Source organism: Bradyrhizobium sp. CCBAU 051011, assembly GCF_009930815.1.
Lineage (GTDB): Bacteria > Pseudomonadota > Alphaproteobacteria > Rhizobiales > Xanthobacteraceae > Bradyrhizobium.
The window spans coordinates 2735063-2965748 of the sequence record NZ_CP022222.1; the positions used below are offsets into that span (position 1 = coordinate 2735063).

Below are 230686 nucleotides of genomic sequence, written 5' to 3' on the forward strand. Positions count from 1 at the left end.
CGTGAACTCGTAATCAGGCGCTTGGTCCTGGTCGCGCCTGATGTCGGCTCATCGCTCAGCAGCAGCACAAGAGCGGACATCGCCGGAGGTCCCTGAAGGGCCAACAGCCGACAGCGCGGCATTGACACTCGGCGGTATCAGAACGCACCTTCGATGGCCTCGACCGCTTTCTCAAACTGAACCTTCACTTGGATGCGTGGAGCTTCTTTAGAATGAACAACCCATCAGATGATCCGCTGAATGAGAAATTAGCCGGCATACAATTGGCATTGTTCGAGTTGATTTGGCCCGCATTCACATGGATCAAAGGTATTTACGCTGCCGCCGACCCACAGAAGTGTTTCATTCACATACGAGCCGATGAACCGCCATCGGACGCTGAGTGGGACGACTGCGTTCGACTACTCAATGAGATATTTGCTTCGGCCGTAGGGAATTCAAAATTGCGGCTAGAAGCAGTATGCAATGAAACCCCGCCAGCGGGCGCGGCTTTCAAGGAGATTATGTCACAGGCAATCTTTGAATTGATTGCTAGAGATGTCGCCCCTTGGCGATTGCATGCTGGTCGATAAGGCCGCACAGCAGTAAGTCTGCTCTGGGTGTCAACAGGCAACCTCGCCAATTTATCAGGCGCTAGTCCGCTCCACCCCACAAACCGGACATCTGCGCGCTCGTCACGCAGGTCAGCAACGGGCCATGAACCGACAATGGCAGGCGACAAACACTCTTCCTACCAGTGTATGCGCCACAAGCGGACCATCCAGACCCTAGCGTCCTCAGTGTGCACCGGATAGATTGGCCACAATCTTCCCTTACAAGACGGAGTTGCGCCGTGCGGTTGCTGTTGCTGGTGGTTTTCCTTGCCGCGACGTCGCCGGCGCTCGGCAGGTGGGTGGGCGTGGAAGAGGAGCGAATCCCGGTCGCCAGGCTTATCGAAAACCTGGAGAAGATCGCCAAGGACGATCCTACCAGCGTCGAGGCGCTGCTGAATCTTGGTCGCGCGCATGGCATGGCTTACGCCCAGAAGTCCGACCCGCTGACGGTACCGAAGGCCTACCACGGCATTCAGCCGCCGGCCGTTCCTTTCGGTACGGTAACGACTGCCGCTGACCCCACTTTGAGTACCGCCTCCCAGGCGCATCTGGAGGCCGCGTTGAAAGCGTACAAGCAGGCATTGGAACTGGACAAGGATAACCTTGTCATCCGCCTCGGCCTCGCCTGGCTGACCGAGCAGGCCGGCAGGAAGGACGATGCGGTGAAGCAGTATCGAACGATCGCAACCGACGCCTGGGAGAAGGAAAAGAGCCTGACGATGGTTGGTATCGGCGGGCGGACGCTGACCGGCGAAGTCGCCTCTTACCTCGTCCCGCTTCTCGACGCCGAGAAGGATAAGCGCGAGATCGAGACGCTGAAGGACCACGTCGCCACCATGGGAAAGCTGCCGTACCCGGTCACTCCCATCGCAGTGCCGCTGGCCGATGGACTCACCACCACCGACCTCGAAGCACCCGACGCGCGGGTGACGTTCGACGTGGACGGCAGCGGGTTTGGGTCGCGGATGGAGCTGGATTACCCCCAAAGCTGCCTGGCTGGTTAGCGACCCGAAGCTCGATGGCAAAATCAACAGCGGCCGGCAATTGTTCGGCAACGTCACGTTCTGGATGTTTTGGAGCAACGGATACGCGCCACTGGCCGCGCTCGATGACGACCGCGACGGCATTTTGACCGGCAAAGAACTGGCCGGCCTCGCCCTGTGGCGCGATGCCAACGGCAATGGCGTGGCAGACCCCGGAGAGGTCAAGCCGCTTTCGGCTTATGGAATCGTCGCTATATCGTACAAATGGCAGACGTTGAACGACCACCCGGACAAGGTCGCCTTCAGCCCGAACGGCGTGGTGTTCCAGGACGGAAAGACGCGCCCCACCTTCGATCTAGTCTTGAAGGCGCAGCTTGGCTTCCAAGCCACGTTTCGTGTGCCAAATGCGTCGGGGAACAGCCCCTAAATTGCTTGAAAGACGGGTTGTGGTCGACTTGACACGCAACGGTTTGCTGAACCTGTGACAGCATCGTCTCCGAATATCTGACAGAGAGATCGCGTACGTGATCGCTATGGTTGAGCGGCAGGCTAAACTTCCGTTGTGGGTCACCAGCGGTCGTGCTTTAACCGATCAGAAGATTTCCGCTCATCGCTCAGAAGCCGACATCGCTTTTCTGAGTACACGTCCTAGCGGCCGATCACTCCCGCGACCTGGGACGCAACTTGTTCAGCGAGCATATGGTAGCCCTCCGGGGTCAGATGCTGGCCGTCCGGCTGATGCGGCAATCCCCTGAACGCGCTGTTTGGAATCATGATCACCGGGATGCCGCGGCCGCTCAGCCGGCTTTGAATTTCCGACGTCCGATCGGGCGAGCCCTTGCGCCGGTCGTTGCCGCCCGGTTGCAGGATGACGGCACTGGTCCCTTTCGGTACGACCTGGTCCAGACGTCGCAACATGCCTTCCGTGGTGTCGCCGTCAATGCCGGCGTTCACAACTCGGACGTTGGCTCCCTTGGCCTGCAATATCGCCTCGAGTTGCGCCGGATAGGCCTGACTGCGCGCGACCCCTTTGCCAAAGGTATTGCTGGCGCCAAGCGCCACGACCGTCGCGGCGCTGGCCGGCGCCGATGCGAACGCGAATATGGCCGTGATCGCCAAAGAACCCAGAAATCCAAGCCGGAAGGCGCGAAATTTCATATTTGGTCCCCATACGTATTGATCCCAGAGCCTACAAGGCGAATATCCCCCATAGCAATCATATGGGCCGGCCGCTCCAGGCAGCCGGACAGATTTTATCAAGCCCCGTGTCGATCCGGCGCCTTCCCGTTCGTCGTCTCCCATAGCGAGCCAGTTTTGCGGGCGATCACCGCCGCAACTCGCCCTAACCGGAGTTTTGCCATGCGCTTCATGTATATCGTTACCTCGCCCCAGCCCGACAAAGGCCCGACGCCGGCCCTGATGGAGGCGATGGGCAAGCTCGCCGACCGGGAGATCAAGGCCGGCCGCATGCTCGATACCGGCGGACTGATGCCGATTGCCATGAGCGGCGCACAGGTCAAAATAACCGACGGAAAGCTCGGCGTCATCGATGGGCCATTCGTCGAGACCAAGGAACTGATCGGCGGTTACGCGATCTTCGAACTCCGCGACATGGCAGAGGCCGTGGCTGCGGCAAGGGAATTCATGCAACTGCACCTTGAGCACATGCCGGGCTGGGAAGGCACCTGCGAGGTTCGCGTGCTTGCGACGCCGGGGGTGGATGGCGCGTGCGAGGCCGGCATTCGCGCCCACGCATGATCGGGACGATCGGCAGAGATAGTCGGCGGCCATGACGGCCGCCGACATCCATCGCACCATCCTCGCGGTCTGGCGCATCGAACAGCCGCGCCTGATCACGGGCCTGTCGCGAATGCTACGCGACGTGACTCTGGCCGAAGACCTGACGCAGGAAGCCCTGGTCGCGGCGCTCGAGCATTGGCCCGTCACCGGCGTACCGGACAAGCCCGGCGCGTGGCTGATGGCGACCGCCAAACGCCGCGCGCTCGACGGTCTGCGCCGCCGCCGCATGCTCGCGCGCAAGCACGAGATGCTGACGCGCGAGCTGGAGCAGGAGCAACAGGCGATGCCCGACCCGGACGCCGCCCTCGATGATGATATCGGCGACGAGCTGTTGCGGCTGATCTTCACCGCCTGCCATCCGAAACTGTCGCGCGAAGCCCGCGCGGCACTGGCGCTCAGGATGATCTGCGGCCTCACCACTGAGGAAATCGCGCGCGCCTTTCTGCAGCCGGAGGCGACCATCTCCCAGCGCATCGTGCGCGCCAAGCGCACGCTGTCGGAATCCGGGCTCGCCTACGAAACCCCACGCGGCGAGCAGTTGTCGGAGCGGCTCGCCTCGGTGCTGGAGGTCGTCTATCTCATCTTCAACGAAGGCTACACCGCCGCCCGCGGCGACGAATGGCTGCGGCCGCAGCTCTGCAACGACGCGCTGCGCATGGGCCGCCTGCTGACGCTGGTCGCGCCGCAGGAAGCCGAGGCCCACGGCCTGCTCGCGCTGATGGAGCTGAACGCTTCGCGCGCTGCGGCGCGCACCGACGCAGCCGGTGATCCGATTTTGTTGATGGACCAGAACCGCGCGCGGTGGGACCGGCTTCAGATCCGCCGTGGGTTGCTGGCGTTGGACCGGGCGCACGAACTTGGCGGCGGCCAGGGCTTCTATACGCTGCAGGCGGCCATCGTCGCCTGTCACGCCAGAGCCGGTACCCCCGCCGACACCGACTGGCCGCGCATCGCAAAGCTCTACGCTGAACTCTCGGCGTTGGTGCGCTCGCCGGTGATCGAGCTCAACCGCGCCGTTGCGGTTGGTATGGCCGAGGGGCCGGCAGCGGCGCTCGCGATCGTGGATGGGCTCGCGGGCGAGCCGGCGCTGAAAAACTACCACCTCCTGCCAAGTGTCCGCGGCGATCTGCTTCACAAGCTCGGCCGCGCCGCAGAAGCGCGCGCCGCGTTCGAACTCGCGTCGACGCTTGCGGCCAACACGCGCGAACGCGAATTGTTGCGGCGGCGGGCCACCGAGGCCGGTGGCGGCCCGCCGCAGCCTTGCTGATGTCAGATGAAGCGGAACTGCGAGCGCTCGCGCTTGGCAAGTTTCGGGATCGCCTGCGTGAGGATGATGTTCTTGAAGTGGTCGGTCTGCTGATGCTCGGCGAAGGCTGCTTCACCCGCGAATACCTCGTAGAAAAAGAACTCCCGCGGCTTTGCGATGTTCTGGTGGATCTGGAACTCCCTGACGCCGGGCTCGCGCTGCGCCTGCGGCAGAAAATCCTTCAGAAGCTCCGCGACCGTTGCTTCCTCGCCCGAATTGACTTCCCAAAATGCGGTGACGATCAGGTTCTGGTTTGCGTTGCTGGTGGCAGCCATGGCGTTCTCCTGTGAAACGACCGGCTCGGTCCTGAGCCGGCGAGGCACGCGATCATGGCCGATTTGGTGACAACAATGCTTCGATGCTTGCCGAACTATGACGTCAAGGTCGGGTTGGAACCTGTCTGCCGATGCGCGCGTTTGTCCGGCAATCATTGGAGCACCCGCATGACGAAAAAGACCGTGCTCGCGATCGGGATCGAGCCATCCCTCGTCGACTTCAGCGCCTTTCCGGGCCTCACGGCCGAACTGGTGACGAGCTACCTCACGGCTCAGATCGAGCAGCTTCGCGCGATGGGCTTTGAGGTCGATGGCTGCCTGATCGATCTCGGCGAGACCGCCGAAGCCGTCGCCGCCGCAGCGCTGGGTGCCAAGCATTATGACTGCGTGGTGATCGGCGCCGGGCTGCGTGTGCCACCGGAGCGCCTGCATCTGTTCGAGCGGATCATCAATCTGGTTCACCTCGCCGCGCCGCAAAGCAGGATCTGTTTCAACACCACGCCGGCCGACACGGCGGACGCCGTGCGGCGGTGGATCGCGCCATGAGCGCGCCTGCGCCTATGGCGCGCGGAAGGTGCCGAGCAGGTTGCCGATGATCTTTTGCCCGCGGGCGCGGAGCCTTTTCGGATTGTCCGCGCCTGGCAGCAACAGCGCCATCTCGCAGATCATCGCATCGACCATCCGGCTCAGCAGCTCGATGTCCTCGAAATCGAGCTCGCCCTGGCGCTTCAGCGCGGCCAGCGTCGCGGTGAGCAGGGCCATCGGATGGGCTTCCTCGATCTCCCGGTAGCGCGCATTGCCGAGCGCGGCCGGCGCTTCCTGAATCACAATGCGCGCATAGGCCGGCTCGAGGCAGACGTCGAGATAGGCCTCGATGCCCTCGGTCAGGCGGTCCCATACCTTGCGCTGCGTCTTCGCGCGTGCCTCGATCTTGGCGGCGGCCTCGATCTGCAAGGCGACGACCACGGCGTCGAACAGTGCCTTCTTGTCTTCGAAGTGGTGATAGAAGGCGCCCCGCGTCACCCGCGCGGCGCGCGAAATCGCCTCGATCCCCGCCGCCTGATAGCCCTCGCTCGCAAAAATCACTCGGCCGGCCGCCAGCAGCGCCTGTCTCGTGGCCTCCGTGTATTCCTCGCGGCGGCTTCGTTCGCGTCCACTTTCCTGCATGCCCCGACATACCACTTGACGCCTGTGAGCCTATCAACATATAACATACATACGGTATGTAAAAAACATTCGGTATGAATTTAGGCGGAGTCTGCCGGGCCATGATGTTGGGAGGATCGATCATGAACAGCGATCGGATGTTCGAACTGGCGCAGGCACTGGCGACAGCCAAAAGCCGCCAGGACGTGCCGGCGGCGTTAAAGGTCTTGCACGACGATATGCTGCTGGAAACGCCGGCCTTCGGCACCAGCGCCCGCGGCCTGGCTGAAAACGAAAAGGTGCTGACCCGGTTCTTCACCTCATTCCCGGATTACGACGTCGTCCTGAAGGGCCACGCGGCCAATCAAGATACGCTGGTCTGCTGGGGCCGCGTGCAGATGACCATGACCGGTGACCGTTTCGGCGTGACGCCGAACGGCCGGCGCGCCGCGCTTCCGGTCTTCATCCGGTTTGCCTTCAAGGACGACCGGATCGTCCGCGAGCAATTCTTCTTCGATCTGTCCGAGCTTTGCTCTCAATCCGGCGTCTCGACCGACGCGGTGCGTCGCAAGATTTTTGGCGATGCCGGCGTTCGCCAACTTGCCGTCGAACGACATCTCCCGCCGAACCAGGACACCAGACAATGACAGCAGATCCGCGCGTCAAGCCCGTCGCAGCGATCCGGACGGCGCCGCTGTTCGATATTGTTGTCGATCTCAACCCGAAACTGAACATCGGCGACGGCCCGCTCGGCCGCCGCATCCTGTTCGGCGCGGCCGGTGGCACCTTTGAAGGTCCAAGGCTGCGCGGCGAGGTGGTGCCCGGCGGCGGCGACTGGGCGCTGTTTCGCGCCGACGGCGCCATGTCGCTGGACGTCCGCCTGACGTTGCGCACGCATGACGATGCGCTGGTGCAGATGACCTATGGCGGCCGCTGGATCACGCCGCCCGAATTGCGGGCGGAGATGACCGATCCGGCAAAACGCCATCAGGTCGATCCATCGCGCTATTACTTCCGAACCAATCCGCTGTTCGAGACCGGCTCACCGCAATATGCCTGGATGAACGACATCGTCTGCATCGGATCGGGATATCTGGTCGAGGGCGGCATCGCCTACAGCATTTCCCAGGTCGTCTGACGGATGCATTACGCGGGCTGGGGTGATCCGCGCTGACGGATGATCGTCCAGAGCCAGGCAGTCGCGGCGAGCGCAAGGGCGGCAACGGGGGCCCAGGCTTGCGGCTCCTCCATGGTGTGGAGGGTCAGAGCGCTCAGGAGGCACCAGAGAACGGGGATCGGCAGCAGCAATGGCAAAAGCCTGCCGCGAGCAAGAATCAGAACGCCGAGCGTCGCCATAACAGTCGGATCTGGCGCGATGCCAAAGACTTCCGACGAGGCCCAGCCGCGTCCCTGCAGCGGCGCAAGCAACGGCTGTCCTGCGAGCGCGAAGCCAAGCAGGACATATCCGATCCAACCGGCAGGCCGGCGCCAGTCGAAGGTGAGGGCGTTGAGCAGGGATGCGACGAGGAGCAACACGCCCTCGATGAAGAAAGCCGACGCGATATAGGCGGCAGCCCAGTTGATGGTGGCGTAGCGGTTCCACAGGAAAGACCAGCCGACGAAGATCCAAAGCATCGCCAGGATGAGTGCGATCCAGCGCGCCCGGGTTCCCGGCCGCCACGCGATGAACAGGACGATGGCGAGGCCGGCGGCGAGCGTCACGACGTGCAGCGGCCAGAGCGCCGCATTGTGCGATTCGAACATGCGCCAGTAGACGCGGGGCGAGAACAGCAGGAAATCTTCCGCCCGATAGGTCCACCACTCCGACATCAAAGCGCCTTCACATGAGCGGCGATGCGCTCGCGCATGGTGCTATCAGGCATCGGTCCGGCAGCAGCCGAGAGATTTTCGCGGACGTGATCGACACGGGTGGTCGCCGGAATGGCGACGGTGACGGCGGGGTGAGAGAGGATGAATTTGAGCATGAGCTGCGCCCAGCTTGAGGCGCCGAGGTCGGCCGACCATTCGGGCAGCGGCTTGTTCTTGAGCCGGTCTGTCAGCGCGCCCTGCCGGAATGGGCGGTTCACAATGACGGCAATGCCGCGCTCCGACGCGAGCGGCAGCAGTCGCGCCTCCGCCTCGCGGTCGACGACGTTGTAGGAGAACTGCACGAAATCGATCGGCTCGCTCCGCATGATCTGTTCGACGAGATCGTGCCGGCGGCCTTCGGACGTGGTGATTCCGACGTACCGCACCGCGCCGGCCGCCTTCATCTGGAACAGCGTCTGCAGGTGCGGCTTCCAGGTGAGGAGATTGTGCACCTGAACGAGGTCGAATTTCGGCACACCCCAGTAGCGTCGCGATTGCTCGATCTGGGCCGGACCTGCCGTCGCCGAGGACGTCCAGACCTTTTCGGCCGAGAACAGCGCGGCAGGCCGCTTGAGTTTTTGCAGGCCGTAGCCGACCACCGGTTGCGACGAGCCATACATCGGGGAGGAGTCGATCATGCGGCCGCCCGCCTCGAAGAAGGCGGCCATGATGCCAGCGCATTCGTTTCTGAGCGCCGGATCATCGCCGACGTTGAAGGTGATCCAGGTCCCCAGCCCGACGATCGGAATCTCCTCGCGGGTCGAGGGTATGGGACGGCGAATGGGAGAGCCCCCCTCGGCGTGCAGAAAGACTGGCAGGAGCGGCGCGGCGGCTGTCGCCGCCAAGGAGGCCTGCACGAACGTTCTGCGTGTCGTCCACATCCGATCCTCCAGCATCGCGGCGAGGAAACTCCCGCGCAAAAGGCGCAAAGTAACGGAACGCCGCCGCCAGCTTTGCAATACAAAATTGCAGTTTAGGCGCTGGACCAAATATGTAGTCGCGTACCGTGCTCAATCCAGGATGGACCGCCGACGTCGCGGGATGAACCGCAGTCCTCTCAAACCTGCGTGACCGTATGACCGGGCGCTGATGAATCCGTCGCCGGCATTGCGCGCCGTTGCACGAGCCCTCGCGCTTATTCGTCTTCGTCGGGTTCTCTGACGACCGGCGGCTCTTCGTCCGGTTCGGTATCGTTGTCTTCTTCGTCCTCGTCGTCATCATCATCGTCATTGTTGGGGACACGCGGCGGCATCGTGCCCATGATGGGGACGAGCTTCCACTCGGCCGCGGAATAGTTCACAGGGATACGCTGGGTCATGGTCGGCTCCTTTCTGGGATTCGCGACATTCATGCGCGGATGTTATGGCGCGGGGCCAGGGCCCCCGCCCCTGGTTACGCTGCTTCGGGCCCCGCGTGAGCATTGTGCGTGGAAAAACAATCCATTCTCGCCGGAGTCGGGTGGCCACCAAGCATTGCGCGCGCTTCCCTAAGCGGCGGCGATGAGCGCAGCGGCAAGTTCCTCAGGTTGATCAATCATCACGTCGTGCCCGCAGGAGAAGCTGACGAACTGCCAGCCTCGATCGTCCTTGAAGCGCGCGCCGAATTGGTGGAAGGGCGATGACTGCCGGCCGGTGGCAAGCATATACACGCGCTTCGGTACCTGTCGGCCACTGACTTCGAGCTTCTGCTCGAATGTCGCCAGCGGCTGCTTGACGCACATCGCATCGACCCATGCGGCGTCCTGGTCATTGACGGCGAAAGCAGCCGCTGGAACGGGCGTGATCTTGTAACCTTCGCCGTTCTGCTTGGCGTCGTCACGCATCTGTCCCGATTGCTCGGCCGGCAGATAGTCGAACAAAGACTTGCCGTTCTCGGGCACGAAGGCGTCGAGATAGACCAGGGAACGGATCTTTGCCGCGATCTGCTCGGCGACGCCGGTGATGACCATGCCGCCATAGGAATGGCCGCACAGCACCACGTCCGACAATTCCTCGCAGCGCATGACACCGACGATGTCCTTAACGTGCGTGTCGAGATCGATCTCGCGATTCATCAGGTGAGCGCGCTCGCCGAGGCCGGTCAAAGTAGGCGTATAGACCTCGTGCCCGGCCTGGCGCAACAGTCGCGCCACCCGCTTGTAGCACCAGCCGCCGTGCCAGGCGCCGTGGACGAGAACGAAAGTGGTCATGTTCGTCCTCCCGCTATCGGTCGGGTCGGCGCAACCTTACCATTTTTGCACTGTCTTGTCGTCCCGTTCCTGAAGCGGCGGCCTCCATGCCGCATCGAAGAAAGCGAGGCCCTCGGGTCGTCGAGAGAAGCCGTCGAGAGAAAAGTCTCATGAGTAGATATTGTTCGCTATGCCCCAGAACTTAGCGCGTTCAAACGCCTCTGAGTTGGGTCATTCGCGTCTTAGATGGGCCCAACAGCGGACTCGTGCACCGCAGCAAATAGCACAATTATTCGCTTACTCCGTTGGGCGTCGACCCGCGCTACGGATCGATGAGCACTCCCGGGTTGAGCATGCCTTGTGGATCGAGTTCTCTTTTTGCTGCCCGAAGCGCGGCCGCGAAAAGACCTGGGCGCTGGCGATCGTACCAAGGCCGATGATCGCGGCCGACAGCGTGATGATGCGTGATCGTACCACCCGCCTCAATCAGCGCGTCGCTGGCCGCACTCTTGATCGCCTGCCACTGCTTCAGAAGCGCACCGTGGCGGCCGAGAGCGTGGAAAGAAAAATAGGGCGCGGGCCCGTCCGGATAGACATGGGTGAAGCGGCAGGTGACCTCGCCTTTCAGGCCAGTCGCTTCGAGGATCGCACGCTCCGTCGCCGCCTTCACTTTGTCGTGGAAACTTTCGCACCGATCCCAGGTGATAGCAGTCTCAAACGTGTCGTTGATGAGACCGGCCGGTGTCAAAAACTCGCGCGCATACGGCATGCGAATAAATGCGTTCCGCCAAATTCCTGCTGCGCCTTCGAGATGTGCGTCGCCGGCTTTTGCGGCCTCCGGCGTCCCGCCATGGTCGGCGCAACATTCGAGCGCACGTGCCATCCAGGCATCCGGCGAATGGTCGCCGGATTCAAAGCCGAGCACCATGATCGCAACACTGCCGTCGGCCGCACCGGTGTTGAACGCCTCTTGCGCGTCAAGGATGCGGCAGTTCGATGGATAGAGGCCGGCCTGTGCGATGGCACGCAATGCGCGTGCCGCACCGAAGAATGAATGGAAACGAACCGATGCGCCGGCACGGAATTTCGGACGTGGCTGCAATCGCATCCAGGCGCGCGAGATCACGCCGAGCGTGCCTTCCGAGCCTATGAACATGCGGTCGGGGCTCGGTCCAGCACCCGATCCCGGCAATCGACGCGTTTCCAGTATGCCGCGCGGCGTCACGACGCGCAGGCTTTCGACGAAATCGTCTATGTGCGTGTAGAGACTGGCGAAATGGCCGCCCGAACGTGTCGCGATCCAGCCGCCAAGGGTTGAATATTCGAAACTCTGCGGAAAATGCCGCAACGTGACGCCGTGCGGCTTAAGCTGGTTCTCCAACGATGGACCATACGCACCGCCTTCGATCAGTGCGGCGCGCGATATCTGATCTACCTCGACAACCCTACCGAGATTGCGTAGGTCAAGTGTGACGGCCGCCTTATAGCGAAGCCCATCGACTCGCGGCTCGACGCCGCCGCAGACGCTCGACCCGCCCCCGAACGGCGTCAGCGACGCGCTGACGCCACCGGCCCAGTCCATCACAGCGGAAATCTCTGCTTCGTTGCGCGGATATGCGACCACGTCGGGCGCGCTATCGTAGTCGCCAAGCATGGCTCGCACGTAGTCTGGATAGGATTTGCCGTAGGTGTGCGCTACCCGGTCGTAGCGTTCGCTCGTGCAGAAAGCGGTAAGTGAGGCCGGCGGCGCTACGCGCGGCGCCCGCAGTGCCAGGTCCTCAAGACGCGGCACGGCTTTTGTCTCGAACGTATCGCGCGCGAACTTCGCATGGTAGCGGCCAAGCACAAAAGCCTGCTCCTCGGAAGTCATGCCTTCGTCTTCGCGGCCCCAGCCGTAATGTTTTAGCCTTGCACCGCTCATGGCATCCTCCCTGCTTTTTTGTCTGTGATTTCCGAGATAGCCACGTAATCCAGCACGCCGCTGCAGTTCCGAGCGCTACCTCAATGCGCAGTGAAGGTGAGGCCGGCGCGTTCCGTCAGACGTTTGCGCAACGCCGGACCCATCAGCGCGCCCGGCGTCCAGGCGCCGCCCTCGCCCTGTACGTCGCGCACGAGGCAGAGAGCGCTTTCCGTGATCATTTTGCTGGTCGAGCCGTAGCCCGGATCGCGGTCGCCCGTGACCACCGCCTCGACCCGTCCGCCATCCGGCAGTTCGCCCAAAAAGAGGATCTCGTAGAAGCCCTTTTCGCGCTCCTCCCGCGTCGGGCCTCCGCCGGGTTTGAGACCGCCGGTCCTGAACAAGGAAACCATCGTGGTGAGCGTCTCGGTTGCCACGCCAGCGATTTCCCCAAATCCCGGCGCGACCATCATCTCGTCGTAAACGAAATCCCTTCCGTAGAGATGATCCAACAGAAAGTTCGTGCGGTGAACGTTCTTCGTGTTGATCGGCGCCATTGGGAACGGAACGAGCCACATGTTCATGCTCGGGTCGTATTCGGGGATAAGGCCCGACGGCTGAGACGGCCCGGTGAACCCCGGCGTCAACGCGAAAGGATCGGTCAGCAGCCGGATCAGGGCTGGGTCGCGTGCAGCGGCGGCCAACGTCGCCTGGGCGCTCGCCGCGGTGCCGCCGGACATACCGCCTTTTATCTTGCGCAGGCGAGCCTTGACCCGCCGCGCCGGGCGTCCGAATTTCTCGCGCGCCTTCTCCTGCAACGTGAGCACGCCAAGATCGAACGGGAGAGAATCGAAGCCGCAAGAAAACACGATGCGCGCGCCGGTCCGTTTCGCTTCGTCGTGATGGGCGTCGATCATGCGCCGCATCCAGGCCGGCTCGCCGCACAGATCGACATAGCCGGTGCCCGTGGCCGCGCAGGCCGCCACGAGCTCGGGACCGTGGAGCTGATAAGGCCCGACCGTGGTGATGATCACGGCCGCACGCTCGCACATCGAACGCAGGCTGGCCGGCTCGGCGGCGTCTGCCTTCACCAAAGGCAAATCGTCCGGTGCGCCGATGTCGGCACGCACCTTCTGAAGCTTGTCGGTCGAGCGTCCGGCGATCGCCCAGGACGGAGCATCATCGCCGCGATAGCACGTCGCCAGGTATTCGGCGATGAGACGGCCGGTGTAACCCGTCGCACCATAGACGATGAGGTCGAAGTCCCGCTTCACCACGTTGGTCCTCCTCCATCGCGTTTCACGGACGATACCACAGTTCCCGTCTTCAGGGCGCGATGTCCGGTTGGGGTCACAAATGGCGGTGGGGGACCGCGCGAGGCAAGTTCAGTCTACCCCTAACTGCGAACGCCCCGGGGCCGCTTCGAGTTCCTTCGGGTGGGGGGACACATCCGGAAATCCAAGCATCCCAATTTCAGTCGCAGGTCAATTCCGCTAAACTTTTGCGGCGAACGGGGTGTGAACGTTACCATACAAGCCCGCGGTTCTAACCCAGTGGCTCGAGCCGACACTCGTCTGCGGGCGAAAATTGTGGCGTCAAACTACGCGGCTCGCAGCGTGGAGGCGACCGGGACAACTTCTTCCGCATTATCCAGAATAACGCTCCGGCGAGGGAGTGGAGCATCATGGAGGTGCAGATGGCTGATCAATGGCTCTTCAAGAGCGAGACTTATGATAACTGCAATTGCGCCATGAACTGCGGTTGCCAGTTCAATTTGCCGAGTACCCACGGCTACTGTCAGTCGGCCTTCGTCGGCACCATCGTTGAAGGCCACTTCAACGATACGCCACTCTCAGGCTTGAACTGGGCGGCGCTGTACAAGTGGCCCGGCGAAATCAAGGACGGAAGCGGCCGGCGCCAGATGGTTATCGACGAGCGTGCCGATGAAGCTCAACGGATCGCGCTTGAAACGATCCTCTCAGGCGAGGCCTGCAAATCATTGAGCAATTTCTTCGCCGTATTCGCGTCCACATGCTCGGAAGTTTGCGAGACGCTGTTCCTGCCGATTGATCTCGATGCGGACCTGGAACTCAGAACCGCAAGAGTAGAGATACCCGGCGTCATGCAGAGCAACGGCAGGCCGATGATCGATGAGTTTACCGGTCAACCATTCCACGTTGCGCTGGCGCGTCCCAGTGGCAGTTTCGAGTTTACCTACGCAGAAATCGGGCTAGGTACCACCTCGATCACAGGTGACATGGAAATGGCGTACGAAGATTCATGGGCGCACTTCTGTATTCACCACTTCAATCAGGACGGTTTGGTCAGGCAAAGATCAAGGCTCACGGCATGGCTTGGCGCATGATCCCGCATTCCCCGTAAATGACGCCAGTCGCCTATGGCTCAGAATGATCCCGCCACCGAGCCGAGCGCGATGACGGCGGCGAGGGCGACGAGTGGGCCGACGATGCCGGCCATGACGATATCGCGATAGCTGTCCCGGTGCGTCGATCCGCAGACGGCGAGCAGCGTGACGACCGCGCCGTTATGAGGCAGGCTGTCGAGCGTACCGGCACTGATCACCGCCACGCGATGCAGCAGCGCGGGATCGAGGCCGATCTCCGCCGCACGCGTCATGTACGTTCCCCCGAGTGCGTCGAGTGCAATGGTCAGCCCGCCTGATGCCGAGCCTGTGAGCGCGGCGAGCACGTTGGTCGCCACCGCGAGCGAGACCAGCGGTCCGCCGCCGATGCCGAGCACGGTGTCGCGCACGACATCGAAGGCGGGCATCGCGGCCACTACGGCGCCGAAGCCGACCAGGCTCGCAACGCTCACAGCCGGCAGTACGGCGGCGTTGACGCCGGCGTCCATGGTGGCACGCAGGGCCGGCAATCGCCGATGGCTGACGGCGAGGACCGCCACGATCGCGCAGGCGAGGGCTGTGATGACAGCCCATACGCCGCCGACGGCTGCGAGCGACGTTCCGCCCCAGCGCGCCTCGGCGAGGAAGCGGGTGTCGAGAGCCGGCAGGATGAACAACGACATCGCGAGATTGACGATAATCACCACAATGAGCGGCAGCCCCGCGAGCACAACCGACGGCGGCGCGTCGGTCACCACACCGTGCACGATCTCCGCCGGATCGAACTCGCGCGCGGTGGTGGCGCGTTCGCGCAGCTTCTCGTCGGAGGCAAGGCTTGCGGAAGGCATCGGCACGCCGTCGCCAAAGCCTTCGCCGTGCTTTCTTGCGTTGGCCTCTTCGCGGTTGAGCCACCACAGGCCGAAGCCGAGCATGATCAACGATGCCAGAATGCCAAGGCCGGGCGCGGTGAACGGCGTGGTGCCGAAGAACGGCATGGGGATCGCGTTCTGGATCGATGGCGTGCCGGGTAGCGCCGACATGGTGAAGGTCGAGGTGCCGAGGACGATCGCCGCCGGCATCAGTCGCCGCGGGATGCCGGCGTTGCGAAACAACTCATGCGCCATCGGTGCGAGCACGAAGAAGGCAACAAACAGGCTGACGCCGCCATATGTGACGAGCGCTCCGGCCAGCACCACCGCGAGCACAGCCCGCCGCGTGCCCAGCCGCTCGGTCATGAAGGCCGCGATCGCGGCGACCGATCCGCTGTCCTCCATCAACTTGCCGAACAGGGCGCCGAGCAGAAACAGTGGAAAGAACTGGGCCAGAAAGCCTGCCGCGCTGACCATGAAGGTCTGGGTCCAGTGGGCTAGCAGCGGCTCGCGGGAAAACAGTGCGGCAACCATCGCGGCAAGCGGCGCGAGCAGCAGCACGCTCCAGCCCCGATAGGCGAACAGGATCAGCAGCCCGAGCCCGATCAGGATGCCGAGAAGTCCCAACAGAGTCATCGCCCCTAGCACTCCGCCAGCAGTGCATCGAGATCGGCGGTGGAGCGCTGGCCGAGGTCGTCAGCGTGCGCCTTGAGGAATGCGTCGGCGCTCCTGCGGCCCTCTTCTTTAAGCATTGAGACGAACGCCCACTCCGCGTTGAGTTTTGACGACGCGCCGAACTCCGCGAGCGTATCTGTCATGATCCGGTGCGTGCGCATTCCGGCCCAGCGCGCGCCCTCGCCGTGTCCGGGGTCCGCCACCTGGCGTAAGAGCGCCATCATCCGCAATTCCTTCATCAGCGGCGAGTTGAAGGAGATTTCGTTGAGCCGGTTGAGGATTTCGTTTGCGGTGCGGGGCGGTTCCGGCCGTTCGCGCGGATTGATCTGCACCAGAATGGTGTCGTGCGCGTCGCTTTCGCGCACCAGCGGCGTCAGCGTCGGATTGCCGGCATAGCCGCCATCCCAAAAAGGTTCGCCGTCGATCTCGATCGCGTGGAACATGGTCGGCAGGCAGGCCGAGGCCAGCAGGACGTCGGCCGTGATCTCCTTGTTGCGGAAAATGCGGCCGCGGCCGGTGCGCACGCTGGTCGCGGTGACGAACAGCCTGATCGGCGCGCGGGCGAGCCGATCGAAATCGATGCTCTCGGCGAGGATGGCGCGCAACGGGTTGAGGCCGAGCGGATTGAGATCATAGGGCGAAACCACGCGGGCCATCAGGTCCATGGCGACGTAGGCGGGCGAGGTGTCGAGCGTCCAGCGGCCCATCAGCCGGTCGAGCGGCGAGCGCTGCAGCGGGCTGAACGCCGCAGCCTGTGACACGCGCCGCCAATAGGCCGCGAGCGCCGCCCGCGCGCCTTCGGCCCCGCCTTCCGTCCACCCGTCGGCCACCAGGGCTGCATTCATCGCGCCCGCCGACGTGCCGGAGATCGCCTCGATCCGCAGCCACGGCTCCTCGATCAGCCGATCGAGCACGCCCCAGGTGAACGCGCCGTGGGAGCCGCCGCCCTGCAAAGCTAGGTCTACCAGGACAGGTTCGCGCGCTGTTTCGTCCATCGTCATCCTCGCTGGTCGGAGATGAAACGACACTCAATCAGGACGCTCCGAAACCTCCTCTCGACTCTTCGTAGGATCGACGCAGCAGCGCGAACAGGCTGCCGCCCGTCGCCGCCCCGAGCAGGTAGGCGACGGCGGCGAGCAGCGCGAGCGGCACGCGGGCATTCAAGCCGAGGAACGACATGGTGACGATCTCGAAGTTCTGCAGCGCGAAGATGACGGTCGCGGCGACGAACAGAATGATGACGGCGAGGTAGATCCAGCGCATGGGCGCCTCCTTTTCGTCGCTTAGGAGACTGCGCCGGGCGCAGTCCGCCAACCACACCTCAACGAGCGCGGCGCAAGCCGAAGCCGAGCCCGATCCAGCCGGCGCCGGCCATGATGAGATCGATGGCGAGGAACAGGCCGAGGATATAGAGGCTCGACACCGGCCAGCGCGCCAGGATCAGCAGGCCGAGCAGAAGCGTGATCACACCTGATAGCGCCACCCAGATCCAGGGCGTTTCGCGTTTCATGCTGAAGGCCAGCACGATTCGCATGATGCCCGAGACCACCAGCGATGCGCCGAGAACGAGGGTCAGGAGCACCGCGGCGAGCAGCGGATTCTGGAACGTGACGAAACCGCCTATGATATAGAGCACGCCGAGCAGGACCCAGAGCAGGAATTTGCCCCAGCTCTTGATCTGGAAGGCGCTAATCACCTCGGCGACGCCGGCGATGATCATCATTACGCCGACAACAAAGACGCTGACGACGGTGGCCATCGCGACGCTGCCAAGCGCGATAAACCCGGCGAGCAGATAGACGACGCCGAGCGCGACGATCCAGCCCCATTTGGCGCGCAACGGCGCTGTATCCGAGCCGGCTGTTCTCACGGTGTCTGAAGTGCTGGTCATGACGGTCCTCCGAAAACGAAAACCTATCCGACGTCAGTTTGTCGGTCCCTCGACGCGATAGGGCGCGGGGTGCTCGACACCTGGATACTAGCGCAACTGCGCGTTGCGATCACCCGATTTTGGTATTTTCGGTCGCTATTTCATTCGCGAGACCTTGCCGCGGCGATGCCGATCGCCTCGTCGGGTAGGCGATTGTTGAGCCGTAACAGTAGACTAGATCAGCTTCATCCCCTTCAAACTCGCATGCCCGTTCTTGCCGACGATGATGTGGTCGTGCACGGAAATGCCGAGCGGGGTGGCGATCTCGACGATCGCCTTGGTCATCTGGATGTCGGCCTACGAGGGCGTCGGATCGCCGCTTGGATGATTGTGCAGGAAAACGCCGTTCGCAAAACCGCGTGCTTCCGCGGTTTTGCATTCGAGCATGAGTTGGCTCTCGCCACCTGTTCGACAGTCACTCGGGCTTGATCCCCGCGTCCTTCACGACCTTGCTCCAGTGCGCCATCTGCGACTTGATATGCGCGCCGAACTCGCCAGGTGTGCCGCCGGCGGGCTCCGCCGCGATCTTCGCGAACGCCTCACGCACGCTCGCCGTCGCCAAGGCCTTGTTGATTGCCTCGTTCAGCTTGCCGATGATGGCGTCTGGTGTGCCGCTCTTCACCACGAAACCGAGCCAGTCCGCGATAACGAGTTCCGGGAATCCCTCCTCGACGACGGTGGGAACGTCCTTCAGGGCTGCCATGCGTGTTGGCGCCGTGACGGCCAGCGCTCGGAGCTTGCCGGAGGCAATCAGGTCGAGAACAGGCAGAGGCGTGATGAACTGATAGTGGTTGGTGCCATTGATGAGATCTCCGATCGCCTGCGGCAGGGCCCGGTAGGGGACGTGGGTCGCGCTCACCCCGGTCTGAAGCCTGAACTGTTCGCCTGCGAGATGGGCCGGCGTGCCCATCCCGCCTGATGAGAACGTAAGCTTGTCGGGCTGGCTTTTCAGCAAGGCGACAAGCTCCGCCATCGACTTGGCGGATACTGACGGATTGGCAACCAGAACGTGATGCGCGGTCATGACCTTGAACACCGGAGCAAAATCGGTTTCATGACGAAAAGCTATGTTCGACAGGAGTGCGGGAGATGCCGAGGCGCCCAATGTGAAGACCAGGATGGAATATCCATCCGCCGGTTGCTTGAGGACCTCGCCGGCTGCAAGCGTCCCTGCGGCCCCAGGTTTGTTCTCGACGACAATCCGCCAGCCTTCGCTCTGCCCAAGCTCGTTCGCGACGATGCGCGTGATGATATCCGGCGGCGCGCCCGCGCCGCCTCCGACGACGATGCGGATCATGCTGGACGGGTAGGGTTGCGCGACCGCCGGTTGGGCCATTGCTCCCAGGCTCACTGCCAACAGGAGGCGCCCCCACCAACGGTTTCCACGAAATGTCTGTGTTGCCATTCTCACCCTCCTCGTAGATGCACAGCATCGTGCCGCCTCGGATGTCCCGCTCGCGAAGGATCGGGCTCTGTTGTGCAAGAAACCACAGAAATCGGAGGCGATTCCGCTAAGCGGAACGCTGAATTCCGGACTCCGGAACGCTGGACTCCGCGAAGCGGAACGGAAAGAATGGCCGAGTTCGACGGGCGAGAGGCATCGGCAATGCCGAGGGTCGAAACAATCAGAGGACTGGAGCGAGGACTGCAAGTCCTGCGGTTTCTCCATTCCGAGCCAATTTCGTCCCTGCACGAGATCCACGCTGCAACGGCGATATCCAAGCCCAGTCTGCTGCGCATTTTGAACACGCTGGAGCGGGCGGGCATGGTCGCGCGGCGTCTGGCCGACGGCCGCTATCGGCTAAGCGTTTTCACGGACGTGGTGCGAAAGCGGGACCGGTACGACCGCGTTGCCGAGGCAGCAGCACCCGTTCTGACGCAGCTGTGTAAGAAGGTTAAGTGGCCGTCCGATCTGTTCGTGCCCGCCGGCAACTGCATGGAAAGACGCGAGACGACTGTGCCGCACAGTCCGTTCGTGCTCCCAGGGCTGCACAGCCGGGTTGGTGGCCGGGTGGGGTGGCTGATGACGGGCGTCGGGCGCGCTTATCTCGCGTGGTGCCCGGAGAAGGAACGGGAGGCGACTTTGCGCACACTCCGGAAATCCAACAACCCGGAGGATTGGTTCGCGCTCGACCCGAGGAAGCTCGAGCGAATTCTCAGTGAGGTGCGGCGCCGGGGTTACGCCACACGTGACCCAAGCTACGTGGCGGGTCGATACGGAGAAACCCCGGCTGATGATGGGGCAGCCGCAATTGCCGTGGCGCTGTTCGATGGCAGGCGTGTTCATGGCTCGATCAATTTTCGCTGGATCAGGACGGCATTCACGGTAGAGGACTTCGCCGCCCGGTACCTTGCCGATCTGCAGGCCGCCGCGCGCGAGATCGTGGGCTCTCTGCAGCGGCCGGCAAGGTAGCCGACACGGACTTGCTAGATCAGCCGCAATTCAGACTCGCATGCCCGTTCCTGCCGACGATGTCTCTTAGTGGCGCGCCGCGGTCACGGCAGACAGCGCCGCAGCCGTCCTGACATCAGCATCTGGATCATGGCGTAGCGCATTCAACGCGCCTGCGGCCCCGGACGCGCGCGGCCCAACAATCTTGAGACCGAGCGCTGCCTGCTCTCTCAAGTCGGCGCGGTCCGTCCTGTCGAGCAATTTCACCAGCATCGGCACGGCCCTCTCATCCCCCGTAATCTTCGCCAGAGCGATAGCTGACCACGCAGCCAGCCCCGGTCGCGGGGAGTGCAATTGCGCGAGTAGCGGTTCTGCTGCAGCGCCTGCGGCAGGGCCGATCCGTCCCAGTGCGTCCGCCGCCCATTCGGCGCGCGGATCGTCCGGCTGCAGAAGAATATCCGACAGCACCGGCACCGCCGCTGCGCCAATGCGCGCAAGCGCCGTTGCTGCCGCCGACACGATGATGCCACTCTCGTGTCCGAGCGCTGCTATTAGCGTTGCAAGGGCAGCAGGATCGCTGGAGCCCATGGAGCCCAGTGCGTCGGCGGCGGCCCACTGCAAGTCCCAATCGTCGGATTCCAGCGCGGCAAGAACCTGATCGATCAGCGGAGCCGCAGCTGGGCCAATCTGACTGATCGCGTCGCATACAGTCTCGCCAAAGTCGGGGAACAGCCTTGCCAGATGGGGCAGCGCAACATCGATGCGGCGGTCTACACGCCACAGGGCCACTGCGGCTGCGATGATGGTCGACTCGTTTTCGCCGTTCAGCGCGTCGATGAGGAACGGCACAGCCGCATGCGCTCTCGGGCCCAGCATGCCAATCACCTCGCAGGCGATGGGCGCCGAGCGTTTTCGCGCGCCCCGGACGACCTGACAAATTGGGGCAACGTAGGATGTGAGGTCGATGTCCTCCGCAAGCTCTTTCAGTTGACGGATAGCAATCTCCTCAACTCGCTCGGATGTATCCGATAATCGAGGCAAGATCAGGTCGACGAGAGTCGCCGGATCGAGATCGAGAGATCCAATGGCGTAGCAGGCGCTCCATCGGACGTCGTCGTCCGCGTCTGTGAGTGCGTCGAAGATCTCTTGCTGACGTGCGCGCAATGGTGCGAGATCTGCGGCCGCTTTTGCAAGGCCGCCCAGGCCGTGCAAGGCAGAACGGCGATCCTCTGTCGTTCCTGCGCGTGCCATGTCGAACAGGGCCGAAATTGTGCGTTGACGGGCATCTCCGATCAAACCAAGCGCCCAGGCCGCGCGTGAGCGCACCTCCTGAACCGGGTCTGCGAGCAACGGCAGTATGCTGTGCGCGGCGATAATCGCCTCTTTGCCGATTGTTCCGAACGATGAGCATGCGCGCTGCCGTACGGTGGGATTCTGGTGCTTTAGCTGATCGATCAGCGGCTCGAGGCTGTCCGGCGCACTATTGCTGAGGCCGTAGCTTGCGCTTTCACCGATCTCTTTGTCATCATCGGCGAGGAGCTCCAGCCAGATAGGAATCGCCGCGCGCGCGCGGACGTGCACTCTCCGGCAGAGATCGGACAGGTCGCGGATGGCGGTTTGCCGGCGCGCACCGTCAGCATGCTTTATTTCGGCGGCAACGCGGCAGATGATCTCCGCTATCGCCTGATCAGACAAGGAGGGATCAATCAACATGCGCTCCTAGATCAGCTTCAGCCCCTTCAAACTCGAATGCCCGTTCTTCCCCACGATGATGTGGTCGTGCACGGAGATGCCGAGCGGCGTGGCGATCTGGACAATCGCTTTGGTCATTTGGATGTCGGCCTGCGACGGCGTCGGATCGCCGGATGGGTGGTTATGCACGACCCTGCTCTTCTCGAGTAACATATTGAAAGTAAACGAATTGGGGGAAGTAATTGACCTGCGAGGGGACGGCGATTGGGGGCGGCTTTGCGTGCTCCTCCGTGATCATCACGCTTCTTCACCGTCATCCACGTTGGGTCTCGCTGAAGCTCGGCACGAGACCGTATTCTTTTGATCCCAAGCATCAAGTTCATTCGTTGGGTACAAAACAGCCTTGCCAATTTTGACGAAGGTTGGTCCGATCCTCATCGCTCGCCAATTTCGAAGAGTGCCAACTGAGACGCTGCCACGATATCTTTCGGAGACCTCTTCGGCGGTCAGAAATTTATTGTGAGACATCAACTTCCCCTACGCTAGCGACAAAGCGATCACATTTAGAAAGGCCATAGAGCTTCCAATCATGCTCGTGCACGGTTTGGTGCAACGGCCGCGCATCTGTTGAAAGGAGAGGATTGTCGCCGTCGCGAAAACGGATGTCGCGGGATAGACAAAGGAAGGGCTGTTTTTTCGCTACTTAGCCTTGTGCGTGCGCTCGAAGATCGCCACTGCTACGAGATCCAGACTACGAATCTGAGGGTCGGACGTTCGAATCGTTCCCGGCGCGCCATCTATCTTCGGTCCGTTCCGGACACATGGGTTACGGTTTATTCCGGAGACATAGGTAACACCTTTGGGCCGAACGGGTTGTCTATCGGTTCGAGTCTGCATGTCTCGTCGTGGAAGTAACCCAAATCATAGTTCATGAAGGTGACGAGCCAAATCCTGTCGCTCACCTGCTTAATCCCGACGTTCTGCCCAGCGAAGACCACGCTGAGGTTGATTTTCTGCCGGTTGAAGCAGATACGGCCGCATGTCGTTACGGTCGCGGTCCTGTCGTGGAAGGGATAATCAAGGTCCGGCAGGCCCTGGTAGATCCGCCTTGAGGGGATATAGCGCTCGGCCGGGCACTGCATGTTGAGCGCTTGGTGGGGCCGCTCGTTGTTGTAGCAGTCGATGAAATCGTCGAACCTGGCCTGCTGCTGCAGGAAGTTGCGCGCGGCCGGCTTGATGGTCTCCAACTTCAAGGTCAGATGCATCCGCTCGTGGCGGCCGTTCTGCTGCGGGTTGCCTGGCTTGATCCGCTCGATCGCGATGCCGAGCCTGAGCCACCAGACCGACAGCCTGCTCAATCCGAACAGCGCATTGGGATTGGCAAAGGGAACACCGTTGTCGGTGCGGATGGCCTGCGGCAGGCCAAACTCCTTGAATGCGCTTTCAAACACCGAGAAGGCATAGGCTTCCTTGGTGGTGTGCAAGGCTTCGCAGGCAATGAGATAACGGCTGGCAAAGTCGGTGATGGTCAGCGGATAGCAGTAGCGGCGATCGGCGAGCATGAACTCGCCCTTGTAGTCGGCACACCACAGCTCATTCGGTTGGGCCGGGTGAGAGAGTGTGGTGCCCTCAGCCCGGTTGCGTCGTCGGGTTCGCCGCTTGACCAGGCCATGACGATCGAGCACCGCATGCACGGTGCTGATCGCGGGCGTGTGCACATCCGGATAAAGCCGGGCCAGCCGTTCCCTGATCTTTGGGGCGCCCCAGCTCGGCTTGTCCTGCTTCAAGCGCACGATCAGCGTCTCGATCTGGGTGGGCAGCTGGTTGGCATGGCGATAGGGCCGGCGCGAGCGGTCGGTGAGCCCTTCCAAGCCAATCTCGTTGTAGCGCGAGAAGATCTTGTAGCCGGTCTTGCGGGAGATGCCGAACTCGCGGCAAAGGCCCGCCATCCGCTCCCCGTCCAGCCGCCGGGCAATGAATTTTAGACGCTCATCCATGGGTTTACACGCCTTCCAGGGCATTTTGCGCTCCCCGCAAAAGGCCCGATTGTGTAACCCATGTCTCCGGAATGAACTGTCACCCCTCTCTCAGGAAGGGCATTCTTCACATGTCATCGATTTTCAGAACGGTCTACGACGCCACCAGACTAAAATTTGCGTTTAGTCTGGGGAAATTTTTCAAGCTCCGCTGCTTTCCATTCCAGATTGGAAGCGTGACCGCTCCCAATCCGCCTTTGTCTGCTCGGAGAGCCCAAACCGGGGCGGCGTCAGGCTGTCAAGGCCGAAGCCGCGAAGCGGGGGCGCGATAGCGCCAGCCTTTACGGTCTGACGCCGGTCCGGTTCACTGTCGCCGGCAGCAAGCGATCGCCGACCTCATCTGACCGCATCGAACTCGCGCTTCGGTCGCCATGCGACGGGATCGGCAATCCAGCGGTTGATGTCGGATTCATGCCAGCCGCTCCCGTTGACGCTGATCTTGATCTGCGGCGGGAACGTGCCCTCGGCAATCTTGCGGTAGATGGTGGATCGGGACAGCCCGGTCCGGGAAAGGACAGTTTTCAGACGGATGATGCGGTCTGGTTCGCGCATGGCCGCGCGGCCTCCTGCTGGCTGTTTCTGACGACTGCTGAGACCAGACAGGGCAGGCATTCAAGGGCACGCAAGCGGGTCTTACACGCCGCCGTACTTTGGCGAAGAGTCGGCGGTAAATCGGATGGGTCAAATTCCGATGCCCCGGCCTCTGCCAATGTCGATGCCGTGAGTGAAGGCCAATTCCTGGCCGAGCCGGCGGCCTGATTCAAACGCGATGCCGAGATCCCGCTTGCGGTTGGCGAGGATGGATTCCAGTTGCAGATCGCGTTCAAGGCTTTTTGCCATGTCGCCCATCGCCGAGCGCGCCGCCTTGTAGCCGGCGATGTCGCCCGCCTGATACTGACGCTGGCTGGTGTGGTCGAGCTTCTGCCAGCGTTCCACGAAACGGTCGGCGCGGCGGCCCGGATCGGTGCGCAGTTCGGTTTCGAGCTGGAGCGCGCGGACGGCGCGGGCGGAGTTGCCCGAAGCGGCTTCAAGGGCGAGTTCCGGGTCCTTCTTGTAGGCCGCTTCGGCGTCGTGCGAGCCGTAGGGCCGCACCTCCTCGAAGACCTCGCGGGCCTCCTGCAATTCCTTCACCTGCTCGGGACTTGCCTCGCCGCCTTGGTCCTGCATATCGAAGATCGCATTCACGGCTCGGGCATGACGGATGAGAGCCTTCGTGCGGGCCTTACGCAACGCCCCTTCAGGGTCTTCCACCGCCTTCCTTTCCGGCGCTTCCCGTCGCGGCTTTCGCGCGTTGTCCGTGCCAGGCACAGCTTCGGCAGACGGGCGCAGGCCATCGAATATGTTGCGCACCCTCTCGGGCACGACTTTGCGCACGATCTTGGCCACACGCTCGCGGAAGGTGATCCCACGTCGTTCGGCATAGTTTTGGGCCGGATCGGCGCGTTCGTAATCCGAAGCCATGTCCTTGGCCCGGTCGCGCGACAGGGTGCGGACAAGCCGGTCCTGACTGGCAAAATCGTCGAGGCCATAATGCAGGTCCACGCCGTCTCGATGCCGCGACAGGGCGACATAGCTGCCATGGGCGTCCATGCCCGGTGTCGCCAGCACATGGGTGTGGTCTACTGTCATACCCTGGGCCTTGTGGATGGTTGCGGCATAGCCATGGTCGATCCGGTTATAATCCCTGAGATCGAAGCGAACGGATCGGCCGTCGTCGGTCTGCACGGTCATGAATTGCGCGCTGACCTGCTCGACAATCCCGAGCGTGCCGTTCTTTACGCCGAGCCCGTGCTCGTTTTGCAGGAACATGACGCGGTCTCCGCGGGCGAAGTGGCGCGCACCGCGCTCGACCATGAGCCGCACGTCCTCGCCCAGATCGCCCGCAGCCCGCATCCGCTCCCGCGCCGCCTCGTTCAGCGCGCGGACCTCGTCGTTGGTGTGGGTGAGGATGATCCGGTTGCGCTCCGGTGCTGCCTGCCGGTCGCGATCCCAGCGCTCGATCAGATCGCCGCGCGCCTGCTCGCGGGTTTGGGCCTCATGCACCATGCCGTGGGAGCGGTAGGCCTCAAAGGCATTGCCGGTTCTGCCGGTTGTCAGATCGCGCGTGGCGTCCCGCTGCCAATCCTCTCGCTGACGGCGCACCTCGCCGATTTCCGCGCCGCCGTGACGTTCATGGATCGAACGGAACGCAGCGCCAGCTTCGATAGCTTGCAACTGCTTGACATCGCCGACCAGCACGACTTTCGCGTTGGCCTCTGCCGCATGCGATAGGACGCGCTCCAACGGGCGCGTGCCGACCATACCCGCCTCGTCGATGACCAGAACGTCGCGCGCAGTGAGAAGATCGCGGCCGTGTCCCCAGCCATGCTCCATGCTGGCGATGGTGCGGGACGCAATGCCCGATCCGCTTTCGAGATTTTCCGCAGCGATGCCGGACAGGGCGACGCCCCGGACCTCGTAGCCCGCCGCTTCCCAGGCCTCCCGCGCTACGCCCAGCATCGCGCTCTTTCCCGTTCCGGCATGGCCGACCACGATCCCAAGGTCGCACCCGTCCGTGACATGCGCCAGCGCGTCCGCCTGCTCGCCCGAAAGAACAAGGCCGCGTTCTGCCGCCCGGGCCAGCGCCGCTCGGCGGTCTCTGTTCCGCACCTCATGGCGTTCGCGCTCCGCCATATGTTCCGCCGCACGATGCAGACGCTGTTCAGCTTCGATCATCGCTCGCGTGGTGAAGCGATCTTCGCCGCGAGCGTCCCTGCCGAGTTCAACCAGATCGGGCGCTCCGCGCATCGCGTCCATGACCTCATTGAACTGGGCGATGCCGTCGCTGTGACGATGCGCGAACCTCGCCATATCCCGGCCCGTGAAGGTCGATTGCTGATGCGTGATTGCATCCAACCCGAGGGAAGGATCAGCGATGATCCGTGTGCCATTGCCGCGCGCGATCTCCCGGTGCAGTTCGGCGCGGTCGGCTTCGGTCCCTTCGCCCTCGATGCCCCGATCCTCAATACGTTTGGCGGGCGCACCGATCTGGCTTTGCGGCTCCAGTGCGATGCCCTGCGCTTCGAGGCTGCGGTGGTCGATACGCGCGTCGATGTCGAGCTCGGCCAGCCGCTCATTGGCAAGCTCTGCCCAGCGTTCACGCCAGCGCTCGACCATCTCGGTGCGGTTCCAGTCTCGCACCTTCTGGCCAAAACCGGTCTCGTCAACTGCGCGCATGGTCAACATGACATGGGCATGGGGTTTCGCTATGCCGTCCTCGGCCATGTCCCAATGCACATTGAGATCGGCGATCATGCCCCGATCCACGAATTCGCCCCGAACGAAGTCGCGGGCGAGTTCGATCCCCTGAGCCTGGGTCATCTCGCGGGGAAGCGCGAATTCGACCTCGCGGGCAAGCTGCGCGTCCTTGCGGACTTCGAACGCCTCGACTTCGTTCCAGAGCCGTTCGCGGTCGCCCCATGCCTCCGGCGCGTTTTCCGGCAGCAGCACCTCGGCATGGACGACGCCGCGCTTTGCGGAAAAATCGTGGCTGCGATCAAGCCGCTCGTCGCGCAGCCGCGAGCCCGAACGGTAGGCGGCTGACGCCACCGCGCTGGAGCCAGACTTGCGGCCAATGACCTTGACGTGAAGATGATAGATCGCCATCGCGATCAGATCAGTGGCACGGTCAAGCGCACGTCGGAACGACGTATAAGCGCGCCCTCCCTCGAAAAATTCTCGGGCGGGACTACCCCGTCCCAGGCTATCCCGGCAGCCTTACAGCATTCCGCAGGCTGCTCAATTACTATTGCTCCATCGACAGCTTACACAGCTTACGGAGGATATGATGCGCAAACCTCGGGACTTTGACGCGGAGCTGAAATCGCTCGAAGACAAGGCGCGTGAGCTGAAAACCCGCAAGGTGCGGCAGCTCGGCGAACTGGTTATCGCCACCGGGGCTGACACACTCACTGCCAATGAACTGGCGGGTGCGCTGATCGTGCTGGTGGAGACAAAAGAGGCCGGAAAGAGGGAGGCTTGGGCCAGGCGCGGGGCCGCGTTCTTTCAGGGATGGTCGCGGCGAAATGCACCGACAACTGACCGCGACACGGACGGCGCTCCGGCGCAACCGGGCGGCGCGCAACCGGTGTCAGGCCGCAAGGGCGCGACATGACGTGCGCACATGGCAGGTCGAGCGCCGCAAACGAACGCGGCACCTCATCGAACTCGGCGGCCTCGTCGTGAAAGCCGGACTCATCAACCTGATCGGCGATGATCGCGCCACCATGCTCGGCGCGCTGCTCTGGATCGCCGACAAGCTCCAAAGCGATCAAGGCGAACGGGCGCGAGCGCTGTGGTCAGCAAAGGGGAAGCAAGCGTTCGAGGCGGACCCGACGGCACACAAGGGGACAGATCGATCCGATCCAGCAGCTCGTCGTTGAACCACGACAATGGTATGTCAACTATGCGAAGACCGATGGTTGCAAGCGGGCTTTGAATTGGCGCCCAACATTGCCTCTGCAGCGCCGCCACAAGTGCGGTCAGCGTCGCCGCGTCACCGCGCCTGTGATCCGCATGCGAGCCTCGGCCGCGAACTCAATCTAGATCGTACCGCTGGTTCCGGAGGGCGCCGTCAACGGTTGCCGATCTGGCGCAATGGAGACTGCCGCAAAACGGACCCCGTCATCCTGCCGCTGCACTGGCTCAGACCCGCAAGCGAGGACGCCCGCGCGGCGGACAGGACTATGTCTCATCCGCCTCGACAAGCCGGCCTTTCCGAGCCAGACGGCGCCACGTGAACAATTGGCTCGCGGACAGCCCGTTTCGCCGCGCCGTCACCGACACAAGCCGGGGCCCGCTATAGCTCTCCGCCACGATCCGGTGCTTCTCTTCCAACGTCCAACGGCGCCGGGTGCCCGTCGAGATAACGTCAAGCCGCGAGGTCTTCGGAACAGGCGTATGCCCAGTCATACGCCTATGTCTTCACCGCCACAGCATATCAGGCAAGGCGGCCTTCGCCGGAAGAATATGAGCAAATCGGACATCTGCGCGATCAAGTGGTCACCATTTCGGGGCGCGCCGAAACGTCGTATCGCGAGATCATGAATATGCCGAGGCGAGCGCTAACGGGGATGCGCGAACCAAGTGCGACGTTCCCATCAGTTGCATGGACCAGGTAGGCGGATTAAAACCTAGGTATGCTCTCCTCAACCAACGAACATTGTGAGTCGACCTCTGTTCAATAGTTCCATCCGTTCCTCTTGACTATGCTTAGCGTGTGACCGGCTCGATGTGTCGAGCGACAGGATAGCGGGAGGAGTTCCGGTGATGAGCATCATGGAAGCAACCTCACTGTCGGGTTTTGCTCGCAAGGCGGCTGAGTCAGCCTGCGACTTGGCTAGTGTCATTTACAACCTGATCAGGGACGTGCGCGACAGTTACCGGCCCGGGCTGCACTACATGCGTGGCCCCGGCCGAAAATGGCGCGCCAAGCATCAGCCCTGGCTAGGAGCTGATCCTCAACCCGTACCGCCGGCTGGGCAGCGCCAGCCCGATAGCCAGACCGAAGTTACGAAATCATCCTCATGAAAAGGGTATCGCTCTTTGCCGTCTCGATCGACAAGCTCTAGGGCCGAAACCTCGAAGTGCGATCGAACCTGCGATCTAACCTTTGCTCACGCTCGTTGGGCAGAAATCCGCGGTTGGATGCTGCTGATTTGCGCCGCCCTTTGCATCGCATTGGGAGCCATGCTGTGTAGTTCGGCGCATGCCTGCGTGGCCCTCGAAGCACGGAAGTTGCCGATGAAGTTCAGCTGGGTCGCTTGCCAACCGAATTGCGGGGGCTGGGTCAGCGCGGTTGGCGTCGTGACCGCAAATACGCCAGGAGATTTCGACGAATTCGCGCGCGACCGACGGCTCCGCGGCACGAACATCGTGCTGGATTCCAGCGGCGGTTCGGTCAACGACGCAATCGCGCTTGGACGGCGCTGGCGCAATCTGGGGGGCGCTGACCACCGTCGGCACGAGCGTGCAGACCAATACCGCGCAGGAGGCCCCTGCTAACATGGCGACGCCGGTGGCGTATTGCGAATCGATGTGCGTATTCCTGCTTCTGTCAGGCAAGACGCGTTACGTGCCCGTGACTGCCCATGTTCGGGTGCATCAGATCTGGTTGGCTGACCGCGCCAAGGACGCCAAGGCGGCGGTCTACAACGCAGATGATCTGATGATCGTGGAACGCGATATCGGGCGTCTCGCCAAGTACACCTTCGACTTGGGCGGGACGGGTGACCTGTTGTTGCTGTCTCTAAACGTCCCGCCGTGGGACGATCTGCATGAACTGTCTCGGGAAGAATTGCGACTGACCAATCTCGTCACGACCGATATGATCGCTCAGTCGGACGGTCCCGCCGCAGCGGTACCGGGGCGGAATCGCTTCGTAAGCAGCGCGGTGCGACTGAGACAGATTCAGCGCAGCCGACATCAACCAAGGCTGTTGAGGCTATGGGCGGACGGGCGGTGAGGGGCGCCGCCCAGCCTGGAGAGTAGCGGGTAGCCCTCTCTCTCGGTGCTGTTAGGAGCGGCAGGCCCCCAAGAGAATTCCAGACGCCGCCCCACCTCTGTCGGCAGCTTTATCGGAGCTTCGGCGCCGCGCGGCACTAACTTCATGGGCCGAGTGGTCGGCTTAGGGCCGAGCGCCATAAGCCTTCGTATTGTTCCGTGCCCCTTTAGAGGCCCGACGTCTACCTACGCACAATTGAGCCGCCGATCCCGATCGGGCTAGGCTGCATACGTTGAAAAAGCGCACAGATGAGAAACGGATGATCAACGAACAGCTACGATAAAGCGAAGAGGAGACAACATGCCCAATTGCTCCGAAAGCCCTAGCTTTGGCAAAGCAACGCGATGCGCAGTCTGTGATGGCAAGTTTGGTCTCGTCCGGCACTACTCGTGGCGAACCCCGCTTTGTTCCAAGAAGTGCGTCGATCGCTTCAGGGCTCGCCGCGAAAGTGACCGCAACTGGGTGGGCTGGTTCCAAATCGCCTTCGACCAGCTGCGAGAGGACCGCGCGAGGGCTTTATGACGATGCAGATCTCGCAACGAGGCAAGGAGTATCTTGAGACGGCAAAGACTTTGCTCCGTGCTGCCCAAACCATGACCGACCGAGCGATCGCGGGTCAGCTTAAGGCCCTTGCAGACGACTACCAGCGGCGAGCTGCGAAAGCGTCGCATGACGATGCGGCCAAAGCGGGCGATCGATCGGCTGCTAGCGCTGAACGCGAGTGGTGACCTGATGGGGAGTTTTGCAGCCCGCCCTCCTGGTAAAGGCTGAAATCGTCTGAAGAAATGGCTACGTCTCACGAACTCGGTGTTCGACCCAATCGGACATCGAATCCATCGCGTAGTGCTTGACTGTCGGAGGAAGAAAACGCGTTTTGGTGAAGGTGGGTGCTCGACTAAGGCTGACCCTCCGACGCCACGATGCGGATTTGTTGTCCAGTAACTCCTTTGGAGAGAACATCATGAAGAAGCTCCTGATCGCGAGTGTCATTTGTTGTGCTGGTTTTATCTCGGCGACGGCTGCCGAGGCCCGAACCTCTTACGACGGTCCCTGGAACCTCGTCTTTTTTACCCAACGCGGAAGCTGCGATGCGGCCTACACTTTCTCGGTCAACGTAACCGATGGGATTGTAACTCATCCCAATCTGGTGAAATTCAGGGGTTCCGTCGCAAGATCGGGCGCGGTCCGCGCGTCGGTGACCGTGCACGACAAATACGCATCAGGTTCGGGAAAGCTCACCGCAGACTCTGGCCGCGGGATCTGGAGCGGGCGTGCAGGAGGTGGGCGCTGCTCGGGATATTGGACCGCGCAACGAAACCAGTAGGACGCAAACTCCGCATTTTTCATTGGCCTTATCGTTTGCGCATGCTTTGCTGGTTTCGAGCAACGGCCAGCGTTGCACAATCAAGATCGTCGATTTCTATCGACGAAGAATACTTAGAACCCGCCGCTATGGTCAACGCGTGGCCATCCGAAGCGACGGAGCAGACAACGGCAACGGTGCCGCGCAGACGAACATCGTGATTCAGAGAGTTGCAATCCATTGCACGTGGGTGGTGTGGGATTCGCTTGCGGTGGGCCACGCTAAGCCAACGTGTAGAGGCGATGAGGGAAGAGGCGTTTTCAGCGGGCGTCGAGAGACGCTGAGCTTTATAGTTCAGCAACGTTCGTCTTGCCTCAGGGAGAGCGTAACGGCCACGCTCGTAAATCGTCAGCGACGTCAGGAGCGGTGCGGCTTTTCTGACGTCAGCTTGAGCATGTCCGCCATTCGACTGAGCTCCGGAAGCGAGCGGGCCTTCATCTTTCGCATCAGGTTGGTCCGATGCACCTTCACTGTAGATTCGGCGATACCGACGTCGTTGGCGATCTGTTTGTTGAGGCGGCCAGCCGTGGCCTGGATCATGATCTCGCGCTCGCGGGAGCTGAGTGTGTCGAAACGTTCCCTGAGCGCAGCCATTGCCTTGTCACTCTCTCGACGGGCGCGATCGCGGGCTAGACCAATCTCGACCGCATCGATAAGGTCCTGATCACGAAACGGTTTCGTGAGGAACTCTATGGCTCCCCCTTTCATTGCTCGCACGGTCATCGGGATGTCGCCGTGCGCTGTGATGAAGACGATTGGCAGCTGCCTGTTCGCGGCGGCAAGCTCGCGCTGAAGCTCGAGACCGCTTAGCCCTGGCAATCTCACGTCGAGCACGAGGCAGGTCGGGCCGTCAGTGTGGGGATCGGCATTGAAAAATTCAGCAACAGATGAAAATTGCTGAGTGTCCAGCCCGACTGTCCGCAATAGCCGCCCCACCGAGTCGCGAAACTCGGGATCATCATCGATAATCAAGACACTGGGGTTGGTATCACGCATCCCCGTACCCTGGAGGGCCATGCATTGGTTCCCTGCAATAATGTTCATTCTACCTTATAACAGGTCAAGGAACAGCCCCCTTTAACTACGCCACTGGCCGGAAAACTAAGCCGGCGGCCGGGTACATAAGCGATGGTTTACGAGCGCGGCATTGCTTTGTCGCGAACCTGGGCGGAAAGTAAAAGTTGCTATACAGGCGCGAGGTGTATTGGGGCGCGCCGGCGGAGCAACTGCCTGGAAGCCGCAATGCCGGAACATAGACTCATCTCGATCGTCGAGGATGATCAGCCCTTTCGCGAATCCATGAAGAAACTCATGAGCCTGCTAGGCTACACGGTCGAAGCGTTTCCGTCGCCGGCGAGTTTCCTGGTCTCGCCCCTGTTGGCTGAGACCGCCTGCCTGGTCGCGGATGTTCACATGCCTGGAATGACCGGGGTCGAACTTCACAGGCACCTGGTTGATGCGGGACATCGGATCCCGACGATTCTCATCACCGCATACCCGGACGACACTCTCCGTAACCGCGCGTTGAAGGACGGGGTGATTTGCTATCTCGCCAAGCCCGTGGATGACGAGCGTCTCGAGCGGTGCATTCGCTCGGCTCTTCAATTCGGGAGGCCGTGTGAGGAGGACTCATGAGTCTTCCACGCCGGCCGCAGAGTGAACTGAAGAATGGCCCCTCGAGGTTGATTGGCCTCTGCCCACAACCGCCCGCCATGGGCATCGATGATGGATCGACAAATCGAAAGCCCCATTCCGATCCCACTCGTCTTTGTCGTGTAGAAGGGGTTGAAGATTTGATCGAGATGTTCAGGATTAATTCCTGGTCCTGAATCGCGCACCGCGACGAGGATGCCCTCCGTCTGGCTTGGCTCGGTGCTGATCGTTAACTCGCGCGCTCCTTCCTCGGCCGAGCTCATTGCGTCTACGGCGTTCAGGATCAAATTGAGAAGCACCTGCTGCACTTGAACGCGGTCGCCCCGAACGCAAGACATTTGATCCACAAGAGAGGTGCGGACGGACACTCTATTCCTTTCGATTGCGTTTTGCACCATCACAAGCACCTCACCAATTGCTTCGTTGAGGTCGAAAGGCTCGATTCGTGGAGGCGCTTTCTTGATGTGATTACGAATGCGGTCGACGATGTCCTTCGATCGGTCGGCATCCCTGACGACACACCCAAGCGCTTCCATGGCTTCAGCTAGGTTCGGCGGACTCATTTCCAAGAAGCGCATTCCCGCACGAGCATTGTTGCGGGCGGTTGCAATCGGATGCAGAATCTCGTGCGCCAGCGAAGCGGTCAACTCTCCCATGATGCTCAAGCGATTCATGTGCGCGAGATCTGATTCCAGCTCTTGCGCGCGTCTGCGTTCAGTCACATCGACGTGTGTGGCGACAACCTCAACAATCTCTCCCTGCGCGGAGAACATAGAATGGGAGAAGGTTTCGACATGTTTGACTGTCCCGTCGGGACGGACGATTCTAAATTCGATCGCTTGCTCTCTCTTTTGGTGCAAGTCCTTCCGGATCTCTTCCCGCACTCTGTCGCGATCGTCTGGATGGATACGTTGCAGAACCGCCTTACCGGTCGGCAGACCCTGCAGCGGGTCAAGCTCCCAGATTCGGTAACATTCCTCCGACCAGTAGAGATTGCCGCTCGCGTTAGAGACCGAGGTGCCGGTATGGCTCAGCCTCTGTGCTTCGGCTAAATAGGCTTCGCTGCGCCGGAGTGCCTCTTCTGCCGTCTTGCGCTCGGTGATGTCGCGTCCCGCTCCGCGGTAGCCGACAAAACCTCCCGACTCGTCAAATACGGGCAGCCCAGAAACGGACATGTACCTCTTACTACCGTCGGGAGTGCGTCGCGCAATCTCGAAGTCTCGAAATGGCAGGTGAGCATCAACGGCTTCGCGGTGCTTGCGCCAGGCTTCGGCGTCAGCCTCGAAGTTGCGCAGTTCCCAAGGCCTTTTGCCTATTTCCGACACCGGCGCCTCAACTAGCCCTGGAGCATACTCCACGCGGGTGAAGCGATGCTGTGTGTCTGTCTCCCAGTACACTTCGAAGGAGAAATGAACGACGGTACGAAAACGCTCCTCGCTCGCGCGCAGCTCGTCCTCCGCCCGCTTGCGTTCGGTGATGTGCCGTCCGACCCCGCGATAGCCGATGAAGCGTCCCGCCCCGTCAAATACCGGCAACCCAGAGACAGACACGTAGCGCTTGCCGCCATCGGGCGCAGGTCGAGCGAGCTCAAAATCTCGGAATGGCAGGTGCGCATCGAGTGTCTCACGGTGCTTGCGCCAGCCCTCCTCGTCAGGCTGAAGGTAGGGCACTTCCCACCGAGTCTTGCCGATCTCGGAGCCCGGCGCCGGCGCGTCAGCTAACCCTTCAGCGAACTCTTGGCGGATAAAGCGATGCTGCGCGTCGCTCTCCCAATATACGTCGAAGGAGAACTGCACGAGGGTGCGAAAGCGCTCCTCGCTGGCGCGTAGCGCCTGTTCAGCCAGCTTCCGATCGGTGATGTCTTGAACGGTGCCGAACATGCTGATTGCCCGGCCCGAGTCCCATCTCACATCGCCTTGGGAGTGGACGAAGCGGACCACGCCATCCGGTTGGACCACGCGGTATTCCGTGTCGTAGCGAGGACCGCCATTCACGGCCAACGTAATGGCTTTGTTGAAGATGTCGCGGTCCTCCGAGTGCACCAGCTTAAATACTTCGCGAGCGCTTGTGCTTTCCCGAGGCGTCAGCCCAAAGATGCGGAAGGTCTCGGATGAGAAGGTGTAGCGGCGTGTGACAAAATCATATTCCCAATAGCCGACATGTGCGACGCGTTGAGCTTCTTCCAATTTGGCTTCACTCTCGCGAAGCGTTTCTTCCGCCCGCTTGCGCGCGGTGATGTCGCGGTCCAGGGAAACGGCCAGCAATTGGCCCTCGTGCCAGAACGGCCGGATGCGCACCTCGACGGGAAACACGGTTCCATCCTTTCGACGATGACGACCATCATAGGTCACAGTTTTCCCCGCCCGCAGACGCTCCCGGATGCGTAGCAGAAGCTCCGGTGTCAGATCCGGACCATAGTCGAACGCGGTCCTCCCGATCAGTTCGTCGCGGCGATAGCCCAAGTTTTCGCACGCCTGGCGATTCACATCGAGAACCGTCGCATCCTCATTGTAGAGAAAGAACGCATCGGATGCGTGGTCCACCAAGGTGCGGAAGCGCGCCTCGCTCGCGCGCAGCTCCCGCTCCGTCTGTTTCAGCTCCGTGATATCGTGCAGAACGCCAAACTGGCGAAGAGCCCGCCCCGAGTGGTCCCAAGTGACATCACCTTGACTGTGGATCACGCGCAGGGTGCCGTCAGGACGCACCACCCTATATTCCACGTCGTAACGCGGACCGCCGGGGCTTAGCGCAGCCGCAGCGGCTTCGGCTGCTCTCGCCCGGTCTTCCGGGTGAATCAAGTCTAGCCATCGTCCATGCCACTCCGGCAGATCAACCGGCTGCACTCCGAAAATCCGGGAAACCTCGTCCGAAAGAGACACATGTTTGGTCGTGAAATCTCGTTCCCACCATCCAAAATGCGCGATCCGCTGTGCCTTTTCCAACTTGTATTGATTTTGACGTAGCTCATTCTCCGAGCGCTTAAGCTTGCTCGTCAGCGCGCTTACGACCAGCGACGTCGTCAAGAACACCGCCATCCTTTCAATGTCATCCGGAACATCAACGCGAAACTCGAACAATGGCGGCGCGAAGAAGTAGTTCAGGCACGCTACGGCCAAGAACGACAAAACGACCGAGGTGCTAGTGCTGCCCAGCAGCGAAACCAGCGCGATCAGAATGACAAAAACAAAGCCCGTCCTCGCAACCCCAAAGTCAAGGTGAAAGCAGACGAAGGTGATCAATGCCAGGCCGGTGATACCCAACAGGAATTGGGCAGCAACGGCTTGTAATTGGCGTCTCCGCTTGTGCGCAATCCCTGCACCAAGAGCGCGCCTAACGACGCGCACGAGAGCTGCGGAGACGCGGACAACGGGTCGACCCCGCGGGCGTCTCGAGTGTGGTGCTTCCGCTTGCGCACTCCTGGCGCTTTTGGCGGCAGATCTCCGAACGGTCATCCGCATGCCGGGGCTGTCTCCGTTCTTCCGCCCCAAGCGTGCGAGTGCCTGAGGCCGAGAGAACCGGGCAGGGGTGAAACCGACATTGCCCATACTGCTAAAGCATTTAGCCGGGCCGTGGCAGTTCCAGGTGCCGGAACGCACATTTTATACCCGATTGTCGGTTTTGCTACCCTGGCTCGGCGTTGTTGGCTCTCGAATCTGCAAGGCCCGCCGGTTTTATGGCCGTCGCCTTCCACCTGTACTACGGCTAGGTGACTCCGGCGCTAGCGCAAGTTTGGTGCTTCGGGTCGGCGAGGCGCCAACGCGTCATGGAAGGTTTGCGAAATGCTCTTGGAACAGTATCTTGATGATTGTGGTCCCCGATCCATTGGACCCGGGTCGGAGGCGGATCATCCATCGATGAAGAAGCTACTGCTTTGGCTTAGTTGCGTGGGTCTTCGAGAACACTCGTGCCCCTGAAAGTATCGCGCGGTTAGACGCCTGCGCGATTGGCGAAAAGCGGGCCTCCGATCATCTTTCACCACATGGTCGAGCGGGCATCGCGTGCCGAGCCTGCTCACTTCAAGGCGAATCGCACGCTGATCTGAAGGGAGGTACGTCATGTTGAGGGCACCAGGCGAACAGGCAAGCGAAGCTTTGATGCAAGCGGTTCAACTGATTCCCTGCAAAACGCAATCTGTCTCACGGTCCGATGGGGAGATAAGTTCCGCGCCAGGTGGCTACATCCGAGGCGGATTGCCTCCCAGTATCGTACGGCGGATAAGCGAGTATATTGACAACAATATCGAACAACGCATCACCGTCGAGGTGCTGGCAAACCTCGCCAGCTTGTCAGTTTCGTATTTCGTTCGAGCATTCAAACAGTCCATCGGCGTCACTCCGCACGAATATCTGATGCGCCGGCGCGTTCAGTTGACCATGAAGCTGCTGTCTGCCACCGATATGCCGCTGTCAGAGATCGCGCATGCGGCAGGATTTGTAGATCAAAGCCATTTCGCCCGGCGGTTCCGTCAGCACGTCGGAATGTCGCCGCGCCACTATCGTTGGCTCACTCCGTAAGCTCTTGGTGTCACGTTTGTTTGGCAGAAGACAATTGGCATCACTGTTGCGTCGGCTCGATTGACCTGGCTTGCCGATCTCTCGGTCGAGCCACGGATTTCAATCCGGCTACATTTCTGTCAACTGCCGCACTTAACCGCTAGCAAGTTGTTGAAAGCGTCGATCTCGGAATTAATCGCGCCAATATCCAGATTGCGGTCGGCGTCGCGGACGCAAATGGCGGCCGCCTGACGCGCAGCTACCGATTCGTAGAATGAGGCAGCAAAGACACGACATGCCATCTGGTGGTCGGTGGCGTTGACAAATTGCCTGCGAATGGCCGCCCAACGCGCCAGCGAGGCGCCGATCTCTTTCGACGAAGCGCATTGCGAGGCGAGGGCAGGAATTGTTGAGACATTGATCGCCATAACAATAAAGAAGATGGCAAATCTGATCATGCGCCACTCCAAGTTCTTGGGGTCCGCGATGATCTCTGCAAGTTATTCGATTTAATCTCGCGTATGGGCTCGCGACTTTCGGGATCATTTTGTTCAAATGACATTGGCTGATCGAGCAAGACGCGCTTCGCAAGCAGTCTGCGGTGAAGACATGGCAGTTCGCGTCAACTGGGTACAAGACTTGAAGGTCGGGGGTCCGTTAAGGATATCGCGTCGAACTGAAGCCGATAGTCCCAATCGATTCCGTTCGACGCGACCCGCAGATCGAGCGACTTCCTCCCGAGACGCTCAGGAGGCGCCGGCGAATTGCCGAAGCGCCCGGGTCATTTTGGACCGATAGCGCATTGCGCTATCGGTCCTTTTTTTGGTGGCTTGCGGTCCCTATGAACGAAGTTCTGGAGGAAGAGGCGCCATCGCATCGCGACGGCCTGATGATCTTGCCGGCGTCATGCCAACGCCTTCCGCTCTGCGCGACCGTGGATTGGCTGAATCTCTTTATCGCGATCGTAAAACCAGGCGACCGAAGAAACTCCAAGCACTAGCAACAGGCTAACAGCCACCAGCGCCAAAGCCACAATCAGGTTGAGGCATGCAACCGCAAGGCCAGGCACTACATCTCCCGTTCCGGCCAAAGGTAGGCGAGTTGGCATTCGACCCTCTTTCGTTGGGCACGATCATTTGAGACAAAGGCTGTAAAGACCAACCCCGGTACGCGCAGTACCGGGGGGAGTCAGGGGGTATCCCTATTCAGTCTCAGCGGCAGACCAGAACGCGCCTGTAGGCACCTCGCCTGTAGGTGGAAATGTAGTAGCAGCCATCGTCGCTCGACCCATAACTCGAGCCATAGCTAGATGCGGCTGCGGCCCCGGTCGCGGCACCCGCCGCATACGCCCGGTACGCGTTGTGGTATCTGGAACCATACGAGCCGTACCCGTAGCCAGACCCCGAGTAACCGGAGCGAGCGTAGCCGTAGGATGAAGACCCGGCCCGGAGAGCCGCAGAACGTCCTTCGAAACCGCGACCACCCGAAAAACGAGGCGCATTAGCGCCAAGCCGAGGCTGACCACCGAGTCCCGCGCGAGGAGGACCACCGCTCGGGCCACCAAAACCCGGAGGAGGGCCACCAATGCCAGGAGGACCACCGAGGCCAGGCGGCGGTCCGCCAAGGCCAGGAGGCGGACCACCTAGACCAGGGGGAGGACCGGGAGGAGGGCCGAATGCGAGCGCGGTGGTTGGCATCATTGCCGCCATACCGAGCACTGCGCTCATGGACGCGGTGAGAAGAGCTTTACGAAACATCATGTTTCTCCTTTGATTTAGCGCTCAGGTTCATTTGGCAAACTGCTTGTGCAGCTCGCCGGAACCCCTTCGCCCGCGTTTTAGACAGGCGCTTCGGGTAACAAGCTCAGCGCCGATGAGCCCGTTGCAGTGCGCGGCGACAGGCTTCGCTGAAGTCGCGCAGTGGATCCATCTCGTTGATCAGCGCCGGCAGGTCGACGAATGTCCTGTTCGGGGCAAGATAGGTTTGAACGAGCCATTCGTCTCACAGGTTCGTCCGCATTGGAGTTGCCGTGCTGCACAGCATTTCGTGCCCACTACTCCCTATAACGGCGCGACTCGTTCATTTTCTCCTGCTGGCCTGCGCTTTGCTCGAAAACCGATCGACACGCATCGTTGAGATCTGATTTCTTCTGCCTCAAGCAGCTTTCGACCGCTGTGGGGTCAAGAATGTAGTTGCCGCAGTGCCTGAAGGCGTCGGGCGCACACGCGGCTCTCTGCTCCGAGGTGCCGCGATTCTCCTGCGCGGAAACAGTTGTGGCGTAAAGCAGCGCTGCCACCATTGCGGTACAAGGACGCGTGGTTCTCAAAATCATATCGGATCACTCCTTAGGTTGATCTTGTGGGCCTGATGACGACTTCGCGCCTTCATCGGAGAGATAGTCATCAAAATTGGTCACGCACCTTCACTCCATCCGCTGCGGGAATCTATTGAACGAGGGTACGGATGATTAGATGCGCGTAAGGGGTTTCTAAGCGTAAGTTTAGTGCGGCGCGCACACTGCAGGATTTTTAGTCACGCCAGCTCCGCTACAAGTCTCTCGCCGCGGTGACGAAGCCGCCCGAAACGCGAGATTCAACCTGACCCTGTGCAATGGAGCAATTTGTATGATCAAGCCCGAGCTGTTGTTTGCTGCACTGATCGCCGCGGCCGTACTAGCAACACCCGCTACGGCCCGGCAGAGCAAAATGACGTCACAGCGCGGTGCGGCGAACGCCAAAGCGCATACCGCGACGGACACGAATAATGCATCCAGGCATGCCTGCTGCCGTAATCGCTCTGGCGATTTCCGTGGTCTTGCCGAGCGCGACGTGTGGCGTCACTGGGGCGCCTACTACGGGCCGATGATTCACGTTCCTTAAGTCGAGTCAGTCATCAGAAGCACGTGAGGCAAGCGCAAAACGTGTTCGGATCCGGACTGCTATCTTCCTTTTTTCATACCGACCGGTGCTGCTGCTCGATCTGCCCGAGCGAGGACCCAACAGCGAGGCACGAGCACGTGCAGGACGAGATCATCTCCTCCGTGCCGGCGTCGGACCGCGTCCGACGGCTGAGTTCAGGCTCGCTTGCCGCGCTAAGCCAACGCTTAGGGAACAGTATCTTCGTCCAGTCGATTTCCAGTCCACGATGACAAGAATCCAACTGGCAGTGATCTCCTTTCTCCCACACTCGAATTCGAAAAGGATGTCCATCGTGAGAACCGTCGCAGACCAGTTTGCCGAAGTGCTGGCGAACGCTGGCGTAGAGCGGATTTACGGGATCGTGGGCGATAGCCTCAATGGCCTTGCAGACGCCATTCGTCGTCAGGGCAAGATCGAGTGGATCTATGTGCGCCACGAACAAGTGGCTGCGTTTGCGGCAGGTGCAGAGGCGCACCTGACCGGTTTGCTCGCCGTTTGCGCAGGAAGCTGCGGAACCGGAAATCTGCACCTGATCGATGGATTATTCGAGTGTCAACGTTCGAGCATTCCGGTGCTTGCGGTCGCCGCGCGTATTCCGCCGGCCGAGATCGGGAGTAGCTATTTGCAGGAGCCGCATCCGCAGACGCGGTTTCAGGAGTGCAGTCATCATTGCGAGCTCGTCTCAGGCGCCCACCAGCTGCCACGCGCAGGTGAAGCTGCGATCCGTGAGGGGGTTGGCAGGCGAGGTGTCTCGCTCGTCCTGATACCAGGTGACGTAGCATCGCCGTTGGCGCTGAATGCACCTCTGCCCAAGGCCTCAGGCCTGCTGCCGTCGACGCCTGTTGTTGCTCCATCCCAGAAGGATCTCGATCGTCCGCCAGTGTCGAAAGAGAGGGGGCTTCTGCGTGAGCGCGGTCACCGGATCAGAAGCGAATTCGCTTCCGCGTTCAATCTCGTCTCTGGAGCTGCCGTCCGGACAGAAAGCTCCGATGTCGAGACGGCACTGAACGACTTCGTCGATCTCCGGCATGCCCATGTTGTGTTGGCCATGCCGGATCGCGACAAATTGGTCGATGCTGCGGAATACCTCCGCAACCTCGGTTGGGCAATCAATTCATCCAGACTGCATCAAATGAAGATTAATCTGATCATTTCAGCGGATACTTTGCCGCTGGAAACCGAGCGTTGCTGGCTGCTGGGGCTGGTCGCTAAAGACCTTGTAACAAACGCGGGGCGCCACGCTTGCTTCTTTGGCACTCGAGAAGGCAAGATAAGTATTGAGTTGACATGGGAAGGCAGCTTCGTTCATTGCGCGGTCTCGGACAACGGGCCGAGAAGGGCGAGAGCGAGGCCGGTGCGCGGCTTGAGGATCGCGCACAATCTTGCCAGGAGCCTGGGTGGTCGGATTGGTCACTGGTTTGATGATGAAGGTACATCCTTTGTCGTGACCTTTCCATTCACGGAACGCGAGTTGCAGGAGGTCAGGACACGAGGCCCTCGCTATGCCAGCGCGCAGCATTGAACAGCAACACGGTGATTGGCATAGGCGAAAGAGACCGGCAAGTCGCGCGGCAAGAGTCTCGCGGGATGACCCGGGCCGATTCTTTAAATAGCGCGCGTTCGCTGGTAAGTCGCCAGCATGCCGGGTTATGCGGTTGTGCATCTTGGCTAGTACCGCTCGAATACGCTTGCACTGGACCACCGGTCCGAAGGTTAAGCGGCTAGGTCAACTCTTTACCTATCTCGCCACTTCGCTCGCAGTCACTCGAACTTTCTCTCGACCCCACGCAAACGCTGCCACCAAAGGCTTTTGCAAAAAAGGAACATCTTGCGCGATTAGCAATACGCCAAGAGGTAACATCCATACGACCAGTACGGGCAAAAAGCTAAAGACGCCGCCGAGAATGAGAAGTAATCCAATGACCAGACGAACAACAAATGAGGATGGCATACGCAGCCACCGAATGAACTTAGTGACGCTAATCGGCACTCGCCGATCAATCATCCTAAAGTACCTATTTAGTTCGGTGTCTGTTGTTGTCATTTGTCAACCCTGACTTACTCGGGTGGCCTTCCTGCGGGACGATAACGTCTGGATTGCCCAAGGGTCCCTAGCGGTATTTTCCAAATCCACCAACACGGCTTCGCAGGCGCCCTGCGTCATGTACCGTGGGGGTCGGTCGATAGACCCTGGCCGCCGATCGTCCGTGGCGCAAAGATGGCGAGAGGAGCGGGTCGGTGGCTGACTCATGGCCTCCAGTCTGCCTCGCAAGCCGCAAGAAAGAAATTGACCCGTTCGTGCAACAACGTCGGCAGCTCTTTTCTGAAGTCCTTCAGTTCCTCCCCCATCAGAGATCTCATAAGCATCGGAAGCAGGATGAGGTCCATGAACATCTGCGCGGTCGCGACGCGCCGCTTTGCGCTGAAAGGTCCTTTTGATGAGCGCACGATCCTCTGCGTTGTCTCGTTCAAGAGCTGCGAAACTACCCAAGCCGCCCGGTCGCGCGCCGCGTCGTGAACATTTCGGCTCAACTCGGGAAATCGCCGCGCCTCGGCGATCGTCGCGCGCGTGAGATCCACCGTGTCCGCGACGAATTTCTCCACCATCTCGGTGCCGAGATTGGTGGGCTTTTCCTGGATGGTGCGGCCTGCCGGCGCGAACCCCTCAAAATCTGTCAATTCGTTGATGGTCCGGGCCACCACAGCCACGAACAGCGCCTCCTTGCCGGGGAAATGGACATAGATAGTCGGTTTGCTCGCAGGGGCCAGCTCGGAAATGTCGTCGATGCTGGCACTCTGAAAACCCTTCTCGAGAAAGAGCTGCTGGGCTGCATCGAGAATCCGCGCCTGGACGTCGCCGGCACGGTCCTTGGGCGGTCTGCCGCGTTTCGGGCTTTTGTTCCTCGCCATCACCATCAGCCAATCAGAGTTTATGCATACATCACCCTTGATATGCCCCAGCCGAAAACCCAAAAGGACAGTATAGGGTATAGTATAGGTAGGTTGCCGTGTGACTTGGCTGCACGGTTAGTGGCGATTTGCCCCTTGGCTACGGAACTTGGGTGGTTCGAGCATAACTTCCTTCAAGCTATCACCACTGGCGATAACGATCACGAAGTTGACTTTGCCATCCTGCTTTATCAGACCGCCGGCAAGAGCGCTTCCCGCTGCAGCTTTCTCGGCGATGCGTACGGCTTCCGATAGGTCCTGCTGAACTGACTTCAGGGCAATGATATTGCCCAGATCTTCCCTGTCGAGCTCCTTCAGCGACGACGAAATTTCCTTTTCTCTAACGCTTCCGGTGTTCGCATCTATGACATTTTCCCAAACTCGCTCATTTTTTACTGTACGCACTCGATAAACGGGCGGACTGGATATCTCAAAACTAACCTCCGCAGTCCTTGAACCGTCATGTAAATGCTCAGCGATCGCTACTGCCTGACTGAGCGATATTTTTATGGTACGAAATTGCTCAAGCAAGCGACGAAAGGCTGCATCCTCGGCATCGCGCTGCGCCGCTACACCTCGGTCTGCGGGTTCGAAAGGTGTATGGGTGACATCGGCTATCGCGCCCGTAGCAGCAAGCGTGGCTGACCAAACGATAATCGCTAACAATCGCTTCTTCGACATGAGGTAACTCCAGTGGCTGTCCGTGAAAAACTGACCGGTGGCCTTATCGGTGTGTGAGAGGGTGCATGATGGCGTATCGACAAGAACCTTGGCCGTGGCTCGGTGAATCGCACCTTTCGATAGTGGTATCGAAACTCCGGTACCGAGCAGATCGCCGCCGCTTCTCGGACCGAGTCTGAGCGAAATTGCGCTGTGGCTTCGATGCGAGCCCGCCCCGCCTCCTGCCTGAACCGGCTTGATCGGGAACCTCCGGCCCTAGCTGCGCCAACGTTTCACGGACATGGGTCGAGATCGCGGGGCTCTCGTCACCCGCATCGGTTTGCTCGGACAATGACGCCGGCGGCTGTCGTACAGCATCGGCCATATCAGAGCTGAGTGGCGGCGAGGGGGCCGCGGCAATCTCCTTGTCCAGAAGAAAAGGCGGGAAGCCGGGCTGGCTGGTATCGATGACAACTGCTTCCGGTCCCTTCAGCTCGGAGGTGATCCGGATCGGCGGAAGCGTAGAATGCGAAACGATGAGCTTGCTTGGCAGGGGGGTGGGCAGCAGCGAATCGGTTGCAAAGAGCAGCACGAGCAACGCTCCGCCGACCCACAGAAAGTAACCCCGCACGGGAGTTTGAGAATCGACTGAGCTGCGCGCACGCATTGACAAAACGGATCTTCTGCTCATAGGGCCCGGCCCCCGCGCTGAAGCCCTTTGGGCGCGATCCAGGACCGCTCGCCGGCTGTTCGGCCTGCTGTGATGAATGGCATGTACTTCCGTTTCGATTTCAGACGCTGCGGATGCAGGCGCGTGTGCTTGGCGTCGAGATGCTCGGACGCGTCCTGCCAATTGCGTGGGCTGTAATCATAGAAATTCGGGTCAATCGTGAACCCGTCGTCGGACGACGCGTATGACGTTAAATCCGCGATGACGTTCAGCATGTCAGGATCCAGCATAGATGTTCGGGTGGCGCGCACTTTGGGGCTATTCGGCCGGGTAAAGGTGGACCCCTCGGCGCATGAGCTCCGACTCAATCATGTTGAAGGCGCATTCAACGGGCGCGAGCCAGCCGTTGACCGAATAGATGGTGCAAATCGCGAGCGAGGAGAAGGGTTGACGTCATGGAGTAGCCCTCCGCCGCTGAGCTTGCCGCTTGATCGGGACCGCCGCTCGATCGATGAGCGCGTGCAGCCAGGCAAGCAGGGAAATCGTAACGCCCAGCAGCAGGCTCAGGCCCACGAGAGACAGAGCCACGACCAGGTTCAGGGATGCGAGGGCAAGCCCCGGCCACGGATTTTCCTTTGCGAGCGACAACAACAGGGTTGACATTTTCGACCTTCTAAATAAACTATACCGTATAGTTCATGTACACCCCGAACCGCGGGATGTGTCAAGAGCGAAGACTCACAAGCGCGTGTTGGGAAGGGCGGGGCATCGGAGCGTGAGGCTGCGTTCACCGTTCGAAAAAAGCGATGCCTCAGCCGGAGAAGGGATTCTTATGTTCAAGTACACATTAGTCGTCATACTGGCAGCGTTGTTCGCCAATGGGACTGCCTTTGCGCAGGAGAACCGCGGCACTCCCGAGCAGAGGGCCGCATGCGCGCCTGACGCCTTCCGGCTGTGCGCTAGCTACATCCCTGACGCCACGAATGTGGAGGCCTGTCTCAGGCAAAGAAAGTCAGACCTGAGCGATGCTTGCAGAGCCGTCTTCGAGCACGCTGCGGCCACTGCTCCCGTCAGGACCATAGGATCGCTTCGGTACCGGGGCGCAAGGGATGGGGAATGATGGCATGAACATGATGTACATTCCCGCTTTCGCCGCGTTCGGGGGCTCGGCCTTCGGAGCGATCTCCACGATCGTGGCTGGATGGGTGACTCGGCGCCGGAGGCTTGGCGAGCGCCACTACGCCCGCTCGATTTCCAAGCGCGAGCGGCTCTATCGAAGTTTCATCGAGGAAGCCTCTCGACTCTACGCCGACGCGCTCGTCAGCGACAAATCCGAGATTCCGCAACTGGTCAATCTGTATGCCCTGATAGGGCGGATGAGGATTCTGTCCAGCGATCAAGTGGTTCAAGCCGCGGAGCGGGCAGGTCGCGTGATCATCGAAACCTACCTGTCACCAAACCGCGAGTTTGTCGATCTACCTGAGTTCATGGAGGAAATGGATCCCTTGCGTGGCTTCGGGGAAGCCTGCCGACGTGAATTGCATTCGATCCCATCTCGCTGAGGTCCCAAGCCATGCAGCAGCGGATAGGCCAGGCCGGATCGTCGTGCATTCGTCGGCGGATCGTACAAGCAGCGATCCGATTGCACCGCGAGATCGGTTTCAAGAAGACCACCGTCGCCGATATCGCTCGCGGAGCGTCGATGTCGCCCGCTAACGTTTACCGCTTCTTCGCTTCAAAGCAGGCGATCGAAGAGGCGGTCGTGGCGGATCTGTTCGAACACGTCTCCGCAGCCGCAACGCTTGCGGCTCGCAGCGGCACCGCACTGGAGCGCTTAACGGCTGCTTTGAGGGCGATCTCGCAGCTGCACGAACACCTTCTGGAGAACGACAGCAAACAACACGAATTGGTCGCTGTGGCGGTAAGCGAGAACTGGGCTGTCGCCGTGTCTTACGCAGACCGGATCCAAGGGCTTGTGCGCGCGATCGTTGCTGACGGACAGGCGAGCGGTGAACTGCGACCGGGAAGTCCGATGGCGATGACCTGTCGCCTGCTTGAAGCAATGGACGGGTATCTCAATCCGTCGCGGATCAACGCGGCTACCGTTCGGCCCGCGTTTGACGAGATGATGGATTTCTGCGCAGGCGCCCTGCGTCATGCTCCGTGGGGTCAGTCGATCGACCTGGCCGCTGACTTGAGTCCCAAAAGCCGTGGCGCAAGAATAGCGAGCGGGGTCTGTGGCTGATTCACGGCCTCCAGTCGGCCTCGCAAGCCGCAAGAAAGAAATTGACCCGTTCGTGCAAGAACGTCGGCAGCTCTTTTCTGAGATCCTTCAGTTCCTCACCCATCAGCGATCTCATAAGCATCGGAAGCACAATGAGGTCCATGAACATCTGCGCGGTCGCAACGCTCCGCTTTGCGCTGAAAGGTCCTTTTGATGAGCGCACGATCTTTTGCGTTGCCTCGTTCAAGAGCTGCGAAACTGCCGCAGCCGCGCGGTCGCGCGCCGCGTCGTGAACATTACGGCTCAACTCGGGAAATCGCCGCGCCTCGGCGATCGTTGCGCGCGTGAGGTCCAACGTGTCCTCGACGAATCTCTCCACGATCTCGATGCCGAGATTGGCGAGCTTTTCCTGGATGGTGCGGCCTGCCGGCGTGAACCCGTCGAAATCTGTCAATCCGTTGATGGTCCGGGCCACCACAGCCACGAACAGCGCCTCCTTGCCGGGGAAATGGGCATAGATGGTCGGTTTGCTCGCAGGAGCCAACTCGGAGATGTCGTCGATGCTGGCACTCCGAAACCCTTTCTCGAGAAAGAGCTGCTGGGCTGCATCGAGAATCCGCGCCTGGACGTCGCCGGCAAGGTCCTTGGGCGGTCTGCCGCGTTTCGGGCTTTTGTGCTTCGCCATGAGGTCTCCCAATCACGAGTTTGTGCGCGCCTAGATCCCGCTTGACATGCCCTGAAAAAGAATGCAAGAAAAGAAAATATACGGTATAGTTTATTTCGGTTGGCGCAGACTGGGCTTTGGTGCCAGGCCTGCGACAGCTCATCCGGATGACCGGCCGGCCGCCACATGCGCGATCGGCGCCGATCATCCGGAGCAACCTGAGGAGATCGTCGTGAGTATGTTCAGCGCGGATTCGGCAATTGTGGAGCAGGGCATTCTGCTGCGCGAATTGAATCACCGGATCAATAGTGGGCTCGCCTCGGCGATCAACCTGGTCTCGGCCGCGGCCGTCCGAGTTGAGGGGCGTGAGGCCAAGCGCGCCTTGAGCGAGGTGGTCGAACTGTTGCATGGTCATGCCGATGTGCAGCAGGCACTCGCAGTGCCCAAGGGCAAGGCGCTGATCGACGCCGCGACATACATCCGCATGATGGGCTGCGCCATGCGCCGCGCCTGCCTGGACCGAATGAATATTCGGTTGGCAATCGCGACCCAATCTCTCCCGCTTCGGCCGGAGCGCTGCCGGCGGCTTGGACTGATTGTTCATGAGCTTGTCGCCAATGCTGCGAGGAATGCCTGCTTTGACGCACGAGACGGACAAATCAAGATCAAGCTAACGCGCACCGGCGCGCTGGTGAACTGTGTGGTCGCGGACAACGGTTCGCGGTCCGGACGAAGCGCCTCGGACCGCGGACTTCGAATCAGCAACGACCTTGCCAAGGATCTCAGCGGTCGGATCGAGCGCGGCTTCGGCACGGAGTCCACGTCTGTCATTTTGTCGTTCCCGCTAACGGAGCGTGAGCAACAGGCGAACTGGACGATGGCAACGCGCCAGATGAGACCGCCGCGCCCACCGAGAGCAATCGATTTTGATGCCTTGGGAACTGGTGCGGGAGCGGGCGTTTCAAATCAGAGCAGCCGCCCTGTTGCAACTCGATCGAATCCAGAACTGCCTCGCGAGCACCGCGGCGAGTTGGGGTCAGTCCGCCAAGCGCCCGATGCGTTGGGCGAATTGTTGTCACCCTGCCACCGCACGGACGCGTTATGAAACCCCACTCTTCGAACCACACCGTCACCAACGGCACGTTGAAGACTCTCGGCGGCCTGGCGGTCGCGCTTGTCGCAATCGCGCTGAGTGGCTGCAATGATCGCGCCGCTGCTCCGGGCGCGCGAGCCGCGATCGTGCGCACGGAGATCGTGCAGCCGCGCGACCGACAAGCGTCCGTCACCCTGACTGGCGAAATCCAGGCCCGTTTCCGCGCCGACCTCTCGTTCCGCGTCAGCGGACGTGTGCTCGCGCGCTATGTCGATGTCGGCGCTCACGTCGAGGCTGGCGAGGTCTTGGCTGTGCTCGATCCGGCCGAGCAGCAGGCCGACGTCGATGCCGCAACTGCGGCGGTGCTGGCCGGAGAATCTCAGCTACGCGTGGCCAGGGCGACCTTCGAACGGCAAAAGGCGCTGATCGCAAGCGGTTACACCACGCGGACGGTCTACGACCAGGCGCAGGAAGGATTGCGAACCGCAGAAGGTGCGCTTGAAGCAGCAAAAGCGGAGCTCGGAACGTCGAAAGACGCCCTTGGCTTTACCGCGCTGCGCGCCGAAGCGGCAGGCGTGGTCACCGCACGCAATTTGGAAGTCGGCCAGGTCGTACAGGCCGCGCAGCCCGTTTTTTCGCTGGCGCAGGACGGTGAACGGGATGCCGTCTTCGACGTCTACGAATCCCTCTTCTTTGGCGATCTCGACGACAGCCACGTATCGCTGGCGCTTGTCTCCGACGCAGGCGTGACGGCGAACGGGCATGTCAGGGAAGTCTCGCCGGCGATTGACGCGAGGAGCGCGACCATCCGCGTCAAGGTGGCGATCCAGGATCCACCGGCAGCGATGACGCTTGGAAGCGCCGTCGCAGGAACCGTCAAAGCGAAAGCCGAGCAGCAGATCGCATTGCCCTCAAGTGCATTGATGGCGGCGGGGTCGAAGCCCGCGGTCTGGACCGTCGATCCGGCGACCAAAACGGCTGCGCTCAAGCCGGTGACGATCGGCGGTTATGAAGCCCGCGAGGTGCTGATCAAGGCGGGCCTCAAACCGGGCGAGCGCGTCGTAATCGATGGCGGCAAGTTGCTGAGCGTTGGCCAGGCCGTGACATATGAGGGAGACCGGTCATGAAGAAACGCGCCATGATTGCAGCCGGCACGTTTGCGTCAGCACTCGCATTGGCTGGATGTCAGCAGGAGACGAAAGCGCCCGAGCCCGTGCGGCCCGTGCTCTCGATGGTCCTTGAGCCGAGCGGCTCGGACGGTACCGTCGCCGTGGGCGTTGTCGAGCCGCGGTACAAGACCAATCTTGCCTTCCGCGTGTTGGGACGTCTGACAGCACGTCCCGTATACGTTGGGGACCTCGTTAGAGAAGGGCAAACCGTCGGCACCATCGATGCGACGGCTCTTGAACTCGCCGTGCGCTTGGCGAAGGCTGAGCTTGCAAAAGCCGAGGCGCAGCTGGCGACCGCAAGGGCGACGGAGGAACGGCAGCGAACCCTCATCACAAGCGATGCGACAACAAAGCAGACGCTGGACAATGCGGAGCAAGCGCGCGCCGGTGCCGACGCGTCGGTGGCGCACGCACAGGCAAACCTGACCAAGGCCATTGAGCAACTTGGCTATGCGCGGCTTGGGGCTGATTTCGCTGGCGTCGTAACCGCGGTGGGGGCGGAGGTCGGACAGGTGGTCTCGCCGGGTCAAAGCGTCGTAACGGTCGCGAGGCCCGACATCAGGGAGGCGGTGGTCGATATCGGGGAGGATTTCCCGGTGCCGCTCGAAATTGACTTGCCATTCACAGTCGGCTTACAGCTGCTCCCTGCCGTTCAGGTCGAAGGCAAGGTTCGCGAGATCGCTCCGCAGGCAGACCCCGTGACGCGCCTTCGGCGAGTCCGCATCGCCCTGGACAATCCCCCTGAAAGCTTCCGCTTAGGCACGACCGTTACGGCGAAGCTCGGCAAAGCCCAAAGTCCGACATTGCGCGTCCCCGCCTCAGCGGTGCTCGCCAAGGACGGCGCGAATTTCGTCTGGGTCGTCGATCAGCCTGCGAGCACCGTGTCGCTGCACAAGGTCGATCTCGCCGGGGACCCCGCAGATGCCCGCGTCGCCGGTGGGCTTGCCCCCGGTGCGCGCGTCGTGACCGCCGGTATCCATAGCCTCAAGCCAGGACAGCACGTCCGCATCGAACAGGATCATAAGCCATGAAGTCGTTCAACCTTTCCGACTGGGCGCTCGCACATCGCTCGCTCGTCTGGTATTTCATGATCGCCTTCATGGCGGCAGGCCTCTTTGCGTACCTTCAGCTTGGCCGTCAGGAAGATCCCGACTTCACCATCAAGACCATGGTGATTCAGGCCCAGTGGCCGGGCGCATCGCCCGAAGAGATGACGCGCCAGGTCACCGACAGGATCGAGAAGAAGCTCGAGGAGCTGGAATCGCTCGACTACACCAAGAGCGTGACGGTTGCCGGCGAGACCACGGTATTCGTCTATCTGCGCGACACGACAAAGGCGGCTGACGTCAAGCCGACCTGGCTCCGGGTCCGCAACATGATCGCGGATATCAAAGGCAGCTTTCCGCAAGGGGTAATCGGGCCTGGCTTCAATGATCGCTTTGGCGATGTGTTCGGCAATATCTACGCCTTCACCAGCGACGGCCTGACCCAGCGTCAGCTGCGCGATCATGTCGAGGACATCCGCGCCAAGGCATTGACCGTACCGAATGTGGGTAAGGTCGACATTTTGGGCGCGCAGGACGAAGTGATCTATCTCGAATTCTCCACACGGAAGGTCGCAGCCCTTGGCCTTGATGTCCGCTCGATCATGGCTTCCCTGCAGGGACAAAACGCGGTCGCTCCGTCCGGGGTATTTCAGGAGGGTCCCGAGCGCATCAGCGTGCGCGTGAACGGCCAATTCACGTCGGAGGCAAGCCTGAAGGCGGTTAATCTTCGAATCAACGACCGCTTCTTTCCGTTGACTGATGTCGCGACCATCACGCGCGGCTATGTCGATCCGGCCAAGACCTTGTTCAGGTACAACGGCCAGCCCGCGATCGCGCTTGCCATCGGCATGAAGTCCGGCGCAAACCTGCTTCACTTCGGCGAGGCGCTGAAGGAGGAAATGTCAAAGGTCATCGCCGACCTGCCGGTCGGTGTCGGAGTGCATCTGGTCGCAGATCAGCCCGTCGTCGTCGAGCATGCCGTGTCGGGCTTCACCCATGCGCTGTTTGAGGCCGTGGTCATCGTTCTCGCCATCAGCTTTCTCAGCTTAGGCATGCGCGCCGGTCTTGTCGTCGCAATTGCGATCCCACTGGTTCTCGCCATTACCTTCGTGGTGATGGCCTATGCCGACATTTCATTGCAGAGAATTTCACTGGGTGCATTGATCATCGCGCTGGGCCTTCTGGTCGATGACGCAATGATTGCCGTCGAAATGATGGTAGCCAGGCTGGAGGCCGGCGATCCCCTGGAGAAGGCGGCGACCAACGTCTATACGTCGACCGCTTTTCCCATGCTGACGGGCACACTGGTCACCATCGCCGGCTTCATCCCGATCGGCCTCAACAGCAGCAATGCCGGCGAGTTCACCTATACCCTGTTCGTTGTGATTGCGGTGTCTTTGATCGTGTCGTGGATCGTCGCGGTCCTGTTCACGCCGCTGCTCGGCGTCACCATCCTGCCCGCCAAAATGAAAGGCCATCACGGGAAAAAGGGCCGGTTGGCGCAGATGTTCTTGAATCTGCTCCTCGTCTGCATGCATCACCGATGGATCACCATCTCGGTGACGGTTGCAGCCTTTCTCGTTGCCGTGTTCGGAATGCAGTTCGTGCAACAGCAGTTCTTCCCCTCGTCGGACCGCGATGAGCTGGTAATCGACTGGAATCTGCCACAGAACGCCTCGATTGCCGACACCAATGCGCAGATGGCGCGCTTCGAGCGCGAGCAACTGCAGGGCAATGATTCGGTCGAACATTGGTCGACTTATGTTGGCATCGGCGCACCACGTTTCGTGCTGTCATTCGACGTGCAGACTGCGAATACATGGTTCGGCCAGATGGTGGTCATGACCAAAGGCGGAATCAAGGCGCGCGACCGCGTCAAGGCACAGTTCGAGACCTATTTGAAGAACACGTTTCCCGGGACCGACACCTACGTCAAGTTACTCGAGGTCGGCCCGCCGGTGGGACGTCCCGTGCAATACCGCGTGAGCGGACCCGACATTGCGAAGGTGAGGGATCTCGCGCAGAAGCTCGCCGGCATCGTCCGGAGCAGCCCCGATCTCGGCAACGTCGTGTTCGACTGGATGGAGCCTGCGCGCGTCGTCAAGGTCGACGTTCTCCAGGACAAGGCGCGTCAGCTCGGCGTGACGTCGGAAGACATCTCGACGACCTTAAACTCCGTGCTTGAGGGCATGCCGATCACCCAGGTTCGCGACAGCATCTACCTCGTGAATGTCACGGGACGGGCTACCGCGTCGGAGCGCGCCTCGATCGATACGCTGCGGGACCTGCAATTGACCGGGCTCGGCGGTCAATCGGTGCCGCTCGGGGCCGTGGCCAATCTGCGCTACGAGATCGAGCAGCCGACAATCTGGCGGCGCGCGCGGATTCCCACGGTCACGCTGAGGGCGGGCATCGTCAGCGACGTTCAGCCGAAGACGATCGTGGACCAGCTCGCGCCGAAGCTGGCGGAGTTCGAGAAGGAGTTGCCGGCCGGATATTCCGTGGTGATCGGAGGCTCGGTGGAGGAGAGCGCCAAGAGCCAGGCGCCGATCCTGGCCGTCGTTCCGCTCATGCTCTTCGTCATGGCCACGATCCTGATGGTTCAGCTGCAGAGCTTCCATCGCTTGTTCCTGGTGTTCGCGGTCGCGCCGCTCGCCGTGATCGGTGTCGTCATGGCCATGCTGCCGAGCGGCGCACCTCTAGGCTTCGTTGCCATTCTTGGCGTGCTGGCGCTGATCGGCATCCTGGTCCGAAACTCGGTGATCCTGATTGTGCAGATTGAGGATCTGAGGAAGGAGGGGCGCCCGGCCTGGGAGGCCGTTGTGGAAGCGACCGAGCAACGCATGCGGCCGATCGTCCTGACCGCGGCTGCGGCAAGTCTCGCGCTGATCCCGATTGCCCGCGAGATCTTCTGGGGCCCGATGGCCTACGCGATGATGGGCGGCATCATCGTTGGCACGCTGCTGACGCTCTTGTTCATGCCGGCACTGTACGTAGCGTGGTTCCGGATCCACCCCGATCACGGCGAGGGCCGGCCAACGCCTGAGACCGTTGACCCGGTGCACGACACCCATTCGTCGAACTCGACTTTCGCGCAGAACGCGCCGGTGCCTGTCCTCGAGACGCAAATCTAGAACGAAGGAAACCATGATGACCTGGACGACAATCTTGAAGCTGTCCGTGACGCTCGCAACGATTTCGCTGGCGCCGACTGCGGTATTTGCGCAATTCCCTGGTCCTCCTCCGATGGGGCCCGGCGGTCCTCCGCCGATCGCCGCCGGCGGTCCTCCGACGTTCGGAGGTCATCCTCCCATGGGGCCAGGCGGTGCGCCCCGTGCCGGCTTCGGCGGTCCGGCTCCTCGCCTGGGCGCGGGCCCTGGTCCTCGCGGCGATGTCAGGGCGCTTGGCGGCGTCCGTGCCGGCGGTCGCGACGGACCGGCGGTTGCACGCTCGGTCCAGGCTCGTTCTGCTTCGGTCAGCTACAGCCGTTCCGGAAGCTATGGCGATGGCGGGCGGCGATACGGTTACGGTGCTGCCTATGCCGCTGGAGCCTATGCCGGCTATGGCTATGGCCGATCGAACTATGGGTATTCCGATAGCGACTGCTACTACGTCTACAAGCGGTACAGGCGCATTCTGGTCTGCAACTAGCCATCGCGAACTCGGGCCGAACGGACCTCATCCTGCGAACACTGCGATGGATATTGTAAGCGCCTTGGCTTCGCTGGTGCGCGTAACGGAGACCGGCTCATTCTCAGCCGCTGCCCGCGAGCGGAAGGCTGCGGTCGCACGCCAGATTTCCTTCCTCGAGCAGGACTTCGCGTGCGGCTTGTCGGACGACGTGCAACACGGGGATGTGAATCATTCTTCCTTGACCGACTCTGCTCGGTCGGAGTTATAGGTAAACTATACCGTATAGTGTATTAATGATGAGTCGCGGCAATTTCGAAGACGTTGCCGAATTCCGTAACCAGTAGAGAAACTGAATCATGAAACTCAATCTTCTGTCGGCTGCACTGATAACCGCAGCTGTACTAGCGACACCCGCTATGGCTTGGGACAGCCAAGTGACTTCACAGCGTCTCACGGCGAACGCTAACGCGCGTACCCCGATGGGCGCGCATAGTACGTACGGGAGCCTGCTGCCGTAATCGCGCTAGGGATCTGCCCAATCGTGCTGATCGCGATGGGTGGGGCCACTGGGGCGCCTATTACGGGCCCATGGTTCACGTTCCTTAGGCCGAAAAAGTCACCAGAAGCACGTGAGACAAGCGCGTTCGGATCCGGCGGGTTATGGCCGAGACTCAAAAGCACGGAGAGCAACATGAACAAGACTATCGCCTTAAGCACGATTGCCGCGGCGACACTGGCCGGCGCGACGCTCTTGAGCGCTGCAGAGCCGGTCGCCGCAAGAGAGTACGAATACTGCCGAGAAGACTATTCGTCAGGAATGCGACAGTGCGGCTTCGACACGGTGGAGCAGTGCGTCGCCACGATTTCCGGTCGCGGCGGCAGCTGCGTTCGAAATCCGCTGCTGTCCGAGGCGAGCGCCTCCTACGCTCACGCGCCGAAGCGCCGCGGCCATACGCGTCGTCAACGAGCGGATTAACCGCCAACGGACCGCGTCTGGTCTGTTTTTGCGCCAGAACTTTTGCGTGCGAACCGTCAATCGCCTTTCAACTGGCCATGGTCGCGGAGACTTGCGCCGGCGCCGACGACTTCATCGATATCAAGCTACTGCAACAAAGAATCGGCCGTGGTCATGTGCCTCGGGCGAACGGCAGACGCGCGAGGGATCCTCTTAACTGCTGCGTCCAGGCGGTGATTGGGCTCCGCATTTGGTTCCGAGTGCGTGGCTCGCCAAATCCAACGACGAATGTGGAAGCCTCAATCAGTTGCAGCACAAGCTTGTGAACGAACTCGCTTGACACAGAGATTAACAAACTATACGGTATAGTTTATTAAACAGGATCGTGAGCCTGCGACGTCCCGTTACCGGACAGAATGCGGGCTTGGGCAATCGGAAACCAAGAGCACAGAACCATGAACTTTCAGCCTCGACCACACCTCACGACCGTCGACCGGCGTCCGCCGTTCGATTGCATAGCGTTGCTCTTACAGGGCGGAGGCGCTCTGGGGGCTTACCAGGGAGGCGTCTACGAGGCCTTGGCCGAAGCAAACATCCATCCCGATTGGATTGCCGGCATTTCGATTGGAGCGATTAACGCTGCAATTATCGCGGGCAATCCCCCCAATTCCCGAGTTGACCGGCTTCGCGAGTTTTGGACGCAGGTGACGTTGGACGCGCCGTGGCACTGGTCAGGCGCGCCGTTCACCGATTTGATGAACAGCGACCACACCCGCAATTTTCTCAACCAGGTGAATGCGAGCTTTGCGACGGTGTTTGGCGCAAACGGATTTTTCTCCGCGCGGCCACTGGCGCCATGGCTACAAGCGGGTGGAACGCTTGCCGCCACGAGCATCTACGACACGAGCGCGTTAAAGACGACACTGGAGCGCCTCGTTGATTTCGATCGTATCAACGCCGGTATGACGCGGTTCAGCGCTGGTGCCGTCAATGTGAGGACCGGCAATCTGGTCTATTTCGACACTGCCACCCATACGATTCGGCCCGAGCACATCCTGGCCAGTGGGGCGCTGCCGCCGGGCTTTCCCGCGGTCGAAATCGACGGCGAACATTATTGGGATGGCGGCCTGGTATCCAACACACCGTTGCAATATGTGATCGAGTGTGGCGCCCGTCAGGACACGCTTGTCTTTCAGGTCGATCTCTGGAGCGCGCGCGGCCAGATTCCGCGCAATATCGCAGACGTCGTTACGCGTCAAAAGGAGATTCAATACTCGAGCCGCACGCGGGCGAGCACGGACCAGTTCAAGAGCCTGCACCGACTGCAGCGCGAGCTGGCGGCTCTCCTGAACAGGCTGCCTGAAAATCTGCGCGAGCACGAGGACGTCAGGCTGCTCAGGACGGCGGCCTCTCACAATGTGCACAACCTCGTCCATCTGATCTATCGCGCGCGGGACTACGAAGGCCACTCCAAGGACTACGAGTTTTCCCGCCTCTCGATGCAGGATCATTGGCGCGCCGGTTATCATGATGTGTTGCGCACCCTTCGTCATCCCGAGGTGCTGGCCCGCCCGACCACTGCGGACGGCGTCTCCACGTTCGATCTTGAGCAGGATGGTCGCGAGTAAGCCAGGCCGATCAGTCACAGGAGAATTGAAATGCACGAGAAGGAAGTCGTGAGGCGGGCGTTCGCGATGCCGCTCACCAATCCGTCCTATCCGCCGGGGCCGTATCGCTTCGTCAACCGCGAATACCTGATCATCACCTATCGCACCGATCCGGCGAAACTGCGATCGGTCGTTCCGGCTCCGCTCGAATTTGACGAACGCGAGGCGCTGGTCAAATACGAATTCATCCGCATGCCGGATTCCAGCGGTTTTGGTGACTACACCGAGAGTGGCCAAGTCATCCCGGTGTCGTTCCGCGGTCGCAGGGGCGGCTACACCCACTGCATGTTCCTGAACGATGAGGGCCCGATCGCTGGCGGCCGGGAGCTCTGGGGCTTTCCGAAAAAGTTCGGCCAGCCGACGTTGCAAACCGAGGTCGACACCCTCATCGGCACTCTGGATTACGGTCCGTTGCGGGTAGCAACCGGCACAATGGGATACAAGCATCGCGAAGCCGACCTGGCGCAAGTCAAGGCCGCTCTCGAGGAGCCGAACTTCCTTCTCAAGATCATTCCGCACGTCGACGGCAGTCCGCGGATCTGTGAGCTCGTCGAATATCGCCTTGAGCAAGTCGGCTTGAAGGGGGCGTGGACCGGACCCGCGGCTCTCTCGCTGACGCCTCACGCGCTGGCTCCCGTGGCCGATTTGCCGGTTCTCGAGATCGTATCCGCGATCCACATCCGCGCAGACCTTACCCTGGGGTTGGGCAAGGTCGTTCACGACTATCTGCAACAGCCGGTTCGACGCCCGGTCCGGAGCTACGAGAGAGCTCTGGTCACATGATGGACGACTGCGATCCGCTGCGCGCGTCCAGAAACACCTGCGGCGACGAGCCCAAAGGCCGTCACTCGTTTGGAGATCAACAAGGAAAAGTGAAATGGGTATTCTGAAAGATAAAGTCGCGGTCGTGACCGGCTCGACGAGCGGCATCGGTCTCGCGTATGCGCGTGCCTTCGCAGGCGCAGGTGCCAACATCGTGCTCAATGGAATGGGTGCGCCGGCCGATGTCGAGAAGGAGCGATCTGCCATCGAGAGCGATTTCGGGGTGAAGGCCGTCTATTCGCCCGCGGACATGGCCAAGCCGAGCGAAATCGCCGAGCTCATCACGCTCGGGGAGAAGACCTTCGGCAGCGTGGATGTCCTCGTGAACAATGCCGGCGTCCAGCACGTCGCCCCTATCGAGGAGTTTCCGGTCGACAAGTGGAATGCGATCATTGCGATCAACCTGTCCTCCGCCTTTCACGCGATCCGTGCAGCCGTGCCCGGGATGAAGCGGCGCGGCTGGGGCCGTATCATCACCACGGCCTCGGCGCATTCGCTGGTCGCATCCCCCTTCAAGTCGGCCTACGTCGCGGCCAAGCACGGCATAGTGGGACTCACCAAGACGGTGGCGCTGGAACTCGCCCGGTCGAAGATCACCTGCAACTGCATCAGCCCCGGCTACGTCTGGACGCCATTAGTGGAGAAGCAAATCCCGAATACGATGGAGGCGCGCAACATGAGGAGAGATCAGGTGATCAACGACGTCCTGCTCGCGGCCCAGCCGACGAAGGAATTCGTCACGGTCGAGCAGGTGGCGTCGCTGGCGCTGTTCCTGTGCAGCCAAGACGCCGCGCAGATCACCGGTGCCAACCTCTCGATCGACGGCGGCTGGACGGCCGCGTAGGGCCGCCGAAACGCACTGGCTCTTGAAATGCACGGTGAGAGAAGATGGTCGGCGAACAGCTACGATAGACCAAGACAACAATGCTCAACACCTACGACTGCTGCCTTCTGAACATCAACCAATTCCTCTGGAGAGAACATCATGAACAAGCGACTGATCGCGAATGTCATTGGCTGTGCCTGCCTTACCCTGGCGACGGCCGCCGAAGCCCGAACCTCTTACGACGGTCCCTGGGATCTCGTCTTCGTTACACAACGGGGAAGCTGCGATCCGACCTACAATTTCTCAGTGAACATAAACGACGGCGTTGTGACGCATCCCAATCTGGTGAAGTTCAAAGGGTATGTCGGAAGATCGGGCGCGGTTCGCGCGTCGGTGACCGTCCACAACAAATACGCGTCAGGTTCGGGAAGGCTGACGCAAGATTCAGGCCGCGGGAGCTGGAGCGGCCATGCAGGAGGCGGGCGCTGCTCGGGATATTGGACCGCGCAACGAAACAACTAGGACGCAATCACCGGGATTTGGCTGCTTGAAAACGCGGCGATTCTACTGCTGCTCGCTACGAGCGTCTCAGCAAGCCTGAGCATTCCATGTGACGCGGGCCGAATGGTTCATCGGCGACATGGTCCTGTTCCTTGTGCCCGCGGTCCTTGCCGTGCTGGACCACCGCGAGCTCCTCAGCCTAGTCGGCTTGATAATCTTTCGCGTCGTTCTCTGCAGTACGCGCGCGGTGATGGGCGTGATCGGGCAGACTAGCCCGCGTTTATCGAAGCCCGTTGTGTTTGGCGAATTGATCGTACGGTTAGAGTATCCAGAAACTTCGGGAAGGCTGCAAGATGCTGATGAATGCGACAGGTGCCACCCTGGTGTGTCTCGGACCGAGTAGTGGCTTCGAGGTCCGACCGATTCTCCGGCGCAAGCCGGCGCCCGGCGAGATCGAAGTCGCCGTCGCTGCGGCATCGGTCAATCCCATCGATGTGCGGCGCGCGCAAGGCTATGGCCGGCGATTGCTGTCGCTTGTCGGGGCAGGCCGTTTTCCGATGGTGCTCGGCAATGATTTTGCCGGCACGGTGACGGCGCTCGGCGACAATGTCGACGCGTTCAAGATCGGCGACCCAGTTTACGGCGCGAAGCCACCATCGGCCGAGGGAACCCACGCGAGCTACGTGCTGGTCAAGGCCGCGCATGCACTGCCGGCTCGCGCGGGACAGGACCTTCAGGCGCTCGCGGCACTTCCGTACAGCTTCGTAACCATGTGGCTTGCGGTGCGGGGCGCTGGGCTGACTCGGCAGAATGCCGCCGAAAAACGAGTTCTCGTCCATGGCGCCGCCGGTAGCCTCGGGACCTTGGCCCTCCAGATGTTGTCCGCATGGGGGGCCAGCGTGACGGCGATCGCGCGGCCGTCCGACTTCGTCGCCTGCCGGGAGGCTGGCGCGCTGGAAGTGGTGGACAGCAGCAGCAAGCCGTTCGCGATGCTGTCAAGGATGTTCGACGCCACGCTCAACTTCGCAACCTGGGACGATGATCTGGCGCTTATCGATGCTCTGCGCGACGGCGCGCTCGGCCATGCCACCTCTGTGCATCCGCTTCTCGCAAATTTCGACGAGCTCGGCTGGGTGCGCGGTGTTCTCAAGACGCTCTCGGACAAGCGCCGCCATCGCGCCGCCCTGCCGAAGAATGGACGCTATGTATGGACTGTCTTCAAGCCCGAGACACCCGCCCTGCAAGAGTTGCGCGAACTCGTCGAGCAGCGGCGCGTTGGACTGCCCATCGCCGTGCGGGAACCTCTGGTCGGAGCAGCTCAAGCCTTAGAGCACGTGAAGAAGGGGCGGCGGGGACGCGCACTGATCCTGCCGAGCTGACTCAGGGGCGAGGGCCTTCACCTGGAATCGATCCACATCCCAAACTCATAAAGACAGCAGGACGTGTCGCAGCGACGCCGGCAAGCATAGCAGCTCGCGGCCTATAGATCGTGCCCAAGTCTCACCGCATGGCACCGGTAACAGTTGCGACAGGGCCGCGCGGTTCCTCGCGAGGTGCGGTCTCATGATCATGATGCGAGACGATCAGCCCAACCCAGATTTGCTTGTGCAGCTTCTGCGGCAGGACGCAATGCAGGAGCGGTGGCATTCTGAACGCAGGAACTTCCTCAGCGTGGTCAATGGGTGAACGGACGAGGAAAATTCAAAAGGCGCCGTTGATTTTATTAGCGATTTCACCGGACCATTCGGAGGTTCGATCCCTCCCGCCTCAGCCAATTGATATTGCTCGTCTAGTCGCCTTTTTGGTTGCTTCATCCTGAATGGCGCGAGTCGTCCGCTGCCCGCTGACGCTGCAAGTGACGCAGTCATCGGTGTATCGATGGGAGACGCCGGTCTCCAGTCTCAGGCGCTCATAAACTACCTCATGCGAAAGACTGGTTGAGACACCGTAGGTTCGGTTGGTGTGGGGGCCAGGACATCCCCGCGTGACGGTCACGCGAGGCTCGGACTGAGCGCGCGATAACGGATGTTGTCGACCGGAGACGGTTTACACCATCCTCGCCGACGATATCGTGAGCTAAGCTGCTGTCGGCCGGTGCACCACAATTCGTGGCGCCGGCAGGCAAACGATTTCGCGTTCCGATCTTCGCCTGGGGGCACTGCGCATCGCGGCGTACCACACCGATGTGCGCGATTGGCCTACGAACAAAAGGCGGGCGCTCTGTGTTTTTTATCGAGGTGGTGGTGTCTGCGAGCGTCAGGCTCGTCGTTGCTCAAACAGCCGAGGCAATCTCCGCCCAGAGCTCAATTCGCGTAATGAGCTGTTATGGAAGCTCTCCTTGGCAATAACGGACACCCATTGGCGCCACCGATTGATTGGCTGCTCGCTACGAGACGGGGCTCGGCAAATTACACAAATGGAGTCAGTCCGCGAACTGATAAGCAAAAAGGCGAAACCTTATCAATCGTGAGGTTGAAGCCCGTTAACCGACATGGAGGCAGGCACTGCCGGGGCGATGTCGAGAGCTACTCCTTACTCTTCGCGCAGGCGGGTTTCATCGCTCGCCGGTCCGTCCGTACTTTCGGTCGTCTTCGTCAATTTCGCCGGCTCTGGATCTGTCTTGATCTCAACCGCACTGCTTGTGAACGGGTTACCGGGCTGAGCAACGAGGTCGGTGGTAACGAGATTGGTCAGTCGCAATTCTGTCCAGCATAGCCAGCAGGCCGAGCAATGCGACGCAAAGGGCGGCGGGTCTGAGCACCCTCCAACCTCGGATTGCCGCGCGACGGCCGCCGTGCTCACTGAACTCTTGTGAGATCCGCTACGCTCTTTTCGATCTTCTTGGCCAGATCCAAAAGCGGAGGGACGTAAGATGCTATGGCCTTCGTCTTCGGCATTGCCGAAATGAAGTAACTCACTCCGAGGGTGGCAAGAACCTTGCGCCCGTGGCGTATGGGAACACTGAAGGTGTTCGCTGACTTCGGCTGGACATCAGGCGATCGTTCCGCGAAGCCGTTGCGCCGCACGCGCGCAATGATTTCGCGAACCTCCTCCGGGTCGCGTGCGGCCCGATCCTCGGGATGAGCCGAGCGAGCGAGGACACCAAGAATGTAATTGCGCTCGGCTGCGGGACAGAACGCGATATAGGAGCGGCCCATCGCACGCGTCAGAAGCGGCAGCCTCATGTTAACGGTCGCGTGAAATGGTGACATCGGACTTTCCCGCGTTGTCGAGAATCGCACAACCATGGCGTCCCGATCGAACACGGCAATGCCAATCGGAAGCTTGTGCCGGCGGGTGAATTCGATGGCCCAAGAACGGGCCGCCTCAACCACAAGCGGATCACCATGGAAGCCTGAGCTTAGCCCGCGAACCCCTGAGGTCACCTGGTATCCGCCCTGCCGTGGATCGTTCGCCACGTAGCCGAGGAGCCGAAGAGTCTCCAGCAGGCGCACTATAGTCGACTTCGGAAGCGCGGTTGCCTTGTGCAGATGTTGAACACTGTTGATGCGCTGGCGGTTCAACTCTTCCAAAAGCGCGAAGGCGCGTCGAACCGCCTCGACGGGGGATCCGGAAGTCATGAGGTCCTCCTCAATCATGCTGTTTGGCCCTTAAGCCGCGCGTCTCCCTCGTTCCATACAGCGGAACGATGCGTCAAGCCACTGGCTGCCGGTCTGCTTTTGGGGATCAATGGCCGCAGATCACCTCGGCACGTCGCTTTCCAGGCTGGACCGGTTCACCAACAGGGCAAGTCGCGCCGACGATCCAACCAGAACTTACTGTTGTCGCTTCCGGCCGCTGGCTCTGGCCGGGGTGGCATCAGTCCAAAGCCACATCAAACAATATGGTCAGGAGGAGTTGCAGTGACGATTTCAGCGATCCATCGAGTGTCCCTTGCAACCCACGATCTGGCGGAGGCACAGAAATTTTTTGAATCCCATATCGGGCTAGGCCGACCCGTTAAGGTCGCCGATCAGACGATCGCTTTCGGCAGCGGCAGTCGGGGCCTGCGAATCAGAAAGCCGCCGAGGCTGCTCAATCGAACTGCGTCGGAATTGCACGGATCGGCAGGCACTCGCCATGTCGCTTTCGACACCGACGACTTGAATGGAATCGCGAGCCGACTGGACAGGGCGGCGATACCTTACGTGCATGCCCTGCCTGGCGACTTTGACGCATCCGCCATTTACACGATCGATCCGGCGATGAATGTCGTGGCCTTCTGTCAGAGATCGACGGGTGGGCCGACAGACCAAGCCATTCAGTCTTTGGTGCACGACTGGGGCTGGGGGATCCATCATGTCAATCTAGAGGCCTGCGACGTGCGAGAAGCCGCCGCATTCTATGTCGAAATCGCCGGTATGACCGAAGGCCGCTGGCAAGCTCCGGCCGCTGCTGGTGACGTCGTCGTCGATCCGTCGATGGTTTCACTTTTGTCCCTTGGCGACTTCAACCGCGGCATACACATCGTTCGCGCCGACCCACACTTCCCCACTCGGTACAGCCTTGAGCACAACCCGACAGTCGGCGGACACCCGGCATTCTCGGTGCGCGATGTGCATGCCGTAAAGGCCCGCCTGGAACGGGACGGCGTGCTCATATCTGACGCCAAAGTGTATGCGATGGACAGGATGTATCAGATCTATCTCCAGGATCCCTCTGCGAACATGCTCGAGGTGAACCAGTTCATCTGAAGCAGGCAGTCATAACAACGCATTGGGAGGAAAGAAATGAAAAGCCAGTCATTCAGATTCAGTTTGTGCACCGCGTCAGCCATCGCAATTGCCGCTATCTCAGGCCAGGCTGCGGCACAAACGCCGCGCGCCAACGGCGAAACGGTCGGCATCCAGAACTACGCCAGCACGACCGGCAACATGCATGCGATCATAGCCAAGGAAAAAGGCTTCTGCGAGAAGTACAATTTCAAGTGCGAGATCAAGATCCTCAATTCGACTTCGCTCGGCCTGCAGGCGCTGGTCGGCAAGACCATCGACTTCACGCACGGCGCTGCGGATCTCGTCGGCGCGGCGGTGACCGCGGGCGCTGAGGTTGTCATTGTCGGCACCGTCCTGCCGGCGAACGTGCTGTCGATCAGCGTCCGCAATGACGTGCCGATGCCCAGCCGCGACAAGGGCTATCCGGCGATCATGAACGACTTCAAGGGCAAGCGAATCGGTGTCGCCGCGCGCGGAAGCTCGAACGAGAAGTATTTCAACGCCATGCTCAAGGAGGCCGGCTTGAAGCCGGACGACGTGACATATGTTGCGGTGGGCGCACCGAACACGGCCTACACCGCGCTTGCGATAGGCAAGCAGATCGATGCGACGATCATGTACCAGCCGCTGACTCAGATCTGTCAATTCACTAAGACCTGCGAGACAGTGATCGACATGACAATCGGCGAAGGTCCGAAGTCGCTGGAAGCAACGATCGGCGCCAACATCATCGTCGCTGCGCGCAAGGAGATGGTGGAGAGCAACCCGAAGCTGATGGAAGCGTTCTACGCGGCGATGACGGACGCAGCCGCCTGGTTCAACGATCCAAAGAATTTCGACGAGCTCGTCAAGATCTACACGCCGATCATCTCCTTCGGCGACATGGCGGGTGCCGAAGAAATTCGAAGGAACTGGATAAAGAGCGTGATCCCCGCCTACAGCAAGGACCTGAAAGTCAAGGTCTCGGCGCTGCAGGAGATCATGGACTTCAGCCTCGAGAACAAGATCATCGACGTGAAGGTCGAGGCCAAGCGGGTGCTCTGGGACAAGGCGCCACAGACGCCTTGAAGCAAGGTCAAACCATGAATATGGCCATGAACACAACGCAGATAAAAACAAGCGCCGGTGCCGCAGCAAAGCCAGCGCCGGGCTCGATCATCTTCGACAAGGTGTCGGTGGCGTTCGAAGCCGCCAAGCTGACGGCGGTGTCGGAATTCTCGCTGAACATCGCTCCCGGCGAATTCGTCTCGATCGTCGGCCCCTCGGGCTGCGGCAAGACCACGCTGTTAAACTTCGCCGCCGGCCTTTTGCCGTCGGGCGCGGGGCGCGGCACGCTGCGCGTGAACGGCAAGCCGCCGGTCAGGGGCAGTCACGATGTCGCCTACATGTTGGCGCGCGACGCGCTGGCGCCATGGCGCACGGCGCTCGGCAACGCCGAACTCGGCACCGAGGTGCGCGGCGTGCCGGCCGAGAAGCGTCGCGCCCGAGCGCTCGACCTGCTGAAAAAGGTCGGCCTGAAAGGTTTCGAGAACGCCTATCCGAAGGCGCTGTCGCAGGGCATGCGTCAGCGCGTGGCGCTCGCGCGCACCTTCTCGCTGGACTCGCCGATCCTGTTGATGGACGAGCCGTTCGGCGCGCTCGATGCGCAGACGAAACTTCAGCTGGAAGACGTGCTGCTGTCGCTATGGCAGCGCGAGCGGCGAACCGTGCTGTTCATCACCCACGACCTGTCAGAAGCCGTGTCGATGTCGGACCGCGTCATCGTCATGAGCTCGCGGCCGGGGCGCATCATTGCCGACGTTCCGATCACGCTCGGCCGGCCGCGCTCGGTGCGCGCGCTGCAGAAGGAGGCACACTATCACGAGCTTTACGCCCAGGTGTGGAGCAAACTCGAAGAGGGATTGAGCCAATGACCGACGAACGCGTGTGGGGATCTGGAAAGATCTGGGCGGCACGGCTGGTTTTTCTTGCTGTGTTCTTCGTCTTCTGGGAGTGGGCGGCCACCTCAAAACTGATCGACCCGATCCTGATCGGCAAGCCGACCGGCATCGTGCAGTATCTTTGGCATGGGGTGTTCGTCACCCAGAGTCTGTTGAACGACTTCTACTGGTCGATGGGCGGCACCATGATCGCCTTCGTGCTCGGCAGTGTCGCAGGCGTGCTGGTCGGCATGCTGTTCGTCACCAGCCCAACGACAGAAGCGGTGTTCAACCCGATCTTCACGGCGCTGAACGCGATGCCGCGCATCGCGCTGGCCCCGCTGTTCATCATCTGGTTCGGTCTGGGCCTCGGCTCGAAGGTCGCTGTCGGTTTCAGCCTCACCTTCTTCATCGTGCTGAGCAGTACCGTGGCCGGCGGGCGCGGCGTCAATCCCGATCACATCACGCTCGCCCGCACGCTCGGCGCCAGCGAAAGCCAAATTTTCCGCAAGTTCGTGCTGCCGAGCGCCGTGCCGGTGATCTTCAACGGCCTACGGCTTGGCCTCGTCTTCGCCCTGCTCGGCGTGATCGGCGCGGAGATCTTCGCCTCCGAACACGGCCTCGGCCAGACGTTGTCGGTGCTCGCCGCAAGCTTCAAGACCAATGGGGTGTTCGGCATCATCTTCCTTTTGTCGATGATCGGCGTCGGCATCAGCTCGGGGATGAGCTCGCTAGAGAACCGCCTGCTCAGGTGGCGATAAGAAGATGATGGTCATGTCACCGCGAACTCGACTCCAAACAGCAAGGCCGGTGCCAGTTACGGCGGGCTTTGGCCTCGCTGAGTCTGCAGGCGACGAGTTCCGCCGGCGCGTACGTAATGAAGCCGAGGCCGGTGAGTGCCGAGTGCCCCCTATGACGACAAGCCGAAGGTCCAACTCTGCGCCGACAAGAAGCGCAAGCGTGTCCGGATTTGCGGTTGAAGGGGAGCACGAGGAGGCGCGCGCCTCAATCTATATCCTGTGTTGGAGGGAGACATGAAGCCGCTAGAGGGCACCCACGTGCTTGATTTCACACAGGTCCTCGCAGGTCCTCTGTGCACCCAGTATCTTGGAGATCTCGGCGCCGAGATCATAAAAGTCGAGCCCGTCGGCAAGGGCGACGACACAAGACAGTGGCCGCCTTTCCGGGAGGGGTTCGGAGCGGTTTTCCTGAACGTGAACCGGAACAAGCGGAGTCTAGCCCTTGATCTGAAAAATCCCGAGAGCCGACCGATCGTCAGGTCGCTCGTGGAGAAAACTGACGTCGTGATCGAGAGCTTCGCCGGCGGCGTGACCGAACGGCTCGGAATCGACTACGAAACGCTTCGATCAATCAATCCGAAGATCATCTATTGCAGCGTTTCAGGCTACGGCCGATCCGGCCCAATGAAGGACGCGCGCGGATACGACCTGATCCTGCAGGCCTTCAGCGGCATTCTCAGCATGACCGGTCATCCCGGATCCGGGCCGACCCGAGTGCCGTTGTCGCCGATCGACCAAGGCACGGGCATGCATGCTCTATCCGGCATCCTTGCCGCCCTGATCAACCGCAGCAAGACCGGGAAAGGCTGCTTCTTGGAGGTGTCGTTGTTCGAGACCGCCGTCGGCTTTCTCGGATTTAATCTGGAGAGTTACTGGGCACGGGGCCAATTGCCGGCGAAATCCGGGTCTGGTCACGAGTCGCTCTGCCCCTATCAGGTCTTCCAGGCGTCGGACGATCTCGTCCTCTTGGGGATCGCGAACAACAATCACTGGGAGCGCTTCTGCAAGCTCGTGGGACGCGAGGATCTTCTCGCGGACCCCCGCTTTGCGACCAATGCTGATCGCGTCGCTCATTTCGAAGTCACGATCGAAATCGTTCAGGACATCATGGCGACGCGCACGCGGTCCGAGTGGCTGGCGCTACTCCAGAACATCGGCGTTCCGTGCTCCCCGGTGAACACTGTCGCCGACGTCATGAACGAACCCCAGACCAAGGCGCGCGGCATCATCGTGGACTACGATCATCCGCAGCTGGGCTGTCACAAGGCCATCGCGCACCCGGTCCAGTTCGAGAACGTAACGCGCAAAGTCAGGCTGCCGCCGCCGCGGCTGGGACAGCATACTGCCGAAATCCTCCGCGAAGCAGGCCTGAGCGAGGCCGATATCGGCCGGCTCCGTGAAACCAGGACCATCGAGACAGCGGAAACGTAGGAGATAACAGAGCAGCGGGAGTGCCTTTTCGGGCATGGGCGCTGCCCGAGGAATTCGAGTAGCTCCGTGAGGAGAGCGCCGGAAAGCGAGAGGACAAATCATGTCTATTGATCTTGAAGTCGACAAGGACGGCGTCGCCACCGTCACCATCAACCGCGCTGAGGTGCATAACGCCCTCGACGCCGAGCACTACGCGGCGATCTCGAAGGCGTGGCAGACCGTGCGCGACGATCCGCAGATCCGCTGCGCGATTCTCACCGGGGCCGGGGACAAGGCCTTCAGCGCCGGCGCCGACATCAAGAGCGTCCTGACGATGACACAGAACTGGTCCGACGTCTGGTTGACGCAGAAGGATCAGTTGCTCAATCGCGGGCTGGAAGTTTGGAAACCGATCATCGCCGCGGTGAACGGCTTCTGCCTGGGCGGCGGCATGACCATGCTGTTTGCGACCGACATGCGCGTCGCCTCGGAGCACGCGACGTTCAGCTTGTCGGAGGTCAAGCGGGGCATCATCGCGGGCAATGGCGGCACGCAACGCACGCTGCAGCAGTTGCCCTGGTGCATCGGCATGGAGATGCTGCTGACCGGTGATCCGATCGACGCCAAAACCGCCGAACGCTGGGGCTTGATCAACAAGGTCGTGCCGCACAGCGAACTCATGAAATCGGCGCGCGAATATGCAGCGCGCGTCGCCGCCAACGCGCCGCTCGCGGTGCAGGCCGCGAAGGAACTCGCGATCCGGTCGCGCGACACCGACATTAACACGGGACTGCGCATTGAACAGTTGATCGGTCGGCTGCTGCGCGAGACCGAGGATGCGAAGGAGGGCCCGAAGGCTTTTCGCGAAAAACGCAAACCCAATTTCATGGGGAACTGAAATGGGAGCAAATCTTAGCGGTAAAGCCGTGATTGCCGGCATCGGTGCAACCAGATTCGGCGCGCTGCCAGGCCGCACGACGATCTCGATGAATGTCGAGGCAATCCGCAAGGCACTGAACGACGCCGGCATTGAGAAGGACGCGGTCGACGCACTTTACGTGAAGTGTCCGACCTCCAAATTCGAAATGATGTACGGGCAGAAGATTGCTGAAGCGATCGGCCTCCAGCCGAGGATCGGCGGCGTATGGGATTCGGGCGGCTCGTCCAACGTCATCATGATCTCGCAGGCGATCATGGCCATCGAAGCCGGCCAGTGCGAGATTGCCGTGGTCACCTTTGCCGACAACCCGAAGACCGGCTCCGCGGCAAGCTACAGTCACCCGCGCGGCGAAGACGCGCTCTACGGCTGGTTTGGAGTATTGTCTTCCTATGCGATGATCGCGCGCCGTCACATGGGCGAGCTCGGCACGCCGCGCGAGGCCCTAGGCGCAGTGGCTGTGGCCGCCCGGCGCCATGGAGCGCAAAATCCGATTGCGCAGTTGCGCAAACCGCTCGCGCTCGACGAGTATATGGACATGCCGCCGATGGTCGCACCATTCTGCCGCGACGATTGCACACTCGTCTCGGACGGCGCAGCCGCCGTCGTGGTGATGAGTACGGAACGGGCCAGGAAGATGGGCGTGGCGAAACCGGTGCCCGTCCTGGGCTTCGGATTTGGCCAAACGTCGTGGGACGTGACGCAGCGGCCCAACATGACTTCGACGCAGGCGAAGGTCGCCGGCGAAACCGCGTTCAAAATGGCAGGCCTGAAGCCCAAGGACATGGACGTCGCGCAAATCTACGACTGTTTCACTATTACGGCATTGATGACGCTGGAAGACTACGGCTTCGCCAAGAAAGGGCAGGTCGCCGACTTCGTGAAGGGTGGCAACATCGAAATCGGCGGCGAGCTGCCGATGAACACGTCGGGCGGACTCCTGTCGGAGACAGGCATGCCGGGCATGCAGCTGATCCACGAGGGCGTCCGGCAGATGCGCGGAGACGCTGCGTTGCAAGTCAAAGGCGCAAAACATTGCATCATTTCCAACCAGGGAGGAGTGATGCATACCCACGCAGCACTCATTTTGGGACAATGAATACGGTACAGACGGCCTCGAAGCCGAAAGCCAGGCTTCCCGACCCGGACATCAACGAGGTCTCGAAGCCTTATTGGGACGCGCTGAAGAAGGGCAAGCTCACGTTCCAGCATTGCCGCAAGTGCGGCAACAACTGGTTGCCTGCACGGGGCGAATGCCCGAAGTGTCTGGAAGCGGACTGGGCCTGGCACGATGCATCTGGCAAGGCCAAGCTGATCAGCTGGGTGGTATTCCATCGCGCGTTTCATCCGGCGTTCGAAGACCGCCTGCCATATAACGTGGCGGTGGTCGAACTCGCGGAGGGCCCGCGCATGATCACCAACATTGTCGTCGGGGATGCCGAGAAACTCGTCATCGACCAGCCGCTCACCTTCGTGCCCGCCGAGGAACAGGGGCAGGGGATCGCACGATTCAGGCCGGTATAGGCATCAAGGCCGCGAAAGCATCGCTCGTCATCAGGAGCGGCCCGGGGCCGTCAGTGGCAGCGCTGAATCCGCATTAGCTCATTCCTCTCACGACTGCAGGCGAAAGGCGTCCAATGCCGGTGCGAGATCTTGCCGATATTCAGAGAATCGAGGCCGAGCCTCTTGCGACGCGGGGCTTGCCGCGAACAACCTACGAGGTGTTCGCGGCAAGTGCACAGCGCTGGCCGGACCGCAAGGCGCTGTCGTTCTTTCTGACCGCGGACGCCTATCAGCGTGCTTCGACCTGGACCTACGCGGAGCTTCTGGCGGAGATAACCCGTTCCGCGAACGCGCTTCACGCCCTCGGCGTCAGTGCAGATCATCCGGTCGCTTATGTGCTGCCGAACCTGCCCGAAACCCACTTCACGATCTGGGGCGGTGAGGCCGCCGGCGTGGTGCTCGCGGTCAATCCGCTGCTCGAGCCCGATCTGATCGTGGAGATTCTTCGCGTGGCAAAGGTGCGGGTGCTGGTGACGCTCGCGCCGTTTCCCGGCGCCGAGCTATGGAGCAAGCTGGCGCCGCACCTTTCGGCGCTCTCCGAGCTTCGCGTGGTCGCGCTGGTCGACGCTGTGACTTATCTTGGAGGCGCCGGGGGGACGGCGGTGGCGGCCGCAGCGGCGAGCGTGCCGGACGCTAAATTCGAGATCGTGGATTTCCGCGCGGCGATGCAGAGCCAGCCGGCCGATCGCCTGGTTGCGCCGCGGACGATCACGGAACATTCCGTCTCGTCTTACTTCTGCACCGGTGGCACGACAGGCGCGCCGAAGATCGCGGTGCGCACGCACGGCAACGAGGTCTTTGATGCCTGGGCCGCGGCGCAGGTGTTCGGTGAGCGCGAGGAGCCGCGGACCTATTTCTGCGGCCTGCCGCTGTTTCACGTCAACGCGCAGCTCGCCACCGGCCTGTTGCCGTGGATGCATGGCCATCACGTGCTGCTCGCCACTCCCGAGGGCTACCGCGGCAAGAACCTGATCGCGCGCTTCTGGGAGATCGCGGCGCACTACCGCATTGCGACATTCTCAGGTGTGCCGACGATCTATGCCGCCCTGCTCGAGGCGCCGATCGGCGACAACGACATCTCCAGCCTCGAATACGCGATCTGCGGCGCGGCGCCGATGCCGGCCAAGCTGATCGAGGCGTTCGAAGTGAAGACCGGCCTCAAGATTGTCGAGGGCTATGGGCTGACCGAGGGCACTTGCGTCTCCTGCCTCAATCCGCCGGAGGGCAAACGCCGCGCCGGGTCGATCGGCCTGCGCCTGCCATACCAGCAGATGCGCGCCGTCATCCTCGATGACGCCGGACACTTCCTGCGAATGGTGGACGCCGACGAGGTCGGAACGATCGCCATCACCGGGCCCAACGTGTTCGCGGGCTATCTCGATCCGCAGCAGAACGCGGATCTGTGGATCGACATTGAAGGCTCGCGCTGGCTCAACACCGGCGATCTCGGGCGACAGGATGATTCGGGCTATTTCTGGCTGGCCGGCCGGCGCAAGGAGCTGATCATCAGGGGCGGGCACAACATTGATCCCAAGCTGATCGAGGATGCGCTGTCCAAACACCCGGCGGTCGCGATGGTGGCCGCCGTCGGCAGCCCCGACGCCTATGCCGGCGAGGTCCCTGTCGCCTATGTACAGCCCAAACCCGGCATTGCCGTCAGCGACCAGGAATTAATGGAATTCGCCGCGGCCCACGTTCACGAGCGGGCGGCGATTCCAAAGTTCGTGAAGATCATGCCGTCGCTGCCGGTGACCGGGGTCGGCAAGATCTTCAAGCCGGCCCTGCAGCAACGCGAGATCGAGGCCGCTGTTCGCGTCGAGGCGCAGAATGTGGGCGCAACCATCGTCGACTTGGCATTCGAACGCAGCCCCCGGGTGGGACAGGTCGTGCGCGTCCGCGCCGGCGAAGGGACCGAGGCTCTGCGCGCGGCGCTGGAGCGCTATGCCTTCAAGTTCGAAGTGCAGGACTAGCGCTGCGGGCGGCGTGCTTGGCGAAGGATCGTACGGTTAGATTGTCCAGAAACTTCGGGAAGGCGGCAAGATGGTGACGAATGCGACAGGTACCACCCTGATGTGTCTCGGGCCGAGCAGTAGCTTCGAGGTCCGACCGGTTCTTCGGCGCAAGCCGGCCGCCGGCGAGATCGAGGTCGCCGTCGCTGCGGCATCGGTCAATCCAATCGATGTGCGGCGTGCGCAAGGCTATGGCCGGCGATTGCTGTCGCTTGTTGGGGCAGGTCGGTTTCCCATGGTACTCGGCAATGATTTTGCCGGCCCGGTGACGGCGCTCGGCGACATCGACGCGTTCAAGATCGGCGATCGGGTCTATGGCGTGAAGCCGCCATCAGCCGAGGGGAAGGCCGTTCAAAGCCGGCACATGAAAGTGGAGTTAGCGTCGGCGCAGCGCAGAAGACATTCCTGCCAAAGACATTCCAGGAGAGCTGCGTGTTCTTCTGAGGGAAGAAGTCTCTCGTGATGGGACGTCCGGCGAGCGCCGGTAATCGTCTTCTTACCGCGTTGCCGGCGGGAGACTTCGCGTTGCTCGCCCCTCATCTCCAGAAGGTGTCGCTTGAGCAGGACGCCGTGGTGATACGAGCGGGAGATCGACGCGACCGTCTTTACTTTCCCCATAGCGGTGCCATCTCCTTCATGCTTGGCCTTCCGAACGGAGAAACGATCGCAACTGCTGTAATCGGGCGCGAGGGAGCGATCGGCGCATTATCGGTGCTGGGACCCTCTTTCATGTCGTCCGTGACCGCGGTCGTGCGGGTGGGCGGCACCGCATCGCAAATCTCCGTGTCGCGGTTTCATGCAGCCTACATGGAGAGCGGCGCCATCAGACATGTGGTCGAGGCGCACACGAGGTCGATACTCATGCAGTTCCAGCACGTCTCAGGCTGCAACGGACTGCACTCGGTCGAGGCCCGCATGGCCCGGTGGCTGCTTTACCTGCAAGATCGAACCGAGCAACAACATCCTATCATTAACGCAGGAGACGTTTGCGCAGTTGCTCGGGGTGCGACGAACGACCGTGACGCACGTGATTGCCAAACTCCGCGCCTTAGGTGCCATCAGATCCGCTCGGCGGGGCTTGGTCGAAATCGACCGGGCGCGGCTCGAGGAAGCAACCTGTGAATGCTACGACATCATACGCGGTGCAACCGATCGGATCGTCCCGCATGAAGTCGTGGGGTCGCATCCGCATTTTGACGGCTACGACGACGCTCAAGAAATCGCAATGTTTTCGGGCAAGCGGCGACGACCTTCGTAGATGCCTATCAGCGGCCGATCCCCCATGGGGAAGCTCACCCATGAAAAGCTCACCCATGAAGAGTTTGCCTCCGTGCTCACGGTCGGCAACGCCCCTGTACATGGCTCTGCGCCCGCGATCCCGGCTGAACATAGTGCCTGATTGATTGCGTTGGGCTACATGGTTCATCTCGAAGGTAGGCTGCGGCTGACCACGCCCGGCAGAGTGCGGATATATGCTGGACAGCTCGCCAATTGAGGCGGCCGGAGAGGTTCGGGATTGGAACCCCGCCTAAGACAGGCAATCGCGGATCGCCCCCCAAATCACCCGCGAGAGTAACCGCGTATGGACCCCGCCGACTCGACCCGGCGGCTTCTTTTTGGGGAGACTGTGGTTCAATCGCGGTCTCAGAAAAGGACGCCGCCGGTTCGAAATACATGCCCGGCGGCGCTTTAGTCGCAAACTGGGCCACTCAAATCCCCAGTATCCGATTAAGAGCAATGTCTATGCCAAGCTTCGAAGAACGGCCCCAGTACTCTGGGAGGAGATAGCCGGGGCCGCCACTTTCTCCCGGTTCGTCTCCACGATCCCCCGGGAGCATGGAATCGACTCTCAGCAACGCTGCAGGTTCCTGAGAGCGGCCCCAGACTGCTGGAAAGAAAGGCTGGGGCCGTCATTCCAATGCGTGCCCAAGGGCGCAAGGCCGTCGTCATAAATCCGTAATTTTACGGCATCGAACCTTCCGCCGGTTCCAGTACTTGGACATCGTGGAGAAACTCGGGCAAATTGTAGGGATGCGTAATGACGGGACACACACAGTTGGCGGTAACACCGCGCGACCGGTTCCTAGAAGCGGCGCAAAAGGAACTGATTGCCTTTGAGCGTCGAGAACGCGAATTTCGTAGGAAGAAAAGCAAGAGCGGGCGGCGCAACTACAGCTTCCCGCCAACGAGCGAAGCTTACTTTCCTCCCGCGAAGTCATTGGGGAAGGGAAGTAACAAGGCTATCCAGATTTGATTGCTCTTCGATCAAGCGCTTTTCGACGAACTGTCTCTCAAGCTCTGTCAGGTTGGTTTGCAATAGATTGCGATAGCGTTGAATATTTCTGCGATGCGTACGCAAGCGAGCCAACTCTTGGTCAATCATTTATCGTCATCCTTTGACGAGTGGGGTTTGTTTCCTTTGTTTTGACGCAACGCAGGCCAGAGCGGAGTATGATCGCTTGGCGGCGTTGGTATTTCCCCGGTCGGCTGCTTAAATGCCGGCTCACTAAGTCTGTCGCAGGTTTGTGACGCTTTGATTACAGCGCCGTCGTCCGTCGAACAGCTTGCCTCAGTACTGGCCGCTCAGACGTGTGCCTGAATGTCTCGATTTGTCGATCCAGTTGCCATAGCTCCACGTCATGACCATTAACAAGCTGCTTTGCCAGCCCGACGGCCTCGCACACGTCGGCGCAACGCAGGTCGACGCGACTTTGGACGTGACCGTCTTCTCCAATGATGTAGGCGCGATATATTCTTGCATGTGTGGTGGCCCTCAGGACGGAGGCTCAAGGCCCTTCGAATTGACCCATGCATCTATATGCGCGGCAGTCTACCCGGTGAACGGACATTCTCAGGATAGGCGGGCATGTCCTACAGGTGCCAATTTCGGATGTCCGCGAAATGTCATTTCTTGATCCTCGTAGAGCACCAAAGAAAGACCGCCTCGCGGCGGTCTCTCCGAGTCCAACCAGTGCTTTGATCAAGCAGCTCGCTTGAACGCATCCCGCGCCGCCTCATTGGCGCGATCGAAGGCAGCGCGCGTTTCCGTCAAAGCTGCCATAAGTGCGGACCATGACTGGGTCCCCGCCTGGTTCAACTTCTCGAGTTTTTTCTCCGCCTCGACTGCATCGGCGTTCATACGCTTCACGGCGGCGTCGATATCGCCCCGACGCTCAGAAGCAAATTTTTTGGCCTCGCTGCCAAGTTTGTCGGCCGCTTCGCGCCACGCTTTCAATTGGGCATCGGCTTGAAGCTTGAACGTCGCCTGCTGGTGCTCGATTTGCTTGCCGAAGCTCTCGACGTATTTCTTGACCTCGGCCTCGAACGAGCGCCAGTCATCCTCTAGTTTTGCCTTTGCCTGGATCCAGACGGTCTCGTTAGCTTCCGACTGCTTCTTCATGGTGTCCCGGAAGTCATCACGCTGCTTGCGCAGTTCAGCCAGAATCTTCTCAGCCTTGTCGCGGACATCGGCCTGCACCTCGGCTACCTTGCCTTCAAGCGATGTCACTGCGGCGTCCATTTCATCGAGACGCTCCTTGGCCCAATTTATAAAGAAGTGGGGATTGCTTTGCGTCACCATCTGCTTATCTCCTCGCATGCCCCATTTTGCTGATTAACATGCCGCGCCCAACCTGTTTTTGATGCAAGTCAAACCCAAGAGTGATCCTCGGTCTAACCGGACTCCACCTAAGAAATTGCGAGGTCCGAAATGGCTCAAAAGGCGACCTCGCCGATCCATCTGGGCATTAGTCCGCTCTGCCCCCGAAGCCGGACATCCCGGCGTTCGCCAAGCACGTCAGCAACGTGCCGATATTGTTGCAAAAATCGAAAATCGAGCGATCCGGAAAATCTCACGAAACTTGATCGTTGGACTTCCCTGCTGCTGGCGTCGCTTTCACTACGGAGGTCCGTGATCGATTTTGGATGAAACGACATGGTCCCTCACGTCACCGTGCGTAAAACGCATCAGCGGCTCTAAGAATTTTTGTTCGCCACCCCAAAAAGAACTTTTGCAACAATATCTGCCAAGAGCGGACATCGCAGAATGGCTGCCGCTCTTCAGTTCAGCGGCTGCGCTTCGAACTTCCAGACGGGACATCACGGAAATCTATCGAATTGGGGCAGACCATCGCATATGTCATCCCAGGGTGCTTTCGAACCCGCGAAAATATGAGCGGTTGGTCGAATAGAAGGACCATCGATCAGGGTTCCCAGCGTAACGTGCAAATAGGCGCCGTTGCGGACCAGCGAGTAGAGAAGTGAACCGCACCGTTCACAATGAGCGTCATGGTTCGTGCCGCCGCCATACCGCATGACGTGATCGCCACCGCTCACGAATGTGAGGCGGTCAGATTTTATAGCTGCGAACGGCTTTGCAGCCGCCCCGGTAGCTCGCCTGCAATTGGAACAATGGCAATAGAGTGAGTACTCGAAGCTGTCCGGCACCTCATAGGCGACCAAGCCGCATAAGCACGATCCTCTTAGTAGGGTTTGCTCTGTCGCCATGATTGCGAGCCCTTCTTGTTATTCCCAAGGCTGTCCACTTGGCAAAGACGAGCACAATTCAGACCACTCGGTAAGGCCTCTCATTGAGGGTGCGAAGGGACCTTCTTCGCGCATGCCATGCCGAAGGCCCATGTCTGAATTGGGTCATTCGCGTCGGTTTGGCCGCGTACCGACGACTTCCGCTCTACCCCTATAAACAGACATCGTTACCGTGCGTCGGCATGTCTCAAATGTGCCAAAGAGCAGAAGTTTACCCCCAACAGTCCGTACAGCCTGCTACACGTCATCCGTCCACGTGGGCGCAGCAGGCACCTCGCCGTCTTGGCACAACCCGTACAAGGACTGATGCTGACGGAAGCCGCGCAATTCGAAATGGCCGATTTCAACGGCCGGTGCCGCAACTTCGGCGGCAAAAGCACCACTCATGAGCAGTGGCCGGCCAACATCCTTGCAGAGGAGTTCAAGCCGACTGAGGATGTTGATGTCGCGCCCGACGGCGGTGAAGTCGAGGCGATTGCCAGAGCCAATGTTGCCGTATGCGGCATCACCATAGTGCAGAGCAATATCGATGGAAATATGCTGCTGGACCTCGGGCGGTGAAGCCTGGAGCGCAGCCAGCGTTGTCTGCGCTGCAGCCAGGGCCGACTCACAGGCCGGCGCTGGATCATCGCCGGTGACTGGAAAGATCGCAATGACCGCATCACCGATATACTTCAGGATGTCACCTTCGCTGCCAACGACGCCAGGGACGACCAGATCGAAGAAGGTATTTAGGAGTTCAATGATTCTTTGCTCCGGAAGCTCATCTGTCAGTCGGCTGAAACCACGCAAGTCGGCGAGCAGCATTGCCGCCTTGATGTGGCGGACGTTTCCGCGCTGGACGGCGCCCGCCATAATCCGCGCGCACGGATCTCGACCTACATAGGTGGCAAGAAGTTCACTATAGATCCGCCGGCCCGCCGTCACTTCGAGAACTGGGGCAAAGGTCGGCACTAGATAGCGAAAGAGTTCAACGTCCGCTTCCCTAAACCCGATGGGAGCGTCGCTTCCCCACGACATCGCGTTAACGATCCGATTCGAAAAGATAAGAGGCGCCATCACGTAATGGGTAATGCCTTGCGCCCGCAGCGTTGCGAGGATCGGGAAGCGCCGATCGGTGGCTTCGCTAAGGACAGTATCAAGCCACTGTCCGGTTTCGATAACGTACTGAAGGGGGCTACTCTGGTAATCCGACGTAGACTCGATACCGTGTCGCGTCGTTCGGAACTCGGTACTCTGTCCACGGCGCCAGATACGCGATATTCCCCGGAATTCTGGATGCAGCGTACGGACATGCACTGTGGCGCGGGCTATCGGCGCCCCGTGCACGGTGAGCTTCTCGCAGAGCATCTCAAGAAGCCCACCGGTATCGGGCGCAAAACGTCCCTCCTCGCTTAGCCAGCGCAGAAGCTCGGCTTTGCGATCAGCAAGTGAGATATCGAGAGCCTTGGTCACGTTTCACCCGAAGTTTCCCAGGGCACTTCCGCAACGATACGTTCCTGTACCGGGCCGTCGCTTCATCGAGCCACCTTTCAGCCCGAGGAGAGCAATTTAGCACGGCCTGATGGCAGAGTGGTGGCCTCGTAGGTCACAGCAAATGGGGTGCTCGACTTCCGATTTGGGTCTTGTGTCACGAAGCGTAGCCGGTTCAAAAGGCTGCGCGCAACTTTATGGGAGATGAAGGTAGGTCCTTCGGGTTCGGCGATCAGGTCGCTGATCCCAAGCCACCGCGGGCCGCTTTGGTCAAAAGCCACGGTGGTGAGCGCTGCGGAAACGTCGGGACGATGATCCCGGCAGGCACGGTTGAGAGAGGCGAGCGCAAGCGAACCGTCGATGAAGTGTCGAAAGCGGATTAGGTGATGTCAAAACCGAGGGTTGACCCTACCTTCGGGATCAGTTCAGTGGATGTCCTGATACTGACCGAGCGACATCCGGCATGTAGACGGCGCGAAGCTCAACCAGGCTCTTGTAAGGAACGTGAGAACCTAGCCGGCGATGCCAAGGGAAAAGGCCCAAGCGGCTCCAACCGCAAGGCCGAAAGTACCAATGCGCCGGAGAGGGGCGGACTGCTCCGTAGTAGCGAGGAAGCGGCTGTAATGGTCGTGGAGCGAAGGGGGTGGGTCATCGACGATGAATCGGGCCAACCGGCAACGGGAGGAGCCCGAAGCTCAACGGAAGGCGGCAGCCTTCAATCGATGGCACGAGCCGGATGATGCGAGAGTATCAAGTCCGGATCTGTGAGAGGCTCAGGGTGAAATTCCCTGGGCCTACTCGGCAAACTGAGAAGAACTCAGTGTGAATAAATGTCTTCCGGGTTACCCCTGAAAGCGGACATTGCTCGACGCAGTCGGCACGTCGCATTTGTGCCAGAAGCGGTCATTCGATCACATCGTCCGCACAGCGCAGGAAGCTTATTCGGGCAACCCCGCTTTCCGAAGACCCTCAATAAACAGCTTCGAGTTTTTGGGGACCCGGGCGATATGCGCCGATATTGTAAAGGCGGGATCGATCTCAAGCACGCGCGCCGCCGCGGCGTGCGCCTCAGCGTCGCGTCCGAGATGGGCCAAGGCGGACGCGAGGCCGCGGCAAGCTGGCATAAAGAAGGGATTCTGACTAAGGGCTTTCTTCAATACTACGATCGCTTCGTCAAAGCGGCGAAGCCCCATAAGGGCATGCCCAATGCCAAGAAACGTCATGTGTAGCAGCGGGTCTACCGGGCTCATGCGAATGGCACGTTCAAAGCTTCGGATCGCTTCCTCCGGCAGCCCCGCCATTATATAGACCCAGCCTCTGTTGTTCCAAGTGCGCCATGAATTTGGGTTGAGCGCGACCGCCCGGTCAGCCATTTCGATCTCGGCTTCACTAGCGCCGACCATGCCCGCCAAGATTACGGCAACCCTTGACAACGTGTCCGGATCACCATCATCGATCCTCAATGCCAAACGAGCAAGCCGAACTGCTTCCTTGCAGTCGAACTTGGGATCGTTGGCATAGCCTAAAGCGACGTTGCTCGCATGACAGTCACCTGCCAGAGCCGCTGCAGAGCCGAACCTCGGGTCTAGCTCCAAAGCTCGATGAGCCAGCCTGATCGCCTCGGCCAAACTTTCGCGGGTCGTCAGGTAATGCTGTTGCATGGATCGGAGAAAAAAGTCATAGGCAGTGAGGTTCTCTGGTCGCCGCCGCGTCGCCATTTCAATTTCTGTTTGAAGCATCTTTGGCTGAACAGCCGAGACAACGGCGAGCGTTACTTCGTCCTGGAGAGCGAAAATGTCCGTCAGATCACGCTCGAATCTGTCCGCCCATAGATGTGCGCCAGTCACCGCATCGATCAACTGCCCTGTGATGCGAACTTTCCCCGACGCCTTCCGCACGGCCCCCCCGAGGACATAGCGCACGCCGAGCCTGCCGTAATCGTCCGCGCTGCCTTCCCCGAGCAGAGCATGGGTGTTCTTTAGCAGTTCGACCATTCGCGGCGGCACCTCGCCAGGAAGACAGAATTCATACTCTGTCCCAAGATCGATCTGGCGCGCTGCATACATTCTCCGGTCCGCGAGTGCGGTGCCGGGCGTACCCCGATAGGTGCCAGCATAGTCGGTATGAGTGGACGGCGCGAATGGTGCGAAGAGCTTGCGGTGTAGGTCTCGTGGATCGGCCAGGATGGCCTGTCGTCGGTCTGCATCGGCCACGATCTTGGTCAGCAGCTCGCCGCATCGCGCACCCATCACGCGATCATAATTGCTTGCGGAATGCGCTTGCCAACGCGGTGTCGTCGTCATTGGGCCCCCAATGTCATCGCCGCTCTTCGCGCGCGCCTCCTTGGAGGTTCGCGAGACACCATCAGGCAGCTTGCCGCGTGCTATCGTCAACGGCGGCTTGGACGTTGTGCGCGTGCACCTGTCCTCGCGACTTGCTTCGCTTCCTAGTTAGCATCGCCTTTACGAAGCTGTTCCACTTTTTCATCGCGGCCCGCTTCTCTGGCATGTAGTTCCACCGGTCGTAACTTTTCGAACTGACGTCCTGAAGCGTGTGATTCTGTATTCTGTCTCGGATTTCCTTCGATATCCCGGCTTGGCCGGCCAATGTCTTCCATGTTCTGCGCAGATCGCGGTTGGTGACGACCGGAATCACCTCGCGTTCGCGCTGGCGCCACATGAACGAGTAAAGCGTACCGTGGCTCACGGGCTTGGTTGCGTCAGTTGCGGATGGAAAGAACCAGCCGTGAGCATTTGGCTTGATCGACTCGATCAGTTCAGCGGCGACCTCAGGGACCGGGATGGCATGCGGTTTGCCATTTTTTGTCTTTGACCAATCTATGATTCGCTCCTTGGCGTCCCATTGGTCCACATGAAGACGCGCAATTTCCTCGACGCGCTGTCCCGTGAGCATGAGGATACGGACGGCGCGGGTATAGGGCGGATGGACCGGCGCGTCCGGGCACTCGAGCCAGCGATAGAGGCGCACGAATTCCTCTTCGTCTAGCCAGCGTGTCCCAACTTTCTTGGGCTCTGTGGGTATCCCGGCCGCCGGATTGTATACGAGACGGAAACGCCGCTGAGACGCGCTTCGGTAATCGTGCTCCGATTTCATGCCCCAGCTATAGGCAGATCGAATGTAGCTGCGGACATGATCCGCCATTGAACGCTTGCCACGCTCGTAGATTGGCCGAATGACGTCCGTGATTTCTTCCGGCTCGATATCGCGAGCCAGCCGATTGCGGCCGAGCGTGTCGGCAACCTTGTTGAGGTTCTTCTCAGCGTCCTTCCACGACGACTTTGCAGCCGACTTCAAGTGGGCGACGTACGCTTCGAAGAGATCGGCCACGGTGCCGGGGCGGGTGTCGCCAGCGAGCTTGATGCTGCGACCCTTCTGAATCATGTCAGCGAAGTCGCGGGTGAAAACTTCGCGTGCTTTGCTGAGGGACATTGATGGATAAGAGCCTAGTTTTTTCTTGAGGCGCTTCCCGTCTCGCCACTGCTGTGCCATCCAGTCTGCCGTAATGCGAGTGGGCATGGGCTTAATCACTAGGACCAATCGCCCCGTTCCGTGCCCTTCTCCATCGGTGAGGCTGAGCTCTTTGCTGGTCCGTTCCACCTGCTTTAGTGCGCGGCGGACTTCTCCATCAGTAAGGCTTGGCACTCGGCTCTCCCGTCGGTTCTCAGGTGGGGTCGTTAGACGGCTAACAGGGGTCGGCGATTGGGGTCACAAGGGTCGCTAATCCCCTTAAAACCGACCCCAATATGCCATAGCGCGCCAAACTACGACAAGAGGAAAAGTACAGTTGAATCAATAATATCTGTTGTGATTAAACGTGATCAAAACGGGCCGAGTGGGATGGTTGTGGACCAGGATCAGCGCGGTCGCCGATAGTTCGAGCGCGCGCTTGATGACCTCGCGCGGATAGACCGGCGTGTGATCGACGGTGCCGGTCTGCTGGATTTCGTCGGCGATCAACTGGTTACGCTTGTCGAGGAACAGCAGGCGAAACTGCTCCTTGTCGGCGAATGCCATGCCGCTGCGGCAATAGTCGATCACGTCGTTCCAGGACGACAGTGCAATCTTGCGCTTGATCTCGCCTTTCGCAACCCGGTGTGCTGCTGCGGCGAGCAGCTTGATCTGGTTGATCGAGGCCTCGCCGATGCCGTCGACCTCGCGCAGGCGTGCTACCGGCGCGTGAATGACCTCGGCGAACGAGCCGAATTTCTTCAACAGCTCTTTCGCCAGCGGCTTGGTGTCGCGCCGGGGCAGGGCCGGGAAGAGCGCCATCTCCAATAGTTCGTAATCGCTGAGCGCCTCCGGCCCGGCCGCATAGAAGCGCTCGCGCAAGCGTTCGCGGTGGCCGTGATAGTGCGGCTTGTCGGCGGGTTGATCCGGGGGATTGCTGGTGTCGGTTGGCATCGATCGTAAACATGCCGTGCCGGCCAGCTTTTGCAACTCGGAATTGCGGGGCAGTTGACGAAAAGGCGCCACGCGGTAAGCGCGGCGCCTTCAACCGTTTCAGATCAATTCGCTATCAGGCCTTCACGGCGGCGAAGGCATAGCCGTTGCCGTCCTTGGTCAGTGTGCCGACATTCGGGAAGCCGAAATGATAGCCGGCGATCATGCCCTTTTCGGCGATGACGCGATCGAAGAACGCGCGGCGCGTCGCTTCCGCCTTCGGCCCGTCGGCGTCGAATGCCGAGAACCAGCCCGGATTTCTCACGAATAGCTGATGGATGCCGGTAACGTCGCTCTGGATGAAGAGCTGCTGTCCCCCCGACGCCACCAGGAAGGACATGTGTCCGACGGTGTGGCCCGGCGTGGCGATGGCCTTGACGCCAGGCGCGAGGTCGGCGCCATCATTGTATTGCTTGACGTTCTTCCAGGTCGGGAAGGTCGCCTGAATCCGCTTGATGAACGGACGGTTGGCCTCCGGCACCTTCTCCACAAGCGCCGGATCGGTCGCGAACTTGAATTCCACCTCAGGCATCATGATTTCCGCGTTCGGGAACACCTGTGCGCTGGTCTCCTTCACCCACAGGCCCGAGATGTGATCGGGATGGAAATGCGAGATCACGACCGCCGAGACGGTCGTGGGATCGAGGCCAGCCGCCTTCATGTTGTCGGCGAGCTTGCCGACCGTCGCCGGGCCGTTACCGCCAAAACCGGTGTCGAACAGGATGACCTTGCCGCCGGTTCGGATCGCGGTGACGGTGAAGGGGTTGTCGATCTTGTCGGGCCCGATGCCTGCAGCGGTAAGCGCCTTCTTGACGTCGTCGAGCGAGGCGTTCTTGACCATGCCCTCGGCGACCGTGCGCTCGATGGTTCCGTCATGCAGGCTGAAGACCTCGATGTCCCCAACCTTGTATTTGAGGCTGTCCGCAGCGCGCTGCGCATGCGCCGCGCCGATGAACGAAACCGGTCCGTTGAGGCCGAACACCAGCGCCGCCCCCGTGCTTCCGAGGACCAGATCGCGACGTGAAATCTCGAACATTGCCCTTGCTCCCTTTGATTGATCCCTAGCCCGCCAGAGCCTTCTCTTTTGGAAGGCTCGCGCAGTACTACCCCGGACAAGGCGAGCTATTCCTGTGTGCTCCCGTTCCAATTGCAGACATGTTGCTGCATCGCAGTGTCCCGGCGCCCGGACATCTCAGCAAATGCGAGGCATTTGCAAACAGGGCTCGCGGCCAGGGCGGCCGACGCGAAACGCTTCGATGAAGCCGCCGTCCTTCTGGGTCACGAAGACGGTTTTGCCGTCGGGACCGCCAAAGGTGAGGTTGGTCGGCTGCTTACCGCGCAGCGGCACCTCGCGTTCTAGCGATCCATCGGCGCCGATAATGGCGATCGTGCCGGCGGAAAGCCGGGCGAGATAGACCCGGCCGTCGACGTCGGTGCGCAGGCCGTCGACCTCAAAGTCCGTGAAACCCCTGATCAGCCGCGGGTCGAGCAATTTGCTGCCGTCGAGACGATAGGCCCATACCTGCCGCGAATTCGACTCGCTCACGTAAAGGGTGGCGCCATCCGGGCTCAAATCGATGCCGTTGGTTACGCCAAGACGCCTGGTAGAGGACATCACTTCACCTTGCCCCTTGCCGTCCGGCCCACGGACAATGCGCCAAATCTGGCCGCCCGAGGGTGGTGCAAATCGCGGGTCGCTGGCATAGAGAGTGCCGTCCGCCGCGACCGCGAGGTCGTTCGGCTGATTGAATCGATCGGAATGAAAGTAAATTCGCGGCGTGGTTTCGCCTGATGCGATGACCCACACATTGTGTTTTTTGAAATCGGCAATGTACATCCGCCCACTGCGGTCGAAACGAATTCCATTGCCGACGCTGCCGGCGGGAAGCGATGTGAAGAGCTGGGATTGCGAGGCGCCTGGCGCGACCTTGCCGATGTTGCCGCGCTGTCGAAAATTGACGACGTAGAGGTTGCCGGATGCGTCGACCGCGGGACCTTCGATGCCGGACGTGTACTCGCCCTGCGGCGTGATCCGCTTACTCACGAACAGCGCGTCCTCGGCGGCGGTGCCATGACTTACGAAAAAGGGGCTTGCGAAAAAGGGGCTTGCGAAAAAAGCGGCCGATGCGACCAGGCAGGTGGCGGCCAATCCCGCTCGAAGGTCTCGTTCGCGGGTCGTCATCGCCTGTCCCCTGCTGAACGCCATCGGCACAAGCGCGCTCCCCAGGGCGCGAGCAGGTCAGGCTGAACGCGCTACCTTAGACGGCGACGTACGGCTTCTCGCCGTGGCGCTCCGACAGCGTGAAAATCTCGACGCCGGTCGCGGTCACGCCGACCGAATGCTCGAACTGTGCCGACAGCGAGCGGTCGCGCGTCACCGCGGTCCAGCCATCGGACAGGATTTTTACATGCGGCTTGCCGAGATTGATCATCGGCTCGATGGTGAAGAACATGCCGGGCTTGAGCATAACGCCTTCCCCGGGCCGGCCGATATGGATGATGTTGGGCTCGTCGTGGAACATGCGCCCGAGCCCATGGCCGCAGAAATCGCGCACCACGCTCATGCCTTGCGGCTCGACGAAGCTCTGGATGGCGTGGCCGATATCGCCGGTGGTGGCGCCGGGCTTCACCGCGGCAATGCCGCGCATCATCGCTTCATAGGTGACCTCGATCAGCCGCTCCGCCTTGCGGGCGATCGGACCGATCACATACATGCGGCTGGAATCGCCATACCAGCCGTCGACGATGAAGGTGACGTCGATATTGACGATGTCGCCCTCTTTCATCGCGCGGTCGCCGGGCATGCCGTGGCAGACCACGTGATTGATCGAGGTGCAGGTCGAGTAGCGGTAGCCGCGATACATCAGCGTCGCCGGGTAGGCGCCGTGGCTGAAGGCGAAGTCGCGGACGAATTCGTCGATCCGGGAAGTCGGGACGCCCGCCTTGACGATGTCGGTGAGCTCGTCGAGGCATTTGGCCACCAGTGCGCCGGCCTTGCGCATGCCGGCAAAGCCGCTCGCGCCGTGCAGCTTGATCTGGCCGGTTTTTCGCAAGGAGGTATCTGTTGCTTCGATATAGCTCATGGGCGGGTCATGCTTCGGGAACGGAAAAAGAGGCTGATTTGAACGTCTAATTTAATGATCCGACCGCTCAGTGCAAGCCAAGGTTGGGACTCCGAGCCTCCTTAAAAAAGCTTGCATCTAGCCGGAAACCTCCACCACCTGCTCGACCGGCAGCGCGCCGCCGCGGACGCGGATTTCGCGGACCGGATAGGGAACGCGGATGCCCTCGCGCTTGAACGCGTCCCACAGCGCCAGCATCACCTCGCTCTTGACGTTGTCCATGCCGTCGGGGTCGGCGATCCAGAAGGTCAGCGAAAATTTCATGCCGGCTTCGGCGAACTCGGTGATGATGCAGTTCGGCGGCTTGTTCTTGATGGCGCGCGGGGCGGCTGCCGCAACCTCGATCGCCAGCTTGCAGACGAGGCGCGGATCGGCGTCGTAATTGGTGCTGAACAGCACCTTCACCAGCGTATTCTTGTCGGTGTAGGTCCAGTTCACGACCTTCTGCGTCACCAGATCCTCGTTCGGGATCAGGAACTCGCGGCCGTCGCCGGCGGCGACCGAGATGTAGCGCGTCTTCATCGCGCTGATCCGGCCCGAACTGTCGCCGATGGTGACGAGGTCGCCGGGTTTCACGGATTTGTCCGCCAGCAGGATGATGCCCGAGATGAAATTGGCGACGATCTTCTGCAAGCCCAGACCGATGCCGACGCCGGCCGCGCCGGTAAAAACCGCTAGCGCCGAAAGGTTGATGCCGACAGTACCGAGCGCGATCGCGATCGCCACCACCATCAGTCCGATGCGGATAATCTTGACCAGCAGCACCTGGACCGACGGCGTCAGGTCGCTGGCGCGGGTAATCCTGCTTTCGATGAAGTTGCTGGCGATGTTGGTCAGCCAAAGCGCCGCGATCAGCAGTGCGCCAGCCTTGATCAGCAGCAGCGGCGTCAGCCGCAAGCCGCCGATCTCGATCGCAAACGAGTCCAGTGTTTCCGCGGCCGGGTCGAGTTGCCCAAGGATACTCAGCGCCGCGACAAACCATGCCGTTATCGACACCAGCTTGACGATGAAGGCGTTGCGGATCACCGAAGTCACGAGCCGGATCACGAGCCACGCCAGCGCCAGCTTGGCGGCGACCATCAGAAGATAGCTGCGGCTTGGCCACGTCAGGTGGTACATCGTGACGCGCTCCGCGATCACCAGGACGGCGAACACCGCGGTCGAGGCGCTGCCGACCAGCACGCGGACGAAATGCCGGAGCGGCAACGGCCAGCGCATCGCCAGCGAGGTCATGTCGACCCGCGCGCGGATCGCCGCATCCGCCGCATAGGCGATGCCGGCGGCGGTCAGCATCAGCCCGAACTGCAGATAGAACCATGGCGAGGTGACCTCTGCGCCGACCGATCGCGCAGTCGATTGCAGAAACTCAATGATTTCCTTCAGGGCCATGTCCATCGGTAAATCTCGTCAGGCGGAGCGCAGGCAATTTGATTCGAACGGTGGGCAGATTTCCACAATCCGGGCGGGCGGACCATCGATACATGGACCGGCCAAGTCAGGTTAGCCCTTAAAACAGGGCGTATTGCCGCTATTGCAGAAATGGGTTGGCGTTCAACTGTGGCAACGATATGGATGCAATTGCAAGTATTTGCGATAATTACAGAGGTTCATGGCTTCTCTCGACTCGGTCAGCATCGCCATCTTTCTGGGCGCCATTCTGGTGATGGCGGGCATCCTGTCGAGCCTGCTCGCGTTGCGCTTCGGGGCGCCCTTGCTGCTGGTGTTCCTTGGGATCGGCATGCTGGCGGGCGATGCCGGGCCGGGCCAGCTCAACTACAACGACGTCCGCACCACCTATCTGGTGGGGTCGGTGGCACTGGCGCTGATCCTGTTCGATGGCGGCTTGCGAACGAAATTTCAGAGCATCCGCACCGTGCTGGCGCCCTCGATGGTGCTGGCGACGATCGGCGTATTGCTTACCGCGCTGGTGACCGCGCCGGTCGCCAGATATGTGCTTGATCTCAACTGGACCGAGTCGCTTCTGGTCGGCGCGGTGGTGGCCTCGACCGATGCAGCCGCGGTATTTCTGCTCGTCCACACCCAGGGCCTGCGTCTTCGCCCCCGTGTCGGGGCGACGCTGGAGGCGGAATCCGGCACCAACGATCCGTTCGCGATCTTCCTCACTTTGATGCTGGTCGAATTCATTTCGATCGGTCAAAGCTCACCCGGACATGTCGTATTCGAACTCGCCCGCGAGGGCCTGCTCGGCGCCGTGATCGGCGTGATCGGCGGCCGCCTGGTGGTACTGGCGCTCAATCGGGTGGCGCTGCCGCAGGGCCTGCATGCGCCCTTCGTCACCACGGCCGCGCTGGTGATCTTCGGCGTGGCGCAGATCGCGCATGCCTCGGGCTTTCTCGCAGTCTATCTCGCCGGCATCATCATCGGCAATCGGCCGACGCGCGCGCATAATTCGGTGATCACCTTTTTGGATGCCGCGACCTGGCTGGCGCAGATCGTGATGTTCGTCCTGCTCGGGCTGCTCTCGTCGCCGCAACGGCTGCTGGACAGCGTAGGGCCGGCGGTGATCGTGGCACTGGTGCTGATGCTGGCGGCGCGGCCAATCGCGGTGTTCCTGTGCTTGGTGCCGTTCCGCTTCAACTGGCGCGAAAAAATCTTCATCGCCTGGACCGGCCTGCGTGGCGCGGTCGCAATCTTCCTCGCCTCGATCCCGATGCTGGTCGGATTGCCAAAGGCCTACCTCTATTTCGACGTCGCCTTTGTCGTGGTCATCATCTCGCTGTTGCTGCAGGGCTGGACGCTGGCGCCGGCGGCGCGCTGGCTGCATGTAGCGTTGCCGCGCGTGGACCGCGGTCCCAGGCGCGTCGAGCTCGATCTACCCGGCCAGCTCGAGCAGCAGCTGGTCGGCTATCCCGTGCGTCCGAAAAGCCTCTATTTCCGGCGCGGGTTGCTGCCATCCTGGTCCAAGCCGACGCTGGTGATCCGCGAGGAACGGATTCTCTCTCCCGCCGAGGCCGATCCGGTTGCCGCGGGGGATTACATCTATCTGCTGGCGCCGCCGGAAAAGGCCGAGGCGCTGGACCGTTTCTTTGTCGACATGGCGCCGAGTTCGGCGCCCGACCCGCATCTGCTCGGCGATTTCATGGTTTCCGGCGAGCATACCCTCGGCGAACTGGCCCAGATCTACGGCGTATCGGCCGGCGAAGAGCATGCCACGCTGACGCTGGCGGATTATTTCGACATTCATCTCGATCATGCGCCGAAGGTGGGCGCCGAGCTCGTGCTCGATCCGATCGTGCTGGTCGCTCGCAGCATCAGCGGTGGCCGGGTCAATGTGGTCGGCCTGCGCCTGCCTGAGGATGAGGAGCAGGCCGTGCCGCTGACGCGCAGGCAGAAGGCCAGGCGCAAGTTGGCGGAGATCTGGTCGTCGGTCGCCGGGGTTTGACTGCCGCGGGAATGCGAACCATGGCTTGCGCCTGTCACGCGCGTTGCGCTGGAATTACTCTTCCAGGGTAAATCCAACCCTCAAGGTGACCTGGTAGTGGCGAACAGATCCGTTTTCGATATGGCCTCTGGTCTGCACGACTTCGAACCATTTCATTTCGCGAATGGTTTTTGACGCACGGGTAATGGCGTTCTGAATCGCGTCCTCGATGCTTTTTTCGGAAGACCCTACGAGATCGAGGATCTTGTACACGTGATCCTTCATTCCGGCGGTATCGGGCATGGCAAACCTCCATTGCGGCCATCGGTGCTCAATTCTGAACGAGTTGGCGACCGCCTCAGTTCCATGACTTCTGTCGACTTGTGCATCGCGGTGCACTGCCGCGCGACTGAGCCAACGATCAAGGGCTCCGCGTGCAATGCATCGATGCGCAGCCGCCGTGCATCATCCGGCGCATTCCGCTGTTGAGGAAGAGGCGAACTATCATTAGCTTAGCCGACGGTCAGTGGATGACCTCACGGTGGAAACGCAGGAGAGACACAACAATGTCCGGCCCGTCAGACGATCAACTCGGCTTTGCACCCGATTACGATTCTCCTGTCCCCTATATGCAGCGCACGCGCGACTACTATGCTGCGATCGGCTACACCACGCCCTACCGCTGGGCGCACTATGTCGATGCGCCGTTTCAGCCGCTGAAGAAGCCGCTGGCGCAGTCACGCGTCACCATCGTCACGACCGCCGCGCAATATGATCCCGCCAAGGGCGATCAGGGACCCGGCGCCGCCTATAATGGCAGCGCGAAATTTTACACTGTCTATGACGGCGACACCTCGAAGCAGCACGATTTGCGGATCTCCCATATCGGCTACGACCGCAAGCACACTACGGCCACCGACAGCGGCACTTGGTTTCCGCTGCCGCAGCTTTTGAAGGCGAAGGCCGCAGGACGGATAGGCGAAGTCGCGCCGCGCTTCTTTGGCGCGCCGACCAATCGCAGCCATCGCGTCACCATCGATGTCGACGCGCCCGACATCCTCGCCCGTTGCCTCGCCGATCAGGTCGATGTCGCGGTGATCGTTCCGAACTGTCCGGTCTGTCACCAGACGTCAGCGCTGGTGGCGCGCCATCTCGAAGCCAACGGGATCGCCACCGTCGTGATGGGTTGCGCCAAGGATATCGTCGAGTTCGCGGCCGCGCCCCGTTTCCTGTTTTCGGATTTCCCGCTCGGCAATTCCGCGGGCAAGCCGCATGACGTGGAGTCGCAGGCGCAGACGCTGGAGCTGGCGCTGCGGCTGTTGGAGTCTGCACCCGGCGCGCGCACCACGATGCAGTCGCCGCTGCGCTGGAGCGAGGATGCTTCCTGGAAGCTCGACTACAACAACATCGCCCAGATGAGTCCGGAAGAGCTGGCGCGGCGTCGCGCCGAGTTCGACAAGCAGAAAGAGATCGCGCGCGGCAACCGGGCAGCGTGATCATGCATGGACATCATTCAAATCTTCCGATGTGAAGTTGATGACCTACTGGGTGAAGCGGATCAAGCTGCGGAACGGAGAGATAGTCACCGAACGTGAACTGAGACACGACGAGAATCTATTTGAAGGCCCGGCGCCTGTCGTGGGTGACAAGATGATTGTTACGTGCCGCGGTCGGAAGTTTGAGGCAAGGGTGGTTTGGGGTAACTGGCCTGGACGTGAGCATGAGCAGGCAACGATCGTTCCGTTGCGTGTAGAAGAAACATAGGCTGCAGGGACCCCAGGGAGAAATTAGCGTGACCCGACCGTTCGAAGGCGTGAAGATTCTCGACTTCACGCAGGTGCTGGCTGGGCCCTATGCGAGCTACCAGCTCGCGCTGCTCGGGGCCGACGTCATCAAGGTGGAGCGGCGCGAGGGCGAGGATATGCGCCGCACGCCGTTGAGCCGGGAATGGGCCGAGCGTGGGCTGGCACCGGGCTGGCAGGCGATCAACGGCAACAAGCGCAGCCTCACCCTCGACCTCTCGAAGCCGGAGGCGATCGCCATCGTCAAGCAGCTCGCCGCGCAGGCCGACGTGGTGATGGAGAACTTTCGTCCCGGCGTGATGGACAAGCTCGGCATCGGCTACGCCGCGCTGTCGGCGATCAATCCGCGGCTGATCTACTGCGCCATTTCCGGCTTCGGCCAGACCGGCCCCGAGCGGCTCGGCGCCGGCTATGACGGCAAGATGCAGGCGCTGTCAGGCATCATGTCGATTACGGGCCACGCCGAGACCGGGCCGACGCGGGCGGGCTTTGCCGTCTGCGACGTGCTGTCGGGCGCCACCGCGGCCTTCGGCGTGTCGAGCGCGCTGTTCCAGCGCACCCATACCGGCAAGGGCCAGCTGGTCGACGTCTCCATGCTGGAGGCGACGCTGGCGTTCCTGTCGGGCCAGGTGGCGGATTACTCGGTCGCCGGCCATCGCCAGCAGCTTTCCGGCAACCAGGCGGTCAGCCGCCGGCCGACGGCCAATCTCTTCAAGGCGGGCGCGGGCTATCTGCTGCTCGCCGTCAATAGCGAGAAGCAATACATCGCCTTGATGACGGCGCTTGGCCGTGCGGACGCGCTGGAGGACCCGCGCTTCGTCGATTGGTTTGCCCGCCAGGAGAACGAGAAGGCACTGCGGGCCATTATCGAGGAGGCGCTGTCAAGCAAGGACCCGCGCGAGTGGGAGAAGATACTGGAGGCCGCGGGCGCGCCCTGCGCCAGCATCTGGAAGGTCGAGGAAGTCATCGACCATCCGCAGATCGCGGCGCGCGGCGCCATGCAGGAGATCGAGACGCCCTATGGCCGCCTGCGCTTTGCCGGCAGCGGTTTCCAGCTCGCCCATGGCGGCGGCCGGCTCGACCGGATGGCGCCGGCGCTTGGCGCCCATACCGAGGAGGTGCTGGCCTCGCTCGGCTATGATGCGAAGGCGATCGCGGAATTGCGGGCGCGCGAGGTCGTCTAAAGCGTGATGGGATTAGGTTCTATTGCGACCACGAAGAAGGTGCGGCTCCCTCTCCCGCTTGCGGGGGAGGGCCGGGGTGGGGGTGTCTCCGCGGGTCACACTGCCCGAGTGGAGAGAGCCCCCACCCGGCGCTTGCGCCGACCTCCCCCGCAAGCGGGAGAGGTGAAGCGCGTCCGCTGCCAAACCTAACCAATGCACTAGCGGCGCGGGAGGTCCGGTTCCTGTCCCGTTTTGGGGTCACCCGCGCATGGCGACCCTGCGCCAAGCCGCTTTGTGCGGCCGGGCTTCCCGTCTAAAAGACGCCTTTCCCGATCCTAGAAGGATAGATCATGCCCGCCTACCGCTCTCGAACCACGACCCATGGCCGCAACATGGCGGGCGCCCGCGGCCTCTGGCGCGCCACTGGCATGAAGAACGAGGACTTTGGCAAGCCGATCATTGCCGTGGTCAATTCGTTCACCCAGTTCGTGCCCGGCCACGTGCACCTGAAGGACCTCGGCCAGCTCGTCGCGCGCGAGATCGAGAAGGCGGGCGGCGTTGCGAAAGAGTTCAACACCATCGCGGTCGATGATGGCATCGCGATGGGCCATGACGGCATGCTCTACAGCCTGCCGTCGCGCGAGATCATCGCCGACAGCGTCGAATACATGGTCAACGCACATTGCGCCGACGCCATGGTCTGCATCTCGAACTGCGACAAGATCACGCCCGGCATGCTGATGGCCGCGCTGCGGATCAACATCCCGACCGTGTTCGTCTCGGGCGGGCCGATGGAATCGGGCAAGGTCAATCTTAAGGGCAAGATCCGTGCGGTCGACCTGATCGACGCCATGGTCGCCGCCGCCGACACCAGCGTCAGCGACGCGGATGTCGAAGTGATCGAGCGCTCGGCGTGCCCGACCTGCGGCTCGTGCTCGGGCATGTTCACCGCCAATTCCATGAACTGCCTCACCGAGGCGCTCGGCCTTGCGCTGCCCGGCAACGGCTCGGTGCTGGCCACGCATGCCGACCGCAAGGGGCTGTTCGTCGAGGCCGGCCATCTGATCGTTGACCTCGCGCGGCGTTATTACGAGCAGGATGACGACACCGCGCTGCCGCGCACCATCGCCAACTTCAAGGCGTTCGAGAACGCGATGACGCTCGACATCGCCATGGGTGGCTCGACCAACACGGTGCTGCATCTCTTGGCGGCCGCTTACGAAGGCAAGGTGCCGTTCACCATGCAAGACATCGACCGGCTATCGCGGCGGGTGCCGGTGCTGTGCAAGGTGGCGCCGTCGGTGGCCGACGTGCATCTGGAAGACGTGCACCGCGCCGGCGGCGTGATGGCGATTCTCGGCGAACTCGACCGCGCCGGGCTGCTGAACCGCGGCCTGCCGATGGTTCACAGCAAGACGCTGGAGGACGCGCTCGGCCGCTGGGACATCGTACGCACCAAGAGCGAAAGCGTCCGCAAATTCTTCACGGCCGCGCCGGGCAATGTGTCCACCCAAGTCGCGTTTAGCCAGGAGCGCCGGTTCGAGGAGCTCGATACCGACCGCGCCACGGGCTGCATCCGCGACGCCGAGCACGCGTTCTCCAAGGACGGCGGCCTCGCGGTGCTCTCCGGCAACCTCGCGCTCGACGGCTGCATCGTGAAAACCGCCGGCGTCGATGAGAGCATTCTGAAGTTCGAAGGACCGGCGCGGATCTTTGAAAGCCAGGACGCCGCGGTCGAAGGCATTCTGGGCGGCAAGATCAAGGCCGGCGACGTCGTCGTGGTCCGCTACGAGGGCCCGCGCGGCGGTCCCGGCATGCAGGAGATGCTGTATCCGACCAGCTATCTGAAATCGAAGGGGCTCGGAAAGGTCTGCGCGCTGATCACCGACGGCCGCTTCTCCGGCGGCTCCTCGGGCCTGTCGATCGGCCACATCTCGCCGGAAGCCGCCGAAGGCGGCCTGATCGGGCTGGTGGAGGATGGCGATGTCATCAAGATCGATATCCCTGCGCGTTCGATCAGCCTCGTGGTCGATGATGCGACGCTGGCGAAACGTCGCGAAGCCATGCTGGCCCGCGGGGCGGAGGCATGGAAGCCCGCCAAGAAGCGCAGCCGCAACGTGTCGATGGCGCTGAAGGCCTATGCGGCGCTGACGACCAGCGCAGCGCGTGGCGCAGTGCGCGTCGTTCCGGAGTAGGTCTTGTAGGATGGGTAGAGCGAAGCGAAACCCATCATGCTTCGGCGATCGGGATCGATGGGTTTCGCTTCGCTCTACCCATCCTACGAAGAAGCTACATCAGCACCTTGACGCCGCCGAGTGCGGTCACCCGACCGCGCTTGAGCATCACGATCTGCGTCGCGAGCTGACGCAGCTCGGCCGCGTCGTGGCTGACATAGACCATGGGGATGCCCTCGTCGCGCAGCCGCACCAGGTAGGGCAGGATTTCCTCCTTGCGGCCTTCGTCGAGCGACCCCAGCGGCTCGTCCAGCAGCAGCAAGCGTGGCTTTGACAACAGCGCGCGGCCGAGCGCGACGCGCTGACGCTCGCCGCCGGAGAGTTTTCCGGGTCGGCGATCCAGGAGGCCGCCGATGTCGAGCAGGTCCGTGATGCGCGCAGACTGCGCGGCATCTTCCGCAAGGCCGTTCATGCGCCGGCCGTAGTCGAGGTTCTGCCGCACGTTAAGATGCGGAAACAGTCGCGCGTCCTGAAACACGTAGCCGATCCGGCGCCGGTGCGGTGGCAGATGGACGCCTTTCGACGTGTCATCCAGCGTTTCGCCGTCGAGCGCGATGATGCCGCGGTCGGGCCGCAGCAGGCCCGCGATCATGTTGATCAGCGAGGTCTTGCCGGCGCCTGATGCGCCGAACAGGCCGGTGACGCGGCCCTGGCTTTCGAACGAGGCTTCGAGCGAGAACTCGCCGAGTTGCTTGGTGACGTCGACGCGCAACATGGTCAATTCCCGTGCAGGCGTTTGGTCGCGCGCCGCGCGAACCATTCGGATGCGATCAAAGCGCCCATCGCGATCACGGTGGAAACGACAACCAGCCGTCCTGCCGCGGCGTCGCCATCCGGCGTCTGGATCAGCGAATAGATCGCCGACGAAATGGTCTGGGTCTCGCCGGGAATGTTGGAGACGAAGGTGATGGTGGCGCCGAACTCGCCGATCGCCTTGGCAAAGCCCAGCACCATGCCGGCTAATACGCCTGGCAGTGCCAGCGGCAAGGTGACCGTCGCAAATACTTTCCACGGTGGTGCACCGAGAGTGCTTGCAGCCTGCTCCAGACGGCGATCGATCGCCTCGATCGAGAGCCGGATCGGTCGCACCAGCAACGGAAACGACATGATGCCGCAGGCGAGCGCGGCTCCCGTCCAGCGAAACGCGAACACAATGCCGAGATGGTCGGCGAGCCATGCGCCGACCAGGCCGCGACGGCCGAAGGTCAGCAGCAGCAAATAGCCGGTGACGACCGGCGGCAGCACCAGCGGCAAATGGACCACGGCGTCGAGGATCGATTTGCCCCAGAATTCACGCCGCGCCAGCAGCCATGCCAGCGCAACGCCGAACGGCGTCGCCACCAGCGTTGCGATGATGGCGACCCGCAGCGACAGCAGGATGGCGGTCCATTCGGCCAGCGAGATTTCGAACATCAGGTTGACGGGCTGACGAGGAATTTGAAGCCGTATTTCTCGAGGATGGTCTTTGCTGCCGTCGAACGCAGGAAGGCGAGATAATCGGAAGCCCCCGGCTTCGCAGTCGTCGTCGCCGCTACCGGATAGATGATCGCGGGATGGGAATCGGCCGGGAAGGTGCCGACGATCTTGACGCCGGGCTCGATCTTGGCGTCGGTGGCATAGACAATGCCCAGAACGGCCTCGCCGCGCGCCACCAGCGTCAGCGCGGCACGCACGCTTTCGGCCATCGCAAATTTCGGCTCGGCGGCCTGCCATGCGTCAAGCTTCTCCAGCGCCGCCTTGGCGTATTTGCCGGCGGGTACGGATTTGACGTCGCCGGTGGCGATCCGGCCATCGCCCGCGAGCCTGGCGAGATCGAGGCCGGGGCCGATGTTCACATTGTCGGTCTTGGAGTTCTTCGGCGCGATCAACACGATGCTGTTGCCGAGCAGATTGACCCGGCTCGATTCATTGATGGTCTTCCTGGAGGTCGCGTAATCCATCCAGTCGGTGTCGGCAGAGATGAACACGTCGGCTGGTGCGCCCTGTTCGATCTGCCGGGCAAGCGCCGAGCTGGCGGCGTAGCTGACGGTGATCTTGGCTCCGGTCTTCGCGGTATAGGCGGCGTCGATCTCGTCTAGCGCGTTCTTCATCGAGGCCGCGGCAAACACCGTCAGGGATTTTTCCTGCGCGGCGGCGGGTGAGGGGGTGGTTGTTAGTGATATGGCGAAGGCCAGGAAAAGGCCGGCAAGACGATTCATCGGGCGCTCCATGCATGTTGCGAGCGGCGGTTGCCGCGCGCAAAACAGGCGTTGGTTGGGTGAGACGACCGTCGGAAGCGCCGTTCCGTGATCCCTGGTGGACTTGCGGTCGATCGGGATGTCGCCAGCCCTGACAATATCAGGATGGGGGCAGAGGTAAAGGCGGCTGCACCGCGTTGCAAGGTGCCGTCGGGCCGGCTTGCCGTACCGTTAATGATGATGGTGTCGCTTGTGCCCGCCGCTGCCGTAGCCGCGCAATTCCGCATATTTTGTCATTTGCGACGGGGTCAAAATGCGCCCCGTCGACAGATGATATTTCAGATGGGTCTCGCGCAGTATCCCCTGCGTGGCGGCGACGGCCGCGGTGGACGCTTTCAGGCTTTCCGGCGTGACGGTGCGGGTCGCAAACTGCTTGTCCAGTTCGGCTTCCTGCTCGATCAGCCTGGCGCCAAGCGGCATCGCCTCGGCCTTCATGGAATCGAACAGGCGCTGCATGCTGGCGCGCTGCTCGGTGGAGAGTTCGAGCTTGTCGGCGAGTTCGAGAACGTGCAACGGCCCCGGATAGCCGTTCAGTTCGGCCGCGAGCGCCAGGCCCATTCCGCGGCCGGCGCCGAGGTCGGCAATCTGCTGCTCGGATAGCGCCTTGATCGAGCGTGTCTGCATCCCCGCGTAGGGCGTTTGTGCATGCACGCTGGTGACGAAAGCGATGGATGCGATCACGGGCCAGATCTTCATCGATATTCTCCAGTGGGTCTGTTCGCTTACATCGTCAGTGTTTTGCATCAGGGGCGTTCAGCACCGCCTTGCAGGCCGGCGGCAGCGACGCCATCGTCATCGGCGGCTTCGGTTTTGGCGGCACTTTCGGCGGCTTCGGATGCAGCACCGCATCGCTGAACCAGTAGGCGAGATCGGCAGGTTGGCAACCTTCGCCCTCGTTCGGCTCGGGTTGGCTCTCGCATTCGCCGGCGCCGGGCGGGCATCTGATGCGGATGTGGAAGTGATAGTCATGGCCGTACATCGGGCGCACCTTGTGCAGCCAGTATCGGTCCCCCTTGGCCTCGCGACACAGCGCCTTCTTGATCGCGGCATTGACGAAGATGCGCTGCACGCTGGGCTCCTGCGCGGCGGCGCGGATAACGGCAAGATGCGTCGGCGTCCAGGCGTGCGGATCGATGTCGAGCCGATCGTTGCGCACCATCATCACCGCCGACATCTCCTCGCGCTCGTTGCGCGATAGTTGCCGGTTCGGCATCGGCGTCAGCCAGATGTCGGCATCCAACCCCACCTGATGGCTGGCATGTCCGGTAAACATCGGCCCGCCGCGCGGCTGCGACATGTCGCCGACCAAGATGCCCGGCCAGCCGGCATCTCGCCGTGCCCTTGCTGCCAGCCGTTTCACCAGCGCGACCAGATCGGGATGGCCCCAGTAACGATTGCGCGACAGCCGCATCACCTGCCAATTGTCGCCGTTGATCGGCAACCCTTCCGCGCCCGAGATGCAGCCATGGGCGTAAAATCCGTGCACGCGCGTCGGCATGGCCGCCGGCAGCAGCTTGCGGCCGAACAGCTCCTTGGCGGCGACATTGGGATCGTTGGGGTTGGCAAGCGGCGGCAGCGGCTTCGGATTGACCGTGCCCTTGTCCTGCGCCCATGCGCTGGCGGCATGGGCGGCGGCGATCAAGGTGATGAGCGGGATCAGAATCAGGCGAGGGTTCATCGGATCACTCTATTCACACCTAAGTAGCATGAAACGGGCAACAAGGGACAAGCGCGGCAAACACAATGGCCCGGCCCCGCACGGCCACGGCCCACGCGCGGGAACAAGATTAACCCGGATTCGCGGCGCTTCTACGGTTGTCATTCAATCTACAAGGCGCCTCGCATGGCTGCGTCAGGCTGCATCCCACGCGTGCGGCGTTTGTTGGCGTTGTTCCAACGCAACACACGCATCGAAATAAACCAGAGCGGGACAATCATCTCGGACGATCCCGCTCCAGCTTCCGCTCTTGAGTTCTGTTTACCCTCGTGCCTGTAACGCCAGCCGGATAGATCTCTCAACCGGCGAATAATCGCCGTCGGGTCGCGCAAGCCTGAAGGGCTTCGCCGGGTGCAGCGGCGGTTGCGCCATGAAACGTGGCGCAGAACCCCGGTGCATCTGCGCGGCGTGAACGAGGAACGGGTGGCACAAATAGACCGTACCGGCCTCGCCGGTCGCCAGTACCTCGGGCCGGCCGCTTCCCATCGTATCCGGTATGAAATGCGACATGCCGGCCTCGCCGGCCGGTTCGAGATAGCGCGCCATATCCAGATGCGAGCCCGGCCTTATTCGGGTAGGCGCATCGGACTCTCCCACATCGGAGAACAGGAACAACATCAGCAGCGCACGCCCACGGGACGTCACGTTCACGCGCCAAGCGGCGTAATCAGGGTTGTCGGCGCTTGTGTGCTCCGCCGGGAAGCTGACATCGACATGCCAGCCGGCATCGCCGGGATCGCGCGGGCTCGGAAACCGCACCGGGAAAGTTCCGAGGTCGGCCCGCGGCCACCAGCGTCCCCGTCCGACAAGCTGGTCGAAGGCCGTATGAAGCTGCGGGGTGTTGACGGCTTTCCTGAACGGTTCGTCGCCGTAGTAACCGAGGCGGATCACGGGCTCAGTCCACGTCGCGGGATCGTCGGGATCGCAGGGCAGATCGCGCCACAGAATGGCGCGCCCCTGTTCGGCAAGCTCGCGCGGAAAGGCGTGATCGATCCGAACGAAGCCGTCTTGAATGAACTGCTCGATCTGCGCGTCGCTGAGCGCGCGCACTTGTTTGCTGGCAGGCATGAAAATCCTCTTATCGCTGGGCAAGCGGCCATGGCCTGCGCGAAGCAGGAGCGGCCGGACTGTTTCTGTCGAAAACTTCCGCCCGCCTGAGCGGGCAACGCGGTCAGCGCGCGAGGAAGTAGACCGAAGCGATATGGGAGGTACGGATCATCATGGCATACGCAGTGTAGCAAACCGGCCGCCGGCGTTCAACGCCGCCGCGCTCATTGCAACTCGATGTTAGCGGACTTGATCACCGCGGCCCAGCGGTCGATTTCCTCGCGCATGTAGGCGGACGACTTGTCGACCGGGCCGCCGAAAATTCCGGCGGACAATTTCTTGAGCTGATCCTGCACCTGCGGCTGGCGCAACGCCTCGTTCACATCGGCATTGATCTTGTCGACGATGTTTTTCGGCGTCTTGGGCGGCGCGACGATGCCGTACCAGGCGACGGCTTCGAAGCCCGGCAGTGTTTCTGATATCGTTGGGACGTCCGGCAGCGTGGGGAGTCGTTCGGATGAGGCTATTGCAAGCAATTTCAATTTGCCGGCCTGAACAAGCTCCAGCGAGACGCCGAGATTGTCGAACATGACGTCGACGTCGCCGGCGACAAGCCCCTGCAGCGCAGGCGCCGAGCCGCGATAGGGAATATGCCGAAGCTTTACCTTCGCCATCAACTGGAACAACTCCGACGTCAGATGCGAGGTCGTGCCGTTGCCCTGCGTGGCGCAGATGGTTCTGTCGGAATTGCCTTTCAGGTACTCGATCAGCTCGGCCACGCTCGATGCCTTGATGTTGGTCGGATTGACGATCAGAGCGTTCGGCACCTTGGCCATCACGATAACAGGCTCGAACTTCGTCGGATCGAAGCCGAGCCTGGGGTACAGATTGTGATTGATCACGAGCGGCGGCGGAGGCGACGAGAGCAGGGTGTAGCCGTCGGGCGCCGAATGATAGACCTGTTCGGCGCCGATGTTTCCGGCGGCGCCGGTGCGGTTTTCGATCACCACCGGCTGGCTCCATTTGCGTGACAGCCAGTCAGCAATAATCCGTGGAATGGCATCAGCCGTTCCGCCGGCGGGAAAGGGAACGACGATCTTCACGGGGCGGTCCGGATAGTCCGCGGCTGACGCATGCGCGGAAAAATGCGCGGCTAAGGCCAGAACCAGCGGCAGCAGCGCCAGTTTACGGCAGACGGCAAGCAGCGCTGGCATGGAGCCATGCATTGAAACTCCTCCCGCTATCGTTCTCCGTCCGGTCTGACCTGCCGGCGCCGGTACTTGGTGTTTGCAGCAAGGGAGGATAGCTTGAACGAGCAAGCTTCCGAAACATTTTCCGTGTGGGACGATGACGCAGCAGCTCACTGTCGTGATCATTGGAGGCGGAATCGGCGGATTGTTCGCCGCCAACGCGCTGATCGCGCACGGCTTCAAGGTTACCGTCTACGAGCAGGCGCCCGCGCTCGGCGAGGTCGGGGCAGGGGTTTTTTTGACACCCAACAGCGTGCGACAATTGCAGCGGGTGGGTCTTAGAGATCAGGTGGAACGTTGGGGGGCCAGGGTCGGCACAGGCTCTCACTATTTTCGCCACGACGGCGCGCCGATCGCGCCGGTTCAGGTGACGGACTCGGCCGGCTGGAATGCGACGTTCGGCATGCATCGCGCTGATATGGTCGATATCCTGGCCGGCGCCTTGCCGCCCGGCGTGGTGCGCACGGGCCATCGCGGCACGGGCTTCGAGCAAGCCGGTGAAGTTGCGCGCGTGACATTCTACAATGGCGCCGTCGCCGAAGGCGACGTCGTGATTGCCGCTGACGGCATCCACTCGGAGCTCCGGCGTTATGCGGCGCCGCCGTCCCGGCCGGTCTTTCACGGCTCCGTCGCCTATCGCGGCGTGCTGCCGCATCAGCCTGGCCGACCGATCGCTGGCAGATGTGGCTCGGCAAGGGAAAGCATTTCCTCTCCTTTCCTGTCCGATCGGGCGAGCTGATCAACTATGTCGGCTTCGTGCCGGCCGATGCGGAAATGAAGGAATCCTGGTCGGCGCCCGGAGACCCCGACGTGCTTAGTCGCGAATTCGACGGCTGGGACCCGCGCATCGGGATGTTGTTGAGCGAGGTCGACAAGACATTCCGCTGGGCGCTGTATGATCGCGAGCCACTGCCGATCTGGACGCGCGGCCGGCTGACGTTGCTCGGCGATGCCGCGCATCCGATGCTGCCGCATCTCGGCCAGGGCGCCAACCAGTCGATCGAGGACGGCATGGCGCTGGCAACCATTCTGGCGCGGGCGACGCGCGCCAATGTGCCGGCTGCGCTGTTGGCTTATGAGCGGCTGCGGCGCGAGCGCGTGGCGGCGGTCCAGCGCGGCGCGCGCGAGAACGGGATGCGCTACGACTCATCCTACGCCGATCTCGGCGTTCGCGATGCCGAGATATCAGCACATGCGGCGTTCCGCAGGCGGCTTTACGACCACGATGTCGTACCGGAAGCACAGGCGGCGGCAATCTCTCTGGGCTGAACGGGCGTTGCACGCGATCACATTAACCGTGCAATAACCTTCCCGGCCACTGAAGGACATTCATGCAGACGCGCGGCTTTTCGCGCATTCCTTGTGCAGTCGCCGCGCGAGCCGCTGTGCTCCGGCGGCCACACGGCGAATTTGCCTCTTGTATCTGCGACGCGCATCGAGGTCACACACGCAAGGCGTGTGTATGTGCTTTCTATCGGACGGCGTATCTAAACGTGCGATGGGAGTTTCTACGACAAGAGATACCTTTTTTTCAGATACTTGTCTGAAAACTTTGCACGCAGAGTGCGAATAGAGCGTGGTAATGCCGAAGAAGAAGCCAACAACAGCCGGAAAACCGAAGAAGTCGATTGTCCGTTTTCCCGGCCGGCCGGCAAAGCCCGCTGCGAGGCTGTCAACCAGCCGCCGAGATGGCGGCATCATCGGCCTGTCCGTCGACATCACCGAGTTGAAACAGCGCGAGGCGTCGTTCCGGCTGCTGTTCGACAGCAATCCGGTTCCGATGATGGTCTGCGCGCAGGGTGACGAACGAATCCTTGCCGTCAACGACGCCGCGGTTCAGCATTACGGTTACAGCCGCAGCGAATTCGAGAAGCTGACGATCCGCAACCTGCAAGCGTTCGACGTCGAGCCGCCATGGGCCGGCGAGCACGCCGGCGACGAGCGCGCGGCCCACGCCTGGAAGCATGTCAGGGCCGACGGCGAACTGATCGATCTGGCGATCTATTCGCGCCAGCTCGTTTACGGCGGCCGGTCCGCGGTCCTGCTCGCGCTGATGGACACCACCGAACGCAAGCGCGCCGAGGCGCGGCTGACGTTCATGGCCCAGCATGACGGCCTGACCGGACTGCCGAACCGCAATTTGCTACGTCAGCAGATGGACGACATCCTGCTCCACACGCGCCGTAACGCCGAGAAGGTGGCGGTGCTCGTGCTCGGCCTCGACCACTTCAAGGCAATCAACGATACGCTTGGCCATGGCGTCGGCGACAAGCTCCTGCGCGGCGTCGGCAAGCGATTGCAATCGATGCTGCGCAAGGACGATGCATTGGCCAGGCTCAACTCCGACGAATTCGCCATCGTCCTGACCGGCGTGACACGGCCCGAGGATGCGGTGTTCATGGCGAGGCGCCTGCTCGACGCGATCGGCGATCCCTATCTGCTGGACGGGCACTCGATCGTGATCGGCGCCAGCATCGGCATCGCGATGTCGCCCGGCGATGGCGATGAATCCGAGAAGCTCCTGAAGAATGCCGACCTCGCTCTGTCGCGCGCCAAGAACGATTCCCGTGGCACGTTCTCGTTCTTCGAGGCCGGGATGGACGCGCGCGCCCAGACCCGCCGCAAGATCGAAACCGAGTTGCGCGAGGCCGTCCAGGGCGATGCGCTGCGGCCCTATTACCAGCCGCTGGTCGACCTTTCGAGCGGGCGCATCACCGGCTTCGAGGCGCTGGTGCGCTGGCCGCATCCCGAGCGCGGCATGATCTCGCCGGCCGAGTTCATTCCCGTGGCGGAGGAGACCGGTCTGATCAACGCCGTCGGCGGCTTGATGCTGCGCCGTGCCTGCATGGACGCAGCGCAATGGCCCGACGACGTCCGCGTCGCGGTCAACCTGTCGCCGCTGCAGTTCCGCGTCGGCAATCTGTTGTCGCTGGTGGTGGATACGCTGAAGCAGTCCGGCCTGCCGGCAAAGCGCCTGGAGCTCGAGATTACCGAGACGCTGCTTCTGGAGAAGAGCAGCGAGGTGCTGGCGACGCTGCATGCGCTGCGCGCGCTCGGCGTTCGTATCTCGATGGACGATTTCGGCACCGGCTATTCCAGCCTGAGCTATTTGCGCAGCTTTCCGTTCGACAAGATCAAGATCGACCAGTCCTTCGTGCGGGATCTGGCCGCCAACCCCGACGCGCAGGCGATCGTGCGTTCGATCATCAGCCTCGGCAAGGGCCTGGGCGTCACGATCACGGCCGAAGGCGTCGAGACCGAGGCCGAGGTGAGTTGCCTGCGCAATGAGGGTTGCCACGAGGGCCAGGGTTTCCTGTTCAGCCGCGCGCGGCCCAATGGGGAGATCGTGAGCCTGTTGCAGACGCAGGGCAACTGGAGCGCAGCGGCGGGCGCGGCGCTGGTGGCGTGAGGCCACGGTAGGGGCCACGTCATTGCGAGGAGCAAGCGACGAAGCAATCCATGCTTCCGCGTGCGTGGAGAGACGGATTGCTTCGCTTCGCTCGCAATGACGAGGATGGTTATCTCGCCACTTTCCGCTTCCTCGTGTGATACGTCAGCGCCAGCGCCACGCAGTGGCGCAGCGCTTTCTCGGGGAGCTTCTCGCCGGCATCGAGCAGAATGGCGCGGTTGCCGCTATAGCTCAGCTCCGGATAAAGCTCGCGAAAGGTCTCGACCAGATCGGTCTGGCAGTGGAAATAAACCGCGTAGCGGCCGGCTTCCGCCTTCACCTGGTCGATCCGGATCGTGCTGCCGCTCTTGCTCTCGGTCGTGAGATAGCTCGGCTGCCCCCATTTCAGCGTCTCTTGCAGCGCGCCGACGCCATCGGTTGTCTTGGCAGTATCCAAGATCAGCCGGCGCAGCGCCAACAGCCTCGCCTTGATCGGACTGGGATAGGCGCCGAAGACGACTTCCACCGCGGAATTCGCAGCCACACTCGATGGCTTCCCGGCGCTACGCTTTGCCGCCTTCTTCCGTGCCGTAGCTTTCATGAAGGTCCGCGCACCCTGCCTGGAGCTGTCGCGCGCAGCCTAGAGCAGGATGCAAACCGGCGGAAGCGAAAACGAAACGCCTATCTCCGTCGCGCGGTCTTGCGCGTGCCTGTCTTGCGTGCGCTGGATCGTGTCGTCTTGCGGGCGCTGGACCTTGCCGCGGCCTTTCGCTTGCGCGTGGCGGCTGCTTTCTTCGCCGAGCGTGATCGCGCCGCAGCCGGCCGGCGTGCCGCGGCCTTGCCGCCGCGCGGCCCACCGATTCGGCCGCCCTTCTTCGCCGCGACATTGGTGTCCTTCACGCCGCGACCGGAGCCGCTCTTGTTGCCGCCGCCGGTTTCCTTGTTGACGGTCGCCCAGGCACGCCGCTCGGCTTCCTTCTTGCCGATGCCGCGCTTCTCATAGCCTTCCTCGATATGCTCGGCCTTGCGTTTCTGCTTGTTGGTGTAGCTCGATTTGTCTCCGCGGGGCATGGGTCATCTCCCTCGCTGTTACGGTCGCCCATGAGGCGCAACGCATGGCGCGCGTGCGGGTTCCGACACGAGAGCGGTGCTGTTCAAACGTATCGGTTGCCGATCACCGCATCGTCGGTGGCGCGTCGAGATTGCCTGACAGGATCGCCTTGCCGGCATCTTCATAATGCGCGTCGCGGCCCTGGATCTGTTGCGCGATTGCATGCATGTCGCGAAAGCGGCGCTCGAACCTGTTGGCGTTGAACACGGCGGTGGCGCCGGCCATGCGATAGGCGGTGTCGACCACGGCGGCCGATTGATGGATGGTCCAGGTAGCGGCGATGCGCAGCGCGATGCGATGCGCTTCCGTGATGGCCTCGCCGCGTGAAAGATCGCGCCAGACTTCAGCGGCGGTCGCATAGAGATAGGCGCGGGCGGCGCGCCATTGCGCCTCGGTGCGGCCGATCAATCCCTGCACGGCATTGTTGTCGCGCATCGCCTTCAGTGCCTGCGGGGTCTTGGCGCGGGCAAGGTCGATCGCCGCGTCAAGCGTGGCGCGGGCGACGCCGAGCGAGGTTGCTGCAAAGCCCATGCCGAACGCCATGTTGGTGGAGAGCTTGTACAGCGGGCCGCTTTCGCGCCGGGCTACCGGCTCGTCGCGAAGCGCTGCGAACTTTTCCGGGATGAACAGATTGTCGACCGAATAGGAATCGGTGCCGGTGCCCCGCAGGCCGATCACGTCCCAGACGTCGTGCATCGTAGCGCTGGTCACCGGAAACAGGATGGTGCGAATTTCGGGCGAGCCGTCCGGCTTGCGTCGCGGCGTGCCGTCGGCCTCGACGACGCGGACATGGGCGCCGAGCCAGCTCGCCTGCCGCGAGCCGGAGGCAAAATCCCAGCGCGCGCTGGCCTTATAGCCGCCGGGAACCGCGTGGACTTCATGATTGATCGCGCCCCAGGCGAGAATGCCGGGCGCGACATTGAAGATTTCGTTGGCCGCATCGGGATCGAGATAGGCCGCCGTCATCGCGCAGACGCTGCACTGGCCAAGGCACCACGCGGTCGAAGCGTCGGCTTTTGCCACCTCCTCCTGCATCTGCATGAACGCTTCAAGCGAAGCCTCGGCGCCGCCAAAACTCTTTGGCAGCAGCGCGCGGTAAAGCCCGTTCTCGATCAGCGCCGCCGTTACCGCCGGCGTCAGCCGCCGCGTCCGCTCGATCTCGTCGGCCTCGCGCAGGATCAATGGCGCCAGTGCCCGCGCGCGTTCCACGAGGTCGATCCCGGGCTGCCTGTTCATGCGTTTCCTCGCATTCTCTTGTTCTTTCGTGTCCGCAATCGTGACCCATCGGCCACCGCCGATCAAGCCGGCGCGCCGGTATGGCATGGCTTGTGCTGATAGCTACAACCGCAGGTGCGTCACGTCGAGGAATGGGTTACAGTCGAGGTGGAGCAGGGGAGCTGAAAATGGCAGATATCAGCCTTTTCGAACCTGAAGATCTCAACAATATCCCGACCTTCCGGGCCGCCTATTCGGATCGCACGGCGTTGCTGATGGCCAAGCTGGCCTATCGCGCCTACAACGATTTCGACGTCGACGATGCGACGTTCAAGACGTTCAGCACGGATTTGTGCAAGCAGGGATTTGTCGACTGCCGCGCCCTGATCGACCGCGATGTCGGCACGGCAGGATATATCGTGGAAGGCAACGACATCATCGTCGTCGTATTCCGGGGAACCGAGAACGAACTCGATTGGAAAACCAATGTGAACGCTCGATTCGTTGCGCTGCAAGGCGGTACGCGTGTTCACACGGGCTTCTTTCAGGCCTACTGGCCGATCCGTGACGCCATGTTCGAGGTCGTCAAGCGCGTCATCAAGGCGAAGCAGCGTCCGATCTACATTACCGGCCATTCGCTCGGCGGGGCGTTGGCGCTGATGGCCACGGCGGAACTGGCCAATGACGAGGATGCGACCGTGCGCGATTGTGTTGCGGCCTGCTATACGTTTGGCTGTCCGCGCGCAGGCGACGCCTCCTTCGACGTGTACGTCAAGGCTCCATTGTATCGAATCACCAACGGTGTCGATCTAGTGCCGGCAGTCCCTCCAGCCATCCTTGGCTATCGTCACGTCGGCGACACCCGGTATTTCGGAAAAGTTGGCATTGCCCCGGTGCGGCGGTCGCCGAACTGGCCACAGAAGATCTGGCGTACGATCTGGGGCCTGGTTGCGCTGGTCAGGACCGGAAAATTTCAGAACATCGCCGACCACAGCATGACGATCTATGTCGGAAAGCTGGATGCCTGGGCAAAGGTCAATCTCAAGCAGACGCAAGACAGGCGCGAAGTAACGGCCGACCCGGCGATCGCATCAAAGGCATAGCCAAGTTGTTGTCGGCCTCGCGTGGGCTCACGCCGCCGCGCGTTCGAGATCGAGCGACGATTGCGGCGGCCGCTTCGCCGACGGGAAGCTCAGCGCCACCGCGACGGCAGCCATACCGATGGCGAAGGAGCCGACAAAGAGCCAGTTGTAAGCGTGGAAGGTATCGAACACCCAGCCGCCGGCCAGCGGCCCCAGCGCCATGCCGAGGCTGGCAAAGGCGGAGACGGCGCCGAACATGCTGCCCATGATGCGCACGCCGAAATATTCGCGCACGAGCACGGCGTAGAGCGGCATCACGCCGCCATAGGCGAGGCCGAAGACCACCGACAGCGCATAGAATTCGCCGAGTTGGCCGACCGCGAGGTAGGTGGCGATCGACAGCGCCTGCACGAACAGGCCGCCGACCAGAACGTGCTTGGCGCCGAAACGATCGGCCAGCACGCCGAGCAGCAGCCGGCCGCCGAGACCGGAAAACCCGGCGAGGCTGTAGACCGTGACCGCGGTCAGCGGCGCGATACCGCAGACCATGGCGTAGCTGACCAAGTGGAAGATCGGCCCGGAATGCGCCGCGCAGCAGGCGAAGTGGGCGCCTGCCAGAATGACGAATTGCGGTGTTCGCAAGGCCTGCGCGACGGTCCACTGCCCGTCGGGCGCATCGGTTCCATTTGCAGCCTCCGGCGTTGAAGGCTCCGGCGGCTGTCGCACCAGCAAGGAGGCCGGAATCAACAGCACCAACGCGGCGATGCCGATCACCAGCATCGCCGTGCGCCAGTCATAGGACGCGATCAGCCAGCTTGCGAACGGAGCGACGGTGAGCGGCGATACACCCATGCCCGCCGACACCAGCGCCACTGCAAGGCTGCGACGCTGCTCGATCCAGGCGCTCGCGGCGGCCACCATCGGCGCATAGAAACTGCCGGCTGCAATGCCAATCAGGACGCCGAACGCAAACTGGAACTGCCACAGGCTGGTGGCCTGGCTCGCGCCGATCAGGCCGGCGCCGAGCAACAGCGTGCCCGAGAGCACCACGATGCGGGTGCCGAACCGGTCGGACAGGTTGCCCCAGAAGAACGCCGCCAGCCCCATCGCCAGAAAGTCGATCGTCGCGGCCGCCGAGATACCGCTACGCGACCAGCCCATGTCTTGCGAAATCGGCTGCAAGAACACCGCGAGCGACAGCATCGACCCGAACACCACGCACGTCATCAGCGCACCAACGCCGACGACGACCCAGCCGTAGGAAGACCCGGCGGACTTGCCCATGCGATTCCCCGCTCATTTGTCGTTCTGGTCTGAGCGGGGGAGATGGTGGCCTATTCGCTGTCGCGGGGCAAGGAGGGGGCGGGAATGCCTCTTACCTGGATTTCGCCGGTTCGAATGAATTTGGCAAGCACCGCACTGATCACGCGCGCCGCGATGATGGCGTCGTGCCGCTGATTTGCCCGACGTGTCAAATGGTTTCGCAAGATGCGCAGCACGACGGCAGTCGTCGGTTACTTTGCATGGGGTTGTTTTCGGTATTTTTGTTGTCCGGTGACGGAAGCTTCAGACCGAACTCGCTCTCATGCTCTGGCGCTTGAGCTTTTCCCTCAGCTATCCACCTTCAGCGCGGCAATAAACGCTTCCTGCGGGATGTCGACCTTGCCGAACTGCCGCATCTTCTTTTTGCCTTCCTTCTGCTTCTCCAGAAGCTTGCGTTTGCGGGTGATGTCGCCGCCGTAGCACTTGGCGGTGACGTCCTTGCGCAGCGCGCGGACGGTTTCGCGGGCGATCACCTTGCCGCCGATCGCGGCCTGGATCGGGATCTGGAACATGTGCGGCGGGATCAGTTCCTTCATCTTCTCGACCATGGCGCGGCCGCGGCCTTCCGCGCGGGTTCGGTGCACCAGCATCGACAGCGCATCGACCGGTTCGGCGTTGACGAGGATCTGCATCTTCACGAGATCCGCCACCTTGTAGTCGGTCAAATGATAGTCGAATGAGGCGTAACCCTTCGACACCGATTTCAGGCGATCGTAGAAATCGAACACGACCTCGTTGAGCGGCAGATCGTATTTCACCATCGCGCGGGAGCCGACGTAAGTCAGCTCCTTCTGCGCGCCGCGGCGGTCCTGACACAGCTTCAGCACGCTGCCGAGATATTCGTCCGGCGTGAGGATCGTCGCCTCGATCCACGGCTCCTCGATGTCGGCGATCTTGACGACATCGGGCATGTCGACGGGGTTGTGGATCTCGATCTCCTGACCGTCGGTCAGGTGCATCTTGTAGATCACGCTCGGTGCTGTTGCGATCAGGTTGAGGTCGAACTCGCGCGACAGCCGCTCCTGAATGATTTCCAGATGCAGCAGTCCCAGAAAGCCGCAGCGGAAGCCGAAGCCGAGCGCCGCCGAGGTTTCCATCTCGAAGGAGAAGCTCGCGTCGTTCAGCCGCAACTTGCCCATCGCCGCGCGCAGCGTTTCGAAGTCGTCGGCGTCGACCGGGAACAGGCCGCAGAACACCACAGGAATCGCCGGCTTGAAGCCCGGCAGCATCTCGGTGACTGGCTTCTTGTCGTCGGTGATGGTGTCGCCGACGCGGGTGTCGGCGACTTCCTTGATCGCCGCGGTGATGAAGCCGATCTCGCCGGGGCCGAGTTCGTCGACCTGCTGCATCTTCGGCGTGAAGAAGCCGACGCGCTCGACGTCGTAGGCCGCGCTGGTGCCCATCATGCGGATGCGCTGGCCCTTCTTCATGGTGCCGTCGACCACCCGAATGAGTACGACGACGCCGAGATAGACGTCGTACCAGCTATCGACCAGCAGCGCCTTCAGCGTCGCATCCCGGTCGCCCTTCGGCGGCGGCAGGCGGGTGACGATCGCTTCCAGCACGTCGGGCACGCCAAGGCCGGTCTTGGCCGAAATCATCACGGCGTCCGACGCATCAATGCCGATCACGTCCTCGATCTGCTGCTTGACCTTGTCGGGCTCGGCAGCCGGCAGGTCGACCTTATTGAGGACGGGCACGATCTCGTGATTGTTGTCGAGCGCCTGGTAGACGTTGGCGAGCGTCTGCGCTTCCACGCCCTGGCTGGCATCGACCACGAGCAGCGATCCCTCGCAGGCCGCCAGCGACCGCGAGACTTCGTAGGCGAAGTCGACATGGCCGGGCGTGTCCATCAGGTTGAAGATGTAATCCTTGCCGTCCTTGGCGCGGTAGTTCAGCCGCACCGTCTGCGCCTTGATGGTGATGCCGCGCTCGCGCTCGATATCCATGGAATCGAGCACTTGTTCCTTGCCCGCCATTTCGCGGTCCGTCAGCCCGCCCGTCATCTGGATCAGGCGGTCGGCCAGCGTCGATTTGCCATGGTCGATATGGGCGACGATGGAGAAGTTGCGGATGTTGGAAATGGGCGTGGTTGTCATGGGGCGCGGGATAGCATTCACGCCCCGGTGCGGCAACCATCTTGCTGTATTTTAAGGGGGTTTCTTCACGCCAAGCTGATTCCACTCGGCCCCAAAACACGCTACGGAATGGGCCATGTCGACTGCATCCATTTCGCCCACGGCCGCGCGCGGCAAGCGTTTTCCATCGATCCGGCGGCTGGCGGCGTGGCTGGCGTCGCATGCCAGCGACCCCAAGGCCGGTCTGTGGCTGGTGATCGGCCTTGCCGTGGTCCACGCCGTGCTGTGGACGCTGATTCTGGTCAACCTGAAGACCGGGCAGGACGTTCATATGGACGTCGCGGAGGCCTTCGCCTGGGGCCAGAAGTTCCTGCTCGGCTATGGCAAGCACCCGCCGCTGTCCGGCTGGGTTGCCGGCGTCTGGTTCATGCTGTTTCCGGTCACCGACTGGTCAAGCTATGCGCTGGCGATGACGACGTTGGGCTGCGCGCTCGTGATCTGCTGGTGGCTGGCGCTGCGCGTGGTGGATCATCGCCGCGCGTTCTTCGTCGTGGTGGTGCTCGCGCTCTATCCGATCTTCAATTTCAAGGGCTTCAAGTACAATCCGGATCTGTTGCAGCTCGTCACGCTGCCGCTCGTCGTGCTGGCCTATCTCGATGCGTTCGAAAAGCGCAGCATCAAATCCGGCGTGTGGCTCGGGCTTGCCGGCGCGCTGGCGCTGATGACCAAATACTGGGCGGTGACCATGATCGGCGCCATCGGTCTTGCCGCGCTGATCCATCCGCAGCGCCTGCAGTTCCTGCGCTCGCCGGCGCCATGGGTCGCGATCGTCACGCTCTTCGTCGCGATGCTTCCGCATTTGATGTGGCTGAAGCAGGTGGACTTCGTCCCGTTCATCTACGCTGGCGACACCTATTCGCTGACCGACCGCGCGATGATCGACGATCTCGCGCTCGGATATGTCTTGCATAATCTCGCGTTGCTGGCCTTGCCGGTGGTGCTCGGCGCGATCGCGCTGATGTGGCGGCCGTGGCGTTTGACGCCGTTTCCGTTCCTGGCGCGCGGCGCCAATTCAGGCGTGAACACGTCCCAGGCGCTCAATGTCTGGATCATCCAGGCGGTGGTGGCGATCGGGCCGCCGCTCGGCGCCGTGACATTCCATGTCTACATCAAGACCGACTGGGGCATTCCGCTGTTCTTCCTGACGCCGCTCGCGCTGGTCGCGATATCAGCGGTGCGGGTCCGGAAAGTCGCGCTGATGAACCTGACGGCGACCTGGCTGGTGATTTCGCTGATCGTGCTGGCGGCATCGCCCAAAATTGTCGCCTATGAACTCAGTGAAAAGCGCACGGCAGGCGCGACCTACCGGGCGCGCTCCGAACTCGCCCGCGAGCTGACGGAAGCCTGGCATACCCGCTTCCGATCGCACTGGCCGGTGGTCGCCGCCTATACCGATACCGGCCAGCCCGTCACCTTCTACAGCCCCGATCATCCGGCGCCGCTGACGCCGGATGAGCCGTGGTCGTCGGGCCTGACCTCGCTCGAAGAGGCGAAGCGATCCGGCTTCATCGGCATCTGCGAAACCGGCGACTGGAAGCTGGAAAAATGCGAGGCATGGATGAAGACCCATGCCGCCAATGCCGAGCGCATGGTGATGACCACGCGGCGATTCTTCCTAGGCATGCCCGGTCCCGCGACAGCCTGGAACATCTTCATCGTGCCGCCGGCCAAATAGAAGCGACCAACCAAGAAGCGTGAGGGCGAACGCATGAATCTCGATCTGACGGACAAGACAGCGCTGGTTACCGGCTCGACCCGCGGCATCGGGCTTGCAACGGCGATTGGCCTTGCGCAAATGGGCGCGGAGGTGATTGTCAACGGGCGCGAGCAGGCTACGGTTAGCGAAGCCGTGGCAAAAGTCCGAGAGGCTGCGCCCTCGGCCAAGGTGCATGAAGCGGCGTTCGATCTCGGCCATGCTGCGGGCTGCGGCGCGCTGGTGGCGCAATTCCCCGACGTCGACATCCTCGTCAACAATCTCGGCATCTATGAGCCAAAGGGATTCTTCGAGATCGAGGATGCCGATTGGTCAAAAATGTTCGAAGTCAATGTCATGAGCGGGGTGCGGCTGACGCGGCATTATTTGAAGCGGATGCTGGACAACAAGGACTGGGGCCGCGTCGTGTTCGTCTCCAGCGAATCCGGCGTGTTCATTCCGAAGGAGATGGTGCATTACGGTTTCTCGAAGTCGGCACAGCTCGTCATCGCGCGCGGCGCAGCCGAGACGACCAAGGGCACCAACGTAACCGTCAATTCGGTGATGCCCGGCCCGACCTGGGTCGAGATGGCGCCGGTTCGTCTGGCCGCACGCGCGAAGGCCGCGGGGACGACCGTCGACGACCTGGTCTCGCGCACCTTCAGCGAACGCCGCCCGGCCTCGCTGTTGCAGCGCTATGCCAAGCCGGAAGAGGTCGCCAATCTGATCTGCTACGTCTGCTCAAAAGCCTCGAGCGCCACCAACGGCGCCGCCCTGCGCGCCGACGGCGGGATTGTTACGAATCCGTTTTGATTTTCTCTCCCGCGCCCCGCTCTTGCGGGGTCGAGCGAGCGAAGCTCGCTCTTAGAGGGTTGGGGTGAGGAGCTCTCTCCGCGATACTGGTGCGAGTTGATAGACTGGCACCTCCTTGCCCGGATCGCATCTGTCGATGCGATCCGACCTCTCCCCGCAAGCGGGGCGAGGTAAGAAGAGCCGTCAGGTCTCTCGCTCACACGCCTTCTTCGTTGAATTTGTCGGCGACCAGCGCGGCGATGGCGTCGACCGCCTGCTGCGCCTCTGGGCCGGTCGCGGAGACCGTAACAGTGGTTCCAGGCCCAGCCGCCAGCATCATCAAGCCCATGATCGAGGTGCCGCCGACGGTTTCACTGCCGCGGGTCACCCAGACCTCGGCGTTGAAGCGCTCGACCATCTGGACGAACTTGGCCGAGGCCCGCGCATGCAGGCCGCGCTTGTTGATGATGAGAAGTTCCCGCGAAATCGCGCCGGCAGGCACGCCGGACCCGAGTTCCTTTTCGGGCGCGGCGTCGTCGCTCATTTGCCGGCGAGCACGCGGCTGGCGATGGTGACGTATTTGCGCCCGGCTTCCTGCGCCATGGCGATGGCATCGGGAAGCGAGCGCTCTTCGCGCACCTTGGCAAGCTTGACCAGCATGGGAAGATTGATGCCTGCGAGCACCTCCACCTTCGGGCGGCTCATGCAGGAAATCGCCAGGTTGGAAGGGGTGCCGCCGAACATGTCGGTGAGGATGGCGACACCATCGCCGCTGTCAACGCGATTCACCGCTTCAATGATGTCGCTTCGACACAGATCGGAGTCGTCTTCCGCTCCAATCGTGATGGCTTCGATTTGTTTTTGCGGACCCATGACATGTTCAAGCGCCGCCTTGAACTCGTCGGCAAGGCGCCCATGGGTCACAAGCACTAGACCAATCATCGGAAACTCCTCGCGGGTGCTTTTTGGTGCACCGCACGAACGCGCCACTTTGACCATCCAGAGGCCCCGCGCAAGAGGGCATCTTGGCTATTGTTCCGGAATTTGCCGGTAAGAAGTGAGGCCTGCGCCGGATTAATCGGTGGCGATATTGGGGCTTATATGGTTACCAATTCCCTTCGGGCAATTGTCCAAAGGTTTGACGGAGCCGGAACCATCGGTTGTGGTCAGGGCGGCTACAATCAGCGGGAAGGGGTCAAAGCCCGCTGCGACGGGAATTCGCGGTAATTCAACACCATTAAGGCAGATACTGAGCGTTTCCGGAGGCGGCAGCCGCTCCGCATCGCTGGCCGCGAGATCGGCGACGAGGCCGACCATTGCCTCGCTCACGTAGTCGCAGCGGCGTATGCCGAGGCCCCGGATCTCGATCAGGCCGGCCAGTTCCCGCGCCGGGCGGACCCACAATTGTCCGGCCACTGTGTCGAGATGGACACGGTCATCACCGACCAAAACGGCCGGCGGAAGCTGTCCGGCACGCCCCGCGAGAATCAGATCGAAGGCCAGGCGTGATTTGCCGGACCCCGACGGTCCGCGGATCAGGACGGCACGCTCGCCCACCAGTACGGCGGAGGCGTGCACGCTGGCTTCCCCCGTCATAGCGCAGGCAGCCGGACCACGAAGCGCGCGCCGGCCACGCTTGGCTTGCCCTCAGCGTCGGCCGGGCCGTGGCGATTTTCCGCCCAGATCCGCCCGTTATGCGCTTCGATGATCTGCTTGGAGATCGAGAGCCCCAGCCCTGAGTTCTGGCCAAAGCCCTGATGCGGACGGTCGGTGTAGAAGCGCTCGAAGATGCGCTCCAGCGCATCCTCGCCGATGCCCGGCCCGTCGTCATCGACGATGATTTCGATTTCCGAGCGTGCGCGGCGGCAGGTGACGCGCACTTTCCCGCCGGGGGTGGAGAAGGATTGCGCATTGGACAACAGGTTGGAGATCACTTGTCCGAGCCGGGAGTCATGGCCCGGCACCAAGAATGGGTCGGTAGCTCCGCGGCCCTCGAAGCGCGCCTCGACTGCGACGTCGTGTCCAAGCCTGGTTTCGTTGGCCACCGACGTCAGCGTCGTCAAGAGCCGGCGTAGATCGACCGGCGCCATGTCCTGGCGCTGCAGTTCGGCATCGAGGCGGCTGGCGTCCGAAATGTCCGAGATCAGCCGGTCGAGCCGCTTGACGTCATGCTCGATCACCTCGAGCAGGCGCGCGCGGCTGGTGTCGTTGCGCGCCAGCGGCAGCGTTTCCACCGCTGAGCGCAGCGAGGTCAGCGGGTTCTTCAGTTCATGGGCGACGTCGGCGGCGAACATCTCGATCGCCTCGATGCGGCTATAGAGCGCATTCGTCATGTCGCGCAGCGCGCCGGACAGATGGCCGATTTCGTCGCGGCGGCGAGTGAAATCGGGAATCTCGACGCGGGTCTGGATGCGCCGGCGGACGCGCTCGGCCCCGTCGGCCAGTCGCCGCACCGGGCCCGCGATCGTGCTCGCGAGCAATAGCGACAGCACGATCATGACCGCGGAAGCGACGCCGCCCACTTTAAGGATCGCCAGCCGCTCGGCGGTCACCATCTGGTCGATGTCGTCGCCCTGCGTCGACAGCATCAGCGCGCCGTGCACGGCGCGGAAGCGCTGCACCGGGACTGCGACCGAGACGATCACCTCGCCGCGGTCGTTGACGCGCACCATGCTGCTTTTGACGCCGTCGAGCGCCTGCACGATTTCCTGGTAGCCCTTGCCGTTTTCGGGACCGAGCTCGCGATAGAGCGGCAGGTCGCCGCGATTGAGCCAGGTGCGGATCGAGATCGTGGCGCGCTCGACAAAGCCCGGCTTCTCCGTCGAGGGCGGCGGCAGCTCGAACCGCATCACGTCGCCGCGGCCATAAAGACTACGGCTGTCCAGGATCATGCCGCCGTCGCCGCCATAGATGCGCGCGCGCGTCTTGGTCGGCGAGATCAGCCGCCGCAGCACCGGCGCGACGCGCTCCGGATTGATCGGAAAATCGAGCCCTGAGGATTCGTCCGGCGCGCCATAGCTTTCGCCGGGCTTGAGATCGAGCAGGCGGTCCGGGTCGATGGTGATGGTATTGGTTTCGACGGTGGCGGAGGCGGCGATTGCGCCGGCGATGATTTCGGCCTGCACCAGGAGGCTCTGCGCCCGCGCATCGATCAGGCCGGCGCGGAATTGCGAGAGATAGAGAATGCTCGCCACCAGCGCGACCAGGCCCGCCAGATTGAGCGAGACGATCCGGCGCGTGAGGCTGGAGAAGGAGAGCGCGAAGAAGAACTGCCCGGCCCGGCGCAGCCAACCGAGCGGCCGCCGCCAGCCCTTCTCGCCCACACTAGCCTCGGCGGCAACACGTTCCCGTTCGAGGAGCTCCAGAGCATCCTCGTGGTTCAGGCTGGGATCGGGCTGCGTTCGATCTAGCAATGGCCGAGCTGCCGGTTGTGATGCGCCGTCTAGTCTACGCTTCTACGTCGTCCGGGCGGATGTGTCAGTCAACACTTCCGCCCGGTGAACGCAGATCAGGCTTCCTTGAAACGATAGCCGACGCCGTACAGCGTCTCGATCATTTCGAAATCGTCGTCGACCACCTTGAACTTCTTGCGCAGCCGCTTGATGTGGCTGTCGATGGTGCGGTCGTCGACATAGACCTGATCGTCATAGGCGGCGTCCATCAGCGCGTTGCGGCTTTTCACCACGCCGGGCCGGGTCGCCAGCGCTTGCAGGATCAAAAATTCCGTCACCGTCAGCGTCACCGGCTCGTTCTTCCAGGTGCAGGTGTGACGCTCCGGGTCCATCCGCAACAGGCCGCGGTCCAGCGCGCGCGCATCCGGTTCCTTCGGCACGGCGGTCGGATCCTTGGGCTGGCCGCGGCGGAGCACGGCTTTGACGCGCTCGACCAGGAGGCGCTGCGAGAATGGCTTGCGGATGAAATCGTCGGCGCCCATCTTGAGGCCGAACAATTCGTCGATCTCTTCATCCTTGGAGGTCAGGAAGATCACCGGCAGATCGGACTTCTGCCGCAGCCGGCGTAGCGTTTCCATGCCGTCCATGCGCGGCATCTTGATATCGAGGATCGCGAGGTCCGGCGGCGAAGTGCGGAAGCCGTCCAGCGCCGAGGCACCATCCGTGTAGGTCATGATGCGATAGCCTTCGGCTTCGAGCGCGATCGACACGGAAGTGAGAATGTTGCGGTCATCATCGACCAGGGCGATTGTGGGCATGAGCCTGCTTTCGAATAAGAGAGTGGCTTAAACGGCGGGCACTTCAGCCAGACGCCGCATAAATGGGCTTCGTACACGGTCAACGAGCAATGCAAGCTGGGCTGAACTATGACCGAGTTCCGCAAAACGCCCCCAGGGAGACGCACTGTCCCCCATATAGCACCCTGTCCAGCCGAGAAAAGGCCCTTTTTGCAATAAGATGGCCGGGAAGAAACCATGCAGCCGACCGCAAATTTTGACGCTTCCAAACTCGCCCGTTCGCTGCTACGGCGCAGCCGGCAGGGCGCGCTCGCCACGCTTATGCCTGAAAGCGGCGACCCTTATTGCTCGCTCGTCAACGTTGCGAGCCATGCCGACGCCTCGCCAATCCTGCTGGTTTCGAGGCTGGCGCTGCATACCAAGAACATTCTCGGTGACAGCCGAGTATCGTTGATGCTGGACGAGCGTGCCGCGGGCGATCCGCTGGAAGGCGCGCGGATCATGCTGGCGGGCCGGGCCGAGGAGGCCGTCGGGGAGCCAGCGAAAATCTTGCGCCGGCGCTATCTGAACGCCCATCCGTCCGCCGAAGCCTTTGTGGATTTCAAGGATTTCTCGTTCTTCCGGATCGTCCCGTCGGGCCTGCATCTGGTCGCCGGATTCGGCCGCATCATCGACCTTAGCCCCGCGCAGTTTCTGACCGAGATCGGCGATGCCGCTGATCTGCTGGAAGCCGAGCAGGGCGCGGTGGAGCATATGAATGAGGATCACCGCGACGCGATGAACCTCTATGCTACCAGACTGCTGGGCGCCGAGTCCGCCGATTGGCGCTGCACCGGCTGCGACCCCGACGGCATGGATATGCAGGCTGAAAGCGCGACGCTGCGGCTGGATTTCCCGGAGCGGGTCACCAGCGCGATGGCGCTCCGCAAGATGCTGGTGCGGCTGGCGGGCGAGGCGCGGGCCAAGGGCTGACAAAGGGCGCACAAGGGTTAACGCCTGCCAATAGCGAACGCGGATTGAACGGGTGCGGACGTTTCCGCGACCTAATGCAAGCCTGCGCGTAGTTGACCAGCGAAAGCCCGCATGAGATCCCGCAATCGATTGATATTTTCCCTGTGTCTGGCGCTGTTGTCGGGCACCTGCCTCTCCGTGCCATCGCTGGCGCAAAAAGGCGATCTCGCCGCGGTCAGCGCCAAGGTCAACGAGCTTGGCCGCGCCGGAAAATATGCGGAAGCCGTCGCATTGGCGCAGGCACAACTCGAAAGCCTCGAGAAAAGATTCGGCCCCGTGAACCGCGAGGTTGGCGTGGCGCTGAGCAATCTGGCGCAGGCTTACGGCAATCAGGGCAGGGATGGCGAGGCGGAGCCTCTGCTCAAGCGATCCATCGCGGTCCTGGAGAAGACGACGGGTCTCGAATCGCCGGAGATCGCGGCTGCGTTGACCAATCTGGCCGCGCTGTACCAGCGCCAGCAGCGCTATGCCGACTCCGAGCCCTTGTTCAAGCGCGCGCTGTCGATACGCGAGAGGTCGCTGCCATCAGGCCATCCGGACATCGGGCAATCCCTCAACAATCTGGCGACGCACTACGAGAAGCTCGGCCGCCACGGCGATTCCGAACCGTTGTTCAAGCGGGCGCTGACGATCTATGAAAAGGCCGCCGGCCCGGAGCATCCCGCGGTGGCGACGCTGTTGAACAATCTCGGCCAGGTGGCAAAGGTGCGGAGCCACTATGCCGAGGCCGAGCCGCGGATCAAGCGGTCGCTGGCGATCCGCGAAAAAGTGCTGGGCCGCGAACATCCCGATGTGGCGCGGTCGCTGAACAATCTCGCCGATCTCTATGAACGGCAGGGCCGCTACGCCGAGGCGCAGCCGTTGTTCGAGCGCGCCTTGGCGATCCGTGAACGCGCCGTCGGTCCCGACCATCCGGATACCGCGACCTCGACCAACAATCTGGCGTCGTTCTATCAGGCCTCGGGCCGTCCCGGTGACGCGCTGCCATTGGTGCAGCGGCTGATCGGAAGCGGACGGGCTCAACCCCGCGCCGTCCTTCCGGTACTGGCGGATGCGGAGCGCCAGCATCTGGTGCCCCGCGACAAGGCCGTGAACGATATGCTCAGCGTGATCCAGCGCGGCACCCGGTCATCGGTTGCTTCTGCCGTGAACAAGCTGGCGGTGCGGCTGGCAGCGGGGAGCGATCGCCTCGCCGAACTGGTGCGCCGGGATCAGGATCTCGCTTCTGAAGCGGAAGCGCTCGACAAGTCGATCGTGGCGGCGGTCTCGAAGGAGCGCTCGAAGCGCGACCCGGCTTCCGAGCAGCGCGCCCGCGCCCGGCTCACCGCGATTGCGACCGAGCGGGCGTCGCTGCAGAAGACGTTGTCGGCGGAATTTCCCAACTACGCCGCGCTATCGAATCCATCGCCGATGACGGTGAAGGAGATCCAGTCGCTGTTGTCGGAAAACGAGGCGCTGGTGCAGTTCGCGGTCACCGAGGTGGAAAGCTATGTCATTGCGATCACCCGTGAGAGCTTTGACTGGAAGCCGATTCCGCGCGGTGCGGAAATCTTGTCGCAGCAGGTGGCCGCGTTCCGTCGCGGTCTTGATCTCGGCAAGGCGAATGATGCTTCCGGCAAATCCGGACTGTTCGATCTCGCGCTCGCCAATGAACTGCACGGGACGTTGCTGGCGCCGATCGATGCGTTGATCAAGGACAAGCCGTCGCTTCTGGTGGTGGCGTCGGGCGCGCTGACGGCGCTGCCGTTCCATCTCTTGGTGACCGAAAGACCGAAGGCCGCTATCCCCGAGACATTCGAGGGCTATCGCGATGCGGCCTGGCTGCTGAAGCGTCAGGCGGTGTCGGTATTGCCATCGGCCGCGAGCCTGAAAGCGCTGCGTGTGTTTGCGCGCAAGGAGCAGAGCACCAAGCCGATGACGGGCTTTGGCGATCCCATTTTCAATCCGGCTGTGAAGCCTGCCGATGGCAATCGTTCCAGGACCGCCGCGCGCAGCCTTGCGAACGGCGCCTACACCGATTTCTGGCAGGGGGCCGGCGTCGATCGCGCGCGGCTCTCGGATGCGTTGCCGCAACTGCCCGATACCGCGGACGAACTCAACACGATTGCGAAAAATCTGGGCGTTGCGACGGTCGACATTCATCTCGGGGAAGACGCCAGCGAAACCACGCTCAAGCGTACGGCACTCGCCGATTACAGCATCGTCTATTTCGCCACCCATGGCCTTGTCGCCGGCGACGTGAAAGGGCTTGCCGAACCGTCGCTGGTGCTGAGCATCCCGAAGCAGCCGAGTGAACTTGATGACGGCCTGCTCACGGCGAGCGAAGTCGCGCAGTTGAAACTCAACGCCGATTGGGTGGTGCTATCCGCCTGCAACACCATTGCCGGCGACAAGCCCGGCGCCGAAGCGCTCTCGGGGCTTGCACGATCCTTCTTCTATGCCGGCGCGCGGGCGCTTCTGGTCTCGCACTGGGCGGTCAGTTCGGAGGCCGCCACGCGGCTTTCGATTTCGACCTTCGACCGCCTGAAGGCCGATCCCAGGCTCGGGCGCGCCGAGGCGCTGCGGCAGGCCATGCTGGCCTATCTCGACGACCCGTCCTCGCCGCGCAATGCCTACCCGGCGTACTGGGCGCCGTTTGCGCTGATCGGAGAGGGCGCCGCGCGCTAAAAAATTTCGATTGTGCGACGCAACAATTCCGGCCTCTGCCGCGTTGAGGCGGATGGTCGCGCAACCATGACAGCAAATGGCCAAAAAAGCGCCGCAGCAAGCGATTGATGCAGATCAACCGCCCGCGCGTGCATAAACCAATTCGCGTGGATCGGCTTGGCAAGCCCGGCGTTCATCAGTATTAGGTCGCCGGACCGAGGCCGGAAGGCTATATTGAGGGGTCACCGCGACAGAGCGCGTCAAGCGACATGCGCGCGACGAGAGTAACGCGGGTTCGAGGAGGAGTCTTCGTGCAAGAGACGGGTCTACGTAACGGTGCCTTCGGCGCCGATAAATTCGGTTTAAAAAATCTCAAGACGGTGCACTGGAATCTCGGCGCGCCGCAGCTTTATCAATATTCACTTGCGGCAGGCGAGGCCGTGCTGTCGGCGGACGGCGCGCTGTGCGCTGATACCGGCGAGTTCACCGGCCGCAGCCCCAAGGACAAGTTCACGGTTCGTGATGTCACCACCGACAAGAACATGTGGTGGGCCGGCAACCAGTCGATCACCTCGGAGCAGTTCTCCGCTCTGTATGCTGATTTCCTCAAGCATGCCGAAGGCATGACGCTGTTCGCGCAGGATCTCTATGGCGGCGCCGATCCGAGTTTCCAGATCAAGACCCGCGTGTTCACCGAGCTTGCCTGGCACTCGCTGTTCATCCGCACGCTCCTGATCCGCCCCGAGGCTTCTGCGCTGCGCGATTTCGTGCCCGAACTCACCATCATCGATCTGCCGAGCTTCCGCGCCGATCCCAAACGTCACGGCGTGCGCTCGGAGAACGTTGTCGCGATCGATTTCGCCCGCAAGATCGTCCTGATCGGCGGGTCTTATTATGCCGGCGAAATGAAGAAGTCGGTCTTCACCACGCTGAACTATTACCTTCCCGCCAAGGGCGTGCTGCCGATGCACTGCTCGGCCAATGTCGGACCCAAGGGCGACACGGCGATCTTCTTCGGCCTGTCCGGCACCGGCAAGACCACGCTCTCAGCCGATCCGAACCGCACGCTGATCGGCGACGACGAGCACGGCTGGGGCAATGACGGCGTCTTCAATTTCGAAGGCGGCTGCTACGCCAAATGCATCAAGCTGTCGCAGGAAGCCGAGCCGCAGATCTTTGCCGCCAGCAACCGCTTTGGCGCCGTGCTCGAAAACGTGGTGCTCGACGAACACACCCGCGTGCCCGATTTCGACGACGGTTCGAAGACCGAGAACACCCGTTCGGCCTATCCGCTCGATTTCATTCCGAACGCCTCGCGCACCGGCCGCGCCGGCCAGCCGAAGAACGTCGTGATGCTGGCGGCCGACGCCTTCGGCGTGTTGCCGCCGATCGCAAAGCTCTCGCCGGCGCAGGCGATGTATCACTTCCTGTCCGGCTATACCGCGAAGGTCGCCGGCACCGAGCGCGGTCTCGGCAACGAGCCGCAGCCGGAATTCTCCACCTGCTTCGGCTCGCCGTTCCTGCCGCTCGATCCTTCCGTCTACGGCAACATGCTGCGCGAGCTGATTGCCAAGCACAATGTCGATTGCTGGCTGGTCAACACCGGCTGGACCGGCGGCAAATTCGGCACCGGCAGCCGCATGCCGATCAAGGTCACGCGGGCGCTGCTCACCGCGGCGCTCGACGGCTCCTTGCGCAATGTCGAATTCCGCACCGACAAGTATTTCGGCTTTGCGGTGCCGACGGCGCTGCCGGGCGTGCCCAGCGAGATCCTCGATCCCGTCAACACCTGGAAGGACAAGGCCGAGTTCGACAAGACCGCGCGCGCGCTGGTCGGCATGTTCCAGAAGAACTTTGCCAAGTTCGAAGCCCAGGTCGACGCCGAAGTCCGCGCCGCCGCGCCGGACACCAAGCTCGCGGCGGAGTAACCGCTTCGGTTTAACGATGGATCATTCGAGAACGACGAAGGCGGCCGCAAGGCCCGCCTTTTTCGTTTACGCGGCGCTGTGCGTCCGTGGCTCGATGGAGGCAAACATCGTGGTTCGCAGCTCCAGTAGCGCCCGCCGCAAATGCGTCTTGACGGTGTTGGCGGGAATGCCCAATCGCTTCGACAGGTCATGGCGGCTGCGGTCTCTGAGGTAGGCCAGCATGATCAATCGGCGCTTGTGTTCGGGTAGTCGCGCAAACGCCGCCAGCGCCTTCGGACGCAGCCGCGCGAGATGGATTTCGTCGACCGGATCGGAATCGTTCGACGCGAACGCGGCGATCTTGTCCTCTGCTTCGAGCGCCTCGACCTGACGTTTTCGTAAGCTGTCGATGGCGCCGTGCCTGACGATGGTTGCCATCCAGGTCATCGGCGAGGCGATCGCAGCATCGTAACTTGCGGCGTGGCGCCAGATCTTCAGATAGCTCTCTTGCAGCACGTCTTCGGCCAGCGCTCGGTCCCTCACGACGCGAAGGGCTATGCCCAGCAGCTTGGCGTGGGTGAGGCCGTAGAGCCTTGCGAAGGCAGATTTGTTGCCGCGGGCGACTTCCGCAAGCAATTGCAGAAGAACCGCTCTGCCGTCCTGTTGTCCGGTCGTACCCTGCGGCGTCGCGTTCACCATGGTTTCCCCAGCTCGATTGTCGGATCGCCTGCCCGCGAACACACTGCGTTGAGCAGGCCGTATGCCGCCAGTACGGATGATCAGCGAAAAAAGTTTCGGCCGCCGAGCCCCGGCGATGATTTATTTGGCCGCCGGCCGGGCCGCTTGCTTTGAAACCAAGGCCCGTTGAACCGTAGCTTCCTGAGCCCTATAGTCCCGCGAGGAACAGCCACCCTTGATTGCATATCCGGCCTATCCCGCTCAGAATGCGACAGATTTCCGAGGACGATTTGGGGCAGGTGCTCAGGTCTGTCGCCAAAGGCGACCGGGCGGCATTTCGTCAGCTCTACGAGCAGGCGGGCCCGACGCTGTTCGGGATCTGCAGCCGGATACTGCGCGACCGCAACGCCGCCGAGGACGCCTTTCAGGAGGCGATGCTGCGGATCTGGCAAAAGTCCTATCTGTACGACGCTGCCAAAGGTGGCGCGATGAGCTGGATGGTGACCGTCACGCGCCGGGTGGTGCTCGACCGGTTGCCGGTGCGGCGGAGCGGGCCGGTGTCGCTGACCGACGAGAGCGTCATGGCCGTGCTCGAAGCGCTGTCAAACCAGGCGCCGCACGATCCCGCACTGGCGCCGGACTTGCGAAAGTGCCTCGGTCTTCTGGATCAAAACTACCGGCAATCCGTGCTTTTGGCCTACTATTACGGTCTGAGCTACGAGGAGCTGGCGGCGCATTCGGCCGTTCCGGTTGGAACGATCAGGACCTGGATTCACCGTGCTGTTGAGAAGTTGCAGCTATGTCTAAGCCAGTGAGGCCCGGGGCCAGCGATGCCGCCGAGTATGTCCTTGGGCTGCTCGGCAAGGAGGCGAGAAGCGCCTTCGCGCAGCGATTGAAATCGGACGAAGCGCTGCGTGCGCAGGTCGAATATTGGGAGAGCATGTTCGCCAGCCTGCCGGGGGCGGAGGCCGAGCCTCCGCCATCAGGGCTGTTCGAAAAGATTCTCGACCGGATCGAGGGCGAGGGCGCCGACCTGCCGGGCACTGTGACCAAACGTGCGGGGATGGCGAACTGGTTCGAGGTCGGCCCCGGCATCAAAGGCCGTTTGCTGCATGTCGACCGCGCGCAGCACCGGCAACATCTGTTGATCCGAATGGCGCCCGGCGCGTCCTATCGGTCGCATGCCCACGACGCCGACGAACAGACGCTTGTCATCGAAGGCGATCTCTCGTTCGGCGATCTCAACCTGAAAGCAGGCGACTTCCATGTCGCGACGCCGTCATCCTCGCACCCGCCGGGGCGCACTGTGAATGGCTGTCTCGTGCACGTCATCATGAGCCTTGACCAGCATTAGCCTCCCGGCGTCGAGCCGTTGCCCGGTAACATCGCATTGCTCGGCGTGCGCCGATCGGTGATCTGCAGGCCGAACAGGCTGCCGATCAGTTCGACAGCAACGCGCGCGGTGCGGCCGCGCTCGTCGAGAAACGGGTTGAGCTCGACGACATCGACCGAGCGCACCAGCCCGGAATCGTGCAACAGCTCCATGATCAGGTGCGCCTCGCGATAGGTCGCGCCGCCAGGCACGGTGGTGCCGACGCCGGGGGCGACGGTGGGATCGAGGAAGTCGACGTCGAAAGAGACATGCAGCACGCCGTTGCGCGCCCGCACGCGCTCGATCACTTTGCGGATCAGGACGCCGACGCCGAACTCGTCGATCGCGCGCATGTCGGCGATCGCGACGCAGCGCTCGAACACCAGTTTTTTCTCCTCAGGATCGATCGAGCGAATGCCGAACAGATCGAGCTGATCCGGTCCGATCGAGGCGCGTGGCGCGCCGCCGAGCAGGTCGTCGAGGCCGCCCTCGCCGCACAGGAACGCAGCCGACATGCCATGCATGTTGCCGGTCTCCGTCGTCTGCGGCGTGTTGTAATCGGCATGGGCATCGACCCAGAGCACGAACAGCGGCCGGCCCTGCTCCTGCCAGTGGCGCGCGACGCCGTTCACCGATCCCATCGAGAGCGAATGATCGCCGCCCATGAAGATGGGAATGGCGCCGGAACGCGCCAGCGCATAGGAGCGCTCGCTGAGTGCACGGATCCAGCCCTTGATCGTGTCGTAATATTTGGCGTTCGCCGGCGGCGGCCCCTCGGCGGGGCCAGGGCCGGGCTTCGCCATGTTGCCATGGTCCTCGACGGCAAAGCCGAGCTGGTCGAGGATGCGTCCGATACCCGCGGTGCGCAGCGCGTCCGGCCCCATCAAGGTGCCGAGTTGCGAGGCGCCAATCTCGATGGGGACGCCGAGCAAGGCGATGCGCGGCTGGGCAGCTTCCGACATGAGGCGAGCCTCCGAAGAATCGTAGGTGGGCAAAGCGTAGCGTGCCCACCTACGAGATCACGGTTGGATCAATGGTGGGCACGGCGCTCCGCGCCTTTGCCCACCCTACGCCACTACGCCTTGAAATAAGCGATTTGCGTCGTGGTTGCGAGGAGGCGTCCCGACGGCGACCATAATTCGCCGTGCTGATCGCCGTAACTCCTGTGGAAAATTCTGGCATCGGCCGTTGCCAGCACGTGGGTGATGTCCTCCTCTGCCAGCTCTTCGGACGCCGTATGAAAATACGTCGTGATCGAAACCGTTCCGAATGGAACAAGTTCCCGCCGCGCCAGAAAGACCCGGCCGAAGAAGGCGTCCGACATCGACATCAGCGACAGCATGTCGATCTTCCGCGGCATGCGGTCGCCGATCCACTGCTTGGAAAATGCATCTAGCGGTGTCGCGGCAGGCGAGCCGTAAAAACTCGGCTCGCCCTCGACAAAGCGGAAATCATACTGATGCGTCCAGGTCATCGGCGTGTTCGGAAACGAGCGCGCCTGCGCGAACGGCACGGCGTCCGGATAGTTCGCCTGCTGGTGCGACCAGGACGGACGGCGCTCGGCGAATACGGCGGTCGCCAGCGTCGCGACATCGCCGCCGCCCTGCGTCATCTCCACGCACCAATGCTGGCTCGAGCGGTTGGCCTTGACCAGCCGGACGTCGAGATCGAACGCGCCTTCCGCGACCGGCGCGCAGAAATTCACCGTCAGCGACAGCGGCTCGCCTGCCCGCTGCGGATGCTCCATCAGCGCGCGGAGGATAGTCGCCGCCGTGCAGCCGCCGAACGGGCCGACAAAGGCCCAGTAGTCCGGGCTGGTCTTGCCCTGCCAGCAGCTATCGCCGGCGGTGACCCGCGTGGCGTCGTCGAAGAGGTGAGGGGATTGTGTGAGCATGGATACCTTCAGTCTTTGGATGCGACGTGGTCGCGGCAAACACCGTCATTGCGAGCGAAGCGACTTGTCCGCCGTAGCTCGAAGAGCGAAGGCGGAAGCAATCCATCGCGCCGCAAGCGGAGGAATGGATTGCTTCGTCGCTTACGCTCCTCGCAATGACGCGGATGCAGTATCGCTGCAATCCCGCCAAATTCAATGACCTCACAGGTAATGGATTTCCGTTCCCGGGATTGCAGACCCTCTCTTGTCGATGTGCTCGCAAAATTGATTGATTGCCTTGACCGCAGCGTCGGGGTGGGTCGCCAGCAGCATGTGCGAGGAATCGAACCAATGCACGTGGCAGCGTGGCTGCGCAGTTAGGATCTCGTCGACCTGCCTCTTGCTCACCAGGCGGTCGAAACGTCCTTGCAGGCACATCACGGGGCACGTGACCTCGCGTAGTCGATTGCGCTTGTCGACGCGAAGTACTTCGCGGGCACGGTATTGAAGGACCTTGTGAGGCAAGGTCGCCAATACGCGGCGAAGGCGAGCGGTGAGTTCAGGTGTGGCTGTCGATCCCATCAGTGCTGCCGCAATGATGCGCTTGGGGAGCCACCTGAGGTCAAGGAGCCGAGTGAGTACAGTGAACAGCGCTGGTAGCGGATGTCGCGCAAAGCTCGATGCCAGGACCAATCCAACGGCTCGTGGGTCCGTGGCCGCAATCTCTATCGCGATCGGTCCGGAAAAGGATTCGCCGAGAACCGCGAACGGACGGTTCGGCACGCGTTCCCTGACATAGGTTACCAATTGAGCATAGCCCAGTGGTCGGTCGGGTGGGTACGCGATGAGTTGAACCGGGCGATACAAGGAGAGTTGATCTGCCAGTGCCCTCAGGAGCTCTCCCGTTCCGTCCATGCCCGGCAAGAGGATAATCGGAATACCTTCGGGCGCGTCCATCCGGCCATCATAGCATGTCGTGGCTCAGGAAAGTCCAGGGAGCTTGCGCGCTTGATGAACGCGCGATCTAACCCTTCGCCTCGCGCTGGGCGCCTGCCTCCGGCACCGGCGCAGCCGCTCGCACCGGTACGTGCCAGATGTCTTCGGCATACTCGCGGATGGTGCGGTCGGAGGAAAACCACGGCATCCGCGCCACATTGAGGATCGAGGCGCGGGTCCAGGCCGGTATCACCTGCCAGCGGGCGTCGATGCCGCGCTGCGCCGCGTAATAGGAATCGAAGTCGGCTGAGACCATGTAGTGGTCGAGGTACCGTAGCGCGTGGCCGATGGAAGCGAAGCGGGCGGGATCGTCGGGCGAGAAGGCGCCGCTTTCGATCGCGGTGATGGCCCGCGCCAGCCGCGGCGAGCGGCGGATCACGTCGGTCGCATCCAGGCCCTGCTTGCGCCGGACCATGACGTCGCCGGCTTCCATGCCGAAGATCGCGATGTTCTCCGCGCCGACATGGTCGCGGATTTCGATATTGGCGCCGTCGAGCGTGCCAATGGTCAGAGCGCCGTTGAGCGCCAGCTTCATATTGCCGGTGCCGGAGGCTTCCATACCGGCGGTCGAAATCTGCTCGGAGAGATCGGCGGCCGGAATGATTACCTCGGCGAGGCTGACATTGTAGTCGGCGAGAAAGACCACCTTCAGCCTTCCAGCGACGTCGGGGTCGTTGTTGACGACTTCGGCGACATCGTTGATCAGCTTGATGATCAGCTTGGCGTAGCGATAGCTCGCTGCCGCCTTGCCGGCGAAGATTTTTACCCGCGGCACCCAGTCGCGCTGCGGTTCGTCCTTGATCGCCTGATACAGCGCGACGGTCTCGACGAGGTTGAGCAATTGCCGCTTGTATTCGTGGATGCGCTTGATCTGGATATCGAACAACGCCGACGGATCGACCTTGATGCTGGTACGCTCGTTGATCAGCCGCGCCAGCGCCAGCTTGTTCTGGTGCTTGACGTCGCGAAAACGCTGCTGGAACGCGTTGTCGCCGGCGCGCGCCTCTAGCCGTTCGAACAGCGAGAAGTCGTCCAGCACGGCCTCGCCGCAGACCTCGCGCAGCAGCTCCGTCAATTTTGGATTGGCCAGCATCAGCCAGCGGCGGAAGGTGATGCCGTTGGTCTTGTTGGTGATGCGGCCGGGATAGAGATGATTGAGATCGTGGAACACGGTCTCCTTCATCAGGTCGGAGTGCATCGCCGAGACGCCGTTGATGCGGTGCGAGCCGACGAAAGCGAGCTGCCCCATCCGCACCCGCCGTCCGGACTTCTCGTCGATCAGCGACACCGAGGCGCGGTAATCGATGTCACCGGGACAACGCTGATCTGCCAGCGCCAGATGCGCGGTATTGATGCGGTAGATGATCTCGAGATGCCGCGGCAGCAGCCGCTCGAACAGTTCGACCGGCCAGGTCTCCAGCGCTTCCGGCAGCAGCGTGTGGTTGGTGTAGGAAAACGTCGCCACCGTGATCTTCCACGCTTCGTCCCAGCGGAAATTGTGCAGGTCGACCAGGATTCGCATCAGCTCGGTGACGGCAAGACTCGGATGGGTGTCGTTGAGCTGCACCGCGACCTTCGACGCAAGGCTGCGCAACTGCCCGTCGGAGGCGAGGTGCCGCTTGACCAGATCCTGCAGCGAGGCGGAGACGAAGAAATATTCCTGCCGCAACCGGAGTTCACGCCCAGCCGGGCTCTCGTCGTTCGGATAGAGGAATTTGCAGATCGATTCCGCGCGCGCCTCCTCGGCAACCGCGCCGAGGTAATCGCCGGTATTGAAGACGTCGAGCCGCAATGGATCGGGCGAGCGCGCCGACCACAGCCGCAGCGCGTTGACGTGCTGGCCGCGCCAGCCGACGATCGGCGTGTCGTAGGCGACGGCCTGCACGGTTTCCGCCGGACGCCAGGTCGCGCGGTCGCGCCCGCGGTCGTCGACATGCTCGACATGGCCGCCGAAATGAATGTGATAGACTACCTCCGCCCGCAGGAATTCCCAGGGGTTGCCGAAGCCCAGCCATTCGTCCGGATATTCCTGTTGCCAGCCCTGCGAAATGATCTGGCGGAACAGGCCGAAATCGTAGCGGATGCCGTAGCCGATGGCGGGAATGGCCAGCGTCGCCATGCTCTCCATGAAGCACGCCGCGAGCCGCCCGAGACCGCCATTGCCGAGCGCCGCGTCCGGCTCGCATTTGCGCAAGTCATCAAGCCCGACGCCGAGATCGCCGAGCGCCGTCTCGAACAGCGGCAGCAGGCCCATATTGTTCAGCCCGTCGGTGAAGAGACGGCCGATCAGGAATTCGAGCGAGAGATAATAAACGCGCTTGCTGCCGGCGTCGTAGCTCTCTTTTTCCGCTGTCAGCCAGCGGTGCACGATGCGGTCGCGCAGCGCCAGCGCCGCGGCCTTGTACCAGTCGCGCCGGGTCGCCATGGCGGCGTCCTTGCCGATCGCAAGGCGGAGCTTGGCGAGGATCGCGCCCTTGATCTCGGCCAGCGCCAACTCGTCGACCGGCTGCCCCAGCACGGGATAGTTCCCCGGGAATTGTTCCTGCAACACGTTGATTCCTGCAGTTGAGACTTAAGACAAGATAAGCGCGTTGTACCGCGATCGAAACCACTGGGGCGGTTTGTGCACTGCGCTGGCATGATTTTATGCAAGGACCGGGCCGATTTCGCGGCATTGGCGGTCGGGTTTTGGTGATATATTTGGTGATATAATCGTGGCGCGAAGCGAGGGAGAGCTGGGTTTCTAGTGGCCGGGTGCCAGTGCGCGCGAAGCAGTTGCGTGCCGCCAGAACGGAGGCTTGCCATGAGACTGACGATCGAGATCGCCGCCGCTACGCTATTGGTAGTTTGCATCAGTGCCACCAGCGCGGCCTTTGCCGCTGGTAAGGCCGGCAAGAGCGCCGACGCCTTGGGTTGCTCGTTCAGCGTCACGAAAGGCGCTTCGCCCGCCGCGCGCTGTGCAGCGATGAAGCGGCAGTGCGGTGGAAAGTTCTACGCTAATTATTGCGGCGACAAGCTGTTGTCGGCGATGTGAGGGATTGAAGGGCCTCGACGGTTATGCCGCGGCGCCGTCCCAGTCCTGGCCTTCCTCGGCGAGCGCGGGGTAGCGCAGATAAAGCTTTTGCAGCAGCTCGAAATGAAGTGCGGACGATATCTCGTCGAGCGCGGTGGACAGCAACGCCCGATCATCGCTGTCGAGCGTGGATACGATCGTATTCGCGCGATCGATCGCGTCGGCCGCTTGCAATAACAGCGACCGGATCTGGTTGGCCTGCGTTCCGTTCATTGTTCCGATCCTTTGCCCAAACCGCAGGAACAACCTTTGATAGGAAATATTTTGTCCGGCCGCCAGAACAAATTAAGAACAATTTAGCAAGCATCTGATATATCATTGTGATTCGGCGCGTCGCCGACACAGCATTCATGGTCTATCCGAGTTTGCGAGGACTACATGTCCACCATCGCCTTCGATCAGTTCGCCCTCACCCGCATCGCCGATTTCGCGCGCTCGCTGTCGCGCCTGCACCAGGCCTCGCGCCGCCAGGTCGTCGACGACGACGCGATCGACCGCGAGTTCAACGCGGTCTGCATGTCGGTATGGGGCTACACTACGGATGATTTCAGCGACGAGCTGTTTTCGATCGCGGACCACGCCTTTCTCGACGGGTTGGACGAAGCGCAGGCGCGCATCTTCGCGGCCGAACAGGGCTACGACCTCGTCGACGATCAGGGCATGCTGACGGATTGGTGGGGATATTGCTGGATGATTCTCGCCGAGAAACGCGGATTGCTGACGCCGGAAAACCGCGCCGCGGCGCGGGCGGCGATCGAGGAAAAATATCTGTCGGCGCCGAATGTGATCGGGGTGATCGTCGGGCGGTGAATGCACTCGGGCATCAATCGCGTGACCCGGCCCCATTCTACTTTGCATGGGGTTGTTTTCGATATTTTGTGTCCGGGCTCATCGGTGGAAGATCGTCAGTCCCTTAGTTCACTTCCGCCCGCTTCGCCTGCTTCGGCGCAGCGGTCTTCGGTATCGAGGCGGTCGGCAACTCGACGTCGCGTCTTGTTTCGGGAAGCGGCGCGTTCGCCGCGACCGTTTCCGCGCTGACCGGCGCGACCTTCATTTCGCCGAGCCGGGCGCGGACTTCTGCCGTCAGCCCGGGATAGGAGGCGACGGGCGTGAACTCGGCGGTCTGATCGGCGCCGAGGCGCACGCCGGTATAGGCGACCAGACCGTCGGTCGTGGCTATGACGTCGCCGGAGCGGAGCGAGGTGTCCAGCGTGAGATCGACCGGCGCAAGCCCGGACGGGCTTCGGCCGTTGCAGGTGCAATCGGCACTCAGCGCCTTGCGGTAGGCGTAGGCGTTTTCGCTGTCGGCATAGCGCTCGCCGCCGCTCGCGGTCGCATGATCGATGCTGCTACCGTAAAACACCTTGGTCGCGCTCGCCGGGCAGAAGGCCTGGCAGGTCTGAACCGGAGAAACATTACCGCGCATGGTCAGCGGAAAATATTTGCCGTCGCAGCTACGCACGCAGAACGCAGGGCCGCTGGAGCCCGCAACGCGCGGCGCCGGTGCGGGCTGGGACGGCTGATGGTTGCCGAACGGATCGGCGAAGAAGTTGGCCGGCGAGGGCGCCTGCCGCGCCTGCTGCTTCTGGATGCCGCCGAACAGGAAATCGAACAGTCCTTCGGCGGAGACGCTGCCGGGTGCCAGCGTGAGCGAACTCGCCAGGGTGGCGGCGGCCACAAACGTCGCGCGGCGCCGCACGCGCGAAAAAGCCAACTCTGTACGCAACGCCAACTCCACCCAACGCAACAAACGCGCTGAAGCGCGACAGGCTTCAGTTCGGGTAACCTTAACGGGGGATGGTAAATGAGCTTTTACTGGCGGCGAGAAGGCCGAAAAGAAATGCCGAGGTAAGTGAGGAGTTTCGCTCTCCGCGTCATGGCCGGGCTTGACCCGGCCATCCCCGTCCTTGACGGAGGGTGCGGAAAAACTAGCGTCTCACCCCTTCAAGAATTCACCGGCCTTGTACAGCGAACGAAACTCGAGCCCCGCTTCCGCAAAGGCTTCGGTCGCGCCTTCCTCGCGGTCGACCATGGTGAGCACCAGCACGATCTCGCCGCCGGCATCGCGCACGGCCCCGACCGCCTTCAGCGCCGAGCCGCCGGTCGTGGTGACGTCCTCGACGATCACGATGCGCTTGCCCTGCAGGGTCTCGCCCTTGGCGAGCCCTTCTACAGCGAGGCGTGCGCCATGCTCCTTCGGCTTCTTGCGCACGAAGAAGGCCGCGATCGGATGACCCTTGATCCAGGAGAGCTGCGCGATCGCGCCCGCCAGCGGGACGGCGCCCATCTCCAACCCGCCGATGAAATCGAGGTTGTCGTCCTTCAGCGCCTCGTAGGTCAGCTCGGCCAGCAGCGCCGCGCCTTCGGGGTCGAGCATGGTCGGCTTGAGGTTGAAGTAGAAGTCGCTCTTGCGGCCCGACGCCAGTGTGATCTCGCCGCGTCCGAACGAGCGTCTGCGGATGATCTCGGCGAGGCGGGCGCGGGAGGCTGATTTGGACAAAGGCGGTTTCCCCTGGGGGTTTCAGGCGGGCCGCAATCTATCGGCGCTCTCGGGCACATTCCAGCGCCGATCCGGCGCCGTCAACAGGGCACGATGTCCGATACCTTCAAAGGCCGGCGAGCTCGTATGCCCCAGCCGCTGTTGTAACGCCCCGGAGTTCCGGGGTAGTGGATACCCGCTTTCCGCGGGGTAAAACAAAAATGACAATCGAACTGCACACCTGGAACACACCGAACGGCCGCAAAATCTCGGTCGCGCTGGAGGAAATGGGGCTGCCCTACAAGGTGATCCCGATCAACATCACCAAGGGTGAGCAGATGGCGCCCGACTTCATCAAGATCAGCCCGAACAACAAGATTCCGGCCATCGTCGATCCCGACGGTCCGGGCGGCAAGCCGGTCAGCATCTTCGAGTCAGGCGCGATCCTGCTCTATCTCGGCGAAAAGACCGGCAAGTTCCTTCCGAAGCCGCTGGCTGAGCGGATCCCGGTCTATGAATGGCTGATGTGGCAGATGGGCGGCTTCGGGCCGTTTCCGGGCCAGGTACATCATTTCATCGCGCTGGAGAATGAAACCGACCGCGCCTACGGCCTGAAACGCTACATGACCGAGACGCGCCGGCTCTATGGCGTCCTCGATCGGCGGCTGGCCGACCGCGAATTCGTGGCAGGCGCGCTGTCGGTCGCCGACTTCGCCATTCTCGGCTGGGCCTGGCGCCACCCGCGCCACAAGGTGGAGCTGAAGGATTTCCCGAATGTCGAGCGCTGGTACAACGCACTGATGGCCCGCCCGGCGACCAAGCGCGGCATGGAAGCGAAGCTGGATTAGCGGAAGCGCCTTGCTTTCTTCCTTCTCCCCTTGTGGAAGAAGGTGGCGTGGACGCAGTCCACGCCGGATGAGGGGTTCTCTCCGCGGAGACGGACCCCTCACCGCGCGATTGATCCACCCCTCCCACAAGGGGAGAGGGGAAGGGCGCTACGCCCGCTTCGCCTCGAACGCCATCTTCACCGCAAGCCCCGCCAGCACCGTGCCCATCAGCCAGCGCTGAATCAACAACCAGCTCGGCCGCGTACCGAGGAACATTGCGATCGATCCGGCGGCAAGCGCGATCATCGCATTCACGCTGACGCTGATTACGGTCTGGATCGTGCCGAGCATGAGCGACTGCGTCAGCACGCTGCCGACCGCAGGATCGATGAACTGCGGCAGCAACGCCAGATACAGCATCGCGATCTTCGGATTGAGCAGGTTGGTCACAAACCCCATCGCGAACAATTTGCGCGGGCCGTCGGCGGCGAGCTTCTTCACTTGAAACGGCGAGCGCCCGTTCGGTTTCAGCGCCTGCCACGCCAGCCACAGCAAATAGGCAGCGCCGGCGAACCGCAGCGCGTCATAGGCGTAGGGCACCGCGAACAACAACGCCGTGATGCCGAACGCCGCGCACAGCATGTAGAACACGAAGCCGAGCGCGACACCGCCGAGCGACACGATCCCCGCTGCGGGCCCTTGCGTGATCGAGCGCGAGATCAGGTAGATCATGTTCGGCCCCGGCGTCAGCACCATGCCGAGCGAGACCAGGGCGAAGCCGAGCAGTGTTGCGATGTGTGGCATGGGAGACTCGCGGAAGTGATGGGCACGTTTCTAGCGTGCGCTACGCCGCGATGTCATTTCGTATATTGCTCCGAGGACATTTGTGCGCGCCACAATCGACGGTGCACTCCCTTGCCCCGCTCTTGCGGGGAGAGGGTCGGGTGAGGGGCTATCCGCGAGTCCTGCTCGTGGTGGGTCCGGTACCCCCTCCCGGATCGCAACGGCGATCCGACCTCTCCCCGCAAGCGGGGCGAGGTTAAGGAGCGCCGCGTCAGCGGCGCTCTAATGCGCCTCTTCCCAGTTATTCGCCGCTCTTGCATCCACCTGCAGCGGCACCGACAGCACCACGGCCGGGAACGGGGCGTCCTGCATCACGTGCTGCACCACCGGCAGCGTCGCCGCCACCTCTGCGTCGGGTACTTCGAAGATCAGCTCGTCATGCACCTGCAGCAGCATCTGCGCCGACAGCTTCTTCTCCGCCAGTGCGTCCTCCATCCGCGTCATGGCGCGGCGGATGATGTCGGCGGCGGTGCCTTGCAGCCGCGCGTTGATCGCGGCGCGCTCGTTGAAGGAGCGGACCGAGGCGTTGGAGGCTTTGATGTCGGGGTAATGACACTTTCGGCCGAACAGCGTCGTGACATAGCCGTTTGTCCGGCAGAACTCCCGCGTCTCGTCCATGTAGGCGCGGATGCCCGGGAAGCGCTCAAAGTATTTCTTGATGTAGGCGGAGGCTTCCTCGCGGGCGATGCCGAGCTGGTTGGCGAGGCCGAACGCCGAGATGCCGTAGATGATGCCGAAATTGATCGCCTTGGCCCGGCGCCGCACTTCGCCCGGCATGTCCTTGATTGGTACGCCGAACATTTCGGACGCCGTCATGGCGTGAATGTCGAGTCCGTCGCGGAACGCCTGCTTCAGCACGGGAATGTCGGCGATCTCAGCCAGTAGCCGCAATTCGATCTGTGAATAGTCCGCCGACACCAGCTTGTGGCCCGGCGTCGCGACAAAGGCGCGGCGGATCTTGCGGCCGTCCTCGGTGCGCACCGGAATGTTCTGCAGGTTCGGCTCGTTCGACGATAGCCGCCCCGTGGTGGTCGCGGCCAGCGCGTAGGTCGTGTGCACGCGATGGGTCTGCGGGTGAACATATTCCGGCAGTGCGTCGGTGTAGGTCGATTTCAGTTTCGACACCTGCCGCCATTCCAGAATCTTCTTCGGAAATTCGTGGCCCTGTTCGGCGAGCTCGTCGAGGATCTGCGCCGAGGTGGACCACGCTCCGGTCTTGGTCTTGGTGCCGCCGGGTATTCCCATCTTGCCGAAGATGATGTCGCCGATCTGCTTGGGGCTGCCGACATTGATCGGCTCGCCGGCAATCTCCTGCAACTCGGCTTCGACCCGCGCCGCGGTCTGCGCGAAATCCCCCGACAGCCGCGACAGCACCTGCCGATCGATCGAGATGCCGCGCCGCTCCATCCGTGCCAGCACGGTGACCAGCGGCCGCTCCAGCGTCTCATAGACCGTCGTCAGGTGCTCGGCGGCGAGCCGCGGTTTCAGCGCGCGGTGCAGCCGCAGGATCATGTCGGCGCTTTCGGCCGAATAGGCGGTCGCCTTGTCGATCGCAACCTGGTCGAAGGTCAGTTTGTTCTTGCCGCTGCCGGTGAGCTCGCCATGGCTGAGGACGGCATGGCCGAACCAGCGTTCGGCGAGCGATTCCAGCGCGTGCGAGTTGCGCCCGGCATCGAGCGCGTACGACATCAACTGCGCGTCATCGACATTGCGCAGGGTGACGCCGTGCTGCGCCAGCATCACGGCATTGAACTTGATGTTAAAGCCGATCTTGAGAATGCCTGCGGATTCCAGCAGCGGCTTCAGCGCGGCCAGCGCATCGCCCGCCTTGATCTGGTCTGGCGCCAATCCGGCGTCGAACAGGCCCGCGCCGCCGCCGGGCTGCTTGTGAGTGAGCGGCACGTAGCAGGCATCGTTCGGCGCCAGCGCCAGCGCGATGCCGCAGATGTCGGCCTGCATCGGATCGTCCGAGTTCGCCTTGGCGTCGATCGCGAAAGCGCCGGCATCGTAAGCGCGCGTAATCCAGGCCTTGAGTTCGGTGGCATTGCCAATGGTCTGGTACTTGCCGCGGTCGACCGGCAGTTTTCGCAACGCCTCGGCGCGCACGGCGGCGAGCGAGACCGGCGAGCCCTTGTGGCTGGCGGATTTATCCTGCTTGTCGCCGCCGGTCTTGCCCGGGGCGGGCCCCGCTTTGCCGGCGGGCGGGGCGTCGAACAGCGTTGCGCCCTCAGAGTAGCCCACCGGCTTCTTGCCTGATGGTGGCACCGCGAAAACACTGGCGCCGCTTTTGTTGCCTGCATCCGGCTCGATGTCGGCGGGATCGATCTGCGAATATTCGGCGACACGGCGGGTGAGGGTGGAGAATTCCATCGCCTTCAGGAACGCGATGAGCTTGCGCGCGTCGGGCTCGTGCACGGCGAGGTCGTCGAGCGGCACTTCGAGATCGACCTTGTCGTCGAGCAGCACGAGTTGCCGCGAAATCCGCGCCTTCTCGGCGTTCTCGATCAAGGCCTCGCGCCGCTTCGGCTGCTTGATCTCGCCGGCGCGGAACAGCAGCTGCTCCAGGTCGCCATATTCAATGATCAGTTGGGCGGCGGTCTTGACGCCGATGCCGGGTACGCCCGGCACGTTGTCGGTGGAGTCGCCGGCCAGCGCCTGCACCTCCACCACCTTCTCCGGCGGAACGCCGAATTTCTCGATCACCTCAGGGATGCCGATGCGGCGATCCTTCATGGTGTCGTACATGGTGACGCAGTCGGTCACGAGTTGCATCAGGTCCTTGTCCGAGGACACGATGGTGGCGGAAGCGCCGCGCTCGCAGGCGATGCGGACATAGGTCGCGATCAGATCGTCGGCTTCGAAGCCGACTTGTTCCAGGCAGGGCAGGTCGAACGCGCGCACCGCCTCGCGGATCAGCGCGAATTGGGGGATCAAATCGTCAGGCGCCGGCGGCCGGTGCGCCTTGTAGTCGGGATAGAGCTTGTTGCGGAACGTGATCTCGGATTTGTCGAACACGATCGCCAGATGCGTCGGCCGGTTATCCTCCGGCATGTCGCGGAGCAGCTTCCACAGCATGTTGCAGAAGCCGAGCACCGCATTGACCTGCAGCCCGTCGGATTTTCGGTTCAGCGGCGGCAGCGCGTGATAGGCGCGGAAAATGTACGAGGATCCGTCGACCAGGAACACATGGTCGCCCTTGCCCGGATTTTTGGCGGGCGCTTTGGTTGGGGAGGCGGCGGGAGCGGGTTTGGCGGCGGCTTTGGGGGCTGATTTCGGCATGGCCGAAATTTAAGGATTTTTGCGCGGATTGACAGCCTTGGGAGGTGGATCGACCACAGATTCTCTTGTCATGGCCGGGCTTGACCCGGCCATCCATCTTCCTGTGAAGAAAGCGATGGATGCCCGGATCAAGTCCGGGCATGACGAGCTTGCTGTGATCGCGGACCTATTCCGCCGGCTGCAGCGCGGGCCGGGCCTTTTTCGGCGCGATCCAGAACGCGGCGGGCCGCTCGAACAGGAAGTTCGCCCGCACCGCCAGCGCCAGCCGCCAGATCAAAACCGCACCCGCGACACCGGCGACCGTCACAATCAGGGAAACTGTCCCGATATCGGCGATCAGGCTGGTCTTGAGCAGCAGCGTCCGGGTCACCGCCATCGGCAGGAAGAAGGCGAGATAGATGACGATGGAATGCTCGCCGCAATAGCGCAGGAAGTTCAGCCACTGCATCCGCGCCAGCAGCGTGCCCATGACGATAATGGCGCCTGCGCCCGCAAATCCAAGCGCGAGCGAAACCAGCGGCCATTCGTCAAAGCCGGACGCGACCAGCGCGCCGTTGACGATCGCCCACAGTGCGAGGCCGGCAAGCGCCAGCACGGGCTTCTCCCGTGAACGATCCGACAAAGCGAATACGTAAGAAGCAAACAGGTAGCCGGAATAGAAATAGACGAAGCGCCCGCAAAATTCGTCAATCACGGTCCAGCCGGTCGCGACATGCGCCGTCTCCAGCGCCGCGGCCACGATCCAGATCGCGGCCGACGGCAACTTGCGTGACAGTTTTGTGACGACGAAGAACACCGGCAGCAGATAAATGAACCAGAGCGTGCCGAACGGCTCGATGAAGGTTTGCAGATACAGCATGCCGACATGCTGCCAGCCGCCTTCCGCGGCAAAGCCCGGCGCCTTGAAGCCGAACTGGATCGCCACCCACAGCAGATAGAAATAGGCAAAGTGCACGACCTTGCGGTCGAGATAGGTGCGCCAGTTGCGATCGATCACGACTGCCAGGAACAGGCCCGAAATCAGGAAGAAATCCGGCATCCGGAACGGTTTTGCGAACATCACGAAGGCATGCATGAAACCGGTCTGATCGGCCGCCTTTTCCACGCCCAGCACCGAATGCATCATCACGACCATGACGATGCAGATGCCCTTGGCATAGTCCACCCAGTCGATGCGTGGGGAAGCGGATGTGCCGTTTGAAGTCATCAGTGTCCCTTTTCGGCGCGAGGCGGCCGCATCTTCGGCCCGATCCGTTGCTTTCTCCTTTATTCATTCAAATGACATGCCGGAATCGCGCGCTTTTCCGGTTTTCCCTTTTGCTGAAAAATGTTCTAAGACGCCGGCAAACTCGCCGTTGGCGTTAACCATCAAATACGGGTTGTTTTCATGCGGATTGCCATGATCGGCACGGGCTATGTGGGGCTGGTATCCGGCGCCTGCTTTGCGGATTTCGGCCACCGGGTCACCTGTGTGGACAAGGATGCCGGCAAGATCGAAGCCCTGCGCAGAGGTGAAATCCCGATTTTCGAGCCCGGGCTCGACGCGCTTGTCGCCTCCAACGTCAAGGCCAACCGGCTGGACTTCACCACCGACCTGACGGCGCCGGTCGCGGAAGCCGATGCCGTTTTCATCGCGGTCGGCACGCCCTCGCGGCGCGGCGATGGCCATGCCGACCTCACTTACGTCTACAGCGCCGCGCGCGAGATCGCCGCAGTGCTCTCGGGCTTTACGGTGGTGGTGACGAAATCGACCGTGCCGGTCGGCACCGGCGACGAGGTCGAGCGGCTGATCCGCGAAGCCAATCCGTCGGCCGATGTGGTGGTCGCCTCCAATCCGGAATTTTTGCGCGAGGGAGCGGCGATCCGCGACTTCAAATTCCCCGACCGCATCGTGGTCGGCACCGACGACGAACGCGGGCGCAAGGTGCTCGGCGACGTCTACCGGCCGCTGTCGCTGAACCAGGCGCCCGTGATGTTTACGGCGCGGCGCACGGCTGAGCTGATCAAATACGCGGCGAACGCGTTCCTCGCCACCAAGATCACCTTCATCAACGAGATTGCCGATCTCTCCGAAAAGGTCGGCGCCGACGTGCAGCAGGTCGCGCGCGGTATCGGGCTCGACAATCGCATCGGCTCGAAATTCCTGCACGCCGGCCCGGGTTTCGGCGGCTCCTGCTTTCCGAAGGATACCCGCGCGCTGGTCAAGATCGCGCAGGATCATGATGTGCAACTGCGCATCGTCGAGGCCGTGCTCGGCGTCAATGACATCAGAAAGCGGGCGATGGCGCGCAAGGTGTCGAGTGCCGCCGGCAACCTGCGCGGCAAGACGGTTGCGGTGCTCGGCCTCACCTTCAAGCCCGACACCGACGACATGCGCGAGGCGCCGTCGATCCCGCTGGTCACCGGCCTGCTCGACATGGGTGCGAAAGTGCGCGCGCACGATCCGGTCGGCATGGAGCAGGCGAAAAAGGAACTGCCCGAGATCGAGTATTGCGACGATCCCTATGAGTGCGTGAAGGGAGCGGACGCCATGGTGATCGTCACCGAATGGGTGCAATTCCGCGCGCTCGACCTGGAGCGTATCAAGGGTGCGATGGCACAGCCCGTCGTGGTCGACCTGCGCAACATCTACCGTCCCGAGGACATGGCTGCGCACGGCTTTACCTATGAGAGCGTGGGGCGGGCGTCTGAGCCCGGAATTTGATACGCTGTCACGCTGCCGGGAATTCGGTCATGGCCGGGCGTAGCCGTCCGAAGGACGGCGTCGCTTCCGCTCGCCTATGCCCAGCCATCCACGTCTTGATTTCTGGCGGCGAAGAAAGACGTGAATGCCCGGCACAAGGCCGGGCATGACGACGTGGTGATATCTTGTCCCGCACATTCGACACCCCTCTTCCGATCGACGCGGTGCTCGACGAACTCGATCGCACGCTTGCGGGCAACAACACCGCGGTGCTGGTGGCTCCTCCCGGCGCCGGCAAGACCACGCGGGTGCCGCTGGCGTTGCTCGAGGCACCGTGGCTGAAGAACAAGAAGATCATCATGCTCGAGCCGCGGCGGATCGCGGCGCGGGCCAGCGCGGAGCGGATGGCGCGGACGCTCGGCGAGCGGGCGGGGGAGACCGTCGGCTATCGCGTCCGCTTCGGCTCAAAGATCTCGCGCGCGACCCGGATCGAGGTCGTCACCGAGGGAATCTTCTCGCGGCAGATTCTCGATGACCCTGAATTGAACGGCGTCGCCGCCGTGCTGTTTGACGAATTCCATGAGCGCTCGCTCGATGCCGATCTGGGGCTCGCGCTTGCCCGCGACGCGCAGACCGGCTTGCGCGAAGATCTGCGTATCCTGGTGATGTCGGCAACGCTCGACGGCGCGCGGGTCGGTAAACTGCTCGGCGACGCGCCGGTGGTTGCGAGCGAAGGCCGCGCCTTTCCGGTCGAGACGCGCTATCTCGGCCGCAAGGCGGATGCGCCGATCGAGCGGCAGATGGCGGATGCGATCGCCACCGCGCTGCGTGCCGATCCCGGTTCGGTTTTGGCTTTCCTGCCGGGGGCCGCCGAAATCCGCCGCACGCAGAATTTTCTCGCCGAGCGGGTTCATGATGCGAGTGTGGAAATCGTGCCGCTGTTCGGCGCACTTGATGCAGCCGTGCAGGACCGTGCCATCGCACCGGCGCCGAAAGGAACGCGCAAGGTCGTGCTGGCAACATCGATTGCCGAGACTTCGCTGACCATCGAGGGCGTCCGCATCGTCGTCGATTCCGGCTTGGCGCGGGTGCCGCGCTATGAGCCCGATATTGGCCTGACGCGCCTGGAAACCGTGCGCGCCTCGCGCGCCGCGGTCGATCAGCGCCGCGGCCGCGCCGGCCGCACCGAGCCCGGTGTCTGCTACCGGCTATGGGACGAGCCGCAGACCGCGTCGCTTGCCGCTTACACCCAGCCGGAAATTCTCTCGGCCGATCTTTCCTCGCTGGTGCTCGATCTCGCGCAATGGGGCGTCCGCGATCCCGCAACGCTGGCGTTTCTCGACCCCCCGCCTGCGCCGGCATTGAAAGAGGCCAACAGCCTGCTCCTCGAACTCGGCGCGCTTGACGGCGATGGCCGGATCACCGCGGAAGGCCACAGCCTGCGGGCGTTGGCGCTGCCGCCGCGGCTGGCGCGCATGATCGTGGATTCGCATCGGCTGGGGGCGGGCGAAGAGGCGGCCGAAATCGCGGCGATCCTGACCGAGCGCGGGCTCGGCGGCGACAGCGTCGATCTCGACGTCAGGCTCGACCAATTCCGCCGCGACCGCTCGCCCCGCGCGACCAGCGCCCGCAGCCTGGCGCAGCGCTGGGCGCAACAAGTGGCGACGACGGAGGGGGCGCCCGAGGAGGCCGCCTCGCCCTCCACCGGCATCATGCTCGCGCTTGCCTTTCCGGATCGCGTCGCGCGCAACCGCGGCAATGGCAGCTTTGTTCTCGCCAATGGCCGCGGCGCCGCTGTCGAGCAAGCCTCGTCGCTGGCGCGCACGCCCTATATCGCGGTGGGCGAACTGACCGGCACCGCCGCGCAAGGACGCATCCTCCTTGCCGCGCCGATCGCGCAGGCCGATATCGAAACGCGCTTTGCCGACCAGATCGAAAATGCGGATGAGATCTCGTTCGATCGCAGCGCGATGGCGCTGCGCGCGCGCCGCAAGCGGACGCTGCATGCGATCACGCTGTCGGAAGCGCCGATGGCGCTATCGCCCTCGGCCGAGACTGCGCGCATTTTCGCCGCGGGATTGATCGCCGCCGGGCTCGACAAATTGCCGTGGTCGAAAGCGCTGAAGCAGTGGCGCGACCGCGTGATGTTTCTGCGCAAGGCGGGGGGCGAAAGCTGGCCCGACCTGTCGGATGCGGCGCTCGCGGCCGAGAGCGAGAACTGGCTGGTACCGGCGCTCTACGACAAGACCTCGCTGAGGGATTTTTCGCCTGGTGATCTCTCGGACGCGCTGATGGCTCTACTGCCGTGGGAGTTGCGCGCGCGGCTGGAGCGGGAAGCGCCGACGCATTTCGAGGCGCCGACCGGCACCATGCTGGCCATCGACTACGAGGCCGAGCAGGGCCCGACCATTGCCGTGCGCCTGCAGGAATTGTTCGGGCTCAACACCCATCCCTCGATCGCCAAGGGCGCTGTGCCGTTGGTGCTGGAATTGCTGTCCCCGGCGCAACGCCCGGTGCAGGTGACACGCGACCTTCCGGGCTTCTGGCGCGGCAGCTATGCCGCTGTACGCTCCGACCTGCGCGGCCGCTATCCCCGCCACCCCTGGCCGGAAGACCCGGCGAATGCGCCGCCGACGCGAAGGGTTAAGCCGCGGGGGACGTGAGTCGGTTAACCCCGGCGAGAGGGGCTGTCTCTGCGAGTACCGGTGCCGAGATAGCCGTAGCCGCTCACCGGATTGCTACGCAATCCCGATCTCTCCCCCGCAAGCGGGGCGAGGTTGAAGACGGCCCCGTTAACGCTTCACTCATCCTTTTCGTCAAAATGGCAGGCCCGGCCATCGCCGTTAGTCGCGGGTTCGCGACTGGCGTGGTGATATCGGCGGTCTGGCAAAGCGAGCGTGGCGTATGCGTAACCTGATGATCCTTGCCGCCGTTCTGGTTGGCCTCGGCACCTATATGGGGCAGATGGCGAGCAAGATGTCGGCGGCACCGGCGCCGGCACCCGCCAGCGCACCGCCGAAAAAGGCTCCGCCGCAAACGGTCGCGCAAGCCTCCGGCCGCACCCTCGACATTCCCCGCGATGCCCGCGGTCATTTCCAGACCGACGGCCACATCGACGGCCAGCGCATCAATTTCCTGGTCGATACCGGCGCCTCGCTGGTGGCGTTGAATGAGAAGTCCGCGGCCCGCTTCGGCCTGCGTCCTTCCCTCAGCGACTACAACGCGACTGTCTCCACCGCCAACGGCACCATCAAGGCCGCGCGCGCGCGGCTGGCGATGATCGACCTCGGCGGTCTGGTGGTGCGGGACGTCGACGCGCTGGTGCTGCCGGACGAAGCGCTGTCGGAAAACCTGCTCGGCATGTCGTTCCTGTCGAAGCTGAAACGCTTCAACTATGCCAACGGCAGGCTTGTGCTGGAACAGTAAGGTTACCCGGCTACCAAACCGCCGCAATTGATCGCCACAACGCGCCGGCCCGCTATCGCCCGGCCTGCGTATTCGCTATGGCTGCGGTTCCCTCAGCATTCACGACAAGGCCATTTCATGTTTCCGAAGCCCAAATCCGCGCTGGTTCCGAATACCTATGCCTTCGAATCCGGGCCGATGGTGAAGGCAACCGGCTTTCGCGAATATGATGCGCGATGGCTGTTCGAGAAGGAAATCAACCTGATGGGCGTGCAGGCGCTGGGCATGGGGCTCGGCGCGCTGATTGCGGAACTTGGCGTCAAACGGGAAATCGTCACCGGCCATGATTTCCGCGGCTATTCGGCGTCGATCAAATACGCGCTGATTTCCGGTCTGATGGCGGCTGGCTGCAAGGTGCATGACATCGGGCTTGCGGTAACGCCGATGGCCTATTTCGCGCAGTTCGATCTCGACGTGCCTTGCGTCGCGATGGTGACGGCGTCGCATAACGACAATGGCTGGACCGGCGTCAAGATGGGCGCCAACCGCCCGCTCACTTTCGGTCCCGACGAGATGACGCGGCTGAAGGAAATCGTGCTCAACGCCGAGTTCAAGAACCAGGTCGGCGGCTCCTACCAATTCCACGAGAATTTCCCGGCGCGCTACATCGCCGATCTCACCAGTCGTCCCAAGCTGAAGCGCAAGCTCAAGGTTGTTGCCGCCTGCGGCAACGGCACCGCGGGCGCGTTTGCGCCGCAGGTGCTGGAGGCGATCGGTTGCGAGGTGATCCCGCTCGATACCGAGCTTGACCACACTTTCCCAAAATACAATCCGAATCCCGAAGACATGGAGATGCTGCACGCGATCCGCGACGCGGTGCTTCAGCACAAGGCCGATGTCGGCTTGGGCTTCGACGGCGATGGCGATCGCTGCGGTGTTGTCGACAATACCGGCGAGGAAATCTTCGCCGACAAGGTCGGCGTGATGCTGGCGCGCGACATGTCAGCGATCCACAAGGATGCGCAGTTCGTCGTCGACGTAAAATCGACCGGCCTGTTCGTGACGGACCCGGTGCTGCAAAAGCAGGGTGCAAGAACCGCCTACTGGAAGACCGGCCATTCCTACATGAAGCGCCGCACCAACGAGATGGGCGCGCTGGCAGGTTTCGAAAAGTCCGGCCACTTCTTCTTCAACAAGCCGTTCGGCCGCGGCTATGACGACGGTCTCGTCTCGGCGATCGCGATCTGCGAGATGCTCGATCGCGCGCCGGATAAGTCGATGGCCGACCTGAAGAACGCGATTCCCAAGACCTGGTCGTCGCCGACGATGTCGCCCCATTGCGGTGACGAGGTGAAGTACGGCGTGGCGGATGCCGTGGTGAAGCATTTTGAAGCGCTGCAGAAGAAGGGCGACAAGGTCGCCGGCCAGAAGATCCGCGATCTCGTCACCGTCAACGGCGTGCGCGTCACGGTCGAGGACGGAAGCTGGGGCCTGGTGCGGGCCTCATCCAACAAGCCGGAGCTTGTGGTAGTGGTCGAGAGCCCGGTCTCCGAACAGCGCATGCGCGACATGTTCGAGGCGATGGATTCCGTGCTGCGCACGCATCCCGAAGTCGGCGAGTATAATCAGAAGATCTAGAAGACCGCTCCATCTCGCCGGCCCGCAGCCATCGGCCTGCAACTGTTCGTGTTGCCCCGGAACGCTTTCGATTTGACTGCGTTACGGGGGGCAACCGGTAAAGCTGCAAGGCTTGCGCTCATGGTTCTCTTGAAGATATCCGCAGTTGTCGTCGTTGCGATCGCCATGGCGCTGGCGCTCGCTCATGCACTGGAATTACCCGGCAAAATGCGGTTGCAGAAGGAGCAATATCTGGCGGTCCAAGCGATCTATTATCCCGGCTTCACGATTGGCGGAGCAGCCGAGCCGGTAAGCGTGTTGTTGACGGCACTGCTCGCGTTTTTGACGCCGTCAGGGAGTCTGAGTTTCTGGCTGACGCTTGGCGCCTGCTGTGCGCTAGCCCTGATGCAGGTCGTCTATTGGGCATTCATCCACCCCGTGAATAATTTCTGGGTCAGGGATGTCAATCTGCAAGGCGCCGGCGCTGCCTTTTTCAGATTCGGTAGCAGCGGGTCGACGCGCTCAGGGCAAGCAGATTGGACCTATCTTCGCGACCGCTGGGAATACTCTCATGTCGCGCGCGCAGCTCTTGCCGTGATCGCGTTAGGCTTGCTCGTGACCGCCCTCATTGATTGAGGCTCTACATCTCCTACGCCGCCGGCACCGGCAGCGCGGTCACCGACTTGATCTTCTCCATCGCAAAGCGCGAGGTGACGTTCTTCAGTGGCACGGCGCTGATCAGCTTCTTGTAGAACACGTCGTAGCTCGCCATGTCGGCGACCACGACGCGCAGCATGTAATCGACGTCGCCGGCCATGCGGTAGAATTCCATTACCTCGGGCATGGCGCTGACCGCGCTGGCGAAGGCCTTCAGCCATGCTTCCGAATGATCGGAGCTCTCGACCGAGACGAACACCGAAATGCCGAGGCCGATCTTGTTCTGATCGACCAGCGCTACCCGCCGCAGAATCACGCCGTCGGCCTCCAGCCGCTGGATGCGCTTCCAGCACGGTGTTGACGACAGTCCGACCCGGTCGCCGATCTCGGCGACGGAAAGGGAGGCGTCCTCCTGCAATACGGTGAGGATCTTGCGGTCGATGGCATCCAGGCGGCGGTTGCCTTCGTGGAGCTGAATGGCGAGGTCGGTCATGAGAAAATTGTTCCATAGGCAAGGTTTTGATACCTCATATATAGAAAAATCTTCTCGTGCAAGCCCAACTATTGACCGGCCCGGACCACGCCCGCGCTTTGGCCGTGACTCAAAAGCTCTTCAACTTCAACACGTTGGGGCGCTGCGAAGGCGCCACCAAAGCGGGTGCATTTCAGCGCTGCCGCGGCGGAGGCGAACCGGAGCGCCTGCCGCAGTTCCTGCTTCTCGGTGATGGCCAGCGCAAATGCACCGTGGAACACGTCCCCGGCGCCGAGGGTATCTACCGTGTGTACCGGGAAGGCCGGGGTTTCCTGGATACCGCCGTTCTCGTCGAGCCAGATCGTGCCCCGGGGGCCGCGCGTGCCGGCCAGGAAGGACGGGGTCAGCTTTGCGATTTTCTTAAGCGCCTGGGCGTCGTCGGAGACGTCGGCGGTCTCCTGCAGTGGCTCGCTGGAGAACACCAGATGCGTGGAGGCGTTCAGCAGGCCCTCGCGCAGCGACATCGCGCGATCGACGTCGACGATCACGGGAATGCCGCGCCGGACGGCCTCGGCGCAAAGCTCGGTGCAGAATTCGGCGCAGCGGCTCTCGGTGAGGATGGCGGCGCAATCGTCCAGCAGTGTGTCGAAGTCGGGCAACTTCACATGCCACAGTTTCGGATCGCGGAAGGTCACGATGGTGCGCTCGCCGGACGGATCGATCATCACCGCCGAGATCGGTGTCACCAGCCCCGGCATGTGGATGAGATGCTTCGTCTCGATGCCCTCTTGAGCCATCTGATCGAAGATGAAGCGGCTCGAGGTTTCCTTGGCGTCGCCCATCGGCCCGCAGATCGAGGCGCGGCCACCGAGCCGAACGATACCGATCGCGCCATTGAGCGCGTTGCCGCCGCAGATTTCGTCGAATGCGGTGGCGTTCTCCTTGGAGCCGCGCCCGGGAACGCCCGGCGTATGAAAGGTCAGGTCGCGCACCGGCATGCCGATGCAGAGAATCCGCGGCGGGAGTTTGGGCGCCTTGTCTTGAAAGTTCATGTGGGTTCCGCCTTCTGCCGGAACCAGGGTCCGGAGTTAATCGACTGGCCCATGGACGGTTCCCGCTATGCGCTGGTTTCGTTTCCCCCATGCACCCAGCGGCCGATCAGATGGTGCGCTATCGCAAACGGATGTGCGGCAAATAAGCCATCAGGATGTTCGCGTCGGTGCATCAATGCGACCTCGTCGCGGCTGAACCAGCGCGCGTCCTCGAGTTCTACGCGATCCACCACGATATCCTCGTTGAGCGCGCGCGCGGAGCATCCGATCATCAGCGAGGACGGATAGGGCCATGGCTGGGTCATGTAATAGCTGACGTCGGTGCAGTGGATGCCGGATTCCTCGAAAATCTCGCGGCGGACCGCGTCCTCGATGGTCTCGGCCGCTTCGACGAAGCCGGCCAGACATGACCACATCCCGGGCATGAACTGCTTCTGCCGGCCCAGCAGGCATTTGTCCCCTGACGTCACCAGCATGATCACGACCGGGTCGGTGCGCGGAAAATGCTCGGCCTTGCAGCTCGGACACTCGCGCTTCCAGCCGCCCTCCTTCATCGCGGTGCGCGTGCCGCAATTGGCGCAATAGCCATGGCGCTGATGCCACGTCACCATCGATTTCGCCATGGCGATCGCGGATAGCTGTTCCAGCGGGGCGGCGCCCTGCATCGCCATGCCGCGCAGCTCGGTCACGGCGACGTCGTCGCGTCCGATCAGTTTTTCAACGGCCGCGGCGGAAATGCCCATGCCGAAAATCGGCGCGCCGTCGCGCAGGCCCAGAAAGATCGTGCCGGGATTGGCGCCGAGCTTGACGGCCTCTTCGACGCCGAGCAGCACGCGCGGCCCTTCGGCCTCCTGTCTCACCAGAAGCGAGTCGCGGTAGATCACATAAGCGCCGGCGTTGCGCTGGTTCTCCAGCGCGAACAGTTTTTCGTCATTGGTGCGCAGATGTGCCGCGCGATCCAGAATATTGGTAACGAATGCGGGTCTTCCCAGCGGATACCTGTCGAATGCGGACATCTATTCAACCCAACCAGATCTTGCGGCGAAGCGCGTTGATGAAATTCTGGACTTCCTCGGCGTCATGCGCCAGCGGCGGCATCACGCCCCAGACCGGGCGCGGCCAGGCCGCGTCGCTGGTACGGCGAGCGATAATGTGGACATGCAACTGCGGCACCAGATTGCCGAGCGCCGCGACATTGAGCTTGTCGCATTTGGTGATCTCTTTCAGCGCCCGCGAGACCCGGGCGATTTCGGTCATCAACTGCGCCTGCGCCACCTCGTCGAGGTCGATGATTTCCACCGCACCCTCGCGGCGCGGCACCAGCAGCAGCCAGGGGTAATGCGCATCCTTGATGACTAGCACCTTGCACAGCGGCAGGTCGCCAATATCGATCGTGTCCTTTTGGAGCTGGGAGTGCAGCGACCAGGCGGAGGCGTCAGAGGGCATCAAGTGTTCTCTATTCTGGAGATAGCCTTGCAGAGAGTGGTTCTGCAAACAACTGCCGTCATGCCCGGGCGGAAGCGCGTTTTCGCGCCAGAGACCCCGGCATCCGGGCTTTTTTACGCGACGCTGAGGAAGCAAGACGTGGATGGCCGGGTCAAGCCCGGCCATGACGAAATGGGGGTGTTCCGGCGCATGGCCCCACCAACCCCGCTTGCTTTCCGGCCCTTTTGGCCCCAAATAGGGACCGGGAGATTGGCGGTGGACGAGCCACTCGCCAACCGGGTCAGGTCCGGAAGGAAGCAGCCCTAACGAGGTCCGGATCGGGTCGCTCGTCAGTCTCCTACCTGTTTTTCGAGCGAATCGAGCGGGAAAGCGGCCAGTCCGCGCCATGCGCTAGATTTCGTTCCTATCCGCAAGCCGGCCCCGAGAGACAATCAGTTGCGGATCGACCGATGAGTGATGCTGGCGCTCCCCCCGACAAGTCAGACGGCCAAGGTGGTCTCGGTGGCGAGACCGCCAAGCCCTACCGGGTGCTGGCGCGAAAATACCGTCCCTCCAGTTTCGACGACCTGATCGGCCAGGAGGCCATGGTCCGCACCGTTTCGAATGCGTTCGAAACCGGGCGGATTCCGCAGGCCTGGATCCTGACCGGCGTCCGCGGTGTCGGCAAAACCACGACGGCGCGGATTCTCGCCCGTGCGCTCAACTACGAAAAGCCCGATGGCTCGGTGAAGGGACCGACCATCCACATGCCGGACCTCGGCGTGCATTGCCAGGCGATCATGGAAAGCCGGCACATGGATGTGCTGGAAATGGACGCCGCCTCCCATACCGGTGTCGACGATGTCCGCCAGATCAATGACAGCGTGCGCTATGCGCCGGCCAGCGCTCGCTACAAGGTCTACATCATCGACGAAGTCCACATGCTGTCGACGGCGGCCTTCAACGCCTTCCTGAAGACGCTGGAAGAGCCACCCGAACACGCCAAATTCGTCTTTGCCACCACCGAAATCCGCAAAGTACCGGTCACGGTGCTGTCGCGCTGCCAGCGTTTTGATCTCCGCCGGGTCGAAGCCGACGTGCTGATGGGGCATCTCGCCAACATTGCGACCAAGGAAGGCGTCGAGGTCGAGCCCGAGGCGCTCGGCATCATCGCCCGCGCTGCGGAAGGCTCGGTGCGCGATTCGTTGTCGCTGTTCGATCAAGCGATTGCCCATGCGGCGGGCACCGTGCGCGCCGATGCCGTGCGGCAGATGCTGGGCTTGGCCGACCGCACCCGGGTGATCGATCTGTTCGAGCATCTGGCGCGCGGCGACATCGCCAGTGCCTTTGGCGAATTCCGCAGCCAATATGACGTCGGCGCCGATCCGGTGGTGGTGCTGTCCGATCTCGCCGAATTCGTCAATTTCGTCACCCGCGTGAAGATCGTGCCCGCCACCGCCGACAACGTCGCGTTCGGCGAGACCGAGCGCGTCCGCGCCCGGGAATTTGCCGCAAAGCTGTCGATGCGGGTGCTGTCGCGGATGTGGCAGATGCTGCTCAAGGGGATCGCCGAGGTCCAGACCGCGACCCGGCCGGCGGCGGCCGCGGAAATGGTGCTGGTGCGCATTGCCTATGTCGCCGACCTGCCGACGCCGGACGAGGCGATCCGGATGCTCGACCAGAACGGCGGAGGGACGCAGATTGCCTCTGGCGGCGCGGCGCCGGCACGGGCCGCACCCTCCGCACCGGTATCTTCAATGTCCGCTTCGCCGTTGCGTGCTCCGGCATCGCCCCGCTCAGGCGCGGAAGCCTCCGCCCGCCCGCAAATGGCACCGTCAGCACAAACGGACTCCGCGCCCGTGCTGCGAATCACGACCTTCCCGCAACTGGTGGCGCTCGCCGGCGAGAAGCGCGATATCCTGACCAAGACGGCGCTGGAAGCCGACATGCGCCTGGTCCGCTTCGAGGACGGGCGGCTGGAAGTTGCGCTGGAACGCGTCGCGGCGCGCGGGCTGGTCAACGACCTCTCCCGCAAGCTGGAACTGTGGACCGGGCGGCGCTGGACCGTGATCGTCTCCAACGAGGCCGGCCAGCCGACTCTGCGCTCGCAGAACGAGCAGGCGCGGAACGAGCACGCCCGCGCCGCGGAGGCCGATCCGCGGGTGCAGGAGGTGCTGGCGCGATTTCCCGGCGCCAAGGTGGTCGAGGTGCGCCGGCTTGCCGCCGAGCCGCCGGAATCCAATATTATCGCTGATGACTTGAACGAGAGCTCCGACGGCGACGACGACTGATCGGACGCTCGAGAGGACGGACGAATGGCTGATTTTCTCGGCATGATGAAGCAGGCCGCGCAACTGCAATCCAAGATGCAGGCGATGCAGGAGGAGCTCGGCAATCTCGAGGTCGAGGGCATCTCCGGCGGCGGGCTGGTCGCCGTGCGCATGACCGCGAAGATGGAAGTGAAGGGCGTTAAGATCGATCCGTCGCTGATGAAGGCCGAAGAGCGCGAGGTGCTCGAGGATCTCTTGGTGAGCGCGCATAATGACGCGCGGCGCAAGGCGGAAACCGCGGCGATGGAAAAGATGCAGGCACTGACCGGCGGCCTCGGCCTGCCGCCCGGGCTTGGTCTGACCTGAAATGGCCGCCAGCGTTGCCGGCCCTGAAATCGAACGCCTGATCCAGCTCCTAGCGCGGCTGCCGGGGCTGGGCCCGCGCTCGGCGCGGCGCGCGGCGCTGCATCTGATCAAGAAGCGTGAAGCCCTGATGACGCCGCTCGCGGGCGCCCTGCAGGTCGCCATCGACCGGATCCAGGTCTGCAAGACCTGCGGCAATATCGACACGCAAAATCCCTGCACGGTGTGCACCGATCCGCGGCGCGATCCCTCGACCATCGTCGTGGTCGCCGACGTCGCCGATCTCTGGGCGCTGGAACGCGCAAATGCGACCAACGGCCGCTATCACGTGCTCGGCGCCACATTGTCGCCACTGGATGGTGTCGGGCCGCAGGATCTGACCATCGATGCACTGGTGGCCCGCGCGCACGAATCACAAGTCGGCGAAATCGTTCTGGCGCTCAATGCAACGGTTGATGGCCAGACCACCGCGCACTACATCACCGATCTTCTGCAGGACGCCAACGTCAAGGTCACCCGGCTCGCGCATGGCGTGCCTGTCGGCGGCGAGCTTGATTATCTCGACGAAGGTACGCTATCGGCTGCCATGCGGCAGCGAACGCTGTTCTAACCCCACAGACGGAACTGATCGACATGACGAAACCTCGATTCGGCAGACGCTCCCGCTTTGCGCTCATCATGGCAGCGGCGCTGATCGCGCCTTCCGCATGGGCGCAGCAGGGCGAGCCGGCGCCGAAGCCCGGCAAGCCGATGAATGCCGGCGACGTGTTGTCAGGTGAACTTAACGCCATGAAGGGCGGCAAGAAGAGCAAGCGCGCCGCGACCTACCAGATCACCAGCGAACCGCGCCGGCTGCCGCCGCCGAACGGGCTGTGCAATCTCGAAACCGGCCCTGAGACATTCCAACTCGTCACCACCAGCGACGCCCAGGCCGCGCAGCTCAAAAATTTCATCGGCAAGGAAATTTCCGTGAAGGTCGACGAAGTCGCCTGCGCCCAGGACGCCGGTCAGATGAGCGAGGCTGTGATCACCAAATGGAGCGTGGTGACCAAGCATTGAGTTGCGAACTTCGTAGCCCGGATGGAGCGAAGCGCAATCCGGGATGATCTCTCCGCCTGTATGCCGACCCCGGATTTCGCTTCGCTCCATCCGGGCTACAAACGCTTAAACTTTCACCGGCCCCACTGCCTCGAAATGCCCGCGCCGCTGCAGCCACGCCAGCAGGATCAGGCTAGGCACAGCCACTACGACCGAGATCACGAAGAACAGCGGCCAGCCCGTTGTCTCCGCCACAAAGCCCGCACCTGAGGACAAATAGGTGCGTCCGACGGCGGCGAGCGCGGTGAGCAGTGCGTATTGGGTCGCGGTGTGCAGCGGATTCTGGCACAGCGCCGAGAGATAGGCGACGAAGATCACGGTTCCGATCGCGCCGGTGAAGTTTTCCGCCGAGATGGCGACGGCCAGCGCCCACTGGTTGGTGCCGACAAAGGCGAGCCACGCGAACACGAGGTTGGAGATCGCCTGCAGCACGCCGCCGATCCACAGGCTTGCGACCAGCGAATAGCGCCGCGCCACATAGCCGCCGGCAAAACCGCCAATCAGGGTCGCGGCGAGGCCGACGCCCTTGACGATGGCGGCGTAGTCGTTGCGGGTGAAGCCAAGGTCGATCACGAACGGCGCGGTCATGGTACCGGAAAATGCGTCGGTGAGCTTGAACAGCACCACGAAGGCGAGCGCCACCCAGGCATGCTTGCGGGACAGAAATTCGGAGAACGCCCCGATGGCCGCATGCATGACGCGGGCGAGAGCCGACTCGTCGCGGGTCGCTTCTTCCGCGCGCACCGATTGCTCGGGCTCGGTGGCGGCGAGCGCCGTGAGGGTGCCGATCAGCACCAGCGCGGCCATGACGACATAGCCCCACATCCACGCTGAACCGCGCCCGATGCCGGTGCTCTCGAACGCCGTCACGATGAACAGCACGCCGGCGGTCGACACCAGCATGCCGATCCGGTAGGCCGCGACATACGAGGCCATGCCGGCGGCCTGCTCGCTCTCGGGCAGGCTTTCGACGCGAAACGCATCGACGACGATGTCCTGGGTCGAGGACATCATGGCGACCAGAAGCGCGCCCAGCGCCACGAACAGCGGCGAGCGCGCCGGATCCGTCAGCGCCAGCAGCAGGATTGCGCCGATCAGGAGCAGTTGCGAGAACACCAGCCAGCCGCGGCGGCGGCCGAAGGCGCGGGTGAATACCGGCACATGCAGCGCATCGACCAGCGGCGCCCAGATGAATTTAAGCGTGTAGGGCGTGCCGACCAGCGCGAACAGCCCGATGGTGACGAGATCGACGCCGGATTCGCGCATCCATACCAGGAGCGTCGATCCTGACAGCGCCAGCGGCAGGCCGGACGAAAAGCCGAGCATCAGCACGATCAGCACGCGGGGTTGCAGATACACGGCCCAGGCCTCGCGCCAGGTTGGCGCGGGGGCAGGTGTGGCCGATGAGGATGTGGTTTCAGGTGCGGTCATGCGAGGGGGTTAGCAGACTCCGGTGTCTTCCCTCTCCCCTTGTGGGAGAGGGTGGATCGAATGAGCGAAGCTCATTCGAGACGGGTGAGGGGTCTGTTTCCGCGGATAGAGACCCCTCATCCGGCGTGGACTGCGTCCACGCCACCTTCTCCCACAAGGGGAGAAGGAAAGAAACTACTCCCCCGCCTGCAGTTTGCGCGGCACGGGGAACAGTTCGGCCGTTCCGCCCTTCACCACGCGCGGTGCCTCGATCGGAGCATCCGCCTTGCTGAAATCGAGTTCCTCGATCCGGCCCGCCCGCTTCTCGATCTTGTCGGCGGAAATCAATATCTGCCGGACGTCCTCGTTCACATCGCCAAAATGCTTCTGCAGCTTCAGCACGCGATCACGCAGGCGCCCCAGATCGTCGCCGAGGTTGAGCACCTCGGTGCGGATCTGGTCGGCGGCATCGCGCATCCGCGCGTCTTTTAAAATCTGCTGCATCACCTGGATCGCCAGCATCAATAGCGAGGGCGACACCAGCACGACGCGGGCGCGGTAGGCCTTCTGGATCACGTCGTCAAAACCGTCGTGGATTTCGGCGTAGACCGATTCCGACGGCACGAACATCAGCGCGGTGTCCTGGGTCTCGCCGGTGATCAGATATTTCTCGGCGATGTCGTTGACATGCTTCATCACGTCGTTGCGCAGGCGTTGGGTAGCAAATTTGCGCTCCTCGTCGCTGCGCGCATCATGCAGCGCGGTCATCGCTTCCAGCGGGAATTTCGCGTCGATGCAGAGCGGGCGCTGATCGGGCAGGAACACGACGCAGTCCGGCCGCTTGCCGGTCGAGAGCGTGTACTGGAATTCGTAAGCGCCCTGCGGCATGCCGTCCTGCACAATCGCTTCCATCCGCGCCTGGCCAAAGGCGCCGCGCGACTGCTTGTTGGCAAGGACGTCGCGCAAGGTCGTCACCTGCGAGGTCAGGTCGGTGAGATTCTTATGCGCGTTATCGATGATGCCTAGCCGCTCATGCAGCACGCGCAAGCTATCCATGGTGTGGCGCGTGGTGGCTTCCATCGACTGGCCGACCCGATGCGTCACCGAATCCAGCCGCTCGTTGACGGCGCGCGCCATCTCGGCCTGGCGGCCGGCCAGCGACTGGGCCATGGCGTCGACCCGGCCGGTGGATTCGCTCTGCGCCCGCAGCATCTCGCTCAGACGCTCTTCCAGTTCATCGGCGCGGATCGCCTGCGCCATCGCCAGTTCCGCGCCCCGGCGGCCGGAGCGGGCAATCACGATGGCGATGGTCAGCAACAGTACCAGCGCGAGCGTGCCGAACCCGATCAGCGCCTCGCCAACGTGAATCGGCAGGTCGCCGACCGTGAGAAGAATTTCGTTCATGTCAGCCTTGTAGCCCGATTCGCCGCCGAGCGCGAACGAAGAGGGAACATTTGTGGTAAACGGCGGGTTAATTTTCGTGGTTAACGCCGCGTTAAAAATCATGGTTAAGGCCGCCTTAACGGGCTTCCCGGCGCATTGACCCCGGCAAATCAGCAGCTTAAATCGCGCGCTATGGCCCTTAGAGAAATCATCATCCTGCCGGACAAGCAGCTCCGGCTGGTCTCCAAACCCGTCGAGAAGGTGACGACGGAGATCCGCAAACTCGCCGACGACATGTTCGAGACCATGTATGACGCGCCCGGCATCGGGCTCGCGGCAATCCAGGTCGCGCAGCCGCTGCGGCTGATCACCATGGATCTCGCCAAGAAGGACGAGAACGGCGAGACCAAGCCGAAGCCGCGCGTCTTCATCAATCCGGAAATCCTCTCCTCGTCGGAGGAAATGTCGGTCTACGAGGAGGGCTGCCTCTCGATCCCCGAATATTACGAGGAGGTCGAGCGCCCCGCGAAGGTTCGCATCCGCTTTACCGATCTCGACGGCAAGGTGCACGAGGAAGACGCCGACGGCCTGTTCGCCACCTGCATCCAGCATGAGATCGACCATCTCAACGGTGTACTGTTCGTCGACTATCTGTCGAAGCTGAAGCGCGACCGCGTGATGAAGAAATTTACAAAAGCCGCCAAGCGCGCGGCGGAGTAGGCCCCACCCTATCGACCGTCATGCCCGGGTTCGTGCCGGGCATCCACGCCTTCCTTTCTCGCTGCCAGCAAGACATGGATGGCCGGGACAAGCCCGGCCATGACGGAGTAAACTAGAATCGTACCGGGGTTTTCCACCTGATGCCACTCCGCCTCATCTTCATGGGCACGCCCGATTTCGCGGTGCCGACGCTGCTGGAACTCGTGGCCCATGGCCATGAGGTCGTCGCCGTCTACACCCGCGCGCCAAAACCGGCCGGGCGCGGCATGAAGATGCAGCTGAGCCCCGTGGAGCAGGAGGCGCGGCGGCTCGGCATTCCCGTGATGACCCCGAGCACCCTGAAGACGCCGGAAGCGCTCGCCGAATTCCGCACGCACAATGCCGACGCCGCCGTCGTCGTCGCCTACGGCATGATCCTGCCGCAGGCCATTCTCGACGCGCCGCGCTATGGCTGCTTCAACCTGCACGGCTCGCTCTTGCCGCGCTGGCGCGGCGCGGCCCCCATCAACCGCGCGATCATGGCCGGTGACGTCGAGAGCGGCGTGATGGTGATGAAGATGGATGTCGGCCTCGACACCGGTGATGTCGCGATGGCGGAGCGGCTGGCGATCACGGACAGCATGACGGCCGCCGACCTGCACGACGCACTGGCGCCGCTCGGCGCCGACCTGATGGTGCGCGCGATGGGTGGGCTGGAGCGCGGCGGATTGCAGCTCAGCAAACAGAGCGAGGACGGCGTGACCTACGCGGCGAAGATCGAGAAGGCCGAGGCGCGGATCGACTGGAAGCGGTCGGCGCGGGAAGTGCTGCGGCATATTCACGGCCTGTCGCCGTTTCCCGGCGCCTGGTGCGAGCTGGCCGCGGAAGCGGAGCCGGTGCGCCTCAAGATACTGCGCTGCGAGTTGGCGAGCGGGTCGGGTGCGGCTGGCGAGGTGCTGGATAACGACCTTGCCATCGCCTGCGGCGACGGTGCCATTCGCATTGTCGAGCTGCAGCGCGCCGGCAAGGGGCCGATGAAATCAGCGGAATTTCTGCGCGGCACGGCGCTGAAGCCGCCTGCGCGGCTGGACTGATGCCTCGCTACAAGCTCATTATCGAATATGACGGCACGCCGTTCTCCGGCTGGCAGATCCAGGATAATGCGCCGACCGTGCAGGGCGCGCTGGAAACCGCGGTGAAGGCGATCTGCGGCGAGGACGTGCGCGTGCATGGCTCGGGCCGTACCGACGCCGGCGTGCATGCGCTGGGGCAGGTCGCGCATTGCGACATTCAAAAGCCGTTTCCGCCGGGCCGGCTGCGCGACGGGCTGAACGCGCATCTGCGTCCGCATCCAATCGGCGTGCTCTCGGCCGACATCGTGGCCGATGATTTCGAGGCGCGCTTTTCAGCGAAGAAGCGGCATTACCGCTACCGCATCACCAACACCAGAGCCAACCTCGCGCTCGACATCAAGCGAAGCTGGCGGGTGCCGCGCCATCTCGATACGGATGCGATGGACGTCGCGGCCAAGCGGCTGCTCGGCAAGCACGATTTCACCACCTTCCGCGATACCGAATGCCAGGCGAAATCGCCGGAGAAGACGCTCGATCAGCTCGACGTAATCAGGGAAGGCGATGCGATTTCGATCCTCACCTCGGCGCGCTCGTTCCTGCACAGCCAGGTGCGCTCGATGGTGGGTTCGCTGGTGTGGGTCGGCGAAGGGCGCTGGAGCGCCGACGACCTCGCCGCGGCCCTTGCCGCCCGCAACCGTGCCGCCTGTGGCCCGGTGGCGCCGCCGGAGGGATTATATTTGGTGCGGGTGGAGTATTAGGCCGGCTTGAGTACCATGTGCGTGGCGTTCGCCGTTGCAACATGATCGGTCACCTCGTAGCCCAGGCTCGGCAGATCAAGCCCCGCGAACAGGCTCTCGCCAGATCCAAGCAGGATCGGCGCAATCGCAATGTGCATTTCGTCGATCAGACGGGCGCGCAGATATTGCTGGATGGTCGCGACGCCGCCACCCACCCTCACATCCTTGCCGCCGGCAGCCTCGCGCGCCTTTTGCAGCGCTGCCTCGATGCCCTCGGTCACGAAATGGAAGACCGTGCCACCCTTCATGGTGATGGGAGCGCGGGAATGATGCGTCAACACGAAGACATCGCAATGATAGGGCGGCTCGTCGCCCCACCAACCTTGCCAGGATTCATCCGGCCAGGGTCCACGTACCGGGCCGAACATGTTGCGGCCGAGAATCCAGGCGCCGATATTCTCAAAACCTCGCGTCGCAAAATCGTCATCCGGGCCGGTCGTGCCGGCATCCTTTGCGAACAGCATTTTCTGGATGGTCTGCGTCGGCAATACCCATTCGTGCAGTCCCAATCCGCCGACGCCGAGCGGGTTGTCGGCGTTCTGGCGGGGGCCTGCGCCGTAACCGTCGGCGGACACGCTGAAGCAGCGGACAACGAGCTTGCTTGTGGCTGAACTGGTCATGGCGTCACATCCTCAGGGATGATGACGGCACAAGTCAGGCAAAATAGCGGTCCAGCACCCCGCGGTAGATTTTCGTCAGCTTCTCCAGATCCGACACTGGCGTGCGCTCGTCGACCTGGTGCATGGTCTGGCCGACCAGGCCGAACTCGATCACCGGGCAGTAGCTCGAGATGAAGCGCGCGTCCGAGGTGCCGCCGGACGTCGAGAGCTCGGGCTTGCGTCCGGTGACTTCCTCGATCGCGCTCACAGCCAGATCGGTGAACGCGCCGGGTTTGGTCACGAACACGTTGGAGTTGGAATATTCCCATGTGATGCGGGCGCGGATGCGGTTGCCGCAGGCTTTCGCCAGCCGCTCCTCCACCAGGGCGCGCAGCGTCTCCTGGGTGTGGTTGTCGTTGTAGCGGATGTTGAATTTGGCGCGGGCCTGGCCGGGGATGACGTTGCTCGCGGTATTGCCGACATCGACCGAGGTGAATTCGAGATTGGACGCCTGAAACTGCGCGCTGCCATGGTCGAGCGGCTCGTCGGAAAGCGCCACGATCAGCCGCGAAATATCCGGCACCGGGTTCGACGCGCGGTGCGGATAGGCGACATGGCCCTGCACGCCGTCGACATGCAGCGTGCCGGATTGTGAGCCGCGGCGGCCGATCTTGATGCAATCGCCGAGCACTTCCACATTGGAGGGCTCGCCGAGCACGCAATGGTCGAATTTCTCGCCGCGTTCGGCGCACCACTTCAAAAGCTTGATGGTGCCGTTGACCGAAATGTCCTCTTCGTCGCCGGTGATCAGAAACGAGATCGAGCCCCGGCCATCTTTTTGCGGCTTGCCGCCATTGTCCTTCAGATATTGCAGCACGGCAGCGACGCTGCAGGCGATGCCGCCCTTCATGTCGACCGCGCCGCGGCCATACAGGAAACCGTCCTTCACTTCGCCCGAGAACGCGCCGAGTGTCCACGCCGTCTCGTCGCCGGGGGGCACCACGTCGGTATGTCCGGCAAAGGTGATATGCGGCGCCTCGGTGCCGATCCGGGCGTAGAGGTTGTCGATGTCGGCGGTGCCAGGCTCGCCGAAGGTGACGCGATGCACCTCGAAGCCGGCTTCTTTCAACAGGCGCTCAAGGACGCCGAGCGCGCCGGCATCGGCAGGGGTGACAGAGGGGCAGCGGACGAGGTCGCGGGTGATCGAAACGGCGTCATTCATACCCCGGCTTAACACGCCAAACCGGCGGCGGACCAGCCTTGTGCGGCACCATTTCGATCTCGCTTTGCTGGTCCCAAGGCGGCCGCATGTCGGGCCGCGGCTTCGGAGCCAGCGGATCTGCGCCGAACCGATTGGTCCTCCGCGAGCCCTTGAGGCAATACATCTCGATGAAGCCCCACAAGCAAAGAGCAGACGCGGCAATAGCGAGCGGCAGGTCGGCAGGGGAATCCGGAAGCCGGTCAGCAAACTGATTGTGGAGGCCGGGCACCGCGAAGAACGGCACCATCCACCAGCCGCTCTTGTCACGGTCGTGCAGCCGCTTGATGGAGGTCGCGAAAAAGACCCACATGAGCAGCGACGTGCCGAACAGCTTGATCAAGAGCCGGGGGAGGTCGGCCAATGTTAGGGATCGATACGCGTCGGGGTCCACCAGCTTGAAGAGGTCCGTGGCCCCGAAATGGAAGGATGCGGGGCCGCCGAACAGGCTGTGAATCGCAACGATCACCAGCCCCACAGACATCATCAAGCCCAACTCGATCACCCCCGCGAGCCACAGCTTGGCGCGGTTGATGCGGCCGTCAAAGCGGAACAGGTACCAGGTCCAGTCCATGCGCAAAGCTCCGGAGGGCGGAAGCCCGCGGTCCGGTACGTTAGTCGCGCGGGAAAAGTCCCCGGTTCGATTAGAGCGTTTTCAAGCGAAGTGGATACCGGTTCGCGTCAAGAAAACGCGTCAGATCAAGAATCTAGAGCCCCGTTTCGATCCAATCGAAACGGAAAAGGCTCTAGTTGTGGAGCCTCAACAGGTTGTTCCCGGTTAGAGCGAGTCTGCTGATGGGTGGCATCGCGCCGATACTGCCATGAGGGCGATGCCAATTGTAGCGGTGAAGCCATCTTGGCAGTTCGGCGGCGCGTTCTCCTGAGGTGTTGTAGGCGCGGGCATAAGCCCACTCGCGCAAGCTGGTCTGAATGAAGCGTTCGGCCTTACCGTTGGTCTTCGGCGTGTATGGCTTGGTGCGAATGTGCTTGAGGCCGAGGCGCTGGCAGGCTTTGCGGAAGGCGCGCGATTTATAGCAAGAACCGTTGTCGGTCATCACCCGCTCGACCCTGACGTCCAGGCTGGCGTAGTAAGCGATCGCAGCTTTGAGGAAGGCCACGGCGCAACCCTGCCGTTCGCTCTTCATGACCTTGCTGAAGGCGATCCGGGAAGCATCGTCGATACAGACGTGGACGTATTCCCAGCCAGGCCCTTCGCCGCGGGTACGCAGGTTGCTCTGACCGGTTCGATCGCCGGTGATGCGATGGCCTACCTGGTTGAACTTGCCGAGCTTTTTGATGTCGATGTGGATCAGTTCGCCGGGATGTTCACGCTCGTAGCGCCGCACCGGTTCGGCCGGTTCCAGGTCGCGCAACCGGTTCAATCCCAGTCGCCGCAGGACACGACTGACAGTCGCCGGAGAGATGCCGAGTTCGGCCGCGATCTGCTTGCCCGTGTGGCGCTGTCGGCGCAGCGCCTCGACCGCAGCGCATGTGGCAGGCAGGGTTTGGCCTGGCAATGAATGGGGCCGTGAGGAGCGATCACGCAACCCATCAACACCTTCCTCCCGGGAGCGCTTGACCCATTTGGCGACCGTCTTCGCTGTGACGTTGAACCGGAGCGCGGCTGCGGCCTTCGTCAGGCCGCCCTCGATCACGCTCCGCACCATGGCCTCTCGACCTTTCGGCGTCAGAGGCGCATTCTTATGGGTGTCCATTCGGTCCTCCGGGGATTGGCTAAAGCTTCGACAACTTCAGCTTCCTCGTTCAGGACTGGATGGACAACCTCCTGAAAGCTCACATCTAGTCGCGCAGCAATTCGTTGATGCTGGTCTTGGCGCGGGTGCGCTCGTCGACGCGCTTGACGATCACCGCGCAGGCGGTGGATGGGCCGGGCTGGCCGTTCTTCATGAGCTTGCCGGGCAGCGCGCCGGGAACCACTACCGCATATTCCGGCACCTCGCCGATGAAGATTTCGCCGGTCTCGCGGTCGACGATCTTGGTGGAGGCGCCGAGGAACACGCCCATCGACAGCACCGCGCCCTTGCGCACGATCACGCCCTCGGCGACTTCCGAGCGCGCACCGATGAAGCAGTCGTCCTCGACAATCACGGGCTCGGCCTGCAGCGGCTCCAGCACGCCGCCGATGCCGACGCCGCCGGAAATATGCACGCGCTTGCCGATCTGCGCGCAGCTTCCGACCGTCGACCAGGTGTCGATCATGGTCGCTTCATCGACGTAGGCGCCGAGATTGACGAAGGACGGCATCAAGACCACGTTGCGGGCGATGAAGGCAGAGCGGCGCACGATCGCGCCGGGCACAGCGCGGAATCCTGCATCGCGAAAACGATTCTCGCCCCAGCCCTCGAACTTCGATGGCACCTTGTCCCACCACGACGCCTTGCCGGGACCGCCGGGAATCTGGCCCATATCGTTGAGGCGGAACGACAGCAGCACCGCTTTCTTCAGCCACTGATTGACTTTCCACTTGCCGCTGGCCTCGCGCTCGGCGACCCGCGCCTCACCCTTGTCGAGCAGTTCGAGCGCGTGATCCACGGCCTCGCGAACCTCGCCTTTGGTCGACGTCGAAATGCCGTCGCGGGCATCGAAGGCGGAGTTGACGGTGGATTCGAGTGCGGACAGGGACATCGGGATTTCCTCGAGATTTCGGGCGAAGTTGACGCGCTTTTTCGGGATTTGGGGAGGGAGAGTCAAGAACACACTCGTCATGGCCGGGCATAGCCGTCCAAAGGACGGCGTCATTTTCGCTCGCCTATGCCCGGCCATCCACGACTTTCCTGCTCGCGGCGCGGAGATCGCAAATGATCGTCGCAATCCGGTTTTTACCTCCTCCTGGAGCGTCATCCGGCGCGGTCGAGGGCGAACGAGGCATCCACGCAACTCCACAGAAAACGTCCAAAGCCTGAAAAAGGTAAGCTGTCGTGTCAGTCCTTTGATCTGGATTAGCCGCATGCCCGGGCCTATCCTAAGCCCGTGGTCTCTCTCAACAGCTAACGGAGGAGAACATGCGCACCCTCAAAACGGCATTCGTAGGCGGATTCGCCGGAGCCTTGATGGCCAGCAACGTCGCGACGCTCCAAGCGGCTCCTTTACCGACTAATGTGGCAAGCATGAAATCAATGGTTACCGACGGCCTGATCCAGGTCCGCTGGCGTGGCGGCGGCTGGGGACACAGAGGTTTCGGAGGCTGGGGCTATCGAGGTGGGGGTTGGGGAGCGGCCGCGATTGCTGGTGCTATAATCGGTGGCGCGATCGCGAGCAGCGCATATGGCTATGGGGGCGGTCCGTATAGCGCATATGGCTATTATGGGGGCGGCCCGTATTACGGCGGCTATGACCCCGGCTACAGCTACTACCCGGCCTACGTCGACTATCGTTGGCAAGCAATCCAAGAACCCGGGGCCGCTAGCTTCTACCGACCTTACGGATACGGCGGGCAGCCTTGGGGCTATTGGTAGGCGGGAAATTCTGACGGCGTCGCCGCATTCGAGTTGACTGAGCCCGGATAGAGCGAAGCGCAATCCGGGATGGTTCACCGGTGGCGAGACCGTTCCCGGACTACGCGGAGCCTGTCATCGGTCGCGCGCTCGCGCGACCCGTTGGCTCCATCCGGAGCTACGCGGCGCTCAACCTCGCCAAAAACCCTGTCAAATCATCCGTCACGTGATCCACGTAAGCCGCATCGCGACCTTCCAGCTCCCAATCCTCGCGCACCACTTCCTTGGCGCCGTCGGGCACCACCAGCACCGTGGTCATGCCGAGCTGGTGCGGCACCACGAGGTTGCGGGCAAGATCCTCGAACATCGCCGACCTCAGCGGATCCACGCCGTGGACGCGCAGGAACCTGTCATAGGTCTGCGGCGCCGGCTTCGGTTCCAGTTCGGCGGCGATGATGTCGAACACCGCTTCGAAATGTTCTGTTATGCCGAGCCGTGCCAGCACTGCGCCGGCGTGGTCGGTCGAGCCATTGGTCAGGATCAGCTTGCGCCCGGGAAGTTTTGCGATCGCAGCCCCCATCGCGGGGTTCGGCTCCAGCGGCGAGTGATCGATCTTGTGGACGTAGGCCAGATAATCATCGGCGCGCACGCCGTGCTCGGTCATCATGCCGCGCATGCTGGTGCCGTAGCGGCGGTAATAATCCTTCTGGATCACGCGGGCTTCTTCCGCGGAGATTTTCAAGTATGCGCCGATGAACTCGCCGATCCGGGCGTCGACCTGCTGCCACAGATTGACGTGGTGTGGGTAGAGCGTGTTGTCGAGATCGAACACCCAGGTGTCGATATGCGTGAAGGGACGGGGAGTTGTCATGAATTCTCAACCATCAGGGCATCGCAAATCGCAGCGTCTTGCCGCCGCTTGACATATCGACCGGCGCAAAGCCGATTCCCGCAAGTCCACGCGTGCCGCAATCGCCCTGTTCCGATATCTCGAACTTGCTCTCGCGCGTGCAGAGCTCTTTCGAGCCGCCCCAGTTCAATGGCCTGTCGCGGTACTTGATGGCGCGGTTCTCGCCGTCGACGGCTTCGGCAAAACTATAGACCTGTTTCGGCTGGCCGGTCACATCGGGATGCAGGCATTTGCCGGGATCGATGCGGTACCAGCCGCGGCTGGTCACGGCCTTGCCGTCATCGGTGGCGACCGCGGCCATGATCTTGTGCGGCGTGTCGTTGCACCAGGTCAGCCCCGTCGAGGACGGCTTTTGCACGGCGTCGATCATGGTGGTGAAGAAAGTTTGCGACTGCACGGTCTCGGCAGCAAGCCCGCGGCTCTTCAGGAACGCCGCGAGCGCGGCCTGCGTCTTCGGCCCATCGACTCCGTCGATCGGGGCGGCGTCATAGCCGGCGATCACCAGCAGCCGCTGGATGCCGGCCAGCCGCGCCTGCTCGTCGTCATATTCTGAGTCCTCAGCGAGATAGGCGACGAGGTTGCCGTCATCGGTCCGCGTCGGCGTGATCTGGGTGAAGGGCGCGGGCGTCTGGTTGCCGCGGCACTGGCGGGCGGCGGCGATGACGAAATTGTCGGGGGCGACGCACAGCGTGTCGCTGCCGTTCTGCGGGATCGGCGAGGCGCCGTAGACGCCGAGCGCGCGTGCATTCAGCAGGATGCGGTCGGCGGTCAGCGCGCCCTGCAGCACCACACGGCAGGCGGCTGGATCGATCCGGAACCAGCCGCGCGTCGCGGTCGCCGATTTCTCGTCGATGCCGATCGCGGCCTCGACCACATAGCTCATGCGATTGCAGAGCTTCAAATCGGCAAAGGCGGGCAGCGAGGAAACGAACAGCGAGATCGCCGCCGCCGGCAGCGACATCAGGAAGCACGTCAAGGCCGAGCGTAGCTGCCGCAGCGCTCTCAACGCGTCATGCCCGGATTTATTCCGGGTATCCACGTCTTTGTTGCCGCGGCCGACAAAGACGTGGATGGCCGGATCAAGTCCGGCCATGACGACTTTCTTTTGCCGCTCGTGCATCACTTGTGGATCAGCGTGCCGGTGCCTTGATTCGTGAACAACTCCAGCAGCACCGCGTGCTGCATCTTGCCGTCGATGATGACGACGCCCTGCACGCCCTGTTCGAGCGCATAGATGCAAGTCTCGACCTTCGGAATCATGCCGCCGGAAATCGTGCCGTCGGCGATCAGCTTTCGCGCGTCCTTCACCGACAGTTCCGGTATCAGTTTCTTCGACTTGTCGAGCACGCCGGGAACGTCGGTCAACAGCAACAGCCGCTTGGCCTTGAGCGCGCCGGCCACCGCACCGGCAAAGGTGTCGGCATTGACGTTGAGCGTGTGGCCGTCATGTGAGGTCGCGAGCGGCGCCAGCACCGGGATCAGCTCATAGCCGATCAACTGGTTCAACAGCGTGAGATCGACCTTGTCGGGGTCGCCGACGAAGCCGAGATCGATCGCCTTTTCAATGTTCGAATCCGGATCGACCATGGTCCGCGACGTCTTCGACGCCTTCACCATGTTGCCATCCTTGCCGGAGAGGCCGACGGCCTTGCCGCCGGCCTCGTTGATGTAGCCGACGAGCTGCTTGTTGACGGAGCCGGCCAGCACCATCTCGACGATCTCGATCGTCGCCGCATCGGTGATGCGAAGCCCGGCGGCGAATTCCGACTGGATGCCGAGCCGCTTCAGCATGGTCGCGATCTGCGGCCCGCCGCCATGTACGACCACCGGATTGATCGCGGTCTGCTCCAAGAGCACGATATCGCGCGCAAAGGCTTTTGCGGTTTCCTCGGCGCCCATGGCATGGCCGCCATATTTGATGACGATGGTTTCCTCGTCGTATTGCTGCATATGTGGCAGCGCTTCCGACAGGATGCGGGCCTGATCGAGCGGGCTGATATTCTGCGTCATAAAGCGGGTCTCGCCATTGCCGATGTCGGGCCGGGTTCTATCTGATTGCCGGGCAGGGCGCAAAGTAGGGGATTTGCGGAGGCGCATGCCCCGAACGCAGCGCGTGGCCCGGCTGGAATGCTCAACCCCGCTTCGGCCAGGCGGCCGAAACCGCCAGTGCCAGCCAGCTCGCGATCAGCAGCGTCCCGCCGGTCGGCGCAGCCATTGGAAACAGCCCGCGCCCGGCATAGTGCCGCAGCGTCAGGTCGCCGGCGAACAGGCCGGCCGCGAGCACAAAGCCGCAAGCCGCGGTGATACCGATTCTCGCGTGCGCAATGCCGCGCTCCGCCAGTGCGACGGTACCCAATACCGCGCACGCATGAAACAGCAGCACCGACGAGGCCGCCGCCAGCCGCGAGGCGTCAGCGCCGTGGGCGGAAGCCGCCGCCAGCAGGACGCCGTCGGCGCCCATGATTCCGGCGAGAACGATCAGGATGCGGTGTGCGCGGTTCATCAGGCGCGCTCGTGCAACAGGCGCACCATCGCGGCGCGCAATTCCGGCATGCCGGCGCCCGAGCGCGAGGATGTCACCAGAACTTCCGGAAACGCGGCAGGATGCTTGGCGAGCGCGGCCGTGGTCTCGCTGATGGATTTTTCCAGTTCGGCCCGCTTCACCTGGTCCGCTTTGGTCAGCACCACCTGATAGCTGACGGCGGATTTATCCAGCGTCTTCAGCACGTCCTGGTCGACATCCTTGATGCCGTGGCGCGCATCGATCAGCACGTAGACCCGCGCTAGCGTGGCGCGCCCCAGCAGGAATTGATGGATCAGCTTGGTCCAGGAGGCGACCTGGGTCTTCGGCGCCGAGGCGTAGCCATAGCCGGGCATGTCGACCAGCCGCAGTGCCGCGCTGTCGGGGCCGTCGAAGAAGATCAGCTCCTGGGTGCGGCCCGGCGTGTGCGAGGTGCGCGCCAGCGCGTTGCGGCCGGTCAGCGCGTTGATGAGGCTGGATTTGCCGACATTGGAGCGGCCGGCGAACGCCACTTCCATGCCCGCCATTGGCGGCAGCGTCTCGATCGAGGGCGAGGCCCAGACGAACTTCCAGTCGCCGGCGAAGAGCTTTCGCCCCTCCTCGATCAGCTCCGCATCAGTCTCGGCGGTCATGCGAAGGTTCTCGGTTCACGCCGTCATTGCGAGGAGCGTAGCGACGAAGCAATCCATCTATCCCCGCGTCGAGGCATGGATTGCTTCGCTTCGCTCGCAATGACGGAGTGCATTGCGAGCACGCGGGATTTGTCACGTCTTCTCGACGGCCTTCTTGGCGAACGTCGCCTTCATGTTATCGAACAGCTCCACCTTCACGCCGTTCTTGCGCATGATGTAGCTCTGCTGGATCACCGAGAGCAGGTTGTTCCAGGCCCAGTAGATCACGAGACCCGCCGGGAAGCCCGCCAGCATGAAGGTGAAGATCAGCGGCATCCAGTCGAAGATCATCTTCTGGGTCGGATCCGGCGGCGTCGGATTGAGCTTCATCTGGATCCACATCGTGATGCCCATGATGATCGGCCAGACGCCGAGCATCAGATAGGCGCCGACATGCGGACCGAACACCGCGAGCGGATCGAACGGCAGTAATCCGAACAGGTTGAAGATCGTGGTCGGGTCGGGCGCCGAGAGGTCCTTGATCCAGCCATAGAACGGCGCGTGGCGCATTTCGATGGTGACGAACAGCACCTTATAGAGCGAGAAGAACACCGGGATCTGCAGCGCGATGGGAAGGCAGCCCGCGATCGGGTTGATCTTCTCCTTGCGGTAGATCTCCATCATCTCCTGCTGCTGCTTCTGCCGGTCGTCGGGATAGCGCTCCTTCAGCGCTTGCAGCTGCGGCTGCACCGACTTCATCTTCGCCATCGACTCGTAGGATTTGTTGGCGAGCGGGAAGAACAACAGCTTGATCAGCAAGGTCACCAGCAGAATGGAGACGCCGAAATTGCCAAACACGTGGAAGAAATAGTCGAGCACCAGGAACATCGGCTTGGTGATGAAGTAGAACCAGCCCCAGTCGATCAATAGGTCGAAATGGTTGAGCCCGAGCTGCTTGTTGTAGCCGCCGTGGCCGGCCAGCGGGAAGTTGATACCGACGACGCCGGCTTCCTTGGCCCCCGCAAACAGCCGTGCATTGGCGCTGCCGGTGCCACCGATCGCAATGGTCTGCGGATCCTGCAGGTAATCCGTCTGATAGCGAACCTTGGGACCCGGCTCTTCGGCGAGGAAGCGTGCCTTGAGGCGCGCCGACGTGTCGGGCAACAGCGCGGCCGCCCAATATTTGTCGGTGATGCCGAGCCAGCCGTTCGTCACGTTGAACTCGAAGCCCCGCCCGCCATTGCCCAGAACGGGCGCTTCCGCGACCGCCTTGTAGCCGTGTTCCTGCAGGCCCTTTTCGCCGAGATAGCCGATCAGGCCTTCATGCAGGATGTAGTAGCCCGAGACCTCAGGCGTGCCGTGGCGGGAGATAAGCGCGTACGGATAGAGCGTGACCGGCGCATTGCCGACGTTGGTGACGTCGTCCTTGATGGTGAAGAGATAGCGGTCGTCGATCGAAATGGTGCGGCGGAAGGTGAGGCCTTCGCCATTGTCCCATTTCAGCGTCACGGGCTTGTCCGGCGTCAGGCTGCCGGAGCCTTCCTGCTGCCATTCCGTCTCGCGGCCCGGAAGCCGCGCGGTCGAGCCCGAGGCCGCGACCCAGCCGAACTCGGCATAATAGGGATGCGCCGTGCCCGAAGGCGAGAACAGCACGATCGCGGGCGATTTCGGATCGACGGTGTCGCGGAACTTCTCCAGCGACAGGTCGTCGATGCGCCCGCCCTTCAATGCGATGCTGCCGGACAGCCGCGGCGTTTCGATCTTGATGCGCGGCGATGCGGCAATCGCGGCGCTGCGGCTGACGACAGGCTGGCTGGCGGGCGTGCTGACCGACGGCGTCGCGCCCGGCTGCGGCGTAGAGCCGGGGGTCGCCTGGGGCGACGACTTGGCGAGTTCGGCCTGGGTCTGGCTCTGCGCGCGCTGCCGCTCCATCTGCGGCGCGTTGTAAAAGTATTGCCACGCGATCAGCACGAGGCCGGACAGAATGACGGCGAGGATGGTGTTGCGATTATCGGTCATCGGTTTGGGTCTCGCCATTCAATTCGGATGTTTCGGCGCCTGCCGGTCAAGCCGGTTCAGCGCCGAACGGAGATCGTCGAGCATGGTTGCGAAGTCGCGGGTGAGCGCGGCCCGGCGGCCGACCAGCACATAATCATGGTGAGGTCGCATGGAAATGACGTCCAGCCGCTTCACCAGTTCGCGAAGCCTGCGCCGGATGCGATTGCGCTCGGTGGCGGTACCGTTCTTCTTGGTAACGGTGAAGCCGATCCGGATCGGGCCATCATCGGCGCGGGCCCGGCCCTGCACCACGAAGGCAGCGCTGTTGGCCCGCGTGCCATTGGCAACGGCGAGAAAGTCCGCCCGCTGCCTCAGCCGATCCATGAATGATATCTCCGGAAAGGATCCGGCTCAGGCGCTCAGACGCTTGCGGCCGCGCGCACGGCGAGCGGCGAGGACCTTGCGGCCGCCGGCGGTGGCGAGACGGGCGCGGAAGCCGTGACGGCGCTTGCGCACCAGTTTGCTGGGTTGATAAGTCCGCTTCACGGGTAGTTCTCCGCTGACCGGGCAATTTGCCTGTTGGATTGAGATCAAGTCCGATGATGCGGGCCGGCCCAAACGGGCCATTTACGGCCCCAAATGAGCCGCCCCCGGGGATGCCGGGCCATCGCGGACAGTTGGCGCGGCTTATAAGGGAGCGACCTGTTTTCGTCAATGTCAGGGGTTGCCGTAGCGCCCGTTCTTTGAAACGTCGCAATTGGGGCGAATATATCTGTTTTCGCGGGGTTTTTAGGGGCGAGACGGCGGCGTGCCCGGACGATGGGAACCGCGGGACATTAGCGATCGGTAATTTGACGGGCCGTTGGCTCAAACGCATCCTCGGAATCACGCGGTAACCGACCTATATGGGCCACAGGTTGGCCTGTCCGGCGGGCTCAAAGCAGAGATATCAAGGCGGATATTCGTGTCAGCGACCGACGACCAGCCGACTCTTCAAGCGCCGCGGCCCCAGGTCCCGCGTCGGCTCGGCTTGTCGGGCAAGCTTCTGCTGCTGACCATCCCCCTTGTGATGATCGCGGGCCTGATGATCTATGTGCCGGCGATCGCGAATTTCTGGACCAACAGGCTGAACGACCGGCTCGCCGCGGCCAATACCGCTGCCCTGGTGCTTGATGCGGCACCCCTGGGCATGGTTCCGGATTCGCTGGCGCGGCAGATCCTGACCAGCGTCGGCGCGCGGGCGGTCGCTATCAAGATGGGGCAGCAGCGCCGGCTGCTGGCCAGCGCCGACCCGCCGGCGACGATCGATCATGACGTCGACCTGAGAACTTTGACGGTGTGGTCGGCGATCGTCGAATCCCTTGAGACCATGCTGGAGCGTGGCAACCAGTCGATCCGCGTGGTGGGTCCGGCACCTGGCGGCGCGCAGTTCATCGAGGTCGTAATCGACGAAGCGCCGCTGCGGCAGGCGATGTACCGCTTCTCCCGCAATCTGATCCTGGTCTCGCTGCTGATTGCCACGCTGTCCGCGGGGCTGGTTTACCTCGCGCTGCATTATCTGTTCGTGCGGCCGATGCGGCGGCTGACCGCCAATCTCGTCGGCTTCCACGAAAACCCGGAAAGCGCAGCGCGCATCATCGTGCCGAGCCAGCGCGGCGACGAGATCGGCATTGCCGAGCGCGAATTGTCCGATATGCAGCGCGACCTCGTCTCGATGCTTTCGCAGAAGAGCCGGCTCGCCGCGCTGGGTCTCGCCGTGTCGAAGATCAACCACGATCTGCGCAATCTGCTGGCGTCCTCGCAATTGCTATCCGATCAATTGGCCAGCGTGCCGGATCCGCGGGTGCAGCGCTTTGCGCCAAAACTGATGCGCTCGCTGGAGCGCGCCATCGACTTCTGCCAGTCCACTCTATCTTATGGCCGCGCCCAGGAAGCCGAGCCCGACCGCCGCATGATCCAGGTCGAGCCCGTGGTCACCGAGGTGCGCGAATCCGCCGGCCTGGCCGCCGACGCCTCGATCACCTGGATCAGCGCGATCGAGCGCGGCCTCTCGATCGATGCCGATCCCGACCAGCTGTTCCGCGTGCTGCTCAACCTGGTGCGCAATGCCGCTCAGGCGCTGGAAAGCGCCAAAGGGGATGCCGCGACCCTGCAGATCCGCATCACCGGCCGCCGCGAAGGCTCGGTCGCCATCATCGAAGTGTCCGACACCGGCCCCGGCGTGCCGGCGAAGGCGCGTGAGCACCTGTTCGAGGCGTTCCAGACCTCCGGCCGCCCCGGCGGCAGCGGGCTCGGCCTTGCGATCGCCGCCGAGCTGGTCCGCGCCCATGGCGGCGACATCCATCTGGTCGAAGGCACCATCGGCGCCACCTTCCGCGTCTCGATCCCCGATCGCCCGGTGGAACTGCAGAGCGTCCGCAACGAGCGGGCGCGGGCGTAAGCATTTGGTTTTCCACGTCATTCCAAGGCGATGCGGTAGCCTCGAACCCGGAAGCCGGAGGTTTCGTCGCGAGATTCCCCCGCTGCGCGGGGCACATCTGAGGTTCGCGCCATCGCACGCCCAGGGATGACGGAAATACTGCCCCGAATTGGCCCTCCGATCGCATCCCCCCACCTTGCAAAGCGAGGCCGGAGCGGGTAGCTAAAGCGCTCTTTCGCGATCCTCCGACTTATCGGATGCATCGGGGCCTTTCAGGCTCAAATGCCACAGCGAAAAACGCGCCCGTAGCTCAGCTGGATAGAGCACCAGACTACGAATCTGGGGGTCAGGAGTTCGAATCTCTTCGGGCGCGCCAGCACTTAGCCACTACTTACCGTGCAAAAAATATTGGCCTTTTACGGGTTTTGCAAGGAAGTGAGCGCGCCGGCCATCCCCGAGAGCCCGATACTTTAGTGCCCTTCTAGCTTCTGCATTGTGAGGGTGCGGTCCCTAGACGCGAGCGCAACCTTGCCAAAGTCGGGTTCGAGCCCCTTCGCCCGCTCCAATTTTTCAAGCACTTAGCTTGCTATTGGACCATCCGAAAAACTGCGGCGGTAGCGGTGGTAGCTTGCGAGGCGCGCTATGCGACGGCCGTAAGCGGTTAGTCACCATCCTCGGATCGACGCCAGCGGCACGACAAATCGCGCGGCACGATTTAAGGCATTCTTCGTAGGTCAGGTTGCACTGTGGCGGACGTTCCCGTTCGACAGGTCCACCCTATGACGCACGCCGTCCTGAAGCTCCAAAAGATTAGCCCGCAAAGCTTGAGGTCGCTTGGCCTCAATGAAGCGTGGCTTCAACAGCAAATCTTGGACGATCCATCGCTTCTAGGGTTCGGCGACTTGCAGGTCATCAAGCGCGAGCGAATCCAAGCATCAGGTGGCCGCATCGACTTCCTCATGGCGGACTTCGAAAACGAAATTCGGTATGAAGTCGAAGTCATGCTTGGCCCGGTCGATGAGAGCCATATCATCCGCACGATTGAATATTGGGACGTAGAGCGACAGCGCTACCCGACACTCCAGCACTGCGCCGTCATCGTCGCCGAAGAAATTACAAGCCGCTTTTTCAATGTCATCAGGTTGCTGAATCGAGCAGTGCCCTTGGTGGCCATCCAGCTAAGCGCCTTCCAAATCAATAACGACGTGGTCCTGCAATTCATTCGCGTCCTAGATACCAATGAGTTTAATGCCAATGGCGAGGGAGAAGAGCCCGAGTCACCCGAGACGAACCGCGCCTACTGGGAAAGTCGAACGAAGCCGCAAATTCTGTCCGTGGTTGACGCGTGCTGCACGCTCGTCCCTTCGACGAATGGCACACCGAAGCTGAGCTACAATAAATCGCACATTGCTTTAGGGACGGGAGGCTATCTCTTTTGTTGGTTTTTTCCTCGGAAGGTCGCATCACATTGCGCGATCTGGGTCAAAGTCGGCGCCGCTGATCGCCAAGCGATAATCGACAAATTGGAAGAGGCCGGGTTAGAGGCGCTGAGCAAAGGTAAAGCTCGCATCCGCATGAACATTCGGATGGAAGACATCCAGAAGCATCGGCAGGCACTCGTCGACTTGTTCCAGAAGGCGGAAGAGTGGTCGCGCCGCTGAGCTATGCCAGACAACGTCTACAAATTTCGCAGAACCAAATGGGCCGACGCGAAACCGCTTGATATGACCGCTGGCTTTAAACCGAGGCCGCGTGGCTCGCGCTATTTTGCTGGCATGGTAGCCGTTTGCGCGCTGCTAAGCTTCGTGGCCGTTCAAGCGGCCTTGAAGCTGGCCCCCGAGCCGAACGAAATGGCTCGCACGGTGTCCGCAGCCCCGGTCCCCGTATCAACTTCGGTGCACGTTATTGACGGCGACACTATCAGCCTTGGCGACGGTCGACCGAACGTCCGCTTGGTAGGCTTCAATGCACCCGAGACAGGCAGCCGAGCGCGTTGCGAAGCAGAGCGCAAAAAGGGCGAAGCAGCCGGACAGCGCCTTCGCGAATTGGTGAGCAACGGTCGTCCCGAATTCCAGCAAGTTGCCTGTTCCTGTCCGCCGGGGACCGAAGGCACCAACGCCTGCAACTTTGGCCGCCGCTGTGGCACGCTACGAGTGAATGGCGTGGACGTGGGAGCAACGTTAATAGGCGAGGGACTGGCGGCTCGTTTTGTCTGTGGCGCGACTAGCTGTCCAACGCTGCCTCGCCCTTGGTGCTAAGGAAATGGGGACGGGCAGATCGCCTGCTACGAAGTTTCCAAGGACTTAAGGCGCCATCCGGCTGTCCACGCCGGCGCACGCATTAGAATCGGAAGCGATGCTGCCAACTTGACATTAGCTTCTATCGTTCATTGCTAACATTTACAGGGAAGCGCGCGATGGTTCTGCAAGCCAAAGAGCAAGAATTTCGATCTCTGTTCTCCGAGATGGTCAAAGGTTTTCTTAGAACCGATGAGGGCGAAGTTCGCCTTCGCTTCTACGACGAAGGGAGAATGCAAGGGCGGAAGAACTTCGAAGCTCTTAAGGGGGCGCAAGGGGACATCACCGACGGCGTTCTTCGCGGCCTTCTGCCTCACACAAATTCTGCTGCGCACCGTGCGACGGGTGCGTGGATTCACATTGCTCCTACTATCCAAGGCGACATCAGGGAATGGTACGAGGGGGCGGGTTGGACGTGCGCTGAGGATTGGCCCAAAGTCGCTCAGGCCATATTGCGGCTTGTGACTAGGTGTGCCGAAGACCCCCAGTCACTTGAAGTAGCATGTGCTGAGTTCGCAGCTGTTCCCTACACCAAGGGACTACAGACGGGCCAGCTGAGCCCGATCTTGAACGCAGTAAACCCGGATTACTTTCTGATTGTAAATAACAAGAGCCGCAAGGTCATAAACTACTTTACCGGAGGCAGCTTCAAGCAACCTCTCACAAACTATGCAGGGGCAAATGATACTGGCCGCGCGCTCGTAAGTAAGCTGTCGGCGCTAATGCGTGAAGAGAGCGATAAGGATACTCGACCAGCTGACCTCTTTGACATTTTCTGCGACTGGCTAGTGGCCGTGAAAAAGTACGAACCTGTGGTGGGTGTATCTATTGGAAAGAAGATAAGAACTCAGGGCCGCGAAGTTATCGTGACTGTGCCTTTTGGCGGCACAGAGCAACCAATATCTTCCGTCGGCGCGGATACAGTTGAACCTCGTCAGTCGTACCAGATCCAAGCAGCGCTTGCTCACGTCGGCGCTAAGATGGGATTCCGTATTTGGGTGCCTCGAAGCGATCGACAAACTATTCTTGCTTTAGTTCCTCCCGACAAGCGAGCCCACTTTCTCGAAGAGTTGCCGCTCAATTATGACGACCTGACACTAAAAACTATCGAGCAGATTGATGTGATTTGGTTGAAAAATCGCTCAATGGCTCGGGCATTCGAGGTTGAACATACTACGGCGATTTATTCCGGACTCTTGCGGATGGCAGACTTGCTGGCGTTACAACCCAACATGGACATTCGATTGCACATCGCGGCTCCTCCCGATAGGCGCGATAAAGTGAGGCAGGAAATTCTAAGGCCAACATTCTCCCTGCTCGAGCGGGGCCCCCTTTATCGGATGTGTTCTTTCCTCCCATACTCGGCAGTGGAGGAAATGAATTCGCTTCCACATCTGGAGCACATGAACGGGTCAATCGTTGACAAATACGAGGATACGTTCGCTGAGGAGGAAGATGTTTAGCAACCGCGTTTCCTACTCGTGCCTGCTGATTGTCGAGGTGTTCTAACCTGAGAATCAGGTGGTTGGGGGTAACGTGTTTCGCGCGGAGTTTGTTAAAGCGCAGTTCAGGCGCACGGTCGCGTCAATGACGACAGTGGTTCTGACCTACGGTTAGGAAAGCGCCCTGCGCAGCGAGCGGAGCATTGCCTCCGCATCGTCAATCTTCTTCAGCAGCTCGGCATTTCCTTTCATCTGTTGCAGAGTGGTCCACGGCACGGCTTTCACAGCCGCAACAACGGCGTCGATCTCGCCAGCCAACCCTTCATCTTTCTCTGCCGGCTTAGCCGTGCCAAGTCGCAGCGTCGCGGACTCAAGGTCGCCGCAATCCGCAAGAAAGTGTGCCTTGGCGATGGGATCCGGCAAGATCACGCGCAACTTGCGCAGATCCTTGGAGTTCGTGATGCGCTTCTGATTGACCTTCTTGACGACGGTCTCCACCACACTTGGCGTGAGAAGTTTCTTGCTGACGCCCATCAATTCCCTTGCCCACGTGATGGCCGCGCCTGGATCACGAAGGCTGGTGAATTTCTCCGATAGCTCGAACACGTCCACAAGCTTGTCGAGCTCGCGGACGGTTATTCCGAGGATGTTGGCTGCGCTTGCTCGACCCATCAAGTCCACAAGACGGTAGGCGACCATCTCCTTTTCCTTAGCGTCCCATTCCTTCCGCTGCCGGTGAATGTATATCCAGACCCGTAACCGGTCCTCCTCGCTCAGTGTGCGGTCCGTCACCTCAATCGGGACCTGCCGGTATTCTTCTTTGCCCTGCTCAACCAACACCTTCGAGTTGGACCATCTGCGGTCTCCGTCGATGATGCGGAACTTGCCTGGCAGCTGCGGGTGCGGCTCCACGAGCAGCGGCTCGAAAAGACCTCCGTTCGCCTCGATCTGACGCTGGAGCTCCTCGTCGATCTTGGGGCCAAGACGCGGTTGCTTGTCGTTAGGCACTATTTCATCGAGATCGGCCTTTGTTCGATAGGTCCGAAGCACCGTCCGGTCGAGCCGGCGTTCTTGAAGGTTGACAACCACACGGCTGCGGTGTTCGGCAGCGTTATTCATCATCGACTCCGCCAAAGTCGGCCATGCCGTAATCGGCCTCACCGAAATCGGCAGTACCGACGATGGCGTCGATCTCGTTTGTAAATTCGGAGCGGACACGCTGTACCGAGCGGATCAATTCGCCCTGTTTCTTCCAGGCCGCATCGTGGGCCTTCTTCTCTTTGACCTGCAAATCGAGGAGAGCGTCGGTGTGTGTGTCAATCCGCGCGAGTATGTCCGCGCAGCGCTCTGACGTGATGAAATCGTAGAGCGTCGCGGTCTTCTTAACGCGCTCGTCATTGCTGAGGCGCAAGGTGTGGGTTTGCACCAAATGGCGGCGGATCACCTGCACCAATGCGACAACCCGAGCCGGGCCAGCCAGGATTACACCATCCTGCACATGGAGCTGGCGCGCCCCCTTCGGAAATTTGCTGGTCGACAAGACGGCATGTTCGGCTTTCGCGGCCATCTGGTCCGAGGCCAGCTTGGTAGCGAACTCGGTGCGCCACTGCTGGTGGTTCTTGGAATCGTAGATGATCTTCCCGCACTCCTTACCGTTATGCAGGACGGTGTGGAGAACGTCGGCGCCGGGCTGCCCTTTGTTGATGCGCTCGATTCGATCGCCTTCGAACTCTGCCTTGAGGGCTTCGAAGAGATCGATCTCGGCACCTTCGCCGAGCTCTTCGGCGGTTTTCTGTTCGTATGCGCGCTTGAGCTCTTCGAACTTGGTCTGGATCTTGAGGCGCTCTTCGAAGGCAGCCGCCTTCTCGGCGTTGACGGCATCGTCGACGGCCTTCTGCCAGACATCGCGCTCCTGTTGCAGCTGATCCCGGTGCGCCTGTTGGAGCTGTTCAACCTGGCGCGCGGCGGTCGCGGCACCCGCCTCGGCCTTCGTCTTCGCTCTCTCCAGGTTTTCGATCTGCTCTTGAACGGCAGCGGCGGCGGCAAGCTCGAGCTCTTGCCGGATAGCGGCCTCGCGTTCGGCTGCCGCCTTTTTTAGATCTGCAAGAGCGGTCGTGTGGTCGTCGCGCTGCTTCGCCAGCGCGGTCTCGAGGGCAGCAGCAGTGGACTCAGCCTTCATCTTGGCGGCGTCTGCGGCCTCAATACGCTGGTTCAACGCGCCTTGCATTTCTTTCATTCGGCGCTCGCTCTCTTCCAGCTTTCCCTGCGCCGCTATATCCGCGGCCTGCTTGGCTTCGGCGCGGATTGCGCGTTCGCGGTCGGCAGCCTCCTCCTTCATCCGCTCGATGACGGCGGTGGCCCCAGCCGTTGCTTCTTGGGCGGCAACGAGTTCGGCGCGGATCTGGGCTTGGGCGGCGCGGTTCGCCTGCTCGACCGCGGCGATGCGGTCTGCGGCTTCGATCTCGGCTGCGAGGCGCCCGGCTTGCTGAGCTTCCGCAACCTTCACTTCCGACGCTTTGCGTTCCTGCTCGATCGCGGCTTCCTTCTCGCGTGCATGCTGCTCTTGCAAGCGCGCGGTGATTTCGTCCGCGCGCTCGCGCTCTCGCGACTGGATCCTTGCCTTGATCTCGTCGAAGCGATCATGGGGAATCGGCTGGTCGCAGGTCGGACAGGCTTCCGCCAATAGCGCCAGCTTGCTGGCAGGGGTCAGCGTTTTAGCTTCAAAAAGGGAGGCTTGAGAGGGCATGACATAGCTCCTAAAATAGGTCCTAATTTCTCCTATTGAATCCTGCTTTGTCAACAGTGGGTGCCTCGATGGCGATGGTCGGTACAAAATTACCAACGTTATCAGCACCATACGTCCACATGGCAGCGCAATGCCTGCTCGGCTTGTTGGTCAAGGCCGACGAATTTATTTCTCGGTACGAGCCGAGGAGCGGTTGAGTCCTAATTGACCATTTACTTTCTGCGCCCTATGTTCGCGTCAACAATACCTGGCCCGCCTCTCAACGATGCGCATATGGCTGGGTTTTTTATTGCCTAGGGCCCGTCGCTCGTTGCGTATTCCCTTTCGAAAGCCAGCAATGGGACTGCACGAACTGGCCACGCGCATGGCCGAACGCGGGCTTACCTTCGACGATTGGGCTGGCGCACACGAGCACCTTGAGCATATCGGCTACTATCGTCTGACCGGCTATCTGCATCAATTCAAGACGGGCGACGAGAGCTTCCTTCCCGGCACCACTTTCGAATCGGTTCACGACCGCTACATCTTCGACCGCAAGCTGCGCCCCCTGATCATCGAGGCCGTGGAGAAGATCGAAATCGCGGCGCGAGTGTCGATCTCCGATTCGCTCGCGCTCAAACACGGCCCGCACTGGTACCTCAATCGAGGGCTATTCGGGACACCTAGCTGGTTCTACAGCAAAGACCGAGCGAGATTCGATTTGGCCGATTGGCACGCTCGATTCGTGGACGACTTACGAAGGCAAATCGAACAGAGCCACCAAAGCTTCATCAAGCATTATTACAAGACATATGCCGACCCTGACATGCCGCCATGCTGGATGGTGTTCGAGATCATATCGTTCGGATCCGTCTCGAGCTGTCTCAAGTTCTTGAAAAGTCCCGAAGTAAAGGAAACGTGCAGGAAGTTTGCGCTGAATCATCAAGTTCTTAGTTCATGGCTGCATTCGATGTCTTATGTGCGTAATCTTTGCGCGCATCATTCTCGATTGTGGAATCATCAGATGACGATCAAGCCGATCGTGCCCGCAGACCGCCGCGCACAATTTAACGGAAGCCAGAACGAACGCATCTACGCTTCCCTGCTTACGATGCAAATTCTTCTGCAGAGAATCTGGACGAACAACAACTGGGCAGAACAATTGCGCGAGCTCGTCGATTCCAGCCCACAGCTGCCGGTATCCGAAATGGGTTTTCCGGAGGATTGGAGGGCGCGTAAGGAATGGGGTTTCGCGCCATGATTCGACTTACGGACGCCTGGCCCTGAGTCTTGCGCGCTGACGAAAGCCTCTTCGAGTCTTGACTCCTTCTTTCGCGTGCTTTCTTAAAGGGCCATCAGCGGCCCAACACTCCGCCGCCAACCGCGGTCGTCGCGGCCCGCAATCCAGGTGGCACAAGCCTGCTGGGCCGTCAGCGACGGCACATTCGTCGATCTCGCCGATGTGGCGTTGACGAATGTGGTCGCGCTACCGGCCGCCGGCATATGCTGGCCAGACCCGGCATCCTTCCATTCGTACGGACTGAGCGCGCCCGTCTGGTTGACACAAGACCAGCATCGCGATGCGCTATCGATCGTCCAAGCCGGTCATTCATCCTGCAGTGCACCAACTCGGATACAAGGGTACCGCGGCCCACGCTACAGCGGGCGGCTTCGCGAAGATTCCTTGATACTTCGTCGGGAAGATTGGTTCGGTGTGGACAAGAGCGGCCCGCAACACTTAACTTGCGTGAGGCATTCAATCAGAGGTTTATGCGTGCGTTACATTATTGCAATCTCGGGACCGGTTGCGGTCGGAAAGTCGGCCTTGGCCGACGAGTTGCTTCGTAGATTCAATTCCCATCGGATTTCCACGCGAACGTTGTTGTTGGACGAAGGTTGCCCGAACGAACGCGATTCGCTGATCGAGGCAGGCAAGCGCTTGGACGTGGACACCGACGGTCGATGGGTCCGCGACGGCATTGCTCGTTACGTCGCCGAGCACGAAGGCAAGGACGTGATCCTGGTCGATGCGGTCAGGACCGCCCGGCAGGTCGCGCACCTCCGCGAGACATACGGGGATCGGCTCGTCCACGTGCATGTCACGGCACCGTTCGAGGTGGTCAAGAAGCGCTACGAAGACCGCGGTTCTGTCGCCGACACCGGCACGACGTACGACCAGGTCAGAGGAGACCCGACCGAAGCCGGCGTTTGGTCGCTGGACGGCACGGCGGACAGGGTGGTCGAAAATCACAATCGCGACCCTGCATCTCTGCTCGCTCTGGCAGCGGCGGGACTCGAGCTCTTCCCGGGTGACGCTGTTCCGCTTGTCGACGTGATCGTGAGCGGCCAGTACGGTAGCGAAGGCAAGGGGCATATCTGCGCTCATATCGCCTCGGAATATGGCATCCTGGTGCGGGTCGGCGGCCCCAATGCCGGCCACCAGGTCGCGAATCCCAGGTACAACTACAGACAGTTGCCGTCCGGCACCCAGTGTAATCCGGATGCGAAGATACTGATCGCAGCCGGATCGACGATTTCGCCCACGCGCATTCTCCGCGAGATCGCCGAATGTGACGCTGCGCGTCGCATCGTCATCGACGAGCAGGCCATGGTGATCGAAGAGGCCGACGTCGCGTTCGAAAGCCGCGAGGGCGGTCTCGGGACGATCGGGTCGACGAAACAGGGCGCCGGCTCTGCGCTGGCGCGCAAGATATTGAATCGAAGTAAGGAGCCGATGCTAGGCGGCCCGGTTCGGTTGGCAAAGGATCATCCCGACCTGTTGCCGTTCGTCGGCTCGGTCGGGCGGGAACTCGAGAAGGCTTATTCCTCGGGAACGCGTGTGATGCTTGAAGGCACCCAAGGCACCGGGCTGAGCATCCATCATGGCCACTATCCGCACGTCACGGCGCGCGAGACCACGACGGCCGGTTGTCTGGCCGATGCCGGCATAGCTCCGTCGCGCGTGCGTCGCGTCGTCATGGTCATGAGGCGATATCCGATCCGGGTCGGCGGCGAGTCCGGCCCGATGGGAATCGAGATCGATTTCGAAACCGTTTCCAAGCGGTCGGGCGTGCCCTTGGACGATATCCTGAAGACCGAAGTCGGTTCCGTCTCGGGAAATCAGCGGCGGATCGCTGAGTTCGATTGGGAGCAGCTTCGTCGTTCGTCGGTCCTCAACGGAGCGACCGACATCGCATTGTCGTTCTCGGACTACATCAGCGTTGATAACCGCAAGGCCCAGACCTTCGATCAGCTCACGGCCGAAACGCACCGATTCATCGCTTCCGTCGAGGCGGTTGCGAACGCGCCCGTATCGCTGATATCGACCCGGTTCGCCAAGTTTGGCGTCATCGATCGAAGGGATTGGCGGTGACGGAAGAAGATCTGCTGAAGAACTATCCGCGTCTCTACCACATGGCGGAAGACGCCAGTTGGGAATCGGTCGCGCGCCACGGTTTGTTGTCGACCACTGCGCTGCTCGACCTCTACGAACTCGGGGGCGAGGAACGGCGTAAGCTGGAATCCGAACGCCGACCGGAATCGGTCAAAATATCGCGGGACGGGCTGCCGGTGGCCGTGGTCCGCGACCAGAAGCCGATGACCCGCTCCGCTCTGGAGAAGTGCTTGACGGACGGCACGACGCCGGAAGAGTGGTTCGAAACGTTGAACGCGCGGGTGTTCTTCTGGCTCTCCAAGGACCGGCTTCAAGGACTTCTCGGTGCACGGGCCTATCGCGACAAACCGCAGACCGTCATCACGCTGGATACCGAGAGCCTGGTTGCCGCGCATCGCGACGTCATCACGCTCAGTCCGATCAACAGCGGCGCCACGATCTACAATCCGGTTCCGAGGGGCCGCAGCACGTTCATGCCCATCGCCGACTTTCCCTTCGACGAGCGGCGCAAAAAGTTGAAGAAGCCGATCAAGGACGCGGTAGTCGAGTTGACCGTGATGGGTGGCGTGCCCGAAATCGAAGCTCACGCTCTGGCGGCGCATCGCGTCTTCAAAGGCGAGAAGAAAGTGCTGTGGCGGCGCAAAGGTAGCGATCCGGCCGAGGGACCGTAGACGGCGGCCTACGCCGCCGAGCTCTCGGTCAGACGAGCAGGGCGCCGATGCTTGCGCAGCAGGTCGGCCACATGTGACGTCAAGCCGACCTCGCCGCGGATGCGGACGCCGACGCCCGACGGCAGACGGTGGAGCAGGCTGCGCAGTTCTTCTAGGCCGTTCGACACGTCGAACGTCTCCCAGCGGTCGGCTTCGCCCGGAACGAGCGTGGACGCTGCGCTGTCCGTGGCACCCTTGTGGAGTTGGACGATCCAGACGCGCTTGCCGTCGTGGACCCATTCGAACCGCACCGGCCCGAGCCGCTCCTTCGTCCGGTGATAGATCGCCTCGACGTCGTTTACGACGTTTCGCGGCAGGCGCTCCGGCACCTTCTGGCCGAGCATGAAGCGATCGCCTTCGCCGGCCGCACCTTCGACCACGACCTCACCCCGCGCATCCGTGATGGCCGCGCCGGCGAAGGAAGCAGGAACTGCAGCCTGAGAGAGAATCGCCGAGATCGCTTCGCCGCTCGGATCCTCCGCATTGAGCAGGCGGAACGGATCGAGCCAGCCCTTGACGGTGGTGAATCTGCCGGGCTCCTGTTCGCGCGGACACGTGCGCGTCCACACTTCCTTCGACGAGGTCGCTTCGCCGAACGTGAACGGCGCGATGCGCCGCGAAATGCAGGTCGTGCGGGGGAGGGGCAGGCCCATGACGTGGGCGATCAACAGACCGAACGTCTTGTCGCCGATCAATCGGCTGAAGCGGTTCGGCCATTTGACGGCCGCCATTGCGGGCGCGCTGTCCGACCCTTCGTATTCCCACATCAAGGTGTGGGTTCGCCGCCAGCCACGCGGCTTGGGATGAATGCTGAATTCGAGCCGCCCGCGACCGGCGTCGACTGTTTCGACTGGGATGCCGTACACCGTCTCGATCAGGGCGAGAGCCCAGTCCAGCGGGAGGGACGCCGTGCCGCCCTTTTCGACGCAGCGTGGCGTGTCGTCCGGGGCGAACTCGGCCACGCCGCCCTGGATGACGCCGGACACGCCGCCGTCGGAGACGTCGACCGTCTCGTTCGCGATGACGAAGAGACCCTCGGCCGACATGCGTTGGACCAGCGCTTCGACCTGCGTGAGATCGGAGAGGCCGTAATGGAATTCGCGGCTTCTCGGACTGTCCGGCGTGAAGCTGCGAAGATTTATCATCCCTTCGGGACTTTGCTCGATCAGGCTGCGGAGCGCGTCCGCCAACGTCTGGAACTTGTGGTTCGCGTCGAACCCGGCGACGCGGCAGAATTCCTGACGCGGTCGATTCGCATCGGGGGAGAAGCTCACGAACTGCGCGACGTTCCCGACACGGGCGAGTTCGTCTAACGAAACGTCCTTACGCAATGACATCGACCCGGCCCCTGTTACGCGTCCCGCTTCAGCATAAAGGCGCAAACGGCCGCGCGCTCCAGCCGTTCCGGAGAAATATCACCGCCTTTCACCGGACCTGGGATTGTCCCTTGACAATCCTCTCTCGCCGCAGGATCTCGAACCGATCGAGCCACATCCGCTTGGCGGTTTCTGGTTGAAGGTGCCGGACCACGATCGGGGCCGGCTGTATGGTCAACCCCGCGAGCCAGCCGTCCGTCCCCGGCGGCATGATCTGCCTTTGCTCGGCCGCGAGCACCCGCAGGTCGGCTTCCTTGATCTGAGTAGGAAGAGGGGACGCGATGCCGAACCGCTTCAGGACGGCATCCTGGACGGCGACCTCGATCCGCTTGAAGTCGGGAAGCATCTGCTTGAGCGGGCGCGTGATGTCGCCGATGAAGGCCTCGGCCGCGTCGTGCAGGAGCGCTTCGAATTCGAATCCTTCGGCGACGTCGCTCACCAGCAGGCTGTGTTCGGCCACCGAGTAGAACCGGCTGCATTGGCCGGAATACCGGCAGATGTGCGCGAGTCCGTGGGCGATGTCCTCGGCCGTGAAGTCGCTGGTGTGCGGCGAGGCGAAATCGAACCATGCGCCGCTATGGAGCATGATCGAGGGCCCCACTTCGACCTTAACTGCGACCATCGCGCTCTTCTTCCAGGACATCGGACCCCGTCAATATAATTCGGCGCGCAACGCAGCGCCACCATCCGCAGCCTACAGCATTGCTTGTTGCATATAAAACAAAAATGTCGCAAATGGAGGCGTTCTCCCCTCCTCTCACAATGCGGTCTATGCCCCGAGGAAAGGTCGATCACGCCGCCGTCGAGCGGCTGCAGGAGTTCGCCGGCGAGCATCCTCAATGGAGCAGGCGGGAACTTGCGCGTCGGCTGGACCTGAACCACTCGCTGGTCACCAGGGCTCTGGCCGGACACCCCGTGACGGATGCGAGCGCGAAGCTGATCGGCCAGGGTTTGGATCGTCTGAGGAGCGGCGACAGGCCGCCGATTGATGTTGCATTTGCAACAGAATTGTTGCATTTGCTTCAGCAGGCGCTGTCCTCCCTAGATCGTTCGCGGAAGACGAAAGGCCGACGCCGCAGATCCTGACGGTAGAAGCCGTGGAAGGCGATCGGCATCCAACGTCTATTGGCGATTGATCTGTCTCGTCGCAGAGACTTCGATGTCTGCTGGCTGGGCCACGATATCTGCCATCACCTTGAGAGGGTATTGCCCTGCTGGACGGGCGCTTTCGATGGAGACATTTCCTCCTGCTTGCGCGACCAGCGACTGCAAGCGTTCGAATTCGCCGCACCAGATCGTTTCCATGTCCTTATCTCGTCCAGCGTCCCGTGGATCTGCAGGATTCCCAAGCCCGACCGCTCTCACCTGCATAACGTCAGTTTGCGACCCGCCCGATAGCTCAACCCCATACCCGGGATTAGCCGGCTTTCGGAGAACGACCCGGCCTCCCGCGACCCACGCCGTCATCATCCCATCGGAGACCTCATAGCCAAGACTCGCGAGCCCCTCCAAGACGGCGCGTCGTCGTTCTTCCGCAGTCATGGAGCGGACCTCAGCTTCAATCAAAAAATCGGCTCGTTTGACGAGTTCCTGATCATTGCTGCCGGCCTTCGCAATCGCCTGCTCGATCTCGACGCGCAGCGCGGCCGCTTCGACCGATTTCATTTCCGATAGTTCGGCATGCCGCTCAACAAGATCTCGTTCGAGGCGCGCGCGCTCGCGTCCTGTCTTGATCGCAGAGGTGAGATCAAGGAGCAAGCTATCACCAACAAGAGCCTGCCGGGCGCGCGGCTCGGCCTCGAGAGCCGCGATCCGGGCGGAAAAAGGACTAGGATCTATCCCGAGGCCAGCAAGTTCGCCGAGGAGTTTGTCTACCTTCAAAAGCGCCTGATTGTCGTTTGCGCCGGTTTGCTGGGAATGCCACTCCTCAAGCGTAATACGACGGTCGCCGGCACCGAGCCGGTCGGCGATGGCCCGCTGGCGGTCGGTGACACCTTCGGAGCCATCCGTCGGCTGAAGCAGCATCAGCCCCTTGCTCACGGCTTTGTTGAGGCTCTCGACGGACGCCGCGGGAGTCATAAGCTCGCGTCGAAGATCGACCGGGATCTCGATGCGGGAAGCTTCAAACTTCGCGAGCAGTGCCTGGGCGGCGGACTTGGCACGCCTCTGATCGCCGTTGCGCTTCGCCTCAGATTCTGCGGCCTTTTCCGCGCGTCGCTCGGCATCGGTGTTCAAATATGAGATCTCGGCGATGACCTGCTTTTGAAGATCCGTGAACCTGTCCGCGTCGAGCATCCGGCGAATTTCGTCGCGTCGCGCGATGACCCGGTCGATATCCGACTGATGGACCGTCCCATTGCGTTTGCAGGTGGAAGTCCAAAATTCGATGGCCGCGTCCAGGCGGGCCAAACTGCGGCGGCAAATTGAGATAATTTCTGCGCGGGTGACGATCCGGAAGGCTTTCGGACCACTCATTGGTATCCTCCGTTATGCAGGGCGTTTTCGACGGCTTCCTTGAGGCGCTGACGCTCTTCGTCCCCGGAATGGGTCCACGCGTAGGACGAGACCCGGTGAATGAACGGGACCGCGCCATTCAGAACCTTCGGTCTCCAGACCTCGCGCGCTCGGGCTCTTTGGAGCAACAAGTGCCGCGGAGCGTCGCACTCGACGCCTAGCGCATACAGACCCGTGCGAGGATCGGTGATCGCGAAATCAAGACTGAACGCGCCACCGTCGCGCGCCTTGGCCGGCTTCCATCCATGGATCTCCAGGAATTTCTCGACGGATTTCGTGAAGCCATCCTCTACGTGGCTTTCATATTCGTGATCCGCGCTCTTTTCCGTCACGAGGCGTTCGAGCAAGGTCCTGCCGGATTCCGCCGATCCCTCCGAAACGGTACGAGCGTATTCTAGGTAACCCTGCAGATAGTCACGAGGTACACGCGGTCCGCTGCGCCGTGTCAGAAGGTCGGAAATCTCGGATACCGGCATGGATGTGACGATTACGACCTTTTCCCTTGCTCTGGTCACAGCCACGTTCAAGCGCCGCTCGCCGCCGGCATGACCGAGTGCTCCGAAGCTCTTGCGGAAGACGCCATGCTCATTGCGTCCGAAAGTGGTCGAGAACACGATAATGTCGCGCTCGTCGCCCTGAACGTTCTCCACGTTCTTGACGAAGAAACCCATATCTTCACCAGCTTCGACGCGCTCTCGTTCCCGCATCAAGGCATCGCGAAATGCCTCGTCGTTTTCGGCGCGATCTTCCAGCGCATCCTCGATCGCGTCCGCCTGCTTACGATTGAAGGTCACGACGCCGACCGACGGCGGCGAAACGTCCTCCCAGAGGCTGCTAAGATACTCCACCACATCGGAGGCTTCCTTTGGATTGGTCTGGCTCTTGTAGATGCCGTCCGACCGGAGAACCTCGATTGGCTTGAGCCTGCGGATCGTTTCGTCCGGGTGGCGAACCGGCACGCTGAGACGGTTCTGGTAGAACGAAGCATTCGAAAACGAGATGAGCTCGCGGTATTTCGAACGATAGTGGACCTGTAGTGTTCGGCTTTGGAGAGCGGATCGCGCAAGTTGGAGTAGGTCGGGACAATCCTTAATCTCCCGCCGATTCCACGTTTCCGCGAAGGCTTCGCGTTCCTCTTCGGTCGCTTCCTCCTCCGGCTCCTCGCCATCGAAGATTGCCGCTTCGTCGTTCTCAACCTTACTCGAGAAGAATGTGGTGGGGGGCATCTGCTTCTCATCGCCGCTCACGATCACGATCTTGCTCCGGAATAGCGATGGCAACGCATATTCCACCGGCATTTGAGAGGCTTCGTCGAAGATGACAGTATCGAACGTGCCAGGACGCGCCTGCAGCACGCGGCTGGCGATGTCGGGAGTCATCAGCCAAACTGGTCGCAGCGCGAAAAGGCCAAGCGGAGCAGCCTTCTCTATGAACTCTCGAAGTCGCAATGCTCTCGGTCCACGAAGTCGAGTTATTGGTTCCCATTCCCGCGTGGGGCGGACGCGGCTGACATCAATGCCGTGGATCAGAAGCTCCCTGTTGCAATCTCTGATCTGCGCGTCGGCTTCGGCAAGCGACGTTACCTTCGCTTCGACCGCTCCGCTATCGAAGAGGACCTCCGGATTGGAGGCCTCCATCGCGCTCTTCCAGGCCAGTCGAGCCTCCCGTCCGATGGTTGCACGGACGCAAGAATCGAGATCGCCGGTACCGATCAGCGTGAGTTCAGCCTCCTTCGAGCGAAGAGCTCGGAAGATAGCACGTTCCTTGTCGCCGAGACGAACGGAGCGGAGCCGAAATTCCTGGTAGGGCGCCAGCATCGGTAACGCTTGGAGGATTTCGGCGAGGGCGCTCTCGTTGGACCGGCCGACGTCGATGGTCGCGCGTCGCGATTCGATCCAACCGTCGTCAATATATCGGGCGAGATCATCCAACGCCGCATGGCTTTGCTGCCGGACATCCTGCCTTCTGAGGGCGCGATCCGCTCGCCCGAAGAACCAGCTGATTCCTTCGACCTTTCCGGTCATGGCTGCCCGGTCGAGTTCAACCCGGTTGGGACAGTCGTCGATGACGGTCACGAGGTTATGGACGACTGCAAGTATCGAATGCAGGTTTCTGGAAAACTCGGCGAGTTTGCCGGGTGCAACGTCGTAATCCGGAGCCTTGCCGAAAAGCGCGGTAAGATATCCGGCCAACTGCGTCCTCAGCGGCCTGAGCACCAATTCCAGTTCGGCCCCGCGATGGAAAGACGATATGGCTCGGTCGTCGTTGGCAAAACCCATGGTCGTCAACAGAGCGCGAAGGCGACGTTTTCGAAGCCAACGCATGGGATTGATCATCGCTAATCCCGTCGCTGGTTGAAGTACTGCTGCCGCCAGTTCCGAGGCGGATCTTAGCTCGTCGTCATGGATCCCCACCAGCTTCCGAACTTGCTCCGGCTGGTGGGCCGATGGATCAAGCGAAGCGAGACGTTCCTCAAGCCGGACGAGGTCAGCGAGCATATTCGTGCCTCTGGATCCGCCGCCCTCGGGGCTTCTAAACATAGGAAGCCAGCGTCCGAGATTGGCGCAAAGGCCCTCGCTGATCGAGCGAAGCTTCTCGGCCGTCCGAATCCAATCTCTGAAGGCGTCAAAATCTGAAATCTTCAAGGAGTCCGCGGTCTCCGCTTCCACGCTCTCGCGTCTAGCCTCCAAGTCCGAGAAGGCACGAAGGGATGTACCGAACTCCTCCGCTGTTCCGCGGTCCGGGTTAAAGACTTTGAGAGAGGATAGGGGATTGCCCTCGAACTTGGCCGGAAACCAGTATCTCGCAAGCGGTCCGCAATTCTCCTCGACCGTTGCGATGTCGGAAGGATGCAAATCCCATAATATCGAACGAAGCGCCGGCGCATCGATCGGCCTTGGCTCGTTCTCCTCGATGGCCAGGAGTTCACCGAGGAGCGACCGATAGGTCAATCCCGTCCGATTTTCGACTTCGTGCAAGGCGGCCTGTTGACGATCGAGTTCCGCTTCGAGCACGTCGATGCGAGCAGCCAATCGTTCGCGATCGCGTTTCCAGGAGGGCGAGCCGCCCGCGGGACGACTATGCAGGGCTTCGACCTGGGAACGGATCGAGCCGACGATGGCCTCGCGATCTCGGGTCGCATCCGTGATCATGACGAACCGGTCGACAAGGCGTTCTCTTTCGAGACGCTTCCTGACGACATCGATTGCTGGTTGCTTCTGGCAAATCACAAGCAGTGATTTGCCTCTACCGATTGCGTCCGCCACCATATTGACGATGGTTTGGCTTTTGCCCGTCCCCGGTGGCCCCTCAATGACGAGGCCCGGTGCCTGTCGAGCTTCGATCACCGCCGCCTCCTGGGAGGGATCGCTGTCGGCCGTGAAGTAGCGATCGATCTCCCGCACCGGAGCCGGCGAGGGTGGGGCCGACTTCTGATCCGTGAGACGGAGTGCTGCCTCGAGCGCGGTCGCCGTGGGCGGCATTCCTCTCAGGAGCTGGAGATCCTTCATGACCGCCTGCCCCATAAAGGCGAGATGGAACAGCACGGCTGCCGGCACGATTTGTCGTTCGTGCGAGTCGACCTTGACGTCCTTCCCGGGAAGGGGTGTCAACTCGCCTCCCATGGGCGTGGCGAGCTGGCTGAACGCGTCCATCACATCCTGAGCCGTGAGACTGCCACGGGTAAGCACCTCGTCCGCCGCTTCCTGCCATCGTCTCGCCTCGGGAATTCCCACCATGCCTTCGAGTGCTGGATTGACGACGACGTGTTCGACCTCCGTCTCGGCGTTCTTTTCGCGTCCGTACCCGATCGTAACATGACCGCGGTTTCCTACCTCGGGCGACACGCTAACTGGCCAGAGCAGGACGGGTGCGATCCTCGGCTTGGTGTTCGGCTTTCCGTCTCGCATGAGCAGGAACGGAAATCCCATGTATAGACCGTCGATCCCGGTATCTCGTTTGTAAAGCAATGCATGCGAATGGAGAGACCGAAGTCTGCGTTCGAGGCCCTCGTTCTCAGAAAACGCGGCAGGATCGACGTTCACTGCTCGGCCGGCTCTGGCCAAAAGAAGATTGAGGATCTCCGATGCCGGCAGCCGTGGCGTGTTCAACTCGGTCAGATCTATTCTCGCGGTTTTACCGATGAGCATCCGCGTCAGCGGTCCGCGCAGTACGCCTCCCGAGATCCTTTTCGCGAAAAAATCAAGAATGGTCGAAACGTATCCTTGTTTCGGAAGCGGCTTCCAAGTTTCCTTCGGAACCGACAGAAGTGCGAGCGCTCGACCGATTGGCATGCGTCGGTCAAGACGAAATTCATCGGCCCATTCGTCGATGGTCGAAATTCCGCACCTGGCGAAATTTTGTGTGCGCTCGTCGACGGCCTGGTAGATTTCACGACGAGGCCGCGTGAGTCGCGCCGCAGCCTCTTCCCTCGAAAATGCGCTCAAGCCTGCCGATGAAGCCTGCTTAGCCGCCTCCTCGATCACTTCTTCGACCGAGCGGAATTGGCTCGGCGATGCGCCGAGAAGAATTATCAGATCTTCTTCGGCCGACTGTCGCCGCTCCACGAGCGAAACGATGCCCGCATGGTCGGTGTCGGGAAGCAATCTCCGCTTCTCCTCCCAGAGAGCTGACAAACGGGCCATCGACGTCGAGAGGAGATGCACGCGAAGTAGATCCTCCTCGACTTCGATGTCGAGTTGATCCAGTCGCTTCCGGACCGTCTCGGCGCGCAGTTTCAGGCGCCAAAGCAAGTCGTCCGCATCGACCTTTCGAAGAAGATCTGGAGCCGGGCCCGTGATTAGGCTGAAGCCGTCGTCGGGATGGTCGAGCAGCCAGCCCGGGGTAACGATGTTCCCCCGGACGATCAAAGGCATGGACGGGTTCAGTGTCTTCAACGAGATCGACAGCTTTAGATCTTCGTTCAGGTCCTCGACCCTAGCGAACTGGCGCAGTGCCGCGGGCACTTTGGCATCGAAGCCCGCCTCCGTAGCCCAAGTTGCCACCGCTCCTCGCAGGAGAAGGCCTCTTGCCTCATCCCAGTTGGATGCTTCGGCAGCGGCAAGAGCGAACGAGCCGGCCGACCTGTACTGCTTGCCGGCGAGTGTGATGGATGCCCGACCCTCCGCTTCGCCGGCTTTCTGCCCTACAGGCGCCGACACTGCCTCGCCCGAGAGCCAAGCCTGAACTTCTTTCCATTGCCACCGCTGACGGCGATCACTTGCGAGAAGGCCTCGAAGAAGTAAGTCCGTCGAAGGATCCAGATCCTCCGGCAGCGGCACGCCGTTGGTCAGCACATGGATCAGGAAAGCTTGCTCGTTGATGCCTTCGAAGCAAGCTCCGGCGGTGATCCGCTCCAGCAGGATCATCCCAAGGCTCCACCAGTCCGAAGCCGCCGCTACGCCGCCCGCAATCGCTTCAGGCGCCATGTAGCGCGTCGTCTCAAGCGGAGAGGCGATGTCGAGATCGAATTCCGAAAGTCGTGCGGAGCCAAAGCCGCCGATAGCGAGGTCGAGCGGATCTCGGGACCGAACGAAGATGGTGGAAGGACGGAGGTCTCTGTGGCGCAGGCCTGCCTCGGTCAGAGAATGTACGGCTTGGGCAAGCTCACTGATAAACCCCTCAAGTGTCGTCCGATCGCCGACGTCCAGCGACAGATCCGCGATCGTGCCGCCGGGAAATTCCTCGACGACTTCATAAGCGCGTTCGCACCATCGGCCAGTAGCAATTATTTCGGCGACGTGATCGCGCGGAAGTCTTCCCAACAGATCGTAGATCGCCCCGTCCGGCTCTGATGGGGGCGCATATAACGTAAGCACTCCGCGACGTCCGCTGGAGTCCTGCATAGCCGCGTAGCGTTCACGAACGGTACTTGACGACTCGATCTTGTCGAGAAGACGCCAACCGTCGATGATTGTCTCGGCTGGCGATGGCTCGGGATCTGGCTGGGGTCCAGGTTCGGGCAGTGGTACGGGTGGCGCAGGTTCGTCGAGAATTTCTCCGCAAGTACTGCAGATGAGATCGCCTGGCGAATTGGGATGCCCGTTACGACAAGTTGGATTGGATGGCGTTGGTGCGGGAGGGACAGACGCTGGTTGCGGCCGGCCCGGTGGCGTCACGTCGACCGAAGACAGGTCCCATCCGCAATTATGACCTTCGACCGTACCCTCGCAAAAGTACTCTGTGACGGGACGTTCGGTTTGGCAGTTCGGGCAAAGTCTAATCATGCCGGGCGAGCCCGCATGGCAAGAATGCGCTTGTCCTCGGAGGTGTCGAGTGTCGATCCATTGCTTTCAAGTAGTTCCTGCAGCCTGCGAAAATCATTGCGTGCGGGTATACCGGCAAACCAGACGTCGCCGTTTTCGTCGAACATGACGTCGACGGACCGATCCCGCTCGTCGGCCAGGCGCTCGAAGCTGGCGAACCGGGCGCGGCCTTTTTCCGTGATGAAGTGAAGTTCCTGATTGTCACTGCCACGCAGAGCAAGTGTCTGCTTTTCCTTGAAGTCAAAAGGCCCGGTAACGAGGGCATCGATCGTGCCAGAGCACGTGCCAACCGTGTCTCGGATGTATGCCCACGGATATCCGGTGAACACGAGTATGTCAGCTGCGGTCTTGGACCTAATTCGTGCAGTTAAATCCAACAAGGCGTCGGGTTGATCGAAAGGCTCGCCTCCGGAGATGGTGATGCCGTCGGCCTTCGAGATCCACGGATTGATGGAATTGACGACTTCTTCGACCGTCGTGCTTCCCCGTCCTTCGGCCCACGTGTCCATGGAAATGCAGCCCGGACAACGGATAGAGCAACCCTGAAACCAAATGCCGAGCCTTCGTCCGGGTCCTAAAGTCCTCACGGGAAAATGGATACGCGATACGGAGATGGGAACCGTCATCTCTAAGGCTCGCTTTCGAGCCGAAGCGTCGATGATGCCCCGGTTTGAACTTCCAGAACTCGATATCGGCTTCCTGCTTCTGCACCGCTATCGAACAGGGCGCGCGAAAGGGGGTTGATGAGATGGGCTTCGACTTGATTGCGTATGCCGCGACCGCCGTTCGAAAGATCCGCCAGACACAAACCACGCAACGCCGCGCGGGCCTGCTCCGACAGTGTCACGTCGTAGCCTAGCGATTTGATGTCGTTCAGCAGGTTGTCCACCATTTGATCGAAGATTTCGTCGCCGACATCTCCGCGAATGAAATCGAAGACGATCACGTTCTCGCCGATGCGATTCAGGATTTCCGGACGGTTGAGCACTTGCTTGAAGTGCTTTTCGATCTCGGTACGGACCTTTCGTTTGACTGCATCGAACGTCTCCTCGGGCGTCACGTTCGCGATCCGCTCGCCCGTTGGTCCGGGAGTGTAGATACCGAGATTGGACGTGAAGACGATGAAGGCTTCGGAGAAGTAGACGCGATCCCCTCGTCCCGAGGTGAGAACGCCGTCGTCCAGGATCTGAAGGAATTTATCGAGGATTCGCGGGTGTGCCTTCTCGATCTCGTCGAAAAGAACGACGCTGAATGGCTTTTCCCGGATCGCATTCGTGAGCTCGCCGCCGACGTCGTATCCAACGTAACCGGGCGGGGCACCGATCAAGCGCTGATCGGAATGCTCAGCGCTGAACTCGGACATGTCGAAGCGGATGTATGCGCTGTCGTCGCCGAAGAGCAGGCTAGTAATGGTCTTCGCAAGTTCCGTCTTGCCGACCCCGGTGGGGCCGGCGAGGAAAGCGACGCCCCTCGATCGGCCTCCCCTCGGGGATTGCCCGATGCCGGTGACAGCGCGTTTCACGATGTCGAGCATGTGAGTGACGGCGTGCGCCTGCCCCTTCACGCGGCGCCTTACGAACTCGTCCGCCGAGCTGATCTTGTCGTGGCTTATTTTGCGCCACGGGTCTTCGGTGACGCCGACCTTGAAGCGCCGAACCGCATCGGAGATGCGGTCGAACGAGACGTTTTCGCTTCGGGAGAGCTGTGCGATCGCGCTGAGGTCGAGAAGCAGAAGTCCTTCGGTTTCGTCGACGAATCCATTGGTCGACTTCTCCAAATCGGCCGGCGCGGCATTTTGAGCGCCGGGCAGTCCCCGCATCAACGAACTGATCATGGTCCGCCTGGCCAGGTGGTCGGGTCGACCGATCGGTATGTGCCGAATACGTGGATTGCCGATCAGGAACCAGTCGGGAAGGTCTCCTTCCTTGTCCACGATCCAGATCACTGTGTTGAAAAATGGCTGACGACGATCGCCTGCCGGGCGCGCGCGCGCAGAATGGGAAAGGATCAATGCGCGCGAAAATAGCTGATGTTCGGCAGGAGAGAGGGCGTCGCTGCGAGTGATCAAGCGCGACGCGAAGTCGATGATGAGAGCCGAGGGTGGGCCGTCTGAGGGAACATGCCGTTCGAGAGCTGAAGCCAATAGATCGATGCCGCCGGGAGCGGCTCCGTTCGCGGGCGTCAGCCCAAGCTGCGTCAGAAAGCTATCGTCGGAGGGTTCCAGGGCTCGAAAGCCGTTCAGGAGATCGAAGCTGGCGATCCGGCCATAACCGGCGGCCTTCAGAGCATCCGGTAGCGCTCTGGCGAGCGAGACCGATGTGATCTGGCCGGGTGCGGCCTCATGGATCTGGAGGTCCCTGGTGTTGCCTGACAAGACGAATTGGCTTCGCAAGGGCAGAAACCGGAGCAAATCGCGCAGCCATCTCGCCTTCTCGACCGTACCTGCCCCCACCGAATTGACCCCCGTCCACATTCTTTGCGCGACTATAGTAGATTACTCGCCTCTTTCGAGCCCGATCGCCTAGGAAAATGGCATAATGGCCCGCACGCTGGACGACCGAGTCGGGTCGCCGGCGAACGGCATCGTGGTGGGAAATGCAGAACGTCGGTGGGAATTTGTACCTGAGTTCGGCCGACCTGGTCGGACACCTGAATTGCACGTATTTGACGGAACTCGATCTTAAGGTGGCCAAGGGCGAACTCAAAAGGCCGAAGATCTGGGATCCGGTGCTTGAGACCCTTGCCGAGCGAGGTGCCGCGCACGAACAGGCCTTCGTCGATCACTTGAAGTCGCTCGGCATGGCGGCGACGGTGGTCGGGGGAGTTGGGCTCGATCCCAAATCCACTTCGGCGACACTGGAGGCAATGTCTCGCGGTGACGCGGTCATCGTTCAAGGCGCGTTACAATCGGGGAGGTGGAACGGCCGGGCTGACGTGCTTCTCCGCGTCGAAAAGCCGAGCCGGTTCGGTACCTGGTCGTACGAGGTAACCGATACCAAGCTTGCGAGAGAGACGAAGGGGAACACGGTTCTTCAGATATCGCTTTATTCGGACATGCTCTCCGCGATGCAGGGTGTCGAGCCGACTTCGGCGCACGTCGTGACCCCAGGTACGAATTTTGTGCCGGAAACCTACCGTATTGCCGACTACTCAGCCTATTTCCGGCATGTGAGATCCAGCCTCGAACGAGCGGTCGCCGATGGCGCCGGCGCCGCCTATCCCGAACCGATAGAACATTGCGACATTTGCCGGTGGCGCCGGGATTGCGAGGATCGAAGGCGGCGGGACGATCACTTGTCGCTGGTCGCCGGTATCAGCAAGTCGCAGATCAGAGAATTGACCAGACGCGGAGTCGGCAGCACGGCCGCGCTCGCTGCAATGCCCATTCCTCTGGAATGGAGACCAGAACGCGGAGCTGCCAAAAGCTACGAAAAGGTCCGCGAGCAGGCGAGAATTCAGGTCGAAGGCAGAGCGAGCGGCTCGATGAAATACGAGGCGCTACCGCCGATCGCCGGCTTCGGTCTGTCACGGCTTCCCGCGCCATCTCGGGGCGACATCTTCTTCGACTTCGAGGGTGATCCTTTCGTGGGAGAAGGCGGTCTGGAATTCCTGTTCGGCTACTCCTTCCTCGATCACGAAGGGAAGCCGACGTACGTGGGTGACTGGGCCTCGAACCGCCGGGAAGAGCGGGCTGCGTTCGAGCGATTTGTGGATTTCGTCACCGAGCGCCTCAGATTCTACCCCGATCTGCACATCTATCATTTCGCGCCGTACGAACCGGCCACCATGAAGCGACTGATGGGCCGTTACGCAACGCGCGAGAACGAGGTTGACGACCTTCTACGCGCCGAGAAATTCGTCGACCTGTTTGCCGTTGTCCGTCACGCAATTCGCGCCAGCGTGGAAAGTTATTCCATCAAGAAGTTGGAGCCCCTGTATTTGTTCACCCGTAGCGTCCCGCTGGAGGACGTCGGGGCAGTCATGGCCAGGACTCAGGCGCGCCTCGAAATGGCGGACGCCGCGGGCGTTCCCAATGCGGACAAGAACACGATCCGCAACTACAACAAGGACGACTGCTACTCGACGGCCGCTCTAAGAGAATGGCTCGAAGCGCTACGCGCCAGCCTGATCGCCAGTGGCGAAGTGATCGAAAGGCCCGTTCCAAAGCCTCCCGAGGTCAGCGAAAAACTCGGCGACTGGCAGAGGCGGGTGGCGGAACTCGTCGGTCGGCTTACGGACGGCATCCCAGATGATGTAGCCGAGCGCACAACCGAGCAGCAGGCGCGCTGGCTGCTGGCGTTCATGGTGGACTTCCATGGTCGGGAGAAGAAGGCCGTTTGGTGGGAGTTCTTTCGGCTGCGCGATCTTTCTGCAGAAGACCTCCTTCACGAACGCGCCGGTCTCTCCGGGCTCACCTTCAAGGAAGCCGCCGGTGGCACGGCTAAGGTGCCCATACATCGGTACAACTTCGTTCTTCAAGATACCGAGCTCCGGCCAGACAGCGAACTCAGGAGCGTCGGCGGTCAGAAGTTCGGCAGCGTCGTCGCCATTTCGCATGACGATCGGACCATCGACATCAAGAAGCGCGGCGATACTGCGAATTTCCACCCAGAGGCCGTCTTCGCCCACAAATCCTTCAATCGCGACGAACGCCCCGAGTCCCTCCTTCGGCTCGGACAATACGTGGTCGAGAACGGAATGGAGGGGCCTGCCGAACACCGTGCCGCGCGCGATCTTCTCATGTTGACTGCTCCGCGGCTGCGTGGACAAAGCCTGCAGGTCGAGGGCGAGGATGCTTTGAAGACCGCTACTCGGGTCGCGCTTGCTCTGGACCAAAGCGTCTTTCCGGTCCAAGGACCGCCAGGAGCCGGAAAAACATTCACCGGCGCCCGAATGATCTGCGCTCTCGTGCGTGCAGGGAAGCGGGTAGGGATAAGTGCCAATAGTCACAAGGTCATCCGCAACCTGCTGGACGAGGTCCTCAAAGCGGCTGGCGAGGAGAGCCTCCCGATCCGCTGTGTCCAGAAGGTCGACGAGAAGAAGCATAACGAAGACGACCTCGACAACTTGAAATTCGCCTCGAAGAACGAGCAGGCCCTCGATGCGCTACGGACGGACTGTTCGGTCTGCGGAGGGACATCGTATTTCTGGGCCCGGCCGGACGCACGCCTTAGCGTCGACGTGCTGTTCATCGATGAAGCCGCGCAGATGGCCCTTGCGAACGTGCTGGCCGTCGCACAAGCTGCGAAGAGCGTCGTTCTGCTGGGAGACCCGCGGCAATTGGAGCAGCCGATTCAAGGAAGCCATCCTGATGGCGTCGGAGTGTCAGCCCTGGACCATGTCCTTGGCCCCCATGCCACCATTCCGACCGATCGGGGTCTGTTCCTCGCCGAGACGTGGCGACTTCATCCGCGCATCTGTGCCTTCAATTCGGAACTGTTCTATGAAGGTCGCCTGAAGTCTCGGCCGGGACTTGAGCGGCAAGAAATCAGGATCAAGTCCGGACTCAACGGGTCTGGCCTTCGCTACCTTCCGATCCAGCACGACGGAAATCAGAGTTCGTCGCCGGAAGAAGCCGATGCGATCCGCGACCTTATTGCGGGCATCCTGGGATCCGGCACGACCTGGGTCGACCGGAAAGGTAGTGAGTCCCCGATTTCGCTCGACGATGTGCTGATCATCGCGCCGTACAATGCGCAAGTCTTCGAGCTTCAGGAGCGACTTCCTGGCGCTCGCATTGGCACTGTGGACAAGTTTCAGGGCCAAGAGGCGCCCATTGTCATCTATTCCATGGCGACCTCTAGTCATGCGGACGCACCACGCGGAATGGAGTTCCTCTATAGTGCCAACCGACTGAACGTCGCGGTTTCTCGAGCAAAGTGCATCTGCATCGTGGTCGCGTCACCACGCCTATTCGAGGCCGAGTGTCGGACGCCTCGCCAAATGCAACTTGCCAATGCCTTTTGTCGGTACGCCGAATTGGCCTCTGTATTGTAAGGAGTTGCTGCACGATTGCATCGAGGGGATTTATTAGCCCTAAATCATCTACCGGCACTGATGCACTCGATTTTGCCAAAGCCATGAACCCATAAATCTTCCGATGGGACGGCTTACCAGAGTCGCGATGCCCCGCCACTCAAGAGCTCCAGGCAACTGGTCTACTAAAGATGCAGGATCATCGTGCCGACCGAACTCCAGCTCGTACGCAGCAGCGAAGGGTCGAGCGCAGGCAGTCTCATCGGGTCGAACGGCGCCAGGTCGATGCTTTGTGCCGCACCGTCAGCGATCAAGTCGGCAATGGCTTCCCCGGTCGCTGGTGCGTTAAGAATACCCCAAACATTGTGCCCGGTAGCGACATAGAGGCCGTCGCTGCGTGGGACCTTGCCTATCAGCGGCAAGCCGTCATGTGTGACCGGTCGGAAACAGGCTTGCCGCGCAAGGATCCTTTCTGGAAGGAAGACCGGCGACAATCGTTCGGCGATGGCCTGCAGGCGACCGATGGCCTCTGAGTCCGGCTTTACCGCGGCGGGGTCGATCGGCAGCGGGACCACGTCGGATAGAGCCGTAATATGGGTGCTGCCGTCTGCGCGCGGAAACACCTCGACGCTAACCATGTCGCTGGTCTCGTCGTGATAGTCTAGAAACAGTGCGTGTGGGGGAACGTCTGCGCCGGTGTCGTAGACAAGACTCGGACTACGCTGCCCGAAAACGGCTGGCAAGGTCATCCATTCCGCCGCCAGCAACGACCACGGTCCCATGGCGACAACGACGGCGTCCGCCTCAATGATGTCGCCGTCAACCTCGACGCCCCGCACAGTCGTGGCGTGGGTATGCCTCACCACGCCAGTAGCGCGCCCGCGGCGCAGTTCGGCGCCGCGCGCTTGGGCGGCGCGCATCATAGCGGAGGTAAACATGCGGGGATGAACAATTGCCGTCGTCTCAGTGGTGCTTAGCCGCGACGCAATAACAACGCCGTCAGAAAGCCAATCGAGCTCCGAAGGCTTTTGGCGGCGCGGGTCGCTCTGGGAAACGACGAGACCACTGTAAGCAGTCATAGGACGATAGCCCCAATCGTCGGCGATCTCCTTCGACAATGCAGCGTGCAGCTGGAAACTGCGTCGGGCCAGCGCGTCTACCGGCGTGCCGACACACCAGTCGAGTGCCAGAAATCCGCCGGCCTTTCCAGATGCTGCAGCGGCAACCTCGGTGCTCTCAACCACAATCACTTGGGCGCCGCGTCGGCTAAGGAAGTAGGCTGTGCAGGCGCCCACTACGCCGCCGCCGCAAATCACAATCCGCATGCTCTCTCCGCTTGCAAGCTATTAAAGCACCGAGGAGGTCCGGGATGCTAACGCGTCGGCTGTCCCTTTGTCTCCTGTTGGCTGACCGCCTTGTAGACTTCGAAGCGTGGCTTGACGAAGATGAGGTCCGGACACTGCCGTTTCGCAGTGACCGACGGCATGGCCGAGCGAACGCCGTAGTGGCGGGCTTCGTAGCTCGCGGCAGCGACGACGCCGCGCTCGGCCGAACCGCCCACTGCCACCGGCTTGCCGCGCAGGTCCGGATTATCGCGCTGCTCCACTGATGCGTAGAAGGCATCCATGTCGATATGGATGATCTTGCGGTGAGGCGCCGTGGAAGCGCCGCGTTCCGGATCGGGAAGGACCATGGGCGCATTGTACAGGGCGCCGCAAGCCGAGTCGCGGCTAAGTCAGCCTCAATCCGCCGAGGTGCATTCAGGGCAGGTGTCGCCGATCGAGTCGAGCACCTCGGCGATCGCGACGGCAGCCACTTGCGACGAAACGCCGGTCGGCGGATCCGTCCGAGCGATCTGGAATGCGCGGTCGCGGGCATGCGGATCGGCGCGGTACTGCATCCACCCGTGCTCCTCGCATTCGCAAATGGCGCCGGCCTCGCTGAGCACCGAAATCGCCCAGCCGCGGAGCGTCCGGGTCCCTGGTTGCTTTTCCTTCGTCATCAGCATTCGAAATCGCTCCTACCGGGCGAATCCTCACGCCTCGCCGTCCGTTCCGGGCTGCTAACACAGGTCAGAGATTCCGAATTGCATGGCTATTGCTTTTCCACGTGTTCCGTCCGCCTGTGCAAAAATGTCAGGCGGCCAGCGCGGGATCTTCCTTTTCGCCGGTCGCAACGATCTTCAGCGCGCCGTCCGGCAACGGCCGCTGGAGCGCCTTAGCTTCGTCCCAAGGGGCGCGCAGCCAGACATCGTACTCTTCGGTTGTCGTCAGGATCACAGGCATCGCCTTTGGATGGACGCGTTCCACCTCGGCATTCGGCTTGCAAGTCAGGAAGGCGTAGACATCGATCGTGACTTCTCCTTCCTTGGCCTTCCGGACGCTGGTCCAGTTCGTCCAGAGGCCGGCGAACGCCAGCAGTGGGCGGCTTTCGTCCGGAGCGAACCATACCGGAACCTTCTTGCCATCGATCGTGTCGTACTCGCTGAATGACGTGAAGGGGACCAGGCAACGATGCTCGGTCCCGAGCCATCGCTTCCAATGCGCACTGCCCACGTTTCGGATATTGGTGGTGCCATTGTCCGGCTCCATCCGAAGCAATTCATTGAAATCGACCGGCTTACCCTTGGCCTCCAGCTTCTGGCTCGCTTCTTGGTGGCGTCCAAGAGCGCCTGCTGGGAGGACGGCATGCCCCATCGAGCCATGACGATCTCACGACCGTCGGGCGCGTTGCGAACGATCGGCGCTGGATAGTCCGGAAAGATGCCGGGCATTGAAGGCAGGTTGCCAACGCGACTGTTGAGTGCGTTGAACAGGCGGCGGATCGCGTCCGCGTTCTTGGTCATCGAATACAGATTGCAGATGTGGACGGCCCCCCACTTGTCAGGATGATAGCAGACTTTTGACCTGATCGCTTGCTATCAGATGTCCGGCCTGTTAGCGCGGACAAAGTCCGCTGGCCGAGATGGTGTTCGCTACGCCCGCTCCAAGCACATAGGCGACATTGATGATGCCGGTGTAATCTACGGAAGCTCGCGCGTTTTGACCGATCGGTCCTTCCATCTACCGCGTCCTGCAAGTTCGTGGGCTATCCGCCGAGGAACCTCGCTCGCGGCGCCAATTTCAGATCAGATAGGCATGGCGGCTACCGGCCGGTTGTACTCCGCCCGATATCATCAAGCGCCAAGCGATGCGGGCGAACTTGTTAGCCAAGGCCACCGCGACCAACTTCGGCGGCTTTCGCTCCAGCAGCGAAGCGAGCCAGAGTGTGGGCTTATGACGACCCTTTCGGATATGCCTCAGCAGCGCGGTCGCACCGACGATCGACGTCGATCGGAGCACTGAATCTCCGGCCTTTGTGATACCGCCATGTCTTTGCCGGCCGCCAGTTGAATGATCCTTGGGCGTCAGTCCGAGCCAAGCCGCAAAGTCACGGCCTGATCTGAACGTCTCTGGCGGGGGCGCCTTCATGCTTAGCATGGACGACCCAATCGGACCGACGCCGGGAATCGTCGCAATACGCCTGCTGACGTCATCCTCGCGGTGCCACTTCATCAGCTTGGCCTCAATCTTTGCCAGGCGAGCTTGGACCGCGGCATACTCTTCTGCCTGAAGGCGAAAGAGGTCCCGCGCCATTTCCGGTAAGCCGTCATCCTCGAGCACCCGCTTGATGAGTGCCGTGACGTTCTGCCGGCCGGCGGGGCCGACGATGCCAAACTCGGCTGCATAGCTCCTGAAAGCATTGGAGAGCTGCGACTTCACGCTGACCAGGCGCTCCCGCACGGTCATCAACATGCAGGCCGCTTGCCGTTCCTTCGACTTCACCGGTACAAACCGCATGCTCGGGCGGGTGACCGCTCACACAACGCCTCGGCGTCGGCCGTGTCGTTCTTACCGCGCATCACGTAAGCCTTCACATACTGAGGTGGGATCAGCTTCACCTCGTGACCGAACGACTGCAGCAGGCGCGCCCAATGATGCGAGCTGCCGCAGGACTCAATGGCGACGAGAACCGTCGGAAGCCGCTGGAAGTAGCGGATCATCTCGGCTCGCCGGAACTGGCGGCGGACAACCACCACCTCGTTCTCGTCAATACCGTGAAGCTGGAAAACCGACTTAGAAGTATCCATACCGATGCGAATAGGAGGATTCATCGGACTTTCCTCTCATCTAGCTGTGACGCCGAGAGCGCCATAGAACCGTGGGGATGAGAGGCCGTCCACACCAGCACACTTCAGTCCTCCGGAGGCACGTTGCGCGGCCGCTGCGTTAGTTGCAGCAGCGTCGCCGAGGGGCGCCGGCCCGCATTAGCGCACTTCCGACAACGCAGCCTGCCGGCGAGATCATGAACGAAGGTTGTCGGTGGATGGGGCAGATCAGCGAGATCGACTTGGTTCGGCGCCCTGCAGCGCGAGCACTCGATCTGAAGCCAAGGATAGCCGCCGTTTATCGCCTGATCGACGGTCGGAGATGGATCGATCGGTTCTCCGTCCGCCCACATCCGCTCGTTCCAGCTTTCAGCCAGGAGCCGATCGGCCTGGCGGATCAGCGCGTCCCCCTTGGCGCGCAGCTCGTCCGACTGCGCGGCCAAAATGCCTGTCATCGTCCGCGCCTTGCCAAGCTCCTTCTTCAAGGCCTTACGGTCTCCGCCGGAAAGGGGCGTCGGGTGATGCTTAGGGGCCATCCGGAACGTCGCCGGGCCGTTATCAGATGGGCTCGAAGGTCGGCCAGCAGCCATCTTCCTCGTGGCGGCCAGTCCGGTTCTGGCAGGTGTTGTTTAGCAGTCGCTGCCCGACCCCCCTCCAGTTCGCTTGCTGGCCGTACAGGCGGATGGCGTCGGTCTTCTGGATCTCGACAATGCGCTCACACCTGCGACAGAATACTCGCAGGACATGCTGCGGGATTTCGGAGAGGCGCTGCCCTGCGCTCGATCGTTCCGAAGATCTGGTTTCGAATTGGGCATCGTTCAGGACGGCATGCCAATATTCGTCCGGCATCTCGTCCTGCGGACCGAGAGGGGGTGTCACCACCGGCTTTCTGCCGATCGAAGCGCCCAGCTTTTCCATTTGTTTCGGGGTAGGCATCCGCCAACCCGCGGGTCGATCGCTCATGGCATGATTAGAACATATCAAGAACAAATGTCGAGTCCGACGAACGGAGGGCAGGGACCGATTTTTTCGGTCGCGATCGGCCAGTCCAAATTGACAATCTCAAAACAGGACGGCGTGTCGGAACCAGCCCCTTTCGATCGTCTTGAATCCGAGCTGCCCCGAAAACGGAGTTCTGCGTACATGGCTCCCCGCGCCAACTGGAAAGGTTTTCTGCGTCTGTCCCTCGTCACTTGTCCGGTGGCGCTGTATCCAGCCACGTCCGAGTCCGAGAAAATCTCGTTCAACCAACTCAATCGGCAGACCGGCCACCGCATCAAATACCTCAAGGTCGACGCCGATACCGGCGATGAGGTGCCGAACGAAGACATCGTCAAGGGCTACCAGCTCGAGAAAGACCAATTCATCGAGGTGACCAAGGAAGAGCTCGAAGAGATCGCGCTGGAGTCCACGCGTACCATTGAGATCGACGAATTCGTCGAGAAGTCCGAGATCGATCCACGTTACCTGATCCGTCCCTACTATCTGCGTCCGGACGGGAAGGTTGGCCACGACGCCTTCGCTGTCATCCGCGAGACCATCCGGGAGATGAACAAGGTCGCGATCGGTCGTGTGGTGTTAACCAATCGCGAGCACATCATCGCGCTTGAGCCACTGGATAAGGGGCTGGTGGGCACCTTGTTGCGATACCCCTACGAAGTGCGCTCCGAACAGGAGTATTTCGACGATATCCAGGACGTCAAAGTTACGAAGGACATGCTGGACTTGGCCAGGCATATCGTGAACCAGAAATCAGGTCGGTTCGACCCTGACAAGTTCGAGGATCAGTACGAAACCGCTCTCATAGACCTCATCAACCAGAAGCGTGCCGGCAAGCCGATCACGCCAAAGGAGCGGCCGCGCGGCGAGAACGTGGTAGATCTGATGGAGGCGTTGCGACGAAGCGTCGGCGGGGCTGCGGAAACGAAGGGCTCGAAGAAGCCGGTGAAAAAGCCGCGCAAGGCGGCAGCCGGACAGAAGGAAATGCTGATGCCGATCGCCGGCAAAAAGCCGAAGGAAGCGGCGGCGAAGAAGCCGGCAGCCAGGCCGCAGCGCAAGTCCGCGTGATTGGATTCCGTGTCATCGGAGAAAACCAGGGCGTGAGCGTTCTCGGCTACCGCCTCGCCGCCCTCGGTGTGCCCGACGGTCCGGTGCGCAAGGAGCTGGCGGAAGGAAGACCGGCGACACTCGCGGATGGTAGGACAATCGATCCCGAAGACGTCCTCGGTCCGCCAGAGCGGCGCATGAAGCTGGTTATCGTGGGGGATGCCGAAACCACCGACGGATTGGCCGAACTGGTCCGGGGCGCGGACTTGCTGGTGATCGAAGCCACGTTTCTGGACCGCGACGCGGCGATTGCGCGCGACTACGGGCATCTGACGGCGGATGAAGCGGCCGCGCTTGCGGCTATGTGACGTGAAGCAGCTCGTCCTGACCCACATTTCCGGCCGGTATAGCGATGAGGACCCTATTGATGGAGGCAAAGAAGACGTTTCCAAACAGCCGAATTGCCGTGGATTTCGATCGGATCGTTATCTAACCGGCCGCTGCGGAGTACATGCATGGCGAAGAAGCTGAAGACCTACGAGACATCATTAGGCTTTTTCGACTTGGCGATAGCGGCGCCTTCGATGAAGGCGGCTTTGGAAGCCTGGGGCGCCGACAGCAATCTCTTTCACCAGGGTGCGGCGAGGCAAAGTGAGGATCCCGACGTTATCGCGGCGACCATGGCAGCTCCGGGCGTCGTTCTGAAACGCCCGGTCGGTCCCAACGGGCCCTTCAAGGAGCAGGCAGAACTGCCTACCGATCTCGCCGGCGACCGCGGCTCGAAGAGGTCCGGCCGCAAGTCGCAGGGCCGTAAGGCACAGAGACCTTCGAGGCGAGGCAACGACCAGGCGGCGGACCGGAAGGCCGCACTCGCTTTCGAGAAGGAGCACAAGCGCCGCGCGCGCGAGCGCGCGAAGGAAGAAGCTGCCCTGGAGAAGGAGCGCGAGCGGCGGCAGCATGCCATCGACAAGGCACAAGGTGCCTTGGACGCAGCCCGCCGGAAGCACGAAGAGAAAACAGCAGGCATTCGAGCCGAGCTGGAGGCTCTTGAGGAGGAGGCGCGGGTCGAAGAGGCGCGTTGGGAGAAGGAGATGATGCGACTGCAAGCTGCGTCGCGACGGGCGCGAGGGTAAGCAGCCCTCCGCTAGGCGGACACTGTGAACGGGCGTGGACAAAGGGCGGGATATCGACTTCGGCAGCGGAAGCCTTGCTGCAGCGCATGCTTGACAAGATCGGAAGAAGCTTGTTCGCCGAAGGGTCATTCGGAGCATTCCTGCGGATATGTGAACGCAGGCCATCCCTGAAACTTCCGCTCCTTAAGTCCGTTGACTCCCCGGCCATAGCTCTGGCTTGGCCCTTGTACCCTGTTGCGTTGGAGTTTCCGGTGCCGGCATCCCGACCCTACTGGAAGGGCTATCTGAAACTGTCCTTCGTATCGTGTCCTGTCGCGCTCTATCCCGCAATCTCGGCGGCGGAGCGGATCTCCTTTCGGCAGGTTAACCGGCGTACGGGCCATCGCCTCAAACAGAAACTCTTCGATTCCGTTACGGGAGAAGCCGTAGACGCAGCCGACAAGGCGCGCGGCTATGAGATCGGCGAAAATGACTTTCTGTTGGTCGAGGACCGAGACCTTGAGCAGGCGCGACATCAGCGGCGGGCCCCCGGTGAGATGGAGCTTGTCACGCCGCCTCACCGTGAAAGCCCGCCAACCGTCCCCGCCAGCCTTCACGACGAGGCCGCCAAAGAGGGCGCCGGCAACTATGATGATGAAGACGAGCAACAGGAGGAAGCCGTCACTGTCCCGCGGCCGCAGAATACGCGCACGATCGAAATTGAGCATTTCCTTCCGGCCGGGCAGATCGATGCGCGATATTTCGAAAAGCCGTACTACATCCTGCCTCGCGAGGAGATCAGTCAGGAATCTTTTGCGGTGATCCGGGATGCGATGAGCCGGGAGGCCGTTAGCGGCTTGGCTCGCATCGTGCTGTCCTCACGCGAGCGGCCGTTTCTGCTCGAACCGATGGGCCGAGGCCTTCGCGGCGTAACACTGCGCTTCGCGCACGAGATCCGAAACGACTCGGAATATTTTAGCGAGATTCCCGAGATGAAGCTTCCGCCCGAAATGATGAAGCTCGCGCAGCACATCATCCGGACAAAATCAGCCGATTTCGATCCCAGTATGCTGAAGGATCACTATCGCAGCGCGCTCGTGCGCATCCTGCATAAGAAGCAGGCGAAAGGCCCCGCGAAAGTACCTCCGGTCAATCCCTCACGCGAGAACGTCGTCAACCTCATGGATGCGCTCCGGCGAAGCGTTGCAGCAGAGCGCTCGGCAAAGCCCGCTAGCCGCGGCCGCTCGGGAAAACCGGCCACTGGCGGGCGCGGCGCGCGCCAGCGCAGAACAACCGGTTGACCCTACGCGATCATAGCGCCACGGCCGATCCTTTTGGTCAGCTCACCTGCGGCTTGTCTGATTCGGGATTAGGCGCGGCAGCTCGGCACTTCCGTCCTTAGGAACCGCCTTTGATCCGGAAAGTTCATTGACAGGAGGAGGCGGTGTGTCGCTGATCGATTCACCCGATGCCGCGCAGACGATCGTCGATCCGCGTGATGCGGCCGAATCTGCTGGCCTGAGATACGTCTCGGACGAACGGCCCGGTATTCGACGCAAGAGGGTGGGGCCGGGATTCAGCTACGTACGACCAGACGGATCGAAGCTAATCGGACCTGACGCGCTGAAGCGGATCAGAGCACTCGCGATCCCGCCAGCATGGACCGACGTGTGGATCTGTCCGTTTCCGGATGGCCATATCCAGGCAACCGGCCGCGACGCAAAAGGGCGTAAGCAATATCGCTACCATGCTCGGTTCCGCGAAGTGCGCGAAAGCACAAAGTACGAGCATGTGGTCGCATTTGCAGACGCGCTCCCTTCCATTCGGGAAACAGTGCGCGAGCACATGGCCTTGCGCGGCCTCCCGCGCGAAAAAGTTCTGGCGACTGTCGTGCATCTCCTGGAGACCACGTTGATCCGCGTAGGTAATGACGATTACGCCAGGCAGAACAACAGCTACGGTCTGACCACGCTGAAGAACCGGCACGTGGCGGTCAATGGAAACGAGGTTCGTTTTCGATTCACGGGCAAAGGGGGCAAACAATGGTCGCTGCGCGTACGAGACCGCCGCATCGCCAAGATCATCAAGGCCTGCCAAGAGCTCCCCGGACAGGAACTGCTTCAATACATCGACGAACAAGGCAATTGCCAGGACGTCACATCGACCGACGTGAACGAGTATCTCAAGGCAATCACCGGTAAAGATATCACGGCAAAGGATTTCCGAACCTGGGCAGGAACGGTGCTGGCGGCCATGACCCTGAGCGAATTTCAGAGCTTCGACAATGCCGCACAGGCCAAGCGCAATCTTCGCAGCGCCATCGAAAAAGTTTCCGCCCGGCTCGGCAACACACCTACAATCTGCAGGAAGTGCTACATCCATCCGGAGGTACTTAACTCTTATATGGATGGAAATTTGGTCCTTGAGATCAAGTCACAAGTCGAGAGTGAGCTTCGGAGCGCTGTCGAAAATATGAAGCCGGAGGAGGCTGCCGTGCTCGCGTTACTCCGCGGCCGGCTTGCCAAACAGGCAGAGCAGTCGGAACACGCCGATCTCAAAGAGTCCTCTAGCAAGCGGCGGGCGCACGCCGCTTGAGTTGGACCATAGTCAGCGGAAGATTCTCCATACACGTGTTCGGGCAAATGGGCGGAGCATGCAGAGGGGGAGATCGCTTACCGCCGGCGCTTAAGATGCCTCATAAGCTGTGGCAGACTCATGGCATTCAATACCCGGTCCGCTGGTACGCCGCCTTTGCGGGCCATCTCGACGCCCCAGTGCATATGATCCAGCTCCCCGATAGAGTGAGCATCCGGGTTGATGCTCAATATGCAACCAAAATCGAGTGCAGCCTGGTGCCATCGCCAGTCGAGATCCAGCCGCCAAGGATGGGCGTTGATTTCTACAGCCACGCCGTACCTTGCGCAGGCGCGCAGTACCTTTTCGATATCGATGTCGTAGCCCGGACGACGCATCAGCTGGCGTCCGGTCATATGGCCCAGGATGGTGGTGCGGGGATTCGAGATCGCGCGGAGTAGGCGGGCAGTCTGCTCTTTCTTATCCAGCTTGAAGCGACTATGGATACTCGCAACGACGAAGTCGAACCTACTAAGAATTTCGTCGGGATAGTCCAGGGAGCCGTCGGCCAAGATGTCGGACTCGATGCCCTTGAGGATCCGGAATTCCTTGCCGAAGCTTTTGTTGAGCCGGTCGGCTTCGCGGTGCTGCGCCTCGATCTCCTCAAGCGATAGTCCGCCCGCGTAATGGGCTGACTGTGAGTGGTCAGCCACACCGAAATAGTGGAAGCCGCGCTTGCGCGTGGCCTTCGCCATTGTCTCGAGCTTCTCAGTCCCGTCAGAGGCATCGGTGTGACAATGCAGGATGCCACACAGGTCGCGGTCGGCGACTAATTTCGGGAGCATACCTCTCAGCGCATTCTCTATTTCGCCGCGCCCTTCGCGAAGCTCCGGCTCGACAAATGGAAGGCCGAGCGCGCCATAAATTTCCTCTTCCCTTGCAGCCAGCAGGCGCCGGCCCTTCCTTAGCCCGTCCGCTTCAAGCTTCATGCCCTTATCCTCGGCGAGTGCCCGAAGCTGTTCAAGGTGTTCCGCTGATCCGGTTGCGTGAAGCAGGGTCGCGCCGAAGTGCTTCCGGTCCGTGACATGGATTGTGAGGCTGCCCGACTCCAGGGCGGCAGGCCCATCCTCAACTTCGGGCGCTTCGGCAACAAGAGCGAGGTCGCGCACCAGTTCGCACCCGCGCCGGAAATCGCCAGCGATGGTGACATGCTTCAGACGGGGCCGAGCCTTCTGAAGCGACGCCTTCGCGTGCTCAAGGAGGGCTGCGGCGCGGTGCAGATGCAGCTGGCCATCGCCGCTTTTCGCGATGTCCAAATTCTGCAGGATCTTGGCTTGCAGCGAGGCGCCAAGCCCCTTCGCCTGCTTGATGCGGTCGTCCTTGGCGGCAGCCTCGAGTTCGGCAAGGGAGGTGATTCCGAGCTCCTTGTAAAGCCGGAGCACCTTCTCGGGTCGCAAGCCCGGAACCGTCAGCATATCGAGGACGCCCGCCGGGATCTCCTTGCGCAGCTTCTCGAGGCTTTGATGCGTGCCCGTCCGATACAGCTTTGTGATGATGTCGGCGATAGCATCTCCCACTCCGGGAATTTCGGTGAGGCGATCCTCCTCGATCAGAACATGGAGCGGGACAGCAAGCGCGGAAAGACTGTCCGCAGCGCGGGAGTAGGCCTTTGCACGATATGGATTGCCGCCGCGCAACGCGGTCCGCTGCGCATATTCCCGAAGCAGCCTTGCGACTGTCTGGGTCTCGGCAACCATCGCTCAACCCGTCTCTCGCCGGACACCCGCCTTCTTCCTGCGGCGCACGCAATTCTTCGCGAAGGCCGCTTCGAATGACGAATTTGCCAGGCCCGTCAGTCGAGCGATTTCTCGAGCTTTTGTGCCGCCCGAAAGTCGTTCAAATGATGTAGGTTCGGACCGTATGCGGCCTCCTTCGTCAGGAGGTGATAAATCCTTCCCACCACGATCTGGAGATGCCTCATCCGTCCGGCGGGCATCGCCCGAGCCTTGCAAAGGGCTCGGACAGCATGAGCTCGGAAATAGTGAAAAGCGTCCGACATACGGATCCAACGTCCGTCGGGGATTTTGGTTCTTCCATCCGCCCCTCCTGGAACCTCGGACAGGTCCTACCTGTTCGAGGTCTTCTTTGAGCCTAACGACTTCGCGGTCTCCAAGTGCTTCTGTAGGACCGGGATACTCCCTTTCGCGTACTCACCAGCCGCATCGGCGCTTTTTGAGGCTTTCTTGTATTCTGCGATATCCTTCTGATGGTCGGCGACCATATGAGTTGCGAAATCGCGATCGAACGGTGGCCCGGACATTTTTGACATTTTTTCGTAATCAGCCTTTTGCTTGGCATTCGGGCCGTCCGGCGGCGTCACGCCCATCGACTTTGCTGCGTCGATGGCTTTCTCATTTGCTGCTGTATGGTCGGCCTGCAGCATCTGGCCAAAGTTCTTCACATTGTCACTCTGGCCGTTCTGTTGCGCCAGCTTCCCCATCTCGACTTCGGCGTAGTTGCCTTGAATGGCTTTTTTCAGGAAGGACTCGCTCGGCTTTTCCGCAGCGTAGGCGGAAGTTGCGAGAAGCAGCGCGAGAACAGTGAGGGCTGTGACCTTCATAGGTGTCTCCTTGTTTGACGTCAGCGTGGCATTCAAACAAGGATTGTCGGGCGTCGTTCCACCTCCGCATGCCGGACTGCAATCAAGACTTGCTGATAATGTCCCGCAATCCTAGGCAGTGCAGGAAATTGCCCGAACGCCGAGGTGGCGAGCGGGATCGACTCAGAACTTGCCTGCTCCCATGAAGGGCAAAGTGCCGGGCGGCACGAAATGGTAGAGCTGAATGGGTAGATGAGAAAGCTGACAATCCACCTTGGATCAAGGCTGTTGGGGACGTGCGGCTGATGGCAACGGGAGAGGCATATCAGCACGTCTAGGCTGACCTTACGCGGAGAAGGCGCTGGGCAATCGCGAGTACTTCCTCAACAAGCCCTACAGCTATGGTAGTGGCAGTAAGGATCACGTCCCGTGATTGTTCGAGATTTCCGGAAAATAAGCAAAAATGTCCGGTCGCCCTCCAGCGGGCTTTTTTGTGAGTTGAGTTATTGCCAAAGCGTATCCACACCATGCCGGGGTTCATTAAACCCCAGCTAGCCACGTTGAAGTCCAAGGCGCCCAAGGGCGAACAGTGGCTTCACGAAATCAAATACGACGGCTACCGCGTCCAGGTGCACCTCAACCGTGGACGCAAGAAGGTGTACACCCGCAACGGGCTGGATTGGACCAAACGCTTCTCCACAATCGCTGCAGCGTTGGACATCCCGGGCGAAGCCATCATCGACGGAGAGGTGGTCGTCGTTCACGAGGGGCGGACGAACTTTTCCGAACTACAGGCAGAGCTTGCGGCGGGCAGGCAGGACCGGCTGGTTTATTACGCCTTCGACCTACTCTGGCGCGACGGGGACCTTCGCAAGCTGCCACAGATCGAGCGCAAGCAAGCGCTGCTCGACCTGCTCGGTGAAAATGGCGTCGAGCTGCCGGTTCTCTACTCCGAACATCTGACCGGTGACGGGCAAGAAATGTTTGAGCACGCTGCCAAGCTCAACTGGGAAGGCATTGTCTCGAAACGAGCGGACGCTCCGTACCGATCGGAGCGCAATGAGAGCTGGCTGAAGATCAAAACCGTCCAGAAGGGAAAATTCCCCGTTGTTGGATTCATAAAGGATCCGACCGGTGTGGCCGCGCTCTACCTCGGCAAGCGGGAAGGCAGGGAGCTTGTCTACATGGGGAAGGTCGGGACGGGCTGGTCCCGCAGGATCTCCAGCCAAATCCGCAGGCAACTCGATACAGTGGTCAGCCCGAAATCGAAACTCACCAGGCCGGTAAAGAAGCCGAAGGCGACCTGGGTCCAGCCGACCTTTTACGCTGACGTGGAGTATCGTGACATCACGTCCGAGGGTCTGCTTAGGGCAAGCTCGTTTAAAGGTCTGTCAAAAGGGAACAGGACGGACGTGATGACGTTTGGTCCTCATATACGACGCGCTGGGAAAACTTGGGCGCGGACTCACTAGCACGCAGCCAAACTCGGATCGATGCGAATTGACGAAACGCCAGATAGTTGGCGCGTGCTCGTTATATCGGATCGCGACACGCCGGCATTGCCGGATCTTGTTGAAAAGCATTCGATGAAGTTGCGCGCGATACAGAAACGTTCGCAGCACATAATTCGAGGCTCAGGTTTTGGAGCTTGAATCACGTCGCTGGCAGCGCGATCAATTCGCCATGACTACGGCCGCTGCCGCTTGAACTCTCACTTCCGCTTCCGGCGGGATAGTGTTGCAAAAGTCTTTTTGAGGTGTCGAACGAAAATTCTTAGAGCCGCTGATGCGTTTTGTGCTCGGCGATGTGAGGGACCATGTCGGTTGATCCAAAATCGATCACGGACCTCCGTAATGGCGCTAAAAAGCGACGCAGCAGCAGAGAGGTCTAAAGATCAACTTTCGCGAGATTTTTAGGGTTGTTCGATTTTCGACTTTTGCAACAATATCGGCGGCATAGCGGACTTGGCCGGACTTGCTACAGGCTCGACCGGGTCGCGAATGACCCGAACCGGACCATTGCTTGGTCCGATTAATTGGTTGAACGCAAAGACGCGGGTGACCTAAAGTCTGTTGAAAACCCGAGCAGGTGCGAATCCTGTTGCGTCGGCGCCGGGTCGCGCCTCAGGTCCTGCTCACCTATCCGGAATGAGCTTGCCATGAGCCCGAACTTCGTCTGGCGCCCCATCCGTTTCACCCCGCAGAATGAGCGCGCCTACGTAGAACAGATGGAGCTGCGCGTGGTTCCGCTGCAGCGACTTGCATGCATAATCGGCATCGCCGCGTTCGCCGGTTATCAGCTTTGGGATCTCTTGCTCGATCCGCAGGCGCTCCCCAGGACCGCTCCAATCCGCTTGGCAGTTATCGCGCTTTTCACTGCGGAGTTCGTCATTACCTTCGTGCCATCGCTGCGCAGGCCGCCGTACCTACTGATGCAGAACATCGCGGTCTACACATTCCTTGCCGTTGGCTTCAGCCTGATCCTGGCGCAACTGCCGAACGGATTCCTTGCAGGCGTTTCCGGGTTTTTGCTGGGCATGATCTTCATCCCGGTCTTCGTCATCGGGACCGTGCAGGCGGTCGCTACACTGACGCCGCTCGTCCTTAGCCCACTTTTGGTTATGGCGCTCGCGGGGGCGACGAGGTTGGAAATCGTCAACGCCTTCTCGTGGATTGTCGGCGGCGCGGGGTTTGTAATCGGTTTTGCGTATCTACTCGATGTGATTAACCGGCGCGCCTTCCAGCTCGAGCAACTGCTCGAGACCGAAAAGAACCGTTCAGAAAAACTTCTGCTCAACATCCTCCCGGTGGACATCGCGGAACGGCTGAAGGCGGGAGAGGAGCCGCTGGCCGATCGCTGCGACTCGGTGACCGTGTTGTTTGCCGATCTCGTCGGGTTCACGGAACTGTCGAGAAAGCTGCGAGCGGGTGACGTGGTCGACCTGCTCAACGACTTGTTTTCGCGTTTCGACAACCTGGTCGAACGGCACGGGGCCGAGAAGATCAAAACAATCGGCGACGCCTACATGGCTGCGGCGGGATTGTCCGGCAGTCGAGGAGACCACGTCGCATCAATCGCCGACCTGGCTCTCGACATGCGGAAAGCATTCGCCGAGTTTTGTCGGCACCGCGACCTCTCACTCAAACTGCGTATCGGCGTGCACTCGGGCGAAGTCGTCGCCGGCGTGATCGGCAGGCAAAAGTTTGCGTACGATCTATGGGGTGACACCGTGAACGTTGCAAGCCGGATGGAGTCCAACGGTGTGCCGGGTGAGATTCAGATCTCTGCGGAGACTCGGCAATTGCTTTCGGCCCATTACCGCGCGGTACCGCGCGGGGAAATCGAAATCAAAGGGCACCTGCCGCGGATGACGTACCTCCTGCAAGGCGCGGGATGACCGCTCCTGGCACGTTTCGGACCTGGCCCTTATGGTCGGCAGCGTCCAGTTATTGATCTAATGCGAACATGACCGCGACACGACGATACTTCGGCGAATGGACCACTAGCGAATGCAGAGGAGACCAGCATGACGATTTACATTTCTCAAGGTCGTTACACCCCCGCAGCCATCAAGGGGATGTCTGCGAAGCCGGAGGACCGTTCCGAGGCGGTTGCGGAGTTGTTCGCGGCCGCCGGTGGTCGACTGATCAGTTGGTATCTGACTTTGGGACCCTACGATTGGCTGATCATAGCGGAAGCACCGGATGAGCCCACGATGATTTCCGTGGTGCTTGCCGCCGCGGCTGGCGGAAGCCTTTCGGACATAACCACTACCGTGGCGCTGACGGCGAGTGATACGACGAAGGCCTTCCAGCGGGCAGGCGAACTTACTCTAAAATTCAGATCGGCGGGCCGAGCCGATTACTACGGAGTAGGGATCGATTCGGACCGTGAGATCGGCGAGGCTTGAATACCAAATTCTGGGATGTGTGCTGCCGCTGACATGACGAAACCAACAAGAGGTCGTCGGCCTTAGGCGTGCCCGGTGCTGCCTCGTCAGGCCGAGCGTGGGCTGTTGGATCAATAATGCAACTCGAAACGAATGTGTTGTTGGCAGATTGTGTTGAAAAAGTCCTTTTTGACTGATGACTGAAAATTTTCAGGACCGCCCGTGCGTCTCACGCGCTGCGATGTGAGGGACCACATCGATTAACGCAAAAGCGACCGCTGACGCTCGTATCAGTTCTACAGCTGCAGCGGTTGAGATCGCCAACATTCGACTTTCGCGAGATTTTTGGGAGCCCTTCGATTTTCGACTTTTTCAACAGTATCGGCACTTTTCGGACCTGACTGGTCTGGCTGACGATGCCCATTGTTGAGGGCAAAGCGGACTTCCCAGTTGCGCACTCACACTTCTGAGTTTGACCCAAACCGGAACTGCTGCGCGCCACGCGCAGCTGTGATTCGGAGAACTGCCGACCGCCCCTTGCCCCAATAACAAAGCTATTCGGGTAGTCCCGCCTTAATCATCGCTTCGAAGAGTTCAGCTCTAAGCTTGGGCGAAAAGTGCGGGGCGGTCACAGTTGAGCGCCGAGCTCCAGGAGACAGGCGGAGAAGTTCTACCATCAGTTTTTGAGCGTCTTCCAAACGTCCAGCGCCCACGTAGCATAGGATGGCCTGAGCCATTCCTACATTAAACGCCGGGGGGAACGCTCGAACGGCTTTGTCCGCCCACTCACCCGCTTCGGTATGTCTGCCGGCATTGTGATGCGCTAGAGCAAGTCCCAGCATTGCATTGTAGTTGAAGGGATCGCGCGGACTAAGGTGTAGAGCTAGTTCAAGGTCTGCAACGGCCGCATCGGATTCGCCCTGCCAACCTCGAATGAGACCCCGCGCGTGAAGTGCGGGCCCATAGGTTGGATTGAAATGGATGGCGCGCTCGATCATTTCAACCCCGCCATTGAAGTCGAGCGCGAACCAGAATAGGAGAAAGCCCACAACATTTAATGCCATAGCGTCGTCTGTTCCGAGCTCCTTTAAACGCCGGGCAATCCGCAAAACCTGAGCGTTGTCTTCGACGATGTCTCCAGGCCATTTGTTAGCCCTTCGCCACGCTATACAAGTTGCGGCGCCGCCATACGCGGGCGCAAAGCTGGGATCAAGAGCAATCGCTTGCTCGAAATGCCTCAAGGCAGCTTCATTATTCTGTGGGGTGGTCGGGAAACGAATATGAGGCAAACCGCGATAATACGCTGTCACGGCATCGATGTTATCGGTCCTTCTTCGACTGGCTCTGTCGATCTCGGCACGGTCGACTTCTGGCGCGATGGCCCCGACCACTTGTAGCGCGACCTTGTCCTGAAAATCGAAAACGTTTCCTAAAGCGCCTTCAAACCGATCAGCCCAAAGGTGTGCGCCAGTTGCAACATCGATCAATTGTGCACTAATTCTTAGCCGCGTCCCTGCCTTTCGCACACTGCCTTCGAGCACGTATCGCACACCAAGCTCCTGTCCAACGTGCTTGATGTCGACCGCCTTACCTTTGTAGGTGAATGAGGAATTGCGAGCGATGACAAAGAGCGTCCTGAAGCGCGAGAGAGCAGTAATGATATCGTCAACCAACCCATCGGCGAAGTATTCCTGTTCTGGACGGGCCGGAATGGTTTGGAACGGCAATACGGCAATCGAGGGTTTGTCGGACAACCTAGGTTGAAGTGCGCCGTTTGGGGCTGCAGCATCATCCCGTTCACCGATTTCGTGCACGCTGCCAATGAAGCGAAAGCCCTTCCTCTGTAACGTCTTGATAAGGCGCTGCTGATCGCCGGTATCGCCGATCGCAGCGCGCGCTGCATTGAGGCGGGTCGCAAGCGCGGCATCCGAGATGGCGCGGCCGCCCCAAATGGCGGAAATCAGATCGTCCTTGCTAACCACGCGCTGGCGGTTGCGGACCAGGTAGAGAAGCACGTCAAACGCCTGCGGCGTCACCGAAACCGCATCGATTCCCCTGCGCAGCTCCCGCTTGTCGGTGTCGAGCGCAAAATCTTCAAACAGATAGCGCATCTGCAAGTCCGTTCCTCGAACAGCGCGAGCGTAGCACAGCTTAGCAAGCGGGGGAGCGCGCGAAATCAGCCGTCGGTAATGAAAATGTAAGCGGTCTGTAAAGTGTTGCAGTCACGCTTCGCGCATCCTTGCCGGGAGAAAGCCCTCAAGACCGGCGGTGATGGCGATGAACACAGCTTCAACAATGCTGCAGGATAGGCACGGACACATCGACTATGGCGAGGAGGGCACGGGCCCCACCATCGTGTTCGTGCCGGGATCGTGGGCGACCGCGTCAACCTGGCGGGGCGTGATCGAGGCGCTCGGCGGTCGTTCTCGGACGGTGACGACGAGCCTTCCGGGCTATGGCGGCACGAGGGACCGACGGACGGCTGCCGATTCATCGATCGACCGGCAGGCGGAGATTGTCGAAGCCGTGATCCGCCGCGCCGGCGGTCCCGTGCATCTCGTCGGGCATTCTTTTGGGGCGCTCGCGTGCCTCGACGTCGCGCTATGCGGGCTGCTGCCGCTCATGAGCATGACCCTGATAGAGCCGGTGGCTTTCGGCCTGCTGCGCCGGAAGAGCGAGCTTGCGCTGTATGAGCAGTTCACGGCGATGCGCGATGCATACTTCCAGGCGTTCGAAAACGGCGAGAAGGAAGCCGCGCTCCAGGTGGTCGATTATCTCGGCGGTGAGGGCAGCTTCGATGCCCTGCCGTCCCGAATGCGGCAATATATTGTCAGGACGACTGCGACCCAGGTTCTGGACATGCGTTCGGAATTCGATCCACAATTGTCCGCTTTAGCCAACATCCTGCTCCCAACCCGCGTCATCTGCGGTGAGCGAAGCACGCAATCGTTGCGGCGAAGCGCGGAAATCCTGACTCGTGCATTGGCGAATGCGTCGCTATGCACGATAGCAGGGGCAGCCCACTTTATGCCGGGCACGCACGCTGCAGAAGTGGCCCAGCGAATTGGCGATCATGTATCGCAGACTGAAGCACTCGCTTGGAGCAGCCTGTCCATCGCCTCTCCGTTCGGTTCACGATCTTTCGGCTATGCGGTCTAGATCACTAACTCCCTCCCCAGCGCTCCTCGTCGGCGGCCTCCTGTCAATCGCGGCGGTCGAAGGACACCGGTTTTGACTGAGACCGACGTGAATCCAGCCGGTTTCCAATGTGCTAGTCTGAATCTGTTGTTTCTAGGCTTGGCGGGGGCGTGGGACATCAGACGACGCGAGTTCATTGCGGCACTCTGCAGCGCGGTCTGGCGGGCGAATTTGTTGAGTGAAAGAAAGGTGGAAAGCGCATGAGAGACTTGACTGGACAGACCGCATTCGTGACAGGCGCTGCCTCGGGGATCGGACTGGGGATCGCGACCGCGCTGTCGCAGGCGGGGGTGAAGGTCATGCTCTGCGATATCGAGGAAGAGGCGCTGAACAAAGCGGTCGCGGACCTGAAGACACGGACCAAAGTCGATGTCGATGGCGTGAAAGCTGACGTCTCGCTCAAAGGCGAACTTCAGGCGGCAGCGGACGCGACCGTCGCGCGGTATGGCAGAATTCACATATTGGTCAACAATGCGGGCGTGGGCGGCGGCGGCACCTATGGTGAGTGGACTGATGCAGGCTGGAACTGGGTCCTCGGCGTCAACCTGATGTCGGTGATCTGGGGCTTCGAGATTTTCGGTCCGCTGATCGAAGCCCACGGCGAAGGAGGGCAAATTGTTTCCACGGCGTCCGTCGCCGGGCTGATTACGGGGCCAAGTCCGGCGTACGATGTGAGCAAATATGGAGTGGTGGCGCTGTCGGAGGGGATGCGTAACGTGCTCGCGCCGAGGATGATTGGGGTATCCGTTCTATGTCCGGGCGTCATCCGCACGCAGATCATGAACTCTCGGCGGAATGTGCCGCAGCGGTTTGCTGGGGCTGTCGGCAATCCACCGCCGACAGAAGGACCCCGCGCCGAGTTCATCAAGGCATTGCAGGAACGGATCAACAACGGCATCGATCCGCTCTATGTGGGCGAACTGGTTCGCGAGGCCATCGAAAACGACTGGCCCTACATTTTTACCGACACTGAGCACGAACCATTGCTCGACAAGCGATTCGCAGCGATCAAGCAGGGCTTCGACCGCATACGCGGCCGAACGCCGCGACGCTAGTTCTCGCATATGGCTAACATTCTCCGGCTCGTCTCAAAAAGCCCTAAGCGGAAGACAGGGAGATGGAATTCCTTCTTCCAGCCAGAATGCGAATCGTCTGAAGCAATTATCGTCGGGCGTCGCATCGGCTAACTCGTCTTCCGCGATTGAGCGCCCGTCAACACAGGCCGCAATCGATCCAGGCAATACTGGAAGAATGCGGCGATGCGGGGAATTTTTCGCAAGTCGCGATGGGTGAGCAGGTATATGGGATAGTCGAGTTCTGGAATAGGGCCGATCACTTGTACCAGGTCCTGGTCCAGATCGGCTAGGGGCGTTGGCAAGGGTGCCAGCCCGGCGCCCGATTTTACTGCGAGCAGCACGCTCGGAACGTTGCTCGCTTGGCCAGAGATGCGCGCCTGCGGAGCTTTCGACGACAACCAGCGCGCTGCCTTGAGAGCCGCCAGATCATCGGTGAACTCGATGATGCAGTGGCTCTGGAGGTCCTCGGGGCTTCTCGGGTTGCCGTTGCGTCCGAGATATGACCGGCTGGCATAGACGGCCCACGGCACATCGGCGATTTTCTTGCCGACCAACACTTCCTCGCGGGCGTCCCCACCGCGAAGTGCAACATCCGCCTCGCTCCTCGACAGGTCCAGAACACGGTCGGTCATGAGCAACTCGATTTTGATGCCTGGATAGCTCTTGTGGAATTTGTCAAGCAGTTCCGACCTCGTGAGGCGATACGCTATCGCCGTAGAACATGTCAGTCGGACGGTTCCTGTCATCCCCTTGTCGAAAGTCGCGGCGTGCCGCGCGAGGGCGCTCGCAGCCTGCTCGACCCGTTCGGCGTAGGGTTGCAGTTCTTTGCCGCAATCGGTGAGCCTGTAGCCGCTCGGGCGGCGCTCCACCAGGGGGCAGCCGAGACGCTTCTCCAGTTCGACGAGGCGGCGGTGGACGGTGGATTGATTGACGCGCAAAGCCCTTGCTGCGGCCAGGCTGCTGCCTTCCCGTGCGACCGCCAGGAAGTACGTGAGATCGTTCCAGTCGAACATTTTCTGGTTATGCATTCTTGCCCTCCCGCCGCGCAGCCTTGCTGCTCCATGCCGATCGGGGCCTATGGTATCGACGCTTGCCCATGACAGCCATTGGCTTATTCCAATGAGTTCGTTCGATGCTCGTCCATCTCGCCGGTCGGGGGAAGACAATGAAGCTTCGTCATTTCCGAAGTGCACTTGCAGCACTCGGTCTGCTGGCGACCCAGGCCTCTGCACAGGAGCAGCCGCTGTCAACGAAATGCGAGTCGGCGCCTCTGATGACTGCATGGACCGAACTGGGCGAAAAAGGCAAAGTCGCCCAGTTCATCGAGTATGCTGTCGCGCAGAAGATCGAGCCCTACAAGGCTTTCGATAACGTCTACTACGTTGGAATCTGCTGGGTGTCGGCCTGGCTTCTCACGTCGCCCCAGGGACATGTGCTGATCGACACGCTTTATGAGCCGTTCACTGAACAGCTCTTGGCGAATATCCGTGCGCTAGGGCTCGACCCCAAGGACATCAAGCTTGTGGTCATCACGCACGGTCATTTCGACCATGCCGGCGGCGCAGCGCGCCTTAAGTCCGTTCTGGGACCTGGGACACGCTTCGCCATGTCACGAGAGGGCTGGCGCGAAGCGGCAGAAGAAGCCGCGCTATCAGCCGCCCGTACCAGACCGTGGACGATGATCGAGCCTGACATCGTGCTGAGCGATGGTCAGACGGTCACCGGGGGCGAAGTCGCCATTGAGGCGTTCGAGACGCCTGGTCATTCGATGGGAACTATCTCTTTCGCGTTCGATGCACGTGATGGCGCTCGCACCTACCGCGCGTTCACGGTCGGCGGCCTGGGACTCAATCGCATACGCGGGCCGGACCAAGTAGAAGCGTTCATCGCCAGCGTAAAGCGGATTCGAACCCTCACGCAGGATGGTGCACGCCCCGTGGAGTTGCACCTGGCGACACATGGCTTCTCGACGGGTCTTACCGAAGCGAAAGACCTGCTCAAGACGCGAAAGCCTACGGATCCGCATCCTCTGGTCAACTTGCAGGGTTTCCGGAAGCAACTGGACGACTTACAGGCCGGCGCCGAGAAGCGGCTCGTCATCGAGCGCCAGAGGAAGGCGAACTGATTTCGATGCCGCCAACCAGGAGCCTTAAAGCACATTCATGGAGACGAGTGGCTCCATAGACTCATTAGCGCGTGATTGAGCGGCTCTCCGGTGAACTGGATCTCGTGGCCGGCACCTTCGATCACCATGCGGGAAGCGCCGATGCGTTGCGCTAGGTCGTCACAGATTGCGTCGAACCCTGCACTATGCCCACCCGATATCACGAGTTTGGGGAAGGGGGCAGACGCCAGATTAGCAAGCGGCGGTTCAGCCTCCCAGATCGGCCGACCGCGGCGGAAGACGGGTACGAGCGGCACTGCAGCGGCGATCAGTTCGGGGGAAAGAGCGCTCGGATCACTTCCCACAATTTTCAGGAAACGAATGACCCATTCCTCGTCCGGAGCCTTCTGATCCCAGAGAGAGCGAATCTCTCCCACGAGTGTCCTCGCTGCTTCATTGTGCTGGCCCAACGCGAAGGTGGCCGGCTCCAGTAATGTAATAGATAGAGCCGCTTCGGGACGGCGGGCGGCGGCGAACAGCACGCCGAGACCACCGTAGGAATGCCCTACAAGGTGCGCGCCATTGCCCATGAGACTGGCAATGTCGTCGGCATCGACTAGAAAATCCTCACCTTGAGCCGCGGGACTTCGTCCATAACCACGCCTGTCCGGAACAATCAGACGAAAGCCGCTGTCAGCCAGCGGTCGCTGAGCCTGCCACTCGTCGGATCCTGTTGCCAGTGAACCGTGCACTAACACGACGGGCACGCCCGACCCCCATGCTTCCATGAACAAATCGCTCATTACTCGACCACCCTTTCAATTCGGCAAGGCTTTGGCTCGCTCCATTTCAGCTCACGACAGGGGAGACCCTAGTTGGGCCGGGTACTAGCCATAGGTCGAGAACGGCTAGTAGGAGAAGGTGTCCGGGCGGATTGTTCCGCAGCGATCACGAGGGACCGATCCTATGAGAGCGCAACTGCCTGTTCATACTAGCAAACGTTCCGCGTACATGGCAGCGCGTGGCCGGCTGAGCGCCGGTCCGTGCTGGACGTTATAAAGGTGAGCGTCACGCCTCAAAGATTTGAAATCTGCAACAGCTTGCGGTCGCCAATCCAGGTTTTCGCAAGATTAGCCTGGGCCTTGCGCATGCCAACGGCATCGCCGCGTGCCTTATGCAATTCGGCCAGACCGTAATACGACCAGCCGTTGGCTGGTGCCCGCCGCAGCGCAAGCTCGAATTGCTGCTTCGCCTCAGTGTAGCGACCGGCCTGCAGCAAGGCTGCTGCGAGCGACTGCCGGATTGGATAATACCAATAAGGCGGTTCCGTATAAGGCAAGGCATCCTGCAAGTTAGCCGCCTGCTCGAACTGAACAACGGCGCCGCTCTTGTCGCCTTTGCCCTGTGCCACGCGCCCCATGACCACGGTGCGCGCGATACGAAGCACTTCCTGTACCGGTATGTTGGATCCCTTCAGGAGCTTGAAGTCGGACTCGCGCTCCAATTTCTCGATCGCATCGGCCGCCGCCGTTGCGTCCTCGAAGTTGCCCTGCGCTGCCAGCGCTACGCCGCGGGCATAGAGCCAGATCGCTTTGACGTAGGGGACAGCATCACCCGGGTCGGGTAGCGCCAGGATGGCCTCCGGTGAACTGAACTGCGCGTGCGCGAAATACGGCGCTGCTTTGACGGGCTGCACCAGCGCGATGCCACGGGCGGCCTCATCCGGAATGAGCGTTCCCAACTTCTCCGCGGCTGCAATTACGGTTCTCCCGTCGCCCGCCATTTGCGCGGACGCCATCACGAAGTGCACGTTGTGCGGATAATAGCCCATCCTGTAGACGCCGGGAGGCGCGTTGGTGTCAGCCAGATATTTTTCGTCGACTTTGACAGCGGCCTTATTGTCCTGCAGAGCGTCCAGATAACGCCCAACACGATAATAGATGTGGCTCGGCATGTGCACGAGATGGCCGGCGCCGGGCACCGAATTACGCAGGCGGTCCGCATAGGGCTCTGCGCGCTTGGGTCGGTCAGAGGCCTCGACCGCATGGATGTACAAATGGATCGCGCCGGCATGATTTGGATTGCGCGCCAGCACTCGCTCCAATGTCGGCACGATTGGTACGCTCTGCGGGTTGGGTTCGCGGCCAACTGGCTTTTTCCAGTAATCCCACGGGCTGAGATCCATCACCGCCTCGGCATAAAGCGTGGCGATTTCGTTGTCGTTGGGAAATTGCGCCGCGGCTTTCGCCATTTCGGCGGCATAGGCCTTGTCGAGCGGCGCACGATCCGCCTTGGCATCGTTGCTGTAGCGCACAGCGAGAGCGCTGATCAGGGCCTGCTCCCGAGGCGTTGCCTTGCCGGCAAGAGCTATCGCCTTCTGTGCGGCGGCATAAGCGGGCGCGATGGCATCCTCCTGCATGGGCAGATTGATATTGGGGCCAAGCACCAATGCTTCGCCCCAGAAACACATCGCGCAATCGGGATCGAGCTTTTGCGCCTTGCGGAACGCGCGTTGCGCCTCACCGTGATTGAAGGCGTAGGCCAGGCGCAGACCCTGATTGAAATAGGCTTGCGCCTTTTCGTTCTTGGTCGTGATCTTGTAGGTGATGGATCCGAGGCCGTCCCATAGCGGCGGCTCGGTGTCCGCGAATGCCGGTGCAGAAGAGGCAGCACTCATCTCCGCGCGTGGCACTTCGGTTTGCGCAAGACGAAGCATCATGCCCGGTCGACCGCTCGCGCCCGCTGTCTTGCAGAGCGCAACATCCGGATCAGCGAGGGAAATGTCCCTGGCGCTGGCGCCTGCGTCGGCGAGAGTTGCGATATTGTATGCCAGCAGCGCCGCCAACGAGGTGCCTGCGAGAGCTGCGGCTCCAGTGGAAGCAAGCAGCGTGCGTGAGTGCCTGGAGATGGCCATGTCGTGCTCCCAAACGTTCGTCTTATGGGTCCTAAGGCGTTTGGAAAGGTTCAATGATTGCTCCAAAATGTCGTGCGGGTGCAGCTGAGGCAACGATACTGTCCCAATGTTGCTGGCGCTGAAGCACCGCTCCCAGATGTCGATCAGCGAACACGGGCTTACTTTTAGGCGGACAACTAAACACGGCTGGCCAGAACTTCGGCTGTTGGGTCCGTACAGGCATCCCCTAACGCTCCCCACCGCGAGCCTTTCGATCGTTTCGTCCATAATTTCCAATCATATTTGGTGCCGGGCCTTGAGATGGGTGAGTTCTCGCAGAGACTTCGTGCTGATTGAATGCTGTTGACCGAAGTCAATGGCTTATCCATTACCTAGGCGGAAATTCGGAACCCCCTACCCGTAGGCTGTATGCACGCCGGGGGGTTCCCTTATAACGTTTTTGGCGGCCCTGAAGGGACCCGCGAAAGATTTCGGTGCATCGAGTTTAGAAAATAAACTTCTCAACGCGACTCGAAATTCAATTCCGATTCTGACTCGGTGGCGAGTGCATCCCCATGGCCGGGCCTTGCCCGTGCCATTGCACATTATCAACCGGATAGTTGATTAGGGTATGCCCGCCTTTTCCTTTTCGTTTGTGATTTCTCTTGCGCTTCTACTGCTAGGAAGAAGGTCCTATCGCGTATCACGGAATGATACGTAACCCGATGATTCTATTTCTCTTGACACAAACGTTCGCCGCCGTGCGTCCGGGCGATCAATCGAGGCCGTCTGGAGTGAATAAGAGCGCTTCGAGCGCTGACAGCTGGGGCGGGCTATCAGCCGGGGCGGGCAGGTTACCGGCCTATCGGCTATTGAACGGGTTGACGGGTTAAAATTCAGGCCGCCCATACGCAAACCCCCTATTCCATAGGGGATTGGACGGGTTGAACGGCTTTGCCACCTTTTTGGATCAACTCCCCTTATAATGGGCCATTCCTATCACGCTAATCGCCATCATGGCCCATATATACACCAATCTTTAAAAAGGCGTCCATGGTGTCAGACGTGTCCAAACTCCTATGGAATGAGAGGTTTGCGGTCGGACGGGTTTGGCGCGAACCCGTCCTAACCCGTCCTGTTCTAGCTTGCGAACAACCCTTTGTAGCCTAGCTTTTCTGCAAATGCCTTCCGGGCGTCGCCTAGATTCGGCGCTTCCCACGCCCGTTGACCCCGATACTTCAAGTCGGCGCCGCCGTTCCAGCCATAGCCCTTCAGGCTCTTCAGAACCATTTCGTTCGTAACGTTTGCGCGCGGGTTGATGTAGTGAAGGCATTCACGGTACGCCTTCGCGACGACGGTCGGCTTTAGAAAGAATCCGCCGTCCGCCCAATTGGCGGCCGTAAGTGTTTGCCCTTTGGGTTGGATGATGGCTTCGTCACCGCCGGGTAACTCACCATCGCGCAAGCAGTCATGGTACCACTTGTCGAAGCCCTTCAGCCCTTGGAATTTCTGTTCGGCCATGGCCTGCGTTTTCGGCACGTCGCCGCCGTACGGCTTCCAGTTGCCAAGGTCCATCGACAGCATTTCATGCAGGAACTTCGCGCGCCCGCCTTTGTCTAGTTCGCTGTGCAGGTCGTTCCAGTAGATTCGATTCTCGGAGTCCGCTGGCGCATCAGCCGGGGCGTAGTGTTCTTCCGACACTCGCGACACGCAATAGCGGCGTTCTTCCAGCCCGGCGGGGACGACCCATTCTTCATTGCTTAGAAAGATCAGAGCGACGCGATTGACGCCGCGAAAGCGGTCTAACCCCTTGTAGTGATATTCGCGCTCCGCGCCGGTTATAAGCTTTTTCATCGGACCGAGCCGCTTCACGTCGCCGCCCCACATAGCTTCTTCGACCGACACTAAGCAAAGCGACTCTAGGTGGCCGGTGAAATCGCCAGTTAGGGCGTCGATGGAGTCAACGGACATGCCGTGACTCCCGAACAGTCCGACAAGGGTATCGGCGAAAGTTGATTTGCCGACTCCGATGCTACCTAGGAAGACCAACGCAACGCCGGGAAGCTTGTCAGGGTTTTGGAGTTTCCACGCAGTCCACTTCAGCACGTAGTTATAGACCGCCGTATCCCCTGCGCACAGGTCATCGCGTATCATCGCCTTGAACAGCTCGCACGACCCCTTGCCGCTTGGCTCAATCGCGAAGCCGGTCCACAGATTGAGTCGGCCGTTGACGACGCCGCCGGGATCGCCCTTCGTGTCGAATGTCGTTCCATACGCGGTCTTGCGTCGGGGCCATGTCTGCCACGCTTCGCCAAGCGGTATTGTGTTGGATGCATTCCTCGACAACCCCGTCATGTCGCGTTCGATTCGGAAATTCTCATAGGAGCTAACGAAGTCGTGTCGGCTATAGGCGGTCCATCGCTTGCCCGCGTCGCTGTCCTGTCGGCTCATGATACGGTATTTGCCGTTTGCGACGACCGCGCAATATTTGGTGTTGAGGTCTTCCAACTTCGAGATGGCCTCTTCGGGATAGCCTTCAGCGGCGACTCTGTCGTCGGAGTCGTCTTCCATCGCGTCGAATTCGGCCGCAGCGCCGGGCGGAATCCAGTCATCGAAGTTGGTTTTCATCACATGGCCCTCACATATCGTCCGGGAATTCTTCATCGGTAACGGCATTGGCGGGGACCAAGTCGCTTGCGTTGTTGTCGCGCAGTATCTTGAAGAGCGTTCGAATCGTCACCACGCGGCCGTCACGTTCGGTGTGCAGCGAATCCCATCGCTTGCCGATTCGCTCCGCGTCGTCTGCGTAGTCCGGGTCTGATACTGACCACTTGATAAACTCGCTACGGGCTTCGCCTGCGCTGGCATGGTGACATGCCTGCATCAGCGGAAGCCATTTGTCGTTTGAGTTGAACCTTCGCGGATTCAGCCGCGCGAGCGCCTCGGCAATCTGCGAAAGCGTCCACTCGCCGCCTTCGCCCCCGCCGCCTTCGAGGGGAGTCCGCTTGATGGCGCGCAACAAGGCGCCCGGAATTTTTGGCAAACCGGCCTTGATGTCGGGATGGGCGGGCGACCAATAGTAAGGCTTGCGGTTCGGATGCATCGAACCGGCGGCAACGACCTGACGGCCTTTCGATTTGAATTCAAGGCCTGGGTATGCGTCTAGCGTTTCACGGATCAGCACGTCGGCGGGCTTGCGCATGTAGCAGTGCCAGCCGCCGGACCCGGTGTAGACGCGTGGGAAGGCGTCGCCGTCGGTTCCCAGGTCAAAACACAACGCGACAAAACTGGTGTCGCCGCCGTTGCGGGGGTCAACGTCGAGAACGACTAGTTCATCGGTCAAGCGCACGCCGACATTGTAGCCGCGTTCGATGCAGATCGCCCGGACCGTCCGACTATTGTAGTTTCGGACCGGCCAAGCCGTATGCAGCGGATGCTTGCCGATGGCTTCCTTGACCCATTTGCCCTTTTTCAAAACCCATCGGACTTGAAAAGGCCTGTACAGCGGAATCAGCGGAAAGACGTCCACGTCATAGCGCATCAAGTCTTTGCGCCGCTCGCGCGGAATCGTTCCTTTGCCCCCGGCGATCTTTTGTTTCATAGTCATAGCCTTCGAGTCCATCGTTGCCTGGCCCCGTCACGAGTTGCCATCGTGCGGGGCCGTTCCTTTTGGCGATGGCGGGTCGCCAAGTTGAAAAACTTACCTGACGTTCCGCGCGCCGTCGCGCTTGCGCTTCCAAGCCGCGAGTTCACGCCGGTTGTAGAAACGAACGCCGCCGATCTTGATCGAAGACGGAAAGCCCGGTTCGCGCGCCCGATGGCGGAAGTTGTCCAGCGTCTCGCCGACAAGCCTTGCCGCTTCGGGCGTCGCGGCGACGTCTGCAAGTTTTGGCGTCGTGTTCATGGTCGTGGTCCTTCTGTCTGCTAGGAGGTTAGCGGGCCGGGATTTTGGGAGTCAAAGGAACGTTTGCGCCATCACGACGCCAACGCCGCTTTGCCGCCAGTGATTGCTTCGCCCACTTCAGCGCCGCTTCCGGCGTCAGCCCGAGCGCACATTCGCGATTGAGCGCCGTTGCAAGCAATTCGCGAGTTGGTTCGTCCAGATGCCCGGCGACCTCTTCAACGAACACGCGCCGGTTACTGAGCATCTGCCACGTGAATTTCTGCTTCGCGGTCGCGGACCTCAGCGCGATGCTGTAGCGGGAATAGGTGGCACGTAGGAGACGCAACAGTTCATCGTTGGGGGGCAGGTGTGACTTGGGCATAACGACCTCTCCAGGGCTGACACTTATTGCGGATTAACGCTGCCGCGCCTGTGCGCGGTCAGCCTTCTGCTTGATGGTCTCGTCTCCCGAGACTGTCTTCAGCACTCGAGCCAGCTGGGTGACGATCCTGCGGAGCCGTTCGGGATTGAAGGCTCTTGCTGCCGCGATAAGGTTCTCGGGATTCTGATCCAATTCGTCAGCAAGCAGGGTAAGCCCAGCGGAAAACGGCTCATAGGCGCTAGGTGGGAGGCCGTCATCGGCTTCTCGACGGCCATCATCGCCCATACTTGGTGCGGCTTCATCGTCTCCGGCCGCCGGCGCCGACGTTTGCTCGTCCTCCCCGCAGTCGACCTGTCCCTCATGTAGGGCGG

At 61.6% G+C, this 230686-nt stretch carries 202 protein-coding genes, 2 tRNA genes, 1 other RNA gene and 9 pseudogenes; 99 read left to right on the forward strand and 115 right to left on the reverse strand.

Features of this window, described 5'->3' with window-relative positions:
* Positions 1 to 212: 212 nt before the first annotated feature.
* The 3 genes from ACH79_RS12955 to ACH79_RS12965 all read left to right on the forward strand — a co-directional run bounded on the left by ACH79_RS12955 (position 213) and on the right by ACH79_RS12965 (position 2003).
* Positions 213 to 572, forward strand: a complete 360-nt coding sequence (locus ACH79_RS12955) for a hypothetical protein (RefSeq protein WP_161851374.1) — start codon at positions 213 to 215, stop codon at positions 570 to 572.
* A gap of 260 nt (positions 573 to 832) precedes the next feature.
* Positions 833 to 1597 (forward strand): lipopolysaccharide assembly protein LapB, encoded by a 765-nt coding sequence (locus ACH79_RS12960; RefSeq protein WP_161851375.1) that lies wholly within the window; start codon positions 833 to 835, stop codon positions 1595 to 1597.
* A 40-nt stretch (positions 1598 to 1637) separates the two neighbouring features.
* The gene (locus ACH79_RS12965; protein ID WP_161851376.1) at positions 1638 to 2003 is read left to right on the forward strand and encodes a hypothetical protein; all 366 of its coding nucleotides are present in this window, start codon (positions 1638 to 1640) and stop codon (positions 2001 to 2003) included.
* 221 nt (positions 2004 to 2224) lie between these two features.
* Here ACH79_RS12965 and ACH79_RS12970 read toward each other — a convergent pair whose 3' ends face one another.
* Positions 2225 to 2695 carry a GDSL-type esterase/lipase family protein gene (locus ACH79_RS12970; RefSeq protein ID WP_246738514.1) on the reverse strand — a complete coding sequence of 157 codons (471 nt, stop codon included), beginning with the start codon at positions 2693 to 2695 and terminating at the stop codon, positions 2225 to 2227.
* Between the two features lie 240 nt (positions 2696 to 2935).
* Between ACH79_RS12970 and ACH79_RS12975 the strand changes: the two genes are divergently transcribed.
* Positions 2936 to 3334: a YciI family protein gene (locus tag ACH79_RS12975; RefSeq protein ID WP_161851378.1), complete on the forward strand. Its 399-nt coding sequence runs from the start codon at positions 2936 to 2938 to the stop codon at positions 3332 to 3334.
* Between the two features lie 31 nt (positions 3335 to 3365).
* Positions 3366 to 4643, forward strand: coding sequence for an RNA polymerase sigma factor (locus tag ACH79_RS12980; RefSeq protein WP_161851379.1), 1278 nt, complete (start codon positions 3366 to 3368; stop codon positions 4641 to 4643).
* 2 nt (positions 4644 to 4645) lie between these two features.
* Here ACH79_RS12980 and ACH79_RS12985 read toward each other — a convergent pair whose 3' ends face one another.
* Positions 4646 to 4957 (reverse strand): putative quinol monooxygenase, encoded by a 312-nt coding sequence (locus ACH79_RS12985; protein ID WP_161851380.1) that lies wholly within the window; start codon positions 4955 to 4957, stop codon positions 4646 to 4648.
* A gap of 168 nt (positions 4958 to 5125) precedes the next feature.
* Here ACH79_RS12985 and ACH79_RS12990 point away from each other — a divergent pair, with 168 nt between their 5' ends.
* Positions 5126 to 5503, forward strand: coding sequence for a hypothetical protein (locus tag ACH79_RS12990; RefSeq protein ID WP_161851381.1), 378 nt, complete (start codon positions 5126 to 5128; stop codon positions 5501 to 5503).
* Between the two features lie 12 nt (positions 5504 to 5515).
* On the opposite strand, the gene ACH79_RS12995 is transcribed toward ACH79_RS12990, so the two are convergent.
* Positions 5516 to 6124, reverse strand: coding sequence for a TetR/AcrR family transcriptional regulator (locus ACH79_RS12995; RefSeq protein WP_161851382.1), 609 nt, complete (start codon positions 6122 to 6124; stop codon positions 5516 to 5518).
* Positions 6125 to 6246: 122 nt separating this feature from the next.
* Here ACH79_RS12995 and ACH79_RS13000 point away from each other — a divergent pair, with 122 nt between their 5' ends.
* Together ACH79_RS13000 and ACH79_RS13005 are read left to right on the forward strand one after the other, a co-directional pair.
* Positions 6247 to 6750 carry an ester cyclase gene (locus ACH79_RS13000; RefSeq protein ID WP_202639230.1) on the forward strand — a complete coding sequence of 168 codons (504 nt, stop codon included), beginning with the start codon at positions 6247 to 6249 and terminating at the stop codon, positions 6748 to 6750.
* Positions 6747 to 7241, forward strand: coding sequence for a DUF3237 domain-containing protein (locus ACH79_RS13005; protein WP_161851383.1), 495 nt, complete (start codon positions 6747 to 6749; stop codon positions 7239 to 7241). Before ACH79_RS13000 ends, ACH79_RS13005 begins: the two co-directional genes overlap by 4 nt.
* An 8-nt stretch (positions 7242 to 7249) precedes the next feature.
* Here ACH79_RS13005 and ACH79_RS13010 read toward each other — a convergent pair whose 3' ends face one another.
* From ACH79_RS13010 to ACH79_RS13035, 6 genes are all read right to left on the reverse strand, one after another.
* Complete coding sequence (locus ACH79_RS13010) at positions 7250 to 7933, reverse strand: DUF6064 family protein (protein WP_161851384.1); 684 nt, start codon at positions 7931 to 7933, stop codon at positions 7250 to 7252.
* Complete coding sequence (locus tag ACH79_RS13015; RefSeq protein ID WP_161851385.1) at positions 7933 to 8853, reverse strand: aldo/keto reductase; 921 nt, start codon at positions 8851 to 8853, stop codon at positions 7933 to 7935. The genes ACH79_RS13010 and ACH79_RS13015 overlap by 1 nt, the downstream gene beginning before the upstream one ends.
* Before the next feature lie 254 nt (positions 8854 to 9107).
* Positions 9108 to 9290 (reverse strand): hypothetical protein, encoded by a 183-nt coding sequence (locus ACH79_RS13020; RefSeq protein WP_161851386.1) that lies wholly within the window; start codon positions 9288 to 9290, stop codon positions 9108 to 9110.
* Positions 9291 to 9458: 168 nt separating this feature from the next.
* Positions 9459 to 10160 (reverse strand): alpha/beta hydrolase, encoded by a 702-nt coding sequence (locus ACH79_RS13025; RefSeq protein WP_161851387.1) that lies wholly within the window; start codon positions 10158 to 10160, stop codon positions 9459 to 9461.
* Between the two features lie 301 nt (positions 10161 to 10461).
* Positions 10462 to 12060, reverse strand: a complete 1599-nt coding sequence (locus ACH79_RS13030) for an FAD-binding oxidoreductase (protein ID WP_161851388.1) — start codon at positions 12058 to 12060, stop codon at positions 10462 to 10464.
* A gap of 80 nt (positions 12061 to 12140) precedes the next feature.
* Positions 12141 to 13313 (reverse strand): trans-acting enoyl reductase family protein, encoded by a 1173-nt coding sequence (locus ACH79_RS13035; protein ID WP_371419393.1) that lies wholly within the window; start codon positions 13311 to 13313, stop codon positions 12141 to 12143.
* Between the two features lie 407 nt (positions 13314 to 13720).
* Here ACH79_RS13035 and ACH79_RS13040 point away from each other — a divergent pair, with 407 nt between their 5' ends.
* Positions 13721 to 14401 (forward strand): DUF1326 domain-containing protein, encoded by a 681-nt coding sequence (locus ACH79_RS13040; protein WP_246738515.1) that lies wholly within the window; start codon positions 13721 to 13723, stop codon positions 14399 to 14401.
* Between the two features lie 38 nt (positions 14402 to 14439).
* Here the strand turns inward: ACH79_RS13040 and ACH79_RS13045 are convergent, their stop codons facing one another.
* The 6 genes and pseudogenes from ACH79_RS13045 to ACH79_RS13070 all read right to left on the reverse strand — a co-directional run bounded on the left by ACH79_RS13045 (position 14440) and on the right by ACH79_RS13070 (position 19208).
* Positions 14440 to 15894: a GntP family permease gene (locus tag ACH79_RS13045; protein WP_161856342.1), complete on the reverse strand. Its 1455-nt coding sequence runs from the start codon at positions 15892 to 15894 to the stop codon at positions 14440 to 14442.
* A 14-nt stretch (positions 15895 to 15908) separates the two neighbouring features.
* Entirely contained in the window at positions 15909 to 16937 is a 1029-nt protein-coding gene (locus ACH79_RS13050; RefSeq protein WP_161851389.1) for a patatin-like phospholipase family protein, read from the reverse strand.
* 37 nt (positions 16938 to 16974) lie between these two features.
* The gene (locus ACH79_RS13055) at positions 16975 to 17205 is read right to left on the reverse strand and encodes a hypothetical protein (protein ID WP_161851390.1); all 231 of its coding nucleotides are present in this window, start codon (positions 17203 to 17205) and stop codon (positions 16975 to 16977) included.
* A 58-nt stretch (positions 17206 to 17263) separates the two neighbouring features.
* Positions 17264 to 17833, reverse strand: a complete 570-nt coding sequence (locus ACH79_RS13060) for an HdeD family acid-resistance protein (protein WP_161851391.1) — start codon at positions 17831 to 17833, stop codon at positions 17264 to 17266.
* Positions 17834 to 18046: 213 nt separating this feature from the next.
* Positions 18047 to 18214: pseudogene (locus ACH79_RS13065) on the reverse strand (JAB domain-containing protein); the annotation flags it as partial.
* 73 nt (positions 18215 to 18287) lie between these two features.
* A complete protein-coding gene (locus ACH79_RS13070) occupies positions 18288 to 19208 on the reverse strand; it encodes a tripartite tricarboxylate transporter substrate binding protein (protein WP_161851392.1) in 921 nt (306 codons plus the stop codon).
* Positions 19209 to 19445: 237 nt separating this feature from the next.
* On the opposite strand from ACH79_RS13070, the gene ACH79_RS13075 reads away from it, so the two are divergent.
* Entirely contained in the window at positions 19446 to 20285 is an 840-nt protein-coding gene (locus ACH79_RS13075) for an IclR family transcriptional regulator C-terminal domain-containing protein (RefSeq protein WP_161851393.1), read from the forward strand.
* 66 nt (positions 20286 to 20351) lie between these two features.
* Here ACH79_RS13075 and ACH79_RS13080 read toward each other — a convergent pair whose 3' ends face one another.
* From ACH79_RS13080 to ACH79_RS43845, 3 genes and pseudogenes are all read right to left on the reverse strand, one after another.
* Positions 20352 to 21977, reverse strand: a complete 1626-nt coding sequence (locus ACH79_RS13080) for a HEAT repeat domain-containing protein (RefSeq protein WP_161851394.1) — start codon at positions 21975 to 21977, stop codon at positions 20352 to 20354.
* Between the two features lie 6 nt (positions 21978 to 21983).
* Positions 21984 to 22148: pseudogene (locus tag ACH79_RS13085) on the reverse strand (JAB domain-containing protein); the annotation flags it as partial.
* 105 nt (positions 22149 to 22253) lie between these two features.
* A complete protein-coding gene (locus tag ACH79_RS43845) occupies positions 22254 to 22484 on the reverse strand; it encodes an AlpA family transcriptional regulator (protein ID WP_212416795.1) in 231 nt (76 codons plus the stop codon).
* A 189-nt stretch (positions 22485 to 22673) separates the two neighbouring features.
* Here ACH79_RS43845 and ACH79_RS13090 point away from each other — a divergent pair.
* Positions 22674 to 22752: transfer RNA gene (locus ACH79_RS13090), tRNA-Arg, on the forward strand.
* Between the two features lie 37 nt (positions 22753 to 22789).
* Here the strand turns inward: ACH79_RS13090 and ACH79_RS13095 are convergent.
* The 3 genes from ACH79_RS13095 to traA all read right to left on the reverse strand — a co-directional run bounded on the left by ACH79_RS13095 (position 22790) and on the right by traA (position 27637).
* Complete coding sequence (locus ACH79_RS13095) at positions 22790 to 23977, reverse strand: IS481 family transposase (protein WP_371419394.1); 1188 nt, start codon at positions 23975 to 23977, stop codon at positions 22790 to 22792.
* Positions 23978 to 24328: 351 nt separating this feature from the next.
* Positions 24329 to 24544, reverse strand: coding sequence for an AlpA family transcriptional regulator (locus tag ACH79_RS13100; protein WP_161851397.1), 216 nt, complete (start codon positions 24542 to 24544; stop codon positions 24329 to 24331).
* A 129-nt stretch (positions 24545 to 24673) separates the two neighbouring features.
* A complete protein-coding gene (gene traA, locus ACH79_RS13105; RefSeq protein ID WP_161851398.1) occupies positions 24674 to 27637 on the reverse strand; it encodes a Ti-type conjugative transfer relaxase TraA in 2964 nt (987 codons plus the stop codon).
* A gap of 181 nt (positions 27638 to 27818) precedes the next feature.
* On the opposite strand from traA, the gene ACH79_RS13110 reads away from it, so the two are divergent.
* Both ACH79_RS13110 and ACH79_RS13115 read left to right on the forward strand, forming a co-directional pair.
* Complete coding sequence (locus ACH79_RS13110) at positions 27819 to 28145, forward strand: conjugal transfer protein TraD (protein WP_161851399.1); 327 nt, start codon at positions 27819 to 27821, stop codon at positions 28143 to 28145.
* A gap of 1 nt (position 28146) precedes the next feature.
* Positions 28147 to 28413, forward strand: coding sequence for a conjugal transfer protein TraD (locus tag ACH79_RS13115; RefSeq protein WP_161851400.1), 267 nt, complete (start codon positions 28147 to 28149; stop codon positions 28411 to 28413).
* Between the two features lie 301 nt (positions 28414 to 28714).
* On the opposite strand, the gene ACH79_RS13120 is transcribed toward ACH79_RS13115, so the two are convergent.
* The gene (locus ACH79_RS13120; RefSeq protein ID WP_161851401.1) at positions 28715 to 28942 is read right to left on the reverse strand and encodes a transposase; all 228 of its coding nucleotides are present in this window, start codon (positions 28940 to 28942) and stop codon (positions 28715 to 28717) included.
* Between the two features lie 357 nt (positions 28943 to 29299).
* Between ACH79_RS13120 and ACH79_RS42935 the strand changes: the two genes are divergently transcribed.
* The 4 genes and pseudogenes from ACH79_RS42935 (at position 29300) to ACH79_RS13135 (ending at position 31857) form a co-directional block, all read left to right on the forward strand.
* Positions 29300 to 29560 (forward strand): hypothetical protein, encoded by a 261-nt coding sequence (locus tag ACH79_RS42935; RefSeq protein WP_202639389.1) that lies wholly within the window; start codon positions 29300 to 29302, stop codon positions 29558 to 29560.
* 117 nt (positions 29561 to 29677) lie between these two features.
* A pseudogene (locus tag ACH79_RS13125) lies at positions 29678 to 30368 on the forward strand (hypothetical protein); the annotation flags it as partial.
* 683 nt (positions 30369 to 31051) lie between these two features.
* Entirely contained in the window at positions 31052 to 31261 is a 210-nt protein-coding gene (locus ACH79_RS13130; protein WP_161851402.1) for a hypothetical protein, read from the forward strand.
* A 233-nt stretch (positions 31262 to 31494) separates the two neighbouring features.
* The gene (locus tag ACH79_RS13135; RefSeq protein ID WP_161851403.1) at positions 31495 to 31857 is read left to right on the forward strand and encodes a hypothetical protein; all 363 of its coding nucleotides are present in this window, start codon (positions 31495 to 31497) and stop codon (positions 31855 to 31857) included.
* A gap of 396 nt (positions 31858 to 32253) precedes the next feature.
* Here ACH79_RS13135 and ACH79_RS13140 read toward each other — a convergent pair whose 3' ends face one another.
* A complete protein-coding gene (locus ACH79_RS13140) occupies positions 32254 to 32892 on the reverse strand; it encodes a response regulator transcription factor (protein WP_161851404.1) in 639 nt (212 codons plus the stop codon).
* Positions 32893 to 33138: 246 nt separating this feature from the next.
* Here ACH79_RS13140 and ACH79_RS13145 point away from each other — a divergent pair, with 246 nt between their 5' ends.
* Positions 33139 to 33531, forward strand: a complete 393-nt coding sequence (locus ACH79_RS13145) for a response regulator transcription factor (RefSeq protein WP_161851405.1) — start codon at positions 33139 to 33141, stop codon at positions 33529 to 33531.
* Here ACH79_RS13145 and ACH79_RS13150 read toward each other — a convergent pair.
* Positions 33498 to 36809: a PAS domain S-box protein gene (locus ACH79_RS13150; RefSeq protein WP_161851406.1), complete on the reverse strand. Its 3312-nt coding sequence runs from the start codon at positions 36807 to 36809 to the stop codon at positions 33498 to 33500. The two genes, ACH79_RS13145 and ACH79_RS13150, sit on opposite strands and share 34 nt — an antisense overlap.
* A 795-nt stretch (positions 36810 to 37604) precedes the next feature.
* Here ACH79_RS13150 and ACH79_RS13155 point away from each other — a divergent pair.
* Complete coding sequence (locus ACH79_RS13155) at positions 37605 to 38063, forward strand: helix-turn-helix transcriptional regulator (RefSeq protein ID WP_161851407.1); 459 nt, start codon at positions 37605 to 37607, stop codon at positions 38061 to 38063.
* 119 nt (positions 38064 to 38182) lie between these two features.
* Here the strand turns inward: ACH79_RS13155 and ACH79_RS13160 are convergent, their stop codons facing one another.
* Positions 38183 to 38500, reverse strand: a complete 318-nt coding sequence (locus tag ACH79_RS13160; RefSeq protein ID WP_161851408.1) for a hypothetical protein — start codon at positions 38498 to 38500, stop codon at positions 38183 to 38185.
* Positions 38501 to 40666: 2166 nt separating this feature from the next.
* Here ACH79_RS13160 and ACH79_RS13170 point away from each other — a divergent pair.
* Together ACH79_RS13170 and ACH79_RS43850 are read left to right on the forward strand one after the other, a co-directional pair.
* Positions 40667 to 40921: a hypothetical protein gene (locus ACH79_RS13170; RefSeq protein WP_161851409.1), complete on the forward strand. Its 255-nt coding sequence runs from the start codon at positions 40667 to 40669 to the stop codon at positions 40919 to 40921.
* Between the two features lie 322 nt (positions 40922 to 41243).
* Positions 41244 to 41828: pseudogene (locus ACH79_RS43850) on the forward strand (thiamine pyrophosphate-binding protein); the annotation flags it as partial.
* 1379 nt (positions 41829 to 43207) lie between these two features.
* Here the strand turns inward: ACH79_RS43850 and ACH79_RS13180 are convergent.
* From ACH79_RS13180 to ACH79_RS13195, 4 genes are all read right to left on the reverse strand, one after another.
* The gene (locus tag ACH79_RS13180; protein ID WP_246738516.1) at positions 43208 to 43876 is read right to left on the reverse strand and encodes a TetR/AcrR family transcriptional regulator; all 669 of its coding nucleotides are present in this window, start codon (positions 43874 to 43876) and stop codon (positions 43208 to 43210) included.
* Positions 43877 to 43987: 111 nt separating this feature from the next.
* On the reverse strand, positions 43988 to 44590 hold the full coding sequence (locus ACH79_RS13185) for a PepSY domain-containing protein (RefSeq protein ID WP_161851410.1): 603 nt from the start codon (positions 44588 to 44590) through the stop codon (positions 43988 to 43990).
* Between the two features lie 666 nt (positions 44591 to 45256).
* Complete coding sequence (locus ACH79_RS13190) at positions 45257 to 45514, reverse strand: hypothetical protein (protein ID WP_161851411.1); 258 nt, start codon at positions 45512 to 45514, stop codon at positions 45257 to 45259.
* A 178-nt stretch (positions 45515 to 45692) separates the two neighbouring features.
* A complete protein-coding gene (locus ACH79_RS13195; protein WP_161851412.1) occupies positions 45693 to 45902 on the reverse strand; it encodes a hypothetical protein in 210 nt (69 codons plus the stop codon).
* A gap of 461 nt (positions 45903 to 46363) precedes the next feature.
* Between ACH79_RS13195 and ACH79_RS13200 the strand changes: the two genes are divergently transcribed.
* Positions 46364 to 46801: a hypothetical protein gene (locus ACH79_RS13200; RefSeq protein WP_161851413.1), complete on the forward strand. Its 438-nt coding sequence runs from the start codon at positions 46364 to 46366 to the stop codon at positions 46799 to 46801.
* An 11-nt stretch (positions 46802 to 46812) separates the two neighbouring features.
* On the forward strand, positions 46813 to 47484 hold the full coding sequence (locus ACH79_RS13205; protein ID WP_161851414.1) for a TetR/AcrR family transcriptional regulator: 672 nt from the start codon (positions 46813 to 46815) through the stop codon (positions 47482 to 47484).
* Position 47485: 1 nt separating this feature from the next.
* Here the strand turns inward: ACH79_RS13205 and ACH79_RS13210 are convergent, their stop codons facing one another.
* Entirely contained in the window at positions 47486 to 48148 is a 663-nt protein-coding gene (locus ACH79_RS13210) for a TetR/AcrR family transcriptional regulator (protein ID WP_161851415.1), read from the reverse strand.
* A gap of 61 nt (positions 48149 to 48209) precedes the next feature.
* Between ACH79_RS13210 and ACH79_RS13215 the strand changes: the two genes are divergently transcribed.
* From ACH79_RS13215 to ACH79_RS13270, 13 genes and pseudogenes are all read left to right on the forward strand, one after another.
* Positions 48210 to 49232 (forward strand): sensor histidine kinase, encoded by a 1023-nt coding sequence (locus tag ACH79_RS13215; RefSeq protein ID WP_246738517.1) that lies wholly within the window; start codon positions 48210 to 48212, stop codon positions 49230 to 49232.
* Entirely contained in the window at positions 49229 to 50347 is a 1119-nt protein-coding gene (locus tag ACH79_RS13220; protein WP_161851416.1) for an efflux RND transporter periplasmic adaptor subunit, read from the forward strand. The genes ACH79_RS13215 and ACH79_RS13220 overlap by 4 nt, the downstream gene beginning before the upstream one ends.
* Positions 50344 to 51420, forward strand: coding sequence for an efflux RND transporter periplasmic adaptor subunit (locus tag ACH79_RS13225; protein WP_161851417.1), 1077 nt, complete (start codon positions 50344 to 50346; stop codon positions 51418 to 51420). The genes ACH79_RS13220 and ACH79_RS13225 overlap by 4 nt, the downstream gene beginning before the upstream one ends.
* The gene (locus tag ACH79_RS13230; RefSeq protein ID WP_161851418.1) at positions 51417 to 54569 is read left to right on the forward strand and encodes an efflux RND transporter permease subunit; all 3153 of its coding nucleotides are present in this window, start codon (positions 51417 to 51419) and stop codon (positions 54567 to 54569) included. Before ACH79_RS13225 ends, ACH79_RS13230 begins: the two co-directional genes overlap by 4 nt.
* 16 nt (positions 54570 to 54585) lie before the next feature.
* Positions 54586 to 55086, forward strand: a complete 501-nt coding sequence (locus ACH79_RS13235; RefSeq protein WP_161851419.1) for a hypothetical protein — start codon at positions 54586 to 54588, stop codon at positions 55084 to 55086.
* A 46-nt stretch (positions 55087 to 55132) separates the two neighbouring features.
* Positions 55133 to 55255 (forward strand): annotated as a pseudogene (locus ACH79_RS43855) (LysR family transcriptional regulator); the annotation flags it as partial.
* A gap of 504 nt (positions 55256 to 55759) precedes the next feature.
* Positions 55760 to 56044, forward strand: a complete 285-nt coding sequence (locus tag ACH79_RS13240) for a DUF3551 domain-containing protein (RefSeq protein WP_161851420.1) — start codon at positions 55760 to 55762, stop codon at positions 56042 to 56044.
* Between the two features lie 434 nt (positions 56045 to 56478).
* On the forward strand, positions 56479 to 57651 hold the full coding sequence (locus tag ACH79_RS13245; protein WP_161851421.1) for a DUF3734 domain-containing protein: 1173 nt from the start codon (positions 56479 to 56481) through the stop codon (positions 57649 to 57651).
* 30 nt (positions 57652 to 57681) lie between these two features.
* Positions 57682 to 58473 carry an acetoacetate decarboxylase gene (locus ACH79_RS13250; RefSeq protein ID WP_161851422.1) on the forward strand — a complete coding sequence of 264 codons (792 nt, stop codon included), beginning with the start codon at positions 57682 to 57684 and terminating at the stop codon, positions 58471 to 58473.
* A 94-nt stretch (positions 58474 to 58567) separates the two neighbouring features.
* Positions 58568 to 59356: a 3-hydroxybutyrate dehydrogenase gene (locus ACH79_RS13255; protein ID WP_161851423.1), complete on the forward strand. Its 789-nt coding sequence runs from the start codon at positions 58568 to 58570 to the stop codon at positions 59354 to 59356.
* 141 nt (positions 59357 to 59497) lie between these two features.
* Positions 59498 to 59860, forward strand: coding sequence for a hypothetical protein (locus ACH79_RS13260; protein WP_202639233.1), 363 nt, complete (start codon positions 59498 to 59500; stop codon positions 59858 to 59860).
* A 118-nt stretch (positions 59861 to 59978) separates the two neighbouring features.
* Positions 59979 to 60242 carry a hypothetical protein gene (locus ACH79_RS13265; RefSeq protein WP_161856346.1) on the forward strand — a complete coding sequence of 88 codons (264 nt, stop codon included), beginning with the start codon at positions 59979 to 59981 and terminating at the stop codon, positions 60240 to 60242.
* Positions 60193 to 61218, forward strand: coding sequence for an alcohol dehydrogenase catalytic domain-containing protein (locus ACH79_RS13270; protein WP_161851424.1), 1026 nt, complete (start codon positions 60193 to 60195; stop codon positions 61216 to 61218). The genes ACH79_RS13265 and ACH79_RS13270 overlap by 50 nt, the downstream gene beginning before the upstream one ends.
* Before the next feature lie 1419 nt (positions 61219 to 62637).
* On the opposite strand, the gene ACH79_RS13275 is transcribed toward ACH79_RS13270, so the two are convergent.
* Complete coding sequence (locus ACH79_RS13275; protein WP_161851425.1) at positions 62638 to 63420, reverse strand: DNA-binding transcriptional regulator; 783 nt, start codon at positions 63418 to 63420, stop codon at positions 62638 to 62640.
* A 282-nt stretch (positions 63421 to 63702) separates the two neighbouring features.
* On the opposite strand from ACH79_RS13275, the gene ACH79_RS13280 reads away from it, so the two are divergent.
* The 12 genes from ACH79_RS13280 to ACH79_RS43860 all read left to right on the forward strand — a co-directional run bounded on the left by ACH79_RS13280 (position 63703) and on the right by ACH79_RS43860 (position 74450).
* Positions 63703 to 64533 (forward strand): VOC family protein, encoded by an 831-nt coding sequence (locus tag ACH79_RS13280; protein ID WP_161851426.1) that lies wholly within the window; start codon positions 63703 to 63705, stop codon positions 64531 to 64533.
* Positions 64534 to 64569: 36 nt separating this feature from the next.
* A complete protein-coding gene (locus ACH79_RS13285) occupies positions 64570 to 65622 on the forward strand; it encodes an ABC transporter substrate-binding protein (RefSeq protein ID WP_161851427.1) in 1053 nt (350 codons plus the stop codon).
* A gap of 26 nt (positions 65623 to 65648) precedes the next feature.
* Positions 65649 to 66467 (forward strand): ABC transporter ATP-binding protein, encoded by an 819-nt coding sequence (locus tag ACH79_RS13290; RefSeq protein ID WP_246738518.1) that lies wholly within the window; start codon positions 65649 to 65651, stop codon positions 66465 to 66467.
* Entirely contained in the window at positions 66464 to 67234 is a 771-nt protein-coding gene (locus tag ACH79_RS13295; protein WP_202639234.1) for an ABC transporter permease, read from the forward strand. Before ACH79_RS13290 ends, ACH79_RS13295 begins: the two co-directional genes overlap by 4 nt.
* Before the next feature lie 273 nt (positions 67235 to 67507).
* Positions 67508 to 68704 carry a CaiB/BaiF CoA-transferase family protein gene (locus ACH79_RS13300; protein WP_161851429.1) on the forward strand — a complete coding sequence of 399 codons (1197 nt, stop codon included), beginning with the start codon at positions 67508 to 67510 and terminating at the stop codon, positions 68702 to 68704.
* Between the two features lie 100 nt (positions 68705 to 68804).
* Positions 68805 to 69581, forward strand: a complete 777-nt coding sequence (locus tag ACH79_RS13305; RefSeq protein ID WP_161851430.1) for an enoyl-CoA hydratase/isomerase family protein — start codon at positions 68805 to 68807, stop codon at positions 69579 to 69581.
* Position 69582: 1 nt separating this feature from the next.
* Entirely contained in the window at positions 69583 to 70719 is a 1137-nt protein-coding gene (locus ACH79_RS13310; protein WP_161851431.1) for a thiolase family protein, read from the forward strand.
* Positions 70716 to 71144, forward strand: coding sequence for a Zn-ribbon domain-containing OB-fold protein (locus ACH79_RS13315; protein WP_161851432.1), 429 nt, complete (start codon positions 70716 to 70718; stop codon positions 71142 to 71144). Before ACH79_RS13310 ends, ACH79_RS13315 begins: the two co-directional genes overlap by 4 nt.
* Before the next feature lie 113 nt (positions 71145 to 71257).
* Entirely contained in the window at positions 71258 to 73153 is a 1896-nt protein-coding gene (locus tag ACH79_RS13320; protein WP_161851433.1) for an acyl-CoA synthetase, read from the forward strand.
* A gap of 70 nt (positions 73154 to 73223) precedes the next feature.
* Positions 73224 to 73655 carry an alcohol dehydrogenase catalytic domain-containing protein gene (locus ACH79_RS13325; RefSeq protein ID WP_202639235.1) on the forward strand — a complete coding sequence of 144 codons (432 nt, stop codon included), beginning with the start codon at positions 73224 to 73226 and terminating at the stop codon, positions 73653 to 73655.
* Positions 73655 to 74314: a Crp/Fnr family transcriptional regulator gene (locus ACH79_RS13330; protein ID WP_246738519.1), complete on the forward strand. Its 660-nt coding sequence runs from the start codon at positions 73655 to 73657 to the stop codon at positions 74312 to 74314. Before ACH79_RS13325 ends, ACH79_RS13330 begins: the two co-directional genes overlap by 1 nt.
* Positions 74211 to 74450, forward strand: a complete 240-nt coding sequence (locus tag ACH79_RS43860; protein ID WP_246738520.1) for a hypothetical protein — start codon at positions 74211 to 74213, stop codon at positions 74448 to 74450. Before ACH79_RS13330 ends, ACH79_RS43860 begins: the two co-directional genes overlap by 104 nt.
* Positions 74451 to 75407: 957 nt before the next feature.
* Here the strand turns inward: ACH79_RS43860 and ACH79_RS13335 are convergent.
* The 11 genes from ACH79_RS13335 to ACH79_RS13385 form a co-directional block, all read right to left on the reverse strand.
* On the reverse strand, positions 75408 to 75575 hold the full coding sequence (locus tag ACH79_RS13335; RefSeq protein ID WP_161851434.1) for a hypothetical protein: 168 nt from the start codon (positions 75573 to 75575) through the stop codon (positions 75408 to 75410).
* Between the two features lie 597 nt (positions 75576 to 76172).
* Complete coding sequence (locus ACH79_RS13340; protein ID WP_161851435.1) at positions 76173 to 76772, reverse strand: hypothetical protein; 600 nt, start codon at positions 76770 to 76772, stop codon at positions 76173 to 76175.
* A 518-nt stretch (positions 76773 to 77290) separates the two neighbouring features.
* Positions 77291 to 77698, reverse strand: coding sequence for a GFA family protein (locus tag ACH79_RS13345; protein ID WP_161851436.1), 408 nt, complete (start codon positions 77696 to 77698; stop codon positions 77291 to 77293).
* Positions 77699 to 77974: 276 nt separating this feature from the next.
* Complete coding sequence (locus ACH79_RS13350; RefSeq protein ID WP_161851437.1) at positions 77975 to 79192, reverse strand: adenylate/guanylate cyclase domain-containing protein; 1218 nt, start codon at positions 79190 to 79192, stop codon at positions 77975 to 77977.
* A 956-nt stretch (positions 79193 to 80148) separates the two neighbouring features.
* The gene (locus ACH79_RS13355; protein ID WP_246738521.1) at positions 80149 to 81513 is read right to left on the reverse strand and encodes a tetratricopeptide repeat protein; all 1365 of its coding nucleotides are present in this window, start codon (positions 81511 to 81513) and stop codon (positions 80149 to 80151) included.
* 61 nt (positions 81514 to 81574) lie between these two features.
* Positions 81575 to 82873: a site-specific integrase gene (locus ACH79_RS13360; RefSeq protein ID WP_161851438.1), complete on the reverse strand. Its 1299-nt coding sequence runs from the start codon at positions 82871 to 82873 to the stop codon at positions 81575 to 81577.
* Positions 82874 to 83020: 147 nt separating this feature from the next.
* The gene (locus ACH79_RS13365) at positions 83021 to 83632 is read right to left on the reverse strand and encodes a RadC family protein (protein ID WP_161851439.1); all 612 of its coding nucleotides are present in this window, start codon (positions 83630 to 83632) and stop codon (positions 83021 to 83023) included.
* Between the two features lie 115 nt (positions 83633 to 83747).
* Positions 83748 to 84707 carry an MBL fold metallo-hydrolase gene (locus ACH79_RS13370; RefSeq protein WP_161851440.1) on the reverse strand — a complete coding sequence of 320 codons (960 nt, stop codon included), beginning with the start codon at positions 84705 to 84707 and terminating at the stop codon, positions 83748 to 83750.
* A 156-nt stretch (positions 84708 to 84863) separates the two neighbouring features.
* Entirely contained in the window at positions 84864 to 85715 is an 852-nt protein-coding gene (locus ACH79_RS13375) for an SMP-30/gluconolactonase/LRE family protein (protein ID WP_371419395.1), read from the reverse strand.
* A 214-nt stretch (positions 85716 to 85929) separates the two neighbouring features.
* Positions 85930 to 86754: a type I methionyl aminopeptidase gene (gene map / locus ACH79_RS13380; RefSeq protein WP_161851442.1), complete on the reverse strand. Its 825-nt coding sequence runs from the start codon at positions 86752 to 86754 to the stop codon at positions 85930 to 85932.
* 117 nt (positions 86755 to 86871) lie between these two features.
* Positions 86872 to 88188 carry a mechanosensitive ion channel family protein gene (locus ACH79_RS13385; protein ID WP_161851443.1) on the reverse strand — a complete coding sequence of 439 codons (1317 nt, stop codon included), beginning with the start codon at positions 88186 to 88188 and terminating at the stop codon, positions 86872 to 86874.
* A gap of 214 nt (positions 88189 to 88402) precedes the next feature.
* Between ACH79_RS13385 and ACH79_RS13390 the strand changes: the two genes are divergently transcribed.
* Positions 88403 to 90196, forward strand: coding sequence for a potassium/proton antiporter (locus tag ACH79_RS13390; RefSeq protein WP_161851444.1), 1794 nt, complete (start codon positions 88403 to 88405; stop codon positions 90194 to 90196).
* Between the two features lie 54 nt (positions 90197 to 90250).
* Here ACH79_RS13390 and ACH79_RS13395 read toward each other — a convergent pair whose 3' ends face one another.
* Positions 90251 to 90460, reverse strand: coding sequence for a dodecin (locus ACH79_RS13395; protein ID WP_156435839.1), 210 nt, complete (start codon positions 90458 to 90460; stop codon positions 90251 to 90253).
* Between the two features lie 281 nt (positions 90461 to 90741).
* Here ACH79_RS13395 and ACH79_RS13400 point away from each other — a divergent pair, with 281 nt between their 5' ends.
* From ACH79_RS13400 to ilvD, 3 genes are all read left to right on the forward strand, one after another.
* Positions 90742 to 91671: a glycine reductase gene (locus tag ACH79_RS13400; RefSeq protein WP_161851445.1), complete on the forward strand. Its 930-nt coding sequence runs from the start codon at positions 90742 to 90744 to the stop codon at positions 91669 to 91671.
* Positions 91672 to 91967: 296 nt separating this feature from the next.
* Positions 91968 to 93161, forward strand: a complete 1194-nt coding sequence (locus ACH79_RS13405; RefSeq protein WP_161851446.1) for a CaiB/BaiF CoA-transferase family protein — start codon at positions 91968 to 91970, stop codon at positions 93159 to 93161.
* Positions 93162 to 93490: 329 nt separating this feature from the next.
* Positions 93491 to 95335, forward strand: a complete 1845-nt coding sequence (ilvD, locus tag ACH79_RS13410) for a dihydroxy-acid dehydratase (protein WP_161851447.1) — start codon at positions 93491 to 93493, stop codon at positions 95333 to 95335.
* 94 nt (positions 95336 to 95429) lie between these two features.
* Here the strand turns inward: ilvD and modC are convergent, their stop codons facing one another.
* The 7 genes from modC to ACH79_RS13445 all read right to left on the reverse strand — a co-directional run bounded on the left by modC (position 95430) and on the right by ACH79_RS13445 (position 101601).
* Positions 95430 to 96089, reverse strand: a complete 660-nt coding sequence (gene modC, locus ACH79_RS13415) for a molybdenum ABC transporter ATP-binding protein (protein WP_161851448.1) — start codon at positions 96087 to 96089, stop codon at positions 95430 to 95432.
* A 2-nt stretch (positions 96090 to 96091) separates the two neighbouring features.
* Positions 96092 to 96787: a molybdate ABC transporter permease subunit gene (gene modB, locus ACH79_RS13420; RefSeq protein ID WP_161851449.1), complete on the reverse strand. Its 696-nt coding sequence runs from the start codon at positions 96785 to 96787 to the stop codon at positions 96092 to 96094.
* Positions 96787 to 97572, reverse strand: a complete 786-nt coding sequence (gene modA, locus ACH79_RS13425; protein WP_161851450.1) for a molybdate ABC transporter substrate-binding protein — start codon at positions 97570 to 97572, stop codon at positions 96787 to 96789. The genes modB and modA overlap by 1 nt, the downstream gene beginning before the upstream one ends.
* Positions 97573 to 97782: 210 nt before the next feature.
* Positions 97783 to 98307: a Spy/CpxP family protein refolding chaperone gene (locus tag ACH79_RS13430; RefSeq protein ID WP_161851451.1), complete on the reverse strand. Its 525-nt coding sequence runs from the start codon at positions 98305 to 98307 to the stop codon at positions 97783 to 97785.
* Positions 98308 to 98341: 34 nt separating this feature from the next.
* Complete coding sequence (gene mepA, locus ACH79_RS13435) at positions 98342 to 99289, reverse strand: penicillin-insensitive murein endopeptidase (protein WP_161851452.1); 948 nt, start codon at positions 99287 to 99289, stop codon at positions 98342 to 98344.
* Positions 99290 to 99589: 300 nt separating this feature from the next.
* On the reverse strand, positions 99590 to 100396 hold the full coding sequence (locus tag ACH79_RS13440; protein ID WP_161851453.1) for a phytanoyl-CoA dioxygenase family protein: 807 nt from the start codon (positions 100394 to 100396) through the stop codon (positions 99590 to 99592).
* A gap of 203 nt (positions 100397 to 100599) precedes the next feature.
* Positions 100600 to 101601 carry a tripartite tricarboxylate transporter substrate binding protein gene (locus ACH79_RS13445; protein ID WP_161851454.1) on the reverse strand — a complete coding sequence of 334 codons (1002 nt, stop codon included), beginning with the start codon at positions 101599 to 101601 and terminating at the stop codon, positions 100600 to 100602.
* A gap of 121 nt (positions 101602 to 101722) precedes the next feature.
* On the opposite strand from ACH79_RS13445, the gene ACH79_RS44745 reads away from it, so the two are divergent.
* The 3 genes from ACH79_RS44745 to ACH79_RS13455 all read left to right on the forward strand — a co-directional run bounded on the left by ACH79_RS44745 (position 101723) and on the right by ACH79_RS13455 (position 105034).
* A complete protein-coding gene (locus ACH79_RS44745) occupies positions 101723 to 102364 on the forward strand; it encodes an NAD(P)/FAD-dependent oxidoreductase (RefSeq protein ID WP_202639236.1) in 642 nt (213 codons plus the stop codon).
* Positions 102307 to 102894, forward strand: coding sequence for an FAD-dependent monooxygenase (locus tag ACH79_RS44750; RefSeq protein ID WP_202639237.1), 588 nt, complete (start codon positions 102307 to 102309; stop codon positions 102892 to 102894). The genes ACH79_RS44745 and ACH79_RS44750 overlap by 58 nt, the downstream gene beginning before the upstream one ends.
* A gap of 313 nt (positions 102895 to 103207) precedes the next feature.
* Positions 103208 to 105034, forward strand: a complete 1827-nt coding sequence (locus ACH79_RS13455; protein WP_246738522.1) for a bifunctional diguanylate cyclase/phosphodiesterase — start codon at positions 103208 to 103210, stop codon at positions 105032 to 105034.
* A gap of 109 nt (positions 105035 to 105143) precedes the next feature.
* Here ACH79_RS13455 and ACH79_RS13460 read toward each other — a convergent pair whose 3' ends face one another.
* The 3 genes from ACH79_RS13460 to ACH79_RS13470 all read right to left on the reverse strand — a co-directional run bounded on the left by ACH79_RS13460 (position 105144) and on the right by ACH79_RS13470 (position 107360).
* Entirely contained in the window at positions 105144 to 105557 is a 414-nt protein-coding gene (locus ACH79_RS13460) for a DUF1801 domain-containing protein (protein ID WP_246738523.1), read from the reverse strand.
* 137 nt (positions 105558 to 105694) lie between these two features.
* Positions 105695 to 106084, reverse strand: coding sequence for a hypothetical protein (locus ACH79_RS13465; RefSeq protein WP_161851456.1), 390 nt, complete (start codon positions 106082 to 106084; stop codon positions 105695 to 105697).
* 103 nt (positions 106085 to 106187) lie between these two features.
* A complete protein-coding gene (locus ACH79_RS13470) occupies positions 106188 to 107360 on the reverse strand; it encodes an acyl-CoA dehydrogenase family protein (RefSeq protein WP_161851457.1) in 1173 nt (390 codons plus the stop codon).
* Positions 107361 to 107527: 167 nt separating this feature from the next.
* Between ACH79_RS13470 and ACH79_RS13475 the strand changes: the two genes are divergently transcribed.
* Positions 107528 to 108442 (forward strand): Mbeg1-like protein, encoded by a 915-nt coding sequence (locus tag ACH79_RS13475; RefSeq protein ID WP_161851458.1) that lies wholly within the window; start codon positions 107528 to 107530, stop codon positions 108440 to 108442.
* 27 nt (positions 108443 to 108469) lie between these two features.
* On the opposite strand, the gene ACH79_RS13480 is transcribed toward ACH79_RS13475, so the two are convergent.
* Together ACH79_RS13480 and lepA are read right to left on the reverse strand one after the other, a co-directional pair.
* On the reverse strand, positions 108470 to 109705 hold the full coding sequence (locus ACH79_RS13480) for an MFS transporter (RefSeq protein ID WP_161851459.1): 1236 nt from the start codon (positions 109703 to 109705) through the stop codon (positions 108470 to 108472).
* A gap of 326 nt (positions 109706 to 110031) precedes the next feature.
* On the reverse strand, positions 110032 to 111843 hold the full coding sequence (gene lepA / locus ACH79_RS13485) for a translation elongation factor 4 (protein WP_161851460.1): 1812 nt from the start codon (positions 111841 to 111843) through the stop codon (positions 110032 to 110034).
* A gap of 115 nt (positions 111844 to 111958) precedes the next feature.
* On the opposite strand from lepA, the gene ACH79_RS13490 reads away from it, so the two are divergent.
* Together ACH79_RS13490 and ACH79_RS13495 are read left to right on the forward strand one after the other, a co-directional pair.
* The gene (locus ACH79_RS13490) at positions 111959 to 113557 is read left to right on the forward strand and encodes a glycosyltransferase family 39 protein (protein WP_161851461.1); all 1599 of its coding nucleotides are present in this window, start codon (positions 111959 to 111961) and stop codon (positions 113555 to 113557) included.
* Between the two features lie 33 nt (positions 113558 to 113590).
* Positions 113591 to 114388: an SDR family NAD(P)-dependent oxidoreductase gene (locus ACH79_RS13495; protein ID WP_161851462.1), complete on the forward strand. Its 798-nt coding sequence runs from the start codon at positions 113591 to 113593 to the stop codon at positions 114386 to 114388.
* Positions 114389 to 114584: 196 nt separating this feature from the next.
* On the opposite strand, the gene ACH79_RS13500 is transcribed toward ACH79_RS13495, so the two are convergent.
* From ACH79_RS13500 to ACH79_RS13520, 5 genes are all read right to left on the reverse strand, one after another.
* Positions 114585 to 114911: an HPr family phosphocarrier protein gene (locus ACH79_RS13500; protein WP_161851463.1), complete on the reverse strand. Its 327-nt coding sequence runs from the start codon at positions 114909 to 114911 to the stop codon at positions 114585 to 114587.
* Positions 114908 to 115309, reverse strand: a complete 402-nt coding sequence (locus tag ACH79_RS13505; protein WP_024339151.1) for a PTS sugar transporter subunit IIA — start codon at positions 115307 to 115309, stop codon at positions 114908 to 114910. The genes ACH79_RS13500 and ACH79_RS13505 overlap by 4 nt, the downstream gene beginning before the upstream one ends.
* A 132-nt stretch (positions 115310 to 115441) precedes the next feature.
* Positions 115442 to 115963: an HPr kinase/phosphorylase gene (locus tag ACH79_RS13510; RefSeq protein WP_161851464.1), complete on the reverse strand. Its 522-nt coding sequence runs from the start codon at positions 115961 to 115963 to the stop codon at positions 115442 to 115444.
* Positions 115960 to 117780 (reverse strand): sensor histidine kinase, encoded by a 1821-nt coding sequence (locus tag ACH79_RS13515; protein ID WP_161851465.1) that lies wholly within the window; start codon positions 117778 to 117780, stop codon positions 115960 to 115962. The genes ACH79_RS13510 and ACH79_RS13515 overlap by 4 nt, the downstream gene beginning before the upstream one ends.
* Positions 117781 to 117875: 95 nt before the next feature.
* Entirely contained in the window at positions 117876 to 118577 is a 702-nt protein-coding gene (locus tag ACH79_RS13520) for a response regulator transcription factor (protein WP_027541437.1), read from the reverse strand.
* A gap of 216 nt (positions 118578 to 118793) precedes the next feature.
* On the opposite strand from ACH79_RS13520, the gene ACH79_RS13525 reads away from it, so the two are divergent.
* From ACH79_RS13525 to ACH79_RS13535, 3 genes are all read left to right on the forward strand, one after another.
* The gene (locus tag ACH79_RS13525) at positions 118794 to 119528 is read left to right on the forward strand and encodes a HugZ family protein (RefSeq protein ID WP_161851466.1); all 735 of its coding nucleotides are present in this window, start codon (positions 118794 to 118796) and stop codon (positions 119526 to 119528) included.
* A gap of 111 nt (positions 119529 to 119639) precedes the next feature.
* The gene (locus ACH79_RS13530; RefSeq protein ID WP_161851467.1) at positions 119640 to 122234 is read left to right on the forward strand and encodes a tetratricopeptide repeat protein; all 2595 of its coding nucleotides are present in this window, start codon (positions 119640 to 119642) and stop codon (positions 122232 to 122234) included.
* Between the two features lie 290 nt (positions 122235 to 122524).
* Entirely contained in the window at positions 122525 to 124141 is a 1617-nt protein-coding gene (locus ACH79_RS13535) for a phosphoenolpyruvate carboxykinase (protein WP_161851468.1), read from the forward strand.
* 66 nt (positions 124142 to 124207) lie between these two features.
* On the opposite strand, the gene ACH79_RS13540 is transcribed toward ACH79_RS13535, so the two are convergent.
* Positions 124208 to 124816 (reverse strand): RNA polymerase sigma factor, encoded by a 609-nt coding sequence (locus ACH79_RS13540; RefSeq protein WP_161851469.1) that lies wholly within the window; start codon positions 124814 to 124816, stop codon positions 124208 to 124210.
* Positions 124817 to 125064: 248 nt separating this feature from the next.
* On the opposite strand from ACH79_RS13540, the gene ACH79_RS13545 reads away from it, so the two are divergent.
* Together ACH79_RS13545 and ACH79_RS13550 are read left to right on the forward strand one after the other, a co-directional pair.
* Positions 125065 to 125613 (forward strand): sigma-70 family RNA polymerase sigma factor, encoded by a 549-nt coding sequence (locus ACH79_RS13545; protein WP_161851470.1) that lies wholly within the window; start codon positions 125065 to 125067, stop codon positions 125611 to 125613.
* Positions 125598 to 126152 (forward strand): cupin domain-containing protein, encoded by a 555-nt coding sequence (locus ACH79_RS13550; protein ID WP_161851471.1) that lies wholly within the window; start codon positions 125598 to 125600, stop codon positions 126150 to 126152. Before ACH79_RS13545 ends, ACH79_RS13550 begins: the two co-directional genes overlap by 16 nt.
* Here ACH79_RS13550 and rocF read toward each other — a convergent pair.
* The 4 genes from rocF to ACH79_RS13570 all read right to left on the reverse strand — a co-directional run bounded on the left by rocF (position 126149) and on the right by ACH79_RS13570 (position 131596).
* Positions 126149 to 127132 (reverse strand): arginase, encoded by a 984-nt coding sequence (gene rocF, locus ACH79_RS13555; RefSeq protein ID WP_161851472.1) that lies wholly within the window; start codon positions 127130 to 127132, stop codon positions 126149 to 126151. The two genes, ACH79_RS13550 and rocF, sit on opposite strands and share 4 nt — an antisense overlap.
* Positions 127133 to 127245: 113 nt before the next feature.
* Positions 127246 to 128064: an acyl-CoA thioesterase II gene (locus ACH79_RS13560; protein WP_161851473.1), complete on the reverse strand. Its 819-nt coding sequence runs from the start codon at positions 128062 to 128064 to the stop codon at positions 127246 to 127248.
* A 201-nt stretch (positions 128065 to 128265) separates the two neighbouring features.
* The gene (locus ACH79_RS13565; protein WP_161851474.1) at positions 128266 to 129000 is read right to left on the reverse strand and encodes an alpha/beta fold hydrolase; all 735 of its coding nucleotides are present in this window, start codon (positions 128998 to 129000) and stop codon (positions 128266 to 128268) included.
* A 67-nt stretch (positions 129001 to 129067) separates the two neighbouring features.
* Positions 129068 to 131596, reverse strand: a complete 2529-nt coding sequence (locus ACH79_RS13570) for a glycogen/starch/alpha-glucan phosphorylase (protein ID WP_202639304.1) — start codon at positions 131594 to 131596, stop codon at positions 129068 to 129070.
* A 246-nt stretch (positions 131597 to 131842) separates the two neighbouring features.
* Here ACH79_RS13570 and ACH79_RS13575 point away from each other — a divergent pair, with 246 nt between their 5' ends.
* The gene (locus tag ACH79_RS13575; protein ID WP_161851476.1) at positions 131843 to 132073 is read left to right on the forward strand and encodes a hypothetical protein; all 231 of its coding nucleotides are present in this window, start codon (positions 131843 to 131845) and stop codon (positions 132071 to 132073) included.
* A gap of 21 nt (positions 132074 to 132094) precedes the next feature.
* Here the strand turns inward: ACH79_RS13575 and ACH79_RS13580 are convergent, their stop codons facing one another.
* Positions 132095 to 132325 (reverse strand): hypothetical protein, encoded by a 231-nt coding sequence (locus tag ACH79_RS13580; protein ID WP_161851477.1) that lies wholly within the window; start codon positions 132323 to 132325, stop codon positions 132095 to 132097.
* Positions 132326 to 132490: 165 nt separating this feature from the next.
* Between ACH79_RS13580 and ACH79_RS13585 the strand changes: the two genes are divergently transcribed.
* Positions 132491 to 132922: a hypothetical protein gene (locus ACH79_RS13585; protein ID WP_161851478.1), complete on the forward strand. Its 432-nt coding sequence runs from the start codon at positions 132491 to 132493 to the stop codon at positions 132920 to 132922.
* Between the two features lie 103 nt (positions 132923 to 133025).
* Here ACH79_RS13585 and ACH79_RS13590 read toward each other — a convergent pair whose 3' ends face one another.
* Positions 133026 to 133838 (reverse strand): DUF2865 domain-containing protein, encoded by an 813-nt coding sequence (locus ACH79_RS13590; protein ID WP_246738524.1) that lies wholly within the window; start codon positions 133836 to 133838, stop codon positions 133026 to 133028.
* Positions 133839 to 134048: 210 nt separating this feature from the next.
* Complete coding sequence (pyrE, locus tag ACH79_RS13595; RefSeq protein WP_161851479.1) at positions 134049 to 134612, reverse strand: orotate phosphoribosyltransferase; 564 nt, start codon at positions 134610 to 134612, stop codon at positions 134049 to 134051.
* Between the two features lie 200 nt (positions 134613 to 134812).
* Between pyrE and ACH79_RS13600 the strand changes: the two genes are divergently transcribed.
* Positions 134813 to 135439, forward strand: coding sequence for a glutathione S-transferase family protein (locus tag ACH79_RS13600; RefSeq protein ID WP_161851480.1), 627 nt, complete (start codon positions 134813 to 134815; stop codon positions 135437 to 135439).
* Positions 135440 to 135586: 147 nt separating this feature from the next.
* Here the strand turns inward: ACH79_RS13600 and ACH79_RS13605 are convergent, their stop codons facing one another.
* The 3 genes from ACH79_RS13605 to ACH79_RS13615 all read right to left on the reverse strand — a co-directional run bounded on the left by ACH79_RS13605 (position 135587) and on the right by ACH79_RS13615 (position 140747).
* Positions 135587 to 136222, reverse strand: a complete 636-nt coding sequence (locus ACH79_RS13605) for a LysE family translocator (protein WP_161851481.1) — start codon at positions 136220 to 136222, stop codon at positions 135587 to 135589.
* Positions 136223 to 136483: 261 nt separating this feature from the next.
* Complete coding sequence (polA, locus tag ACH79_RS13610; RefSeq protein ID WP_161851482.1) at positions 136484 to 139540, reverse strand: DNA polymerase I; 3057 nt, start codon at positions 139538 to 139540, stop codon at positions 136484 to 136486.
* A 166-nt stretch (positions 139541 to 139706) separates the two neighbouring features.
* Positions 139707 to 140747 (reverse strand): acyltransferase family protein, encoded by a 1041-nt coding sequence (locus ACH79_RS13615; protein WP_161851483.1) that lies wholly within the window; start codon positions 140745 to 140747, stop codon positions 139707 to 139709.
* A 180-nt stretch (positions 140748 to 140927) separates the two neighbouring features.
* Here ACH79_RS13615 and ACH79_RS13620 point away from each other — a divergent pair, with 180 nt between their 5' ends.
* From ACH79_RS13620 to ACH79_RS13640, 5 genes are all read left to right on the forward strand, one after another.
* Positions 140928 to 142244: a UDP-glucose/GDP-mannose dehydrogenase family protein gene (locus tag ACH79_RS13620; RefSeq protein ID WP_161851484.1), complete on the forward strand. Its 1317-nt coding sequence runs from the start codon at positions 140928 to 140930 to the stop codon at positions 142242 to 142244.
* A gap of 164 nt (positions 142245 to 142408) precedes the next feature.
* Positions 142409 to 144886 (forward strand): ATP-dependent helicase HrpB, encoded by a 2478-nt coding sequence (gene hrpB, locus ACH79_RS13625; protein ID WP_161851485.1) that lies wholly within the window; start codon positions 142409 to 142411, stop codon positions 144884 to 144886.
* A 241-nt stretch (positions 144887 to 145127) separates the two neighbouring features.
* Positions 145128 to 145649 (forward strand): TIGR02281 family clan AA aspartic protease, encoded by a 522-nt coding sequence (locus ACH79_RS13630; RefSeq protein ID WP_161851486.1) that lies wholly within the window; start codon positions 145128 to 145130, stop codon positions 145647 to 145649.
* Between the two features lie 117 nt (positions 145650 to 145766).
* Positions 145767 to 147266 (forward strand): phosphomannomutase/phosphoglucomutase, encoded by a 1500-nt coding sequence (locus ACH79_RS13635; RefSeq protein ID WP_161851487.1) that lies wholly within the window; start codon positions 145767 to 145769, stop codon positions 147264 to 147266.
* Positions 147267 to 147386: 120 nt separating this feature from the next.
* Positions 147387 to 147881 carry an anthrone oxygenase family protein gene (locus tag ACH79_RS13640; protein ID WP_161851488.1) on the forward strand — a complete coding sequence of 165 codons (495 nt, stop codon included), beginning with the start codon at positions 147387 to 147389 and terminating at the stop codon, positions 147879 to 147881.
* Positions 147882 to 147894: 13 nt separating this feature from the next.
* Here the strand turns inward: ACH79_RS13640 and ACH79_RS13645 are convergent, their stop codons facing one another.
* The 4 genes from ACH79_RS13645 to ACH79_RS13660 all read right to left on the reverse strand — a co-directional run bounded on the left by ACH79_RS13645 (position 147895) and on the right by ACH79_RS13660 (position 150872).
* Positions 147895 to 148395, reverse strand: a complete 501-nt coding sequence (locus ACH79_RS13645) for an Lrp/AsnC family transcriptional regulator (protein ID WP_161851489.1) — start codon at positions 148393 to 148395, stop codon at positions 147895 to 147897.
* Positions 148396 to 148463: 68 nt separating this feature from the next.
* On the reverse strand, positions 148464 to 149426 hold the full coding sequence (locus ACH79_RS13650; protein ID WP_161851490.1) for a sugar kinase: 963 nt from the start codon (positions 149424 to 149426) through the stop codon (positions 148464 to 148466).
* Positions 149427 to 149491: 65 nt separating this feature from the next.
* Complete coding sequence (gene nudC, locus ACH79_RS13655) at positions 149492 to 150442, reverse strand: NAD(+) diphosphatase (protein WP_161851491.1); 951 nt, start codon at positions 150440 to 150442, stop codon at positions 149492 to 149494.
* A 4-nt stretch (positions 150443 to 150446) separates the two neighbouring features.
* A complete protein-coding gene (locus ACH79_RS13660) occupies positions 150447 to 150872 on the reverse strand; it encodes an HIT domain-containing protein (RefSeq protein ID WP_057857395.1) in 426 nt (141 codons plus the stop codon).
* Positions 150873 to 151116: 244 nt separating this feature from the next.
* Between ACH79_RS13660 and ffs the strand changes: the two genes are divergently transcribed.
* The 5 genes from ffs to ACH79_RS13685 all read left to right on the forward strand — a co-directional run bounded on the left by ffs (position 151117) and on the right by ACH79_RS13685 (position 154543).
* An RNA gene (ffs, locus tag ACH79_RS13665) (signal recognition particle sRNA small type) lies at positions 151117 to 151213 on the forward strand.
* Positions 151214 to 151321: 108 nt separating this feature from the next.
* Positions 151322 to 153142 (forward strand): DNA polymerase III subunit gamma/tau, encoded by a 1821-nt coding sequence (locus ACH79_RS13670; RefSeq protein ID WP_161851492.1) that lies wholly within the window; start codon positions 151322 to 151324, stop codon positions 153140 to 153142.
* Between the two features lie 24 nt (positions 153143 to 153166).
* On the forward strand, positions 153167 to 153487 hold the full coding sequence (locus ACH79_RS13675) for a YbaB/EbfC family nucleoid-associated protein (RefSeq protein ID WP_161851493.1): 321 nt from the start codon (positions 153167 to 153169) through the stop codon (positions 153485 to 153487).
* A gap of 1 nt (position 153488) precedes the next feature.
* Positions 153489 to 154094, forward strand: a complete 606-nt coding sequence (recR, locus tag ACH79_RS13680) for a recombination mediator RecR (RefSeq protein WP_057857392.1) — start codon at positions 153489 to 153491, stop codon at positions 154092 to 154094.
* Between the two features lie 23 nt (positions 154095 to 154117).
* Positions 154118 to 154543, forward strand: a complete 426-nt coding sequence (locus ACH79_RS13685) for a hypothetical protein (RefSeq protein WP_161851494.1) — start codon at positions 154118 to 154120, stop codon at positions 154541 to 154543.
* A gap of 105 nt (positions 154544 to 154648) precedes the next feature.
* On the opposite strand, the gene ACH79_RS13690 is transcribed toward ACH79_RS13685, so the two are convergent.
* Together ACH79_RS13690 and ACH79_RS13695 are read right to left on the reverse strand one after the other, a co-directional pair.
* On the reverse strand, positions 154649 to 156013 hold the full coding sequence (locus ACH79_RS13690) for an MFS transporter (RefSeq protein WP_161851495.1): 1365 nt from the start codon (positions 156011 to 156013) through the stop codon (positions 154649 to 154651).
* A gap of 174 nt (positions 156014 to 156187) precedes the next feature.
* Positions 156188 to 157396 (reverse strand): DNA recombination protein RmuC, encoded by a 1209-nt coding sequence (locus ACH79_RS13695; protein WP_161851496.1) that lies wholly within the window; start codon positions 157394 to 157396, stop codon positions 156188 to 156190.
* A gap of 171 nt (positions 157397 to 157567) precedes the next feature.
* Here ACH79_RS13695 and def point away from each other — a divergent pair, with 171 nt between their 5' ends.
* The 3 genes from def to truA all read left to right on the forward strand — a co-directional run bounded on the left by def (position 157568) and on the right by truA (position 159905).
* Entirely contained in the window at positions 157568 to 158095 is a 528-nt protein-coding gene (gene def, locus ACH79_RS13700; RefSeq protein ID WP_210255655.1) for a peptide deformylase, read from the forward strand.
* A 140-nt stretch (positions 158096 to 158235) separates the two neighbouring features.
* Complete coding sequence (gene fmt / locus ACH79_RS13705; protein ID WP_161851498.1) at positions 158236 to 159168, forward strand: methionyl-tRNA formyltransferase; 933 nt, start codon at positions 158236 to 158238, stop codon at positions 159166 to 159168.
* Entirely contained in the window at positions 159168 to 159905 is a 738-nt protein-coding gene (gene truA / locus ACH79_RS13710; RefSeq protein WP_161851499.1) for a tRNA pseudouridine(38-40) synthase TruA, read from the forward strand. The genes fmt and truA overlap by 1 nt, the downstream gene beginning before the upstream one ends.
* Here truA and ACH79_RS13715 read toward each other — a convergent pair.
* The 13 genes from ACH79_RS13715 to rpmH form a co-directional block, all read right to left on the reverse strand.
* Entirely contained in the window at positions 159902 to 160564 is a 663-nt protein-coding gene (locus ACH79_RS13715) for a dihydrofolate reductase family protein (RefSeq protein WP_161851500.1), read from the reverse strand. The two genes, truA and ACH79_RS13715, sit on opposite strands and share 4 nt — an antisense overlap.
* Positions 160565 to 160598: 34 nt before the next feature.
* Complete coding sequence (gene dapE / locus ACH79_RS13720; RefSeq protein WP_161851501.1) at positions 160599 to 161765, reverse strand: succinyl-diaminopimelate desuccinylase; 1167 nt, start codon at positions 161763 to 161765, stop codon at positions 160599 to 160601.
* Positions 161758 to 162375 carry a DUF805 domain-containing protein gene (locus ACH79_RS13725; protein WP_161851502.1) on the reverse strand — a complete coding sequence of 206 codons (618 nt, stop codon included), beginning with the start codon at positions 162373 to 162375 and terminating at the stop codon, positions 161758 to 161760. Before ACH79_RS13725 ends, dapE begins: the two co-directional genes overlap by 8 nt.
* 172 nt (positions 162376 to 162547) lie before the next feature.
* On the reverse strand, positions 162548 to 163516 hold the full coding sequence (locus tag ACH79_RS13730; RefSeq protein ID WP_161851503.1) for an IS481 family transposase: 969 nt from the start codon (positions 163514 to 163516) through the stop codon (positions 162548 to 162550).
* An 85-nt stretch (positions 163517 to 163601) separates the two neighbouring features.
* A complete protein-coding gene (dapD, locus tag ACH79_RS13735; RefSeq protein WP_161851504.1) occupies positions 163602 to 164447 on the reverse strand; it encodes a 2,3,4,5-tetrahydropyridine-2,6-dicarboxylate N-succinyltransferase in 846 nt (281 codons plus the stop codon).
* A 987-nt stretch (positions 164448 to 165434) separates the two neighbouring features.
* Positions 165435 to 166127: a pyrimidine 5'-nucleotidase gene (locus ACH79_RS13740; protein ID WP_161851505.1), complete on the reverse strand. Its 693-nt coding sequence runs from the start codon at positions 166125 to 166127 to the stop codon at positions 165435 to 165437.
* Positions 166128 to 166140: 13 nt separating this feature from the next.
* On the reverse strand, positions 166141 to 167127 hold the full coding sequence (locus ACH79_RS13745; RefSeq protein ID WP_161856350.1) for a DUF1036 domain-containing protein: 987 nt from the start codon (positions 167125 to 167127) through the stop codon (positions 166141 to 166143).
* Positions 167128 to 167285: 158 nt separating this feature from the next.
* Positions 167286 to 168176: an acetylglutamate kinase gene (gene argB / locus ACH79_RS13750; protein WP_065751797.1), complete on the reverse strand. Its 891-nt coding sequence runs from the start codon at positions 168174 to 168176 to the stop codon at positions 167286 to 167288.
* A 121-nt stretch (positions 168177 to 168297) separates the two neighbouring features.
* Entirely contained in the window at positions 168298 to 168669 is a 372-nt protein-coding gene (locus ACH79_RS13755; RefSeq protein WP_161851506.1) for a DUF423 domain-containing protein, read from the reverse strand.
* The gene (gene yihA, locus ACH79_RS13760; RefSeq protein ID WP_161851507.1) at positions 168669 to 169319 is read right to left on the reverse strand and encodes a ribosome biogenesis GTP-binding protein YihA/YsxC; all 651 of its coding nucleotides are present in this window, start codon (positions 169317 to 169319) and stop codon (positions 168669 to 168671) included. The genes ACH79_RS13755 and yihA overlap by 1 nt, the downstream gene beginning before the upstream one ends.
* Before the next feature lie 132 nt (positions 169320 to 169451).
* Entirely contained in the window at positions 169452 to 171317 is a 1866-nt protein-coding gene (yidC, locus tag ACH79_RS13765; RefSeq protein ID WP_161851508.1) for a membrane protein insertase YidC, read from the reverse strand.
* Positions 171318 to 171335: 18 nt separating this feature from the next.
* The gene (rnpA, locus tag ACH79_RS13770; protein WP_057839705.1) at positions 171336 to 171680 is read right to left on the reverse strand and encodes a ribonuclease P protein component; all 345 of its coding nucleotides are present in this window, start codon (positions 171678 to 171680) and stop codon (positions 171336 to 171338) included.
* A gap of 27 nt (positions 171681 to 171707) precedes the next feature.
* Positions 171708 to 171842, reverse strand: a complete 135-nt coding sequence (gene rpmH / locus ACH79_RS13775; RefSeq protein WP_008542748.1) for a 50S ribosomal protein L34 — start codon at positions 171840 to 171842, stop codon at positions 171708 to 171710.
* A gap of 418 nt (positions 171843 to 172260) precedes the next feature.
* Here rpmH and ACH79_RS13780 point away from each other — a divergent pair, with 418 nt between their 5' ends.
* From ACH79_RS13780 to ACH79_RS13795, 4 genes are all read left to right on the forward strand, one after another.
* Positions 172261 to 173736, forward strand: a complete 1476-nt coding sequence (locus ACH79_RS13780; protein ID WP_202639238.1) for an ATP-binding protein — start codon at positions 172261 to 172263, stop codon at positions 173734 to 173736.
* A gap of 278 nt (positions 173737 to 174014) precedes the next feature.
* Positions 174015 to 174091: transfer RNA gene (locus ACH79_RS13785), tRNA-Arg, on the forward strand.
* A gap of 403 nt (positions 174092 to 174494) precedes the next feature.
* Positions 174495 to 175376, forward strand: coding sequence for a hypothetical protein (locus ACH79_RS13790; RefSeq protein WP_161851509.1), 882 nt, complete (start codon positions 174495 to 174497; stop codon positions 175374 to 175376).
* A gap of 755 nt (positions 175377 to 176131) precedes the next feature.
* Positions 176132 to 177475, forward strand: a complete 1344-nt coding sequence (locus ACH79_RS13795; RefSeq protein WP_161851510.1) for a hypothetical protein — start codon at positions 176132 to 176134, stop codon at positions 177473 to 177475.
* Positions 177476 to 177625: 150 nt separating this feature from the next.
* Here ACH79_RS13795 and ACH79_RS13800 read toward each other — a convergent pair whose 3' ends face one another.
* Complete coding sequence (locus ACH79_RS13800; RefSeq protein WP_161851511.1) at positions 177626 to 178573, reverse strand: ParB N-terminal domain-containing protein; 948 nt, start codon at positions 178571 to 178573, stop codon at positions 177626 to 177628.
* The gene (locus ACH79_RS13805) at positions 178566 to 180254 is read right to left on the reverse strand and encodes a hypothetical protein (RefSeq protein ID WP_161851512.1); all 1689 of its coding nucleotides are present in this window, start codon (positions 180252 to 180254) and stop codon (positions 178566 to 178568) included. Before ACH79_RS13805 ends, ACH79_RS13800 begins: the two co-directional genes overlap by 8 nt.
* Positions 180255 to 180537: 283 nt before the next feature.
* On the opposite strand from ACH79_RS13805, the gene ACH79_RS13810 reads away from it, so the two are divergent.
* The 3 genes from ACH79_RS13810 to ACH79_RS13820 all read left to right on the forward strand — a co-directional run bounded on the left by ACH79_RS13810 (position 180538) and on the right by ACH79_RS13820 (position 184244).
* A complete protein-coding gene (locus ACH79_RS13810) occupies positions 180538 to 181440 on the forward strand; it encodes an Abi family protein (protein ID WP_161851513.1) in 903 nt (300 codons plus the stop codon).
* A gap of 513 nt (positions 181441 to 181953) precedes the next feature.
* On the forward strand, positions 181954 to 183552 hold the full coding sequence (locus ACH79_RS13815) for an adenylosuccinate synthetase (RefSeq protein WP_161851514.1): 1599 nt from the start codon (positions 181954 to 181956) through the stop codon (positions 183550 to 183552).
* Positions 183549 to 184244, forward strand: coding sequence for a hypothetical protein (locus ACH79_RS13820; RefSeq protein WP_246738525.1), 696 nt, complete (start codon positions 183549 to 183551; stop codon positions 184242 to 184244). Before ACH79_RS13815 ends, ACH79_RS13820 begins: the two co-directional genes overlap by 4 nt.
* An 8-nt stretch (positions 184245 to 184252) precedes the next feature.
* Here the strand turns inward: ACH79_RS13820 and ACH79_RS13825 are convergent, their stop codons facing one another.
* Positions 184253 to 185620: a hypothetical protein gene (locus ACH79_RS13825; protein WP_161851515.1), complete on the reverse strand. Its 1368-nt coding sequence runs from the start codon at positions 185618 to 185620 to the stop codon at positions 184253 to 184255.
* An 88-nt stretch (positions 185621 to 185708) separates the two neighbouring features.
* Positions 185709 to 186302 (reverse strand): hypothetical protein, encoded by a 594-nt coding sequence (locus tag ACH79_RS13830; RefSeq protein ID WP_161851516.1) that lies wholly within the window; start codon positions 186300 to 186302, stop codon positions 185709 to 185711.
* 128 nt (positions 186303 to 186430) lie between these two features.
* On the opposite strand from ACH79_RS13830, the gene ACH79_RS13835 reads away from it, so the two are divergent.
* Positions 186431 to 186745: a hypothetical protein gene (locus tag ACH79_RS13835; RefSeq protein ID WP_161851517.1), complete on the forward strand. Its 315-nt coding sequence runs from the start codon at positions 186431 to 186433 to the stop codon at positions 186743 to 186745.
* 36 nt (positions 186746 to 186781) lie between these two features.
* On the opposite strand, the gene ACH79_RS13840 is transcribed toward ACH79_RS13835, so the two are convergent.
* The 4 genes from ACH79_RS13840 to ACH79_RS13855 form a co-directional block, all read right to left on the reverse strand.
* Positions 186782 to 188134 carry a hypothetical protein gene (locus ACH79_RS13840; RefSeq protein ID WP_161851518.1) on the reverse strand — a complete coding sequence of 451 codons (1353 nt, stop codon included), beginning with the start codon at positions 188132 to 188134 and terminating at the stop codon, positions 186782 to 186784.
* Positions 188131 to 193989, reverse strand: a complete 5859-nt coding sequence (locus tag ACH79_RS13845) for an AAA domain-containing protein (RefSeq protein WP_246738526.1) — start codon at positions 193987 to 193989, stop codon at positions 188131 to 188133. The genes ACH79_RS13840 and ACH79_RS13845 overlap by 4 nt, the downstream gene beginning before the upstream one ends.
* A 404-nt stretch (positions 193990 to 194393) precedes the next feature.
* Entirely contained in the window at positions 194394 to 195062 is a 669-nt protein-coding gene (locus ACH79_RS13850) for a 4Fe-4S single cluster domain-containing protein (RefSeq protein WP_161851520.1), read from the reverse strand.
* Positions 195063 to 195064: 2 nt separating this feature from the next.
* On the reverse strand, positions 195065 to 196810 hold the full coding sequence (locus tag ACH79_RS13855; protein WP_246738527.1) for an AAA family ATPase: 1746 nt from the start codon (positions 196808 to 196810) through the stop codon (positions 195065 to 195067).
* A gap of 221 nt (positions 196811 to 197031) precedes the next feature.
* On the opposite strand from ACH79_RS13855, the gene ACH79_RS13860 reads away from it, so the two are divergent.
* On the forward strand, positions 197032 to 200433 hold the full coding sequence (locus tag ACH79_RS13860) for a TM0106 family RecB-like putative nuclease (protein WP_161851522.1): 3402 nt from the start codon (positions 197032 to 197034) through the stop codon (positions 200431 to 200433).
* A gap of 164 nt (positions 200434 to 200597) precedes the next feature.
* On the opposite strand, the gene ACH79_RS13865 is transcribed toward ACH79_RS13860, so the two are convergent.
* From ACH79_RS13865 to ACH79_RS13890, 6 genes and pseudogenes are all read right to left on the reverse strand, one after another.
* On the reverse strand, positions 200598 to 201737 hold the full coding sequence (locus tag ACH79_RS13865) for an FAD-binding oxidoreductase (RefSeq protein WP_161851523.1): 1140 nt from the start codon (positions 201735 to 201737) through the stop codon (positions 200598 to 200600).
* A gap of 74 nt (positions 201738 to 201811) precedes the next feature.
* Positions 201812 to 202105: pseudogene (locus ACH79_RS13870) on the reverse strand (DNA polymerase IV); the annotation flags it as partial.
* 48 nt (positions 202106 to 202153) lie between these two features.
* A complete protein-coding gene (locus tag ACH79_RS13875) occupies positions 202154 to 202420 on the reverse strand; it encodes a hypothetical protein (protein ID WP_161851524.1) in 267 nt (88 codons plus the stop codon).
* 127 nt (positions 202421 to 202547) lie between these two features.
* Positions 202548 to 203275: pseudogene (locus ACH79_RS13880) on the reverse strand (SOS response-associated peptidase).
* A gap of 259 nt (positions 203276 to 203534) precedes the next feature.
* A pseudogene (locus ACH79_RS13885) lies at positions 203535 to 204565 on the reverse strand (IS110 family transposase).
* Between the two features lie 80 nt (positions 204566 to 204645).
* A complete protein-coding gene (locus tag ACH79_RS13890; RefSeq protein WP_161851525.1) occupies positions 204646 to 205095 on the reverse strand; it encodes a hypothetical protein in 450 nt (149 codons plus the stop codon).
* A gap of 607 nt (positions 205096 to 205702) precedes the next feature.
* On the opposite strand from ACH79_RS13890, the gene ACH79_RS13895 reads away from it, so the two are divergent.
* From ACH79_RS13895 to ACH79_RS13915, 5 genes and pseudogenes are all read left to right on the forward strand, one after another.
* Positions 205703 to 206626: a Ku protein gene (locus ACH79_RS13895; protein ID WP_161856353.1), complete on the forward strand. Its 924-nt coding sequence runs from the start codon at positions 205703 to 205705 to the stop codon at positions 206624 to 206626.
* A 38-nt stretch (positions 206627 to 206664) separates the two neighbouring features.
* A pseudogene (locus ACH79_RS13900) lies at positions 206665 to 207098 on the forward strand (MBL fold metallo-hydrolase); the annotation flags it as partial.
* A 22-nt stretch (positions 207099 to 207120) separates the two neighbouring features.
* Positions 207121 to 207738 (forward strand): cell envelope biogenesis protein TolA, encoded by a 618-nt coding sequence (locus ACH79_RS13905; protein ID WP_161851526.1) that lies wholly within the window; start codon positions 207121 to 207123, stop codon positions 207736 to 207738.
* Positions 207739 to 207824: 86 nt separating this feature from the next.
* Complete coding sequence (locus tag ACH79_RS13910) at positions 207825 to 209018, forward strand: Ku protein (protein WP_161851527.1); 1194 nt, start codon at positions 207825 to 207827, stop codon at positions 209016 to 209018.
* A 154-nt stretch (positions 209019 to 209172) separates the two neighbouring features.
* Positions 209173 to 210312, forward strand: a complete 1140-nt coding sequence (locus ACH79_RS13915) for a DNA topoisomerase IB (protein WP_371419456.1) — start codon at positions 209173 to 209175, stop codon at positions 210310 to 210312.
* A gap of 77 nt (positions 210313 to 210389) precedes the next feature.
* On the opposite strand, the gene ACH79_RS13920 is transcribed toward ACH79_RS13915, so the two are convergent.
* Positions 210390 to 212048 (reverse strand): helix-hairpin-helix domain-containing protein, encoded by a 1659-nt coding sequence (locus ACH79_RS13920; protein ID WP_161851528.1) that lies wholly within the window; start codon positions 212046 to 212048, stop codon positions 210390 to 210392.
* 368 nt (positions 212049 to 212416) lie between these two features.
* The gene (locus tag ACH79_RS13930; RefSeq protein ID WP_161851530.1) at positions 212417 to 212911 is read right to left on the reverse strand and encodes a DUF4142 domain-containing protein; all 495 of its coding nucleotides are present in this window, start codon (positions 212909 to 212911) and stop codon (positions 212417 to 212419) included.
* 506 nt (positions 212912 to 213417) lie between these two features.
* Here ACH79_RS13930 and ligD point away from each other — a divergent pair.
* The 3 genes from ligD to ACH79_RS13945 all read left to right on the forward strand — a co-directional run bounded on the left by ligD (position 213418) and on the right by ACH79_RS13945 (position 216800).
* The gene (ligD, locus tag ACH79_RS13935; protein ID WP_161856355.1) at positions 213418 to 214362 is read left to right on the forward strand and encodes a non-homologous end-joining DNA ligase; all 945 of its coding nucleotides are present in this window, start codon (positions 213418 to 213420) and stop codon (positions 214360 to 214362) included.
* 686 nt (positions 214363 to 215048) lie between these two features.
* The gene (locus tag ACH79_RS13940) at positions 215049 to 216287 is read left to right on the forward strand and encodes an adenylate/guanylate cyclase domain-containing protein (RefSeq protein WP_161851531.1); all 1239 of its coding nucleotides are present in this window, start codon (positions 215049 to 215051) and stop codon (positions 216285 to 216287) included.
* A gap of 129 nt (positions 216288 to 216416) precedes the next feature.
* A complete protein-coding gene (locus ACH79_RS13945; RefSeq protein ID WP_161851532.1) occupies positions 216417 to 216800 on the forward strand; it encodes a GYD domain-containing protein in 384 nt (127 codons plus the stop codon).
* Positions 216801 to 217333: 533 nt separating this feature from the next.
* Here ACH79_RS13945 and ACH79_RS13950 read toward each other — a convergent pair.
* On the reverse strand, positions 217334 to 218890 hold the full coding sequence (locus tag ACH79_RS13950; protein WP_161851533.1) for a winged helix-turn-helix domain-containing protein: 1557 nt from the start codon (positions 218888 to 218890) through the stop codon (positions 217334 to 217336).
* A gap of 160 nt (positions 218891 to 219050) precedes the next feature.
* On the opposite strand from ACH79_RS13950, the gene ACH79_RS13955 reads away from it, so the two are divergent.
* Positions 219051 to 219938: an alpha/beta fold hydrolase gene (locus tag ACH79_RS13955; RefSeq protein WP_246738529.1), complete on the forward strand. Its 888-nt coding sequence runs from the start codon at positions 219051 to 219053 to the stop codon at positions 219936 to 219938.
* A gap of 269 nt (positions 219939 to 220207) precedes the next feature.
* Positions 220208 to 221032: an SDR family NAD(P)-dependent oxidoreductase gene (locus ACH79_RS13960; RefSeq protein WP_246738530.1), complete on the forward strand. Its 825-nt coding sequence runs from the start codon at positions 220208 to 220210 to the stop codon at positions 221030 to 221032.
* Between the two features lie 128 nt (positions 221033 to 221160).
* Here the strand turns inward: ACH79_RS13960 and ACH79_RS13965 are convergent, their stop codons facing one another.
* On the reverse strand, positions 221161 to 222081 hold the full coding sequence (locus tag ACH79_RS13965; RefSeq protein WP_161851535.1) for a LysR family transcriptional regulator: 921 nt from the start codon (positions 222079 to 222081) through the stop codon (positions 221161 to 221163).
* Between the two features lie 137 nt (positions 222082 to 222218).
* Here ACH79_RS13965 and ACH79_RS13970 point away from each other — a divergent pair, with 137 nt between their 5' ends.
* The gene (locus ACH79_RS13970) at positions 222219 to 223178 is read left to right on the forward strand and encodes an MBL fold metallo-hydrolase (RefSeq protein ID WP_161851536.1); all 960 of its coding nucleotides are present in this window, start codon (positions 222219 to 222221) and stop codon (positions 223176 to 223178) included.
* 35 nt (positions 223179 to 223213) lie between these two features.
* On the opposite strand, the gene ACH79_RS13975 is transcribed toward ACH79_RS13970, so the two are convergent.
* From ACH79_RS13975 to ACH79_RS14005, 7 genes are all read right to left on the reverse strand, one after another.
* On the reverse strand, positions 223214 to 223960 hold the full coding sequence (locus ACH79_RS13975; protein ID WP_161851537.1) for an alpha/beta fold hydrolase: 747 nt from the start codon (positions 223958 to 223960) through the stop codon (positions 223214 to 223216).
* Positions 223961 to 224232: 272 nt separating this feature from the next.
* On the reverse strand, positions 224233 to 226071 hold the full coding sequence (locus ACH79_RS13980; RefSeq protein ID WP_202639239.1) for a hypothetical protein: 1839 nt from the start codon (positions 226069 to 226071) through the stop codon (positions 224233 to 224235).
* A 1119-nt stretch (positions 226072 to 227190) separates the two neighbouring features.
* Complete coding sequence (locus tag ACH79_RS13985; RefSeq protein ID WP_161851538.1) at positions 227191 to 228678, reverse strand: primase-helicase family protein; 1488 nt, start codon at positions 228676 to 228678, stop codon at positions 227191 to 227193.
* A gap of 10 nt (positions 228679 to 228688) precedes the next feature.
* Entirely contained in the window at positions 228689 to 229651 is a 963-nt protein-coding gene (locus ACH79_RS13990; RefSeq protein ID WP_161851539.1) for a bifunctional DNA primase/polymerase, read from the reverse strand.
* Between the two features lie 99 nt (positions 229652 to 229750).
* Positions 229751 to 229954: a hypothetical protein gene (locus ACH79_RS13995; protein ID WP_161851540.1), complete on the reverse strand. Its 204-nt coding sequence runs from the start codon at positions 229952 to 229954 to the stop codon at positions 229751 to 229753.
* A 28-nt stretch (positions 229955 to 229982) separates the two neighbouring features.
* On the reverse strand, positions 229983 to 230315 hold the full coding sequence (locus ACH79_RS14000) for a hypothetical protein (protein ID WP_161851541.1): 333 nt from the start codon (positions 230313 to 230315) through the stop codon (positions 229983 to 229985).
* 33 nt (positions 230316 to 230348) lie between these two features.
* Positions 230349 to 230600, reverse strand: coding sequence for a hypothetical protein (locus ACH79_RS14005; protein ID WP_161851542.1), 252 nt, complete (start codon positions 230598 to 230600; stop codon positions 230349 to 230351).
* Positions 230601 to 230686 lie beyond the last annotated feature (86 nt).

Coding starts and splice junctions, on each gene's coding strand:
- ACH79_RS12955 (WP_161851374.1), top strand. CDS start 213: ATGAACAACCCATCAGATGATCCGCTGAATGAGAAATTAGCCGGCATA.
- ACH79_RS12975 (WP_161851378.1), top strand. CDS start 2,936: ATGCGCTTCATGTATATCGTTACCTCGCCCCAGCCCGACAAAGGCCCG.
- ACH79_RS12980 (WP_161851379.1), top strand. CDS start 3,366: ATGACGGCCGCCGACATCCATCGCACCATCCTCGCGGTCTGGCGCATC.
- ACH79_RS12985 (WP_161851380.1), bottom strand. CDS start 4,957: ATGGCTGCCACCAGCAACGCAAACCAGAACCTGATCGTCACCGCATTT.
- ACH79_RS12990 (WP_161851381.1), top strand. CDS start 5,126: ATGACGAAAAAGACCGTGCTCGCGATCGGGATCGAGCCATCCCTCGTC.
- ACH79_RS12995 (WP_161851382.1), bottom strand. CDS start 6,124: ATGCAGGAAAGTGGACGCGAACGAAGCCGCCGCGAGGAATACACGGAG.
- ACH79_RS13000 (WP_202639230.1), top strand. CDS start 6,247: ATGAACAGCGATCGGATGTTCGAACTGGCGCAGGCACTGGCGACAGCC.
- ACH79_RS13005 (WP_161851383.1), top strand. CDS start 6,747: ATGACAGCAGATCCGCGCGTCAAGCCCGTCGCAGCGATCCGGACGGCG.
- ACH79_RS13010 (WP_161851384.1), bottom strand. CDS start 7,933: ATGTCGGAGTGGTGGACCTATCGGGCGGAAGATTTCCTGCTGTTCTCG.
- ACH79_RS13015 (WP_161851385.1), bottom strand. CDS start 8,853: ATGTGGACGACACGCAGAACGTTCGTGCAGGCCTCCTTGGCGGCGACA.
- ACH79_RS13020 (WP_161851386.1), bottom strand. CDS start 9,290: ATGACCCAGCGTATCCCTGTGAACTATTCCGCGGCCGAGTGGAAGCTC.
- ACH79_RS13025 (WP_161851387.1), bottom strand. CDS start 10,160: ATGACCACTTTCGTTCTCGTCCACGGCGCCTGGCACGGCGGCTGGTGC.
- ACH79_RS13030 (WP_161851388.1), bottom strand. CDS start 12,060: ATGAGCGGTGCAAGGCTAAAACATTACGGCTGGGGCCGCGAAGACGAA.
- ACH79_RS13040 (WP_246738515.1), top strand. CDS start 13,721: ATGGAGGTGCAGATGGCTGATCAATGGCTCTTCAAGAGCGAGACTTAT.
- ACH79_RS13050 (WP_161851389.1), bottom strand. CDS start 16,937: ATGGACGAAACAGCGCGCGAACCTGTCCTGGTAGACCTAGCTTTGCAG.
- ACH79_RS13055 (WP_161851390.1), bottom strand. CDS start 17,205: ATGCGCTGGATCTACCTCGCCGTCATCATTCTGTTCGTCGCCGCGACC.
- ACH79_RS13060 (WP_161851391.1), bottom strand. CDS start 17,833: ATGACCAGCACTTCAGACACCGTGAGAACAGCCGGCTCGGATACAGCG.
- ACH79_RS13070 (WP_161851392.1), bottom strand. CDS start 19,208: ATGGCCCAACCGGCGGTCGCGCAACCCTACCCGTCCAGCATGATCCGC.
- ACH79_RS13075 (WP_161851393.1), top strand. CDS start 19,446: ATGGCCGAGTTCGACGGGCGAGAGGCATCGGCAATGCCGAGGGTCGAA.
- ACH79_RS13080 (WP_161851394.1), bottom strand. CDS start 21,977: ATGTTGATTGATCCCTCCTTGTCTGATCAGGCGATAGCGGAGATCATC.
- ACH79_RS43845 (WP_212416795.1), bottom strand. CDS start 22,484: ATGTCTCACAATAAATTTCTGACCGCCGAAGAGGTCTCCGAAAGATAT.
- ACH79_RS13095 (WP_371419394.1), bottom strand. CDS start 23,977: ATGCCCTGGAAGGCGTGTAAACCCATGGATGAGCGTCTAAAATTCATT.
- ACH79_RS13100 (WP_161851397.1), bottom strand. CDS start 24,544: ATGCGCGAACCAGACCGCATCATCCGTCTGAAAACTGTCCTTTCCCGG.
- traA (WP_161851398.1), bottom strand. CDS start 27,637: ATGGCGATCTATCATCTTCACGTCAAGGTCATTGGCCGCAAGTCTGGC.
- ACH79_RS13110 (WP_161851399.1), top strand. CDS start 27,819: ATGCGCAAACCTCGGGACTTTGACGCGGAGCTGAAATCGCTCGAAGAC.
- ACH79_RS13120 (WP_161851401.1), bottom strand. CDS start 28,942: ATGACTGGGCATACGCCTGTTCCGAAGACCTCGCGGCTTGACGTTATC.
- ACH79_RS42935 (WP_202639389.1), top strand. CDS start 29,300: ATGAGCATCATGGAAGCAACCTCACTGTCGGGTTTTGCTCGCAAGGCG.
- ACH79_RS13130 (WP_161851402.1), top strand. CDS start 31,052: ATGACGATGCAGATCTCGCAACGAGGCAAGGAGTATCTTGAGACGGCA.
- ACH79_RS13135 (WP_161851403.1), top strand. CDS start 31,495: ATGAAGAAGCTCCTGATCGCGAGTGTCATTTGTTGTGCTGGTTTTATC.
- ACH79_RS13140 (WP_161851404.1), bottom strand. CDS start 32,892: ATGCGTGATACCAACCCCAGTGTCTTGATTATCGATGATGATCCCGAG.
- ACH79_RS13145 (WP_161851405.1), top strand. CDS start 33,139: ATGCCGGAACATAGACTCATCTCGATCGTCGAGGATGATCAGCCCTTT.
- ACH79_RS13155 (WP_161851407.1), top strand. CDS start 37,605: ATGTTGAGGGCACCAGGCGAACAGGCAAGCGAAGCTTTGATGCAAGCG.
- ACH79_RS13160 (WP_161851408.1), bottom strand. CDS start 38,500: ATGATCAGATTTGCCATCTTCTTTATTGTTATGGCGATCAATGTCTCA.
- ACH79_RS13170 (WP_161851409.1), top strand. CDS start 40,667: ATGATCAAGCCCGAGCTGTTGTTTGCTGCACTGATCGCCGCGGCCGTA.
- ACH79_RS13180 (WP_246738516.1), bottom strand. CDS start 43,876: ATGGTGATGGCGAGGAACAAAAGCCCGAAACGCGGCAGACCGCCCAAG.
- ACH79_RS13185 (WP_161851410.1), bottom strand. CDS start 44,590: ATGTCGAAGAAGCGATTGTTAGCGATTATCGTTTGGTCAGCCACGCTT.
- ACH79_RS13190 (WP_161851411.1), bottom strand. CDS start 45,514: ATGCTGAACGTCATCGCGGATTTAACGTCATACGCGTCGTCCGACGAC.
- ACH79_RS13195 (WP_161851412.1), bottom strand. CDS start 45,902: ATGTCAACCCTGTTGTTGTCGCTCGCAAAGGAAAATCCGTGGCCGGGG.
- ACH79_RS13200 (WP_161851413.1), top strand. CDS start 46,364: ATGAACATGATGTACATTCCCGCTTTCGCCGCGTTCGGGGGCTCGGCC.
- ACH79_RS13205 (WP_161851414.1), top strand. CDS start 46,813: ATGCAGCAGCGGATAGGCCAGGCCGGATCGTCGTGCATTCGTCGGCGG.
- ACH79_RS13210 (WP_161851415.1), bottom strand. CDS start 48,148: ATGGCGAAGCACAAAAGCCCGAAACGCGGCAGACCGCCCAAGGACCTT.
- ACH79_RS13215 (WP_246738517.1), top strand. CDS start 48,210: ATGCAAGAAAAGAAAATATACGGTATAGTTTATTTCGGTTGGCGCAGA.
- ACH79_RS13220 (WP_161851416.1), top strand. CDS start 49,229: ATGAAACCCCACTCTTCGAACCACACCGTCACCAACGGCACGTTGAAG.
- ACH79_RS13225 (WP_161851417.1), top strand. CDS start 50,344: ATGAAGAAACGCGCCATGATTGCAGCCGGCACGTTTGCGTCAGCACTC.
- ACH79_RS13230 (WP_161851418.1), top strand. CDS start 51,417: ATGAAGTCGTTCAACCTTTCCGACTGGGCGCTCGCACATCGCTCGCTC.
- ACH79_RS13235 (WP_161851419.1), top strand. CDS start 54,586: ATGACCTGGACGACAATCTTGAAGCTGTCCGTGACGCTCGCAACGATT.
- ACH79_RS13240 (WP_161851420.1), top strand. CDS start 55,760: ATGAACAAGACTATCGCCTTAAGCACGATTGCCGCGGCGACACTGGCC.
- ACH79_RS13245 (WP_161851421.1), top strand. CDS start 56,479: ATGAACTTTCAGCCTCGACCACACCTCACGACCGTCGACCGGCGTCCG.
- ACH79_RS13250 (WP_161851422.1), top strand. CDS start 57,682: ATGCACGAGAAGGAAGTCGTGAGGCGGGCGTTCGCGATGCCGCTCACC.
- ACH79_RS13255 (WP_161851423.1), top strand. CDS start 58,568: ATGGGTATTCTGAAAGATAAAGTCGCGGTCGTGACCGGCTCGACGAGC.
- ACH79_RS13260 (WP_202639233.1), top strand. CDS start 59,498: ATGAACAAGCGACTGATCGCGAATGTCATTGGCTGTGCCTGCCTTACC.
- ACH79_RS13265 (WP_161856346.1), top strand. CDS start 59,979: ATGGTCCTGTTCCTTGTGCCCGCGGTCCTTGCCGTGCTGGACCACCGC.
- ACH79_RS13270 (WP_161851424.1), top strand. CDS start 60,193: ATGCTGATGAATGCGACAGGTGCCACCCTGGTGTGTCTCGGACCGAGT.
- ACH79_RS13275 (WP_161851425.1), bottom strand. CDS start 63,420: ATGACTTCCGGATCCCCCGTCGAGGCGGTTCGACGCGCCTTCGCGCTT.
- ACH79_RS13285 (WP_161851427.1), top strand. CDS start 64,570: ATGAAAAGCCAGTCATTCAGATTCAGTTTGTGCACCGCGTCAGCCATC.
- ACH79_RS13290 (WP_246738518.1), top strand. CDS start 65,649: ATGAACACAACGCAGATAAAAACAAGCGCCGGTGCCGCAGCAAAGCCA.
- ACH79_RS13295 (WP_202639234.1), top strand. CDS start 66,464: ATGACCGACGAACGCGTGTGGGGATCTGGAAAGATCTGGGCGGCACGG.
- ACH79_RS13300 (WP_161851429.1), top strand. CDS start 67,508: ATGAAGCCGCTAGAGGGCACCCACGTGCTTGATTTCACACAGGTCCTC.
- ACH79_RS13305 (WP_161851430.1), top strand. CDS start 68,805: ATGTCTATTGATCTTGAAGTCGACAAGGACGGCGTCGCCACCGTCACC.
- ACH79_RS13310 (WP_161851431.1), top strand. CDS start 69,583: ATGGGAGCAAATCTTAGCGGTAAAGCCGTGATTGCCGGCATCGGTGCA.
- ACH79_RS13315 (WP_161851432.1), top strand. CDS start 70,716: ATGAATACGGTACAGACGGCCTCGAAGCCGAAAGCCAGGCTTCCCGAC.
- ACH79_RS13320 (WP_161851433.1), top strand. CDS start 71,258: ATGCCGGTGCGAGATCTTGCCGATATTCAGAGAATCGAGGCCGAGCCT.
- ACH79_RS13325 (WP_202639235.1), top strand. CDS start 73,224: ATGGTGACGAATGCGACAGGTACCACCCTGATGTGTCTCGGGCCGAGC.
- ACH79_RS13330 (WP_246738519.1), top strand. CDS start 73,655: ATGGGACGTCCGGCGAGCGCCGGTAATCGTCTTCTTACCGCGTTGCCG.
- ACH79_RS13335 (WP_161851434.1), bottom strand. CDS start 75,575: ATGATTGACCAAGAGTTGGCTCGCTTGCGTACGCATCGCAGAAATATT.
- ACH79_RS13340 (WP_161851435.1), bottom strand. CDS start 76,772: ATGGTGACGCAAAGCAATCCCCACTTCTTTATAAATTGGGCCAAGGAG.
- ACH79_RS13345 (WP_161851436.1), bottom strand. CDS start 77,698: ATGGCGACAGAGCAAACCCTACTAAGAGGATCGTGCTTATGCGGCTTG.
- ACH79_RS13355 (WP_246738521.1), bottom strand. CDS start 81,513: ATGACGACGACACCGCGTTGGCAAGCGCATTCCGCAAGCAATTATGAT.
- ACH79_RS13365 (WP_161851439.1), bottom strand. CDS start 83,632: ATGCCAACCGACACCAGCAATCCCCCGGATCAACCCGCCGACAAGCCG.
- ACH79_RS13370 (WP_161851440.1), bottom strand. CDS start 84,707: ATGTTCGAGATTTCACGTCGCGATCTGGTCCTCGGAAGCACGGGGGCG.
- map (WP_161851442.1), bottom strand. CDS start 86,754: ATGAGCTATATCGAAGCAACAGATACCTCCTTGCGAAAAACCGGCCAG.
- ACH79_RS13385 (WP_161851443.1), bottom strand. CDS start 88,188: ATGGACATGGCCCTGAAGGAAATCATTGAGTTTCTGCAATCGACTGCG.
- ACH79_RS13390 (WP_161851444.1), top strand. CDS start 88,403: ATGGCTTCTCTCGACTCGGTCAGCATCGCCATCTTTCTGGGCGCCATT.
- ACH79_RS13395 (WP_156435839.1), bottom strand. CDS start 90,460: ATGAAGGATCACGTGTACAAGATCCTCGATCTCGTAGGGTCTTCCGAA.
- ACH79_RS13400 (WP_161851445.1), top strand. CDS start 90,742: ATGTCCGGCCCGTCAGACGATCAACTCGGCTTTGCACCCGATTACGAT.
- ilvD (WP_161851447.1), top strand. CDS start 93,491: ATGCCCGCCTACCGCTCTCGAACCACGACCCATGGCCGCAACATGGCG.
- modC (WP_161851448.1), bottom strand. CDS start 96,089: ATGTTGCGCGTCGACGTCACCAAGCAACTCGGCGAGTTCTCGCTCGAA.
- modB (WP_161851449.1), bottom strand. CDS start 96,787: ATGTTCGAAATCTCGCTGGCCGAATGGACCGCCATCCTGCTGTCGCTG.
- modA (WP_161851450.1), bottom strand. CDS start 97,572: ATGAATCGTCTTGCCGGCCTTTTCCTGGCCTTCGCCATATCACTAACA.
- ACH79_RS13430 (WP_161851451.1), bottom strand. CDS start 98,307: ATGAAGATCTGGCCCGTGATCGCATCCATCGCTTTCGTCACCAGCGTG.
- mepA (WP_161851452.1), bottom strand. CDS start 99,289: ATGAACCCTCGCCTGATTCTGATCCCGCTCATCACCTTGATCGCCGCC.
- ACH79_RS13440 (WP_161851453.1), bottom strand. CDS start 100,396: ATGCCTGCCAGCAAACAAGTGCGCGCGCTCAGCGACGCGCAGATCGAG.
- ACH79_RS13445 (WP_161851454.1), bottom strand. CDS start 101,601: ATGCATGGCTCCATGCCAGCGCTGCTTGCCGTCTGCCGTAAACTGGCG.
- ACH79_RS44745 (WP_202639236.1), top strand. CDS start 101,723: ATGACGCAGCAGCTCACTGTCGTGATCATTGGAGGCGGAATCGGCGGA.
- ACH79_RS44750 (WP_202639237.1), top strand. CDS start 102,307: ATGTGGCTCGGCAAGGGAAAGCATTTCCTCTCCTTTCCTGTCCGATCG.
- ACH79_RS13455 (WP_246738522.1), top strand. CDS start 103,208: ATGCCGAAGAAGAAGCCAACAACAGCCGGAAAACCGAAGAAGTCGATT.
- ACH79_RS13465 (WP_161851456.1), bottom strand. CDS start 106,084: ATGCCCCGCGGAGACAAATCGAGCTACACCAACAAGCAGAAACGCAAG.
- ACH79_RS13470 (WP_161851457.1), bottom strand. CDS start 107,360: ATGAACAGGCAGCCCGGGATCGACCTCGTGGAACGCGCGCGGGCACTG.
- ACH79_RS13475 (WP_161851458.1), top strand. CDS start 107,528: ATGGCAGATATCAGCCTTTTCGAACCTGAAGATCTCAACAATATCCCG.
- ACH79_RS13480 (WP_161851459.1), bottom strand. CDS start 109,705: ATGGGCAAGTCCGCCGGGTCTTCCTACGGCTGGGTCGTCGTCGGCGTT.
- lepA (WP_161851460.1), bottom strand. CDS start 111,843: ATGACAACCACGCCCATTTCCAACATCCGCAACTTCTCCATCGTCGCC.
- ACH79_RS13490 (WP_161851461.1), top strand. CDS start 111,959: ATGTCGACTGCATCCATTTCGCCCACGGCCGCGCGCGGCAAGCGTTTT.
- ACH79_RS13495 (WP_161851462.1), top strand. CDS start 113,591: ATGAATCTCGATCTGACGGACAAGACAGCGCTGGTTACCGGCTCGACC.
- ACH79_RS13500 (WP_161851463.1), bottom strand. CDS start 114,911: ATGAGCGACGACGCCGCGCCCGAAAAGGAACTCGGGTCCGGCGTGCCT.
- ACH79_RS13505 (WP_024339151.1), bottom strand. CDS start 115,309: ATGATTGGTCTAGTGCTTGTGACCCATGGGCGCCTTGCCGACGAGTTC.
- ACH79_RS13510 (WP_161851464.1), bottom strand. CDS start 115,963: ATGACGGGGGAAGCCAGCGTGCACGCCTCCGCCGTACTGGTGGGCGAG.
- ACH79_RS13520 (WP_027541437.1), bottom strand. CDS start 118,577: ATGCCCACAATCGCCCTGGTCGATGATGACCGCAACATTCTCACTTCC.
- ACH79_RS13525 (WP_161851466.1), top strand. CDS start 118,794: ATGCAGCCGACCGCAAATTTTGACGCTTCCAAACTCGCCCGTTCGCTG.
- ACH79_RS13530 (WP_161851467.1), top strand. CDS start 119,640: ATGAGATCCCGCAATCGATTGATATTTTCCCTGTGTCTGGCGCTGTTG.
- ACH79_RS13545 (WP_161851470.1), top strand. CDS start 125,065: ATGCGACAGATTTCCGAGGACGATTTGGGGCAGGTGCTCAGGTCTGTC.
- ACH79_RS13550 (WP_161851471.1), top strand. CDS start 125,598: ATGTCTAAGCCAGTGAGGCCCGGGGCCAGCGATGCCGCCGAGTATGTC.
- rocF (WP_161851472.1), bottom strand. CDS start 127,132: ATGTCGGAAGCTGCCCAGCCGCGCATCGCCTTGCTCGGCGTCCCCATC.
- ACH79_RS13560 (WP_161851473.1), bottom strand. CDS start 128,064: ATGCTCACACAATCCCCTCACCTCTTCGACGACGCCACGCGGGTCACC.
- ACH79_RS13565 (WP_161851474.1), bottom strand. CDS start 129,000: ATGGACGCGCCCGAAGGTATTCCGATTATCCTCTTGCCGGGCATGGAC.
- ACH79_RS13575 (WP_161851476.1), top strand. CDS start 131,843: ATGAGACTGACGATCGAGATCGCCGCCGCTACGCTATTGGTAGTTTGC.
- ACH79_RS13580 (WP_161851477.1), bottom strand. CDS start 132,325: ATGAACGGAACGCAGGCCAACCAGATCCGGTCGCTGTTATTGCAAGCG.
- ACH79_RS13585 (WP_161851478.1), top strand. CDS start 132,491: ATGTCCACCATCGCCTTCGATCAGTTCGCCCTCACCCGCATCGCCGAT.
- ACH79_RS13600 (WP_161851480.1), top strand. CDS start 134,813: ATGACAATCGAACTGCACACCTGGAACACACCGAACGGCCGCAAAATC.
- ACH79_RS13605 (WP_161851481.1), bottom strand. CDS start 136,222: ATGCCACACATCGCAACACTGCTCGGCTTCGCCCTGGTCTCGCTCGGC.
- polA (WP_161851482.1), bottom strand. CDS start 139,540: ATGCCGAAATCAGCCCCCAAAGCCGCCGCCAAACCCGCTCCCGCCGCC.
- ACH79_RS13615 (WP_161851483.1), bottom strand. CDS start 140,747: ATGACTTCAAACGGCACATCCGCTTCCCCACGCATCGACTGGGTGGAC.
- ACH79_RS13620 (WP_161851484.1), top strand. CDS start 140,928: ATGCGGATTGCCATGATCGGCACGGGCTATGTGGGGCTGGTATCCGGC.
- ACH79_RS13630 (WP_161851486.1), top strand. CDS start 145,128: ATGCGTAACCTGATGATCCTTGCCGCCGTTCTGGTTGGCCTCGGCACC.
- ACH79_RS13635 (WP_161851487.1), top strand. CDS start 145,767: ATGTTTCCGAAGCCCAAATCCGCGCTGGTTCCGAATACCTATGCCTTC.
- ACH79_RS13640 (WP_161851488.1), top strand. CDS start 147,387: ATGGTTCTCTTGAAGATATCCGCAGTTGTCGTCGTTGCGATCGCCATG.
- ACH79_RS13645 (WP_161851489.1), bottom strand. CDS start 148,395: ATGACCGACCTCGCCATTCAGCTCCACGAAGGCAACCGCCGCCTGGAT.
- ACH79_RS13650 (WP_161851490.1), bottom strand. CDS start 149,426: ATGAACTTTCAAGACAAGGCGCCCAAACTCCCGCCGCGGATTCTCTGC.
- nudC (WP_161851491.1), bottom strand. CDS start 150,442: ATGTCCGCATTCGACAGGTATCCGCTGGGAAGACCCGCATTCGTTACC.
- ACH79_RS13660 (WP_057857395.1), bottom strand. CDS start 150,872: ATGCCCTCTGACGCCTCCGCCTGGTCGCTGCACTCCCAGCTCCAAAAG.
- ACH79_RS13670 (WP_161851492.1), top strand. CDS start 151,322: ATGAGTGATGCTGGCGCTCCCCCCGACAAGTCAGACGGCCAAGGTGGT.
- ACH79_RS13675 (WP_161851493.1), top strand. CDS start 153,167: ATGGCTGATTTTCTCGGCATGATGAAGCAGGCCGCGCAACTGCAATCC.
- recR (WP_057857392.1), top strand. CDS start 153,489: ATGGCCGCCAGCGTTGCCGGCCCTGAAATCGAACGCCTGATCCAGCTC.
- ACH79_RS13685 (WP_161851494.1), top strand. CDS start 154,118: ATGACGAAACCTCGATTCGGCAGACGCTCCCGCTTTGCGCTCATCATG.
- ACH79_RS13690 (WP_161851495.1), bottom strand. CDS start 156,013: ATGACCGCACCTGAAACCACATCCTCATCGGCCACACCTGCCCCCGCG.
- ACH79_RS13695 (WP_161851496.1), bottom strand. CDS start 157,396: ATGAACGAAATTCTTCTCACGGTCGGCGACCTGCCGATTCACGTTGGC.
- def (WP_210255655.1), top strand. CDS start 157,568: ATGGCCCTTAGAGAAATCATCATCCTGCCGGACAAGCAGCTCCGGCTG.
- fmt (WP_161851498.1), top strand. CDS start 158,236: ATGCCACTCCGCCTCATCTTCATGGGCACGCCCGATTTCGCGGTGCCG.
- truA (WP_161851499.1), top strand. CDS start 159,168: ATGCCTCGCTACAAGCTCATTATCGAATATGACGGCACGCCGTTCTCC.
- ACH79_RS13715 (WP_161851500.1), bottom strand. CDS start 160,564: ATGACCAGTTCAGCCACAAGCAAGCTCGTTGTCCGCTGCTTCAGCGTG.
- dapE (WP_161851501.1), bottom strand. CDS start 161,765: ATGAATGACGCCGTTTCGATCACCCGCGACCTCGTCCGCTGCCCCTCT.
- ACH79_RS13725 (WP_161851502.1), bottom strand. CDS start 162,375: ATGGACTGGACCTGGTACCTGTTCCGCTTTGACGGCCGCATCAACCGC.
- ACH79_RS13730 (WP_161851503.1), bottom strand. CDS start 163,516: ATGGACACCCATAAGAATGCGCCTCTGACGCCGAAAGGTCGAGAGGCC.
- dapD (WP_161851504.1), bottom strand. CDS start 164,447: ATGTCCCTGTCCGCACTCGAATCCACCGTCAACTCCGCCTTCGATGCC.
- ACH79_RS13740 (WP_161851505.1), bottom strand. CDS start 166,127: ATGACAACTCCCCGTCCCTTCACGCATATCGACACCTGGGTGTTCGAT.
- ACH79_RS13745 (WP_161856350.1), bottom strand. CDS start 167,127: ATGTCGCTGCCGGCGGCGGCGATCTCGCTGTTCGTTTCCTCGCTGCCC.
- argB (WP_065751797.1), bottom strand. CDS start 168,176: ATGACGCAGAATATCAGCCCGCTCGATCAGGCCCGCATCCTGTCGGAA.
- ACH79_RS13755 (WP_161851506.1), bottom strand. CDS start 168,669: ATGAACCGCGCACACCGCATCCTGATCGTTCTCGCCGGAATCATGGGC.
- yihA (WP_161851507.1), bottom strand. CDS start 169,319: ATGACCGCCGAGACTGATGCGGAGCTGATCGAGGAGGGGCGAAAGCTC.
- yidC (WP_161851508.1), bottom strand. CDS start 171,317: ATGACCGATAATCGCAACACCATCCTCGCCGTCATTCTGTCCGGCCTC.
- rnpA (WP_057839705.1), bottom strand. CDS start 171,680: ATGGATCGGCTGAGGCAGCGGGCGGACTTTCTCGCCGTTGCCAATGGC.
- ACH79_RS13790 (WP_161851509.1), top strand. CDS start 174,495: ATGACGCACGCCGTCCTGAAGCTCCAAAAGATTAGCCCGCAAAGCTTG.
- ACH79_RS13795 (WP_161851510.1), top strand. CDS start 176,132: ATGGTTCTGCAAGCCAAAGAGCAAGAATTTCGATCTCTGTTCTCCGAG.
- ACH79_RS13800 (WP_161851511.1), bottom strand. CDS start 178,573: ATGAATAACGCTGCCGAACACCGCAGCCGTGTGGTTGTCAACCTTCAA.
- ACH79_RS13810 (WP_161851513.1), top strand. CDS start 180,538: ATGGGACTGCACGAACTGGCCACGCGCATGGCCGAACGCGGGCTTACC.
- ACH79_RS13825 (WP_161851515.1), bottom strand. CDS start 185,620: ATGTCATTGCGTAAGGACGTTTCGTTAGACGAACTCGCCCGTGTCGGG.
- ACH79_RS13830 (WP_161851516.1), bottom strand. CDS start 186,302: ATGTCCTGGAAGAAGAGCGCGATGGTCGCAGTTAAGGTCGAAGTGGGG.
- ACH79_RS13835 (WP_161851517.1), top strand. CDS start 186,431: ATGCCCCGAGGAAAGGTCGATCACGCCGCCGTCGAGCGGCTGCAGGAG.
- ACH79_RS13840 (WP_161851518.1), bottom strand. CDS start 188,134: ATGAGTGGTCCGAAAGCCTTCCGGATCGTCACCCGCGCAGAAATTATC.
- ACH79_RS13850 (WP_161851520.1), bottom strand. CDS start 195,062: ATGACGGTTCCCATCTCCGTATCGCGTATCCATTTTCCCGTGAGGACT.
- ACH79_RS13860 (WP_161851522.1), top strand. CDS start 197,032: ATGCAGAACGTCGGTGGGAATTTGTACCTGAGTTCGGCCGACCTGGTC.
- ACH79_RS13865 (WP_161851523.1), bottom strand. CDS start 201,737: ATGCGGATTGTGATTTGCGGCGGCGGCGTAGTGGGCGCCTGCACAGCC.
- ACH79_RS13875 (WP_161851524.1), bottom strand. CDS start 202,420: ATGCTGATGACGAAGGAAAAGCAACCAGGGACCCGGACGCTCCGCGGC.
- ACH79_RS13890 (WP_161851525.1), bottom strand. CDS start 205,095: ATGGCCCCTAAGCATCACCCGACGCCCCTTTCCGGCGGAGACCGTAAG.
- ACH79_RS13895 (WP_161856353.1), top strand. CDS start 205,703: ATGGCTCCCCGCGCCAACTGGAAAGGTTTTCTGCGTCTGTCCCTCGTC.
- ACH79_RS13905 (WP_161851526.1), top strand. CDS start 207,121: ATGGCGAAGAAGCTGAAGACCTACGAGACATCATTAGGCTTTTTCGAC.
- ACH79_RS13910 (WP_161851527.1), top strand. CDS start 207,825: ATGCTTGACAAGATCGGAAGAAGCTTGTTCGCCGAAGGGTCATTCGGA.
- ACH79_RS13920 (WP_161851528.1), bottom strand. CDS start 212,048: ATGGTTGCCGAGACCCAGACAGTCGCAAGGCTGCTTCGGGAATATGCG.
- ACH79_RS13930 (WP_161851530.1), bottom strand. CDS start 212,911: ATGAAGGTCACAGCCCTCACTGTTCTCGCGCTGCTTCTCGCAACTTCC.
- ligD (WP_161856355.1), top strand. CDS start 213,418: ATGCCGGGGTTCATTAAACCCCAGCTAGCCACGTTGAAGTCCAAGGCG.
- ACH79_RS13940 (WP_161851531.1), top strand. CDS start 215,049: ATGAGCCCGAACTTCGTCTGGCGCCCCATCCGTTTCACCCCGCAGAAT.
- ACH79_RS13945 (WP_161851532.1), top strand. CDS start 216,417: ATGACGATTTACATTTCTCAAGGTCGTTACACCCCCGCAGCCATCAAG.
- ACH79_RS13950 (WP_161851533.1), bottom strand. CDS start 218,890: ATGCGCTATCTGTTTGAAGATTTTGCGCTCGACACCGACAAGCGGGAG.
- ACH79_RS13955 (WP_246738529.1), top strand. CDS start 219,051: ATGGCGATGAACACAGCTTCAACAATGCTGCAGGATAGGCACGGACAC.
- ACH79_RS13965 (WP_161851535.1), bottom strand. CDS start 222,081: ATGCATAACCAGAAAATGTTCGACTGGAACGATCTCACGTACTTCCTG.
- ACH79_RS13970 (WP_161851536.1), top strand. CDS start 222,219: ATGAAGCTTCGTCATTTCCGAAGTGCACTTGCAGCACTCGGTCTGCTG.
- ACH79_RS13975 (WP_161851537.1), bottom strand. CDS start 223,960: ATGAGCGATTTGTTCATGGAAGCATGGGGGTCGGGCGTGCCCGTCGTG.
- ACH79_RS13980 (WP_202639239.1), bottom strand. CDS start 226,071: ATGGCCATCTCCAGGCACTCACGCACGCTGCTTGCTTCCACTGGAGCC.
- ACH79_RS13985 (WP_161851538.1), bottom strand. CDS start 228,678: ATGAAAACCAACTTCGATGACTGGATTCCGCCCGGCGCTGCGGCCGAA.
- ACH79_RS13990 (WP_161851539.1), bottom strand. CDS start 229,651: ATGAAACAAAAGATCGCCGGGGGCAAAGGAACGATTCCGCGCGAGCGG.
- ACH79_RS13995 (WP_161851540.1), bottom strand. CDS start 229,954: ATGAACACGACGCCAAAACTTGCAGACGTCGCCGCGACGCCCGAAGCG.
- ACH79_RS14000 (WP_161851541.1), bottom strand. CDS start 230,315: ATGCCCAAGTCACACCTGCCCCCCAACGATGAACTGTTGCGTCTCCTA.
- ACH79_RS14005 (WP_161851542.1), bottom strand. CDS start 230,600: ATGGGCGATGATGGCCGTCGAGAAGCCGATGACGGCCTCCCACCTAGC.